The organism is Citrobacter braakii, assembly GCF_009648935.1.
GTDB lineage: Bacteria > Pseudomonadota > Gammaproteobacteria > Enterobacterales > Enterobacteriaceae > Citrobacter > Citrobacter braakii.
Genome location: NZ_CP045771.1, coordinates 3,971,000 through 4,201,685 on the forward strand (window position 1 = coordinate 3,971,000; position 230,686 = coordinate 4,201,685).

214 protein-coding genes, 6 tRNA genes, 2 pseudogenes and 1 riboswitch (2 of these 223 cut by a window edge) are annotated in these 230,686 nt (G+C 52.1%); of the genes and pseudogenes, 95 read left to right on the forward strand and 127 right to left on the reverse strand.

Annotation, left to right across the window (positions count from 1 at the left end; all coding sequences use genetic code 11):
• A protein-coding gene (locus GFC06_RS18750) for a TonB-dependent siderophore receptor (RefSeq protein WP_153690516.1) crosses the window boundary here: on the forward strand, positions 1 to 1,437 show its 3' portion. 744 nt of this gene lie to the left of the window's left edge; only the last 1,437 of its 2,181 coding nucleotides appear in the window; its start codon lies beyond the left edge, outside the window; its stop codon occupies positions 1,435 to 1,437.
• Positions 1,438 to 1,494: 57 nt separating this feature from the next.
• Here GFC06_RS18750 and GFC06_RS18755 read toward each other — a convergent pair whose 3' ends face one another.
• The 8 genes from GFC06_RS18755 to hinT form a co-directional block, all read right to left on the reverse strand.
• Entirely contained in the window at positions 1,495 to 2,034 is a 540-nt protein-coding gene (locus tag GFC06_RS18755; protein ID WP_003030814.1) for a glycine zipper 2TM domain-containing protein, read from the reverse strand.
• A gap of 167 nt (positions 2,035 to 2,201) precedes the next feature.
• Entirely contained in the window at positions 2,202 to 3,506 is a 1,305-nt protein-coding gene (gene ndh / locus GFC06_RS18760) for an NADH-quinone dehydrogenase (RefSeq protein WP_016152676.1), read from the reverse strand.
• 236 nt (positions 3,507 to 3,742) lie between these two features.
• Complete coding sequence (gene ycfP / locus GFC06_RS18765) at positions 3,743 to 4,285, reverse strand: alpha/beta hydrolase YcfP (RefSeq protein ID WP_003030817.1); 543 nt, start codon at positions 4,283 to 4,285, stop codon at positions 3,743 to 3,745.
• A gap of 21 nt (positions 4,286 to 4,306) precedes the next feature.
• Complete coding sequence (gene nagZ, locus GFC06_RS18770) at positions 4,307 to 5,332, reverse strand: beta-N-acetylhexosaminidase (RefSeq protein WP_153690517.1); 1,026 nt, start codon at positions 5,330 to 5,332, stop codon at positions 4,307 to 4,309.
• A 10-nt stretch (positions 5,333 to 5,342) separates the two neighbouring features.
• Positions 5,343 to 6,167: a thiamine kinase gene (gene thiK / locus GFC06_RS18775; protein WP_153690518.1), complete on the reverse strand. Its 825-nt coding sequence runs from the start codon at positions 6,165 to 6,167 to the stop codon at positions 5,343 to 5,345.
• Positions 6,148 to 6,789 (reverse strand): penicillin-binding protein activator LpoB, encoded by a 642-nt coding sequence (lpoB, locus tag GFC06_RS18780; RefSeq protein ID WP_016152673.1) that lies wholly within the window; start codon positions 6,787 to 6,789, stop codon positions 6,148 to 6,150. Before lpoB ends, thiK begins: the two co-directional genes overlap by 20 nt.
• Before the next feature lie 13 nt (positions 6,790 to 6,802).
• The gene (locus GFC06_RS18785) at positions 6,803 to 7,177 is read right to left on the reverse strand and encodes a YcfL family protein (protein ID WP_019076489.1); all 375 of its coding nucleotides are present in this window, start codon (positions 7,175 to 7,177) and stop codon (positions 6,803 to 6,805) included.
• A gap of 2 nt (positions 7,178 to 7,179) precedes the next feature.
• Positions 7,180 to 7,539: a purine nucleoside phosphoramidase gene (gene hinT, locus GFC06_RS18790; protein ID WP_016156204.1), complete on the reverse strand. Its 360-nt coding sequence runs from the start codon at positions 7,537 to 7,539 to the stop codon at positions 7,180 to 7,182.
• A gap of 348 nt (positions 7,540 to 7,887) precedes the next feature.
• On the opposite strand from hinT, the gene fhuE reads away from it, so the two are divergent.
• Positions 7,888 to 10,074, forward strand: coding sequence for a ferric-rhodotorulic acid/ferric-coprogen receptor FhuE (fhuE, locus tag GFC06_RS18795; RefSeq protein WP_153690519.1), 2,187 nt, complete (start codon positions 7,888 to 7,890; stop codon positions 10,072 to 10,074).
• Positions 10,075 to 10,172: 98 nt separating this feature from the next.
• Here the strand turns inward: fhuE and GFC06_RS18800 are convergent.
• A tRNA-Asn gene (locus tag GFC06_RS18800) sits at positions 10,173 to 10,248 on the reverse strand.
• Positions 10,249 to 10,408: 160 nt separating this feature from the next.
• Here GFC06_RS18800 and GFC06_RS18805 point away from each other — a divergent pair.
• Both GFC06_RS18805 and GFC06_RS18810 read left to right on the forward strand, forming a co-directional pair.
• Complete coding sequence (locus tag GFC06_RS18805) at positions 10,409 to 11,896, forward strand: EmmdR/YeeO family multidrug/toxin efflux MATE transporter (protein WP_049040618.1); 1,488 nt, start codon at positions 10,409 to 10,411, stop codon at positions 11,894 to 11,896.
• 99 nt (positions 11,897 to 11,995) lie between these two features.
• A tRNA-Asn gene (locus GFC06_RS18810) sits at positions 11,996 to 12,071 on the forward strand.
• A gap of 42 nt (positions 12,072 to 12,113) precedes the next feature.
• Here the strand turns inward: GFC06_RS18810 and cbl are convergent.
• Together cbl and nac are read right to left on the reverse strand one after the other, a co-directional pair.
• On the reverse strand, positions 12,114 to 13,064 hold the full coding sequence (cbl, locus tag GFC06_RS18815; RefSeq protein WP_016152661.1) for an HTH-type transcriptional regulator Cbl: 951 nt from the start codon (positions 13,062 to 13,064) through the stop codon (positions 12,114 to 12,116).
• A 101-nt stretch (positions 13,065 to 13,165) separates the two neighbouring features.
• Entirely contained in the window at positions 13,166 to 14,083 is a 918-nt protein-coding gene (gene nac, locus GFC06_RS18820; protein ID WP_016156200.1) for a nitrogen assimilation transcriptional regulator NAC, read from the reverse strand.
• Between the two features lie 60 nt (positions 14,084 to 14,143).
• On the opposite strand from nac, the gene GFC06_RS23280 reads away from it, so the two are divergent.
• The 5 genes from GFC06_RS23280 to GFC06_RS18840 all read left to right on the forward strand — a co-directional run bounded on the left by GFC06_RS23280 (position 14,144) and on the right by GFC06_RS18840 (position 19,382).
• Positions 14,144 to 14,296, forward strand: a complete 153-nt coding sequence (locus GFC06_RS23280) for a hypothetical protein (protein WP_194831205.1) — start codon at positions 14,144 to 14,146, stop codon at positions 14,294 to 14,296.
• Between the two features lie 113 nt (positions 14,297 to 14,409).
• Positions 14,410 to 14,485 (forward strand) — tRNA-Asn (locus tag GFC06_RS18825).
• A 213-nt stretch (positions 14,486 to 14,698) separates the two neighbouring features.
• Positions 14,699 to 16,015, forward strand: a complete 1,317-nt coding sequence (gene shiA / locus GFC06_RS18830) for a shikimate transporter (protein WP_016156198.1) — start codon at positions 14,699 to 14,701, stop codon at positions 16,013 to 16,015.
• A gap of 118 nt (positions 16,016 to 16,133) precedes the next feature.
• Positions 16,134 to 17,588, forward strand: coding sequence for an AMP nucleosidase (locus GFC06_RS18835; RefSeq protein ID WP_016152657.1), 1,455 nt, complete (start codon positions 16,134 to 16,136; stop codon positions 17,586 to 17,588).
• Between the two features lie 15 nt (positions 17,589 to 17,603).
• On the forward strand, positions 17,604 to 19,382 hold the full coding sequence (locus GFC06_RS18840) for an aminopeptidase P family protein (protein WP_153690520.1): 1,779 nt from the start codon (positions 17,604 to 17,606) through the stop codon (positions 19,380 to 19,382).
• Between the two features lie 55 nt (positions 19,383 to 19,437).
• Here the strand turns inward: GFC06_RS18840 and ptsG are convergent, their stop codons facing one another.
• From ptsG to yceD, 14 genes are all read right to left on the reverse strand, one after another.
• A complete protein-coding gene (ptsG, locus tag GFC06_RS18845) occupies positions 19,438 to 20,871 on the reverse strand; it encodes a PTS glucose transporter subunit IIBC (protein ID WP_016152655.1) in 1,434 nt (477 codons plus the stop codon).
• A gap of 293 nt (positions 20,872 to 21,164) precedes the next feature.
• Positions 21,165 to 21,962, reverse strand: coding sequence for a metal-dependent hydrolase (locus GFC06_RS18850; protein WP_016156196.1), 798 nt, complete (start codon positions 21,960 to 21,962; stop codon positions 21,165 to 21,167).
• 10 nt (positions 21,963 to 21,972) lie between these two features.
• Positions 21,973 to 22,977: a DNA polymerase III subunit delta' gene (holB, locus tag GFC06_RS18855; protein ID WP_153690521.1), complete on the reverse strand. Its 1,005-nt coding sequence runs from the start codon at positions 22,975 to 22,977 to the stop codon at positions 21,973 to 21,975.
• On the reverse strand, positions 22,974 to 23,615 hold the full coding sequence (gene tmk, locus GFC06_RS18860; RefSeq protein WP_016156195.1) for a dTMP kinase: 642 nt from the start codon (positions 23,613 to 23,615) through the stop codon (positions 22,974 to 22,976). Before tmk ends, holB begins: the two co-directional genes overlap by 4 nt.
• Positions 23,605 to 24,627, reverse strand: coding sequence for a cell division protein YceG (yceG, locus tag GFC06_RS18865; protein ID WP_019076480.1), 1,023 nt, complete (start codon positions 24,625 to 24,627; stop codon positions 23,605 to 23,607). Before yceG ends, tmk begins: the two co-directional genes overlap by 11 nt.
• Positions 24,628 to 24,629: 2 nt before the next feature.
• Complete coding sequence (gene pabC / locus GFC06_RS18870) at positions 24,630 to 25,439, reverse strand: aminodeoxychorismate lyase (RefSeq protein ID WP_153690522.1); 810 nt, start codon at positions 25,437 to 25,439, stop codon at positions 24,630 to 24,632.
• Between the two features lie 135 nt (positions 25,440 to 25,574).
• Complete coding sequence (gene fabF, locus GFC06_RS18875; RefSeq protein ID WP_003036260.1) at positions 25,575 to 26,816, reverse strand: beta-ketoacyl-ACP synthase II; 1,242 nt, start codon at positions 26,814 to 26,816, stop codon at positions 25,575 to 25,577.
• Positions 26,817 to 26,901: 85 nt separating this feature from the next.
• Complete coding sequence (gene acpP / locus GFC06_RS18880; RefSeq protein WP_000103754.1) at positions 26,902 to 27,138, reverse strand: acyl carrier protein; 237 nt, start codon at positions 27,136 to 27,138, stop codon at positions 26,902 to 26,904.
• A gap of 155 nt (positions 27,139 to 27,293) precedes the next feature.
• Positions 27,294 to 28,028 (reverse strand): 3-oxoacyl-ACP reductase FabG, encoded by a 735-nt coding sequence (gene fabG, locus GFC06_RS18885; protein WP_016152641.1) that lies wholly within the window; start codon positions 28,026 to 28,028, stop codon positions 27,294 to 27,296.
• A 12-nt stretch (positions 28,029 to 28,040) separates the two neighbouring features.
• Positions 28,041 to 28,970, reverse strand: coding sequence for an ACP S-malonyltransferase (fabD, locus tag GFC06_RS18890; protein ID WP_019076478.1), 930 nt, complete (start codon positions 28,968 to 28,970; stop codon positions 28,041 to 28,043).
• 15 nt (positions 28,971 to 28,985) lie between these two features.
• Complete coding sequence (fabH, locus tag GFC06_RS18895) at positions 28,986 to 29,939, reverse strand: beta-ketoacyl-ACP synthase III (RefSeq protein WP_016152639.1); 954 nt, start codon at positions 29,937 to 29,939, stop codon at positions 28,986 to 28,988.
• A 77-nt stretch (positions 29,940 to 30,016) separates the two neighbouring features.
• Positions 30,017 to 31,096: a phosphate acyltransferase PlsX gene (plsX, locus tag GFC06_RS18900; protein WP_071601761.1), complete on the reverse strand. Its 1,080-nt coding sequence runs from the start codon at positions 31,094 to 31,096 to the stop codon at positions 30,017 to 30,019.
• A gap of 122 nt (positions 31,097 to 31,218) precedes the next feature.
• Positions 31,219 to 31,392, reverse strand: a complete 174-nt coding sequence (gene rpmF, locus GFC06_RS18905) for a 50S ribosomal protein L32 (RefSeq protein WP_003036242.1) — start codon at positions 31,390 to 31,392, stop codon at positions 31,219 to 31,221.
• Positions 31,393 to 31,408: 16 nt separating this feature from the next.
• The gene (gene yceD / locus GFC06_RS18910) at positions 31,409 to 31,930 is read right to left on the reverse strand and encodes a 23S rRNA accumulation protein YceD (protein ID WP_003036239.1); all 522 of its coding nucleotides are present in this window, start codon (positions 31,928 to 31,930) and stop codon (positions 31,409 to 31,411) included.
• A gap of 197 nt (positions 31,931 to 32,127) precedes the next feature.
• Between yceD and GFC06_RS18915 the strand changes: the two genes are divergently transcribed.
• Positions 32,128 to 32,712, forward strand: a complete 585-nt coding sequence (locus GFC06_RS18915) for a Maf family protein (RefSeq protein WP_016152637.1) — start codon at positions 32,128 to 32,130, stop codon at positions 32,710 to 32,712.
• A gap of 91 nt (positions 32,713 to 32,803) precedes the next feature.
• On the opposite strand, the gene rluC is transcribed toward GFC06_RS18915, so the two are convergent.
• Positions 32,804 to 33,757, reverse strand: coding sequence for a 23S rRNA pseudouridine(955/2504/2580) synthase RluC (rluC, locus tag GFC06_RS18920; RefSeq protein WP_049259723.1), 954 nt, complete (start codon positions 33,755 to 33,757; stop codon positions 32,804 to 32,806).
• A 698-nt stretch (positions 33,758 to 34,455) separates the two neighbouring features.
• On the opposite strand from rluC, the gene rne reads away from it, so the two are divergent.
• Positions 34,456 to 37,704 (forward strand): ribonuclease E, encoded by a 3,249-nt coding sequence (gene rne, locus GFC06_RS18925; RefSeq protein ID WP_153690523.1) that lies wholly within the window; start codon positions 34,456 to 34,458, stop codon positions 37,702 to 37,704.
• A gap of 245 nt (positions 37,705 to 37,949) precedes the next feature.
• On the opposite strand, the gene flgL is transcribed toward rne, so the two are convergent.
• The 11 genes from flgL to flgB all read right to left on the reverse strand — a co-directional run bounded on the left by flgL (position 37,950) and on the right by flgB (position 47,844).
• Positions 37,950 to 38,903, reverse strand: coding sequence for a flagellar hook-associated protein FlgL (gene flgL, locus GFC06_RS18930; protein ID WP_094761485.1), 954 nt, complete (start codon positions 38,901 to 38,903; stop codon positions 37,950 to 37,952).
• Positions 38,904 to 38,917: 14 nt separating this feature from the next.
• A complete protein-coding gene (gene flgK, locus GFC06_RS18935; protein WP_046274758.1) occupies positions 38,918 to 40,576 on the reverse strand; it encodes a flagellar hook-associated protein FlgK in 1,659 nt (552 codons plus the stop codon).
• A 64-nt stretch (positions 40,577 to 40,640) separates the two neighbouring features.
• A complete protein-coding gene (flgJ, locus tag GFC06_RS18940; RefSeq protein ID WP_016152632.1) occupies positions 40,641 to 41,591 on the reverse strand; it encodes a flagellar assembly peptidoglycan hydrolase FlgJ in 951 nt (316 codons plus the stop codon).
• Positions 41,591 to 42,667, reverse strand: coding sequence for a flagellar basal body P-ring protein FlgI (locus GFC06_RS18945; protein ID WP_019076467.1), 1,077 nt, complete (start codon positions 42,665 to 42,667; stop codon positions 41,591 to 41,593). Before GFC06_RS18945 ends, flgJ begins: the two co-directional genes overlap by 1 nt.
• A gap of 33 nt (positions 42,668 to 42,700) precedes the next feature.
• Positions 42,701 to 43,399 carry a flagellar basal body L-ring protein FlgH gene (gene flgH / locus GFC06_RS18950; RefSeq protein WP_016152630.1) on the reverse strand — a complete coding sequence of 233 codons (699 nt, stop codon included), beginning with the start codon at positions 43,397 to 43,399 and terminating at the stop codon, positions 42,701 to 42,703.
• A 57-nt stretch (positions 43,400 to 43,456) separates the two neighbouring features.
• Entirely contained in the window at positions 43,457 to 44,239 is a 783-nt protein-coding gene (gene flgG / locus GFC06_RS18955; protein ID WP_003036202.1) for a flagellar basal-body rod protein FlgG, read from the reverse strand.
• Positions 44,240 to 44,252: 13 nt separating this feature from the next.
• Positions 44,253 to 45,008 (reverse strand): flagellar basal body rod protein FlgF, encoded by a 756-nt coding sequence (locus GFC06_RS18960; RefSeq protein WP_016156188.1) that lies wholly within the window; start codon positions 45,006 to 45,008, stop codon positions 44,253 to 44,255.
• Positions 45,009 to 45,028: 20 nt separating this feature from the next.
• Complete coding sequence (flgE, locus tag GFC06_RS18965) at positions 45,029 to 46,282, reverse strand: flagellar hook protein FlgE (RefSeq protein WP_153690524.1); 1,254 nt, start codon at positions 46,280 to 46,282, stop codon at positions 45,029 to 45,031.
• A 26-nt stretch (positions 46,283 to 46,308) separates the two neighbouring features.
• Positions 46,309 to 47,007, reverse strand: coding sequence for a flagellar hook assembly protein FlgD (gene flgD / locus GFC06_RS18970; protein ID WP_016152627.1), 699 nt, complete (start codon positions 47,005 to 47,007; stop codon positions 46,309 to 46,311).
• Between the two features lie 12 nt (positions 47,008 to 47,019).
• Positions 47,020 to 47,424 carry a flagellar basal body rod protein FlgC gene (flgC, locus tag GFC06_RS18975; RefSeq protein ID WP_006685091.1) on the reverse strand — a complete coding sequence of 135 codons (405 nt, stop codon included), beginning with the start codon at positions 47,422 to 47,424 and terminating at the stop codon, positions 47,020 to 47,022.
• A 3-nt stretch (positions 47,425 to 47,427) separates the two neighbouring features.
• Positions 47,428 to 47,844 carry a flagellar basal body rod protein FlgB gene (flgB, locus tag GFC06_RS18980; RefSeq protein WP_016152626.1) on the reverse strand — a complete coding sequence of 139 codons (417 nt, stop codon included), beginning with the start codon at positions 47,842 to 47,844 and terminating at the stop codon, positions 47,428 to 47,430.
• Positions 47,845 to 48,001: 157 nt separating this feature from the next.
• Between flgB and flgA the strand changes: the two genes are divergently transcribed.
• The 3 genes from flgA to flgN all read left to right on the forward strand — a co-directional run bounded on the left by flgA (position 48,002) and on the right by flgN (position 49,474).
• Positions 48,002 to 48,661, forward strand: coding sequence for a flagellar basal body P-ring formation chaperone FlgA (gene flgA, locus GFC06_RS18985; protein ID WP_016156187.1), 660 nt, complete (start codon positions 48,002 to 48,004; stop codon positions 48,659 to 48,661).
• Between the two features lie 93 nt (positions 48,662 to 48,754).
• Positions 48,755 to 49,048, forward strand: a complete 294-nt coding sequence (gene flgM, locus GFC06_RS18990) for a flagellar biosynthesis anti-sigma factor FlgM (RefSeq protein WP_153690525.1) — start codon at positions 48,755 to 48,757, stop codon at positions 49,046 to 49,048.
• A gap of 3 nt (positions 49,049 to 49,051) precedes the next feature.
• Complete coding sequence (gene flgN, locus GFC06_RS18995; RefSeq protein ID WP_016152623.1) at positions 49,052 to 49,474, forward strand: flagella biosynthesis chaperone FlgN; 423 nt, start codon at positions 49,052 to 49,054, stop codon at positions 49,472 to 49,474.
• Positions 49,475 to 49,558: 84 nt separating this feature from the next.
• On the opposite strand, the gene murJ is transcribed toward flgN, so the two are convergent.
• The 4 genes from murJ to rimJ form a co-directional block, all read right to left on the reverse strand.
• Complete coding sequence (gene murJ / locus GFC06_RS19000) at positions 49,559 to 51,094, reverse strand: murein biosynthesis integral membrane protein MurJ (RefSeq protein ID WP_016152622.1); 1,536 nt, start codon at positions 51,092 to 51,094, stop codon at positions 49,559 to 49,561.
• Between the two features lie 223 nt (positions 51,095 to 51,317).
• Complete coding sequence (locus GFC06_RS19005; RefSeq protein WP_153690526.1) at positions 51,318 to 52,241, reverse strand: Gfo/Idh/MocA family protein; 924 nt, start codon at positions 52,239 to 52,241, stop codon at positions 51,318 to 51,320.
• Position 52,242: 1 nt separating this feature from the next.
• Entirely contained in the window at positions 52,243 to 52,890 is a 648-nt protein-coding gene (locus tag GFC06_RS19010) for a YceH family protein (protein ID WP_047501063.1), read from the reverse strand.
• Between the two features lie 34 nt (positions 52,891 to 52,924).
• The gene (rimJ, locus tag GFC06_RS19015; RefSeq protein ID WP_153690527.1) at positions 52,925 to 53,509 is read right to left on the reverse strand and encodes a ribosomal protein S5-alanine N-acetyltransferase; all 585 of its coding nucleotides are present in this window, start codon (positions 53,507 to 53,509) and stop codon (positions 52,925 to 52,927) included.
• 259 nt (positions 53,510 to 53,768) lie between these two features.
• Here rimJ and mdtH point away from each other — a divergent pair, with 259 nt between their 5' ends.
• From mdtH to GFC06_RS19060, 9 genes are all read left to right on the forward strand, one after another.
• Positions 53,769 to 54,977: a multidrug efflux MFS transporter MdtH gene (gene mdtH / locus GFC06_RS19020; RefSeq protein ID WP_016156184.1), complete on the forward strand. Its 1,209-nt coding sequence runs from the start codon at positions 53,769 to 53,771 to the stop codon at positions 54,975 to 54,977.
• A gap of 114 nt (positions 54,978 to 55,091) precedes the next feature.
• Positions 55,092 to 55,652 carry a lipoprotein gene (locus GFC06_RS19025; RefSeq protein WP_016152618.1) on the forward strand — a complete coding sequence of 187 codons (561 nt, stop codon included), beginning with the start codon at positions 55,092 to 55,094 and terminating at the stop codon, positions 55,650 to 55,652.
• Positions 55,653 to 55,757: 105 nt separating this feature from the next.
• Positions 55,758 to 56,804 carry a dihydroorotase gene (gene pyrC / locus GFC06_RS19030; protein ID WP_153690528.1) on the forward strand — a complete coding sequence of 349 codons (1,047 nt, stop codon included), beginning with the start codon at positions 55,758 to 55,760 and terminating at the stop codon, positions 56,802 to 56,804.
• 65 nt (positions 56,805 to 56,869) lie between these two features.
• Positions 56,870 to 57,115, forward strand: coding sequence for a DNA damage-inducible protein I (gene dinI, locus GFC06_RS19035; protein WP_003036157.1), 246 nt, complete (start codon positions 56,870 to 56,872; stop codon positions 57,113 to 57,115).
• A gap of 339 nt (positions 57,116 to 57,454) precedes the next feature.
• The gene (gene bssS / locus GFC06_RS19040) at positions 57,455 to 57,709 is read left to right on the forward strand and encodes a biofilm formation regulator BssS (RefSeq protein WP_003036154.1); all 255 of its coding nucleotides are present in this window, start codon (positions 57,455 to 57,457) and stop codon (positions 57,707 to 57,709) included.
• Positions 57,710 to 57,823: 114 nt separating this feature from the next.
• Positions 57,824 to 58,942, forward strand: coding sequence for an N-methyl-L-tryptophan oxidase (gene solA / locus GFC06_RS19045; protein WP_153690529.1), 1,119 nt, complete (start codon positions 57,824 to 57,826; stop codon positions 58,940 to 58,942).
• 52 nt (positions 58,943 to 58,994) lie between these two features.
• The gene (locus GFC06_RS19050) at positions 58,995 to 59,108 is read left to right on the forward strand and encodes a YceO family protein (protein ID WP_003036148.1); all 114 of its coding nucleotides are present in this window, start codon (positions 58,995 to 58,997) and stop codon (positions 59,106 to 59,108) included.
• A gap of 263 nt (positions 59,109 to 59,371) precedes the next feature.
• The gene (locus GFC06_RS19055) at positions 59,372 to 59,938 is read left to right on the forward strand and encodes a cytochrome b (RefSeq protein WP_049282343.1); all 567 of its coding nucleotides are present in this window, start codon (positions 59,372 to 59,374) and stop codon (positions 59,936 to 59,938) included.
• A gap of 1 nt (position 59,939) precedes the next feature.
• Positions 59,940 to 60,515 (forward strand): YceI family protein, encoded by a 576-nt coding sequence (locus GFC06_RS19060; RefSeq protein WP_016152614.1) that lies wholly within the window; start codon positions 59,940 to 59,942, stop codon positions 60,513 to 60,515.
• Between the two features lie 46 nt (positions 60,516 to 60,561).
• On the opposite strand, the gene trhO is transcribed toward GFC06_RS19060, so the two are convergent.
• The gene (trhO, locus tag GFC06_RS19065; protein ID WP_016152613.1) at positions 60,562 to 61,614 is read right to left on the reverse strand and encodes an oxygen-dependent tRNA uridine(34) hydroxylase TrhO; all 1,053 of its coding nucleotides are present in this window, start codon (positions 61,612 to 61,614) and stop codon (positions 60,562 to 60,564) included.
• Between the two features lie 220 nt (positions 61,615 to 61,834).
• On the opposite strand from trhO, the gene GFC06_RS19070 reads away from it, so the two are divergent.
• From GFC06_RS19070 to GFC06_RS19080, 3 genes are all read left to right on the forward strand, one after another.
• Positions 61,835 to 62,755, forward strand: a complete 921-nt coding sequence (locus GFC06_RS19070) for a Kdo(2)-lipid IV(A) acyltransferase (protein WP_075847093.1) — start codon at positions 61,835 to 61,837, stop codon at positions 62,753 to 62,755.
• 155 nt (positions 62,756 to 62,910) lie between these two features.
• The gene (gene mdtG, locus GFC06_RS19075) at positions 62,911 to 64,131 is read left to right on the forward strand and encodes a multidrug efflux MFS transporter MdtG (RefSeq protein ID WP_019076457.1); all 1,221 of its coding nucleotides are present in this window, start codon (positions 62,911 to 62,913) and stop codon (positions 64,129 to 64,131) included.
• 81 nt (positions 64,132 to 64,212) lie between these two features.
• Entirely contained in the window at positions 64,213 to 64,590 is a 378-nt protein-coding gene (locus tag GFC06_RS19080; RefSeq protein WP_016152610.1) for a MysB family protein, read from the forward strand.
• Between the two features lies 1 nt (position 64,591).
• On the opposite strand, the gene GFC06_RS19085 is transcribed toward GFC06_RS19080, so the two are convergent.
• From GFC06_RS19085 to mdoG, 3 genes are all read right to left on the reverse strand, one after another.
• Entirely contained in the window at positions 64,592 to 64,819 is a 228-nt protein-coding gene (locus tag GFC06_RS19085; protein ID WP_016152609.1) for a YceK/YidQ family lipoprotein, read from the reverse strand.
• A 75-nt stretch (positions 64,820 to 64,894) separates the two neighbouring features.
• Positions 64,895 to 67,423: a glucans biosynthesis glucosyltransferase MdoH gene (mdoH, locus tag GFC06_RS19090; RefSeq protein WP_019076449.1), complete on the reverse strand. Its 2,529-nt coding sequence runs from the start codon at positions 67,421 to 67,423 to the stop codon at positions 64,895 to 64,897.
• The gene (mdoG, locus tag GFC06_RS19095; RefSeq protein ID WP_085951042.1) at positions 67,416 to 68,951 is read right to left on the reverse strand and encodes a glucans biosynthesis protein MdoG; all 1,536 of its coding nucleotides are present in this window, start codon (positions 68,949 to 68,951) and stop codon (positions 67,416 to 67,418) included. Before mdoG ends, mdoH begins: the two co-directional genes overlap by 8 nt.
• A gap of 271 nt (positions 68,952 to 69,222) precedes the next feature.
• On the opposite strand from mdoG, the gene mdoC reads away from it, so the two are divergent.
• Positions 69,223 to 70,383 carry a glucans biosynthesis protein MdoC gene (gene mdoC, locus GFC06_RS19100; protein WP_016152606.1) on the forward strand — a complete coding sequence of 387 codons (1,161 nt, stop codon included), beginning with the start codon at positions 69,223 to 69,225 and terminating at the stop codon, positions 70,381 to 70,383.
• Between the two features lie 24 nt (positions 70,384 to 70,407).
• On the opposite strand, the gene GFC06_RS19105 is transcribed toward mdoC, so the two are convergent.
• The 6 genes from GFC06_RS19105 to csgB form a co-directional block, all read right to left on the reverse strand.
• Positions 70,408 to 71,847 carry a phospholipase D family protein gene (locus tag GFC06_RS19105; RefSeq protein WP_152903216.1) on the reverse strand — a complete coding sequence of 480 codons (1,440 nt, stop codon included), beginning with the start codon at positions 71,845 to 71,847 and terminating at the stop codon, positions 70,408 to 70,410.
• Positions 71,831 to 72,373, reverse strand: a complete 543-nt coding sequence (ymdB, locus tag GFC06_RS19110; RefSeq protein ID WP_016156177.1) for an O-acetyl-ADP-ribose deacetylase — start codon at positions 72,371 to 72,373, stop codon at positions 71,831 to 71,833. The genes GFC06_RS19105 and ymdB overlap by 17 nt, the downstream gene beginning before the upstream one ends.
• 100 nt (positions 72,374 to 72,473) lie before the next feature.
• Positions 72,474 to 72,794, reverse strand: coding sequence for a type 1 fimbrial protein (locus GFC06_RS19115; RefSeq protein WP_016152603.1), 321 nt, complete (start codon positions 72,792 to 72,794; stop codon positions 72,474 to 72,476).
• A gap of 151 nt (positions 72,795 to 72,945) precedes the next feature.
• Positions 72,946 to 73,278 (reverse strand): curli assembly chaperone CsgC, encoded by a 333-nt coding sequence (gene csgC, locus GFC06_RS19120; protein ID WP_153690757.1) that lies wholly within the window; start codon positions 73,276 to 73,278, stop codon positions 72,946 to 72,948.
• Between the two features lie 60 nt (positions 73,279 to 73,338).
• A complete protein-coding gene (csgA, locus tag GFC06_RS19125; protein ID WP_016156176.1) occupies positions 73,339 to 73,788 on the reverse strand; it encodes a curli major subunit CsgA in 450 nt (149 codons plus the stop codon).
• 40 nt (positions 73,789 to 73,828) lie between these two features.
• Positions 73,829 to 74,284, reverse strand: coding sequence for a curli minor subunit CsgB (gene csgB, locus GFC06_RS19130; protein WP_019076446.1), 456 nt, complete (start codon positions 74,282 to 74,284; stop codon positions 73,829 to 73,831).
• A gap of 759 nt (positions 74,285 to 75,043) precedes the next feature.
• On the opposite strand from csgB, the gene csgD reads away from it, so the two are divergent.
• Genes csgD through csgG form a run of 4 tightly spaced genes read left to right on the forward strand, consistent with a single transcriptional unit; the run spans position 75,044 to position 77,389 of the window.
• The gene (gene csgD / locus GFC06_RS19135) at positions 75,044 to 75,694 is read left to right on the forward strand and encodes a biofilm master transcriptional regulator CsgD (RefSeq protein ID WP_003036091.1); all 651 of its coding nucleotides are present in this window, start codon (positions 75,044 to 75,046) and stop codon (positions 75,692 to 75,694) included.
• 4 nt (positions 75,695 to 75,698) lie between these two features.
• The gene (gene csgE / locus GFC06_RS19140; RefSeq protein ID WP_016152600.1) at positions 75,699 to 76,091 is read left to right on the forward strand and encodes a curli production assembly/transport protein CsgE; all 393 of its coding nucleotides are present in this window, start codon (positions 75,699 to 75,701) and stop codon (positions 76,089 to 76,091) included.
• Positions 76,092 to 76,116: 25 nt separating this feature from the next.
• The gene (gene csgF / locus GFC06_RS19145) at positions 76,117 to 76,530 is read left to right on the forward strand and encodes a curli production assembly/transport protein CsgF (RefSeq protein WP_016152599.1); all 414 of its coding nucleotides are present in this window, start codon (positions 76,117 to 76,119) and stop codon (positions 76,528 to 76,530) included.
• Between the two features lie 25 nt (positions 76,531 to 76,555).
• Positions 76,556 to 77,389, forward strand: coding sequence for a curli production assembly/transport protein CsgG (gene csgG, locus GFC06_RS19150; RefSeq protein WP_016152598.1), 834 nt, complete (start codon positions 76,556 to 76,558; stop codon positions 77,387 to 77,389).
• A 47-nt stretch (positions 77,390 to 77,436) separates the two neighbouring features.
• Here csgG and GFC06_RS19155 read toward each other — a convergent pair whose 3' ends face one another.
• The 4 genes from GFC06_RS19155 to ghrA form a co-directional block, all read right to left on the reverse strand.
• Complete coding sequence (locus GFC06_RS19155) at positions 77,437 to 77,919, reverse strand: DUF1097 domain-containing protein (RefSeq protein ID WP_016156175.1); 483 nt, start codon at positions 77,917 to 77,919, stop codon at positions 77,437 to 77,439.
• Positions 77,920 to 78,020: 101 nt separating this feature from the next.
• Entirely contained in the window at positions 78,021 to 78,575 is a 555-nt protein-coding gene (locus tag GFC06_RS19160) for a TorD/DmsD family molecular chaperone (protein ID WP_016152596.1), read from the reverse strand.
• A gap of 23 nt (positions 78,576 to 78,598) precedes the next feature.
• Positions 78,599 to 79,336 carry a phosphatase gene (locus GFC06_RS19165; protein WP_016156173.1) on the reverse strand — a complete coding sequence of 246 codons (738 nt, stop codon included), beginning with the start codon at positions 79,334 to 79,336 and terminating at the stop codon, positions 78,599 to 78,601.
• Between the two features lie 86 nt (positions 79,337 to 79,422).
• Positions 79,423 to 80,361, reverse strand: coding sequence for a glyoxylate/hydroxypyruvate reductase GhrA (gene ghrA, locus GFC06_RS19170; protein ID WP_153690530.1), 939 nt, complete (start codon positions 80,359 to 80,361; stop codon positions 79,423 to 79,425).
• A 235-nt stretch (positions 80,362 to 80,596) separates the two neighbouring features.
• Between ghrA and GFC06_RS19175 the strand changes: the two genes are divergently transcribed.
• Both GFC06_RS19175 and GFC06_RS19180 read left to right on the forward strand, forming a co-directional pair.
• Positions 80,597 to 80,684, forward strand: a tRNA-Ser gene (locus GFC06_RS19175).
• A 549-nt stretch (positions 80,685 to 81,233) separates the two neighbouring features.
• Complete coding sequence (locus GFC06_RS19180) at positions 81,234 to 81,602, forward strand: hypothetical protein (RefSeq protein ID WP_049283245.1); 369 nt, start codon at positions 81,234 to 81,236, stop codon at positions 81,600 to 81,602.
• 57 nt (positions 81,603 to 81,659) lie between these two features.
• On the opposite strand, the gene phoH is transcribed toward GFC06_RS19180, so the two are convergent.
• The 5 genes from phoH to putP all read right to left on the reverse strand — a co-directional run bounded on the left by phoH (position 81,660) and on the right by putP (position 88,000).
• Complete coding sequence (gene phoH, locus GFC06_RS19185) at positions 81,660 to 82,448, reverse strand: phosphate starvation-inducible protein PhoH (RefSeq protein ID WP_016152592.1); 789 nt, start codon at positions 82,446 to 82,448, stop codon at positions 81,660 to 81,662.
• 521 nt (positions 82,449 to 82,969) lie between these two features.
• Positions 82,970 to 84,253, reverse strand: a complete 1,284-nt coding sequence (gene efeB, locus GFC06_RS19190) for an iron uptake transporter deferrochelatase/peroxidase subunit (RefSeq protein WP_153690531.1) — start codon at positions 84,251 to 84,253, stop codon at positions 82,970 to 82,972.
• 5 nt (positions 84,254 to 84,258) lie between these two features.
• Positions 84,259 to 85,386 carry an iron uptake system protein EfeO gene (gene efeO, locus GFC06_RS19195; protein WP_016156169.1) on the reverse strand — a complete coding sequence of 376 codons (1,128 nt, stop codon included), beginning with the start codon at positions 85,384 to 85,386 and terminating at the stop codon, positions 84,259 to 84,261.
• A gap of 58 nt (positions 85,387 to 85,444) precedes the next feature.
• Positions 85,445 to 86,278, reverse strand: a complete 834-nt coding sequence (gene efeU, locus GFC06_RS19200; protein ID WP_019076441.1) for an iron uptake transporter permease EfeU — start codon at positions 86,276 to 86,278, stop codon at positions 85,445 to 85,447.
• A 213-nt stretch (positions 86,279 to 86,491) separates the two neighbouring features.
• Entirely contained in the window at positions 86,492 to 88,000 is a 1,509-nt protein-coding gene (gene putP / locus GFC06_RS19205; RefSeq protein WP_016152586.1) for a sodium/proline symporter PutP, read from the reverse strand.
• A gap of 422 nt (positions 88,001 to 88,422) precedes the next feature.
• Here putP and putA point away from each other — a divergent pair, with 422 nt between their 5' ends.
• Both putA and GFC06_RS19215 read left to right on the forward strand, forming a co-directional pair.
• Positions 88,423 to 92,385 (forward strand): trifunctional transcriptional regulator/proline dehydrogenase/L-glutamate gamma-semialdehyde dehydrogenase, encoded by a 3,963-nt coding sequence (gene putA / locus GFC06_RS19210; protein WP_153690532.1) that lies wholly within the window; start codon positions 88,423 to 88,425, stop codon positions 92,383 to 92,385.
• Between the two features lie 775 nt (positions 92,386 to 93,160).
• Positions 93,161 to 93,556, forward strand: a complete 396-nt coding sequence (locus tag GFC06_RS19215) for a lysozyme inhibitor LprI family protein (RefSeq protein WP_153690533.1) — start codon at positions 93,161 to 93,163, stop codon at positions 93,554 to 93,556.
• Here the strand turns inward: GFC06_RS19215 and rutR are convergent.
• The 3 genes from rutR to GFC06_RS19230 form a co-directional block, all read right to left on the reverse strand.
• Positions 93,553 to 94,191, reverse strand: a complete 639-nt coding sequence (gene rutR / locus GFC06_RS19220; protein ID WP_016156165.1) for an HTH-type transcriptional regulator RutR — start codon at positions 94,189 to 94,191, stop codon at positions 93,553 to 93,555. The two genes, GFC06_RS19215 and rutR, sit on opposite strands and share 4 nt — an antisense overlap.
• 58 nt (positions 94,192 to 94,249) lie before the next feature.
• The gene (locus GFC06_RS19225; RefSeq protein WP_153690534.1) at positions 94,250 to 95,164 is read right to left on the reverse strand and encodes a DMT family transporter; all 915 of its coding nucleotides are present in this window, start codon (positions 95,162 to 95,164) and stop codon (positions 94,250 to 94,252) included.
• Positions 95,165 to 95,329: 165 nt separating this feature from the next.
• Positions 95,330 to 95,503: a con-10 family general stress protein gene (locus GFC06_RS19230; RefSeq protein WP_003036022.1), complete on the reverse strand. Its 174-nt coding sequence runs from the start codon at positions 95,501 to 95,503 to the stop codon at positions 95,330 to 95,332.
• Between the two features lie 386 nt (positions 95,504 to 95,889).
• Here GFC06_RS19230 and wrbA point away from each other — a divergent pair, with 386 nt between their 5' ends.
• Both wrbA and GFC06_RS19240 read left to right on the forward strand, forming a co-directional pair.
• Positions 95,890 to 96,486, forward strand: coding sequence for an NAD(P)H:quinone oxidoreductase (gene wrbA / locus GFC06_RS19235; protein WP_003832057.1), 597 nt, complete (start codon positions 95,890 to 95,892; stop codon positions 96,484 to 96,486).
• Positions 96,487 to 96,506: 20 nt separating this feature from the next.
• On the forward strand, positions 96,507 to 96,734 hold the full coding sequence (locus GFC06_RS19240; RefSeq protein WP_016152581.1) for a YccJ family protein: 228 nt from the start codon (positions 96,507 to 96,509) through the stop codon (positions 96,732 to 96,734).
• 38 nt (positions 96,735 to 96,772) lie between these two features.
• On the opposite strand, the gene agp is transcribed toward GFC06_RS19240, so the two are convergent.
• The 8 genes from agp to GFC06_RS19280 form a co-directional block, all read right to left on the reverse strand.
• Positions 96,773 to 98,014, reverse strand: coding sequence for a bifunctional glucose-1-phosphatase/inositol phosphatase (gene agp / locus GFC06_RS19245; protein WP_115190720.1), 1,242 nt, complete (start codon positions 98,012 to 98,014; stop codon positions 96,773 to 96,775).
• Between the two features lie 87 nt (positions 98,015 to 98,101).
• Positions 98,102 to 98,809: an ArsR/SmtB family transcription factor gene (locus tag GFC06_RS19250; RefSeq protein ID WP_049283240.1), complete on the reverse strand. Its 708-nt coding sequence runs from the start codon at positions 98,807 to 98,809 to the stop codon at positions 98,102 to 98,104.
• A 69-nt stretch (positions 98,810 to 98,878) separates the two neighbouring features.
• The gene (locus GFC06_RS19255) at positions 98,879 to 99,634 is read right to left on the reverse strand and encodes a sulfite exporter TauE/SafE family protein (protein ID WP_049271386.1); all 756 of its coding nucleotides are present in this window, start codon (positions 99,632 to 99,634) and stop codon (positions 98,879 to 98,881) included.
• Positions 99,635 to 99,767: 133 nt separating this feature from the next.
• Positions 99,768 to 100,274 (reverse strand): protein disulfide oxidoreductase, encoded by a 507-nt coding sequence (locus GFC06_RS19260; RefSeq protein ID WP_016152577.1) that lies wholly within the window; start codon positions 100,272 to 100,274, stop codon positions 99,768 to 99,770.
• Complete coding sequence (locus tag GFC06_RS19265) at positions 100,264 to 100,887, reverse strand: DsbA family protein (protein WP_153690535.1); 624 nt, start codon at positions 100,885 to 100,887, stop codon at positions 100,264 to 100,266. Before GFC06_RS19265 ends, GFC06_RS19260 begins: the two co-directional genes overlap by 11 nt.
• Positions 100,884 to 102,764 (reverse strand): protein-disulfide reductase DsbD family protein, encoded by a 1,881-nt coding sequence (locus GFC06_RS19270; protein ID WP_153690536.1) that lies wholly within the window; start codon positions 102,762 to 102,764, stop codon positions 100,884 to 100,886. The genes GFC06_RS19265 and GFC06_RS19270 overlap by 4 nt, the downstream gene beginning before the upstream one ends.
• A gap of 48 nt (positions 102,765 to 102,812) precedes the next feature.
• A complete protein-coding gene (locus GFC06_RS19275; protein ID WP_103766121.1) occupies positions 102,813 to 103,175 on the reverse strand; it encodes a copper resistance protein in 363 nt (120 codons plus the stop codon).
• A 70-nt stretch (positions 103,176 to 103,245) separates the two neighbouring features.
• The gene (locus tag GFC06_RS19280; RefSeq protein WP_103766120.1) at positions 103,246 to 103,650 is read right to left on the reverse strand and encodes a VOC family protein; all 405 of its coding nucleotides are present in this window, start codon (positions 103,648 to 103,650) and stop codon (positions 103,246 to 103,248) included.
• Positions 103,651 to 104,047: 397 nt separating this feature from the next.
• On the opposite strand from GFC06_RS19280, the gene dsbA reads away from it, so the two are divergent.
• From dsbA to GFC06_RS19300, 4 genes are all read left to right on the forward strand, one after another.
• Positions 104,048 to 104,671 (forward strand): thiol:disulfide interchange protein DsbA, encoded by a 624-nt coding sequence (gene dsbA / locus GFC06_RS19285; RefSeq protein WP_016156157.1) that lies wholly within the window; start codon positions 104,048 to 104,050, stop codon positions 104,669 to 104,671.
• Positions 104,672 to 104,877: 206 nt separating this feature from the next.
• Positions 104,878 to 105,798 (forward strand): curved DNA-binding protein, encoded by a 921-nt coding sequence (gene cbpA / locus GFC06_RS19290; RefSeq protein WP_016152571.1) that lies wholly within the window; start codon positions 104,878 to 104,880, stop codon positions 105,796 to 105,798.
• The gene (gene cbpM, locus GFC06_RS19295) at positions 105,798 to 106,091 is read left to right on the forward strand and encodes a chaperone modulator CbpM (protein ID WP_153690537.1); all 294 of its coding nucleotides are present in this window, start codon (positions 105,798 to 105,800) and stop codon (positions 106,089 to 106,091) included. Before cbpA ends, cbpM begins: the two co-directional genes overlap by 1 nt.
• A 121-nt stretch (positions 106,092 to 106,212) precedes the next feature.
• Complete coding sequence (locus tag GFC06_RS19300; RefSeq protein WP_103766119.1) at positions 106,213 to 106,899, forward strand: Crp/Fnr family transcriptional regulator; 687 nt, start codon at positions 106,213 to 106,215, stop codon at positions 106,897 to 106,899.
• Positions 106,900 to 106,946: 47 nt separating this feature from the next.
• On the opposite strand, the gene GFC06_RS19305 is transcribed toward GFC06_RS19300, so the two are convergent.
• From GFC06_RS19305 to GFC06_RS19325, 5 genes and pseudogenes are all read right to left on the reverse strand, one after another.
• Positions 106,947 to 107,783 carry an outer membrane protein OmpK gene (locus tag GFC06_RS19305; RefSeq protein WP_016152568.1) on the reverse strand — a complete coding sequence of 279 codons (837 nt, stop codon included), beginning with the start codon at positions 107,781 to 107,783 and terminating at the stop codon, positions 106,947 to 106,949.
• Between the two features lie 95 nt (positions 107,784 to 107,878).
• Positions 107,879 to 109,033 carry an MFS transporter TsgA gene (tsgA, locus tag GFC06_RS19310; RefSeq protein ID WP_153690538.1) on the reverse strand — a complete coding sequence of 385 codons (1,155 nt, stop codon included), beginning with the start codon at positions 109,031 to 109,033 and terminating at the stop codon, positions 107,879 to 107,881.
• A gap of 38 nt (positions 109,034 to 109,071) precedes the next feature.
• Complete coding sequence (gene deoD / locus GFC06_RS19315; RefSeq protein WP_153690539.1) at positions 109,072 to 109,779, reverse strand: purine-nucleoside phosphorylase; 708 nt, start codon at positions 109,777 to 109,779, stop codon at positions 109,072 to 109,074.
• A gap of 184 nt (positions 109,780 to 109,963) precedes the next feature.
• Positions 109,964 to 110,071: pseudogene (locus tag GFC06_RS23455) on the reverse strand (YcgJ family protein); the annotation flags it as partial.
• A 147-nt stretch (positions 110,072 to 110,218) separates the two neighbouring features.
• Positions 110,219 to 111,028 (reverse strand): CatB-related O-acetyltransferase, encoded by an 810-nt coding sequence (locus GFC06_RS19325; protein ID WP_047501112.1) that lies wholly within the window; start codon positions 111,026 to 111,028, stop codon positions 110,219 to 110,221.
• A gap of 551 nt (positions 111,029 to 111,579) precedes the next feature.
• On the opposite strand from GFC06_RS19325, the gene GFC06_RS19330 reads away from it, so the two are divergent.
• From GFC06_RS19330 to GFC06_RS19365, 8 genes are all read left to right on the forward strand, one after another.
• Positions 111,580 to 112,101 (forward strand): GNAT family N-acetyltransferase, encoded by a 522-nt coding sequence (locus GFC06_RS19330; protein WP_194831218.1) that lies wholly within the window; start codon positions 111,580 to 111,582, stop codon positions 112,099 to 112,101.
• A gap of 227 nt (positions 112,102 to 112,328) precedes the next feature.
• Positions 112,329 to 112,552: riboswitch (cobalamin riboswitch) on the forward strand.
• Positions 112,553 to 112,773: 221 nt separating this feature from the next.
• Entirely contained in the window at positions 112,774 to 113,829 is a 1,056-nt protein-coding gene (locus GFC06_RS19335) for an ABC transporter substrate-binding protein (RefSeq protein WP_016152563.1), read from the forward strand.
• A gap of 66 nt (positions 113,830 to 113,895) precedes the next feature.
• Complete coding sequence (locus tag GFC06_RS19340; RefSeq protein WP_016156150.1) at positions 113,896 to 114,963, forward strand: FecCD family ABC transporter permease; 1,068 nt, start codon at positions 113,896 to 113,898, stop codon at positions 114,961 to 114,963.
• The gene (locus tag GFC06_RS19345) at positions 114,960 to 115,775 is read left to right on the forward strand and encodes an ABC transporter ATP-binding protein (RefSeq protein WP_153690541.1); all 816 of its coding nucleotides are present in this window, start codon (positions 114,960 to 114,962) and stop codon (positions 115,773 to 115,775) included. Before GFC06_RS19340 ends, GFC06_RS19345 begins: the two co-directional genes overlap by 4 nt.
• A 10-nt stretch (positions 115,776 to 115,785) precedes the next feature.
• A complete protein-coding gene (locus GFC06_RS19350; RefSeq protein WP_153690542.1) occupies positions 115,786 to 116,226 on the forward strand; it encodes a pseudoazurin in 441 nt (146 codons plus the stop codon).
• A 27-nt stretch (positions 116,227 to 116,253) separates the two neighbouring features.
• Complete coding sequence (gene petA / locus GFC06_RS19355; RefSeq protein WP_153690543.1) at positions 116,254 to 116,805, forward strand: ubiquinol-cytochrome c reductase iron-sulfur subunit; 552 nt, start codon at positions 116,254 to 116,256, stop codon at positions 116,803 to 116,805.
• Between the two features lies 1 nt (position 116,806).
• Positions 116,807 to 117,967 carry a cytochrome b gene (locus tag GFC06_RS19360; RefSeq protein WP_153690544.1) on the forward strand — a complete coding sequence of 387 codons (1,161 nt, stop codon included), beginning with the start codon at positions 116,807 to 116,809 and terminating at the stop codon, positions 117,965 to 117,967.
• A 2-nt stretch (positions 117,968 to 117,969) separates the two neighbouring features.
• Positions 117,970 to 118,773, forward strand: coding sequence for a cytochrome c1 (locus GFC06_RS19365; RefSeq protein ID WP_049283232.1), 804 nt, complete (start codon positions 117,970 to 117,972; stop codon positions 118,771 to 118,773).
• Between the two features lie 156 nt (positions 118,774 to 118,929).
• On the opposite strand, the gene GFC06_RS19370 is transcribed toward GFC06_RS19365, so the two are convergent.
• Positions 118,930 to 119,017: transfer RNA gene (locus tag GFC06_RS19370), tRNA-Ser, on the reverse strand.
• Between the two features lie 142 nt (positions 119,018 to 119,159).
• Complete coding sequence (locus GFC06_RS19375) at positions 119,160 to 120,788, reverse strand: ABC transporter substrate-binding protein (RefSeq protein ID WP_109018055.1); 1,629 nt, start codon at positions 120,786 to 120,788, stop codon at positions 119,160 to 119,162.
• A 270-nt stretch (positions 120,789 to 121,058) separates the two neighbouring features.
• On the opposite strand from GFC06_RS19375, the gene yccA reads away from it, so the two are divergent.
• The gene (yccA, locus tag GFC06_RS19380; protein WP_016152501.1) at positions 121,059 to 121,718 is read left to right on the forward strand and encodes an FtsH protease modulator YccA; all 660 of its coding nucleotides are present in this window, start codon (positions 121,059 to 121,061) and stop codon (positions 121,716 to 121,718) included.
• Between the two features lie 56 nt (positions 121,719 to 121,774).
• Here yccA and GFC06_RS19385 read toward each other — a convergent pair whose 3' ends face one another.
• Together GFC06_RS19385 and GFC06_RS19390 are read right to left on the reverse strand one after the other, a co-directional pair.
• Positions 121,775 to 122,251 carry a hypothetical protein gene (locus tag GFC06_RS19385; RefSeq protein WP_016152500.1) on the reverse strand — a complete coding sequence of 159 codons (477 nt, stop codon included), beginning with the start codon at positions 122,249 to 122,251 and terminating at the stop codon, positions 121,775 to 121,777.
• Positions 122,248 to 123,003: a winged helix-turn-helix domain-containing protein gene (locus GFC06_RS19390; protein WP_153690545.1), complete on the reverse strand. Its 756-nt coding sequence runs from the start codon at positions 123,001 to 123,003 to the stop codon at positions 122,248 to 122,250. Before GFC06_RS19390 ends, GFC06_RS19385 begins: the two co-directional genes overlap by 4 nt.
• Before the next feature lie 308 nt (positions 123,004 to 123,311).
• Here GFC06_RS19390 and GFC06_RS19395 point away from each other — a divergent pair, with 308 nt between their 5' ends.
• The 6 genes from GFC06_RS19395 to tusE all read left to right on the forward strand — a co-directional run bounded on the left by GFC06_RS19395 (position 123,312) and on the right by tusE (position 129,546).
• Positions 123,312 to 124,055: a fimbrial protein gene (locus GFC06_RS19395; RefSeq protein WP_047359363.1), complete on the forward strand. Its 744-nt coding sequence runs from the start codon at positions 123,312 to 123,314 to the stop codon at positions 124,053 to 124,055.
• Positions 124,056 to 124,129: 74 nt separating this feature from the next.
• Positions 124,130 to 124,636: a CS1 type fimbrial major subunit gene (locus GFC06_RS19400; RefSeq protein WP_141875048.1), complete on the forward strand. Its 507-nt coding sequence runs from the start codon at positions 124,130 to 124,132 to the stop codon at positions 124,634 to 124,636.
• A 72-nt stretch (positions 124,637 to 124,708) separates the two neighbouring features.
• Positions 124,709 to 127,426, forward strand: a complete 2,718-nt coding sequence (locus tag GFC06_RS19405; RefSeq protein WP_153690546.1) for a TcfC E-set like domain-containing protein — start codon at positions 124,709 to 124,711, stop codon at positions 127,424 to 127,426.
• Position 127,427: 1 nt separating this feature from the next.
• Positions 127,428 to 128,585 carry a CfaE/CblD family pilus tip adhesin gene (locus GFC06_RS19410; RefSeq protein WP_153690547.1) on the forward strand — a complete coding sequence of 386 codons (1,158 nt, stop codon included), beginning with the start codon at positions 127,428 to 127,430 and terminating at the stop codon, positions 128,583 to 128,585.
• A 10-nt stretch (positions 128,586 to 128,595) separates the two neighbouring features.
• Positions 128,596 to 129,147 (forward strand): LuxR C-terminal-related transcriptional regulator, encoded by a 552-nt coding sequence (locus GFC06_RS19415; protein ID WP_103773457.1) that lies wholly within the window; start codon positions 128,596 to 128,598, stop codon positions 129,145 to 129,147.
• Between the two features lie 69 nt (positions 129,148 to 129,216).
• Positions 129,217 to 129,546 (forward strand): sulfurtransferase TusE, encoded by a 330-nt coding sequence (gene tusE / locus GFC06_RS19420; RefSeq protein ID WP_016152493.1) that lies wholly within the window; start codon positions 129,217 to 129,219, stop codon positions 129,544 to 129,546.
• Here tusE and yccX read toward each other — a convergent pair.
• Entirely contained in the window at positions 129,543 to 129,824 is a 282-nt protein-coding gene (gene yccX, locus GFC06_RS19425; RefSeq protein WP_016152492.1) for an acylphosphatase, read from the reverse strand. The two genes, tusE and yccX, sit on opposite strands and share 4 nt — an antisense overlap.
• Positions 129,825 to 129,858: 34 nt before the next feature.
• Positions 129,859 to 130,005, reverse strand: a pseudogene (locus tag GFC06_RS23460) (AraC family transcriptional regulator); the annotation flags it as partial.
• 113 nt (positions 130,006 to 130,118) lie between these two features.
• On the opposite strand from GFC06_RS23460, the gene rlmI reads away from it, so the two are divergent.
• A complete protein-coding gene (gene rlmI, locus GFC06_RS19430) occupies positions 130,119 to 131,330 on the forward strand; it encodes a 23S rRNA (cytosine(1962)-C(5))-methyltransferase RlmI (RefSeq protein ID WP_049283229.1) in 1,212 nt (403 codons plus the stop codon).
• A gap of 57 nt (positions 131,331 to 131,387) precedes the next feature.
• Entirely contained in the window at positions 131,388 to 131,705 is a 318-nt protein-coding gene (gene hspQ, locus GFC06_RS19435; protein ID WP_016152490.1) for a heat shock protein HspQ, read from the forward strand.
• 67 nt (positions 131,706 to 131,772) lie between these two features.
• On the opposite strand, the gene GFC06_RS19440 is transcribed toward hspQ, so the two are convergent.
• A complete protein-coding gene (locus GFC06_RS19440; RefSeq protein WP_016152489.1) occupies positions 131,773 to 132,186 on the reverse strand; it encodes a CoA-binding protein in 414 nt (137 codons plus the stop codon).
• Positions 132,187 to 132,357: 171 nt separating this feature from the next.
• Between GFC06_RS19440 and csgI the strand changes: the two genes are divergently transcribed.
• On the forward strand, positions 132,358 to 133,020 hold the full coding sequence (csgI, locus tag GFC06_RS19445; RefSeq protein WP_016152488.1) for a curli synthesis inhibitor: 663 nt from the start codon (positions 132,358 to 132,360) through the stop codon (positions 133,018 to 133,020).
• A gap of 93 nt (positions 133,021 to 133,113) precedes the next feature.
• The gene (mgsA, locus tag GFC06_RS19450; protein ID WP_016152487.1) at positions 133,114 to 133,572 is read left to right on the forward strand and encodes a methylglyoxal synthase; all 459 of its coding nucleotides are present in this window, start codon (positions 133,114 to 133,116) and stop codon (positions 133,570 to 133,572) included.
• Between the two features lie 32 nt (positions 133,573 to 133,604).
• Here the strand turns inward: mgsA and helD are convergent, their stop codons facing one another.
• The gene (helD, locus tag GFC06_RS19455) at positions 133,605 to 135,659 is read right to left on the reverse strand and encodes a DNA helicase IV (RefSeq protein ID WP_153690548.1); all 2,055 of its coding nucleotides are present in this window, start codon (positions 135,657 to 135,659) and stop codon (positions 133,605 to 133,607) included.
• 125 nt (positions 135,660 to 135,784) lie between these two features.
• Between helD and GFC06_RS19460 the strand changes: the two genes are divergently transcribed.
• A complete protein-coding gene (locus GFC06_RS19460) occupies positions 135,785 to 136,231 on the forward strand; it encodes a YccF domain-containing protein (RefSeq protein ID WP_016152485.1) in 447 nt (148 codons plus the stop codon).
• An 18-nt stretch (positions 136,232 to 136,249) separates the two neighbouring features.
• Positions 136,250 to 138,403: a YccS family putative transporter gene (gene yccS / locus GFC06_RS19465; RefSeq protein ID WP_016152484.1), complete on the forward strand. Its 2,154-nt coding sequence runs from the start codon at positions 136,250 to 136,252 to the stop codon at positions 138,401 to 138,403.
• Here the strand turns inward: yccS and GFC06_RS19470 are convergent.
• A complete protein-coding gene (locus GFC06_RS19470) occupies positions 138,381 to 138,995 on the reverse strand; it encodes a TfoX/Sxy family DNA transformation protein (RefSeq protein WP_047501141.1) in 615 nt (204 codons plus the stop codon). The two genes, yccS and GFC06_RS19470, sit on opposite strands and share 23 nt — an antisense overlap.
• Before the next feature lie 216 nt (positions 138,996 to 139,211).
• On the opposite strand from GFC06_RS19470, the gene sulA reads away from it, so the two are divergent.
• Both sulA and ompA read left to right on the forward strand, forming a co-directional pair.
• On the forward strand, positions 139,212 to 139,721 hold the full coding sequence (sulA, locus tag GFC06_RS19475) for an SOS-induced cell division inhibitor SulA (protein WP_032931135.1): 510 nt from the start codon (positions 139,212 to 139,214) through the stop codon (positions 139,719 to 139,721).
• 357 nt (positions 139,722 to 140,078) lie between these two features.
• Entirely contained in the window at positions 140,079 to 141,137 is a 1,059-nt protein-coding gene (ompA, locus tag GFC06_RS19480) for a porin OmpA (RefSeq protein WP_153690549.1), read from the forward strand.
• A 97-nt stretch (positions 141,138 to 141,234) separates the two neighbouring features.
• Here the strand turns inward: ompA and matP are convergent, their stop codons facing one another.
• Positions 141,235 to 141,687 (reverse strand): macrodomain Ter protein MatP, encoded by a 453-nt coding sequence (matP, locus tag GFC06_RS19485; protein WP_016152480.1) that lies wholly within the window; start codon positions 141,685 to 141,687, stop codon positions 141,235 to 141,237.
• 185 nt (positions 141,688 to 141,872) lie between these two features.
• Here matP and GFC06_RS19490 point away from each other — a divergent pair, with 185 nt between their 5' ends.
• Together GFC06_RS19490 and fabA are read left to right on the forward strand one after the other, a co-directional pair.
• Positions 141,873 to 143,633, forward strand: coding sequence for an AAA family ATPase (locus GFC06_RS19490; RefSeq protein ID WP_080858512.1), 1,761 nt, complete (start codon positions 141,873 to 141,875; stop codon positions 143,631 to 143,633).
• 68 nt (positions 143,634 to 143,701) lie between these two features.
• Positions 143,702 to 144,220: a bifunctional 3-hydroxydecanoyl-ACP dehydratase/trans-2-decenoyl-ACP isomerase gene (gene fabA, locus GFC06_RS19495; RefSeq protein ID WP_003035875.1), complete on the forward strand. Its 519-nt coding sequence runs from the start codon at positions 143,702 to 143,704 to the stop codon at positions 144,218 to 144,220.
• 107 nt (positions 144,221 to 144,327) lie between these two features.
• Here fabA and rmf read toward each other — a convergent pair whose 3' ends face one another.
• The 6 genes from rmf to rlmKL all read right to left on the reverse strand — a co-directional run bounded on the left by rmf (position 144,328) and on the right by rlmKL (position 152,250).
• Positions 144,328 to 144,495 (reverse strand): ribosome modulation factor, encoded by a 168-nt coding sequence (rmf, locus tag GFC06_RS19500; protein WP_003035871.1) that lies wholly within the window; start codon positions 144,493 to 144,495, stop codon positions 144,328 to 144,330.
• A 258-nt stretch (positions 144,496 to 144,753) separates the two neighbouring features.
• The gene (gene pqiC / locus GFC06_RS19505; protein WP_016152478.1) at positions 144,754 to 145,317 is read right to left on the reverse strand and encodes a membrane integrity-associated transporter subunit PqiC; all 564 of its coding nucleotides are present in this window, start codon (positions 145,315 to 145,317) and stop codon (positions 144,754 to 144,756) included.
• Positions 145,314 to 146,954: an intermembrane transport protein PqiB gene (gene pqiB / locus GFC06_RS19510; RefSeq protein WP_003836843.1), complete on the reverse strand. Its 1,641-nt coding sequence runs from the start codon at positions 146,952 to 146,954 to the stop codon at positions 145,314 to 145,316. Before pqiB ends, pqiC begins: the two co-directional genes overlap by 4 nt.
• A gap of 4 nt (positions 146,955 to 146,958) precedes the next feature.
• Complete coding sequence (gene pqiA, locus GFC06_RS19515; RefSeq protein WP_047501146.1) at positions 146,959 to 148,206, reverse strand: membrane integrity-associated transporter subunit PqiA; 1,248 nt, start codon at positions 148,204 to 148,206, stop codon at positions 146,959 to 146,961.
• A 15-nt stretch (positions 148,207 to 148,221) separates the two neighbouring features.
• Positions 148,222 to 150,129, reverse strand: coding sequence for an ABC transporter ATP-binding protein (locus GFC06_RS19520; RefSeq protein ID WP_016152476.1), 1,908 nt, complete (start codon positions 150,127 to 150,129; stop codon positions 148,222 to 148,224).
• Positions 150,130 to 150,141: 12 nt separating this feature from the next.
• Complete coding sequence (gene rlmKL / locus GFC06_RS19525; protein WP_016152475.1) at positions 150,142 to 152,250, reverse strand: bifunctional 23S rRNA (guanine(2069)-N(7))-methyltransferase RlmK/23S rRNA (guanine(2445)-N(2))-methyltransferase RlmL; 2,109 nt, start codon at positions 152,248 to 152,250, stop codon at positions 150,142 to 150,144.
• 98 nt (positions 152,251 to 152,348) lie between these two features.
• On the opposite strand from rlmKL, the gene GFC06_RS19530 reads away from it, so the two are divergent.
• Complete coding sequence (locus tag GFC06_RS19530) at positions 152,349 to 153,455, forward strand: YcbX family protein (RefSeq protein WP_049042107.1); 1,107 nt, start codon at positions 152,349 to 152,351, stop codon at positions 153,453 to 153,455.
• Here GFC06_RS19530 and zapC read toward each other — a convergent pair.
• Positions 153,452 to 153,994 (reverse strand): cell division protein ZapC, encoded by a 543-nt coding sequence (gene zapC, locus GFC06_RS19535; RefSeq protein WP_016152473.1) that lies wholly within the window; start codon positions 153,992 to 153,994, stop codon positions 153,452 to 153,454. The two genes, GFC06_RS19530 and zapC, sit on opposite strands and share 4 nt — an antisense overlap.
• A gap of 165 nt (positions 153,995 to 154,159) precedes the next feature.
• Complete coding sequence (pyrD, locus tag GFC06_RS19540) at positions 154,160 to 155,170, reverse strand: quinone-dependent dihydroorotate dehydrogenase (RefSeq protein WP_047501150.1); 1,011 nt, start codon at positions 155,168 to 155,170, stop codon at positions 154,160 to 154,162.
• A 242-nt stretch (positions 155,171 to 155,412) separates the two neighbouring features.
• Between pyrD and ssuE the strand changes: the two genes are divergently transcribed.
• From ssuE to ssuB, 5 genes are read left to right on the forward strand one after another with little or no spacing between them, the layout of a single operon-like run.
• On the forward strand, positions 155,413 to 155,988 hold the full coding sequence (gene ssuE / locus GFC06_RS19545; RefSeq protein WP_016152471.1) for an NADPH-dependent FMN reductase: 576 nt from the start codon (positions 155,413 to 155,415) through the stop codon (positions 155,986 to 155,988).
• Positions 155,981 to 156,955: a sulfonate ABC transporter substrate-binding protein gene (locus GFC06_RS19550; RefSeq protein WP_153690550.1), complete on the forward strand. Its 975-nt coding sequence runs from the start codon at positions 155,981 to 155,983 to the stop codon at positions 156,953 to 156,955. Before ssuE ends, GFC06_RS19550 begins: the two co-directional genes overlap by 8 nt.
• On the forward strand, positions 156,952 to 158,097 hold the full coding sequence (ssuD, locus tag GFC06_RS19555) for an FMNH2-dependent alkanesulfonate monooxygenase (protein WP_016156131.1): 1,146 nt from the start codon (positions 156,952 to 156,954) through the stop codon (positions 158,095 to 158,097). The genes GFC06_RS19550 and ssuD overlap by 4 nt, the downstream gene beginning before the upstream one ends.
• An 11-nt stretch (positions 158,098 to 158,108) precedes the next feature.
• Positions 158,109 to 158,900, forward strand: a complete 792-nt coding sequence (gene ssuC, locus GFC06_RS19560) for an aliphatic sulfonate ABC transporter permease SsuC (RefSeq protein WP_141875041.1) — start codon at positions 158,109 to 158,111, stop codon at positions 158,898 to 158,900.
• Entirely contained in the window at positions 158,897 to 159,664 is a 768-nt protein-coding gene (gene ssuB / locus GFC06_RS19565) for an aliphatic sulfonates ABC transporter ATP-binding protein (protein ID WP_016152467.1), read from the forward strand. Before ssuC ends, ssuB begins: the two co-directional genes overlap by 4 nt.
• A gap of 103 nt (positions 159,665 to 159,767) precedes the next feature.
• Here ssuB and pepN read toward each other — a convergent pair whose 3' ends face one another.
• Positions 159,768 to 162,380, reverse strand: coding sequence for an aminopeptidase N (gene pepN, locus GFC06_RS19570; RefSeq protein ID WP_153690551.1), 2,613 nt, complete (start codon positions 162,378 to 162,380; stop codon positions 159,768 to 159,770).
• A 265-nt stretch (positions 162,381 to 162,645) separates the two neighbouring features.
• Between pepN and pncB the strand changes: the two genes are divergently transcribed.
• From pncB to aspC, 4 genes are all read left to right on the forward strand, one after another.
• Positions 162,646 to 163,848 (forward strand): nicotinate phosphoribosyltransferase, encoded by a 1,203-nt coding sequence (gene pncB / locus GFC06_RS19575; protein ID WP_016152465.1) that lies wholly within the window; start codon positions 162,646 to 162,648, stop codon positions 163,846 to 163,848.
• 165 nt (positions 163,849 to 164,013) lie between these two features.
• Complete coding sequence (gene asnS, locus GFC06_RS19580; RefSeq protein ID WP_016152464.1) at positions 164,014 to 165,414, forward strand: asparagine--tRNA ligase; 1,401 nt, start codon at positions 164,014 to 164,016, stop codon at positions 165,412 to 165,414.
• A 600-nt stretch (positions 165,415 to 166,014) separates the two neighbouring features.
• Positions 166,015 to 167,091 carry a porin OmpF gene (gene ompF / locus GFC06_RS19585; protein WP_016156126.1) on the forward strand — a complete coding sequence of 359 codons (1,077 nt, stop codon included), beginning with the start codon at positions 166,015 to 166,017 and terminating at the stop codon, positions 167,089 to 167,091.
• Positions 167,092 to 167,274: 183 nt separating this feature from the next.
• Positions 167,275 to 168,465 carry an aspartate transaminase gene (aspC, locus tag GFC06_RS19590; protein WP_016152462.1) on the forward strand — a complete coding sequence of 397 codons (1,191 nt, stop codon included), beginning with the start codon at positions 167,275 to 167,277 and terminating at the stop codon, positions 168,463 to 168,465.
• Positions 168,466 to 168,519: 54 nt separating this feature from the next.
• On the opposite strand, the gene GFC06_RS19595 is transcribed toward aspC, so the two are convergent.
• The 7 genes from GFC06_RS19595 to cmoM all read right to left on the reverse strand — a co-directional run bounded on the left by GFC06_RS19595 (position 168,520) and on the right by cmoM (position 179,193).
• Positions 168,520 to 169,167, reverse strand: coding sequence for an MBL fold metallo-hydrolase (locus GFC06_RS19595; protein WP_003035823.1), 648 nt, complete (start codon positions 169,165 to 169,167; stop codon positions 168,520 to 168,522).
• Positions 169,168 to 169,195: 28 nt separating this feature from the next.
• Positions 169,196 to 169,744, reverse strand: a complete 549-nt coding sequence (locus GFC06_RS19600) for a YcbK family protein (protein WP_016152461.1) — start codon at positions 169,742 to 169,744, stop codon at positions 169,196 to 169,198.
• Positions 169,745 to 169,921: 177 nt separating this feature from the next.
• On the reverse strand, positions 169,922 to 171,673 hold the full coding sequence (ldtD, locus tag GFC06_RS19605; protein WP_153690552.1) for a L,D-transpeptidase: 1,752 nt from the start codon (positions 171,671 to 171,673) through the stop codon (positions 169,922 to 169,924).
• Positions 171,674 to 171,929: 256 nt separating this feature from the next.
• Positions 171,930 to 176,390 (reverse strand): chromosome partition protein MukB, encoded by a 4,461-nt coding sequence (gene mukB / locus GFC06_RS19610; RefSeq protein ID WP_153690553.1) that lies wholly within the window; start codon positions 176,388 to 176,390, stop codon positions 171,930 to 171,932.
• Complete coding sequence (gene mukE / locus GFC06_RS19615; RefSeq protein WP_016152457.1) at positions 176,390 to 177,094, reverse strand: chromosome partition protein MukE; 705 nt, start codon at positions 177,092 to 177,094, stop codon at positions 176,390 to 176,392. Before mukE ends, mukB begins: the two co-directional genes overlap by 1 nt.
• Positions 177,075 to 178,397, reverse strand: coding sequence for a chromosome partition protein MukF (gene mukF / locus GFC06_RS19620; RefSeq protein WP_016156123.1), 1,323 nt, complete (start codon positions 178,395 to 178,397; stop codon positions 177,075 to 177,077). The genes mukE and mukF overlap by 20 nt, the downstream gene beginning before the upstream one ends.
• Positions 178,390 to 179,193 (reverse strand): tRNA uridine 5-oxyacetic acid(34) methyltransferase CmoM, encoded by an 804-nt coding sequence (gene cmoM / locus GFC06_RS19625; protein WP_019076402.1) that lies wholly within the window; start codon positions 179,191 to 179,193, stop codon positions 178,390 to 178,392. The genes mukF and cmoM overlap by 8 nt, the downstream gene beginning before the upstream one ends.
• Before the next feature lie 135 nt (positions 179,194 to 179,328).
• On the opposite strand from cmoM, the gene elyC reads away from it, so the two are divergent.
• The gene (gene elyC, locus GFC06_RS19630) at positions 179,329 to 180,093 is read left to right on the forward strand and encodes an envelope biogenesis factor ElyC (protein WP_049283218.1); all 765 of its coding nucleotides are present in this window, start codon (positions 179,329 to 179,331) and stop codon (positions 180,091 to 180,093) included.
• 35 nt (positions 180,094 to 180,128) lie between these two features.
• Here the strand turns inward: elyC and GFC06_RS19635 are convergent, their stop codons facing one another.
• The 13 genes from GFC06_RS19635 to GFC06_RS19695 all read right to left on the reverse strand — a co-directional run bounded on the left by GFC06_RS19635 (position 180,129) and on the right by GFC06_RS19695 (position 195,161).
• Positions 180,129 to 181,022: a YcbJ family phosphotransferase gene (locus GFC06_RS19635; RefSeq protein ID WP_016152453.1), complete on the reverse strand. Its 894-nt coding sequence runs from the start codon at positions 181,020 to 181,022 to the stop codon at positions 180,129 to 180,131.
• A 163-nt stretch (positions 181,023 to 181,185) separates the two neighbouring features.
• On the reverse strand, positions 181,186 to 181,932 hold the full coding sequence (gene kdsB, locus GFC06_RS19640; protein WP_016152452.1) for a 3-deoxy-manno-octulosonate cytidylyltransferase: 747 nt from the start codon (positions 181,930 to 181,932) through the stop codon (positions 181,186 to 181,188).
• Complete coding sequence (gene ycaR, locus GFC06_RS19645; RefSeq protein WP_003035793.1) at positions 181,929 to 182,111, reverse strand: protein YcaR; 183 nt, start codon at positions 182,109 to 182,111, stop codon at positions 181,929 to 181,931. The genes kdsB and ycaR overlap by 4 nt, the downstream gene beginning before the upstream one ends.
• Positions 182,112 to 182,162: 51 nt before the next feature.
• A complete protein-coding gene (locus GFC06_RS19650) occupies positions 182,163 to 183,395 on the reverse strand; it encodes a winged helix-turn-helix domain-containing protein (RefSeq protein WP_153690554.1) in 1,233 nt (410 codons plus the stop codon).
• Between the two features lie 41 nt (positions 183,396 to 183,436).
• Positions 183,437 to 184,414 (reverse strand): tetraacyldisaccharide 4'-kinase, encoded by a 978-nt coding sequence (gene lpxK / locus GFC06_RS19655; RefSeq protein ID WP_047501169.1) that lies wholly within the window; start codon positions 184,412 to 184,414, stop codon positions 183,437 to 183,439.
• On the reverse strand, positions 184,411 to 186,159 hold the full coding sequence (gene msbA / locus GFC06_RS19660; protein WP_047501171.1) for a lipid A ABC transporter ATP-binding protein/permease MsbA: 1,749 nt from the start codon (positions 186,157 to 186,159) through the stop codon (positions 184,411 to 184,413). Before msbA ends, lpxK begins: the two co-directional genes overlap by 4 nt.
• A gap of 36 nt (positions 186,160 to 186,195) precedes the next feature.
• Entirely contained in the window at positions 186,196 to 188,460 is a 2,265-nt protein-coding gene (locus tag GFC06_RS19665) for a ComEC family protein (RefSeq protein ID WP_153690555.1), read from the reverse strand.
• A 206-nt stretch (positions 188,461 to 188,666) separates the two neighbouring features.
• The gene (gene ihfB, locus GFC06_RS19670) at positions 188,667 to 188,951 is read right to left on the reverse strand and encodes an integration host factor subunit beta (protein WP_003035780.1); all 285 of its coding nucleotides are present in this window, start codon (positions 188,949 to 188,951) and stop codon (positions 188,667 to 188,669) included.
• Between the two features lie 160 nt (positions 188,952 to 189,111).
• Positions 189,112 to 190,785, reverse strand: coding sequence for a 30S ribosomal protein S1 (gene rpsA, locus GFC06_RS19675; RefSeq protein ID WP_003035776.1), 1,674 nt, complete (start codon positions 190,783 to 190,785; stop codon positions 189,112 to 189,114).
• 113 nt (positions 190,786 to 190,898) lie between these two features.
• Entirely contained in the window at positions 190,899 to 191,582 is a 684-nt protein-coding gene (gene cmk / locus GFC06_RS19680; RefSeq protein WP_016152447.1) for a (d)CMP kinase, read from the reverse strand.
• A gap of 233 nt (positions 191,583 to 191,815) precedes the next feature.
• Positions 191,816 to 193,099, reverse strand: a complete 1,284-nt coding sequence (gene aroA, locus GFC06_RS19685; protein ID WP_047359383.1) for a 3-phosphoshikimate 1-carboxyvinyltransferase — start codon at positions 193,097 to 193,099, stop codon at positions 191,816 to 191,818.
• A gap of 68 nt (positions 193,100 to 193,167) precedes the next feature.
• Positions 193,168 to 194,256 carry a 3-phosphoserine/phosphohydroxythreonine transaminase gene (gene serC / locus GFC06_RS19690; RefSeq protein ID WP_016152445.1) on the reverse strand — a complete coding sequence of 363 codons (1,089 nt, stop codon included), beginning with the start codon at positions 194,254 to 194,256 and terminating at the stop codon, positions 193,168 to 193,170.
• Positions 194,257 to 194,468: 212 nt separating this feature from the next.
• Positions 194,469 to 195,161 carry a DUF421 domain-containing protein gene (locus tag GFC06_RS19695; RefSeq protein WP_153690556.1) on the reverse strand — a complete coding sequence of 231 codons (693 nt, stop codon included), beginning with the start codon at positions 195,159 to 195,161 and terminating at the stop codon, positions 194,469 to 194,471.
• Positions 195,162 to 195,297: 136 nt separating this feature from the next.
• Between GFC06_RS19695 and ycaO the strand changes: the two genes are divergently transcribed.
• The 4 genes from ycaO to pflA all read left to right on the forward strand — a co-directional run bounded on the left by ycaO (position 195,298) and on the right by pflA (position 201,588).
• A complete protein-coding gene (gene ycaO, locus GFC06_RS19700) occupies positions 195,298 to 197,058 on the forward strand; it encodes a 30S ribosomal protein S12 methylthiotransferase accessory factor YcaO (RefSeq protein ID WP_047414124.1) in 1,761 nt (586 codons plus the stop codon).
• Positions 197,059 to 197,462: 404 nt separating this feature from the next.
• Positions 197,463 to 198,320 carry a formate transporter FocA gene (gene focA, locus GFC06_RS19705; RefSeq protein ID WP_003831909.1) on the forward strand — a complete coding sequence of 286 codons (858 nt, stop codon included), beginning with the start codon at positions 197,463 to 197,465 and terminating at the stop codon, positions 198,318 to 198,320.
• Between the two features lie 59 nt (positions 198,321 to 198,379).
• On the forward strand, positions 198,380 to 200,662 hold the full coding sequence (gene pflB, locus GFC06_RS19710; protein WP_016152441.1) for a formate C-acetyltransferase: 2,283 nt from the start codon (positions 198,380 to 198,382) through the stop codon (positions 200,660 to 200,662).
• Between the two features lie 185 nt (positions 200,663 to 200,847).
• Entirely contained in the window at positions 200,848 to 201,588 is a 741-nt protein-coding gene (gene pflA, locus GFC06_RS19715; RefSeq protein ID WP_003035751.1) for a pyruvate formate lyase 1-activating protein, read from the forward strand.
• A 57-nt stretch (positions 201,589 to 201,645) separates the two neighbouring features.
• On the opposite strand, the gene GFC06_RS19720 is transcribed toward pflA, so the two are convergent.
• Positions 201,646 to 202,494 carry a MurR/RpiR family transcriptional regulator gene (locus GFC06_RS19720; RefSeq protein WP_016156113.1) on the reverse strand — a complete coding sequence of 283 codons (849 nt, stop codon included), beginning with the start codon at positions 202,492 to 202,494 and terminating at the stop codon, positions 201,646 to 201,648.
• A 121-nt stretch (positions 202,495 to 202,615) separates the two neighbouring features.
• On the opposite strand from GFC06_RS19720, the gene GFC06_RS19725 reads away from it, so the two are divergent.
• Genes GFC06_RS19725 through GFC06_RS19745 form a run of 5 tightly spaced genes read left to right on the forward strand, consistent with a single transcriptional unit; the run spans position 202,616 to position 206,424 of the window.
• Complete coding sequence (locus GFC06_RS19725; protein WP_016152439.1) at positions 202,616 to 202,891, forward strand: PTS sugar transporter subunit IIB; 276 nt, start codon at positions 202,616 to 202,618, stop codon at positions 202,889 to 202,891.
• A gap of 16 nt (positions 202,892 to 202,907) precedes the next feature.
• The gene (locus GFC06_RS19730) at positions 202,908 to 204,173 is read left to right on the forward strand and encodes a PTS ascorbate transporter subunit IIC (RefSeq protein ID WP_046274698.1); all 1,266 of its coding nucleotides are present in this window, start codon (positions 202,908 to 202,910) and stop codon (positions 204,171 to 204,173) included.
• 12 nt (positions 204,174 to 204,185) lie between these two features.
• Positions 204,186 to 204,983 (forward strand): transketolase, encoded by a 798-nt coding sequence (locus GFC06_RS19735; RefSeq protein WP_016156111.1) that lies wholly within the window; start codon positions 204,186 to 204,188, stop codon positions 204,981 to 204,983.
• The gene (locus GFC06_RS19740) at positions 204,983 to 205,894 is read left to right on the forward strand and encodes a transketolase family protein (protein ID WP_047501183.1); all 912 of its coding nucleotides are present in this window, start codon (positions 204,983 to 204,985) and stop codon (positions 205,892 to 205,894) included. Before GFC06_RS19735 ends, GFC06_RS19740 begins: the two co-directional genes overlap by 1 nt.
• Positions 205,895 to 205,947: 53 nt before the next feature.
• Positions 205,948 to 206,424, forward strand: coding sequence for a PTS sugar transporter subunit IIA (locus GFC06_RS19745; RefSeq protein WP_016152435.1), 477 nt, complete (start codon positions 205,948 to 205,950; stop codon positions 206,422 to 206,424).
• A gap of 45 nt (positions 206,425 to 206,469) precedes the next feature.
• Here the strand turns inward: GFC06_RS19745 and GFC06_RS19750 are convergent, their stop codons facing one another.
• Positions 206,470 to 207,618, reverse strand: a complete 1,149-nt coding sequence (locus GFC06_RS19750) for an MFS transporter (protein ID WP_016152434.1) — start codon at positions 207,616 to 207,618, stop codon at positions 206,470 to 206,472.
• Positions 207,619 to 208,003: 385 nt separating this feature from the next.
• Here GFC06_RS19750 and ycaC point away from each other — a divergent pair, with 385 nt between their 5' ends.
• On the forward strand, positions 208,004 to 208,630 hold the full coding sequence (ycaC, locus tag GFC06_RS19755; RefSeq protein WP_016152433.1) for an isochorismate family cysteine hydrolase YcaC: 627 nt from the start codon (positions 208,004 to 208,006) through the stop codon (positions 208,628 to 208,630).
• Between the two features lie 29 nt (positions 208,631 to 208,659).
• Here ycaC and GFC06_RS19760 read toward each other — a convergent pair whose 3' ends face one another.
• The 8 genes from GFC06_RS19760 to lrp form a co-directional block, all read right to left on the reverse strand.
• Complete coding sequence (locus GFC06_RS19760) at positions 208,660 to 209,523, reverse strand: dimethyl sulfoxide reductase anchor subunit family protein (protein ID WP_153690557.1); 864 nt, start codon at positions 209,521 to 209,523, stop codon at positions 208,660 to 208,662.
• Between the two features lies 1 nt (position 209,524).
• Positions 209,525 to 210,142 carry a DMSO/selenate family reductase complex B subunit gene (locus tag GFC06_RS19765; protein WP_003035741.1) on the reverse strand — a complete coding sequence of 206 codons (618 nt, stop codon included), beginning with the start codon at positions 210,140 to 210,142 and terminating at the stop codon, positions 209,525 to 209,527.
• A gap of 10 nt (positions 210,143 to 210,152) precedes the next feature.
• A complete protein-coding gene (gene dmsA / locus GFC06_RS19770) occupies positions 210,153 to 212,597 on the reverse strand; it encodes a dimethylsulfoxide reductase subunit A (protein ID WP_019076391.1) in 2,445 nt (814 codons plus the stop codon).
• A 236-nt stretch (positions 212,598 to 212,833) separates the two neighbouring features.
• Positions 212,834 to 214,126 (reverse strand): serine--tRNA ligase, encoded by a 1,293-nt coding sequence (serS, locus tag GFC06_RS19775; RefSeq protein WP_049043013.1) that lies wholly within the window; start codon positions 214,124 to 214,126, stop codon positions 212,834 to 212,836.
• 92 nt (positions 214,127 to 214,218) lie between these two features.
• Positions 214,219 to 215,562 (reverse strand): replication-associated recombination protein RarA, encoded by a 1,344-nt coding sequence (gene rarA / locus GFC06_RS19780; RefSeq protein WP_016152429.1) that lies wholly within the window; start codon positions 215,560 to 215,562, stop codon positions 214,219 to 214,221.
• Between the two features lie 10 nt (positions 215,563 to 215,572).
• Entirely contained in the window at positions 215,573 to 216,184 is a 612-nt protein-coding gene (gene lolA, locus GFC06_RS19785; protein ID WP_003831898.1) for an outer membrane lipoprotein chaperone LolA, read from the reverse strand.
• A gap of 111 nt (positions 216,185 to 216,295) precedes the next feature.
• Entirely contained in the window at positions 216,296 to 220,201 is a 3,906-nt protein-coding gene (ftsK, locus tag GFC06_RS19790) for a DNA translocase FtsK (protein ID WP_153690558.1), read from the reverse strand.
• Positions 220,202 to 220,335: 134 nt separating this feature from the next.
• On the reverse strand, positions 220,336 to 220,830 hold the full coding sequence (gene lrp / locus GFC06_RS19795) for a leucine-responsive transcriptional regulator Lrp (protein WP_002439523.1): 495 nt from the start codon (positions 220,828 to 220,830) through the stop codon (positions 220,336 to 220,338).
• Positions 220,831 to 221,377: 547 nt separating this feature from the next.
• On the opposite strand from lrp, the gene trxB reads away from it, so the two are divergent.
• The 5 genes from trxB to infA all read left to right on the forward strand — a co-directional run bounded on the left by trxB (position 221,378) and on the right by infA (position 227,202).
• Positions 221,378 to 222,346, forward strand: a complete 969-nt coding sequence (trxB, locus tag GFC06_RS19800; RefSeq protein ID WP_016152427.1) for a thioredoxin-disulfide reductase — start codon at positions 221,378 to 221,380, stop codon at positions 222,344 to 222,346.
• Positions 222,347 to 222,460: 114 nt separating this feature from the next.
• Positions 222,461 to 224,227 (forward strand): heme ABC transporter permease/ATP-binding protein CydD, encoded by a 1,767-nt coding sequence (gene cydD / locus GFC06_RS19805; RefSeq protein WP_103766088.1) that lies wholly within the window; start codon positions 222,461 to 222,463, stop codon positions 224,225 to 224,227.
• Entirely contained in the window at positions 224,228 to 225,949 is a 1,722-nt protein-coding gene (cydC, locus tag GFC06_RS19810) for a heme ABC transporter ATP-binding protein/permease CydC (RefSeq protein ID WP_019076386.1), read from the forward strand.
• 44 nt (positions 225,950 to 225,993) lie between these two features.
• Entirely contained in the window at positions 225,994 to 226,698 is a 705-nt protein-coding gene (gene aat / locus GFC06_RS19815) for a leucyl/phenylalanyl-tRNA--protein transferase (protein ID WP_046274664.1), read from the forward strand.
• Between the two features lie 285 nt (positions 226,699 to 226,983).
• Complete coding sequence (infA, locus tag GFC06_RS19825) at positions 226,984 to 227,202, forward strand: translation initiation factor IF-1 (RefSeq protein ID WP_002211347.1); 219 nt, start codon at positions 226,984 to 226,986, stop codon at positions 227,200 to 227,202.
• A gap of 79 nt (positions 227,203 to 227,281) precedes the next feature.
• Here the strand turns inward: infA and GFC06_RS19830 are convergent, their stop codons facing one another.
• Entirely contained in the window at positions 227,282 to 228,193 is a 912-nt protein-coding gene (locus GFC06_RS19830) for a LysR family transcriptional regulator (protein WP_153690559.1), read from the reverse strand.
• Between the two features lie 108 nt (positions 228,194 to 228,301).
• Between GFC06_RS19830 and GFC06_RS19835 the strand changes: the two genes are divergently transcribed.
• From GFC06_RS19835 to GFC06_RS19845, 3 genes are all read left to right on the forward strand, one after another.
• Positions 228,302 to 229,162, forward strand: a complete 861-nt coding sequence (locus GFC06_RS19835) for a pirin family protein (RefSeq protein ID WP_153690560.1) — start codon at positions 228,302 to 228,304, stop codon at positions 229,160 to 229,162.
• 16 nt (positions 229,163 to 229,178) lie between these two features.
• A complete protein-coding gene (locus tag GFC06_RS19840) occupies positions 229,179 to 229,856 on the forward strand; it encodes an isochorismatase family protein (RefSeq protein WP_016156101.1) in 678 nt (225 codons plus the stop codon).
• A gap of 149 nt (positions 229,857 to 230,005) precedes the next feature.
• Positions 230,006 to 230,093, forward strand: a tRNA-Ser gene (locus GFC06_RS19845).
• 88 nt (positions 230,094 to 230,181) lie between these two features.
• On the opposite strand, the gene rlmC is transcribed toward GFC06_RS19845, so the two are convergent.
• Positions 230,182 to 230,686 carry the final stretch of a 23S rRNA (uracil(747)-C(5))-methyltransferase RlmC gene (rlmC, locus tag GFC06_RS19850; protein ID WP_153690561.1) on the reverse strand. The gene runs 623 nt beyond the window's last position, so the window shows 505 of its 1,128 coding nt (coding positions 624–1,128); its start codon lies beyond the right edge, outside the window; it ends in the stop codon at positions 230,182 to 230,184.

Consider the following 230,686-nt stretch of genomic DNA (forward strand, 5'->3'; position numbering starts at 1 on the left):
CAGGGGGATGACGATTACGGACTGGATCTTGGCGAGAACATGTCCGCCGTGACGGGAAACGGTAAGGCTTATACCAGCAGCGGACTGAATTCCGATCGTATTCCCGGCACCGAGCGTCATCTGATCAGCCTGCAGTATTCAGACGCGGATTTCTTCGGCCAGAACCTGGTCAGCCAAATCTATTACCGTGACGAATCGCTGAAATTCTACCCCTTCCCTACGCTGAGCAAAGGCAAGGTCACCAGTTTCTCCGCATCGCAGCAGGACACAGACCAGTTTGGTGCCAAAATCACCCTCAACAGCCAGCTGATGGATAACTGGGAGCTGACATGGGGAGTCGATGCCGATCACGAAACCTTCGATTCCAATCAGAAATTCTTCGATCTGGCCTGGTCCCTGCCCTCCGGCGGTATGGACAACCGAACCGCTTATACCACCGGGCGTTACCCCGGTTACAGCATCACCAACTTCGCGCCTTTCCTGCAGAACAGCTATGACATTAACGACATCTTTACCCTCAGCGGCGGTGTGCGCTATCAATGGACCGAAAACAGGGTGGATGATTTCGTTGGCTATGCCCAACAACAGGGAATTGCCACCGGCCTGGCAAACTCCGCCGATACCATTCCTGGCGGTAAAACCGATTACGATAATTTCCTGTTTAACGCCGGTATTCTCGCCCACCTGACCGACCGTCAGCAGACATGGTTTAACTTCTCTCAGGGCGTGGAGCTTCCGGACCCGGGGAAATATTACGGTAACGGCACCTATTCCCTGGTTGGCGATCATTACCAGCTCCAGCGCAGCGTCAACGTGGCGGATTCACGCCTGGAGGGGATTAAAGTTAACTCCTACGAACTGGGATGGCGCTACACTGGCGACAGTCTGCGCACGCAGTTGGCCGCTTACTACTCTACTTCGGATAAATCGATCGTTATCAACCGCAGCGATATGACCATTAACGTCCAGCCCGACGATCGCCGTATTTATGGCCTTGAAGGTGCGGTGGATTATTTCATTGCGGATACGGACTGGAGTCTGGGCGGCAACTTCAACGTCATTAAATCGGAAGTGAAGCAAAACGGTAAGTGGCAGAAATGGGATGTCACCCTGGCTTCCCCGTCCAAAGCCACCGCGTGGGTCGGCTGGGCACCTGAACCGTGGACATTGCGCGTACAGAGCCAGCAAACATTTGATCTGACGGACGCCAGCGGCAATAAGCTGGACGGCTATAACACGATGGACTTTATCGGCAGCTATCATCTCCCGTTGGGTAAACTGACCTTTAGCGTAGAAAACCTGCTGAATGAAGAGTACACCACGCTGTGGGGACAACGTGCGCCACTGCTGTACAGCCCAACCTACGGTAGCCCGTCACTGTATGAATACAAAGGCCGGGGCCGCACGTTTGGTCTGAACTACGCCTTAACCTTCTGATAAAAAAAGCCCCCCAGCCTGAGCGAATGGGGGGCTAATGTTCAGGATAATGCTATTTTACGCTTTGTTATTCAGTACCAACTGTCCGTTGTTATCCAACGGAATTTGCGCGCCGGGGTCCTTATCCATACGGATTTTCCCCTGCTGATCGCCAATTTTGTACGTCACGTCGTAGCCCAGCATTTTTTCAGATTTGTCATACACCGTTTTACAACGCTGCTGCGTAGTAGTGTACGTATCATTTTCTTGCATCGAACCCTGGATCTGGTTACCTGCATAACCGCCGCCTAAAGCACCGGCCACGGTAGCAATATCTTTACCGCGTCCGCCGCCAAACTGATGGCCGATAACGCCACCAGCAACCGCACCCAACACGGAACCCGCGATACGGTTTTCATCTTGTACCGGCTTACGGTGCGTGACCGTCACGTTCCGACACTCCTGGCGTGGTGTTTTTACCGACTCTTTAATCGGTGTTGCAGAGACAACTTGTGCATACTGTGGGCCACGCTCGAAAACGTTAAGACTGGCCACCGCTGCAACACCCAGCGCAGCAGCTACGCCAATCCCTATACCCGCCAACATAGATTTATTCACGGGACTTCCTCCTTTTTTGCTATTAGCAACAACTTTGCAACAGAAGGTAAGGAATGCCAATCAGATTACGGATGAAAATAGCACGAGGAGGAGCGAAGGCAGGATGATTCGGAGAACTCTGAAGGAAGGCGCCGGATAAGTACAAACATCCGACGCCATAAGCCGTATTAATGCAGTTTCAGACGCGGGCGGATCACCCGGTTAATGCTGCCAACCAGCATCATCAGACCGGTTTTAAAGTAACCGTGCAGAGCAATCTGGTGCATGCGGTACAGTGAGATGTACACAAAGCGCGCAATACGCCCTTCTACCATCATCGAACCACGGGTCAAGTTACCCATCAGGCTACCCACGGTAGAGAAGTTAGAAAGTGAAACCAGAGAGCCGTGGTCTTTGTACTGATACGCTTTCAGCGGCTTGCCGTTCATCTGCGCCAAAATGTTGTTCATTGCGCAGCTTGCCATCTGGTGCGCAGCCTGAGCGCGCGGCGGCACAAAACCACCTTCCGGGCGAGCGCAGGAAGCGCAGTCGCCAATCGCGTACACGTCGGGATCGCGCGTGGTCTGCAGAGTCGGCTCAACCACCAGTTGGTTAATACGATTGGTTTCCAGACCGCCAATGTCTTTCATAAAGTCTGGCGCTTTGATCCCCGCAGCCCACACCATCAGATCGGCTTCAATGTACTCGCCATCCTTGGTATGCAGTCCGCCTTCATCAGCGCTGGTTACCATTGTCTGGGTCAGTACGCGTACGCCCAGTTTGGTTAACTCATTATGCGCAGCACTGGAAATACGCGGCGGCAACGCAGGCAGAATACGCTCACCGGCTTCTACCAGCGTAACGTTCAGCGCTTCGTTGGTCAGCCCTTTGTAACCATAGCTGTGCAGCTGTTTTACCGCATTGTGCAGCTCGGCTGAGAGTTCAACCCCCGTCGCACCGCCGCCGACAATGGCGATATTTACTTTGCCATTAGCGCCCAGATTCGCGGAATACTTCAGGAACAGATTCAGCATCTCCTGGTGGAAACGACGCGCCTGATGCGGGTTATCCAGGAAAATGCAGTTTTCTTTGACGCCCGGCGTATTGAAATCGTTGGAGGTACTACCCAACGCCATCACCAGCGTGTCATACGGGACTTTGCGCTCAGGAACCAGCAGCTCGCCCTTCTCATCGCGCAGCTCGGCAAGAGTAATGGTTTTCGCTTCGCGATCGATATCCACCACCGAACCCAACTGAAACTGGAAACCGTGGTTACGGGCATGCGCCAGATAGCTCAGCGCATCCACGCCTTCGTCCAGGGAACCCGTCGCGACTTCATGCAGTAACGGTTTCCATAAATGGCTGTGGTTTCTGTCCACCAGCGTGATTTTGGCCTTTTTCTTGCGCCCCAGCTTTTTACCCAGCTGCGTCGCCATTTCCAGTCCGCCAGCACCGCCGCCGACAATCACGATTCTTTTTAATGGTGTAGTCAACGTGACCCCCTTAAATTTATTAACCAATTGTTAATTAAAGGTTATAGGCATAGCCTTTAATTAACAACAAGTTACGATAATGAAAATGTTCTTCGAGAGTGAGAATAACACGAACGGTGCATTGGTCATACCAAAATTGATGTGTATCAAGTTTTGATGCTGAAAAGATAGACAACACGAACTTTAAGAACAAAAAAACCAGCCCGAAGGCTGGTTTTTTACACGTTCATTGAGGATTAACCTAACGTCTTGAACGCTTTGATGCGCTGCAAATGCGGGGAGATATTCTTAAACTTGTGCGTCTGCTCTTCGTCCCAGACTATCTCGTAAAAATGATGCAGCTCTTCTGACGAACGCTGACTATTGAGCGCTTCATCATGACGTGACAGGATCACCAGGCAGCGATCGCGATTCTTTTCGCGGAAATTGGTCACGCATTTTGTCGCGATATCGGCATACTCTTCAGGCCTGTCGATTTTTCCCTCCATGTTCTCATACGGGAACAGGTTGGGATTAAACACTACCTGACGAATATCACACAGGAAACCAATCCGTTCAGCCCAATATCCCCCGAGCCCCACGCCACAAATCAGCGGACGGTCGTCCACATTAAGCTGCAGCATTTTGTCCACTTCTTTCAGTAGATGCTGCATGTCATGTTTAGGATGCCGCGTACTGTAGCTAATCAGCCTGACATCCGGGTCGATGAACTGTAGCTGCAACACCTTTTCGTGGTTGCCCGGGCTGTTAGAGTCAAAACCGTGTAAATAGATAATCATCGCATCCTCGCCAAACTTGCGTTAATGACCTGCTTTCTCTTCCTGCCAGCGCTCATGAAGCTGGTTGAGCTGGGCGCTTACCGTCTTCCAGCGTGCCGAGTCCATCAGTTCCTGACGTGAAAATGAACCTTTATGATACAAACGTGTAACACGTTCTGCATTGATCGGCGACAGATTATCTAACACACTGACCGCGCCTTTACGATTATTGCAGACCAGGATCATATCGCAACCCGCATCCAGCGATGCCTGACCACGCTCCGCATAGCTTCCCATAATCGCCGCCCCTTCCATCGACAAATCATCGGAGAAAATGACGCCATCGAAACCAAGCTCCTGACGCAGCACCGTTTTCAGCCAGTGTGGCGAACCGCTCGCCGGACGCGGGTCCACGTCACTGTAGATGACGTGCGCAGGCATAATGGCATCGAGTTTGTTTTCCGTAATCAACGTCTGGAACACGGACATATCTTTTGCACGAATTTCGGCTTCTGAACGTGGATCGGTTGGGGTTTCTTTATGCGAATCCGCCGTCACTGCCCCATGCCCGGGGAAATGTTTACCGGTAGTTTTCATGCCAGCAGCATGCATACCGTCAATGAAGCGGGTCGCCATAGCCAGCGCTTTCCGCGGATCGGCATGGTAAGAGCGTTCGCCAATCGCCGCGCTGATATGCCCCACATCCAGCACCGGCGCAAAACTGATATCTATATCCATTGCGATCATTTCGCTGGCCATTAGCCATCCGGCGTCCTGAGCCAGATTGCCACCGTCTTCCAGACCGTGCAACGCAGCAAAGGATTGGGCCGCGGGCAGACGCGTAAATCCTTCGCGAAAACGCTGTACCCTGCCGCCTTCCTGATCTACCGCCACCACCAGATGATTGCGTGATGCCTCGCGAATCTGGCGCACTAATTCACGCAACTGTTCCGGGTCATGATAATTTCGGGTAAAGAGGATCAACCCACCTACCAGCGGATGCGCCAGAATCTCACGCTCTTCAGCGTCCAGCTCATACCCTTCGACATCCAACATTACTGGGCCCACACTGCTCTCCTTATCCTTTCATTATTAGCTGCCGCCAGGTTTCATCGGCCAGCCTGATAAATTGTCGATCGCCGGTTTGTCGCCAGCGATACTCAAACCACCCCGCTTTCAGCATTATGACCCAGGGCCGCCATCGTCTGACCTGCCGCCACAGCGCGTTTTGTTCAATGTGCGCTCGTTGGGCGTAGGCGCTAACCAGCCGTTGGTGCTGAGATTCGTCATTGACCCAAACCGCCGCCAGCTCCAGAGCGATATCACCGTCTCCGGCATATTCCCAGTCAATCAGCCGCAGTCCTGATGCTGTACGTACGATGTTGTCACCGTGGATATCCATATGCAGAGGCCCCAGACGCAAAGGTCGAGGCTCACCGCTTTTCCTGAGTCGCTTCAACGCTCGCAACCAGCATGGCGTACGACGCGCCGGATCGCCACACTGCCAGTACTGTTCGAGTAGCGGCAGCAGACTGATTCGCCAGCCCAATTGGGGTTGTTGGTGCAGATGATACAATAAGCCAGCGAGTTCGTCGGCGTCCGGCAATCTGGATTCTACCTTACCGTGAAAAAAGTCGACCGCCATCCACCCACGTATATAAAAGCGGGGGCGCGGCGCAAGGCTTTCAGGCAGGTGCTTTAACGCGCGATAGTGGCGTAAGAAATGCGATTCCGGCGCGTCAGGGTCGTGATGACAGCGCAACACTAAGCGGTGGGTATCGTGTTCGATGATGCAGCTCCCGCCGCTCAGGCCGCTCTGGTTGGCTGCGATGGTATGATACTTCGGGAAATAGCGCGACAACACCTCGTCGCGCGTCAGCCGGTTATTGTTGCTGTACGGCACCTTTACCTGACCAGATTATCTCGCCAGTTTGTACCAGCATTAATTGCATTTGCAGCGCCGGCGAATTGACGTTGCCGGAGGCGCTGGAATAGAGCACATACTGTGCGCCAACGTTACGGGCGATACCAATCGCTTTGCTGCGCGTTCCCAGACTGTCGTTCGGCGACAGACCTAACTGCTGTTTGGCGACAGCCAACTGCTGGGCGGAAACCAGGGTAAACTTGCCGTTATTCGCCAGCGCGTTCCTCAAGGTCTCGGTGGCTTCACCGGCATTCAACGAGCCGTTGGTCCGGTTATTCACGCTATCAACCAGCAGAACGCCTCCCGCTTTGACGCCGTCAGCCTGCAGCATTTTACCGACCATCGGTTGCATAGCTCCGTTCCAGTCATAGTGACGTTGACGTGGCGTCGGCTGCGCCGTTTGGTCCTCGTGCTCAATCGGACCCGGCTGCTGCGGTATGCTTGGCACCGTTGGTACAACCGGCACCGGTTGTTGCGGCTGCGCGGGCTGTTCCGGCACTGGCTTTACTTCCTCTACTGGTGCGGGCTCACGTTGCGCCACACAGCCAGAGAGAAACATCGCCAGCGCGGCAATCAGTGCGTAGCGATTCATTTTGATCATCAAGATTCACCCCTTACAAATAAAGATAAAGTCTAACCTTGTGCGCCCCCAAAAAATTGGCGCTGCCGTACAGCGTCACCGACGAATGAGCCGGGATAGTCACGCTGCGTGGCGCTTCCAGAGGATGCATTTCCAGTCCTCTGGCGTCATACCAGTAAAACCGATAATGAACGGTAACGGGTTCTTGTCTTTCGTTATAAAGTCGCGAGGATGCTGAGGCCTGAATATCAGACGTGGTTAACGTCGGCTGTTCTGCTGTAATGCCCGACGCCAGAATCGTTGATTCCATCACCAGCGACTGTTCATCACTTACCGGAATTTCAGGATGTGCCCGACAGCCAGCCAGTAGCAGCAAGCTCAGTGAAAGTGCAATGCATCCTCTGGTCATGCTTACAGACCTTTATGCGCAAGCATTGGACCCAGCGCACGTCCACCCAGCAGGTGCATATGAATGTGATACACCTCCTGACCGCCGTGACGATTGGTATTCATAATTAAACGATACCCATCCGCAGCAATGCCTTCCTGCTCGGCGATTTTCGCCGCTACGGTGATCATGCGACCCAGCGCCTGCTCGTGTTCCGCCGTCACATCGTTGACGGTCGGGATCAGGACGTTAGGAATGATCAGAATGTGCGTAGGTGCCTGAGGGGAAATATCACGAAACGCAGTGACCAGTTCATCCTGGTACACGATATCTGACGGAATTTCACGACGGATAATTTTGCTGAATATAGTTTCTTCTGCCACGACGTTTTCCTTTTTCATTAACAGCCCAAGCGTTATGCCATGCTACGCCGGGTCACTCTGCGAGTATAGAGTATGAGCGAGTTACTCACGCTCTTTCAACTTTAACCCTCGATTTTTTAAGCAAAAAGCCCTGCCACTGCTGTTCTTATAACCATTTCCCGTCGCTATTGCTTAAGCATAGTACTGAAACAACATTTCACTTATGCCGTAGCATCTGTTTACACATTGAATGTGAATGCGTATATTTCGCATTTGCATTCATATGCAAACTTAATAATTTACAACCAAAGGGTTCATCACAACCTCAGCGATTCGAACTTAATATTAATAATTATCAAGGACTTTTCGATGTCTTTCACAACACACAACGGGGATGACCAGCGCCAACCGGGGCTTGCCCCTTCTGTACTGGCAGCCTGCATCACGTTAGCACTATTGCCTTCCACCGGCCTCGCAGCCCCTGCTGAAGAGACGGTGATCGTTGAGGGCTCTGCTCCAGCCACATCCAGCGAGGAGCAGGATTACAGCATCAAATCAACAACTGCTGGCACCAAAATGCAGATGACGCAGCGCGATATTCCGCAATCAGTCAGTATTATCAGTCAGCAGCGCATGGAAGATCAGCAACTGCAAACGCTGGGCGATGTGATGGACAACACGTTGGGGATAAGCAGAAGTCAGGCGGATTCAGATCGCAGTAGCTATTACTCTCGCGGATTTCAGATTGATAACTACATGGTCGATGGGATTCCGACCTATTTTGAATCCCGCTGGAATCTCGGTGATGCCCTTTCCGACACGGCCCTTTTTGAGCGTATCGAAGTGGTCCGTGGCGCAAACGGGCTAATGACCGGGACGGGTAACCCCTCAGCCTCGATTAATATGATCCGTAAGCATGCCACCAGCCGCGAGTTCACCGGTAATGTTTCTGCGGAATATGGCAGTTGGAATAAACAACGATATGTGACCGATCTTCAAAGCCCGCTCACGGCAGACGGCAACGTGCGCGGGCGCATCGTGGCGGGCTACCAGAATAACGACTCCTGGCTTGATCGCTACAATAGCGAAAAAATGTTCTTCTCCGGGATTGTCGATGCCGATCTGGGCGACACCACCAGCCTGTCTGCGGGTTATGAATACCAGCGCATTGATATCAACAGTCCAACCTGGGGTGGATTGCCGCGCTGGAATACCGACGGCAGTAAAAACAGCTATGACCGCTCGCGCAGCACTGCGCCGGACTGGGCGTACAACGATAAAGACTTCAACAAAGTGTTTGTCACCATCAAGCAACGTTTTGCCGATACCTGGCAGGCGACCATGAATGCCACCCACTCCGAGGTCAAGTTTGACAGTAAAATGATGTACGTCGATGCCTATGTCAATAAAGCCGATGGTACGCTGATTGGCCCGTATGGCAGCTATGGTCCGGGCTATGACTACGTCGGAGGTACCGGCTGGAACAGCGGCAAGCGTAAGGTAGATGCCGTCGATCTGTTCGCCGACGGCGGTTACGACCTGTTTGGTCGTCAGCATAATCTGATGCTGGGCGGCAGCTACAGCAAACAGAATAACCGTTACGAAAGCGCGTGGGCGAACGTATTCCCCAACGAAATCGGCAGTTTCTATACCTTCGATGATAACTTCCCGGAAACCAACTGGAACCCGCAGTCATTGGCCCAGGACGATACCACGCACATGAAATCGCTCTACGCCGCAACACGTATTTCGCTGGCCGACCCACTGCATTTGATTGTCGGCGCGCGTTATACCAACTGGCGTATCGACACCCTCGCCTACAGCATGGAACAAAACCACACCACGCCGTATGCGGGCCTGGTGTATGACATTGACGATAACTGGTCTACCTACGCCAGCTACACCTCAATCTTCCAGCCGCAGAACAAGCGCGACAGTTCCGGTAAATATCTCTCCCCAATTACCGGCAATAACTATGAGCTTGGCCTGAAGTCCGACTGGATGAACAGCCGTTTAACCACCACCCTCGCGGTGTTCCGCATTGAACAGGATAACGTGGGCCAATCAACCGGCGTACCAATTGCCGGTAGCAATGGCGACACGGCCTATAGAGCGATGGATGGAACGGTCAGCAAAGGGGTCGAATTCGAAGTTAACGGTGCGATCACCGATAACTGGCAGATGACGTTCGGCGCGACACGCTATGTTGCTGAAGACAACGAAGGCAATGCGGTAAACCCGAACCTACCGCGTACCACAGTAAAACTGTTTACCCGTTATCGCCTGCCAGCCATGCCGGAACTGACCGTGGGCGGTGGGGTTAACTGGCAGAATCGTGTTTATAGCGATACGGTCACGCCGTATGGCACATTCCGAGCGGAACAGGGAAGCTACGCCCTGGTCGATTTATTCACCCGCTATCAGGTGACGAAAAACTTCTCTGTGCAGGGTAACCTCAATAACCTGTTCGATAAAACCTACGACACCAATGTCGACGGTTCTATCGTCTATGGCGAGCCGCGCAACGTCAGCGTCACCGCCAGCTATCAGTTCTGATTCGAAACACATCACGCTCCACCTGCTCGTCAGGTGGATGCACTGGACTGAGAAAACAAAAAGCCCGCTTAAGTTTCCTTAAGCGGGCTTCTTAAATATGGCTCCTCTGACTGGACTCGAACCAGTGACATACGGATTAACAGTCCGCCGTTCTACCGACTGAACTACAGAGGAATCGTTGTGGAGGCTTATCTTAGCGGCGAAAAAATTTTTGTCAAACCCCATTTCCCCGAATAAGTTTCAATTGATGCTTCTCTCGACAGTTTGTTGCATTTCCAGACATTTTAAATGGAAAAAACTTTGCAGCTTTTTGGATTCTCCCTCATCATTTGAAATGAGGTTTCAACTTTCTTCTTTAAGGTCCACTTTGAACGTCTCCGCTGCCTTACGCCAGGTCGCTTCCCGCACGCCCTGGTATGCCAAACGCAAGAGTTATAAGGTTCTCTTTTGGCGCGAAATCACTCCGCTTGCGGTCCCCATTTTTCTGGAAAACACCTGTGTGCTGTTGATGGGCGTACTGAGTACCTTCCTTGTTAGCTGGTTGGGAAAAGAAGCAATGGCTGGCGTTGGTCTCGCCGACAGTTTCAACATGGTCATCATGGCGTTTTTTGCCGCCATCGATCTGGGAACCACGGTGGTGGTAGCATTTAGCCTGGGAAAACGAGATCGTCGACGGGCAAGGGCAGCAGCCAGACAATCGCTGGTGATCATGACGATTTTTGCTACCGTGCTGGCAGCGGTCATTCACTATTTTGGTGAACAGATTATTGACGTTGTCGCCGGTGAAGCCACCCCCGATGTTAAGGCTTTGGCACTCACCTATCTGGAACTAACGGTGCTCAGCTACCCGGCGGCAGCCATTGCTTTGATCGGTAGCGGCGCACTCCGCGGAGCCGGAAATACCAAAATTCCGCTGTTGATTAATGGCGGTATGAATATCCTAAATATCATCATCAGTAGCATCCTGATCTACGGGGTCTTTTCCTGGCAAGGGCTGGGATTTGTGGGGGCAGGACTCGGGCTGACCATTTCACGCTACATCGGTGCGTTCGCCATTATCTGGGTGCTGATGATTGGTTTTAATCCGGCACTGCGTATTCCCTTCAAAAGCTATTTTAAGCCGCTCAATCTCGCCATTATCTGGGAAGTTATGGGGATCGGTATTCCGGCAAGTATTGAGTCAGTGCTATTTAATGGCGGTAAACTGTTAACGCAGATGTTTGTCTCCGGCATGGGAACCAGCGTAATTGCCGGAAACTTCATTGCATTTTCCATCGCCGCGCTCATCAACCTGCCGGGGAATGCTTTAGGCTCCGCGTCGACAATCATTACCGGCAGGCGTCTGGGAAATGGTCAGATTGCCCAAGCGGAAATCCAGTTACGCCATATATTCTGGCTCTCAACAATCGGCTTAACCGCCATCGCCTGGCTAACCGCCCCTTTTGCCGGCGTTATGGCCTCATTTTATACCCACGATCAGGATGTAAAAGAGGTCATAGTCATCCTAATTTGGCTCAACGCAGCGTTTATGCCGATATGGGCAGCATCCTGGGTGCTACCATCAGGGTTTAAGGGCGCACGTGATGTGCGTTTTGCGATGTGGGTATCGATGTTGGGCATGTGGGGCTGTCGTGTTGTGGCGGGTTACACGTTGGGAATCGTATTAGGATGGGGCGTAGTCGGCGTTTGGTTAGGGATGTTCTTCGACTGGGCCGTGCGCGCCGCGTTATTTTACTGGCGTATGGTCACAGGCCGCTGGTTATGGAAATACCCTCGTCCCGAGCGTGAAAAGTGCATAAAACAACCGGTTGCGTCTGAATAAGCGGCGAAATGGGGAATATTTCAGCAAACGATCGCATTTATCTATTCAGGCTTTGACAACGCTGAGAGGCATCGCTAATATTCGCCTCGTTCACACGATTCCTCTGTAGTTCAGTCGGTAGAACGGCGGACTGTTAATCCGTATGTCACTGGTTCGAGTCCAGTCAGAGGAGCCATATTTAAGAAGCCTGCTTAGGAAACTAAGCAGGCTTTTTGCTTTATATCTGATAATCAATCACGGCTTCATCTGGCTCCATCGCCTGGCGCTTGATTTCATCGACGGATAACCCTGCGTTGCATAGCTCAATGAATCGCCAAACGTAGTTGCGCTGCAGTTGCCCGCGTTTCAGGCCCAACCAGACGGTATTTGCATCAAATAAGTGCCGGGTATCCAGACGGGTTAAGCTCCCCTCCTCCTGCTCTCCGCTGGATTGTTCTGCCACCAGCCCGATTCCCAGCCCCAGCGACACATAGGTTTTAATCACATCCGAGTCCTGGGCGCTGAGGATAATATCCGGCACTAACCCTTTACGGGCAAATGCCTCATCGATACGGGAACGCCCCGTAATCCCCTGACGATACGTAATTAATGGCCAGTGGGCGATAGATTCCAGTGTGAGAGGAGACGTTTTCACCAAGGGATGGTCGTGAGGAACAAGCAGGCTGTGGTGCCAACGAAACCAGGGAAAAGCTACCAACAGCGGATCGCTGCTAAGTCGCTCGCTGGCAATCCCGATGTCTGCCCCACCGTTTTGCAACAGTACGTCAATCTCCTGCGGTGTACCCTGGATCAGTTCCAGACGTACCTCAGGAAAGAGCTCACGAAAGGCTTTAATCACCGCGGGCAGGCTATAGCGTGCCTGTGTATGCGTGGTGGCAATCGTCAGTACACCGGACGTGTCATTGGTAAACAGATCCGCCAGTCTGCGAACGTTGCTGGCCTCATTCAGAATACGCTCGGCAATAACCAGCAAGGCTTTGCCCGGTTCGGTCATGCCCAGCAGGCGTTTACCGCGACGGATAAAAATCTCAATGCCAAGTTCATCTTCAAGTTCACGAATATGTCGGCTGACTCCCGACTGCGAGGTGTACAGTATATTCGCGACTTCCGTCAGGTTGTAATCCTGACGGGCCGCCTCGCGGATTATTTTAAGTTGCTGGAAATTCACTTTTCGCTCCGGGCACATCAGACATTACGCTATTGTTAAAGTCTGATGCCCGGCATAACAAATAATAAAAACCCGCATCTTATTCCTGAAGGGAATAAGGTTTAGCTGACCAGCTGTAGTTCGCGGTTTTCCAGTGCCGGACGGCTTACCAGCGACAACAGGATCTCCTTCACGGCCTGTGCCTGCGGCGATAAGCTCCCTCTGGCTGAGACGTTCAGCGATAATGGCAGATTCATCGACGGGGTTGTTATCCGCGCCATCCAGCCGTTCGCGGCATTACATAATGAACGTGCCGCCGACTCAGGCAACACTGTGACGCCCATCCCACTGGCGATGGCAGCCGTTAAGGTGGCGATAGATTCAATTTCGCCAATCACTTTGGCCGTCAGGCGACGAAGCGAAAAAGCTTCATCTACACGCAGGCGAACTGCGCTGTAATCCCGTGGCAAAAACAGATTCATCTGCGCCACCGCGGCTAAATCGACGCTTTGCCCCGGGCAATCACGCGTCCCGACCAGGTACAGATCCTCTTTAAGCAACGGTTGACTGCTGATACCCGCCACGGGTGAGCGCTCGTAGAGCACCGCCATGTCTAAATGCCCGCTGAGCAGCTTGTCATTCAGCACCGCCCCACTGTTTTCATGCAAATAGACCAGCACATCGGGCAGCTCTGCTCGTACTGTCTGTAATAACGGCATAGTGATGGCTGACGCCGCCGTCCCCGGCGCCAGGCCAATAGAGACCTGTCCCCCCAGGGTCTGACCTACGTTATTGACCGCAAGTTGCGCCTGCTCGCACTGGCGTAAAATCGTCCGCGCATGGGCATACAACACTTTCCCCGCTTCCGTCGGTGTGACGCCGCGTTTGGTGCGAATCAGCAGTTGCTGATCCAGTTCGCCTTCCAGCGTAGCAACCTGCTGGCTCAGCGCGGGTTGCGCGATATGCAACACTTCCGCTGCCTGGGTCAGGCTACCAATATCGACGATTTTCACGAAATATTTCAGTCGTCTGAAGTTCATTTTGCCTCCTGTCGGAATACCAGAACCCGTGCTGGCAGTCATTAAATTCAGGATTGCAAGATGCTTGCCAGTTTAGTCAGCAGCCGTGTTTTACGGTTAAAACCGCGTAAAGTCAGGATCAAAGGTGAAGAATGGACTTTTTGCACACCTGAATCTCTCATTCTGGCTGCCCTGGAAGAGGTAGGCGCGCACCAGAATGGGGCAAAAGCATAAAAAGACGGAAAGATCACCGCTTTGCTGATTTTGTCAGCAAACGAACGCACAAATGTATTTCCCCCTTTGACAAGCCTCATCGCCCTCGCTAATATGCGCCTCGTTCAAACGATTCCTCTGTAGTTCAGTCGGTAGAACGGCGGACTGTTAATCCGTATGTCACTGGTTCGAGTCCAGTCAGAGGAGCCATATTTAAGAAGCCTGCTTAGGAAACTAAGCAGGCTTTTTGCTTTTCTGTTTTTCATTCGTCTTATTTTTCATGTAGCCCTCTGGTGAGGGAGATAATCGTTTTCTCTTCCCGTCTGTCGCGGTAATCTCATAACGGTCGTTAATATATCGACTGCAATGTGTGTAGCCCAATTCAAATACTAATAACTAAAAGACAGTACAGACAGGATAACTATGGATTCCACTCTCACCTCCGCGGGTCCCCAAGAGGACGTCTCTTCGCTTCATCGTGCCCGACGCGCTGCGCTTGGTAGCTTCGCTGGCGCCGTGGTCGACTGGTATGATTTTCTGCTTTATGGCATCACCGCCGCACTGGTCTTTAATCGCGAGTTCTTCCCGCAGGTTAGCCCGGCAATGGGAACACTTGCCGCATTTGCCACCTTTGGCGTCGGATTTTTGTTCCGTCCGTTAGGCGGGGTTATCTTCGGCCACTTTGGCGATCGCCTTGGCCGTAAACGCATGCTGATGCTCACCGTCTGGATGATGGGGATTGCCACTGCGCTGATAGGGATTATTCCTTCTTTTGACACTATTGGCTGGTGGGCCCCTGTGCTGCTGGTGACGCTACGCGCCATTCAGGGATTCGCCGTTGGTGGCGAATGGGGCGGCGCGGCGTTGCTCTCGGTCGAAAGCGCGCCGAAAAATAAAAAAGCCTTCTACAGCAGTGGCGTTCAGGTCGGTTACGGCGTCGGACTGCTGCTTTCTACCGGTCTGGTCTCACTGATTAGCTCGCAAACTACCGATGAGCAGTTCCTGAGCTGGGGCTGGCGTATTCCGTTCCTGTTCAGCATCGTACTGGTTTTGGGCGCGTTGTGGATGCGCAACAGAATGGATGAATCAGCCGAATTCGAACAGCAGCAACAGGCAGCGCAACCAGAGAAAAAGCGGTTACCGGTGGTCGAGGCGTTAATCCGCCATCCGGGCGCATTCTTAAAAATTATCGGCTTGCGCTTATGTGAACTGCTGACGATGTATATCGTCACCGCGTTTGCCCTTAATTACTCTACGCAGAACCTGGGCCTACCCCGCGAGCTGTTTCTGAATATCGGTTTGTTAGTGGGAGGACTGAGCTGTCTGACCATCCCCTGCTTTGCCTGGCTTGCCGACCGCTTTGGTCGACGGCGCGTGTACATTACCGGTGCACTGGTCGGTACGCTGAGCGCCTTCCCGTTCTTTATGGCGCTGGAAGCACAGTCTATTTTCTGGATCGTGTTCTTCGCGATTATGTTGGCCAATATTGCGCACGATATGGTGGTCTGCGTACAACAGCCTATGTTTACCGGTTTGTTTGGCGCAAGTTATCGCTACAGCGGCGCAGGCGTTGGCTATCAGGTGGCAAGTGTGGTTGGCGGTGGTTTTACCCCCTTCATTGCTGCGGCACTGGTGACATTCTCTGGAGGAGACTGGCACAGCGTGGCCATTTATCTGATGGCCGGGTGTCTTATTTCCGCCGCCACTGCATTGCTGATGCGGGATAAGCAGCACAGTTAAGCCCTGATGCGAAGGTCATTCGACCTTCGCACAATCTTCCTCTACGTCTGACTTTTGTTTCATATTCCTGTGACATACTATCGGGAGAGCAGTACATCTGTGGAACAAGGAGACAGACATGAACAATAAGGGCTCCAGCCTGACCCCAACTCAGGCACTGGATAAACTGGACGCGCTGTACGAGCAGTCGGTTAAAGCACTGCGTAGCGCCATTGGTAAGTACATTGAAACAGGGACGCTCCCTGACATAATCGCCCGCCATAATGGTCTTTTTGTTTACCCATCGCTTTGTGTCACCTGGGATGGCAGCGCCACCAATCCCCCGAAAACCCGCGCTTATGGCCGTTTTACCCATGCGGGCAGCTATACCACTACGATCACCCGTCCGTCGCTTTTTCGTCCCTATCTTGAAGAACAACTCACGCTGCTGTATCAGGATTATGATGCGCATATCTCCGTCGAACCGTCGCAGCATGAAATCCCTTATCCCTATGTGATTGATGGTTCTGAACTGACGCTCGACCGCTCGATGAGCGCCGGATTAACGCGCCATTTCCCCACTACCGAGTTGTCACAAATCGGCGACGAAACAGCCGATGGTACCTATCATCCGGCGGAATTCTCCCCGCTGTCGCACTTCGACGCCCGACGAGTAGATTTTTCGCTCGCACGACTGCGTCACTACACGGGAACGCCGGTTGAACATTTCCAGCCATTTGTGCTGTTCACCAACTACACCCGCTATGTCGATGAGTTCGTGCGCTGGGGTTGCAGCCAGATCCTCGATCCGAACAGCCCCTATATCGCGCTGTCATGCGCGGGCGGGATCTGGATCACCGCTGAAACGGAAGCTCCAGAAGAGGCCATCTCCGATCTCGCCTGGAAGAAACATCAGATGCCCGCCTGGCATCTAATCACCGCCGACGGTCAGGGGATCACGCTGGTCAATATCGGCGTTGGCCCGTCCAACGCTAAAACCATTTGCGATCATTTGGCCGTCCTACGCCCTGACGTCTGGCTAATGATTGGACACTGTGGCGGCCTGCGCGAAAGTCAGGCGATTGGCGACTATGTTCTGGCCCACGCTTATCTGCGTGACGACCATGTGCTGGATGCCGTACTACCGCCGGATATTCCGATTCCGAGCATTGCGGAAGTACAACGCGCACTGTATGACGCCACCAAAGAAGTCAGCGGCATGCCCGGCGAAGAGGTTAAACAGCGCCTGCGTACCGGTACCGTCGTCACCACCGACGATCGCAACTGGGAGTTACGCTATTCCGCTTCTGCGCTGCGTTTTAACCTCAGTCGCGCGGTGGCTATTGATATGGAAAGCGCCACTATCGCCGCCCAGGGCTACCGCTTCCGCGTCCCTTACGGCACGCTGCTGTGCGTTTCCGATAAACCGCTGCACGGCGAGATCAAACTGCCTGGTCAGGCCAACCGTTTTTATGAAGGTGCCATTTCCGAGCACCTGCAAATAGGTATCCGGGCAATCGATCGTCTGCGTGCTGAAGGCGATCGACTGCACTCCCGTAAATTACGTACGTTCAACGAACCGCCGTTCCGTTAAGGCCTGAAGGTAACTATGCACAACTCAACTCCTCTTTCCGCTCTGCGCAACCTGCTGTTAGCGCAAGGGTTGGATGGCATGATTGTTCCGCGCGCCGACGCTCACCAAAGCGAAGATTGTACACCGCATGACAATAAGCTGGCCTGGCTGACCGGTTTTAGCGGCTCCGCTGGTCTCGCGTTGGTCCTGCGCGACCGCGCATTAATGTTTGTCGATGGACGCTATCAGGTCCAGGTGCGCAATGAAGTCTCGCTGGATGATTTTGAAATTCACCATTTACATGACGAACCGCTGGCCGACTATTTGCAGTCTCACGTTGCTGCCGGCGCGCGTATCGGCTTTGAACCGTTGCTGATGGTCAACAGCCAGTTTGAAGCACTGTCGGCGACCCATTGCGAGCTGGTATCTCTTGAGCAAGATCCTTTCGACCAGGTATGGCTTGACCGCCCGGCAGCACCCTGCGGCATCATTCATGAAATGCCCATTGAAATCAGCGGGGAAAGCAGCACACAAAAACGTGCCCGCGTCGTGGATCTGCTCACGCAACAACAGGCCGACGTTCTGGCGATCACGCTGCCGGATAACATTGCCTGGCTGCTGAATGTGCGCGGTTCCGATCTGCCAATGGTGCCAGTGCCGTTTTCGTTCGCCCTGCTCTATCGCAGCGGCGAGCTGGAATGGTTTGTGGATAGCAACAAAACCCAGCAGCTCCCTGCTGCACTGCTGAATACGCTCACGCTGGCCCCACAAGAGAGTTTTCTTGCCCGCTGCCAGCAGTTGGCCAAAGGGAAACGCTTTTTGGTCGATAAAGACTACGCCCCGGTCGCGCTGCGTTTTGCCATTGTAGAACACGGTGGCGAGGTCTTATGGGCACCCGATCCCATCACCTTGATGAAAGCGCACAAGAATGACGTTGAACTGGCGGGCTATCGGGAATGCCATGAACAAGATGGCGCGGCCTGGGTTAACTTTCTGGCATGGCTTACGCATGAAGTTCCCTTGCGCGAAGCGGCAGGCAATCCGGTCACTGAGCTGGAAGCGCAGGCCAGGCAACTGGAATTTCGCCAGCAGCAGCCGGGATTTATCGAGCAAAGCTTCAACACGATTTCGGCCTCAGCCAGCAATGCCGCAATGTGCCATTACCATTCCAGCGAAAAAACCAATACGCCCATTACCTCTCAGGCCATGTATCTGAATGATTCCGGCGGCCAGTACCATAATGGTACGACGGATACAACGCGCACCCTCGCGTTTGGTCCACAGGATCCGCAGCGTCGTCTGCATTACACCGCTGTGTTGAAAGGCTTTTTGTCGCTTATCTCGCTGCAATTTCCCAGCGGCACTCAGGGTCATCAACTGGATGCCTTTAGCCGTCGGGCGCTGTGGGATCTGGGTCTGGATTTTGATCACGGTACGGGACACGGCGTAGGCCATCAGCTCCTGATCCATGAGCAGCCCCATCGCATTGCCAAAAAAGTAAACCCCTGGCCTCTGGTTGCGGGCAATATCATTACCATCGAGCCGGGTTATTATCTGGCCGGAGAATATGGGATCCGTATTGAGAATCAGGTGGAGATTATCAACAGTCGTCCTGGCTTCTGTCGCTTCTCAACGCTGACGCTGGTGCCGATTGATTTAAGTCTGGTTGAACTGCATCTGCTAAGTGAGGCTGAAAAACAGTGGATTGATGATTACCACCAGCAGGTCAGAGAGACGTTATCCCCACGCGTGAACGCAGAGGCTCGCCCGTGGTTGTTCGCCGCCACTGCGCCGATTCGCGTTCAGGCCAATTAATGCATTAAATAAGGCAGCCCGCAGGCTGCCTTAATTCTCCCCAACTTTTTACTGCTTAGCTGTGACGGATGTACTCATCCATTTCAGTTTTCAGGTTATCGGACTTAGTACCGAAGATAGCCTGAACACCGGAACCCGCCACTACAACGCCCGCCGCACCCAGTTTCTTCAGGCCAGCCTGATCCACTTTGGCAACGTCAGCGACGCTGACACGCAGACGAGTAATGCACGCATCGAGGTTAGTGATGTTTTCTTTACCGCCGAATGCCGCAACCAGGGCCGGAGCCATTTCGCCGGACGCACCCGCTTTGGTGTCTTCGGTAGCATCTTCACGGCCCGGAGTTTTCAGGTCCAGCGCTTTGATCAGCACACGGAAGATGGTGTAGTAAACAATCGCATAACCGATACCGACAATCGGGAACAGCCACAGTTTGCTGCTGTTACCGGACAGAACGATAAAGTCGATCAGACCGTGGGAGAACGACGTACCGTCACGCATACCCAGCAGGATACAGATCGGGAATGCCAGACCAGCCAGAATTGCGTGGATGATGTACAGGATCGGTGCCACGAACATGAACGAGAACTCGATCGGTTCGGTAATACCGGTCAGGAACGAGGTCAGCGCCGCGGAGATCATGATACCGCCCACTTTCGCGCGGTTTTCTGGTTTAGCAGAGTGCCAGATAGCGATAGCGGCAGCCGGCAGACCGTACATTTTGAACAGGAAGCCACCAGACAGTTTGCCCGCAGTCGGGTCACCCGCCATATAGCGAGGGATATCGCCGTGGAATACCTGGCCCGCAGCATTGGTGTATTCACCGATCTGCATCTGGAATGGAACGTTCCAGATATGGTGCAGACCAAACGGCACCAGGCAGCGTTCAATGAAGCCATAGATACCGAACGCTACGACCGGGTTCTGGTATGCAGCCCACTGGGAAAACGTCTGAATAGCAGTCCCGATCGGCGGCCAAATGAAGGACAGAACCACACCGGTGAAAATAGCGGCCAGACCAGAAATGATAGGAACGAAGCGCTTACCCGCAAAGAAGCCAAGATACTCAGGCAATTTGATACGGTAGAAACGGTTGAACATATACGCTGCAATCGCACCGGAGATAATCCCCCCGAGAACACCCGTATCAGCAAGGTGTTTAGCTGCGATCTCTTCAGCAGGTAAATGCAGAACCAGCGGCGCAACAACAGCCATGGTCTTAACCATAATGCCGTAGGCAACAACGGATGCCAGTGCAGATACGCCGTCGTTATTGGTGAAGCCTAACGCGACACCGATGGCAAAAATCAGCGGCATGTTTGCAAAAACAGAACCGCCTGCTTCTGCCATTACGTGCGATACAACGGCTGGCAGCCAGCTGAAGTTAGCGGAACCGACACCCAGCAGGATACCTGCAATCGGGAGTACGGATACCGGCAGCATCAGCGATTTACCGACCTTTTGCAGGTTAGCAAATGCATTCTTAAACATAATTGAGAGTGCTCCTGAGTATTTGTGCTTTTCTACGTTCTCACGCATTAGCGAGGGGGGAGAACCTCGCCGTGTACAGGGCATCTAAGTACCCTTTATTTATTACACAGAGTAAAATAATTCAGTTTGTTTTTGTTTGACGGCTATCACAATTCAGTCGTGGATGGCCGTAAAATCCGCACATTCCGATAAAATGCGTTTCTGAATGTGTCAAACCGGTTATTCACCGCCCATTTTGAGGCGGTGAACTTTACTCGCTTTGCTTATTAATTACGAGCTTTAAAAAAAGTCAGTTAACGAACGGATTGCAGGCGAGAAGCGTCGATGTGAAACAGGCGGGCAAAGTTATCAGTGGTTGCCTGCGCCAGTTCTTCAACGGCAACACCTTTCACTACGGCCATATACTCCGCAACGTCACGGGTCATGGCAGGCTGGTTCTCTTTTCCACGATGCGGTACAGGCGCAAGGTAGGGAGAATCCGTCTCAACCAGCAACCTATCCAGAGGAACATAGCGGGCGGCATCACGGAGCTGATCTGCGTTACGGAACGTGACGATGCCGGAAAACGAGATATAAAATCCGAGGTCCAGCAATTTGCCCGCCGTTTCTCTGTCTTCTGTAAAACAGTGTAGTACGCCACCACAATCCGTCACTTTTTCTTCGCGCAGAATAGACAGCGTATCGGCCCGCGCATCGCGGGTATGCACGATAACTGGCTTTTGTAACTCACGGCCAATCTGAATATGATGGATAAAAGATTCCTGCTGGCGCACCTTTGTTTCCGGCGTATAGAAATAGTCCAGCCCGGTTTCCCCCATCGCCACAACGCCCTCTTCGGCGGCAAAACGGCGCAGGTCTTCAACATCATAGGCTTCATCCTGATTTAACGGATGCACGCCGCAGGAGAACACCACATTGTCACGTTCACCGACCAGTTCGCGCATACTGCGGTATCCTGGCAGAGTGGTCGCGACGGCAAGACAGAATTTCACATCGCGTGCGGCCGCTTTCGCCAGCACGTCATCCACGTCCTTATGCAGAGATTGATAATCCAGGCCATCAAGATGGCAGTGTGAGTCGACTAAAAACATAATGTCTCTCTCAAAGATGGGGAACAGGCAGTACGGTGCCTGGTTGCAGGTAATGCTCAATACGCAGGATAAGATCGGTTAACACCAGTTCACGGTTTACGCCTGTTACGTTCAGCAACTGCTGACGGCAATGACAAACGTCACCGAGTATCGCCTGTATCCGGGCGACGGATAACCGTTCTGCGATAGAAGATATCAGGTCCAGCGCATCAGGATTGGTTAAATGGGAAACCCCATACGGACGCTTCAAGGCATCCGTCAACAACGTTGCCAGCCAGTGTAAACGGGCGGCGGCCTGATCGTGGTTTAACGCCGCGAGCAGGATATACCAGTCACCTGCGTTTAATGTGTTTGCCAGTGCCGCACAAAAATCTGTGCGATACGCCCAGCTTTCAGCCTGTAACAACGAGAGTGCCGCACCAGGCGAACCCGCGCTCAGGCGTAATGCGCTCAACAGAGCTTCTGGAGATGCGGTCACTTCGCGGGCGAGCCAGGAGATAGCGTACGACTCAGCCGGCGGCGCAAGATGGTGTAACCGGCAGCGGCTGCGCAATGTCGCCAGCAATCGCGCAGGCTCTGTGCTGGCGAGGAAAAACCAGGTTTGTGCCGGCGGTTCTTCCAGCGTTTTTAGCAGAGCATTGGCAGCAGCATCAGTTAACTGGGCAGCATCAGGGATCCACACCACTTTCGCACCGCCAAGGCGTGAATGCTCGTACAGCTTTTCACTCACTTCACGTACCGCATCAACCCCCAGCGTGCTTTTGCCTTTTTCCGGCAGCAGCGAATAGTAGTCAGGATGCGTCCCCGCCTGCATCAATTGACAGCCCCGGCAGTGTCCGCAGCTTTTATGCCCTTCCGGCTGCTGGCACATTAAATAGCGACTGAGCGCGTAAATCAGCGCGTCGTCACCCATTCCGGGTAACGCCTGAATCAGTAACGCATGGTGACCACGACCCGCCTGGTAGCTGGCTACCAGTTTTTCAAAATCTGGCCGTAACCATGGGTACCATTTCATGCGCCCTGCTCCTGCACCCACTGGGTGATGGTATTGCGGATATCAGCCATCACAGCTTCCAGCGGCTGCGTAGCGTCGATGGTACGAATGCTGGCATCTTTGGCAGCCAGTTCAAGATAGCGCGCGCGGGTGCGATTAAAGAAATCGAAAGATTCCTGCTCAATACGATCCAGCTCGCCGCGCGCACGGGCACGTTTCAATCCGACCTCTGGAGTCACGTCCAGATAGAGCGTCAGGTCCGGGCGAAAATCACCGAGCACCGCATCGCGCAAGGTTGCCAGCATGTTTTGATCGATGCCGCGTCCGCCCCCCTGATACGCCTGGGTCGACAAATCGTGACGGTCGCCAATTACCCATGCGCCTTTTGCCAGCGCAGGTTTAATAACGGTTTCGACCAGCTGTACGCGCGCGGCGTAAAACATCAGAACTTCAGCTTTGTCAGTGATGACCTCGTCACCCACCGACTTAATGTCCAGCACCAGACTTCTTAGTTTCTCAGCGAGCTGAGTTCCCCCCGGTTCGCGGGTAAAAACCATGTCACGAATACCGAGTTGCTCAAGTGTCTCTACCACCACGTTACGCGCAGTGGTTTTTCCGGCGCCTTCCAGGCCCTCGATGACGATATAGTTACTGCCCATTTTTTTCCTTAAGCACTTTCAGGTAATCCTGCACGGACCGGTTGTGGCTGGCAAGATTGGTGTTAAACGTGTGACCGCCTTTACCGTCAGCCACGAAATAGAGGTACGGCGTTTTTGCCGGATGCGCCGCGGCCTGCAATGAGGCCTCTCCCGGCATGGCAATCGGGCCAGGCGGCAACCCCGTAATGGTATAGGTGTTATAGGCGGTCGGGGTATCTAAATCCACACGCGACAACTTGCCATTATACCGTGACCCCATCCCGTAAATCACCGTCGGATCGGTCTGTAAACGCATGCCAATCCGTAAGCGGTTAATAAAGACGGAAGCCACCTGGTCACGCTCGCTGGCAACCGCAGTCTCTTTTTCGATAATAGAGGCCATGGTTACCAGCTGATTTTTGTCCTGATAAGGCAGGCCTTCAGCGCGCCCTTCCCAGACGGAGTCTACCGCTTTAACCATTTTCTGATGCGCGCGTTTTAGCAACGCCACGTCGGTTGTATTGGCGGTATACATCCAGGTATCTGGCCAGAACCAGCCTTCTACCCATTGCGGGTTCTCCAGCTTCAGCGCCTGAGCAACGGTCTCGTAATTATCATCGCTCAGCGTATGTTTGATGTACGGGGCGTCGCGCAGCTGCTTGAGGTAGTCGCTCAGACGCATCCCTTCAACCAGACGTAACGGAAACTGCGCCTCTTTACCGCTTTCCAGCAGTTGCAACATATCCCGCACCGTCATGTCGGGCGTAAAACGGTAGGTTCCGGCTTTAAAATGCGACAGTTCGGGTTCCACACGCAGCAGCCACTGGAACACACGCGGACGATTGATAACGTTGTCCGCATACAACTGTTCACCGAGAGCCAGACGGCCCGTACCCGCTTTCAGCGTAAAAATCGTCTCTTCTTTAATCAATAATTTACTGTCCGCCAGATGGCGAACTTTCCACATTCCCACTCCCGCAGCTATGCCCAGCACAACCAGCAATAACAGGACAACAAGTAACAGTTTTTTCATGACTAATTCGGGTGCTCACAAAGTGGGGCTAAAAAATCGAACAACATACGTGCAGACAGCAGCGTGTCGCCACAGGTGCGTACGGGAATAACAGGCATTAACGCATTACAGACGACGATCTCATCGGCCTGCATAACCTCTTCCAACCCGGCATACACTTCGACAATGCTGAACGACGATTGTGCCAGCATCCGGATACAGAATTGTCGCATAATGCCGTTCACTCCGGCCTGATCCAGCCGGGGAGTGTAAACCACATCCCCCTTACGCCAGAACAAATTAGCCGCACAGCATTCCGTAACCCATCCCTCACTGTCAAGAACCAGTGCTTCATCAGCTGCCGTCTGCTCAAGATGAGAGCGAATCAACACCTGTTCCAGTCTATTCAGGTGCTTAAGTCCGGCAAGCAACGGATTACGCCCCAGACGCACTGGACTTAACGCCAGCGTTATCCCCTCCTGCCGCCAACGATCGTAATGATCGGGCCGGGCTGAAACAGAGAGAATACGTGTGGCACTGCGACAGTTTGCGCCGCTGTAACCACGGCCACCGCTACCACGGCTGATAATCACTTTTAACACGCCACGCGCATGCCCTTGCGCCAGCATTTTCATTTCACTTTGCAGCTCTGACCAATCTTCGAAAGAGATCAGCAATTTTTGGCAGGCGTCTTGTAAACGCGCAAGATGCGCTGCAAAGAGGCAAATTTCGCCGTCAATAATACGCGCAGTGGTAAAACAGCCATCACCGAATTGGGTCGCTCGATCGCTTGCGGCCAGCATATTCTGCTCGCAGCCATTAATTAAGAACATGGTGGCTCCTTATTTCTGGTCCGCTAGTTTGGCAGGATGAACAACACAGGACAAGGGTGGAAAACCGAATAAAAAAAGGCCCGACAAGCGGACCTTTTTAAATTGCTATCGATGCTAACGCACCACCTGACAGACTTAAATCTTTTTAAAGATCAAAGAGCCGTTGGTGCCGCCAAAGCCGAAGGAGTTACACAGTGCGTACTCCAGACCACTAACCTGACGCGCTTCGTGAGGTACGAAGTCCAGGTCACAACCTTCATCCGGGTTATCCAGGTTGATGGTTGGCGGAATAGCCTGATCGCGCAGCGCCAGGATAGAGAAAATAGACTCTACCGCGCCCGCCGCACCCAACAGGTGTCCGGTCATGGATTTAGTGGAGCTTACCATTACACGGCTTGCCGCATCGCCAAAGACAGATTTCACTGCCTGGGTTTCGGCTTTATCGCCAGCAGGAGTAGACGTGCCATGCGCGTTGACATAGCCGATCTGACCCGCTTCGATAGCCGCATCGCGTAGTGCGTTGACCATTGCCAGCGCAGCGCCCGCACCGTTTTCAGGTGGTGACGTCATGTGGTAAGCATCGCTGCTCATGCCAAAACCAACGACTTCAGCATAGATTTTTGCACCGCGCGCTTTCGCATGCTCGTACTCTTCCAGTACCACCATGCCTGCGCCGTCGCCCAGCACAAAGCCATCACGTTCTTTATCCCACGGACGGCTTGCCGCTTGCGGGTTATCATTACGTGTAGACAGCGCACGTGCCGCGCCAAAACCACCCACGCCCAGCGGGGTACTGGCTTTTTCTGCACCACCCGCAACCATCGCGTCTGCATCGCCGTATGCAATGATACGTGCTGCATGACCAATGTTATGCACACCTGAGGTACAGGCGGTCGCAATGGAGATGCTTGGCCCTTGCAGGCCGTACATGATGGTCAGGTGACCTGCCACCATGTTAACAATCGTTGACGGAACGAAGAACGGGCTGATCTTACGTGGACCGCCATTCACCAAAGAGGTGTGGTTTTCTTCGATCAATCCGAGACCGCCAATACCAGAGCCGATAGCGGCGCCAATACGGTGAGCGTTCTCTTCCGTAATTTCGAGACCAGAATCCTGCATGGCCTGAACGCCAGCGACAATTCCATATTGAATGAAAGCATCCATCTTGCGCTGTTCTTTGCGCGAGATAATGTCTTCACAGTTAAAATCCTTTACTAAGCCAGCAAATTTCGTTGCATAGGCGCTAGTATCGAAATGGTCGATCAGGCTGATGCCACTCTGACCGGCAAGGAGAGCTTTCCAGGTAGACTCTACGGTATTGCCGACAGGAGACAACATGCCCAGTCCGGTCACAACTACACGACGCTTAGACACGGTTGTCCTCCAGGGAGGGAAAATAATTCAAGTGGGATAAAAAGATAAAACTCAGGCGGTCGAATGACCGCCTGGAGATGTTCACTTACGCCTGGTGGCCGTTGATGTAATCAATGGCAGCCTGAACGGTAGTGATTTTCTCAGCTTCTTCGTCCGGAATCTCAGTATCAAACTCTTCTTCCAGAGCCATTACCAGCTCAACGGTGTCAAGAGAATCTGCGCCCAGGTCTTCAACGAAGGAAGCATTGTTGGTTACTTCTTCCTGCTTAACGCCCAGCTGTTCGCCGATAATTTTCTTAACGCGTTCTTCGATAGTGCTCATACTCTTAAATTTCCTATCAAAACTCGCTTTCGCGATGGTTTTCGTAGTGTATAAAATGTTGAAAAATTTGCAACTAAATCCCGGCAGGTCTTACCACGATTTTACGTTATTTTGAGGGCATTCACCCTAATAACGCAAATTTTTTTATCTCGTGGTTAAACCATGTACATCCCGCCGTTGACGTGCAAAGTCTCACCTGTGATGTAACTTGCTTCGTCAGAAGCTAAAAATGCAACCGCACTGGCGATTTCCTGAGCGCCGCCAAGGCGACCCGCAGGAACCTGCGCCAGAATACCCGCACGCTGATCATCAGACAGCGCACGCGTCATGTCCGTTTCAATAAAGCCCGGAGCAACAACGTTTACAGTAATGCCACGAGACGCAACTTCGCGCGCCAGTGATTTACTGAAGCCGATCAGACCCGCTTTCGCCGCAGCGTAGTTAGCCTGACCCGCATTTCCCATGGTACCAACCACAGAACCAATAGTGATAATACGCCCATGACGCTTTTTCATCATAGCTCGCATTACCGCTTTTGACAGACGGAAAACAGATGACAGGTTGGTTTCGATGATATCGTTCCACTCGTCATCTTTCATGCGCATTAACAGGTTATCACGAGTAATCCCGGCATTATTGACCAGGATATCGACTTCACCAAATTCTGCGCGAATATTTCCCAGAACAGATTCGATAGATGCTGGATCGGTCACATTCAACATCAGACCTTTACCATTTGCACCTAAGTAATCGCTAATGGCCTGCGCACCGCTTTCGCTGGTTGCAGTACCGATAACTTTCGCGCCACGGGCAACGAGTGTTTCAGCAATTGCGCGGCCAATGCCACGGCTTGCACCGGTAACCAGCGCGACTTTTCCTTCAAAACTCATGGTCTTCCTCTTTTATTGCTCTAGCGCCGCAGAAAATGCCGCCGGCTCATTCAGTGCCGAAGCAGTCAGGGTGTCAACAATACGTTTCGTCAAACCGGTCAGAACTTTGCCCGGACCAACTTCATACAGGTGCTCTACGCCCTGGGACGCCATAAATTCAACGGTTTTAGTCCATTGAACCGGGCTGTACAGTTGGCGAACCAGCGCATCGCGAATAGCGTCTGCGTCTGTTTCGCACTTCACGTCGACGTTGTTCACAACCGGAACAGTCGGCGCGTTAAAAGTGATTTTTTGCAGTTCAACGGCCAGTTTCTCAGCAGCAGGCTTCATCAGCGCGCAGTGAGAAGGAACGCTGACCGGCAGTGGCAGAGCACGCTTAGCGCCAGCCGCTTTACAGGCTGCGCCAGCACGTTCTACGGCTTCTTTGTGCCCGGCAATAACCACCTGACCTGGTGAGTTAAAGTTTACCGGTGAAACCACCTGGCCTTCGGCAGACTCTTCACACGCTTTAGCAATAGCAGCGTCGTCCAGACCGATAATAGCAGACATGCCGCCAGTGCCTTCCGGTACCGCTTCCTGCATGAATTTGCCACGCAGTTCAACCAGACGTACGGCATCGGCAAAACCGATAACACCCGCACATACCAGCGCAGAGTATTCGCCCAGACTGTGACCAGCCATCAGCGCAGGTGTTTTACCACCCTGCTGCTGCCATACGCGATAAAGCGCAACAGAGGCAGTCAACAGTGCTGGCTGCGTCTGCCAGGTTTTATTCAGCTCTTCGGCCGGTCCCTGCTGAGTCAACGCCCACAGATCATAGCCCAGCGCAGCTGATGCTTCAGCAAAAGTTTCTTCAACAATTGGGTAGTTTGCTGCCATTTCAGACAACATCCCAACGGTCTGGGAACCCTGCCCCGGGAACACAAATGCAAATTGCGTCATGTTTAAATCCTTATACTAGAAACGAATCAGCGCAGAGCCCCAGGTGAATCCACCCCCAAAGGCTTCAAGCAATATCAACTGCCCAGCTTTAATACGCCCGTCGCGGACGGCTTCGTCCAGCGCGCACGGTACGGAGGCCGCGGAGGTATTGCCATGTCTGTCGAGCGTCACGACAACATTATCCATCGACATACCCAGCTTTTTCGCGGTTGCGCTAATAATGCGGAGGTTTGCCTGATGCGGCACCAGCCAGTCCAGTGCAGAACGATCGAGATTATTTGCTTCCAGCGTTTCATCAACGATGTGTGCAAGCTCGGTCACCGCGACTTTAAATACTTCGTTACCCGCCATCGTCAGGTGGATCGGGTTTTCCGGGTTCACGCGATCGGCATTAGGCAGCGTCAACAGTTCGCCATAGCGACCATCAGCGTGCAGATGCGTAGAAAGAATGCCGGGCTCTTCTGATGCGCTCAGTACAACCGCACCTGCGCCATCGCCGAAAATAATGATCGTTCCGCGATCGGTTGGATCACAGGTACGAGCGAGGACATCTGAGCCAACCACCAGAGCATGCTTCACTGCGCCAGACTTAACGTACTGGTCGGCAACGCTCAGGGCGTAGGTGAAACCGGCACAAGCGGCTGCAACGTCAAACGCCGGACAGCCTTTGATCCCCAGCATACTTTGGATCTGGCATGCCGCACTTGGAAATGCGTGTGTGGATGATGTGGTGGCAACCACAATCAGACCAATTTGTTCTTTGTCGATGCCCGCCATTTCAATTGCACGGTTTGCGGCGGCAAAGCCCATCGTCGCAACTGTTTCATTTGGCGCTGCAATATGGCGTTCACGGATACCTGTGCGAGTGACGATCCACTCATCAGATGTCTCAACCATTTTTTCCAAATCGGCGTTAGTACGCACTTGTTCAGGCAGATAGCTGCCAGTACCAATAATCTTCGTATACATGTACGCTCAGTCACTTTTTGGTTATATACCGCCACGAGCAAATCGCTGATACGCTGGCAGCATTCACAAACGCACCGTTATCTGTGTGCTCGCGAGTTTGCGTTTTCGCCACCGTCCAGCAGTTCGAATCCAGCTGGGTATACAGATTCCAGGCGAGCGGCAATTCGCTGAGGAACTTGTCGCTGCACCGCCTGCACTGCCTGTTCAATCGCGACTTCAAATGCTCGCTGATTGGCCGCACCATGACTCTTAATCACCGTGCCGCGCAATCCTAACAGACAGGCGCCATTATACTGGTCGGGGTTGAGGTGACTAAATCGCCTTGTCAGGCTTTTTTGTAACCAACGTTTTAATAACAGCAGCCACCACGACCGTTTTTTGCCCTCACCCTGAGACTTCAGCAGTGAAAGGAACATTCTGACAACACCTTCCATCGTCTTTAATGTGACATTACCTGTAAAGCCGTCACAGACCAACACATCAGTTTTGCCAGTCAGTAACTCATTGGCTTCAAGATAGCCGATATAATTGATAGAAGGGATTGTTTTTAGCACTGCAGAAGCATCCCGAATACTGTCGAGACCCTTGGTTTCTTCTTCACCGATATTGAGCAACGCAACACGGGGATTGGCAATTCCAACCACCTCTTCTGCCAGCACGGAACCCATGACGGCAAATTGCACCAACATCGTGCTATCACAATCCACGTTGGCGCCCAAATCCAGCACCACCGTTTTGCCCTTTTGCTGATGGGGTAAAACCGTCACCAGCGCAGGACGCTCAATCCCCTCAAGGGGTTTGAGCAATAACTTCGCAAGACCCATTAGCGCACCTGTATTACCGGCGCTCACACAGGCTTCCGCTCGTCCTTCTTTCACGAGCTCCAGGGCAACACGCATTGAGCTTCCACGACTGGCGCGAATAGCTTGCGAGGGCCGGGCATCACTGGCAATAACTGACTGAGCAGGGATAATCTGCAGACGTGAACGTTGTTCGAAGTCAGCTTTGGCAAGTAATGGCGTGATTGTATCGGGATCCCCGACTAAAAGAAGTGTGAGTTGCGAATTAGAATTCAGTGCCTGCAATGCTGCAGGCACTGTCACGGTAGGGCCAAAATCACCCCCCATGACATCTAACGCCAGGGTTAGACGTGTCAAGGTATCGTCGCTGCCCGGTTAGGTGTTTCCCCAGTTACCCGGGGAAAGCCTCACTAAGCTTCATCACGCGTGTGCTCTTTGTCTTTCTCACCGTAGCGGGAAAGCCATTGAGTCATGCGTGATTACTTAGCGATTACCTTACGGCCACGGTAAAAACCGTCGGCAGTGATGTGGTGACGCAGGTGTTGTTCACCAGAAGTTTTGTCTACAGACAGGCTGGTGACTGCGGTCAGAGCGTCATGAGAACGACGCATGCCACGTTTGGAACGGGTTGGTTTATTCTGTTGTACGGCCATGGACCTTACTCCTCAATTACTTACGCTTTAAGCTGGCTAATACGGCAAATGGGTTTGGTTTTTGCGCTTCATCAGGCAATTCGCCAAAGACCATGTCCGCCTCGGACACTTCACAGTGTTCAGAATCATGCACCGGAACTACCGGCAAGGAGAGGATAATCTCATCTTCAACCATTGCAAGCAGATCGATTTCACCGAATTCGTTAACCTCAATCGGCTCATACGCTTCCGGGAGTGCTTCAGCCTGCTCGTCAGAACGGACAGGACTAAAACAATATGTTGTGTGAACATGAAGTGGGAACGGTTTCCCGCAACGCTGACATTCGAGCGTAACCGACACCTTTGCATCACCGGTTATAACGGCAAGGCGCTGGTTATCGATAGCGAACGACATGGAGCATTCCACATCACTGTCCACACTGACTACAGAATCGGCGACACGCTCAACCAGATCAGAAGTATAGATACCTTCATAATCGAGGCGTTTCTGAGCCGTACGAACCGGATCAAGAGTCAGGGGTAATTTTACCTTTTGCATAGGGCGCGCATATTAACTTTGTAACGTCATATAGTCAAAGAAAAAGGCAGCCTGTGGTTGCCTTTTGCCAATAATTCGCACACATTGCGGGTCATCGACTTAAAATCGCTCAACACAAGCCATTACAGCCAGCTTGTAGGACGAAGTCCATAGTTTAAAATGGCTCTCATCAATACGCTATATGCGAGGGAAAAAATATGCCTCAACTTATTCTTGCTTCTACCTCTCCCTGGCGTCGCGCTTTACTAGAAAAACTGGCAATCCCGTTCGAATGCGCAGCACCAGAGGTTGATGAAACGCCGTTACCGGGCGAAGCCCCCCGGCACTTAGTCTTGCGACTGGCGCAGAAAAAAGCGCAATCTCTCGCCCACCGTTATCCATCGCACCTTATTATTGGTTCCGATCAAATTTGTGTTCTCGATGGTGAAATAACCGGCAAACCGTTAACAGAAGAAAATGCACGCCAGCAGTTACTCAAAGCCCGTGGCAATATTGTGACGTTTTATACCGGACTGGCGCTGTATAATTCTGCGACCGGACATTTACAAACTGAAGTTGAACCGTTCGACGTGCATTTTCGTCATTTAAGCGAAACGGAAATTGAAGATTACGTGCGCAAAGAGCGCCCGCTGCATTGTGCCGGTAGTTTTAAAAGCGAAGGATTGGGCATTGCACTTTTTGAGCGTCTGGAAGGCCGCGACCCAAATACCTTAATCGGTTTGCCGCTAATCGCACTGTGTCAAATGCTGCGACGAGAAGATATGAACCCGTTAAAAGCCTGACGGGTTGACGGCTGTACAGGCCTAATCCTGTAGGCCTGATAGGCACAGCGCCATCAGGCCTACAGGTAATGCGCGATAATATCAATGCGCATCAGCCTTTACTGCGTAACACCTCGAGGCAGCGCTTCAATTGCTTATCCATTGGTGCTTCAATACGCATTACTTCACCCGTCCCCGGATGAGTAAATTTCAACGCTGCGGCGTGCAAAAAGAGCCTGCTCAGCCCGGTATCCGCCAGTTGCTTATCGAACTCACGATCGCCATAGCGGTCGTCAAAGGCAATCGGATGTCCGGCATATTGCGTATGCACGCGAATCTGGTGCGTGCGTCCGGTCACGGGACTGCAGCGCACAAGCGTAGCAAACGCGTAACGCTCTTCCACTTTAAAGCGTGTTTCCGATGGTTTGCCTTCCTGATTCACCCGCACGATACGCTCGCCGCTTTGCAGAATGTTCTTTAACAGCGGGGCCTGCACGGTTTTGACATGGGACTGCCACTGGCCGCGTACCAACGCGAGGTAGTCTTTCTGCATGCCTTTTTCACGCAGTTGTTCATGCAACGAACGCAAGGCAGATCGTTTTTTGGCCACCAGCAGCACGCCGGAGGTATCCCGGTCGAGGCGATGCACCAGCTCAAGGAAACGCGCTTCCGGGCGCAGCGCACGTAAGCCTTCAATGACGCCAAAGCTTAACCCGCTTCCACCATGCACGGCCGTACCTGAAGGCTTGTTAAGCACCAGAATGTGGTCATCTTCATATAAAATGACATCGGTCAGCGCCGCGACCTTCTGCAAATTCGGTGAAATGGCCTCTTCTTCACGTTCAGCGACACGTACAGGTGGAATACGCACAATGTCCCCGTCTTCGAGTTTGTACTCGGGTTTAATGCGTTTTTTGTTCACCCGCACTTCGCCTTTACGCAAAATGCGATAAATCATACTTTTCGGCACGCCCTTGAGCTGGGTGCGCAAAAAGTTGTCGATGCGTTGCCCTGCTTCGTCGGCAGTAATGGCAACTGTTTTTACGGCTGGAGTCTCTGTTTTCATGGGGGCCGATTTTAAATAGCCATCAAGATTCGCGCCACACATTTTTCTATGCTTATATTAACTGCTATACCTTATTACTTAAGTTTGACATAGCCGATTTGGTGGTTATTAAAGCAATCACTACGCGGAAGTGAAAAAACTGTGAGTAACCGGGTGATAAATGGCAAAAGTCATCTTGCTATAACAAGGTTAGCAGTGGAATAATGAGGTTGTTTCCGTGTTGAATCTTGTTAAAACAAGAACTTTTCCGGAATGACCCAATTTTGCCCGACCGATCATCAACGCAGCAATGGCGTAAGACGTATTGATCTTTCAGGCAGTTAGCGGGCTGCGGGTTGCAGTCCTTACCGGTAAGTGCTCTATAGATTTCGCGTTGTAGGAAGGCGGCAAGTCTGGGAACCCCAGGTGCTTACTCCTGTAAGTGGTTGGGGTAAGAAGATGAAGCCAACGCACCCACAGCGTGAAAGACGATAAGCACAATGGAAGCTTCTCTGGAGAGTAACACCCAGACTGTTCCCCTGATAATTGCGCTGTGTTTCCGTATGAAATACAGGCAACCGACACTCTGCGCCTCTTTGAGCTGACGATAACCGTGAGGTTGGCGACGCGAATAGACACGAGGCCATCGGTTCACACCCGGAAAGGCATTACTCTGCCCGCAGCTTAGTCGTCAATGTAAGAATAATGAGTAAGTTACGATGAAAAGAATGTTAATTAACGCGACTCAGCAGGAAGAGTTGCGTGTCGCCCTTGTAGATGGGCAGCGTCTGTACGATCTGGATATCGAAAGTCCTGGACACGAACAGAAAAAAGCCAACATCTATAAAGGCAAAATTACCCGTATTGAACCGAGTCTGGAAGCTGCTTTTGTTGATTACGGCGCTGAACGTCACGGTTTCCTTCCGTTAAAAGAAATTGCCCGCGAATACTTCCCCTCTAGCTACAACTCCCATGGTCGTCCCAACATTAAAGACGTGTTGCGCGAAGGTCAGGAAGTCATTGTTCAGATCGATAAAGAAGAACGCGGCAATAAAGGCGCTGCGCTGACCACCTTTATCAGCCTGGCAGGTAGTTATCTGGTTCTGATGCCGAACAACCCGCGCGCGGGCGGCATCTCCCGTCGCATTGAAGGCGACGACCGTACCGAATTAAAAGAAGCGCTGGCAAGCCTGGAACTGCCTGATGGCATGGGGCTTATCGTGCGTACCGCAGGTGTCGGCAAATCTGCCGAAGCGCTGCAGTGGGACCTGAGTTTCCGCCTGAAGCACTGGGAAGCGATTCAAAAAGCCGCTGACAGCCGCCCTGCTCCGTTCCTGATCCATCAGGAAAGCAACGTTATCGTTCGCGCATTCCGTGACTATTTACGTCAGGACATCGGCGAAATCCTCATCGACAACCCGAAAGTTATGGAGATGGCGCGTCAGCACATCGCCGCGCTGGGTCGTCCGGATTTCAGCAGCAAAATCAAACTGTACACCGGTGAAATCCCGCTGTTCAGCCACTATCAAATCGAATCTCAGATTGAGTCCGCGTTCCAGCGCGAAGTGCGTCTGCCGTCCGGCGGCTCAATCGTTATCGACAGCACAGAAGCGCTGACCGCTATCGATATCAACTCCGCACGCGCGACCCGCGGCGGCGACATCGAAGAAACTGCGTTCAACACCAACCTTGAAGCAGCCGATGAAATTGCTCGTCAGCTGCGTCTGCGCGACCTCGGCGGCCTGATTGTAATCGACTTCATTGATATGACGCCGGTTCGTCACCAGCGTGCGGTTGAAAACCGTCTGCGTGAAGCCGTGCGTCAGGACAGAGCGCGTATTCAAATCAGCCATATTTCTCGCTTCGGCCTGCTGGAGATGTCCCGCCAGCGTCTGAGCCCGTCGCTGGGTGAATCCAGCCATCACGTATGCCCACGCTGCTCCGGCACGGGTACCGTACGTGATAACGAATCACTGTCGCTGTCTATTCTGCGTCTGATCGAAGAAGAAGCGCTGAAAGAAAATACGCAGGAAGTTCACGCTATTGTTCCTGTGCCGATCGCATCCTACCTGCTCAACGAAAAACGTACCGCGGTAAATGCCATCGAGACGCGTCAGAATGGCGTGCGCTGTGTGATTGTGCCAAACGATCAGATGGAAACCCCGCATTACTCCGTGCTGCGCGTACGCAAAGGGGAAGAAACACCAACCCTGAGCTACCTGCTGCCGAAACTGCATGAAGAAGCGATGGCATTGCCGACGGAAGAAGAGTTCGTCGAGCGTAAACAGCCAGAGCAGCCGGCATTGGCCACCTTTGCTATGCCAGAGGTGCCGCCAGCCCCTGCTTTGCAGGAACCTACTGCGAAGGCCGCCGCGCCTAAAGCCGCAGCAGCGACCGCGGCCGTCGCCGCACAGCCAGGTTTGATTAGCCGTTTCTTCAGCGCACTGAAGTCCATCTTCAGCGGTAGCGAAGAAGTGAAACCGGTTGAACAACCTGCGCCGAAAGCGGAAGAGAAAACCGATCGCCAGCAGGATCGTCGTAAACCGCGTCAGAACAATCGTCGCGACCGTAACGATCGTCGTGATAATCGCGACAACCGTGGCGAGCGTGATAACCGTAACGAGCGTTCAGAAAGCGGCGAAAACCGTGAAGATAACCGCCGTAACCGCCGTCAGTCGCAGCAGCAAAATGCGGAAGCGCGCGATAACCGCCAGCAGTCTACTGAGGTCGCCGACAAAGCGAAATCCGGTGATGACCAGCAGGCTCCGCGTCGCGAGCGCAACCGCCGTCGCAACGATGATAAGCGTCAGGCGCAGCAGGAAGTTAAAGAGCTGAACCTGGCAGAACAACCTGCGCAGGATACCGAGCAGGAAGAGCGCGTTCGTCAGCCTCAGACTCGCCGTAAACAGCGTCAGCTGACTCAGAAAGTTCGTTACACAGACAGCCCGGCTGTTGAAGCCGAAGTCGCTACTGCCGAGGTGGTCACTGAAACGGCTGTCGCTCAACCAACTGAACAGCCCGTACCGGCACAGCGTACTGAACTGGCGAAAGTTGATCTGCCTGCCGTCGTTGCGACTGAGCAGGAAGACAACAGCGAAGCGCGTGACTCTAATGGTATGCCGCGTCGTTCCCGTCGCTCACCTCGCCATCTGCGCGTCAGTGGACAACGCCGTCGTCGCTATCGTGACGAGCGTTACCCGGTTCAGTCGCCGATGCCGTTAACGGTTGCCTGCGCATCTCCAGAATTAGCGTCCGGTAAAGTCTGGATCCGCTACCCTGTTGCTCGTCCTCAGGATCAGCAGGTTGCAGAGCAGCGCGAGCAGGAAACGGTTCAGGGGCAAGCTGTACCTGTCGCCGTAGAGCCTCAGGTTGCTGCAGCTGCCGTTGAGCATATTGTGAACGCCCCTGCGTCGGTTGAAACCGTACAGCCAGAGGTGGTCATTGCTGAACCTCAGGCTACCGTCGTTGAAACCACGCATCCGGAAGTCATCGCTACTCCGGTCGAGGAACAACCGCAAATTATCGCTGAATCTGACGCGCCTGTTGCTGAGGATACCGCGGCGAAAGCCGAACCTGTCGCTGAAATCGTGGCTGCGCCGATTGTCGAAGAATCTGCGGAGGTTGTTATTTCTCAGCCTGAAGTGGCTGAAGAGATTGCCGAGGTTGTGGAAACAGCGCCAGTGGTTGAAGAAGTTGCCGCGCCGCAAGAGGTTGTTGCCGCACCTGTCGTCGAAGACGCAGTCACTAAGGCTGAAGTTGTCGCAACCCGCGTTGACGCAGAACATCTTCACAGCCACGCGGCCGCCCCGATGACCCGTGCTCCGGCACCAGAGTATGTGCCTGAAGCGCCGCGTCATAGTGACTGGCAACGCCCGGAATTCACCTTTGAAGGTAAAGGTGCCGCAGGTGGACACAGCGCCACGCACCAGGCGACTGCGCCAGCAACGCGCCCGCAGCCCGTTGAGTAAGTCATAAGCAACATCAAAGCCGACCTTCGGGTCGGCTTTTTTTTATCTCTGCTCTACGCACTGGCAAACTGAGAAGGCGTGGTTACGCTGGCAACGTGTAGCGGTGCGATTGCGCAGGTAATAAGAGTAACGGGGAATCTGTCGCTGAGAAAATAACCGTGGCCTAAAAAAATGCCCGCTCCGGGGTGGTGTTAAAGGAGCGGGCAGACAAACATATCCAGTTTCATGATATGTTCAAAAAGGTGTTACCGGTTCAGTTGAAATAGCGACATTCCCTGCATATCGGTAAACGTTTTGTACGATGCCTGCAGTGCGGCCTGCTGCATCACGTAGGACGAAATCGCTGCGTTCCAGTCAACATCCACCAGATTGCTCATCTGCTGAGTCTGGCCCAATGCGCGATCGGCGCCCAGTGAATCCAGTGAACTTAACTCGCTGAGCTGAGTCCCTAATTCTGCACGAACAGAAAGCACGTTATTCAATGAATTTTTCAGACCACGACTGGTTTTATCAATGGCTGCAGCGGCGGTAGCTTTTGCCGCGTCATTGCCCTCAATCGGGGTTTTGAGCGCATCAATAGCGGTATCCAGCATTTTGAACAGGTTCTTTTCCTGAGTACCGCCGCCTGGTTCCGGTACGGCATTACTGGTCAGATTAACAAATACTTTATCGCCAGTATGACCAATCACCATGGTACGGGAGGCATCGACCTGCTGGGTCACATTTGTTGTACCGCCACTGTAAGCGCCATCTGCCTGAGCAAACGGTGCAGATTCTGTTTTATATCCGCCAAAAATATAGCGTCCATTACCGTCGGTGCTGTTCGCCAGGTTCATCAGTTGATCGCGGATCCCCTGCAGGTCGGTGGCCAGCGATGCACGGTCGTCATCGCTTAACGTGCCGTTCGCGGCATAGACAATTTTTTCCTGCGCGGTCTGAATTGCCGTCGTTACCTGACTCAGTACGTTCTCTTCCAGCGATACTTTTTGCGTCGCAAATGAACGTGCCAGCGTATATTGGCTGTTCTGCGCCTGTGCTTGAGAAAGCACCACGGCCTGCGAGGCGGCGATTGGATCGTCAGATGGGTTGATCACACGTTTGCCCGTTGACATCTGCTCGCCGAACTTCATCCATTCAGCCTGAGAGTTAGTGATGCCACGCATATTCTGCTGGTACATCATCTGGGTGCTGATACGCATTGTGTCCCTCTCCCTTAGCGAATATTAATCAGTGCATCAAACAGCGCATTTGCGGTTTGCAGCACTTGCGCGTTAGCCAGGTAATACTGTTGATAGCGTTGTAAGTTACCGTATTCTTCGTCGAGGTTGACGCCGGAAATAGACTGCTGCTGCTTATAAAGCTGCGTTACCACGTTGTTTTGGGTAATGGCGCTGGTTTTCAGCGTCGCGGTTTTGTTCCCGACATCGCTTACCAGCGTGGCATATGCATCGTTGAAGGTCTTATTACCCACGGTAGCTTTGGTCTGCAGATCCAGCAGTTTCTGACCGTTACGGTTATCGCTTTTTCCCTTATCAATATCCGGGTCCGGATCATTTTTTGAGACCTGGGCCATGGCGATTTTCGACTCATCGGTCACCATGACTTTCATATCAACAACGGCGTTACTGACAGGTTTCACTGTGAAGCTGTCATTTGCTTTTGCGCCAGCATTTACGGTGATTTCCATCCCGTCAAAGGACATCTTCCCACCGGTAACGGTAGCTTTGAAGCTGGTATTATCCGCCAGGCGAGTAACCTGCCAGTCCGTCCCGTCATAAACGATTTTATAATCGGTCGCCTGTACAGCAGAGCTGTCGGTAATCTTCGCGCTTAACGATCCTGTTCCTGTATTTTTAGCGTTGTTGAATACTGCCGGGCTACCGATAGCAAAGAAATCCTTACCCTGATCGCCGTTCGCGTCAAAACCCTCTTTATGCTGGGTGTTAAACGCATCGGCAAACGCCAACGCCAGTTGGCCCAGCGTGTTACGCGTCTGGTCAAGCTCTTGAGAACGGAAGGTCAACAGCCCGCCCAGTGAACCGGTATTCAACAGTTTTTCGGGAATTTCAACCTCGCCGGCAACCCCGTCGACGTAGGCCACTGTGGTACGATTGGGATCATCACTGGAGGGCACAGCCGCCAGCTGGCGTGCATTGCTGCCCTGCACCAGTGAATAGCCGTTCGCCATGGTTATGTTGTAAGTCCCGCCGTCCTGAACGCTGACTTCAACACCGACAATCTGGTTCAGTTCACTGACCAGTTGGTCGCGCTGGTCGAGTAAATCGTTAGGCGATGCGCCCGCGCCGACGCCGGTCAGACGGGAAATCTGATCGTTGAGGCTGGCAATCTGTTTTGAATAGTTGTTGATCTGGTCAACGCTGGCCTTGATCGCAGTATTAACCTGCTTGTCTTGATCGCGCAGATACTGGTCAGTTGTTCTGAACTGGTTGACTAAACCATCAGCTTTACCGATCAGCGCCTGGCGCGCCGCCGGGTCTTCCGCGTTACTGACAAGCGTTTGCAGGCTGGTAAAAAAGTCCTGCATTGAGGTCGAAATGGAACTGGTTTTGCTGGAGAGCAGATTGTCGATTTTCGACATTTGTTCATAGCGCGTTGTCAGGCCGCTGCTTTGGTTCTGCGCGGCACGTAACTGATTCGTGATAAAGGAGTCATACTCGCGCTGTACGCCAGAAACATAGACGCCATTGCCAACCCAGCCCCCCGCACCCAGCGTGCTGTTCGCTTGCGCCATAATTGTCGTTTGACGGGTGTATCCGGCAACGTTATAGCTGGAGATGTTATTACTGGCAGAATTCAACGCGGCCTGCGCTGCGGCGAGTCCACTCATCGCGTTATTAATCAAGCTGGACATGGAGGTTCCTTGTAATCCTTCAATACTCGTTATTATCGGCAGCAGGTTGGTAGACTTGAGCTATTTAAAAGAGATTATCGATATTCGTACTGTAGGTTTTGCTCACTTTTTCGCTCATCGATTTCAACTGCTGGATCATGCTGGTTAATTTACGCGCATAGTTAGGGTCAGTCGCGTAACCGGCATTCTGCAAAGCCTGTGCCCCCTGCTCGGCGGTAGCAGCGGCGGTTACCGCCGCATAGCGCGGGTTACGCGATATCAGACCGACATAATCCGACAGTGCCTCAAGGTAAGAGCTATAGACGCGGAATCGGGCTTTCACCTTTTTCGCCTCGCCGTTTTCATATTCGGTGGTGGTGATTTCGGTGGTTGGGCCTTTCCAGCTTCCCGAAGCTTTCACGCCAAAAATGTTAAAGCTCGGTTCACCGTTCTCACGCCGGATTTGTCGCTGGCCCCATCCGGACTCCAGCGCCGCCTGCGCCAGAATCAGATGATGCGGAACCCCGCTTTGCTGACTTGCCAGCTTAGCCGGCAGCGATAGCTGGGCGAGGAAGTCTTTACTGTCACCTGACAGCGGCTCATCATTGCTTTCCGTCGCGCGGGGAATGGCTTTACGGACCAGTTGCGTCAGCGCCTGGTTTTGATAGCTGGTCACCGTTTCCAGAGAGAACTTCATTGGCACCTGCGGCGCATCGTCTGCGGGTTGCGCCTGCCCTTCAGTCATCTGCTTAACCATCATTTCAGCCAGTCCCAGACCTTTACCTGCGGTCATCTGCTGCGCAATTTGTTGGTCATACATGCTGGTATACAAACGTGTCGAATCACTGCTAAAAACGCCATCTTTCGGCAGCGCTTCACGCATGCTTTTCAGCATCATTTGTACGAACATCCCTTCAACCTGACGGGCAACCGGGCGGATATTCGCCGCCGGGTCCTGACCCGCTTTCGCTTTCAGTTCGTTCAGTGATTGCGCATCCCAGGCGGCACTGGTCAGCAGTTTGCTGTCACCAATCATTAGATGATTTCCAGTTTGGCGCGTAAGCATCCCGCGCTCTGCATCGATTGCAGAATGGACATCAGATCCATCGGCGTTGCCCCTAGCGCATTAAGCGCACGCACAACGTTGTTCAGGTTGGCGCTGGAACGCACGCTTTGCAGCGAACCGCCGCTCTGGCGCAGATCGATCTGGGTTTGAGGCGTCACCACGGTCTGTCCACCGCCAAACGGTGTATCCGGCTGGCTGACGTTCGCCTGGCGGTTTACTGTTATCGACAAGTTGCCTTGCGCGACGGCACAGCTATCCAGTGTGACTTCACGGTTCATAACGACGGATCCAGTGCGCGAGTTGATAATCACTTTCGCATCCTGCGGCGTGACGTTCACCTCCATATTCTGGATGTCAGCCAGGAAACGCACCTGCGAACTGTTGCCGCTTGGCACGCGTACCTGAATCGTCCGGGCGTCCAGCGCAGTGGCGCTACCAAAGCCGCGCGAACGGTTAATGGTGTCGGTTATCTGCTGCGCCATAGTGAAATCTTCATTATTGAGCTGCAGATTAATGGTGTTACCGCCACCGAACTGGCTGGGTAATTCACGTTCGATGGTCGCGCCGTTGGTAATACGTCCGCCATTGAGCTGGTTTACCTGCACGCTGCTGCCACCCGCAGCCGCGCCTGCACCGCCTACAAGAATATTCCCCTGCGCCAGCGCATATACCTGGCTATCGACCCCTTTCAGCGGGGTCATCAGCAGCGTACCGCCGCGCAGGCTTTTGGCGTTCCCCATGGAAGAGACCACCACGTCAATGGTTTGCCCCTGACGACCAAAGGCCGGGAATTGCGCGGTCACCATCACCGCCGCCACGTTTTTCAGTTGCATATTGGTGCCGGTTGGCACGGTAATTCCCAACTGCGAAAGCATGTTGTTGAGCGTTTGCGTAGTAAACGGCGTCTGCGTAGTCTGGTCACCCGTGCCATCCAAACCGACCACCAGCCCATAACCGATCAACGAGTTTTCCCGCACGCCCTGAACGCTGGTCAGGTCACGAATACGGTCGGCATGCGCAAAGGTGGTTATCAGCACCAGTACCATTCCAACTAAAGATTTAAACACTGGCTACCTCGCTTACATCGGCGACAAGTTAAGGAAGAAACGCTGCAACCAGCCCATATTCTGCGCTTCATTGATGTAGCCGTTGCCGACATACTCAATACGTGCGTCCGCAACCTGAGTTGACGGTACGGAGTTGCTGCCACTGATGGTGCGCGGGTTAACGACCCCGGAGAAGCGAATGAATTCAGTGCCCTGATTAATGGCGATCTGTTTTTCCCCCACAACATGTAAGTTGCCATTCACCAGTACCTGATCGACCGTTACGGTCAGGGTACCGCTGAAGGTATTGCTGGCGTTCGCGCCGCCTTTACCGTTAAAGGTGTTACCGCCTGAAGCTTCTACGTCAGCACGCTCGTTGCCAAACAGTCCTTGCAAATAACGCGGTACGGTATCAAAGCCAAAGTTGGTTTTGCCGTCGCGGCTGGCATTAGCCGAAGAACTTTTGCTCGCGCTGACGTTTTCCTGCAATACGATGGTCAACGTATCGCCAATATTGCGCGGACGGCGGTCTTCGAATAACGGCTGATAACCGTAGTTAATCGGTTGGGCCGACTGGAAGATTGATCCATTCGCCACCGGCGTCGGGCCAGGAACAGGCTGGGCAGACGTTGCGCCCTGCACGAGGGGCGTGGCCGGGATCCAGGCGCATCCTGTCAATGAAACCACCAACAGGGCTAAAATTGGGTATGGGTGAAGCGCGTATTTTCGCATTGCGGTCATCTTCAAAATCAGTGTGCCGGTGAGGCTTTCACCCCACCGGGCCACACTTTAGAGTTGCGTCAGTTTTTGCAGCATCTGATCGGTGGTCGATACCGCTTTACTGTTGATTTCGTAAGCGCGCTGAACCTGGATCATGTTAACCAGCTCTTCCGCCACGTTGACGTTAGAGGTTTCAACATAACCCTGGTACAGCAGACCCGCGCCGTTCAGCCCCGGAGTGCTCTCATTCGGCGCACCGGATGACTGCGTTTCGGTGTACAGATTCTCACCAATGCTTTCCAGACCGGTATCGTTCATAAAAGTAGTCAGGTTAAGCTGCCCTACCTGAACCGGTGCTGCCTGGCCCTGCTGGGTTACGCTGACGATACCGTCGCGTCCAATGGTGATACTGAGCGAGTTAGCCGGGATGGTGATAGCCGGCTGAACCTGAAAACCACCCGCAGTCACCAGTTGACCGTTCTGATCCACCTGGAAAGAACCGTCACGGGTGTAGGCGGACGTGCCATCAGGCAGCATGACCTGGAAAAAGCCCTGCCCTTTAATCGCCACATCTTTACTGTTGTTGGTCTGCGACAGATTCCCCTGGCTGTGTAAACGCTCGGTCGCGACCGGGCGCACACCGGTACCAATCTGCAAACCAGACGGCAGTGTGGTTTGTTCAGAAGACTGTGCGCCAGGCTGGCGAATCGTCTGGTACAACAGATCTTCAAACACGGCACGTTGACGCTTAAATCCGTTGGTGCTGACGTTTGCCAGGTTGTTGGCAATCACATCCATGTTGGTTTGCTGTGCATCCAGGCCGGTTTTGGCGATCCATAATGAACTGATCATAAAATGTCCTGTATTAACTCATCGACAGCAGTTGGTTGGCGCGACCCGCGTTATCATCCACGCTACTGATAATCTTCATTTGCATTTCGAAACGACGGGCGTTGGCGATCATGTCACTCATCGCGGCTACCGGCTTAACGTTACTGCCTTCCAGCACACCCGACATAACGCGAATGCTGGGGTCGGCCTGTAACGTAGCGCCACGGGTAGCCTGCGCGGCCTGGGTCAGACGGAACATACCGTCATCGCCACGTTGCACTTCACTCCCCGTGGCCTTCACCAGTTTCAGTCGCCCAACTGGCGCAACGGTGTTAGCCGGATCGCCAGGGTTGAGCGCCGAGATCGTGCCGTCTGCCGCAATGGTGACTTCTGAACCTTCCGGTACGGCTATTGGTCCGGCTTCGCCAATCACCGGGTGTCCCTGAATGGTCAGTTCCCCCGTAGGGCTTACCTGAATGGCGCCATTTCGGGTATATCCTTCGCTACCGTCCGCGGTCTGCACAGCCAACCAGCCATCCTGTTGCAGCGCCACGTCCAGCGGACGTGAGGTATAGTCCATCTGACCCGGTGTCATATCGGCCCCCGGCGTGGAGGCCACCACCAGCGTACGCGTCGGTAAAGACAATCCTTCAACGGGAACCGCGCGCAGCGCATTGAGCTGCGCACGAAAACCCGGCGTTGAAGCGTTTGCCAGGTTGCTGGCCGTCACCGCTTGTTGATTCAGCGTCTGACTGGCCGCGCCCATGGCGGTATAAATTGCGTGATCCATTAAGCCATCCCGTCAGGCGCTTAGCGCAGGTTGACCAGCGTGTTGAGGATCTGGTCCTGGGTTTTGATGGTCTGCGCGTTCGACTGATAGTTACGCTGGGCGACGATCATATTCACCAGTTCTTTACTCAAATCCACGTTTGATGCTTCCAGCGCGCCGTTGGTCAGCTTGCCGAAGTTACCCTCGCCTGCGGTACCCAGCAGCGCCACGCCGGAAGACTGAGTAGCTGCCCAAACGTTGTCACCCTGAGAAGCCAGACCTTCGTTGTTGGCAAAGTTTGCCAGCACGATCTGCCCCAGAACCTGTTGCTGTTCGTTGGAGTAGTTACCGACCACAGTACCGTCATTGTTAATCTGGTAGCTCACCAGGTCGCCCGGCTTATAGCCATTCTGATTCGTGGCAACGATGTTGTTGGCGCCAGTGTTCTGCTGCATGGAGTTCAGGAAGCTCAGAGAGAAATTTGCCGCATCAGCACCGTTAATCTGCCCGGTTGTGATGTTGATTTCCTTTGGCCAGACGGTAGGAGGCGTCGGTACCGCCTCGGCGGCTGTGGCGCTAATCCCTAAGAACACACCATTTTCATTAAAGCGCATAAACCCTGCTGATTTTGCAGCGGCTCCGGTTGAAGCATCCTGTGTGTGAACTTCCCAGGTGTTGCTCTGCGCATTTTTGACATAAAAAATATTCATGTCGTGGGCGTTACCCTGGCTATCGAAAACGGTAACTGAGCCTTTTTTGTTGTAGGAATCCGCATCGCTTGGATTAAACGGGGTCTTCGTTGGCACCTTGTCAGTGGAGTTCAGGTTGATCTGCATTGACGCAGTCGTGGTGGTTTTAGCCGCCATCAGCGTATTCGGGATAGTGATCGGCGCCGGGTTAGCACCTTGCTGTATCGTTGGCGGTGTACCGGTAGCCGGATAGCCCGTCAGCTGTAGCCCCTGCATGTTGACGATATTGCGGTTTTCATCGAGCTTGAACTGACCGTTACGGCTGTAGAAAACGGAACCGTTGCTGTCTACCATGCGGAAAAAACCGTTCTGGCTGATAGCGACATCCAGCCCGCGACCGGTGTTGGTCGTGGTACCGTCGGTAAAGTCCTGGGTAATGCCCGCAACTTTAACGCCCAGTCCTACTTTAGAACCGGCGAACATATCGGCAAAAGAGGCCGTACCGGATTTAAAACCGTAGGTGGCGGAGTTGGCGATGTTGTTACCAATGACATCGAGGTTGGTCGCTGCAGCGTTCAGACCGCTGACCGCTTGTGAAAAGGCCATGACTTACTCCTGATAAGTGTGAAGGCTTAAATGATCTGCCGTACTTCGTCGAGGGTGGTGGTTCCATAGGTGCCCAGATCCAGCGTATTACCGCCGTTGCTGCGAATAACGCCCTGCACCAGCGCAAACTGAAGCGGCTGAGCCACCAGTTGTGTTCCGCCATTACTGGCAGCAATTGACACGTTGTAAGAACCGCTTGGCGCATCCGTGCCATCGGTCATGGTGCCGTCCCAGGTAAAGGTATGAACGCCCGCTTTCAACCCACCAATATCAATGGTGCGTACCACCTTGCCGTCTTTATCGGTAATGGTTGCGGTAACCTTATCTGCCGGTTGCTGCAGTTCAACGCCAAACGGCGTGGTGGTGGTTTTTGCGCCCTCTTCCGTACCTTTACCGGTCAGGATGGTGGTGCCTGGGATCATGACACCGTGGCCAATCAACGTACTGGCCTGCAGCGACTGACTGTTGTCGATCTGCCCGGAGATCGATCCCAGCGTGGTGTTCAGTTTCTCAATTCCGCTCACGGTACTGATTTGCGCCAACTGGGTGGTCAGTTCGTTGTTTTGCAGCGGGTTGGTTGGATCCTGGTTTTTCAGCTGTGCAACCAGCAGCGTAAGGAAGCTGCTTTGCAGGTCCGCGGCGTTGCTGCCCGTCAGCGAACTCTTCCCCGTTGCGTCATTCACACCCGTCGTGCTCGGGTCATTCATTTTTACAGCAATAGACATGTGCGCCTCCTTTTACTGGCCTAGCGTCAGCGTTTTGAGCATCAAGCTTTTCACCGTATTGAGCACTTCAACGTTTGCCTGGTAGCTACGCGAGGCTGACATGGTGTTGACCATTTCGCCGACGACGTCCACATTCGGCATTTTTACGTAACCGTTCGCATCGGCCAGCGGATTACCGGGTTCATAAACCAGCTTATCCGGCGCCTGGCTTTCAATGACGTCAGCGACTTTTACGCCACCGGTTGCCGCACCTGGCGCGGCATCTACCTGAAAAACAACCTGCTTCGCGCGATAGGGCTGACCGTCAGGTCCGGTGACGCTATCCGCATTCGCCATGTTGCTGGCCGCCACGTTCAGGCGCTTAGACTGAGCCGTCAGCGCAGAGCCTGCGATATCAAAAATATTTAACAGCGCCACGAATTAGTTCCCTCCTTGCAGCACGTTCATCATGCCTTTGATTTGTCCACCCAACGCGGTCAGCCCCATTTGATACTTGAGGCTGTTGTCTGCAAATTGCGTACGCTCCCGGTCCATATCTACCGTGTTGCCATCGAGAGACGGCTGATCAGGAATGCGGTAGAGCAGTTCCGTAGAAGGAGCGGAAACGGTCTGGGCCGGAATGTGTTGTGCAGAGGTCAGCGTCAACGAGACACCGCCGGTTTCTTCCCGTCCTCGCACCATGACTTTTTTTAATTCACTGGCGAAATCCAGGTCGCGCGCCTGATACCCCGGCGTGTCGGCATTGGCTATGTTGGCCGCCAATACTTCCTGGCGTTGGGCGCGCAAATTCAGCGCTTCCTGTTGAAAACGTAAGGCGGCGTCGAGCTTATCGAGCATATCTCCTCCGCAAATGACAAAATTCAGCCGACAGCTTAAATCCCATTACGCGCGCGTTATCGCCGGAATAAACGCAAAATGCGTCGCTATTTGTTGCGTTGATGACTGCGTCACACAGGTAGAATCCTGTCACTACCTGAAAAAGCGCGAGGTTTTGATGCAAACGTTTAAACGTGGAGTCGTCGTGGCAGCACTGCTGTTCAGTCCTATGACGCTGGCGCAAGACCTGAATTCACAGCTGACGGCATGGTTTTCCCAGCGACTGGCCGGATTTAGCGATGAGGTCGTCGTTACTATCCGAACGTCGCCAAACTTATTGCCGAGCTGCGAACAACCGGCATTAAGCGTGTCCGGGAGTGCAAAATTGTGGGGTAATGTGAACGTGCTGGCGCGCTGCGCCAACGAGAAACGTTATCTGCAGGTGAACGTGCAGGCCACGGGAAACTACGTTGTTGCCGCCGCGCCCGTCGCTCGGGGTAGCGCCCTGACTTCGGCCAGCGTAACGCTAAAACGAGGTCGACTGGACCAACTCCCTCCGCGCGCCGTGCTGGATATGAATCAGGTGCAGGATGCCGTAAGCCTGCGCGATCTGGTGCCTGGTCAGCCGATACAGCTTTCCATGTTGCGCCAGGCATGGCGAATCAAGGCCGGTCAGCGCGTCCTGGTTATCGCCAACGGAGATGGCTTTCGGGTGAATGCCGAAGGTAAAGCGCTGAACAATGCCGCCGTCGCCCAGAATGCCCGAGTACGGATGATTTCAGGCCAGGTGGTGAGCGGTGTCGTCGATTCTGATGGGAATATTCTTATTAACCTATAATAGGTTAAAGATTTTTTAGCGTGTGCCGATAGATAAACAACCAATGATTACAGCGGGCCGCTATAGCGTAACCCCTCGATGAGGATAAACAAAATGAGCATTGATCGTACCTCACCATTGAAGCCAGTAAGTACCGTTCAGCCACGTGAAACCAGCGATGCGCCGGTACAAAAAACGCGGAAGGAAAAAACCACCACCACCACCAGCACCAGCGTCATGCTGAGCGACGCCCAGGCCAAACTGATGCAGCCCGGCACCAATGACATCAATATGGAACGCGTGGAAGCACTAAAAACCGCAATCCGGAATGGCGAGCTGAAAATGGACACCGGAAAAATTGCCGACTCGCTGATCCGCGAGGCGCAGAGCTACTTACAGAGTAAATAAAGTATGACTCGTTTGTCAGAAATACTTGACCAGATGACGACCGTCCTCAATGACCTGAAAACGGTAATGGATGCTGAACAGCAGCAGCTTTCCGCAGGATATATTAACGGCAGCCAGCTACAGCGTATTACAGAAGAAAAAAGCTCTTTGCTGGCAACCCTTGATTATCTGGAGCAGCAGCGCCGTCTGGAGCATGACGCCACACGCAGCGCCAATGATGAAATTGCCGAGCGTTGGCAGACCATTACCCGGAAAACACAGGACCTACGCGAACTCAACCAGCACAACGGTTGGCTGCTGGAAGGGCAGATCGAGCGCAATCAACAAGCGATTCAAGTGCTGAAACCGCACCAGGAACCGGCGCTGTATGGCGCAAACGGTCAAACCTCTGCTGCGCACCGCGGCGGGAAAAAATTCTCTATCTGATGCTAGCCTGATAACGTTTTGCTTATCAGGCCTACGCGTTTGTAGGCCGGATACGGCGTCATGCCGCCATCCGGCATTAATCTGTTACGCCGTCCGGCGCACAAACTCTTTCACTTTAAAGCCCAGCACCGCGAGCGCAGCGAAGTAAGCAGCAATACCTGCCACCACAACGGCCATCAGACGCAGCAGACGCCATAACATCGTTCCCTGCGACCAGTCCGGCATGATGTAGAGCATCCCAACCAACGCCGCCGACATCACCAGCACAGAAATCACCAGTCGCGCCAGGAACCAGGCCCAACCCGGTTGTGGGGTAAAAATTTTCTGTTTACGCAGTTGCCAGTACAGCAGTGAAGCGTTCAGACACGCCGCCAGACCAATCGACAGCGACAGCCCGGCATGTTTCAGCGGTCCAATAAACGCCAGGTTCATTACCTGGGTCATAATCAGCGTGACAATGGCAATCTTGACTGGCGTTTTAATATCCTGGCGCGAATAAAAACCAGGGGCCAACACTTTCACCACGATCAAGCCAATCAAACCTACCGAGTATGCCACCAGCGCGCGCTGCGTCATCGCTGCGTCAAAGGCGGTAAATTTACCGTACTGGAACAGAGAAACCGTCAGCGGTTTGGCCAGAATCCCCAACGCCACGGCGCTCGGTAATGCCAACAGAAAACACAAACGCAGGCCCCAGTCCATCAGACGGCAATACTCATCATGATTACCGCTGGAAAAACTTTTGGACAGCGAGGGCAGCAGGATAGTCCCCAACGCGACGCCAAGTACGCCAGACGGAAACTCCATCAGACGGTCAGCATAATACATCCATGACACTGAGCCAGAGGCCAGAAATGAAGCGAAAATCGTATTGATGATCAGTGAAATCTGGCTGACAGATACCCCAAGGATCGCCGGGCCCATTTGCTTGACGACGCGCATCGCCCCCGCATCACGGAAGTTCACGCGCGGCAGCACCAGCATGCCAATTTTCTTCAGGTGCGGAAGCTGATAAATCAGCTGTAGCACGCCGCCAACGGTAACGGCCCACGCCAGCGCCAGCACCGGAGGGTGAAAATAAGGAGCAGCAAACAGCGCGAAACCGATCATGCTGATATTCAGAAAGGTCGGCGCAAACGCCGGAATGGAAAAGCGATTCCAGGTATTCAGGATCGCACCCACCAGCGAAGCCAGTGAGATCAGCAGAATATACGGAAAGGTGATCCGTAGCAGTTGAGTGGTCAGCGCAAATTTGTCCGCTGTGTCGGCAAACCCAGGCGCGGTGACTAAAATCACCCACGGGGCAGCCAGCATTCCGGCGACCGTCACCACGGCCAGCGCCAGAGTCAACAGCCCGGAAACGTAAGAGACAAAGACGCGGGTCGCATCCTCACCCTGCTTACTTTTATATTCGGCAAGAATAGGCACAAACGCCTGCGAAAAAGCGCCCTCAGCAAAGATTCGGCGCAGCAGGTTAGGAAGTTTGAATGCCACAAAAAAGGCATCAGTCGCCATCCCTGCGCCAAAGATTCTGGCGACAATCGCATCACGCGCAAAACCCAGCACACGTGAAAACATCGTCATCGAGCTGACGGCTGCCAGCGACTTTAATAAATTCATCTATGTTGTATTCCAGACTCTGAGGCAAAACCCCGACAAACCTGCCCGTAGGTCGGATAAGGCATGATCGCCGCCATCCGGCACTTTTGCTGTGCCTGATGGCGACGCCGTAGCGTCTTATCAGGCCGACAAACCAGCCTATGGTTAAAAAGAGGTGTTATTTTTGAGTTGGCATATAGTACCTGGATTACAATGAATTACTACCGCCAGATGTTACAGGGGGTTATTCAGCCATTGCCTCCCGCCACAGCTTTTCGACAACGCGCTGGGCCAGGAGCGCCTGCTCACCTGCCGTCTGGGGAACCGTCTGATTTTGCACGCACTCAATGAAATGACGTGCGCATCCGGCAAAACCACGCTGTTCCAGGGTAGTTTGCCAGCCTGCTACCGGCTTGTGCATCACTCCTTGCCCGCGCTCTTCCCGCCATTCCCGCATATCCGTAACGTCAATCAGGCCACCATCCGTCACCGCCTGCACGCTCTCGCGCTGGCTACCGGCGCGGCGGTGCATACTGGTCGTTACCTGCATTTGCCCGGCAGAAAAATGGTGCTCCGCATAGAGCATCGCGCCGGATTCATTGGTTAACAGCGTACCGTTATTTAACTGCGCTTTCTCTCCCGCCAGCCACAATGCGGTATCGACAACGTGCAGATAGTCGTCCAGCAGAGTGAAGCGCAGATCGTGCGGTCCGACGCTGTCCGTCCGGTGCTTATCCATGCGTACGGACGCCGCATTGCCCAACTGGGATTTGAGATCCTGATACAGCGGCGCAAATCGACGGTTAAACCCCACCATCAGCGTCAGCTTTTTCCGCTCGGCCAGCTCCACCAATTGTTCAGCTTCGTGCAGGTTTTCCGCCAGCGGTTTATCCACGCACACGTGAACCCCGGCATTCAGCAGTTCGCTGACCACCGCATAGTGCGTTGCGGTACTGGAATGGACGAAAACCGCATCGCAGGTTTGCGCCAGATTAACCAGTGAATCAACGTAAGGTATCCGCCAGGTATGACAGATACGCTGCGCTTTTTCCAGCGAAGGTGAAAATGCCCCTTCCAGTGTCCAGTCTGCACTAGCGCCCAGCACGGGCAGCCAGGCCTTTTGCGCAATCCCGCCGAGCCCGACAACGCCGATACGTAATTTATTCACATCAGTCTCCCAGGTGCGCCAGTAAGGAATCAAGCCGCTGCTTAAGCTCCGCGACGTCTGTTTCCAGCGCTTCAACGCGCGCCTGTAGATCGCCCGAAGCTGCCGGAAGTTCATCTGCCGTGGTCATCGCTTCATCAACGTCACCGCAAAACAGGTGCATATAACGGCTTTCACGTTTGCCCGGCTCACGCGCCAGGCGAACGACATAAGGACCATCTTCCCGGGTTGCCAGTTTCTCCAGTGTCGACTCTACTTCGGCCATATCGCTGAATTCGTACATCCGGGAGGCGCGGCTACGTAGCTCACCTGGTGTTTGAGCGCCGCGCAGCAACAGCGTGGTAATGAGCGCGACTTCCCCCGCGCTGAGCTTAAGATTGCCAAACTCAGAGTTGCAGAAACGCTGCTCATATTTCGTGACGCGATTACCAAAGCCACTCACCGTACGCAGGAAATGCCGTTTCACCAGGTTATCAAGCTGATCCTGCACGTCGGATTCCGACAAGTTCATCACGGGTTCACGATTCGTTTTTTGATTGCAGGCGGTTACGACTCCGTTAACGGAGAGCGGATACTGTTCAGGCGTAGTCACTTGTTTTTCTAATAAACAGCCAATCACCCGTGCTTCGGTGGCGGTTAATTCGTATTTCATCGTCTTCTCCATTAATCATGGCTGCATCTGAAACTTAGCGGCCGGGGGGCCATTCTGATGTGGTCAACGCCGTCAGCACGTGATCGCGCCACTGCCCGTCAATCAGCAGGTAGTCTTTGGCATACCCTTCTTTTTCAAAACCCAGTCGCGCCAGCAGGTCACCGCTGCGTTTATTATGTGGCATGTAGTTAGCCATAATGCGGTGAATATGCTGCGTGCGCTGCATATAGCGGATGGCCGAGGTTAAGGCTTCATACATCAGCCCCTGCCCCTGCCACTTCTGTGCAATGGAGTAACCGAGATAACAGGCGTGGAAAGATCCCCGCACGACGTTCGAGAAGTTCGCGACGCCAATAATCTCTTTTTCTTCCGGATCGAGTAGCGCAAAGTAATAAGCGGTGCCCTGTTTATGAAACTCCGAGATCATGCTCAGACGCGCCTGCCAGCCTGACGGATAACAGTGGCTTTCATCGCGAATAGGCTCCCAGGGTTTTAAGAAATGACGATTTTCTGCGTAATAATCTGCCAGACGCCAGGCATCACGCTCATGCACTAAACGCACGACCAGGCGGTCCGTGGTTAAGCGCACTTTTGGCACGTTACTGCGATAGCCAAACATTCTATACCTACTCCTTCCCGTAACGTCTTCAATACGCTATTCGCATTACTATACCTGCGCAAATACGCCCTGTGAAAAGAGCAAAATGCCATTTTTTGAATTATTCACACATTTTGATGAAAACTCTCTATCAAGACGGACTTTTGATAAAAAAATATTGTCCCGCGAAGGGTGGGAAAAGCGATGACGACACCGCAGAATAGGAGGTGCTTATCTTTTAAACTCTATCCAGAGTGACGAGTTTTTCCCTGGAGGGGAAATGTCGCAAGTCTCGCAGGCAAGGAACCTGGGTAAATACTTCCTTCTTATCGATAACATGCTGGTCGTGCTGGGTTTCTTCGTCGTTTTCCCGCTGATCTCAATTCGTTTTGTCGATCAAATGGGCTGGGCCGCCGTGATGGTCGGTATCGCGCTTGGATTACGTCAATTTATCCAGCAAGGTTTAGGTATCTTCGGCGGTGCTATTGCTGACCGTTTCGGGGCAAAACCGATGATCGTCACCGGCATGCTGATGCGCGCTGCCGGATTCGCCACCATGGGCATTGCCCATGAACCGTGGCTGCTATGGTTTTCCTGCTTTCTTTCCGGGCTGGGCGGCACGTTGTTCGACCCTCCCCGCTCGGCGCTGGTGGTCAAACTGATCCGTCCGGAAAAGCGCGGGCGTTTTTTCTCTATTCTGATGATGCAGGATAGCGCCGGGGCCGTGGTTGGCGCGTTGCTCGGCAGTTGGTTATTGCAATACGATTTCCGTCTGGTGTGTGCCACCGGCGCAATTTTGTTCGTTCTGTGCGCGGCGTTTAACGCCTGGCTACTTCCGGCATGGAAACTGTCAACGGTGAAAATTCCGGTGCGCGAAGGAATGAGCCACGTGATGCATGACAAGCGCTTTGTCACTTATGTGCTGACGCTGGCGGGCTATTACATGCTGGCGGTACAAGTGATGCTGATGCTGCCAATAATGGTAAACGACATCGCTGGCTCACCGGCCGCTGTGAAATGGATGTATGCCATCGAGGCGTGCCTCTCTTTAACGTTGCTCTACCCGATTGCCCGCTGGAGTGAAAAACGCTTTCGCCTTGAGCATCGCCTGATGGCCGGTCTGCTGGTGATGTCTTTAAGCATGATGCCCATCGGCCTGGTCGGGAATTTACAGCAGTTGTTCACCCTGATTTGCACGTTCTATATTGGCTCAATCATCGCCGAACCGGCGCGTGAAACCCTGAGCGCCTCGCTGGCAAATGCACGGGCACGGGGAAGCTATATGGGTTTCAGTCGACTGGGACTCGCCATCGGCGGCGCCATTGGTTATATCGGCGGCGGCTGGCTGTTTGACATGGGTAAAGCCTTGGCACAACCTGAGCTGCCCTGGATGATGCTCGGTATTATCGGCTTCATCACTTTCCTGGCGCTGGGCTGGCAATTCAGTCTCAAACGCCCAACGCGTGGTATGCTGGAGCCTGACGCCTGATAGCCAATCTGGTGTACGCGCATTTTTCAGTTTTTTCTGCTGTTACCCGCTGCGCTGGTGCTCGATGATGCTTTGTGTCACGATTACACCACAAGCATCATGTTGAGGAACCCCATGAAAAAGTTTTTTTTTGCCGCTGCACTAATTGTCAGCGGCCTGTTGGTTGGTTGTAATCAACTCACGCAATACACGGTTAGCGAGCAAGAGATTAATCAGGCCCTGGCGAAGAATAATAACTTTTCAAAAGATATCGGTTTGCCTGGCGTCGCTGAAGCACATATCGTACTGAACAATCTCGCCAGCCAGATAGGCCGTGAAGAACCCAATAAAGTGACGCTGACCGGAGACGCCAACCTGGACATGAACTCCCTGTTTGGCAGTCAGAAAGCGACCATGAAGTTGAAGCTAAAAGCCTTACCGGTTTTCAATAAAGAAAAAGGCGCGATTTATCTGCAAGAAATGGAAGTCGTGGACGCTACCGTCACGCCGGAAAAAATGCAGTCGGTACTGCAAACGCTGATGCCTTATTTAAATCAGTCGCTGCGCAACTATTTCAACCAGCAGCCGGCATACATTCTGCGGGATGACAGCAGCCAGGGGGAAGCGCTGGCGAAAAAACTGGCGAAAGGCATTGAGGTGAAACCGGGAGAAATCATTATCCCGTTCACCGACTAATATGACAGAGGGCGCCGATGCGCCCTTTTTTTTCGTGCAAACGAAAACGTTTCCGCTTATCCTTTGTTTCCGGCAAAAAAGACTATCCTCAGCCGGAGCATATTGATGACTGCACCATCCCAGGTTTTAAAGATCCGCCGCCCAGACGACTGGCATCTTCACTTTCGCGATGGCGACATGTTAAAAACTGTCGTGCCCTATACCAGCGAAGTTTATGGCCGCGCCATTGTCATGCCGAACCTGGCTCCGCCCGTCACCACGGTGGACGCGGCTATCGCTTACCGCCAGCGAGTTCTTGACGCGGTACCTGCCGGACACGACTTCACGCCATTAATGACCTGCTACTTAACGGATACGCTGGATCCCAATGAGCTGGAACGTGGATTCAACGAAGGCGTGTTCACCGCCGCAAAACTCTATCCGGCCAATGCCACCACCAACTCGACGCATGGCGTAACCTCTATTGATGCCATCATGCCAGTGCTGGAACGGATGGAAAAATTGGGTATGCCTCTGCTGGTGCACGGCGAAGTGACGCATGCGGATATCGATATTTTCGATCGCGAGGCGCGCTTTATTGAAACGGTGATGGAACCACTGCGTCAGCGCTTAACTGCGCTGAAAGTGGTGTTCGAACATATCACGACTAAAGATGCTGCCGAATACGTGCGCGACGGCAACGACCTTCTGGCGGCGACCATTACGCCACAGCACCTGATGTTTAACCGCAACCACATGCTGGTCGGCGGGATTCGCCCACATCTGTACTGCCTGCCGATCCTCAAACGTAACGTCCATCAACAGGCGCTGCGTGAGCTGGTCGCCAGCGGGTTTAACCGCGCCTTCCTCGGTACCGACTCAGCGCCGCATGCGCGTCATCGCAAAGAGTCAAGCTGTGGCTGTGCGGGCTGCTTTAATGCGCCGACCGCACTGGGCAGTTATGCCACCGTGTTTGAAGAGATGAATGCACTGGACCATTTTGAAGCCTTCTGCTCACTCAATGGCCCACAGTTCTACGGTTTGCCGGTGAATGAAACCTTTATTGAGCTGGAACGCGTGGAGCACAAAGTCCCGGAGAGCATTGCGCTGCAAGATGATACGCTGGTGCCTTTCCTGGGTGGCGAAACGGTACACTGGTCCGTGAAAAACTAAAAAAAGTGTAGCCAACTGGCGAGAATAACTGTATAAATAAACAGTATATTCCACAGGGGGCTACTATGCGTATTGAAGTCACTATTGCCAAAACTTCACCTTTACCTGCTGGTGCAATTGACGCGCTGGCAGGTGAACTCTCCCGCCGTATTCAGCACCATTTTCCGGATAACGAAGGTAACGTTACCGTCCGTTATGCCGGCGCAAACAATCTGTCGGTTATTGGTGCCACCAAAGAGGATAAAGAACGCATCAGCGAGATCCTCCAGGAGACCTGGGAAAGCGCGGATGACTGGTTCATCAATGAATAAATAATGATATGCAGTGATGTTTGTTTGCCGGGTCGCCCCGGCTTTTTTATACACACCATCTTTTAATCAATAGTTCATTCCTTCTGGCAAACTGATATTTTAATAATAAATTCCTGGCTATCTTTTAACCACAACACCAAAATAATTGTGCAACATGCTTAAAAAAAATGAATAACATGTCGGTTTGTTAGTCAGATAACGCTGAAAACGAAAATTTTATGTGCTTACCTCTTTAAATTTTCAATGAATACCCTTATTTATTGATATACTGAAGTTGCTTCAGAAAAAACGCATTGAACCTCGAAAACCGTTGTCTAGTAACACGAATTAGGGGGCATGATGGAAAAGAATAATGAAGTCATTCAGACTCATCCGTTAGTAGGATGGGACATCAGCACTGTTGATAGCTACGATGCGCTGATGCTGCGTTTGCACTACCAGACCCCGAATCGTCCAGACCCGGATGGGACTGAAGTTGGTCAAACGCTCTGGTTAACCACTGATGTTGCCAGGCAATTTATTTCGATATTAGAAGCAGGAATCGCTAAAATTGAATCCGGCGATTACCAGGTAAATGAGTATCAGCGACATTAAATCTGATACATCCAACCATCAAAAGGCACCTTTCCGGTGCCTTTCTTATTTCCAGGTTGAATATTCCGGGTCACTTATTTACCCTGCTACTATCGCGATTGCAGAGAGAAGCGGATGAAATACGACTTAATCATAATTGGCAGCGGTTCCGTGGGTGCCGCAGCCGGATACTATGCCACTCGCGCCGGTCTGAAGGTTCTGATGATCGATGCGCATATGCCACCGCATCAGCAGGGCAGCCACCACGGCGACACTCGATTAATTCGTCATGCCTATGGCGAAGGTGAAAAATATGTTCCGCTGGTGCTACGTGCGCAAACATTATGGGATGAATTATCCACCCAAAATGAAGAGCCGATTTTTGTGCGCTCTGGTGTCATCAACCTTGGTCCGGCAAATTCAACCTTCTTAGCGACCGCGGCGCAAAGCGCAAAACAGTGGCAACTCAATGTTGAACAACTGGATGCAGCAGCCATTATGGCGCGCTGGCCAGAGATTCGCGTACCTGAAAACTATATCGGTCTGTTTGAAGCGGAGTCTGGTTTTTTACGTAGTGAGTTAGCGATTAAAACCTGGATCCGTCTGGCGGAAGAAGCAGGCTGTGCGCAGCTATTTAAATGCCCGGTCAGCGCAATTCGTCATAGTGATGATGGCGTCACGGTAGAAACCGCCGATGGTGACTATCACGCGCAAAAAGCGGTGATCAGCGCCGGAACCTGGGTACAGGCATTAGTCCCTGAACTACCGATACAACCGGTACGCAAAGTGTTCGCCTGGTATCAAGCCGATGGGCGTTACAGCGTTAAGAATAACTTCCCTGCCTTCACCGGGGAGCTACCAAATGGCGATCAATTCTACGGTTTCCCGGCAGAAAACGACGAGCTAAAAATTGGTAAGCACAATGGCGGACAGGTAATTCATTCGGCAGAAGAGCGCAAGCCGTTTGCCGCTGTAGCCAGCGATGGTTCTGAAGCCTTCCCATTCCTGCGTACAATACTGCCAGGCGTGGGTTGCTGTCTGCACGGTGCGTCCTGCACCTATGATAACTCACCAGATGAAGACTTTATTATTGATACTCTACCGGAGCATGACAACACGCTGATCATCACCGGGCTGAGCGGACATGGCTTTAAGTTTGCCTCCGTCCTCGGAGAGATTGCGGCTGACTTCGCCCAGGACAAATCGTCTGACTTTGACCTGACGCCCTTCAGGCTAAGTCGTTTTAAGCGATAATAAATGAATGGCCTCGTTGGTGAGGCCATTTTTAATGACAGGAATAACGTTGATGCGCCGCATCTTTCACTATCTGGTTAATAATATTCGCGAGCATCTTATGCTCTACATTATTTTATGGTCGCTGCTGGCAATTATGGATGTGATATATATTATGTTTTTCTGAACCCGCAACGCTGACACTAATTGACATAAACTGATATTAACTTAATTTTCATTGCAATTAACTGAACAAGAAAAATACCTTAACCCCCCCAGAAACCACGCCTTAATGTCATCCATCCCTACTAATTCCTTGATGATTACTTCACAATTCAATCAATTTTATTGAATCAAAAACAAATATCATCATTATTGTTATTTATTAGTTGCATTAATGTCTTTTACGCGCCATTTTCATTCACTTCTGAAATATCTAACGGTGCACTTATGCAATTCAATAATACTCCACAACGCTATGGCGTGGTGTCTGCCGCTTTACACTGGCTGATTGCGATTGCTGTATATGGCATGTTTGCGCTGGGATTGTGGATGGTCACACTCAGCTATTACGACGGCTGGTATCACCAGGCCCCTGAACTGCATAAAAGCATCGGCGTTATGCTCATGATGGGGCTGGTTATCCGCGTCGTCTGGCGGTTGATCTCCCCTCCTCCTCCTGCGCTGGCAAGTTATTCCCGTTTCACCCGCATCGCGGCGGCACTGGGTCACCTAGCGCTATACACATTGCTCTTTTCAATTGTCATCAGCGGGTATTTGATTTCGACCGCTGATGGCAAAGCGATAAGCGTATTTGGTTGGTTCGACATTCCTGCCACCCTTGCCAATGCGGGCGCTCAGGCCGACCTCGCCGGTAGTCTGCACCTGTGGCTTGCGTGGACCGTGGTGGTTTTATCGCTTCTGCACGGACTGATGGCCCTGAAACATCACTTTATCGATAACGACGATACCCTGAATCGCATGTTGGGAAAATCGTCATCTGACTATGGAGCTTAAAATGAAAAAAAACCTGCTGGGACTTACACTCGCCTCTCTGTTATTCACCACCGGGTCAGCCGTGGCGGCAGATTACAAAATTGACAAAGAAGGACAGCATGCCTTTGTTAATTTCCGTATTCAGCACCTGGGTTACAGTTGGCTGTACGGCACATTTAAAGATTTCGACGGGACTTTTACCTTTGATGAGAAAAATCCCGCAGCCGATAAGGTTAACGTCACCATCAACACCAACAGCGTTGACACCAATCACGCCGAACGCGACAAGCACCTGCGCAGCGCAGATTTCCTTAACGTGGCCAAATTCCCGCAGGCGACCTTTAGCTCTACCAGCGTGAAGAAAGAGGGGAACGACCTGGATATCACCGGTAATCTCACCCTGAACGGCGTCACTAAACCGGTTACGCTGGATGCGAAGCTGATCGGTCAGGGCGGCGATCCGTGGGGTGGCACGCGTGCGGGTTTTGAAGCAGAAGGTAAAATTAAGCTGAAGGACTTCAACATCACAACCGATCTCGGCCCGGCGTCTCAGGAAGTCGATCTGATCATCTCAGTGGAAGGCGTCCAACAGAAGTAACGTATGAGTTGCCGGATGGGGCTAAAGCCGCCATCCGGCATGATGACTATTGCGCAGGGTCCGGAATACCCAGTTTGGTATTCAGACGACCGCGTGACTTATTAAATATTTTGTTGCCATTTTCACGTCCGGCGCGAAGACGACGTTGCTCTTCTTCCGGCAACTTACTCTCTTCGCTACACAATTCGCTACAGCAGCCGTTATACTTCTGCGCGCAGGCCGGACACTGGATAAACAACAGATGGCAGCCATCATTTTTGCAATTAGTATGGCTGTCGCACGCCGTTCCGCACTGATGACAATGCGCAATAACATCTTCAGAAATCCTTTCGCCCATACGCTCATCAAAAACGAAGTTTTTACCGACAAAACGTACAGGAAGCCCCTGTTCACGTGCCTTGCGGGCATATTCAATAATACCGCCCTCAATGTGCCAGACTTTGCTAAATCCGTTGTGTTTCATCCAGGCGCTGGCTTTCTCACAACGGATCCCGCCCGTGCAATACATAACGATTTTTTTATCTTTATGCGCCTGCATCATTTCAACGGCTTTCGGTAACTGGTCGCGGAACGTGTCTGCCGGGATTTCTAGCGCATTCTCGAAATGGCCCACTTCGTATTCATAGTGGTTGCGCATATCAATGAATACCGCGTCAGGATCGTCCAGCATGGCGTTTACTTCCGCCGCCTTCAGGTAATCACCTACGTTGCTGGCGTCAAATTGCGGATCGTCAATGCCATCCGCCACGATGCGTTCACGCACTTTCATGCGCAGCACCCAGAACGATTTACCATCATCATCCAGCGCGATATTCAGACGTAACCCGGCGAATGCGGGATCAAAAGCATAAAGCTGCTGACGGAATGCCTCGACGTTGCTTTGCGGTACGCTGATTTGCGCATTGATTCCTTCATGGGCAAGATAAACGCGCCCGAAGACGTTCAATGCAGTGAACATCTGGTACAGCGCATCACGCGTGTGCTGAGGATTGGCGATGGTGAAATATTTATAGAATGAGATCGTCGTGCGCGGCTCGGTCTCAGCCAACATTTTGGCTTTGAGCGCATCGTTCGAAATGCGGTTGTGTAACACTGGCATGGTGTACGTATCCTGCAAATAGGGAGAAAATGAAAATCGGCGGCATAATAAAGCAAACACCGCCAATTTACATCCACACATTTTACGCTACATTTCTTACTCCAATATAAAAGTGCAACAACAATTGCTGGTTTAATCACCGTTCTCCCGTCACAAATTTTTGATATGCGCGAAAAAATGCGACAATACAGGCAATTGGTCGTTTGAAGACAGGATAGACATGACGAATTTACCCAAGTTTTCGGCTGCGTTACTGCATCCACGTTATTGGTTAACCTGGCTGGGCATTGGCATCCTTTGGTTAATCGTGCAGTTACCCTACCCGATTCTTTACAAGTTGGGCTGCGCATTAGGTCGTCTGGCATTACGTTTGATGAAACGTCGGGCAAAAATTGTTTCCCGTAATCTGGAACTGTGCTTCCCGCAAATGAGCGAGCAGGAACGCCAGCAGATGGTCATCAAGAACTTCGAGTCCGTGGGCATGGGCGTGATGGAAACCGGAATGGCCTGGTTTTGGTCTGACAAGCGCATTTCACGCTGGACGGAAGTTATCGGGATGGAACATATCCGCGACGTCCAGGCGCAAAAACGGGGAATTTTGTTAGTGGGTCTGCACTTTCTGACCCTTGAACTGGGTGCGCGTCAGTTTGGTTTGCAGGAGCCGGGGATAGGCGTATATCGCCCTAACGACAACCCACTGCTCGACTGGCTACAAACCTGGGGCCGTATGCGCTCTAATAAATCAATGCTCGATCGTAAAGACCTGAAAGGAATGATTAAAGCGTTGAAAAAAGGCGAAGTGGTCTGGTACGCGCCGGATCATGACTACGGTCCCCGCGCCAGCGTATTTGTCCCGCTTTTTGCTGTTGAACAGGCCGCAACAACCTCCGGGACCTGGATGCTTTCACGCATGTCGAATGCCTGCCTGGTACCGTTTGTTCCTCGCCGCAAGCCTGACGGTAAAGGTTATCAATTGATTATGCTGCCTCCTGAGTGTTCACCGCCGTTAGACAACGCGGAGACTACGGCTGCGTGGATGAACAAGATTGTTGAGCAATGCATCATGATGGCCCCAGAGCAGTACATGTGGCTACACCGTCGTTTCAAGACGCGTCCTGAAGGTTCACCTTCCCTGTACTAAAGCACGGTTGCAGTCCTGTGGACTGCAACACCTTCCCTGCCCGCTTTAGGTTTAACTGCTATCCGCATTGCAGCAACTATCAACCAGGCGCATAATTAGCCTGCTTGCTTATATTCAATCGATAGCGCAAACAGCGCGCCACACTGCGGAACGCTATGTCACCCTCAGATGCTCCCATAAACTGGAAACGTAACCTCACCGTTGCCTGGTTGGGTTGTTTTTTAACCGGTGCAGCATTTAGCCTGGTTATGCCCTTTTTGCCCCTCTATGTCGAGAGTCTCGGCGTCACGGGTCATAGCGCCCTGAATATGTGGTCAGGTCTGGTCTTCAGCATCACTTTTCTCTTTTCCGCCATCGCCTCTCCTTTCTGGGGTGGCCTTGCCGATCGCAAAGGGCGAAAAATCATGCTGCTGCGTTCCGCATTGGGTATGGCGATTGTGATGCTGCTGATGGGGCTGGCGCAAAATATCTGGCAGTTCCTGGTCCTGCGTGCCCTGTTGGGTCTGCTCGGCGGTTTCATTCCCAACGCCAATGCACTCATCGCCACCCAGGTTCCGCGCAATAAAAGCGGCTGGGCGCTGGGAACGCTTTCCACCGGCGGCGTCAGCGGCGCACTGCTCGGACCGTTGGCAGGCGGGCTGCTCGCGGATCAGTACGGACTACGCCCGGTATTTTTCATCACCGCCAGCGTACTGCTGCTCTGTTTTATCCTGACGCTATTTTTTATTCGCGAACGTTTCCAACCGGTGAGCAAGAAAGAGATGCTGCACATTCGCGAAGTCGTGGCCTCGTTAAAAAATCCCAAACTGGTGCTGAGCCTGTTTGTCACAACGCTGATAATCCAGGTGGCAACCGGGTCCATCGCGCCAATTCTGACGCTGTACGTTCGAGAGCTGGCTGGCAACGTCAGTAACATCGCCTTTATCAGCGGGATGATTGCTTCCGTACCAGGCGTGGCTGCGTTAATCAGCGCCCCGCGGCTCGGCAAATTAGGTGATCGAATTGGCCCGGAGAAGATCCTGATTGTTGCTCTGGTCATCTCCGTGCTGCTGCTTATTCCAATGTCGTTTGTACAATCGCCCTGGCAACTTGCCGTTCTGCGCTTTTTATTGGGGGCCGCTGATGGGGCTCTGCTCCCGGCAGTACAAACGCTGCTGGTCTATAACTCAACCAATCAGATCGCCGGGCGTATTTTCAGTTATAACCAGTCATTTCGCGATATCGGTAACGTAACGGGACCGTTAATGGGGGCGGCAATTTCCGCCAACTACGGTTTTCGCGCCGTCTTCTGCGTGACCGCGGGCGTCGTACTGTTTAACGCTTTCTACTCGTGGAATAGTCTGCGCCGTCGCCGGAGCACTGAGGCTACGGGATGATTTTTGTGCATTCATACTTGCAATATCGGAGAATCAACTATTATTTCCCTGAATACTTCATTAAATCAAAGGGAGACTCTGATGACCATGTATGCCACGCTGGAAGAAGCCATTGATGCCGCTCGTGAAGAATTTCTGGCTGATAACCCTGACCTTGAGCCCGACGAAGCCAGCGTTCAACAGCTAAGCGTACAAAAATACGTGCTACAGGATGGTGACATTATGTGGCAGGCGGAATTCTTTGCTGATGAGGATGAGGGCGAGGGTGAATGCCTGCCAATGCTGAGTGGTGAAGCGGCCCAAAGCGTTTTTGATGGCGACTATGATGAAATTGAGATCCGTCAGGAGTGGCAGGAAGAAAACACGCTTCACGAATGGGATGAAGGTGAATTCCAGCTGGAACCTCCCCTGGATACCGAAGAGGGTCAGACCGCGGCCGATGAATGGGATGAGCGATAGCTTACTCGTAAGGTCCGTGGTGAATGTCGAGCGGGAGCAGCAAGGTATCAAACACCAGCGAAAATGGCAGGTCGAGGATGGTGACGTAGCGCCACGCGGAGTCCCGGACATCCCATTGCACGCCAGGATAGTATTGGTTTCCGTGCCCTTGCCCTGGGATAGTTCGGCTAATAATACTGCCGCATCCGCTCAGCAAGCACACCATGATTGCCACTGCCAATATTCGCACCTGATACCTCACGGCTATTTTATTTAGTATAAAAAAATACCGGCACCAGGCCGGTATTTTCACGTTACATAACGCTTACTTTTTCCTGAGCGCCAGCGGATTCAGGGTCAGTCCCTGGTAGTAATTCACCCACGAAGAATACTTATCAGGTGAATTCCAGACGCGATAGTGCAAACGCGCCATCGTCACCGGATCGCTCAACAGCACCAGACGGCGGTCACGGTTTAGTTTCTCCGGCGTTTCGTTCAGCGCCTGCTCCACATGGCGGTCACGGGCAATCTCAAGCACGTTACTCGCGCGGTGACGTGCAGTTGCCATTGCCGTTGCCAGTGCGTTAAATGACGGGTTAAACACCGCATGCATAAAGCCGTCGTCCAGTGTACGATTGCGGTTCATCACCAGGTAGGTATCCGTATCCACCAGCACCTGCGGCGGAGAATACTCTTCCGGGATCAGGAACAGCTTCCAGCGCTTGGTACGTAACCCAACCGTGGAACGGCTGGAAATCACAGAAACAAACGGCGACAGGATCAGCGAGAAGACAATCGGCGCCAGCCAGAACAGGAAACGCAGATCCAGCCAGGCCATACCCACCGCCCACACCAGCCCCAGCAGTAACTGAGAACCGTGACGCATAAATGCTTCACCCCACGGGGTGGAATCGTCATCACGCTGTGGCGAATTCCACACCACTTCCCAACCGAGGAAGGCGCTCACGACAAAGACGGTATGGAACAGCATACGTACCGGCGCCAGCAGCACGGAGAACAGAACCTCCAGCAGCAGCGACAGCGTGACGCGGATAAACCCGCCGTACTCTTTCGTCCCTTTACACCAGATGAGCAAAATACTCAGCAGCTTCGGCAGGAACAGCAGCACCATCGTAGAAGCAAACAGCGCGATCGCCAGTTCAGGACGCCACTGCGGCCATACCGGGAACAGCTGGCGCGGTTGCAGGAAGTACTGTGGTTCCGTCAACGCATGCACCACCTGCAATGCGGTCGATAACGCGAGGAACATAAACCACAGCGGCGCGGACAGATAGGACATAACGCCGGTCAGGAACACTGCACGGTGAACCGGGTGCATCCCCTTCACCAGGAACAGACGGAAGTTCATCAGGTTGCCATGACACCAGCGACGGTCACGCTTGAGTTCATCCAGCAGGTTCGGCGGTAGCTCTTCATAAGAGCCCGGCAGATCGTAAGCAATCCACACGCCCCAGCCGGCACGACGCATCAACGCCGCTTCGACGAAGTCATGGGAGAGGATCGAACCCGCAAACGAGCCTTCGCCCGGTAACGGCGCAAGCGCACAGTGTTCGATAAACGGCTTCACGCGAATAATCGCGTTATGGCCCCAGTAGTGCGATTCCCCCAATTGCCAGAAGTGAAGTCCAGCGGTAAACAACGGACCATAAACACGGGTCGCAAACTGCTGACAGCGCGCATACAGCGTATCCATACCTGAAGCCTTCGGTGAAGACTGGATAATCCCGGCATTTGGATTCGCTTCCATCAGGCGCACCAGCCCGCTCAGACAGTCACCGCTCATCACGGAATCAGCGTCCAGCACCACCATGTAGCTGTACTGATTTCCCCAGCGACGGCAGAAGTCATCAATGTTACCGCTTTTACGCTTCACGCGACGACGACGACGACGGTAGAAAATCTGCCCTTCGCCTTGCACTTCGGCAATCAGCTCCATCCACGCTTTTTGTTCTGCTACGCAGATATCGGGGTTGTAGCTGTCGCTCAGGATGTAAACATCAAAATGCTCGGCGTTGCCCGTCGCTTTGACCGACTCCCACGTGGCGCGAAGTCCCGCGAATACGCGGTCAACGTCCTCGTTACAGATCGGCATAATCAACGCGGTCCGGTGTTCGGGATTTAACGGCTCGTCCCCAACCGTTGAGGCGGAGATACTGTACTTATCTCGCCCAATCAACAGTTGCAGGAAGCCCATCAGCGCGGTCCAGAATCCTGCTGAAACCCAACAGAAAAGCACGGCAAACAAAATGAGAATGCCGGTCTGGAGCATGTAGGGCAGCAGTTGCATAAAGGAGACCCATAAATCCTGCCCCATCATGTCAACAGGATTAATGAATGCCCAACCCTGATACGGAAGGATCGTCTTCATATACCAGGTTGCGACGACCGTTTGCGCCAGCGTTAAGATCAACAACGTATAGCGGCGGATGGTGCCAACCGTACGCCATTTTTGCTCGCTCTCCTGTTCTTCTTTCGTCAAACGCGAAAGATAACGCGGAGTCACATCGCGCCCGCGCAGGCGATCCCAAAAGCGGCCAACCGGGTTGGTACGCCAGGGATCGGGGAACATAGAGGTACGTGTTGCTTTTGGCATCGCCTGCAGCTGATCGCGCCCCTCATCGTCCTTAACCAACTGCTCTTTGGCCAGAGAATCAGGCCACGCCTGCTCCAGGCGAGCTTTCACCGAACCCTGCGGTGAATCATCTTCGCGCGAGTACGTACGATGCTCGGCATCCAGCGCCTGATGAACGGCGCGGATGTCAGTTTTCGGCAGTGCCGCTTTTTCGATATCCGAAAGCGGCATTGCGTCAATATACTCAGTTGTCTTATTCATTGGCAGGTAACTGGTAGCTCCAGGTTTCACTCAGCGTCTGATCGGCATTGACCAAGGCAGCACGCATTTCAGTGGTTTTCTTCACATCTTTCACTTTCACGCGCAATACCAAACGCCAACCTTTAGTTACCGGGTTGTAGCGCACAGTACTTTCAACGATCTCGCCGTTGTCGCCAATACTGGTTTGTGCGGTAACCGGGGTATCCTGCGGCAGCTTTTTCATATCCGTGCCGGTAAAGTCCACCACAAACGCGATAGTGCCATCAGGCTGACGAATGAGGTTAGACTGTTTTACATCACCGGTAGAACGACGAGTCTGCTGGACCCAGGCGCTATCAGGGGCATGAAGCTTGTCTTCGTCACGCGTGAACGTCAGGGTGTACTTGAAGTTCATCTCTTTACCAGCTTCAGGCAGTTGATCCGGCGTCCAGTACGCAACGATGTTATCGTTCGTTTCATCGTTAGTTGGGATTTCAACTAACTCAATCTTACCTTTACCCCAATCACCTTTTGGCGTGATCCAGGCGCTTGGGCGCAGATCGTAACGATCGTCGATATCTTCAAAACGCGAGAACTGACGGCCACGCTGCAGCAGGCCGAAACCTTGCGGGTTTTCCATCGCAAAGCTGCTCACCGCCAGATGTTTCGGGTTATTCAGCGGACGCCAAATCCACTCGCCGTTGCCAGCGTGGATCGACAAACCGTTAGAGTCATGCAGTTCCGGACGATAGTTGGTCGCCGGAGAAGGCTGGTTTGGTCCGTACAGGAACATACTGGTTAACGGTGCCACGCCCAGCTTGCCCACTTTGTCGCGCAGATAAACTTTGGACTGAACATCGACGACCGTGTCACGACCCGGAATGATGACAAAGCGATACGCTCCGGTTGCGCGCGGAGAATCCAGCAAGGCATAAATGGTCAAACGTTTGTCAGTCGGTTTCGGACGCTCGATCCAAAACTCACGGAAGCGGGGAAATTCTTCGCCAGAAGGCAGAGCGGTATCAATCGCGAGACCGCGCGCAGACAGACCGTAGACCTGCCCTGCCCCCAGAACACGGAAATAGCTGGCACCGAGCATGCTGACGATTTCGTCGTTTTTATCTTTGCTGTTGATCGGATACAGCACTTTGAACCCGGCGAAACCGAGATCTTTTACCGTGTCTTTATCATGCTGAACATCGCCAAAATTAAAATAATCCGGGCTGTATTTGATTCTTTTCACCGCTGTAGCGGTAACTTCGTTGATTTTGACCGGCGTGTCGAAGTACATACCCTGGTGGTAGAACTCGAGCTTAAATGGGGTCTTGAGATTACTCCAGTAGGCTTTATCGCGGTTAAACTGGATCTGCTGATAATCCGCATATTTCATGTCGCGGAAAACGGAGGGCAAGTTACTTTTTGGCGCCTCATAGCCTTTACCGGCTAAGGATTGAGCTTGTTTTGCAACATCATCGATGCTGAACGCCCAGCTCGATGATGTGTACAGCGTTAACATAACTGCTGCACCCAACCAACGCATTTTCATCATTTGTAGTTTATGTTTCATAATTAGTAAGCACTTCCCCCTTTGTGTGCTTATATTGATCCGATCCATTTTAATGGATAATCGGGTATTCCGACAACTGAATCCCTGTATTGTTCGCGCGCTGGCTCATGGTTTAATCAGGTTCAACTACCTGTTTTCACTTTGCGTGCTTATCCTGGAGACAGGTTGTTGGACTTCGTGTAGGGTTGCCCTCGAATGTAACCATTATTCGTCTTAGGGATAAGACGAAAAGTCTGAGAATACATAACTGTCTATGAGCTCTGTATCACCACCACGCGAATATTTTCTTGACTCCATCCGTGCCTGGCTAATGTTGTTAGGAATCCCATTCCATATTTCATTGATTTACTCGACCCACACCTGGCACGTGAACAGTGCTGAACCGTCGTGGTGGTTGACCCTGTTTAACGACTTTATCCATGCTTTTCGCATGCAGGTCTTCTTTGTCATTTCGGGTTATTTTTCCTACATGCTATTTTTGCGCTATCCGCTAAAGCGCTGGTGGAAGGTGCGTGTAGAACGCGTGGGGATCCCGATGCTGACCGCGATTCCATTACTTACGCTGCCGCAATTTATCATGCTGCAATACGTAAAGGGAAAAGCAGACAGTTGGCATACTCTCAGCGGTTACGATAAATACAATGCGCTGGCCTGGGAGCTGATTTCCCATCTGTGGTTTTTACTGGTTCTGGTCGTATTAACGACCGTGAGCATGTGGGTGTTCACCCAGATGAAAAACAGACTGACGCGTAGTGATGCCGCCAGCGCCCCGGCGGTGTCGATGACTAAATTATCGCTGATCTTCATCTTGTTAGGTGTCGGTTACGCTGCCGTCAGAAGGACAATTTTCATCCTCTACCCTTCGATTCTCAGCGATGGCATGTTCAATTTTATCGTTATGCAAACGCTGTTCTATGCGCCGTTCTTTATCCTCGGCGCACTGGCGTTTATCAACCCGAATCTGAAAGCGCTGTTTACCACACCGTCACGCGGTTGCACGCTCGGTGCTGCATTCGCATTTGTGGCATACCTGCTCAATCAGCGTTATGGCAACGGCGATGCCTGGATGTATGAAACCGAATATGTCATTACCATGGTCATGGGACTGTGGATGGTGAACGTCGTCTTTTCGTTGGGTCACCGTTTGCTTAATTTTCAGTCTGCCCGCGTGACCTATTTTGTCAACGCGTCGCTGTTTATCTATCTGGTGCACCACCCGTTAACGCTGTTTTTTGGCGCTTACATCACACCGCATATCACGTCGAATCTGCTGGGTTTTCTCTGCGGTCTACTGTTTGTGGTTGGGATTGCGGTAATACTGTACGAAATCCATTTACGCATACCGGTGCTGAAGTTTCTCTTTTCGGGTAAACCGCCCGTTAAGCAGGATAAAAACAAGGCCGTAGCCGGCTAGTTTTTCCCTCAATCATTGTGTGGTTCAAAGCAGCCATTCAATGGGTAACACGGACGCCAGCTTTACCAGAACCCGCTTCCAGAATCCTGTGGCGGGTTCTTTTTTCAGGACCTGTTCACTGCCAGAAAGTCGGTCGACCCAATTAATTCTCCCCCAACGGTCAAGGCGTAGCTGCCAGGCCATATCACGCTGGCTTTGCATAAACCGTTTATGAATCAATTCGGCCAGCACTTCACTCTCAATCACAAATCCCATTTCCGTATTGAGCAGCGTCGAACGAGGATCAAAATTAAGCGAGCCGATAAACACTTTGCGATCATCAATACTGAACGTTTTCGCATGCAGGCTGGACCCTGAATTCCCGGTTAATCCACGATCGTGAACGACCGAGACGCGATCGCGGGTCGGTTTAAGTTCGTATAATTCTACACCGTAGCGCAGCAGTTTTTTTCGCCAGCGCGCATAGCCCGCATGGACGATCGCCACATCATTCGCCGCCAGTGAATTGGTTAAAATGGCAATCTTGACGCCTTTTCTTACCAGTCTCAGGAGCTGCGCCACACCGGCACGCGTCGGCACAAAGTAGGCAGAAATAATATCAATACGTTCGGTCGGCGAGCCCATTACGTCAAACAAACGCTGCGGTAATAGCGAGTGGCGCGGCGCTTTCCCTTCTCCTTTTGCAGGATCATCGCTCAGCAAACGCGTTTTGGCCCAAATCAGCGGCAGCGACCTTTGATCAAGACTGGACATAAACTGGCTGGTTTCCAGCTTATGCAGATAGCGGCGGGTAATATCATCGTTATACCAGGATTCGGGTAGCTCAATACGCTGCACAGAATCTGGCTCGGACATCTCAAGCACATTTTGTAACGTTGAAACCGAGCGGCAGTGCCAGTAACGCTCAAAATCATCTGCCACATCTTTGACAACCGGCCCGATAGCCATGACGTCCAGGTCGGAAAATAGCGGTTGCTCACCCGCGCCAAAATAGGCATCGCCAATATTACGCCCACCAACGAGAGTCACCACGCCGTCAGCGGTATAACTTTTATTGTGCATGCGCCGATTAAGCCGGGCAAAATCGGTTAAATAGCCCAGCGCGCGCAGGATGCGAAAGGAAAACGGATTGAAGAGGCGAACTTCTATATTGGGGTGCTTATCCAGCAGGCGCAGCGTGTCGTCCAGACCCGGCGTGTTGTTATCATCCAGCAGCAAACGCACCCGTACGCCTCGCTTCGCTGCGGCCAGCAGTACGGAAAATAGCAATAACCCGGACATGTCGTTTTCCCAGATGTAATACTGCACATCCAGGGTACGTTCCGCCATTTCCGTTAACCGATAGCGAGCAGCAAACGCATCCAGGCTGTCATCCAACGCAAGAATGCCGCATTCTCCCGGGTGGTCTTCGCAAAGGGGCGTGATGGCACGCTCAAGTCGCGTCATATCAGTCCGTGTGATCATCACCTTGTTGTGTTAGCAATCTCTTATAAAGTTGAGCGTTTTCGTCATCAAAGCACACGAAGTATATCTGATCAGGAAGTGCGCGGCGGGTAATAAATTTCAGCACCGTTTTCACCGCTATTTCTGCCGCTGCGGCGCGTGGATAGCCATAAGCCCCAGTGCTAATCGCCGGAAAAGCAATGGAGTGATAACCATTGGCCAGGGCCAGTTGCAGGGTGTTTAAGTAAGCTTCTTCGAGGCGTTCGGCCTCATGATGACCTCCCCCTTGCCAGACGGGTCCTACGGTATGAATGACCGCTTTTGCCGCAAGCGCCCCCGCCAGAGTGATCACCGCATGCCCTGTCGGGCATTCTCCTTGTTGCTGGATAACCTGTTTGCAGGCCTCCAGCAATGCTGGTCCGGCAGCGCGATGGATTGCGCCATCGACGCCACCTCCCCCCAGTAGCGATGAATTCGCCGCATTGACAATCACATCAACAGCGACAGTCGTAATATCGCCATGTAACACATGAACACGTGATTGCATAAGTTCCCCCTGACAAAACACCATTCGTTAAGTGTACAGCAGGGTTTTCCCTTAAATCTCTCTTTTTAACCGTAAGTGTGCATATCTACGCCACAGCGAGTCATTTATATTCAATATTAAGAATCGCCATGTTTTTCTGTTCATTGAGGTAGTGCATTTTGACTGTGGCAATTTCCTGCACATTCTGAGGGGCTGTCGCGAGCTGTTGCGGGTTGTAAAGACTATTCTGGTTGGTGCCGTTGCGGATACATGACAATTCAATTTGCTGCTGCTGTCTGTTAACGTCGCAAGGTGATTCAACTATCGCTCCGCGAAAATGAATAACCCCGCCGGTTGTGATTTGCTGCGCAATTGCAGGGAGGGTTAAAAGAGAAAAAGCACATAAACTGGTACTTAAAATACGCTTTAATAATGTACACATAAGGGTTCCTCAACGATTAGCCATCTTTGAGGGATCGAAATGATCCTTCACCGCTACGATTAACGATCAAATACAAACGCTCACACGCTTCTATATTCATAGAACAGCAGCGCATTCCCAGCCACACCCTTAATGCAAATACAGCAAAAAATTATGGGTGACTGTTTGAGTCAGGCCATTGTTGCGACAGATGCAGAGACTGCCCATCTGAAACGGTAACGATAATTTTGACCGAGTCCTCAGATGAAATATTAAAGCTCAGTTTGGTTAATTCAATCGGTCGATTAGCAGGGACCGAAAGGCTTATTTTCTGCTGCGACTGGCTTTGTCCCCCCTGCCCTTTACGTATGGCAAGGACTTGTACCTCACATACGCACGGTTGGGTTAACGTCACCTGAGGAGTAATGGTGTACATATCACCTTGCTGAGTAGTATTGAATGTTATTTGATTTGCCAGCGCGGCAATGAGTAATAGCGTATGCATCATATTCTCCCGAAAAAAAAACAGGGCTCACGCCCTGTTTATTATCAGTCAGAAACTGAATTAGTGTTGGTTAGCTGTAGCGTTGTTGCCAAAGCCAACTTGCTGAATCAGCACATTGGAGTCAGAAGCGGTCTGATTAACCAACGCACCGTTACGGCCACCGAACTGGGTTACACTAATATCAGCATTTTTAGCATTCCACTGATCGATAGTGGCATTGTTCTGGAAGCCAGTCTGTTTCAGGCTAATGGTACTGTCATCAGCGCCCTGACCAACTACAGCCCCGTTACCGCGCCCCTGTTGTGTGATGGTGACATCTGATTTACGCGCATCACTTTGCAGAGCATTCGCAGCGTTGTTTGACCCATATTGGTAGATACTCAGTGAAGAGTCTGGGCCATAATTACTACCGCCACCATGATGATTGCCGCCCCATTGCGGAACAACACCAGCCAGAGCACTGCCAGAAACTACGATTGCTGCGAATGCTGCCACTTTTAAAAGTTTCATGGTAAACCCCCATCGGATTGATTTAATCGTCGTTAATGGATTAGCGTTGAGTAACGCGAATTGCCATTTGCGACTGTCTCTGCACCACAACTGCTGTTTTTTGTGTACCGTACTGAGTAATATTGGCTTTATTACCAGAACCTTTCTGGATAATTACCGCCGTATTACCGTATGAACCTTGTTTAATACTCGCGTCATTGGAACTACCCGTTTGATCAATATATGCAAAGTTATATGATCCCGTCTGGTCTGTTTTCGCTCGGTTACCAGAACCTTCTTGCGAAATAACCGACAATAACTTCGAGCCCCCCTGTCGAGTATTTGCACTGTTCGCAGTGCCAACCTGACCAATAATGGCTGCCTGATTAAATGAAGACTTACTTAATTCATTTACCGCAAAGTTATATTCTGAGTTAGCTAAATCATAACTTGTAGCGGATGCAATCCCAGGCACACCCAGCATTGTAAACATCATAAATAACAACTTGTTTTTCATGTTGTCACCCTGGACCTGGTCGTACATAAGGTTAAATTATTTACCACTCAAATTATTGTTAACGTGACTTACATTTGTTAACGTCACGTTACGATGAAGAGTATGTCCGTTGAAACATTTTAAATAACTCACCCACCAGTTGTATTTTTATATCCAGATTCACCCCAAAGTACTAATTAACCGCAATTAACACCGTTATAGCTCTAGATTTTATTTCTTTTGTAACCCAATGACTGAATTTCTATGCAGTAACAAAAAAACGCGTTTCCCGCGTTTTCTGGGCCTTGCAGACGGTAGTGGGATTGTCCTCGGTACAAGTCGTGACAAGTGTCATTTTTTTCTATCTAAAATTGTTCAACTTAAAGTGAGACCATAAAATCAAAATTCATTAGAAATCTAAAACCATCTAATTATAATTTTATCCCTTAAAATTCAACAAGATATTATAATTTGTATGATTTTTTAAATCTATGCAATAACGCTAAAATGTACAACTTTACTATCAAATCTAAACTCCACAAAAACGCAAAAATCACATTTTAATATATAAATTTACATTATGTAACATGTTTAACACTTGCTTTAAGATTTGTAATAGCTAGATTGAAATCAGTTGAAGTCCATTTGTTTTAATATTTTCACCCCGTTGGGTCGAAGTTTTATTTCTACACAGCAGTGCAACATCTGTCAGTACTTCTGGTGCCTCTATTTTAGTAGAGGCAACTGTCAGGTGTGCGACTAAAAAAGTGGAGTTTCATCATGTTTAATGAAGTCCATAGTATTCATGGTCATACATTATTGTTGATCACTAAACCATCCCTGCAGGCAACTGCGTTATTACAGCATTTAAAGCAATCGCTGGCGTTAACCGGAAAACTACATAATATTCAACGTTCTCTGGATGATATATCCTCCAGCTGCATTGTTTTACTGGATATGATGGAGGCAGATAAAAAACTGATCCATTACTGGCAAGATAATTTGAGCAGAAAAAACAACAATATAAAAACTTTATTGTTGAATACCCCAGATGATTATCCTTACCGGGATATTGAAAACTGGCCGCATATCAATGGCGTATTTTACGCAACTGAAGATGAGCAGCGTGTAGTCAGCGGTTTGCAGGGTGTGTTGCGGGGCGAATGCTACTTTTCGCAAAAGCTTGCCAGCTACCTGATCACGCATTCCGGGAACTACCGCTATAACAGCACGGAGTCGGCATTACTTACGCACCGTGAAAAAGAGATCCTTAATAAACTGCGTATCGGCGCCTCAAATATTGAAATCGCGCGTTCACTATTTATTAGTGAAAATACGGTGAAAACACATCTTTATAATCTTTTCAAAAAGATAGCTGTCAAAAATCGTACGCAGGCGGTCTCGTGGGCCAATGATAACCTCAGGCGATAAAGCCATGAAACGCTATTTGACCTGGATTGTGGCAGCAAATTTGTTCCTTGCTGCCGGGAATCTACACGCGGCTGTAGAGGTGGAGGTTCCCGGACTGTTAACTGACCACACTGTCTCTTCCATTGGCCATGATTTTTACCGGGCCTTTAGTGACAAGTGGGAAAGTAAGTACACAGGAAACTTAACCATTAATGAAAGACCCAGTGCACGTTGGGGAAGTTGGATCACCATAACGGTCAATCAGGACGTTATCTTCCAGACTTTTTTATTCCCGACGAAAAGAGACTTCGACAAAATTGTGGTCTTTGCATTGGCAGAAACAGAGGAAGCATTAAATCGTCGGCAAATAGATCAAACACTATTAAGCACGAGCGATTTAGCGCGCGATGAATTCTAAAACATGATTTTGTCCGGAGGCTTTCATGCGTGTCAAACATGCAGTGGTTTTGCTCATGCTGATTTCACCATTAAGTTGGGCCGGAAATATGACGTTCCAGTTCCGAAATCCTAACTTTGGTGGTAACCCAAATAACGGCTCTTTTTTACTGAACAGCGCCCAGGCGCAAAACTCGTATAAAGATCCGAGTGCCGGCGACTACGGGATTGAAACCCCAACAGCGCTGGATAACTTTACCCAGGCGATACAGTCACAAATACTCGGTGGCTTACTTACCAATATCAATACCGGTAAGCCGGGAAGGATGGTAACCAGCGATTTTATCGTTGATATCGCCAACCGGGATGGACAACTGCAACTGAATGTCACGGACAGGAAAACGGGGAGAACGTCGACTATTGAAGTTTCGGGTTTACAAAATCAGTCGACCGATTTCTAAATTATAGCCACGAAAGGAAAAAATCATGCAGCGCTTACTTATCATGGTGGCAGTAATTTTACTCAGCGGATGTTTAACAGCCCCGCCGCAAGAAGCCGCTAAGCCGACATTAATGCCCCGAGCCCAAAGCTATAAAGACTTGACGCACCTGCCCATGCCTACAGGTAAGATATTTGTCTCGGTATACAATATTCAGGATGAGACTGGCCAGTTTAAACCTTATCCGGCAAGTAACTTCTCAACCGCCGTCCCGCAAAGCGCCACGGCGATGCTTGTCACCGCATTGAAGGATTCTCGTTGGTTCGTCCCGCTGGAACGTCAGGGATTGCAGAACTTGCTTAACGAACGAAAAATCATTCGTGCGGCTCAGGAAAACGGCACAGTTGCCATTAATAACCGGATCCCTCTGCAGTCTCTGACCGCGGCAAACATCATGGTAGAAGGGTCAATTATTGGTTATGAAAGCAACGTTAAATCGGGTGGCGTTGGTGCGCGCTATTTCGGTATTGGCGCCGATACGCAGTACCAGCTCGACCAGATAGCGGTCAACCTGCGTGTGGTTAATGTTAGTACCGGTGAAATCCTCTCATCGGTGAATACCAGCAAAACTATTTTGTCTTATGAAGTGCAGGCTGGGGTATTCCGCTTCATTGACTACCAGCGACTGTTGGAAGGTGAAATTGGCTACACCTCTAACGAACCGGTTATGCTTTGTCTGATGTCAGCAATTGAAACCGGTGTTATCTTCCTGATTAATGACGGGATTGATCGCGGATTGTGGGATTTGCAGGATAAGAAACAAGTTGATAATGACATCCTGGTTAAATACCGCCATTTGTCGGTACCTCCGGAATCCTGAGTGGTCGATACAGCATAAAAAGCGTGAGGAAAACCCTCACGCTTTTTTTATTTACTGGTCAGCGTCGACGATAGACGATTCTCACGACGAGATGCCAGCCACAATCCGCTGTTTTTCATCGCATAGCCGAATACCAGCCCCAGCGCCAGAGAAGGCACGACCAACTGCCAGTCACCCTGCCCTGCAAACGTTGCGCATGCGCCAATAAAGGTGCCCGGCACAAATGAAAGCAACCATTGCTTTGCCTGAATACACATGAGAAACGCGACAATTCCCGTCATGACATAACCAATAATGTCCATATGCGGGGCAAGCGCGCTACCGTTAATAATCACCAACGCCCACACCACACCGCTTAGCAGCGTACACGCCGAGATCCACAGCCCTTTCAGCCCACCCTGCGGACAGGCAAAATAGGCCGTGCAGCCCAGAAAGCCAGCCCAACTGAGTAAACCAAGAGATACGGCCACCCATCCCCAAATCCCAGAGAGAATGCCCGTTGTGATTGCAATTGAGAGAAGTATGTTCATGCCGCGTATCTTAGCAGAAAAACGGCATGGGAATGAGATCGTGCACACAATTCATGCAATGATGTAATTTGAGTTGCAGTTTAATGAGATATAAATCACATTTATTCTTCAGTATCTTCCTGCAATTCGTCCCACATCGCGCCAATGGCATCACGCGTTAACGGTGCCATGGTACGCCAGAACTGTGTGTTTGCGTGCGCTTCAACTTTGCCAAGGAACGTGCCGCACCAGGGCAACAGGTATTCCACAAACAAGGTTTCGAGTGCTTCACTTTCATCTTCCGCAGACTGGTCTTCAAGCCATGAAGCCGCCAGCAACAGCGTGCCAATATGATCTGCAGGCGTATCTGCCAGCGGCATTCCGCGAGCAGAAAGAAATGCACGAACATCGGATTCTTTCGCCCCTTCTACCCAGGCGCTACGATAAGGCGGCACCGCACACTCGTCGCCGACAAACAGCGCGTTGTAATCCGCAGCCAACTGAGGCATATCGCAGCTTTTCTGCAGACGAGTGAGCAGTTCGTCCTGTTCCAGCGGCCAGTTGGCGGACAGTTTACCTTCACTAATCAGGGTAAATAGGGGAACCAGTAAAGGGTCCTGCGGTTGGCGGTAAAACAGCGAGCCCAGTACACGACACAGGATAGAAAACTCGTTCATTGATATATTCCAGTTAGTAACAATTACAGTTCAGCAAATTCCGCGATCGGCTCCATGCCTCGCGATTCCAGAAACGCCAGCAGGCGTTTAGGGGTGACGTTTAAAATTCTGTCTTCCGGGAAATTTACATCATCCAGAATTTTACGGCATTCACCAAATTCACCCAGTGTGAAAGCGGTATGTGAATCCGACCCTAACGCCACCCAGCCTCCGGCATCACGCACCGCCGCAGCGACCGCGCGACAATTGTCCTCACTCCCCTTACGCGAATGCAAAAACGAGGAGTTATTGATTTCCAGCGCGACCTGGTATTTTGCCGCCGCCTGCGCAATCGCTGTGATATCAACGGGATATTTAGGATTCCCCGGATGGCTGATGATATGCACGTGACCGCTGGCCATCGTGGCTATCATTGCCTGGGTATTGGTGTCTTTATCGTGAGGTGCAAAAACCGGCTCATGGAAGCCCGCAATGATGAGATCCAGGGAAGTAAACATCGGACCTGAACAGTCGATTTCGCCTTCAATATTCTTAATATTCGCCTCGATACCGCGCAGGATCCCTACGCCATCGACGATACGAGGCCAAATGCGCATATTAATAAAGTGCCAGTGATGAGGCGCATCCGCCATGTCCGGTCCATGATCGGTTATGGCAAACAGCTTGATGCCTTTGCGATGGGCTTCGGCGATGTAATCACTTAAGGTGCTGTAGGCGTGGGTACTGGCGACGGTATGCATATGCAGGTCAACGGGATACATAACTCTCTCCTGTAGTCATTTTCCGTCAAGGATAGCAGGTATCGTCGCCATTTATTAGCTGAAACCCGGCACTTGCCGGGTTACCATCAATATCCCCGAACGCGATCGACCTGACCCGTTACGGATTTCCCACTTTCCAGGTCCAAAATCGTACGGGAGATGTAGTCCACCGCCTCTGCCGGGCGTGTTACCGCGGCGATATGCGGCGTCATTGCCACACGCGGATGTTTCCATAGCGGGCTGGTTTCCGGCAGCGGTTCACGGCTATAGACATCCAGCATGGCACCTTTTACTTTGCCGCTGTCCAGCGATGCCAGAAGATCGTCTTCATTGAGATGAACGCCGCGCGCCAGGTTCAGCACGTAAGCGCCATCCTGCAATTGGCTGAGTAAATCAGCGTTAATAATGCCTACGGTTTCTGCCGTATTAGGCAGGAGGTTGATCAGCACGCGAGTTTGACTCAAAAACGCGCTCAGTTCCTCGGTACCGGCGAAGCTTTCCACACCAGACCAGGATTTACGCGTACGACTCCAGCAGCGTAGCGGGAACCCCCATGCTTGCAGACTTTCTGCAACTTTTGCGCCTAAAACACCAGCGCCCATGATCCCGACGCTAAACTCATCGCGAGTATATTCTGGCAACGGTTGCCATTTCGCCTGGTTTTTTAATGCCTGGTAGTCATCAAAGCGACGAAACCAGTGCAATACCTGACTAACCGCATATTCCTGCATTTGCAGGCCCATCCCCGTATCTTCCAGACGGAAAAGCGGGATCGACACATCCAACATTTCCGGATGAGCGTTTAGTTTACTGAGAATAGAATCGACGCCCGCACCCAGCGCAAATACGGCTTTTAATTTTCGTCCGGCGAGCATTTCAACCGGAGGATGCCAGACCAGCGCGTAGTCAGCATGCGCATTATCACCAGCCTTCCACTCACGGACCCGCGCGCCGGGTATGGCCTTTGTCAGCGCATTAAGCCACCAGGTTGAATCGAATGTTGGGTGATAGAAAATTATATCCATAGCGTCTCCTGAACATTGTTATGCGGAACGTACTCGCACTTATAATCATCATTTTTCGAGGGAACATCAGAGTAGCAAATTTTAGGGTGCTGGCAAAAAAAACAATTCCCGCTTATTTAAGCTGCATATTGATTGAAGTTTGTGTAAATGCACGTTTTTTTCAAAAAGTTGATTGACGCAGGAGCGGTATTTCCCTAAATTAGCGCCCGTTCCGGTAGCACAGGAACAACAATATGGTGAGGTGTCCGAGTGGCTGAAGGAGCACGCCTGGAAAGTGTGTATACGGCAACGTATCGGGGGTTCGAATCCCCCCCTCACCGCCATATTCGAGAAAGAGCTCGTACGCAAGTACGGGCTTTTTTTTCGCATGTTGCACGCCTGCGGGGGGATGAGAAGCCCCGACCGGGGGTCGACAACTGGCGCAGCCAGTTGGACAGACTGAGAGTGCAGCGAACAGGCTGCCCGAAGGGCGAGCGAAGCGAGTCAATCCCCCCCTCACCGCCATATTCGAGAAAGAGCTCGTACGCAAGTACGGGCTTTTTTTTCGCATGTTGCACGCCTGCGGGGGGATGAGAAGCCCCGACCGGGGGTCGACAACTGGCGCAGCCAGTTGGACAGACTGAGAGTGCAGCGAACAGGCTGCCCGAAGGGCGAGCGAAGCGAGTCAATCCCCCCCTCACCGCCATATTCGAGAAAGAGCTCGTACGCAAGTACGGGCTTTTTTTTCGCATGTGACCCGTCCTGAATAGCGTTAACCTGTAGGTCTGATAAGCAACGTGCTATCAGGCATCATCCCCCGCCCCGTTGCACATTATCTAAACCACTCTTATGCTGTAACTACCGCTTTCTCAAGCAATCAGGAAAATAACGGCATGTTAAACATAGAAGGAACTTTGCTTGATGAGATCATGTCGCAGGCAGACGAAGCAGGATTTATTCCCTTAAAGGTTTTCTCGCGAAAAATCCTCAAACGTACACCGAATGAAATAAATACGTTTTTCGATCCTGACAGCCGATTCTACGAAGAGTATCAGCGAACGGTTATTTGCAACGTCAGGCATAACGTCACCATTAAAAAAACCTACACCAGCAATGGGATCTTACGAAAAGAAACTACGGAAGGTGGGATTTATAAGGATGACCTACTGACCTTTCTGGCACAAGCGCTAAAGAAAATAGACCAAAATAACCAGTTGTTTGACCAGGCCTGCGCCAACTACTGGAGCAGCAAAAGAAAGTAATCTGCTGACGTCAAATAACAAAGCCCGGTTTCCCGGGCCTTGAAGACGGAATACTTATCAGTTGTAAGCATTGAGCGTCCGCTGACAGAGTGCCGAACGGACGCAATCGTCTTTATTGAAACGAACAATCCCAACCATATCATCTTCTTCGAAACGGGCCAGCGCATCGCTTAGCCCTGAGCGAACGTGGGCGGGTAGATCGCACTGGGTCACATCCCCGTTCACAATCACCGTCACATTCTCCCCGAGGCGAGTCAAAAACATCTTCATCTGTGCTGCAGTAACATTCTGAGCCTCGTCAAGAATGACCACTGCATTTTCAAATGTGCGTCCACGCATATAGGCGAATGGCGCGATTTCTACCTTACCAATCTCAGGCCGCAGGCAATATTGCATGAAGGAGGCCCCCAGACGTTTCACCAGCACGTCATACACTGGACGAAAATAAGGCGCAAACTTCTCGGAAACATCTCCAGGTAAGAAGCCGAGGTCTTCATCAGCTTGCAGAACTGGACGGGTTACAATGATCCTGTCCACGTCTTTGTGGATCAGGGCCTCTGCTGCTTTTGCCGCGCTGATCCAGGTTTTACCACACCCGGCTTCACCGGTAGCGAAGATCAGCTGTTTACTCTCGATAGCATTCAGGTACTGGGCCTGAGCTTCATTCCGCGCCGTGATTGGCGTGGCGTCGCGACTATCACGCGCCATACCAATCGCTTCTACGCCGCCCATCTGCACAAGCGAGGTGACCGATTCATCTTCACGTTGTTTATGGCTACGCGAATCCCGCCTCAGCACACGTTTTGCTTCACGACGAGCTTTGATCACTGCTTTTTGTCTTCCCATGGATAGCACCTTGAGTTGTAGGTATACATCACACGCGCCGTTGGCGGCACGATTATGCGCACGAACATCTGAGGGTTGGCTTCCTTGTAAGCCATTGCTTGCTTTCGGATAAGACGCCACACACGGCTACGCGCACCGTACAAGGTGTCAGTTACGAAGATAAGAAGTGAAAGGGAGAGAGATTTAGCGGTGACGAGGTGGCTACCGGAAGAGAAACGTCCGCGTAACGTACTGCAGCTACTGTGAAAAATGTGTCCAATACAGGACTTTTCCATCGCGATCTCCATAGTGAACGACTATCACCGCCGGGAACTACCGCTGTTTCTTATAATTACATCATAATCTTTCGTTAATGCAACAATATTTTTACTTGTCGTTAACTTAAATTCTATCTAATCACCAAAGACAGTCTCTTGCAGAGAGATGACAGAATTATTTCAGTCTCGTACCGATCATAAAAAATAATTTGTTCATTCATACAGATGTCAGGAAAAGCCCCGCTGTACAACGGGGCGTAATCATCAGGCTTCGAGCAGAGACTGTCCCAGATATTGATCTGCGGTTTTGACACCCGGCAAAGCAAAGAAGTAGCCCCCACCAATTGGTTTGACATACTCTTCCAGCGCTTCACCGTTGAGGCGTTTCTGCACAGTCAAAAAGCCTTTTTCCAGATCGTGTTGATAGCAGACAAACAACAGTCCCATATCCAGTTGACCGGATGGGGTCACACCGAGCGAATAGCTGTAGCCACGGCGCATCATCAGGCTGGTCTCGGTCTCTTTCGTGCGCGGATTCGCCAGGCGGATATGACTGTCGAGCGCAATCACCTCACCCTCGGGATCGCTGGCATAGTCAGGCACATCGTGCTCGTGCTGCATACCCAGCGGCGCGCCGGTGTGTTTATCTCGACCAAATATCGTTTGCTGCTCTTTCAGCGGCGTACGATCCCAGAACTCGACGCGAAACTGAATGAGCCTGACGGCCTGATAGCTACCACCTTGCGCCCAGACAGGTTCGCCCTGCCCGTCCGTAACCCACACCACATCCTGCATCAACTTCGTATCCGTCGCGTCCGGATTCGCGGTGCCGTCCTTAAAGCCAAGCAAGTTGACCGGGGTCTCTTTGCCTTTGCTGCGCGCGGCATGGTCGGAAATAAACCCTTCACGTTTCCAGCGCACGCTAAGGAGATCGGGCGTATGTTTAATGATATCGCGCAGTGCATGGATAACGGTGTCCTGCGTGTTGGCACAAATCTGCAGCAGCAAATCACCATGGCACAGCGCCGCATCCAGCGAATCATTCGGGAAGCGGGTCATTTTTTGCAGCTTTTTCGGCATCTGCGATTTCAGACCATAACGTTCATCAAATAGCGAGGCGCCGACTGACAACGTCATCGTCAGGTTGTCTGGCGCAATGTATGCGCCGAGGATACCGGAATCCATAGGGGGCAAACGCGGATTCGGCGTATCCGGCGCCGGCCCGCCCGTGGTCAGAAACGCAAATCGGGCGGTCAGCAAGCGGAACAAGCGTTCCAGATCAGCCTTATCGCTGGCGAGAACATCGAACGCCACCAGCATCATCGATGCCTGCTGTGGCGTCAGGATCCCTGCCTGATGCTGACCATAAAACGGCTGCGCTTCACTACGCGCATCGGGGGACAGCGTTCCCGGCGCACTTTGTGGTTTTTGCGCGTGGGCAACCGGACATCCACCCGCCAGCGCCAGCGCCCCACCCAGGGCGCCCATCCCTTTCAGTAAACGTCGGCGTGAAGGTTCGCTCACGCCGTTTTCATTATCTTGCTGCATTTTGCTTAATCCAGACCCAGAACACCGCGTAATTGCGACAAGTCTTCCGCCAGCGTCGTGATTGGCCCTTTCAGCGCATTGCGATCGGCGTCGGTCAGTTTGTCATAGGTTTCAAAACCGTCTTTGGTACGGTACTTGCTCAGAATGGTATCGACTTTTTTGAAGTTCGCATCCACCTTCGCCAACAGCTCTGCATTGGATTTTTGTAACTGAGGGCGCAGGAGATCGACGATTTTCTGCGCGCCATCGATATTGGCCTGGAAATCCCACAGATCGGTATGGCTGTAGCGATCCTCTTCTCCGCTGATTTTGCTGGCAGCGACTTCTTCAATCAGTCCTGCTGCCCCGCCAACCACTTTTGACGGTGGGAAGGCCAGTTCGCTAATACGCGTTTGCAGGTCAAGAACATCGCGGTTTAATTGGTCGGCATACTTGTCCATGCCTTTGGTGGTGTTGTCGCCGAACAACGCTTTCTCCAGGCGGTGGAAGCCGGTGAATTTAGGATCGGCGGCTTTTTGCTCATAATCATCTTCACGCGCATCGATGCTGCCGTCGAGATCGGAGAACAGTTCAGCAATCGGTTCAATACGCTCATAATGCTGACGGGTTGGCGCATACAGCGATTTCGCTTTTTCCAGATCGCCAGCTTTAATCGCATCGGTGAATGCTTTGGTGCCCGCAACCAGTTGTGCAGTTTCGGCTGTCACATAGGCTTTGTATTCGGTAATTGCGCCACTTAGGCTCAGCAGAGCATCGCCCTGCGCGGCATCCGCCGTTGCGCTACCTTTTACAATGAGTTTGCCTTTCGGGTTAGTCAACAGACCGCAGGTCATATCATATTCACCTGGCTGCAGGTTAGCTGTCATTTTCTGGCTAAAGCCCGGCGCAATGTTTTCACGTTCTTCAACCACCATAACCCCTTTAAGGATCTCCCACTCCAGCGCTTTCTGGCTGTGGTTCTGGATGATGAACTGCGTTTTCCCAGCGTTAACCGTGATCGTCATCGGCTCACACTGTTTGTCGTTAACCGTGACTTTCACCTGCGGAATATCGGCGGCTTGTGCAGAAAAAGCGGAGGCAAACAGCGCGGCAATACCCAACTGCAGCGCACTACGGCGAAAATTAAACGTCATGACCTATCCCTATAAATAAGTATGTTGTAACTAAGGAGTATTCTGCATCGCGTTTTTATCAGGGTGCGGTACGCGATGCCGTAGTGCCTGAACGCGGCGGCAGTGCAAACATAATCAATGCCGGAATCAGGTAGATAAACCAAATGGCGACTTCGCTGACGCTCGGCGCTTCCTGATAGCCGAAAATACCTTCCATCAATGTGCCAAACAGCGAATGCGTTGAAAGCACGCTGCTCATGTCAAACGCCACATCCTGAAAATGATTCCATAACCCGGCTTCGTGGAACGCGCGGATGGCCCCAGCAGCAAGACCAGCGGCCACCAGCAAAATGAACAGGCTGGTCCATTTGAAGAATGCCCCGAGGTTGAGGCGAATGCCGCCGAGGTAAATCAAGTAACCCAGTACCACCGCGGTGGCCAGCCCCAGCATCGCACCTAACGGTGGCCAAATGCCTACATCCTGCTGGAATGCCGCCAGCAGGAAGAACACCGATTCCAGGCCTTCACGGGCAACGGCAAAAAAGACCATCATCACCAGCGCCCAGCCGTGATGATTGCCGCGTTGCAACGCGTTATCGACAGCCTGTTCAAGCTGGACTTTGACGTTGCGCGAAACTTTACGCATCCAGAACACCATCCAGGTGAGGATCACCACGGCAATGACCGCCACGATGCCTTCAAACAGCTCCTGTTCCTTTTGCGGAAATTCACCGGTGGTTTCATTGATGAAAACGCCTAACGCCAGGCATAACGCCGCCGCCAGCAGAACACCAATCCACATCACACCAATCCATCGACCACGCTGAGTCCGTTTCAGGTAGCTGGCAATCAGGCTGACTATCAGCGCGGCCTCTAACCCTTCGCGCAACATAATAAGAAATGGAACAAACATGCGAAGAACCCTTAAACGTTATTCTCAGTCAATTGATGAAAAGAAAGGTAAATTACAGTGATAGTGATTATCATTACAGTAAAGAAAAACTCAAGCAGAATGTTTTGAGAATGATGACTTAATGTAAACAGTTAGGCGGGTAACGATTAGGGCGGTTTTGCAGCGGGGACAAATAAAAAAGCCCGCACGCGGCGGGCTTAAAGATCGAGGCGATTACTCTGCCTGTAAACGCGATGGCGGAGCTGTGTGATAATGCGCATCAGCCTCGGCAAAACGTTGCTGCATAGCGGCTGAAGGCGCTTTACCCAACAGGCTGAAGACCACAATACCGATGCTGCCGAAAATAAAGCCCGGGATGATTTCATACAGACCCAACCAGGCAAACTGCTTCCAGACGATTACCGTCACCGCACCGATGAGCATCCCGGCCAGCGCGCCGTTACGCGTCATACGCGACCACATTACGGAGAACAGAACCACCGGACCAAACGCCGCGCCAAAGCCGGCCCAGGCGTAGCTTACCAGACCAAGCACACGGTTCTCCGGGTTCGCCGCCAGCGCGATAGACACCAGCGCCACAACCAGCACCATGATGCGACCAATCCATACCAGCTCTTTCTGGCTGGCATTTTTACGCAGGAACGCTTTATACAAGTCTTCGGTAATTGCGCTGGAACACACCAGCAGCTGGCAGCTCAGGGTCGACATCACCGCTGCGAGGATCGCAGACAGCAGAATACCGGCAATCCACGGGTTGAACAGGATTTGCGCCAGTTCAATAAACACGCGTTCGGCGTTCTGGTTAACGGCACCGGCAAGCTGTGGGTTGTTGTTAAAGTAAGCGATACCAAAAAAGCCAACGGCAACTGCACCTGCCAGACACAGGATCATCCAGGTCATACTGATGCGGCGAGCATGAACAATGCTATGGTGAGAATCAGCCGCCATAAAGCGCGCCAGAATATGCGGCTGACCGAAGTAGCCCAGACCCCAGCCCATCAGGGAAATAATGGCAACAAAATTCAGCCCTTTGAACATGTCCACGTTCTCAATGCTCTTTTGTTTAATCACTTCCAGCGAATCGTCAAACCCACCCACGCCAATGACTACCATTACTGGCGTCAGGATCAGGGCGAAGATCATCAGGCTGGCCTGGACGGTATCGGTCCAGCTTACCGCCAGGAAACCACCGATAAAGGTATAAATAATCGTCGCGGCCGCCCCTGCCCACAGCGCTGTTTCGTAACTCATGCCAAAGGTGCTTTCAAACAGACGCGCCCCTGCCACAATACCGGAAGCACAGTAGATGGTGAAAAACAGCAGAATAACCAGCGCGGAGATAATACGCAGAATTCGGCTTTTATCTTCAAAGCGACCGGTAAAGTAATCCGGTAACGTCAGCGCATTGTTATTGTATTCGGTATGCACGCGTAAACGTCCGGCCACCAGTTTCCAGTTGATCCACGCGCCCAAAATAAGGCCAATAGCGATCCAGCTTTCTGAAATCCCCGACAGGAAAATCGCGCCAGGCAGGCCCATCAGCAACCAGCCGCTCATGTCAGATGCCCCGGCAGATAACGCGGTCACGAATGGACCCAGACTGCGTCCACCCAGAATGTAATCGTCAAAGTTTTTGGTTGAACGCCATGCAATAAACCCTATCAATATCATGCCGAAAATATAGACACAGAATGTCACTAACATCGGTGTGCTAATAGCCATCAAAACTCTCCAAAATTATGTATCAGCAATGCCGTGGCTTGCCGTTTTATTACCCTGCCGGAACGTGGCAAAGATATCTATGTTTACCAGGGCGACCGTATCCTGCCGGAAGCGATGGTCATTCACAATCGATTTAACACACCATTTACATCAAATTTGATCCAGAGTAGATAGCATTTTTCTGTAGGTTGCACTCTCTCACACTTTTTTCGGTTGCACCTTTTAAAAGTGTTAACTACCGCAGAGAAAAAGATTCGGCAACTTTTATAGCCCCCGTCAAAACACTCACGTTTATTAACATTTCATTCATTTCCAAGCTTGCAAACCAAGTCACATTTAACACGGTTGCACAAAGTTGCAACATAGTGGATATTTCTCGGTAACTATCAGACCCGTATTTCAGTACAACAGGAGTAAACGGCATGGGAACCACCACGATGGGGGTTAAGCTGGATGACGCCACTCGCGAGCGTATTAAAACAGCAGCATCACGAATCGATCGCACGCCACATTGGCTGATCAAACAAGCCATTTTTAATTATCTCGAAAGACTGGAAAATGACGACGCGCTTCCTGAACTACCGGCCCTGCTGGCGGGTGCTGCGAATGAGGGCGATGAGTCGACCACGTTGCAAAATGAAGCGCATCAGCCTTTCCTGGAATTTGCTGAACAGATCCTGCCGCAGTCAGTTTCCCGCGCGGCAATCACCGCTGCTTACCGCCGCGCCGAAACTGACGCCGTACCGATGCTGATGGAGCAGGCTCGTCTGCCGCAGCCTATCGCCGAGCAGGCGCATAAGCTGGCATACGATCTGGCAGACAAACTACGTAACCAGAAGACCGCTAGCGGTCGCGCCGGGATGGTACAAGGTTTATTGCAGGAATTCTCCCTTTCTTCACAGGAAGGCGTCGCGCTGATGTGTCTGGCCGAAGCCTTGCTGCGTATTCCAGATAAAGCGACCCGCGATGCGTTAATCCGCGACAAGATCAGCAACGGTAACTGGCAGTCGCACATTGGCCGCAGCCCGTCTCTGTTCGTCAACGCGGCGACCTGGGGGCTGTTGTTTACCGGTCGTCTGGTTTCTACGCATAACGAAGCCAGCCTCTCACGCTCACTCAACCGTATTATCGGCAAGAGCGGTGAGCCGCTGGTGCGTAAAGGCGTCGACATGGCCATGCGCTTGATGGGCGAGCAGTTTGTCACCGGGGAGACCATTGCTGAAGCGCTGGCTAACGCGCGTAAACTGGAAGAAAAAGGCTTCCGTTACTCCTATGACATGCTGGGCGAAGCGGCCCTGACCGCCGCCGATGCACAGGCTTATATGGTTTCGTACCAGCAGGCGATCCACGCCATTGGTAAGGCCTCTAACGGGCGCGGTATCTACGAAGGGCCAGGTATTTCTATCAAGCTGTCGGCACTGCATCCGCGTTACAGCCGTGCGCAGTACGATCGCGTGATGGATGAACTCTATCCTCGTCTGAAATCGCTTACTCTGCTGGCACGTCAGTACGACATCGGCATTAATATCGACGCCGAAGAGGCTGACCGACTGGAGATCTCCCTCGATCTGCTGGAAAAACTGTGCTTTGAACCCGAACTGGCAGGCTGGAACGGGATCGGTTTTGTTATCCAGGCCTACCAGAAGCGCTGCCCGTATGTTATCGACTATCTGATTGACGTCGCCACGCGCAGCCGCCGCCGCCTGATGATCCGTCTGGTTAAGGGCGCCTACTGGGATAGCGAAATTAAACGTGCCCAGATGGACGGTCTGGAAGGTTATCCGGTCTACACCCGTAAGGTGTACACCGACGTTTCTTACCTGGCCTGTGCGAAAAAACTGCTTGCCGTACCGAATCTGATCTACCCGCAGTTCGCCACCCACAACGCCCATACGCTGGCGGCGATTTATCAGTTAGCCGGTCAAAACTACTATCCGGGTCAGTACGAATTCCAGTGCCTGCACGGCATGGGCGAACCGCTGTATGAGCAGGTCACCGGCAAAGTTGCGGATGGCAAACTGAACCGTCCATGCCGCATTTATGCACCGGTCGGCACGCACGAAACGCTGCTGGCGTACCTGGTGCGTCGTCTGCTGGAAAACGGCGCCAACACCTCGTTCGTCAACCGCATTGCCGACACGACCCTGCCGCTGGATGAACTGGTTGCCGATCCGGTCGAGGCTGTTGAAAAACTGGCGCAGCAAGAAGGTCAGGCCGGTTTGCCGCATCCGAAGATTGCCCTGCCGCGTGATCTGTACGGTAAAGGCCGCGAAAACTCAGGCGGGCTGGATTTAGCTAACGAACATCGTCTGGCCTCGCTGTCCTCTGCCCTGCTCAACAGCGCGCTACAAAAATGGCACGCTAAACCCATTCTGGAGCACCCGGTTGCTGACGGCGAAATGACGCCAGTCGTTAACCCAGCCGAGCCGAAAGACATTGTCGGTTACGTGCGTGAGGCGACTCACGCTGAAGTAGAACAGGCGTTACAGAACGCAGCGAATAACGCGCCGATCTGGTTCGCCACACCGCCACAAGAGCGCGCCGCCATTTTGCATCGTGCCGCCGTTCTGATGGAAGGTCAGATGCAGCAGTTGATTGGCATCCTGGTACGCGAAGCGGGTAAAACCTTCAGCAACGCCATTGCGGAAGTACGCGAAGCGGTAGACTTCCTGCATTATTATGCCGGTCAGGTTCGCGATGATTTCGATAATGAAACCCATCGACCATTAGGACCGGTGGTTTGTATCAGCCCATGGAACTTCCCGCTGGCCATTTTCACCGGGCAGATTGCCGCCGCGCTGGCGGCGGGTAACAGCGTGCTGGCAAAACCGGCGGAACAAACCCCGTTAATTGCCGCCCAGGGCATCGCTATTTTGCTCGAAGCGGGTGTACCGCCGGGCGTGGTGCAACTGTTGCCTGGTCAGGGTGAAACCGTCGGGGCGCAGCTCACTTCCGATGAGCGCGTACGCGGCGTCATGTTTACCGGCTCAACGGAAGTCGCCACGCTGTTGCAACGCAATATTGCCACCCGCCTTGATGCTCAGGGGCGTCCAATCCCGCTTATCGCCGAAACCGGTGGGATGAACGCAATGATTGTCGACTCCTCCGCGTTGACGGAACAGGTCGTGGTCGACGTTCTGGCTTCAGCGTTTGACAGCGCCGGACAGCGCTGCTCCGCGCTGCGCGTCCTGTGTCTGCAGGACGATGTAGCCGACCATACGCTGAAAATGCTGCGCGGCGCGATGGCGGAATGTCGCATGGGTAATCCAGGTCGCCTGACCACGGATATTGGGCCGGTAATTGATGAAGAAGCCAAAACCAATATTGAGCGCCATATTCAGGCCATGCGCGCCAAAGGACGCCCGGTGTTTCAGGCCGTGCGCGAAAACAGCGACGATGCGCGTGAATGGCAAACCGGTACCTTTATTGCTCCGACGCTGATCGAGCTGGAAAGCTTCGACGAATTACAAAAAGAGGTGTTTGGTCCGGTACTGCACGTCGTGCGCTACACCCGTAACAATCTGGGCAACCTGATTGAGCAAATTAATGCCTCCGGCTACGGCCTGACGCTGGGCGTACACACTCGTATCGATGAAACCATCGCCCAGGTCACAGGATCGGCACACGTGGGGAACCTGTACGTTAACCGCAATATGGTCGGTGCCGTTGTCGGCGTGCAGCCATTCGGTGGCGAAGGCTTGTCTGGTACAGGGCCAAAAGCAGGTGGACCGCTGTATCTGTATCGCCTGCTGGCTAACCGCCCGGAAAATGCGTTAGGCATTACGCTTGCCCGTCAGGATGCAGACTACCCGGTCGATGCGCAGCTTAAAGCTGCACTCGTTCAGCCGCTGGAAGCACTCAGCGAATGGGCAACCGATCGACCCTCGCTGCATGCGCTCTGCCAGCAGTTTGGCGAACTGGCGCAGGCCGGTACTCAGCGTCTGCTGCCAGGACCCACTGGCGAGCGGAATACCTGGACGCTGTTGCCGCGTGAACGCGTACTGTGTATCGCCGATGATGAACAGGACGCGCTGGTACAGGTTGCCGCTGTGGCTTCCGTTGGTAGCTTAATCCTGTGGCCAGATGATGCGTTCCATCGTGAACTGGCAAAACGTCTGCCAGCCGCCGTCTCCGGGCGCATCCAGTTTGCCAAAGCGGACAACATCACCACGCAGCCGTTTGATGCCGTTATTTTCCACGGCGATTCCGATCAACTGCGTTCACTGTGCGAAGCGGTAGCTGCCCGCGAAGGGGCGATTGTCTCAGTCCAGGGCTTTGCCCGTGGCGAAAGCAATATTCTGCTGGAGAGGCTGTACATTGAACGCTCCCTGAGCGTCAATACCGCCGCTGCCGGGGGGAACGCCAGCCTGATGACAATCGGCTAAGGTTGTGGTTAATTAAGGCTCCGGTTAGGGGGTAATGCCTGTCAATTAAGCATTACGGCGAACATGTGATTTCGGCTCAGGGTTCCGTTCACCTCAGTGGTATCACTTTTCTGAGGCTCAGACACCCGTGAACGTGCAAGAGAGGCTCACCGCCGCCTCCCTTGCATCCCTGGCTCCCGGCGGGAAAATCGTCGCTGCGCGATTCATTCGTCTTATGCCGTCTGCCTTCGGGTCGGGGCCGGGCCTGCGTCCCTGCAGGCCGCCCCCTCTGCCCGCATCCCTGCGGGCAGACCCGGTCAGCCGTCAACACCTCATCGATTTTCAGCCGGAACGGGGTCATCGCTGCAACGCACTGACTTCCAGTTAACTCTGTTTTGCTGTTCAGATAAAAAACGCAGGTGGCCAGGTGTGGGCTGGTCCGGCTGAAAATTGCCGACGTGTTTCCGTAAGGCCGGGAGAACCCGCAGGGATGCGGGTTCAGGGCGCGTTTTACAGGGAAGTTTCCTCGCGCCCGGCCCGGTAGCCTGGAGGAATAAACGGAGGGGACCACGAAGTGGCAATTTTCCCGCCGGGAGCCGGGATTGTTAAGGGTACGGCGATAGTACCCTTAACACGTTCACAGGGAGGATCGTTTCAGAGAAGTGACAAACATAAGGTGAACGTAGCAATATACCGGAGGCAACAGATTCATTACCTCCGTATGTGCCACTCATCCTCGTTAACTGACAAGCATGACTCCGGTAACGGAGCCTTTTTTATGAAGCCAGAGGGAAGCATGAAACGAATCGTACTGACATGTGCAGCGCTGCTGTTGAGCGGCCAGGCGCTGGCGGATGACTGCGCCAACGCGAACACTCAGATTGAGATGAACACCTGTGCGGCAGAGCAGTTTAAGGCGGCCGACACCAAACTTAATGACACTTATCAGAATGCGCTTAAGCGCGCCGCCCCAACCCAGCGCGATTTACTGAAAAAAGCGCAAATCGCATGGATAACCCTGCGCGATGCGGACTGCGCGTTAATCAGTTCCGGCACCGAAGGCGGTAGCGTCCAGGCGATGATTTCCAGCCAGTGTCTGACGGATAAAACCAACGAGCGTGAAGCGTTTCTCGCCTCACTTTTGCAGTGTGAAGAGGGCGATTTAAGCTGTCCGTTACCGCCTGCCAGTTAACGCACGCGGATCCCTTCAATAATCATCCGCTGCACGCTCTCCACCGTTTGGTTAAAAAAGGCTTCATCACGCAGCGTTGCGCCCGTTACCGCCTCAACCTGTGGGGCAAAGTCGGCGTAGTGCTGGGTTGAAGCCCAAATCATAAAAATCAGATGATGCGGATCGACCGGAGCCAGTTTCCCACTTTTGATCCAACCGGCAATCAGCGCCGATTTCTCATCAATTAGCGTTTTGAGATCGCCAGTTAATTCAGCCATCAATAAAGGCGCACCTGCCAGCATCTCCATACAAAATAGCCGTGAAGCCTGAGGGTAATCGCGCGACACTTCCAGCTTAAGGCGAATGTATTCTTTAATGGCCACCAGCGGCGCAAAGTCTTCGCGAAAAGCCTTCAACGGAGCCAGCCAGACGTCGAGGATTTGCCGCAAAACGGCAATATAGAGCACCTCTTTTGACGGGAAGTAATAAAGCAGATTCGTTTTTGACACACCCGCCTGCTCAGCGACCTGTTCGAGACGCGTGCCGTGGATCCCATATTGGGAGAAGATATTTAATGCCGCGGTTAATATGGCCTGGCGTTTTGCACTGACGGCCTGCGAGCGCTTACCTGTTTTTTTCTCTGCGCGTTGGACCATGCGCCCTCTCCTTCTTGTGAGGGCGTCAGCATACCAAATCACGCGGTGAATGGTTAAATTAAAGCGACTCCGGCGGTGCCTCTTGCACTACCCCTTTTTTCTTTTTGAACTTCAGTTCGCTGACCAGCACGCCAACAATAATGAATGCTGCGCCGAGCAAAGCCAGTAGCGGTAAGCGTTCCCCCGCCAGGCGACCAAAGATCCCCGCCCACACCGGCTCACCGGTATAAATGACCGTCGCGCGCGTCGGCGAAACGCTGCGCTGTGCCCAGTTCATGGTGACCTGAATAATCGCACTGAAAATCCCCAACCCCAGCGCCACCACCAGCAATCCCGTAGACATCGGTGGTACGGACTCTCCGGCCGGTCCCATCGCAATAAACGCCACTATCGAAGCGGTTGCCAGTTGTACCACCGTTACCCGCCGCACATCCACTTTTCCCGCCCACGCGCTAATCAGGATAATTTCTGCCGCAATCGCCACCGCGCCGGCGAGTGTGATCCACTCTCCTTCGCCTAAAGCCAGCAAATTGCCTCCTGGTCCGGCGAGAAAAATCAACCCGATAAAGGCCAGCACAATGCCGACACACGGCATCAGGCCGGGCATACGCCCCAGACACAGCCATTGTAAAAGCGGGACCAACGGCACATACATCGCGGTAATAAACGCCGATTTACTGCTGGGAATAAACTGTAGCCCCCAGGTTTGCAGACTATAGCCCAACGCAATTGCGATACCGATCGCAACGCCTGCTTTGACTTCCAGCCACGTCAGTTTATGCAATGTGCGTAGTGACAAAAGCGCGACCGCCAGCGCAGCGGTGGCAAAACGCACGCCGACAAAGAAAAAAGGTCCGCTCAGGGTAACGGCATATTGCACGGCCAAAAACGTGCCACCCCAGAACATAGTGATCACAATAAGGATCGCTTCCTGAGGTTTAACAGAGAAGGAATAACGAGAAAGTAATGACATGAGACACCCGATTAACTGAATGTCGTTAGTCTGCGTTGCGTTTTGTTACAGTTCAACCTTGCAGACAAAAAAAACCGCCGGAAGAAACCGGCGGCGGTGGGTGGCTACGTAACGTCTGACTCTGATCTTCAGCCGTCACGGCATATCTGACAGCTAGCCCGGCAATTACGATTTGTTGTTGCCGTGGCTATTTTTGCCCCCTTTTTTGCCTGCCTCTGAAGCGCGTTGCGGGTCATTCTTAAAATTGCCCCCGCTGTGCTGGCCACCTTTTCGACCTGCTTCTGATGCTCTTTCGCGATCTTCCGCAAAGTTGCCGGAACCGCCTCGATGGTTTGCCATTACTGACCTCCGTCATTGATTAGACATCATATTGCATAGGTACTGAGGAGTGATACCTCACGCAGCGTTACGGGCGATACCCTGAAAATAACTGCGTGGGATTAAGCATAGTGAAGCGTGGCCTGAGCAGCCGCTAACTGTAATATCCTGCAACAGGATTGGCGGTGATAGAGAAATAATCACAGCGAGAAATCAATAAGTCTTTCTTATGACTACCAAATTCCACCCGGTTAAATATGTATCATTTTGCAACAAGAGAAGTTGTTATAAAAATTGTTATAAATCAAAGAAGTGATTGTGAAATTTGCACTCCTGACAGTACGTCATATCTTTAAAGGTAGGTAGCGAGTCGCTACGGACACGGTTAACTCGAGGAGTAGTGTAAAATGGCAAAAGTTCTGGTGCTTTATTATTCCATGTACGGACACATTGAAACTATGGCCCATGCAGTCGCAGAAGGCGCAAATAAGGTAGATGGCGCGGAAGTGATTATTAAGCGCGTACCAGAGACCATGCAGCCGGAGATTTTCCTCAAAGCTGGCGGCAAAACACAAAACGCACCAGTCGCAACCCCGCAAGAACTGGCAGATTACGATGCCATTATTTTTGGTACCCCCACACGCTTTGGCAATATGTCCGGTCAGATGCGCACCTTCCTCGACCAGACTGGCGGGCTGTGGGCTTCAGGCGGCCTGTACGGCAAACTCGCCAGCGTATTCAGCTCGACAGGAACCGGCGGCGGTCAGGAACAAACCATTACATCAACCTGGACTACGCTTGCTCACCATGGGATGGTGATTGTGCCTATCGGTTACGCGGCGCAAGAGCTGTTTGATGTTTCTCAAGTTCGCGGCGGTACCCCTTACGGCGCAACCACCATCGCCGGAGGCGACGGCTCACGCCAGCCAAGTCAGGAAGAATTATCTATCGCCCGCTATCAGGGTGAATATGTCGCAGGTCTGGCAGTAAAACTCAACGGCTAATCTTCAACAGGAGGATTCGAATGCCAACTCAAGAAGCGAAAGCCCATCGCGTCGGCGAATGGGCAAGTCTGCGCAATACATCGCCGGAAATAGCCGAAGCCATTTTTGAAGTCGCGCATTATGACGAGAAACTGGCGGAAAAAATTTGGGAAGAAGGTAGCGACGAGGTGCTCATCAAAGCCTTTAAGAAAACAGACAAAGATTCGCTCTTTTGGGGTGAACAGACTATCGAACGCAAAAACGTCTAGCGCTCAGACTCCCCCGCGAACACGGGGGAGTTTTTCTTTTACTTAGCCGCCTCATTCAACACGCTGTCGAACTTATCTATCGGGCAAAAGCCATCCGCATCTATCGGACACCCTTTCAGCTCCAGCGTTACGCGCTGCGCCGGGGATTTCAGGGTCAGAACGTCTGCATTACGCAACTGCTGTGAGCTCTGATACACGTACTCGATTTTCATCAGATCACGATTCGCGTTGCTGTCATGCCAGCGCTGGAAGACAATCTTCCCGCCAATCGGCGTACGCTCGTTCTGATCGTGAAGCTGGTACGGTTTGAAATCCAGCGCGGTGAGCAGCGATGCGATGTTTGAGTCATGCCCCACCAGCACGGTTATTTTTGGCGCTTTTACGCGTTCAGTAACCAGCGCATTATCAATATACTTCACCAGCGGTTTGGCGACGTTCTGCGCCACTTCCGGGGAGGTGAACAGGCTGTCCTGATAGCCATTTTTCAGCTTCGACAGAACCTTCCACTGTTGATCGGATTTAATCTCGCCCCAGGCGACCTTGTCCATCGGGAAGCCTTCGTAATATTGCAGCGTGAAGGCATCAACCAGCGAATTCCCGACCTTCAGCGGCCCCGAAACCCCAGGCTCCTGCTGGTATTTCGCGCTAAACGTATCTTTGGCATCGGTCAGGGAACACTGCTGTTTTTCTTTGCAGGACGGAGAGTCTTTGTAGTCGGTCATTTGCTCAAGCAACTGATAGCTGTCGTTGAGCTGCATTTGGCTACGCTCTTTCTCCATTGCCTGAACCGCCTGCTGGCTGAAGGCGGCGGAATCATCGGTGATCACCGGGTTAAAGGTGGGATCCATGGTGCCCATTTTTTCCTGATGATGGACCGGGACGTCGCAACCCGGGAAAGCACCGGTGACAAAGAACTGCGCCGTCGCGACCGTACGCTGCAGGCTGTTAGCATAGGTATAGACCGTACCCGGCGCCGGACATTCGCCCGATTTCACCATCCCCTGCTCTGCCAGCCACTCTCGCATATAGTGGCCCATATAGATTTCCAGCACGCCGCCTTTGGTGGTGAGTTGTCCGCCGGGGACATCCCATTCTGGCCATTGTTTGGGGGTGGACTGCTCAAGAACACTGCCATTATTGGCTAAAGGTGCGCGTAAGTTATGCCGACTCATCATCAATACTTGCTGAAGCTGATAGCCTTCCGGCGCGGTCTGCGCCTGCGCGGCGGTTGACACTAATACAGCCCCTGCCACGGCTGCGGCGATTAACGATTTATTCATCCCTACGACCTCTTGTTGTTATCAATCACAACAGAGTGTGACAGAAATATGACATATTTCCCGGAACGCTTTCGCAAAACGAACCATCTACGGTGTCGTTTTAATACCGAACTCGGTTTCTAATTTGCGAATGCCAAGCGGGGTGAAGGTGACGCGGCGACCACTCAGCTCCGTTTTTATCCATCGTTTTTCAATCAGCCAGCGTAGCAGCGATGCGCCAAGCACGCCGCCGGGATGGTAACGTCGTTCACTCCAGTCCAGACAACCACAGGTTAATTTCCGCCGCGATGCGCTCGCAGCCAGGACAATCCCCATTTGTGCCAGTTTTTCCTGCCCAAGAGAGGTCAGCGTTTCACCATCCGGCGTTAACCACTGACGGGAAACCAGCGTATCGAACAGCCTCACCGCCACCTCGCCAGCGAGATGATCGTAGCAGGTTCGGGCATGTCGTAAGCCTGCCGGCGTCGTGATTTTTCGTGGCGTTGATGTAGCCCACGCCACGCCCATCAGACGCTCCAGCAGTTCAGCGATATCGGAGCCTGCAAGGCGAAAATAACGATGCCTGCCCTGCGCGAGCGCCACAACAAAACGTTGTTCGCACAGACGCGCCAGATGCGCACTGGCGGTCGACGCTGATACATCCGCCACTGCGCTGAGCTCGGTCGCGGTCCAGGCGCGGCCATCCATCAGGGCGCACAACATTCGCGAGCGCGATTTATCGGCCATCGCCGCCGCGGTGAGCGCCATTCGCGACTCCAGAGCGCCCTCTTCCTCACTTAACATCACTGATGCCATAGCGACCTCTTTGACCCTGAATGTCTGAATTAACGATGCCATGAATGCGTTCTAAAGTCACCGCACAGGTCACACCGCACGCAGCATCATCTCGATACCCAACCCGACCAAACAAAACAGAAAACAGCGTTTAAACACGAGCGGAGAAATAACCCGTCGTACACGGGTTCCTAACCACTGACCAATCAGCGCAGGAACAATGGCCAAAGCCGATAAGCTCAACGACTGTACGGGCAGCGCGTTGTGCCACCACAGACCAAGCGCCAAAGCCAATGTCGAAAACGTAAAAGAGATCCCGAGCGCCTGAACCAGTTCATCTTTCTCAAAACCCAATGACTGGATCCAGGGCACGGCGGGCATCACAAATACACCGGTTCCGCCAGTCAATAAGCCCGTAACAAATCCTATGACGAGGGAGTACGGTTTTTCATGCTGCGGAGCCACTGCGATTTTCTTTCCGGCCAGCGTCCAGATAGCGTAAGCCACCAGCGCCACGCCGAGCGCAAACTGGGTACGGGTGGTATCGCCGCCGGTAATCCAGGCGCTGGCAAACAGTGTCGCCACCACCACCGTCAATAACATTGGCCACAGTCGTTTGACTAATTGACGCGTATTTCCGCCACCGCCAAACTGAAACAGATTGCTAATCAGCGAAGGCAACAGCAGCATGGCCGCCGCCGCAACCGGCGAAATAAGCGATCCGAGGATCCCCATAGCCACGGTGGGCAATCCCATACCAGTGACGCCTTTTACCATCCCGGCGAGGACAAACGTGGCGGCAATCATCATCACCAGAGCGGGCCCAAACGCTAACGAACTCGTCATGCTGCACTTTCCTGAAAAAGAGAAGATGACCCATTCTGGACGTTAATCGCGGTGCTCGCTTCGCCAGGCAACGAAATATGTCTTCCCGCTTACGGGTCATAATATAAAAATGCCGGGTTTCCCCGGCACATTATCAGAACGTTTTTGCCCACCACAGCCGAAGCTTCATGCCCCAGTAGCTGGTCCAGCCGCTGGTTGTTGACACCACCCGACCTTGTGACACTACCACCAGCGTGGGCGTGACGCTAATCGCCCAACTGCGGGAGATTGCCCCGTTCGCATCATTGATGACCGGAAAGTCCACGCCTTTACGCGACAGCCAACGAGACACCTCAGCTTCACTGCCGGAGCGTAACGCAATGGTCATCACGTTTTCCCCTTCCGAACGCAGCCTGGCGACTTCCGGCGTTGTGAAGCGGCAAACGCCGCACCAGCTCGCCCAGAAATAAAGCAGCACCGGCTCGTCTTTGCTGAGCGCCGCCAGCGTGACGGTTTCACCATCCAGCGTTTGCAAAGGCGTGCTGTCAAAAGAGCCAGGGAGCTGCGGCGCGCGCCAGACATCCATCAGCAGCATCGCCCCTGCCAACAGCGCCAGTAAGATCAGCCCTTCGCGCAGCCAGCGGCGCAGTTTACTGAGCATTGGCCGCCGCCAGCTTTTCTTTGACCACTTCCTCAAGGGTTTCCCACGGCACCGCACCGGGAATAAGCTCATCACCAATAATCGTTGCGGGGGTGCCCTGCACGCCCACCAGTCGCGCCAGTTGCAGGTTAGTACTTAGCGTTTCAGCACTTTGGGCATCCAGCGTCACCGGACTGGCTCCCGATTTTTCCTGCGCCTGTTTGATACTGATGTCGGTATGGTAACCCTTTTTCTGCATCAGTTTTTCATGTAGCGCCAGAAACTGCTGCGGATGCTCAAGCCAGGTAGTCAGCACGGTCCGCGCCGCCAGTTCCGAACTTTCCCCTTTAAACGGCAGCGGTTTAATCACTACCGCCACGTCAGGATATTTCTGCACAATTTTTTCCAGCATGGGATCCAGTTGCTTGCAGTACGGGCAGTTGTAATCGGTGAAGTTTATCAGGGTCAGTTTCGCCTGCTTAGCGCCAATCCGCGGGCTGTTGGGATCGTTAAACAGGGCCTCCTGGATTAATGCTTCAATTTGCTTTTCCTGTTCCGGTGTAAACGGTGCAGGCTCTTTCGCTACGCTGACGGCAGAAAACAGGGTTAACAGCAGAAAAATCATTATTTTCATGGGGTTACTCCTTTGGCGTCGGTCAACGTTTGCAATACCGCATCGCGGGTCAACAACGTTGGTAACGCCTGGCCTTCCGGCAGACCGGGGCCATAAATTTGGTTATATGGCACAGCAACCTGGCCGCGTTTTTTCAGAAATTCGGTGATGGCTTCAGAAGGGAGCGTCCAGTCGCCGCGCAGCGCCACTACATCCGGCTGTTGCAAAGCGGCCTGTACGTCATCTTTATGCAACACGTTGTATTTGTTGACCTTACAAGTGATGCACCAGTCGGCAGTGACGTCAATGAACACTCGCTTATGTTGCGCCAGCGCATCCTCAATCGCCTGCTCGCTAAGCGGTTGCCAGTTCACGCTTTCTTTAGCGCTAGCGTGTCCGGCCAGCCCTAAATGTGGGAGCAGCAACGTCGCAAGCCAGATAGCCGAACCCAGCATCATGACACCGAGAAGACGCCGCAAACTATTCATCCAGCGTCCCGGACGCGGCAAACGCAGCGCCAGACCGGGACGCAGAGCCACCAGCAGCCACGGCAAGCTCATCCCCAGGCCAAGTGCGATAAACAGTCCCCACAACGTTGGCAGCGAAGCGGTCAATGCCACCGCTACCGCTGTTCCCAGAAACGGGGCGCTGCACGGCGTGGCAAGCAGGGTCGCAAATGCGCCTTGCCAGAAATGTCCCGACAAGCCGTTGCCACCGCGAGTCGCCAGCGTGGTGGTCATCGCCGAAGGCAGGCGGAATTCAAACCACCCGAACAGGCTGGCGCTGAATGTCAGCATCACCACGACCATGACGCCAATGAACCACGGGTTCTGAAACTGGATCCCCCAGCCCAGCGCCTGATTGGTTAAACGTAGCACTGTCATCAATAGCGCCAGGGCCATAAAGGAGACCAGGATCCCGGCTACCGATGCGAGGAACTGACGGCGGATCTGGCGACGGCTTTTTTCCTCAACCAGCAAAATAGAGCCCAGTTTCATGCCGAGAACCGGTAACACACAGGGCATCAGGTTGAGGATCAAACCGCCCAGCAGCGCCATTAGCACCACCTGCCACAATGGGAGTGAGGCGTTCTCAATAACCGGGGCTTCGCCAATCGCAAGACGACTTTCCTGGGCAACACCGTTATCTGCCAGCACCAGCGTGACCGACTTACCGCGTAAATCCGGCGCGCCTTCCCCCCAACCGTCATGAACGGGTACCGTGGCGCGTAACGTCTCACCTGCGACGTGAATTTGCGGCATGCCAAAATCAGCATCATCAACGGCGTCCAGATACAGCCCAGGCGCAGTCCAGCCTTCCGCGCGGTGAGCCTCGACGACCAGCTCGCCGGCCCGTGCGCCAGCGCGCAAAGTATCGGTCAGGCCGCTGGCAAGCGGGATCTGCCCCATTGCCTGCGCATAGTCATGCGCAAAAGTCGGGTCCTGGGTCGTGGAGGTCACGGAAAAAGGAAAATCCGTCAACAGGCAAACGTTGCTACAGGTGGATAGCGTCAAAACACCGCTAAGCGTGGCGGGCGATCTGCCGCGCACAACCATCGGGAACGTCACATTATCGTGATAGCCCTGGGTCGTGATATTAGCGACCTCAAAGCGTGCAGGGGTTGGCCAGAACCAGTCGACCGCAGGCATTTCCCCTTGCCAGGCGATAGATGGCGCGACGCCTCCCTCGCCCGGCGAACGCCAGTAGGTTTTCCAGCCGTCCTCCAGTTTAACATCCAGCAACAGACGAGTTTCGCCGCCTGAGGACGTATCAGCGCGTAACCGCACACTGGCGTGATCGTTATCGGGTGAACGCAGCCAGCCGGGTTCAGCCGCCCAGGATACGGGCAGCCATAGCAATAACAGACAGAGCAGCGCCTGCCTGAAAACAGTCATCATATATTTTCTCCGTGAATAATTATCTAACAGTCAGCAACGGCTGTTCTGTCATTCACGGAAGACGCAAAATCGCAGATGTACCCTTAGCGTGGGCGGCGAGATGGCTCGCGGTGGGAAAAAAGGCAGACGAAACGCCCGCACTGGCGCCAGCAGCGACAGTAGCAGACACAGCACCAGAATAGCGCCTTCGAACAGTACCGGGGGCGCCGCCAGTAATGACTTCGCGCTCAGTTCACAAGGGGTAACGGACGAGGCCTCATCGGTCTGAGCTTGTCCGCTTACGACCACGCTTGTGGCAACGGTGTCCATCTGCAACGCGTGCAGGCCCGCCATGCGTTGTGCGGTGCAAACCATCACCACAACACATGCCAGACAGAGGAACCACCATCCCATCCGTTGACGTTTCGCCATTATACCCTCACTGATTGATGCGAGTTATCTTAACCACTCACCAGGTTTTGGCAACCTTTGCGCTGTAAAGTTATGTCCTGTCATCAGCAGGATATACCGCGATTTCAATCAGATTGAGATCGGGATCTCTGACATAAACCGAGCGAATCGGTCCCATCGCACCGGTTCGTGCAACCGGTCCCTCAACAATATCGACCCCGTGCGTTTGAAACGTGGCAATCACCTCTTCCAGCGCACGCGTGGTGATAAAACACAAATCCAGCGCCCCCGGCGTTGGCGCGTGAGCTTTGGGTTCAAACTCTTTTCCCCGAATGTGGAGGTTAATTTTCTGATTGCCAAAGACGAAGGCTTTCCGCCCTTGCGCGAAGGTTTCCAGCCTCATCCCTAAAAGTTCGACATAAAAATGAACGCATGCCTCTTCATTATTGGAGGTCAATACCAGATGATCCAGGTGGTCAATCATAGCGATATCCATTTTGGTTGCTCATCACTGACACTTACCCTATTCATTCAAACGCTACAAGAAAAAGAAAATCTTACGGCTGCGTTGACAGAACATAGCGCAACGCGTTGCTGCTCACGTTTTATAAATTAAATGATAATTAATCATATTTTCGTTTTTATTTATTACAATATAACATTGCCAAAATAATTACGAAAATATCACGGAAGTGATCATTCACTATTTACGAAGAGTACCAAAGGATATTCGCAGAACAGTACATAAATACTGTCCCGCTACGTATTGATGCGTAAATGAAAGTAAGGGTCAGCGCATTTTTAGGTGATTATCGTATTATAGCCCGACGCAATGAAGAGCGTATTCATTCGCAGAAAATTTGTTTATTGAATGTTATTTAGAGTATATGGAAATGAAAAAATATTTATTACCCCTGATTGGGTTACTTTTTACCGTTAGCGCTCAGGCAGCACCATTTACCGACGGCAAAGAGTTTATCTCACTGGAAAAACCCGTCGCTTCAGCCCCGGCAGCGCTGAAGTTTTTCTCGTTCTATTGTCCTTCCTGCTATCAGTACGATGAAGTTTTTGAAATCACTGATAACGTGAAAAAAGTTTTGCCTGCTGACGTCAAACTCACCGAATACCACGTCGACTTTTTAGGCCCTCTGGGGCAAGACATGACGCACGCCTGGTCCGTCGCCATGCTGTTGAACGTGCAAGATAAAGTTAAACCGTTGCTTTTTGATGCCGTGCAGAAAAAACAAACCATTAAATCGGCGGACGATATTCGTAACGTATTTATCAGCGCGGGCGTCAGTGCCAGTGATTATGATGCCGCATGGAATAGTTTTGCCGTAAAATCACTAACCGCCAAACAGCAAGAAATGGCTAAAGCTGTAGATTTAACCGGGGTGCCCGCCATTTTTATCAACGGTAAATATATGATCAATCCGAAAGGACTGAAATCTGATGACCTTAACGCGTTCGTACAAAACTATGCTGATACGGTCCGCTTCCTGATCACTAAATCCTGATGTTTAGCTAATCTCACTATTCGCACCACACAACAGACGCCATAACGTTAAAAAGCGCTGTTGGTGGTGCAATGCCCGCATCGTTTATAGCAATATCCTCCCTTCCCGGTTGGCATTCTCCGTTATCAGGATTACCCTAAACTTAGCGGTGATACCTGTTGTCAGGGTTCACCTTCTGCAAGTGTTGATTTACACGAGAGAACGCTATGGAATTAAAGGATTATTACGCCATTATGGGCGTGAAACCGACAGACGATCTCAAGACAATCAAGACCGCCTATCGTCGACTCGCCCGTAAATATCATCCTGATGTCAGCAAAGAGACTGACGCGGAGGCCCGGTTTAAAGAGGTTGCTGAAGCCTGGGAAGTCCTGAGTGATGAACAGCGACGCGCCGAGTACGACCAGTTGTGGCAGCACCGCAACGACCCACAGTTCAACCGTCAATTCCAACAAGGAGAGAATCAACGCTATAACGCCGAAGATTTCGACGATATCTTCTCCTCCATTTTTGGTCAGCATGCGCAACAGTCTCGCCAGCGTCATGCCAGCCGCGGGCACGATATTGAAATTGAAGTCGCCGTATTCCTCGAAGAAACGCTTACTGAGCATAGCCGCACGATCAGTTACACCCTGCCGGTTTACAATGCGTTCGGCATGGTCGAACGTGAAATTCCTAAAACGTTGAATGTGAAAATTCCGGCTGGCGTCGGTAACGGTCAGCGTATTCGTCTGAAAGGCCAGGGCACCCCCGGTGAAAACGGCGGGCCAAACGGTGATTTGTGGCTGGTGATTCATATCGCGCCACATCCGCTGTTCGATATCGTTAATCAGGATCTGGAAGTGGTCGTTCCCCTGGCGCCGTGGGAAGCCGCGCTGGGCGCGAAAGTAACCGTTCCGACGTTAAAAGAGAGCATCCTGCTGACCATTCCTGCGGGCAGCCAGGCCGGGCAGCGGTTACGCATTAAGGGCAAAGGTCTGGTAAGTAAAAAACATACCGGCGATTTGTATGCGGTGATCAAAATCGTCATGCCGCCGAAACCTGACGACGCCAGCGCCGCCCTGTGGCAGCAACTGGCGGATGCACAAAAGACCTTTGATCCGCGCAAAGAGTGGGGGAAAGCATAATGGCTAACGTCACCGTCACCTTTACCATTACCGAGTTTTGTCTGTACACCGGTGTGTCAGAAGAAGAGCTACATGAGATTGTCGGCTTAGGGGTGATAGAACCTCATGAAGACGAGACTTTTGACGATCATGCGCTGAACTTCATGCGTCGCGCGATACGCCTGCGTCAGGAGCTGGAACTTGACTGGCCGGGAATTGCCGTTGCGCTGACATTGCTGGAAGAGAACGCTCAACTGCGGCAGGAAAACCGCCTGCTGCGCCAGCGATTGTCTCGCTTTATCAGCCATCCTTAGTGTGTCAAGGCCAGCATGATGCTGGCCCTTTTATTATCCGCAACCCGCTCTTAATGACATTGCGCAGCAGATGGCATACAGTCAGCGATAAGAATTATCTCAAACAATAAGACGTTGAGCCATGCAGCTTAAACCCCTCACAAAAGGTCGTTTTCACAATATCTGGCAGCAGGATGATGCCTTAATTGAGAAGATATTCCAGGAGTTGCTCTCAGAAACACAGATTATCCAGGAAGATGACTATCTTTACCGCCAGGGACAGGTAGTCGATCGACTGATCATGGTGCAGTCAGGAAGAATTTCTCTGCGTTATAGCGCGGAGAATGGTCGCCGTTTCCAACTGGGTGCAATGGAATGTGATGAGCAACTGTTTGGCGAAATGGAATTTTTTACCGGGTATCGTTGCCAGCTTGATATCGTAGCCGAAGAACCGCTGACCGTGGCGGTATGCAACTGTGACCGTCTGGAGGAAGCGCTGAACCAGCACCCCAGACTGGCGATATTTTTCGCCAGCGCAATGGCCGTTGATTATCAGGATATGCTGGAAATCTTCCTGCACCGGATGCTCTACCCTATCGTACATAACGTGGCGTATGACCTGTATCGCCAGCATCAGGACAAGCAGCCAATGGATGGTTTTCATAAAAAATACCAGGAAGCTGAGCGATTCGGCACCACCGACCGGGTCTATCGGCGGGCGGTGAAAGCGCTGACGGATGCCGGGCTGGTAACGCGCACGAAGCAAGGACTGGAGATTAAGGATCTGGATGGGCTGCGTAAATTTCTCGGCAATGACATCACTGACTGACACACCAACCCTGACAAACGGAGCATTGGTGTGTCATTTCAGCGCAATCAGAACTTATAGGTGAGGTTGAAATAGTGACCCAGCCCGGTGGTACGCCCTGCTCCACCGTGGTTTTCCATCAATGCCATGTTGCGGAAATATTTTAAGCCATAACCTACCGCATAATGCTCTGAATGCCAGTAGATGCCGTTATACCATTCAATCGCGTTATTGCTATATAACGGCTGGTTAGCAATCTTGTTCGCGGCGAACTGGTAGTCAAAGTAACCCTGATAGTTCAAATAACTGCCGTTGGCGAACGTATAGAACGGCGTCGACCAGTTGGTCGAGAACATGTAACCATCCCACTTGCCTTCGTTATCTGCACCGTAATTTTCACGTACATAGTGCGCATAAATGTTCATTCCCACCAGACCAAACCACGGCACTTTAACATCCGTGCCGAGACCAACGTAATGCTCAAATAATTCCCGGTCACCAATGTTATTTACCGTTGCGATATAGAATTCGTTAAATGGCCCAACAGATAAATCTTTATTAAAAATGGCGTCGAGGGAAAAACGTGGAGATATCTTGGCAAAGAAGTTATCCCCCCCGTGACGATCGTCCTGCTCGCGATCCAAAATATCAAAGAAATCCACATAACCATACAGATCGATAATCCCGGATCGTGCGCCAAACTCCAGCTCAAGATAGGTGTCATTACGAATACCATAAGGCACTTTCGCATCCACACTTTGCATTAAGTTCATCTGCATCCAGTTAAAATCATTTTTGCGGATGTTGCCATCGGCATAATCAGCCGCAAGCGCTTGCGTACAGCACATCGCAATTACCGCACCCAGAACTGTTTTTTTCATCATTGATTTATTTTTCTTCAGCATTTTCAATTCCTTTGAGCAAGGTTGAGTGTCGTCCCACCAGATAAATGGCGTGACGGCGGGCTATCTAATTAAAGAGGTAAGCGTTATTACTGTGTTTAATTACGTTTGAGTTTTAATGTACCCATCAACATAATAAAGATAATTAAATACAACACCGGTATTGCGTACATAATTTTCTGCAATCCCATAGTTTTTTCCATTAGCGCACTGATCGCCGGACTAAACATGGCGCCAGCACTACCGCTAATTAAAATATAAGAAACGTTCTGGCTACTCGCGCGCTTCACGAAAGAAACCCCGTAGGCAATAAAGGAGTTATACAGCGCTGCGCAGACAAACCCGTAACTATAGGCCAGATAATCAAGCCCGGAGATATTTTCCTTCGTGACAATGATGGTGGTAATAACGCAAGCTAACAAAATAATGCTAAGCAAGAAATAATGTATCTTTACGCGGGAAACAATAACGGTTGAGACTAACGCGCCGACCAGCGCAGCACCCCAGTATTGCGTAATAATATTACCTGCTTCTTCGAAGGGAATACCAAATTTGTTCTTCACAAATAATGGTGCCCAGGTCAGGAAGGTATACAGCGCCAACATACCTAAGAACAGGCCAATGCCTCCGCTGATAATCCCTGGATTCCACTCGGATTTCACCGGGTCTGCGCTATCCGCTGCAGGAGCCGTTTCACAGGCGGTAAAGCGGGTGAGAGTCACAACGCCCAGCGTGAGTAAGGCCACTATGCCTACGCTCAGATAGCTGTAACTCCACGACATATTGTGCGTCAGGGCGAAGGTGGTAATCAGCGGGAAAACTACGCCCGCGACGTTAAAGGTGGCGTCCTGCACCACCAGCATCGTACTTTGAATGCGATCCTGCCAAACCGAAACCACGATCGTTCCGGCCACGCACAGACCAATCCCGCCGCAGAAACCCACCAGGGTCATGGCGACCATCACCGGCCATAAGCCAGGGCTTAAGTGCATTGCCAGAGCGCAGAGGAACACTATCGAATAGATAATGAGCGTCATACGCTTAACGCCGATTTTCTCAATCAGGAAAAAGGCGGCAATGGTCCCAGCTAACGCCCCACCGTTAAGCAACGAAAATATCGAGGCGACGGTATTCACATCGGCACTGTAGCGTACTGCAATCGGTTCAATCAGCATGCCAAACTGACTGGCAAATCCTGCCATAATAAAATTTGCCAGAAAACTAATCAGCGTAAGTGCTATTTTATTCTTCATATAATGCCATCTCTGATTGGTTCATTTAAATGCTGATGCTAAGCCGTAACAGCTGTATTTAGCGCCAGCTCTATCATATTTTTAAAGGTTAACTGCCGTTCTTCCGCCGTTGTTTCTTCTCCTGTCAGGCAATGATCGGATACGGTTAATATAGCCAACGCTTCAATATTAAACTGATGCGCTAAAGCGTATAACCCTGCCACTTCCATATCCACACCCAGCACACCAAACTTTTCCAGTGCAGGTATTAAATTTTCGTCAGGATCGTAATAAAGATCGCCACTGAAGACATTGCCGACTTTAACGTCAATACCGGCCTTCTGCGCCAATGCCCACGCCTGCTGCAATAATGGAAAATGGGCAGATGTCGCCATCGTGTAGCCCGCGCTACGTTTTAAATTTGTGATGGAATCCGTTCCGGCGGCGATGGCAAGAATAATATCTCGCATTTTGACATGATGTTGTGTTGCCCCCAGACTGCCGACACGAATAATTCTCTGTACACCGAAATCATGTACCAGTTCATGAGCATAAAGCGTCATTGACGGTATACCCATGCCATGTCCCATCACCGAAACAGGTTGCCCAAAATAAAGACCGGTATAGCCCAGCATATTGCGTACATTGGTGACTTCGCGGTAATCCATTAGATAATTTTCGGCAATAAACTTAGCGCGAAGCGGATCGCCCGGCATAATAACGGTTGGCGCAAAATCACCCGCTTTAGCATTAATATGTGCAGTCATAACAATTCCTGAATTATGGGTATTGAAGATATGCAGGGATTGTAACCAGCGGTTTGCAGAGGATTGAGGACAAAAGTCCTGCTCAGAGGATCGGCCTCTCATTTCTGAGAGTTAGTGTTGCGGGCAGATGGAAAAGCAGAAAACGGCGTCCCCGCCGCGCAGGCAGGGAAAGCGCGCAGGACTATCAGGATTTATCGTTCTGTCTGAACAATAGAGCGGTGTAACGAGTATTCACTTTCCCGCTACGCTTACCATCTGGCCCGAAATAGCGATCGTTTCTACACAGACGCTCGGTGCCGGGCTGGTTAGTCCGGTCGTTGCTGCATATGCTGACAATGGCAAGACGCTCATCGCTAGCGAGATGCTAACTTTTATCATCGTGTTGTCCTTATCTCATTTTGCTTGCGCCGGATAATAGTCCCAACAATGACATATTTAACTAAAGAGTTGTAAATATTTCGGTAAGATTAAATTTTTTATATGCTTTTTCTTTTATAGTGCCATTCGATATCAACGTGCTCATTTCAGTGACAAAATTTATAATATCATCACACTTGCTGTTATCGGGTAAATCGGTGTAATTATAGTTCCACCATTTTATTTTTAACAACTGTTCAATAATATCTGACTCAAATCTGTATTTGATAATTTTCGCAGGAACCCCTGCGACAATAGCATATGGAGGCACATCTTTAGTAACAACGGAATTTGCTGCAACAACAGCACCATCACCAATTGAAATACCACCTTTTAAAACGACATCATTGCCAATCCAGACATCATTACCAATCGTTGTATTTTTAGGCTTTGTAATAAATGGTTTCAATACCCAGTTTTGTCCGAACTCGTTGGCAGCATATTTATCAAACTCGCCATTATAAGTAAGCATATGAGTTGTAAAACGATTCATAGGATGGTTCCCTCCCATGATTTTTACGTTTGATGCAATACTACAAAATCTTCCGATATTTACATTACCCGGAAAATAACAGGTTGGAAATGAAAACGCACCAACGCTAGAAAAACTTTTTACTGGCATTGTGGAATATTGTTCAGCAATAACATCAGCTTCAATTCTAATTTTGTCACCTTTCGAGAACAGTAACAAATTTCTTTCTTTATAAACTTTCTTACCTCTATGATTCAAAAAGATATCGTTATCCATGCAAAATTCATAGTGCTTCCGAGTCCATCTAAAAACAAAAACTTCATTTGTGTCTTCTGAAAAATTATAGAGTCTGATTTTCATACTGTTATTATCTGCTTTTATTTGAAAATGTACGATTAGATTAAAGATACTCTAAACCCTAACCTTAATCAACTATTACAGCATGAAATAATCCATATTGTAAATCACCTTGTTGTGACATTTACTCTTACCACTCATAATTTAGTTTCTATAATATTCTGCTTAGAGAATGAATACAGACATGTTTTGAGACGTCGTTTTCAAAAACAAAATGTCAGATGCTTTTCTATAAGGGCACTTCAGGTAATGAAGAAAAAATGCAGCCCCAGTTGCAAATGCCTGGCAGCCCAATAAGATGCAATTCTTTTTTCTGTCCCAAGAAGACGCTGAAATCCTTAGTTCTCGCGACAGCCTGACCTTCTGCGCGAAGAATTTTGTTAAGTGTTTCTGCTTGATTGCACTCTGTGGAGACCGCCCAAACACCCATTTATAACCCGTAATGAGAATAGCTCCGTATGCAATTGCGAGTCTGTCTCCTACTGCTCAATATTGTTTTTAAAGTGGTCTTATTGTTATTATCATTTTCCGTTCTAAATTTGAGTTATGCTGCCATGATCCCATTTAGGTTTAGTGAGATGACTCCCGCCGATATTCCTGCTGTTCAGTCGTTTCTTGTTGAGCATCTTAATTTATTCTTCAATGCCGGTAGAGCCATGCCTTCTGCCGAAGAAGATCTCTTTGATCTCGAACAACAGTATATCTTGCAGGAAAGGAATTCATTACTTTGCGCGTGGAGTGAAAACCAGGAATTAATCGCTACACTGGCGGTATGTCAATATGATGATCGTATTACTGAACTACGTGGTCGCTATAACTTGTCTGAAACGGCGGAAATTTGTCGTTGCTACGTGGATGAGCGCTACCGCAGACAGGGGATCGGAAGTCAGTTGTTTGCTTTAGCTGAGGTATTCTGTCAGAAACATCAATATAAGACTTTGTATCTCCACACACATCATTTTTTACCCGGAGGGTATTATTTCTGGTTGCGTAACAATTTTAATGTGATTATGGATATGCAGGATGAGTGGCAATTGGTACATATGGAGAGTACACAAAAAAGTGTCAAGCGCTGATATGCGGAACTTTTGATGGTGATCAATATGTTTCATACACAGAAATTTCAGCATGCGTGTAATTTGATCAATATCAACCAATTCTCATTTAGCTTCCTGTTGCTATTTTCATTTACAACATCGCAGTAACCAACAAAATCATAACTCACTGTATTAAATGGGTATTTTTCCCCACACCACTGCCTTTCATCTCTTGCCCTCTATGGTTGACCTTGTTAACAATTGCCGCTAGAGTCGCTTTCGACAGCATTTCATTACATTTTTGTATATGAATAGGAATATGGTGAGAATTATTCAATTCAATTCCATAACTGCCCCCGCAACTGTAGGCGGATGCAGAATATCCCTGTGTGGCTCATAAACCACAGGTCACTGTAAAGTTCATCTTTATGGGAAGGCCGATATTCTGATTACCGTGAGTCAGGAGACCTGCTGTCAAAGGTATATGCCATTGAGTGGACGGGATGGTCCATGGGATGAATTATTTGACGCAAGCGGTAGTGTATTTATGAATAAGATTTTGGCTGAGTAAAGCTTATTTGCATTTTTTGCATATCTTCATTCTTAAATTTCACGATTCAATGTCATCTATCTTCATGTCTCCTCCCGATATATGGAATGAAATAAGCCATGACCAGACCTTAAGATTCTGGCATCAACGGGACGATGATAATGCACGCTAATTCTACCTTTTACTTCTCTAAAAAAACGCTTCTGGCTATTTTTGGCACGACTGCTCTCCTGCTTACTTCCGGTTTTTCCGAGGCAGCAAAAACCGAATATCCTCTGACGATTAAAAACTGTGGCCGCGATATTACCTTCAATCAGGCACCAACGCGCGTGGCGACGGTGGGTCAGAACAGTACCGAGATTCTCTATTCACTGGGGCTGGCCGATCGCGTCGTGGGTACTTCGCTGTGGTTTGGCCCGGTACTGGAGGCTTATAAAACAGCAAACGAAAAAGTCGCCGTTATCGCGCAAAATATTCCAAGTTTTGAAGGGATCGTGGCGAAAAAACCGGATCTGATCGCCAGTCAGTTTGAGTGGCAAATCGGCCCTGCTGGCACGGTTGCCTCTTACGAACAGTTTAGTGAACTAAAAATTCCCGTTTACACCGCGCCAGCTGACTGTGCGAAAGATAACGAAGATGGTGGTGATGGTGTCCGTAAGGGCATGTTTGATATTGCCATGGTGTATCAGGAAGTCGCCGATCTGGCGAAAATCTTCGATGTTCAGGATAAAGGCGAGGCGCTGATTGCCAGCCTTAAAGCACGTGAAGCCGCAGCGAAAAACAAAATTACCGGAATGGATGAGAATGTTTCCGCCGTGTTCTGGTTCTCAAGCGCCGACCTCCAGCTTGACCCTTACGTTGCCGGGAAGTTTGGTCCGGCGGCATGGATCGCCCAAACGCTGGGAGTGAAGAATGTGATTGATTCTGCTGAAGAGTGGCCAACGGTGGGTTGGGAAACCATCGCAAAAGCGAATCCTTCACTCATTGTGCTCGGTGAGATGAGCCGTCGCCGTTTCCCGGCGGATGACTGGAAGGTCAAGATGGAATACCTCAAGTCCGATCCTGTCGCCAAACTGGTTCCTGCCGTCAAGGAAAACCATCTACCGGTCATTGACGTACAGACCATGAATGCCGGGATCAGAACTATTGATGGTGTGGAAAAACTGGCTGATGCCCTTGTTGAATATGGCTTAGCACATCCGCAGGCTGCTCATTAATCTACGTTTTGCGCTATATCCTCACACGGTATAGCGCATCTCCGTTACTCAGGAACGCAGATAATCATGAGTGATTCACGCAGGATGCGTCGCGCTGTTGGTCAGCTTGCGGTGAGAGTCAGTGGGCATGCCGTTTGGGTCAGTGCGCTAATGTGTGGCGTGCTGCTGGCGGGGATTTCCATCGGCGAAACGCTTATCCCCTGGCAGCATGTTCTCAGCACGCTGGCAAATCATCTTTTTGATACACACTATCCTGTCGATGCGCTGGATGCAGGGATCGTCTGGAACTACCGCCTGACCCGAGCGCTGGTCTCGGCCAGTTGCGGCGCGTGCCTGGCTGTTTCCGGCGTAGTGTTACAGTCGCTGCTACGCAATGCGCTCGCCGAACCCTATCTACTGGGGATTTCTGCCGGAGCGTCCACCGGGGCGGTGCTGATTGCTCTCACTGGACTTGGGGCTGGCATCATCAGTATGTCATTGGGCGCTTTCATTGGTGCGCTGACGGCATTTCTGTTCGTTGCGCTATTGGCGATGGCCGCTGGCGGTAGACAAGGTGGGGGTGTAACAACCCAAATCATCCTTGCCGGGATCGCCAGCTCCCAGCTTTTCAATGCGATTACATCGCTTATCATCACCCGCTCAGCAAACGCCGAGCAAGCACGCGGTATTATGTTCTGGCTGTTGGGCAATTTGAGCGGTGTACGCTGGCCCGATGTAGTCTTAGCCATTCCTACCGCTCTGGTCGGTATCGCGCTGTGCTTCTGTTATGCCCGCCATCTTGATGCTTTCTCCTTTGGCGCGGAGTCTGCGGCATCGCTGGGCATCCCGGTAAAACGTACCCGTGCAGTACTGATTGCCGCCGTCACCGGCATGACGGCGATTATGGTCTCCATTGTGGGTGCGATCGGCTTTGTCGGTCTGGTGATCCCTCATGCTGCTCGTCTGCTGGTCGGCAACCAGCATCATCGACTGCTGCCGGTTAGTGCGCTTACCGGAGCTATTTTCCTCATTATCGCTGATGTTATTTCCCGCACGTTACTACCCGGTCAGGTACTCCCAATAGGCGTGATCACGGCTCTGGTTGGCGCTCCTGCGTTTTCAATCATTCTGATTAGAGGAAACCAGAACAAATGACGGTGAATCTCGTACAGCCACTCGTTACCTCTGCGCAAGTCGTTATTGAAGCCTGTAATTTGTACTGGAAGGTAAAAGGTAAGACGATTGTTGAAGATATTTCACTCAGCGTAACGCCCGGCGAGTTTGTCGGCATCATCGGTCCCAACGGCTCGGGCAAAACGTCACTGATTTCACTGCTGGCCGGTTTGCTGAAGCCAACTTCCGGGCGTATCACCCTGCAGCAAAAGGCGCTCCAGCATTATTCGCGCCGTCACCTTGCGCAGCGGGTGGCGCTGGTCGAACAACAGGCAGAAACCAGCGAGCGTCTTACCGCTTTACAAGCCGTTTCTCTGGGGCGGACGCCCTGGCTTAGCCTGCTCTCGCCCTGGTCCGCCAAAGATGACGATATCGTGCAAACTATGCTGGAGAAGGTCGATCTCCGTGAATTACAGCACCGATGCTGGCATACCTTTTCCGGGGGAGAAAAACAGCGCCTGCATATCGCCCGGGCGCTGGCGCAGCAGCCGCAGTTGTTACTGATGGATGAACCCACCAACCATCTCGACATTCAACATCAGATTGGCCTGCTTAGTCTGGTTAAACGTGAAAAGCTCACGGTCATTGCCGCTCTGCACGACCTCAATCATGCCGCGATGTTTTGCGATCGCATCATCGTCATGACATCCGGGCATATGGCGATGCAGGGGACTCCTTGCGCCGTGTTTACCCGTGAAAACCTCCATGCCTGGTTTGGTATCGACGCCATTGTTGAACATGAAACTGGCGCTGAAAACTGTTTTATCCGTTATCAAAGACCTGATGAATTTTAAGGAAGAATCGATGAAATATCTCAAACAGAGTCTGAAAGTTTTATGTTTACTCGCCCTCGCCTCTTCAACCTTCGCACAAACTCACGACGTTTTGATGAAAAATCGTGGGTCTGCGGGACCAATGGTCTATGAGCCGGATTATCTGGAGATCCAGCCCGGGGATACGGTGAAGTTTATCCGTAAACATAAGAGCCACAACGCGGCTTCAATCGCTGAATTGTCTCCGGCTAACTATCCCGGTTTTTTGGGAAAAATAGATGAAGAGATCGAAGTAACTTATGACAATGCCGGATTTTACGGCATCAAATGTACACCACATTACGCTCAGGGCATGGTGATGCTGATTAAGGTAGGAGATGCCCAGTTACCAGCAAGCTATCGGGCATTCAAAGCGCCGGGTATTGCTGATAAGCGCTTTCAGGAAATTTACGCGCGTATCGACAAACGTTAATCCGCGATACTCAGGGAGAAATTAGAGGTGACAGAGAATAAACTTGCAGATGGCGAAATCCAGGAACAGCGCCGGGAATGCCTGTGTAAACTGACAAAATTCGTCGGTGCGGCAGGCGTCGCTGCTGCCGTCTGGCCGCTGGTTTCGGCCCTCGGCCCGGATGAGAAGACTCTTGCGGAAAATGAACCGATTGATGTCTCTCTTGCGGGGGTTGCTGCTGGACAAACCGTCAGACGCGTATGGCAGGGAAAGCTGATTCTTATTCACCATCGCACCCAGGATGAGATTATTACTGCCAGAAGTGCCGACTGGCATACGCTTATCGACCCACAACCGGACAGCGAGAGGGTCTCTGCTACTCATCCTCAATGGCTGGTGGTTCAAGGGTATTGTCCACATGCCGGGTGCGTACCCAACGCCCGACCTGGAGGCGTGGGTTGGATCTGTCCGTGCCACGGCTCAGAGTTTGATACCTCCGGGCGCGTGACGCGCGGCCCCGCGACGGCCAACCTGGCAATCCCGGACTACGTTATTCATTCGGATGGTCAGGCCGTGCGTATCGGCACGAAGGAAGCCTGAAATGAGGAGTGAGCGCGTCTATTCGCTTCGCTGGCGTATCCCGTTTCCTCGCTCGATTGCCGGACTCTGGGTATTCGCAATCGGCGCCATCCTGCTGGTTATACTCGCCGTGCAGATCCTTACGGGTATCGTGCTGGCGATGTTTTACGTGCCGACGGCCGAGCTGGCATTTGACTCCATTATTCATATTATGCGTGCGGTTCGCCATGGAGAACTATTACGCAACATGCATGCTATTGGCGCGTCGCTCTTTTTCTTTGCCTGTTATCTGCATATTTTTCGTGGCATGTACTACAGCGTTTACCGCAAGCCCTGGACGACAATGTGGATGATTAGCGTTACGCTGTATATCCTGCTGATGATGACCGCATTTCTTGGTTATAGCCTTATCTGGGGGCAAAAAAGCTACTGGGCGGCTACGGTAATTACCCGCTTTGCCCAGGCCATTCCGCTGGTGGGCGATACCCTTTACGCATATTTAGTCGGCAGCCATACTCCGGGAACGCCGATGCTTGGCCGCTTTTTTGTTCTCCACTTTATTCTTCCCTTTGTGATTGTCGGCGCAACGGTTTTTCATATTCGCACCGTACAGTCGGCGTTTGCGCAGGCGATGAAAAAGAGGTTTAGCGAGAAAGAGTCCAGGAGCCTGCTGTTCGATTACAAAATTACCGATCTTGATGCCATCAAAATCATCCTTTTTTTGATGATCTTCGCCTGGTTCTTATTCTTCGCGCCGCACTATCTGAGCAGCGCCGATAACTTTATTCCTGCGGATCCAACAGTTACACCCGCGATTGTTGCGCCGGAATGGTATTTTCTCCCCTTCTTCTCCATCTTGCGTTGCTTCCCAAATGAATTCGTTGGCTTATCCGCAATGTGCAGCTCGGTACTGATTTTCTATTTCCTTCCCTGGCTTGATACTTCCCGGGCTCGTTTTCGCCATTACAGCAAACTGGTTAAATGCGGATTCTGGCTGTGGGTCATTAATGCCTGCTTTTTAGGCTGGTTAGGGTCGAAAGCGCTGGTTGGCCCCGATCTTATTGACGGTTTCCGTAACGAAGAGGGCTGGATCCGTGCCGCATCGCAGCTTTCGACTCTGGTTTGGTTTGCCTGGTTTTTAATCGTATTACCTTGCCGTCGTTTTCTGGAAAAGCAGGATTGATGATGAAACAACTATTGAAAATCAGCATTCTGTCCTTTTCTCTGTTGGGACTGGGTTCCTCATATGCGCAGGAAGCCACGCCTGAACGGCAGGAATGGAGCTTCAGCGGCATCAATGGCCAGTATGATAAAGCGCAGCTTCGACGTGGCCTGCAGGTTTATGAAGAGAAGTGTCGCGCCTGTCACGGCATAAAGCACCTTAGCTTTCGGTCGTTGACCAGGCCCGGCGGTCCGGAACTCACGGATGAAGAAGCAAGAAGTATCGCCAGCGGCTATCAGTTTCCTGAGATTCAGGATGACGGCCAGATTGGCGAGCGAGACGGGACGCTAAATGACAGCTTCATCTCGCCGTATCTAAACGAGCAGGAAGCACGATACCTTAACAATGGCGCTTCTCCCGTTGATCTGAGCTATATCGTACGTGCCCGCTCATACGATCGCGGATTCCCGCAATTTCTGTTGGATGCTTTTCTGCCCTACACGGACCAGGGAGCAGATTACGTCTACGCGCTGCTAACCGGTTATCAACCTGCCGATCCCGAACTGAAGGCTAATCGCTATTTTCCCGGTGGCGTGATTAACATGCCGAAACCGCTGACCAGCGGAGAGATTCAATGGCGCCCGGCGTCGCTACAAGCTGAAACGGAGGAGCAATATGCAAGGGATGTTACCGCCTTTCTGGCATGGGCGGCCGATCCAACGCTCGCAGAACGAAGACAGCAGGGATATTACGTTATGGGTTACCTGACCTTTATGCTGGGGCTGCTATGGATATTACGACGAATGAAAAGGCGTTCGCTCATGTAGGCCTTGCCAGATATGAAGATGATTCAGTTCGTCAGCTTTCCGCCGGACAGCAGCGCTGAGTTGCCCTTGCGCGACTAAGGCTGGTGAAAGATGGCATGACATAAACTGCACAAAACGAAAAAACCCCGAGCTATTAAATAGCTCGGGGTTTATGTTTGGCGGAAGCGTAGAGATTCGAACTCTAGAACCCTTTCGGGTCGCCGGTTTTCAAGACCGGTGCCTTCAACCGCTCGGCCACGCTTCCAATGAGGCGCACTATAAACATCCCGAACGGACCTGTAAAGCACCAATGCGTTCGTTTGCCTGAAAAACAGCCAAAATATTGTTAATCGACTGAAATAACAACAGATTGACCGTTTATTCAGCACAAATACTGGCTACAGCGCTTAATGTTTTTTGATGAACATATCTTTGGTGTAGTAATTTCCCCGGTTATCTGGCGCAAATCCTCCCACCCACGGCTTCACAAGATGCGTGCGGACATAGTGGTAAACCGGAATCGCTGGTACATCCTCTCCTAAAAGGTCTTCAGCCTGCTGGTAGTATTTGCCTCGCTCCTCCAGCGAAGTTGCTTTCGCCGCCTTGCGCATCGCGTCATCAAAAGCGGGATTGCTGTACCTGGTGGTATTCTCGCTATCGCCGGTACGGAAAATATTGAGGAAACTTGAGGCATCATCATAATCGGCGATCCATGCGTAGCGCACGACGTCAAAATTACCGGTGTGCATGGTATCCAGCATGGTTTTCCATTCCTGATTTTGCAGCTTCGCCTCTACGCCGAGGTTTTTCTTCCACATTGACGATGCGGCAATGGCAATACGCTGGTGCGTTTCGAAAGTGTTATAGAGCAGATTTAGGCTAAGCGGATGCTCAGGTCCAAAACCGGCTTCAGCCAGCAGTTTCTTAGCTTCGGCAATGCGTTTTTCGAGCGGCCACGCCGCATATTCCGGCGCATGCAGTTGCACTCCCCCTATTTCCGGCTGGCTGATAACCCACGCCGCGCGTTGTCCCTGCCCCATCACCTTTTGTGCGATGATGTCTTTATCTAACGCCATATTCAGCGCCCGGCGCACGCGCGGGTCATTAAACGGTGCTCGCGTCGTATTGAACTGATAGTAATAGGTTGAAAGCTGAGGTGAGACATGGAGTTCATCGCCCATCGTCTTTTTCAACTGCGCAAACTGATTGACCGGGACGCTATACACAATGTCGATTTCGCCGGCCTTATAGCGGTTAACGTCTGCGGACTCTGAACTGATGGGCAAATAAGTGACCTTATCAATGACGGTGTGCCGATCGTCCCAATAATGCGGGTTACGCACGGCAACGATGCGCTCATTGACTACCCACTGCGATAACTTGTACGCCCCGCTGCAGACAAAATGTTCTGGCCGGGTCCACTTATCACCAAAGCGGCCGATCAGCACTTTATCCAGCGGAACCAGTGACGGGTGCGCCAGCATCGCCAGAAACGCCGCCGTTGGCTGCGTCAGGGTAATTTCCAGCGTGCTATCATCCAGGGCTTTGACCCCGATATCGGCAGGATCTTTTTTCCCTTGGGCAATATCGAGGGCGTTTGCTACGTGCATATTGCCCAGATACGAGGAATAAGGTGAAGCTGTTTGCGGTGAGACCAGACGCTGCCAGCTCCAGACGACATCCTGTGCGGTAATGGCAGACCCATCTGACCAGGTTATGCCCGGACGTAAATGAAAGGTCCAGACGGTGTTGTCTTTGTTCTCCCAGGACGCGGCCAGCCGGGGTTCGATAGACCCATCCGACTTAACCGCCACCAGTCCGTCGAACATATCGCTGATTAAATTAAACTCAACGTTGCTTTCGACTTTATGCGGATCCAGCGACGCTGGCTCACTGCCATTGTTTCTGACCAGTTCCTGTTTTTCTGCAAGAATTGTTCCTGCGGGAACATTTGCCGCCATCGCCGCGCCGTTGATAGACATCAAACAGACAGTCAACAGCGTAAACGTCAATATCTTCGATTTATGTTGAATCATTCCCTTTACCTTATTGCTCTGTTTTATGTAGACACCGCTGTCACTGTCAGAGAGAAACAGGAATAACGCAATATTTTTCAGTTACCTGGCAGATATCTAACAGGCATTTTTACACATATAGTGCTAACATCTGATTCGGGAGCTTTTGTTGAAATAATATGCTTAAGCCTGGCGGGTTAAAATGCGTAAAGATGGGTAAAACCGCTGTGTCATTCCCCTTGATTTCATTATCCTCCATCATTAATTACATCTGTCATAAGAGAGTGACTCATGGATCGTATTATTAGTTCTTCACGCGATCGTACATCGCTACTCAGCACGCATAAGGTGCTGCGCAATACCTATTTCCTGCTCAGCCTGACGCTGGCGTTTTCGGCGCTCACTGCGACTGCCAGTACCGTACTGATGTTGCCCTCTCCGGGGCTTATCCTGACGCTGGTGGGTATGTATGGTCTGATGTTCCTGACCTATAAAACGGCGGATAAACCGGTTGGTATTCTGTCAGCTTTCGCTTTCACCGGCTTCCTGGGCTACATTCTGGGACCGATCCTGAACACATACCTGTCTGCGGGCATGGGTGATGTTATCGCCATGGCTTTGGGCGGTACGGCGCTGGTCTTCTTCAGTTGCTCAGCCTATGTGCTGACCACGCGGAAAGACATGTCCTTCCTCGGCGGTATGCTGATGGCAGGGATCGTGGTGGTGCTGATTGGTATGGTTGCGAATATTTTCCTGCAGTTGCCGGCTTTACATCTGGCGATCAGCGCGGTGTTTATTCTGATTTCTTCAGGCGCAATCCTGTTTGAAACCAGTAATATCATCCGTGGCGGTGAAACCAACTACATCCGTGCCACCGTCAGCCTGTACGTTTCGCTGTACAACATCTTCGTCAGCCTGCTGAGCATTTTGGGCTTCGCCAGCCGCGATTAATCAGCATCACTGATACGAAAAAAGAGAATGCCAATGGCATTCTCTTTTTTTATACCTTATTGACCCCGGCAGATATAGGTAGGATAGCGCCGGTCCTGAATAAGCCACACAGCAGGTGAAAGTTCAGAGATCGTCAGGTAGTAGCGTGAGGTCGGATAGGCGAAGCTCCCCCATTGGGCATTCGGCGTATTGTCACTGTGGCGAAGCCAGGTTTTGGTGTAGGTCAATACAATGACGTTGTCATCGTCCCGCTGCTCCCACGTAAAGTCTACATCCCTGTCAACGATAAAATTTTGCCCGCCAGCTCTTGCCGCACCTTTATAGGTGGTCAACCCTGTACCGTCCCGATGAAAATAGAACTGAGCAAGGGCATTTACCTTCACTTCACTTGCTTTCCCTTCATTGCGCGTAAAGTTAAATTCAGTGCTGCAGGCCAGCACATCGCTTTTTCCCGTCGCGCCGCAATAGTAAAACAGCGCCAGCGCGCCGCCGACCAGGGCTCCGCCCAGTCCAAAAAGAAGCCTTATTTTCATTTTCCAGCCCCGTTTTTATAGCGAATGGTCTTGCACAGACGTGTTTTATTGACCGGGCAGGCCCCGATAAACAGTTCATCAGCAGTTGCAAGCGAAAAACGGGCGCTGAAAAAATAAATAGCATACTCCTCGCGCTCGCAAGCCACGTCATTGGCCTCCAGTCGCTCAGCTAATTTTGATAGCACTAACGGCCGTCCATGATCTTCGATAACCCAGATACTACAACGCGCGATTTTTTCCTGGACCGGCTTTAATTTCGCCGGAACAGTTATCTCCTGCGGGCGGCTAACGTAAAAGATCGCTCCCAACGGCACGGCAATCAATGCCCCTATTCTGAACCACTTTTTCAGGGATACTCGCCGGGGCAGTACATCTGGTTGCGCTGAGGGGGGGTGCGGATCAACGGCTTGAATTTTCTCTCCAGGCTGAAAAATCACATCAGCATCAAAACGGAAACCATAGCGCGGGACAGTGACGATCAATTCGTGCCCCTCTCCCAGAGACTGGAAGCTTTTACGCAGTTCGCTTACCGCTTTATTGAGATTATTTCCTGATGGCGTAAAGCCAAATTCTTCCCACACGCGAGCGAGCAATTCCTCCCGGCTTAAGTCGCGTCCTCGGTGTTTAATAAATTCCTGTAAAAGACGAACGGCTGGCGCCGAAAGTGTTAATACAGACTCGGGTTGTCCAACAAGACTTATTGCATGTGCTTCAGGATCAAATAACAACGAATTATTGCATATAAAAAACATCTTTTATTCTCGGCTGTTACCGCATGCTTTTTATTCCCTGGTACGTCGATATGAAAACCGCCCCCTGACCTGCTTATTTTTTCATCAGAAGGAATTTTCCTCCCATCCTTGGCCGCGGTATTTTCGATTAACTATACAACCTTAAAGCCAGAAAAGCAGGATAAAAAACTGTATATAACGAGTTAACTAATACAAATTTTCACAAACCGCTGTTCTGGTTAAAGTTTCCCTGCCCTGAAGCGATACGAAAGCAGACGGTGTCCTGGTGTTAACGCGCCGCCTTTAAACTCAGAGCAGGCAGACTGATTGTGAAACAGAAAAAAAGAGTGAGCATGACAACCGCCTTTTATGTCGCCGCGCTGTCATTGCCATTTTTCTCAGAAATGACAATGGCCAATATGAGCGTGTATCCCATGGAACTAAATGTAGACAGATCCGGTGCGGCGCAAATAAAGGTGGCTTCAAAAACGGATGATATTCAGTTCATTCGGGTGAGGCAAAAGAAAATTCTTAATCCCGGAACGGCCCAGGAAAAAGAAATTGACGTCGCTTCGTGGAAAGAAGGTGGCGTGGTGGTTACGCCCGAGAAATTTGCTCTGGCTGCAGGCGCGATGCGCGTTGTTCGTCTGGTATCGCTTATACCGCCGAAAAAAGAGACCACCTGGCGTGTCTATTTTGAAGGGGTAAAACAACCTGACAGCATTATTCCGGGCAAGGCAGAAACCCCTGCAGCAATGGCGACATTAGGTGTCAATGTGATCTGGGGTGCACTGGTCCACATTGCTCCAGAAGAAAACGTAATTTCACTGTCGATTGACCCTCGCCGGGGAACGTTAAAAAACAACGGCACATTGCGTGTGCCGCTCAGAGAGATTGGTATTTGTGATGCTGTTTCATCGTGTAAATGGATAAAAGAAGACGCGACGATTTATCCGGACACTGAACGGAAATTAAAAACGCTCACTATGAAACAGGGTCAGAAATATAAGTTCCGCTACTTCAACTGGGTGAATAAAACCGCTGAAGAAGCTGATTTACCCGTCGTGCAATAACACGACGGCACAGTAAAAACCCACGTAGTTTGTTTAAAGAGCCAAGGTGCTCATTTGTAAATATGGAGATATCAATGCGTAACTATATTAAACCTCTGATGATTGTTGCCGCGATGGCCTCGTCCTTTAGCGCGCTGGCGATTCAAAAAGATATTACCGTCAACGCCAGCGTTGACTCACAGTTGGATATGACTCAGGCCGATAACACGCCACTGCCGGCCAGCATCGACATGCAGTACCTGCCTGGTCGTGGGCTGGAAAGCTACCGCCTGAACACCAAGGTGTGGTCTAACTCCGCCACCAGCAATGTCAAAGTGCGCCTCGTTAGCGCAGCTAAGCTCACCAATATGGATGGCAACGAGACTGTACCGATGACGGTGATTCTGGGTGATAAAACACTGTCTACCACCGATGCCGAATTTACCGGAACTGAACTGTTCCCAGGCAGCATTGAAAACGGTTCAGCGGTACTGCCACTGACCATTTCTCAGACCACCAAAGGCATTCTGAAAACCGGTCAGTACAGCGGCGTTGTCAGCCTGATGCTGACGCAGGCGACGACCACGGAAGGCGGTGCGTAACACCACAGTACATAAGGGATAACGTCAGAGGGTGCCCACCCTCTGACGTCAGGATGATGTCGAGGCTTGGTCATGGCGTTTCACAGAAATACTCTCCTCTTAGTTGCTTTATTACCCGCATCCATCCAACTCGCCTGCGCCGAGATGGCCGTCCCGGCAGGTTTCGAAGATCTGGCGAAAACGCAGCGCCTGTGGATAGAGGTTAACCTCTATGGCGAATCGCTTGGCCTTTTTGAAACGGATATCACACTTGAATCGGTCAGTTTTGTCGCACCCGAAACCGTGGTCGCGGCTATCAAACGTCAGTTTAATGACGCTCCTGCCCTCGTTGCCACCGTGTCTGCAGCTCTCGCCGTTCCACTTGCCCGTAACGGCAACCTGGCGTGCAGCAGCAATGGCTCCGTAACGGGATGTGATTACATTGATACCCATCGCGCGGCCATTATCTATGATGAGAATAACGCGCGCATTAGCCTGTTTTTGGACAAGAAATTTCTGCCTAAACAGACCACAGAAAACCAGTGGCATCAGCCTACGCAGGGCACTGAGAATGCGTTGATCCATCAACAGAATATCAATTTTGTTGCCGACAGGGATTACCAGTCAGCCACCGTTCAGGGCAATGGCGCGCTGGCCATGACGCAGGACGGCTACTTTAATCTCGACTGGACCTGGCTGGGGCAGCGTTCAAGGCACCAGCAGCAACAAGAAATAACTGTCAACAATGCCTGGTTTCGCCAGGATATCTGGCGTCAGTACTATATTCAGTTAGGCGAGATGGATACCCGCGATCTGTTCAGTAATGCTGGTGGGAATATCAACCTCAGCCAACTGCCGCTGGGCAAAATTCGCGGCCTGCGCACAGGCTCGACAAGGGCATGGATTAATCCGGTTCAGCAGTCAAAGGGTACCCCTATCACCGTGCTGCTTTCCCATGATGCGCGTATTGACGCCCGCCGGGGCAATCAGCTGCTGGCCAGTTTTTATCTCAATGCTGGGGCCCAGACTCTGGACACGCGATCGTTCCCCGACGGGAGCTATACCGTGACGCTGTCCGTCTATGAAAATAACCGGCTGACACGTACCGAGCAGATACCGTTTACCCGCACCGGTATTACGCCGTTTGACCGCGTCGAGTGGTTCCTGCAGGCAGGCGAAACCGACAATAACAATCAAAACGATGAACGTAGCGCGGTCGCTCAGGCGGGTGTCCGCCTGCCAGTCACTCCAACGCTGGCACTCACCAGTGGCGCAGCGATAAAGAAAAACCAACGTTTTCTGGAAAATGCACTCGACTGGAGTCGTGGTTTCAATGCGGGTCCGATCGATGGCGTACTCTCGACCCGGTTTAGCTACCTTTACGGCAGCGAAGGACAACGCGGCAATATTCAGCAAATCAGCTATAACGACGGCTTTTCACTGAGCTTCTATCGCAACGCGTTATCAGCGGAAAACTGCAATACCCGAAGCGCGGGATATGACGCCGTAAATGGCTGTTACCGAAGCCTGTCGGTGATGTTCTCCGTCCCTGTCGGCACCTGGTACGCCAGCCTGGGATATTCGGATAACCGCAACGAAGGACGGTACGTTTCTCGTCGGGAACTCCCGGACAGTGACGATCGCCACGATGCAGGCTTGCCCTGGGAGTCGGTTTATATGACCCGCTCACGCACGCGGGCCTGGCAGGGTGGCTTGAGTACGGCTTTCAGCACGCGTGGTCTGAACATCAACAGCAGCATTAACCTTTTCATGCGTAACGATGACTCACGCGAAGGCAGGGATAAAGGCGGCTACCTGAGCGTGAGCCTGTCAATGGCGCATAACCATCAGGGCAATGCGACAAGCTATACCTCTCTGGGCGCGACATGGCAGCACCAGCAGCATGAAAAAAACCAGTTGAGCTATAACGTGGCGCACAACTGGTATGCCGACGCACGTGGTGAAAATGAGTATGGACTGAGCGCATCAGGTATTAACAGCGATTCACTCAATACCTCTGCCTACACGCGCCAGGGCGGACGATATGGCAACGGGAGCCTGACAGTCAGCGATGCCTGGGATCGTCAGGATCGGCGCCATACCCTGAGCAGCAGCGGCAATTACAACTCCACGCTTGCGCTGTCGCGCTCTGGTCTGTGGCTGGGCCGCTGGAGCGACGGACGTCCTGCTTCAGCCATCGCGGTTAACGTTGCCACACCGGAAGATTCCCAGGATCCGAGCATTGCCGTGTCGCTGGATAACGGCGGCAGTGCAGACATTCCAGGCAATAGCCGCGCCCTCTTCGCCGTGCCGGGCTATCAGCAGACTACGTTGACGATTAACGAATCGCTGGATGTCTCGCGGGGTGCCAGCAGTGAAATCACACAAGGTTCAGGCAGCAGAACGTTGTTTATGGTGCCTGGCAAACTGCTCCGCCGGGACGTGCAAACCACGGCAAGCTACACCTGGCTCGGCCAGTTAACTGACGAGCGACATTCGCCGTTTATCGGCGGCGTGCCACTGAACGTTAACGGCTGGAGCGACCTTGGCAACGGCGGGTTTAGCGCTCAAAGCGACGCTCTGCTGCATAACCTCTACCTGGTGCGTCAGCAGCAGTTTTATCAGTGCGAGCTGAACGTAAAGAGTATGCGCGACGTCGTGCGTTACGTCGGGTCGATCCCTTGCCGGGAATTAACCTTCTCTGCCCTGCCGGATACTGTCCAGCAACAGGCACAGCTGATGCTCGCCGGACGATCGGTACCAACGGGTCCAACTGCCATGAATGCAGACAACGTCACAAAAGGGAAATGATGTGAACAAGCACTTAATTATTTTACTTTTTTTAAGCCTGTGGGCGGGCCAGACCCAGGCAGCGGCCCCTGCCGGAAGAAACACCAGCGTCGATATCAGCTTCGATCGCATGGCCCCCCCCGCGCGCTTTGATATCTGGGTTCATGAACCGAGCGGCTATGATGTCGCCGATCCGCAAAAGTGGGGACGCAATACTCTGACGTGTCTGTCCCGTACCGACTCCGCAGTTGGCGCCTGCATGACCGCCCCGGCCTGGTTCACGGCGAACCCGGGGACACCTTATGCCATCAATTTACGTTTTACGCATGCCCTTACCAGCAAAACGGTGGATCTTAAGGTCTATGGCGACCACTACATGTTTTTCAATAATAAAGTCTTTACCTATCCCAGTTTTATCACGGGAGGGACAGAGATTGTTGCAAACTGGACCAGAGAACCCTACTTCGATTTCTATATCGTGAAAAGCGAACTGGAAAAGCTCGCTCTGCCGGGTATCTGGACCGCAACGCTGAGGCAGAACCTGCGTCAATGGGATAGTGGCAACTGCGGCGGGAACTTCGCTGACCCCAATACCGGATGTCCAGGCTATCGCGCCATTGCTAGCTGGCAGGCCACGATGCGCATTGAGGTTGTCGATCCGGGTAATCAGCAGATTTATCTGCCGGCATTTCCGCACTCAACGCCTATCGTTAACCTCAACCTGACCAACTTCCCGGGGCGGCCGGGTGGCAGTGAAATCCAGGGCGAAAACACGCTGGATATGTGCCTGTACGACGGCAAAAACAGTACCAGCACCCGCACTTATCTTCGGTTTGAGGACGACGGACTCCCCTCAACGGACCGTGCGGAAGAGGCATTTTCAATCCGGCGGCGTGGCGGAAGTCAGACCGATGCGCGGGATCGTCTCGACTATCAGGTTTTCGTCACTAATCCCGTCACGGGCGCAACCGAAACCGTCGCCAACGGTAAAACCCTGGTATGGCAAGGCACCAACGATCCGCAGCATCTGCGTCAGGTCGTCCTGCCCGGCGGACGTGAGAGCGTACTGTGCGTACCTGCCCCTATTGTTTTGAAAACCCCTGCGTTTGCAGCCAGCAGTAAAAACGCCGGGGATTACACCGGCACGCTACGCATCATCTACACACCCAGTACGTTATAAAGAGGCCGCCGTGAATTACGTCATTCTTGATAATAATCGTTTTTATGCCGAAGGGTTGCGCTACGCCCTTCTGCGCCGTAACGCTCACACTCAAGTTGAGAGCGGCGCGTTACAGTGGCGCCCTTCGCTGTTGGCCTGCGACACCCTCGTTGTGCGTTGCCGCTTTTCCGTCGCGAGGACGCATCTGGCGCTGGTCGACATTCTGCTTCAACTGGAGGCCAGGCGCTGGGCGGGAACGGTTTATCTGGTGTGCAATGAAAAAGGTTGGGCACTGGCCACGCATTTACGAAAGCGTTTTGCCACGCTGACCTTACATATCATTGATGACAGAATTGCCGTCGTGGATGCGGCGTATCTGCTTGCTAAAGAGCCCCGCCGGGTACGCAGTCTGAATTGCTGCCTGACTGGCATGGAGTTCAATGTTCTCGACAGGCTGGTTAACGGTCAATCGGTAAAACATGTTGCGCATATGACGCAGATTAGCGAAAAACAGGTTTCGACGTATAAATGCAACGCGCTGAAGAAGCTTAATGCCAACAATCTGCTACAGCTTCTTCTGTAGGTCGAGGTTTCTCACGCCGCCCCTTATTTGCTAAACTAAGGGCGGTTTTTACTTTATCGACAGAGCACTATGTTCATTTTTGCAGGCCATGAAATTGAGACCGATAGCGAAGGCTATCTGAAAGACACCACGCAATGGAGCGAGCCGCTGGCGGAGAAAATCGCCGAAAACGAAGGTATCGTTCTCTCCCCCGAACACTGGGAAGTGGTGCGTTTCGTTCGCGAGTTTTATCTGGAGTTTAATACCTCCCCCGCAATCCGCATGCTGGTAAAAGCGATGGCCAACAAGTTTGGCGAAGAAAAAGGCAACAGCCGTTATCTCTATCGCCTGTTTCCGAAAGGCCCAGCTAAGCAGGCAACTAAAATTGCCGGCCTGCCGAAACCGGTGAAATGTATTTAATAGCGGATACTAAATCCCTTTAGCTCGTCGCCAGGGCGGTGCGGTTCGCTGAGAACCCGATCAACCCTGGCGCTGCGCGGTCCCCCGGCTTTCAACCACTTCATCAGTTGTTCCACCCGCTCGCTTTCACCACAGGCGACAACTTCTACGCTGCCGTCATCCATATTCTTCGCATAGCCGGTCAACCCCAGCCGTTGCGCTTCATGCTGGGTGGTGTAGCGAAATCCTACCCCCTGAACCCGGCCATAGACCCAGGCGATGATGCAGACTTTCGACATTGCGGTTCTCCTTATCAACATAAATGAAAGAACAGGTACCGATGGACAGATGACCGGCAATCTCCTGATCTGTCCATAGATTAGCAGGGGATAACAGAATAAGTTGTCGCACCTGTTCAGTGAGATTAAACCGTCGCTCGATAAGCAGAGGTCCCGCCATACCATCATGCAGTAGCGCCAGACGCTGATGATTGACCTCATCATCTGTGCTACTCTACGCGCCATTTTATTTTAATGGTTTCAGGTTGGTACTTTCATCCAACCCGCGTCACTGTTTGTGAGAGGTTGCTCCGCATGACTGAATCTACAATTCCACATTATCCTCGTTTAGTGTTAGCCAAGGGGCGCGAAAAATCATTACTTCGCCGCCATCCATGGGTATTTTCCGGTGCTGTCGCACGTATGGAAGGTAAAGCCAACCTCGGTGAAACCGTTGATATTGTTGACCACCAGGGGAAATGGATAGCGCGCGGTGCGTTCTCTCCGGCGTCGCAGATCCGTGCGCGCGTCTGGACCTTCGATAAGTCTGAATCCATCGACATTGATTTCTTTACCCGTCGTCTGCAGAAGGCGCTGACATGGCGTGACTGGCTGGCGAAAAAGGACGGTCTGGACAGCTACCGTCTGATCGCCGGAGAATCCGACGGCCTGCCGGGTGTCACTATTGACCGCTTCGGCAACTTCCTGGTATTGCAGTTGCTCAGCGCGGGGGCTGAATACCAACGCGCCGCGCTGATTAGTGCTCTGCAAATTGTTTTCCCGGACTGCGCTATTTATGACCGTAGCGATGTGGCCGTGCGTAAAAAAGAAGGTATGGCGCTGACCCAAGGGCCCGTCACGGGCGAACTGCCGCCTGCTCTGCTGCCTATCGAAGAACACGGGATGAAGCTGCTGGTTGATATTCAGCACGGTCACAAAACCGGCTATTACCTCGATCAACGCGATAGCCGCCTGGCAACGCGTCGTTATGTGGAAAACCAGCGTGTCCTGAACTGTTTCTCCTATACCGGCGGCTTTGCGGTCTCCGCATTAATGGGCGGATGCCGTCAGGTGGTCAGCGTCGACACCTCTCAGGAAGCACTCGATATTGCCCGCCAGAACGTGGAACTGAACAAGCTGGATCTGAGTAAAGCCGAGTTCGTGCGAGATGATGTGTTCAAACTGCTGCGCGCCTATCGCGATCGCGGTGAGAAATTTGATGTCATCGTGATGGATCCGCCGAAATTTGTCGAAAACAAAAGCCAGTTGATGGGCGCATGCCGCGGTTATAAGGACATCAATATGCTGGCTATTCAGTTGCTGAACCCCGGCGGCGTACTGCTGACATTTTCCTGCTCCGGGCTGATGACGACCGATTTATTTCAGAAAATCATCGCTGATGCCGCAATAGATGCTGGTCGTGATGTACAATTTATAGAGCAGTTCCGTCAGGCCGCCGATCATCCGGTGATCGCTACCTACCCGGAAGGGCTGTATCTGAAAGGGTTTGCCTGTCGCATCATGTAACTTGAAAAGTGGAATATTACCCTTACATAGAGGGTATCTATTTCCCGGGAGGTGACTATGATTGCCAGCAAATTCGGTATCGGCCAGCAGGTCCGCCATTCCCTGTTAGGTTACCTCGGAGTGGTCGTGGATATCGACCCGGAATATTCGCTTGATGAGCCGTCAGCCGATGAGTTGGCGGTTAACAGCGAACTTCGCGCCGCTCCCTGGTATCACGTGGTGATGGAAGACGATAATGGTCTGCCAGTGCATACGTATCTGGCCGAAGCGCAACTGAGTAGCGAGCTACAGGAAGAACATCCGGAGCAACCGTCAATGGATGAACTGGCGCGCACAATCCGTAAACAGCTTCAGGCTCCACGCCTGCGTAATTGATAATAACACAGGCCCGATGGCGCTTCGCTTATCGGGCCTGTGCGTTTCATCCGGCGACAGTCAAACTTTACTTCGCCAGTCCCAGTCGCGGGATCTCAATCGCCGGGCAACGATCCATCACCACCGTCAGCCCCGCATCACGCGCCAGCACGGCCGCCTGCTCGTTAATTACGCCAAGCTGCATCCATAGCGTCTTCGCGCCAATGGCGATAGCCTCCTGAGCGACGCCCCACGCCGCTTCAGAATTACGAAAGACATCGACCATATCCACTTTCTCTGGCACATCCGCCAGCGTTGCATAGCCCTGCTGCCCCAGCAGCATTTTTCCGGCAACCTTCGGTGAAACGGGAATAACGTGATAGCCCTGGTCGAGTAAATACTTCATCACGCGATAGCTTGGGCGATCGGGTTTATCGCTTGCGCCAACCAGTGCAATCGTGCGGGTAGATGTCAAAATGCCAGCAATATCGGTCTCTTTCATCGTTTTCCTCCAGGCTGTTTAACAAAGTGTACGACAAACCTGCCCCCGCAACCATTCATCCCATACTGGCGTATGAGAGCTAAACTCAAAAATATGTCTATATGTTAGTAAACGTGATTATCGAAAAATTTAGATACATGTTTGCAGCTATTTTCTGGACAGGAGAAACCTATGAAAGCCGGCATTGTGACAGCCTTAATTGCCCTGTGTTTGCCGGTAACCGTTTTTGCTACCTCATTACGCCTGTCTAATGATATTGACCTTTTGGTGCTGGACGGAAAAAAAGTTTCCAGCTCATTACTGCGTGGCGCCGACAGTATCGAGCTGGAAAATGGTCGCCACCAGCTCGTATTTCGCGTAGAAAAAACCATTCGCTTGTCCAGCCACGAAGAACGTCTGTATATTTCGCCTCCGCTGGTCATCAGCTTTGATACCCAACTCGTCAGCCAGGTTAATTTTCACCTCCCGCGTCTGAACAATGAGCGGGACACAGCGCATTTTGATGACGCTCCACGCGTGGAATTGCTGGATGGGGACTCCATGCCTATCCCCGTCAAGCTGGATATTCTGTCAATCACATCCACAGCGAAAATCGTGAATTATGAAATGGAAACTGAACGCTATAACAAAGCGGCTAAACATGCGTCATTACCGCAGTTTGCTACGATGATGGCTGATGACAGCTCGCTGCTTTCCGGGGTATCTGAACTGGATCGCGTGCCGCCTCAGTCGCAAACGCTGACCGAACAGCGCTTAAAATATTGGTACCAGCAGGCCGACGCACAAACGCGAAGTAACTTTTTGCAATGGGCTCAGAAACAGCCTCCTTCATGACATTTATGTTCGCATACGCATTTTTTTTGTCTTTCTCTTGCAGCGTCAAGAGCTTCCAGTACTCTGTAACCAGGTTAACTTGGGAGCTGTACTATGGAATTAACAACTCGCACATTGCCAGCGCGTAAACATATTGCGCTGGTTGCACACGATCACTGTAAAAAGATGTTGATGAGCTGGGTGGAACGCCACCAGCCGTTGCTGGAAAAGCACGTTCTGTACGCCACAGGAACAACGGGAAACTTAATCCAACGCGCGACGGGAATGGACGTCAACGCCATGCTGAGCGGTCCGATGGGGGGTGACCAGCAGGTGGGCGCGCTGATTTCAGAAGGGAAAATTGATGTGCTGATTTTCTTCTGGGACCCGCTGAACGCCGTACCTCACGATCCTGATGTCAAAGCCCTGCTGCGTCTGGCGACGGTATGGAACATTCCGGTTGCCACCAACGTGTCGACCGCCGATTTTATTATCCAGTCGCCAAACTTCAACGATGCAACGGACATCTTGATCCCAGATTACGCCCGCTATCTGGCAGAGCGCCTCAAATAAACGCCGGGCAGGCGGCAATTGCCGCCTGCTATTCAGGGTTTTCTTGCTACCGTAACATCCAGTTGTTTAAGCTCATCAACAAAGCACGACGGTGTTTCTTTATTAAACAGCAGCCATACCCGATGCCGTGCCCGCGTTAGCGCCACATACAGCAAGCGTCTCTCTTCAGCATCCGGGAAATCCTCCACCGCCGGAAGCAACGCCTCTTCCATAATCGACTCGCGGGCCGGGGCGGGAAAACCGTCATTCCCATCATGAAGCCCCACAACAATAACGTAATCTGCCTGCTGTCCCTTACTGGCATGGATAGTCATGAAATCCAGCTGTAGCTTAGGCCAACGGGTGGCTGCTTTCTCCAGACTGGCAGGTTTCAGATGATGGTATCGCGCCAGCACCAGAATTCTCTCTTCTGCCTTCACAAATCCCGACAGCTTATCCAGTAGCAGATCCAGCTGGCTTTCATCGAGCAACGTGACGGCTTTTTTATCGCCTGCCATCAGACTGTTGAGCGGTTTCGTAAGCTGATGAGGGTTTTGCTGGATAAACTGGTTTGCGACTTCACCAATGCGGCTATTAAAACGGTAAGTCGTATCCAGATTACAACGGTCGCCCTCGCCGAAGTTTTGCTGGAATGCGGTGGTCAACGAAAGCTGTGCTCCGCTAAACCGGTAAATTGCCTGCCAGTCATCCCCTACGGCGAACAGTGTAGTCTGTGAGTTTTGCTTGCGCAGTGCGGCTAACAGGGCGGCTCGCTGAGGAGAAATGTCCTGAAATTCGTCGACCAGAATGTGTTTCCACGGACTGATAAACCGGCCTTTTTCCAGAATGACAATGGCCTGATGAATCAACCCGGAAAAATCGACGGCATTCTCATCCTTCAGGGCGCCCTTCCAGGCCTTGAGCAGGGGAGACATCAGCTTAATGCGTTTACTGAAAAGATCGCGAATCTCCTCCGGAGCATTGGCGATCATCTCCGCCTGCGCTCCGCCATGCATACGCATCAGGCTAACCCAACGATCCAGCCGGGAAGCCAGCCGGCGCTGTAATTTTTCGTCATCCCAGAAGTTACCTTCGGGTACAGACCACTGCATCTCTTCTTCTAACCATTGCCGCCAGCCTTTGGCCTGTGCCTTTTTCTCACTGCACTGCTGACGCCAGGTCGTGATAAAAAGTTTGCTGCGCGCGGCAACATCATTTTCCAGCTTGCTAACCGTCGGGACTTTTTTGCTCCCCTGCGAAATAATGTGCAACGCCAGTGAATGAAACGTCCTCGCGGTGACTTCTTCCGTATGCAGACGTTCACGGATGCGATCGTCCATCTCCTGGGCCGCTTTGCGTCCAAACGCCAGCAGCAGGATTTGTTCGGCCGCCGCTTCCCCTCGCGCAAGTAGCCAGCCCGCACGGGCGACCAATACGGATGTTTTGCCGCTTCCGGCCCCCGCAAGAACCAGTAATGATTGTTCCCCGTTCACCACCGCCCGCGCCTGGGCCGGATTCAGCGGCGAGGACTCAATTTGCTGGAAAAAATCGGCATGTTCTTCCAGCATGGCATCGGTATACGCCTGGTTGTGCTGTAAGCGACAAGCTTCAATGTCCTTCAACCATGCCTGACATTGACGTAACGCCTCACGGCAATTTTCAAATTCTTCCAGCCGGTTGATCGGGAGCGGCAATGCGGCAAAGGCGCGGCGGATCTGCTGCTGTAGTCCTGACGTCTGTTCGCGCGTCAGCCATTTATTCTCACTGGTGCGGGTGGCGATCGCCTCCAACTGCTGCTGTAAAACTCCCGCAGCGACGTCGCTCATTTCCTGACTCCACTGCTGCCAGAGCGAATTCAAATGGTGATGGAAGCGCTGGGTTTCAGCCCATTCAGTGCCGTGAAGACGAACCACCTTATCATCCGGGAGCACAAACTCCAGCTCACCCCATACCAGGCCGCGTTTACAATGAATAGCCAGTAACTGATTGAAGGGAATAAGATACTCGTGACGATCGCCGGAAACCTTAATCCCGGCATTGAGAATAACGGCCCGATCGTAAGGGTGTTGTGCCAGACGTTTTCCAAGAGAAGTTGCTTTCAGTTCCATAAGACTCAAGCGGATCCACACGAAGAGGTTTGCTTATCAGTGTAACCGCCAGAGAAAACGTGCTCCAGCCCAAAAAAACGTTACAATTGCCGAATTCACAGAAAACCAGAGTTAACCGAGGGTTTATGCGTACTGTTCTGAATATTTTAAATTTTGTGCTCGGGGGATTCGCCACCACCTTAGCCTGGTTACTGGCTACGCTGGTCAGTATTGTGCTGATTTTTACTCTCCCCCTGACCCGCTCATGCTGGGAAATTACCCGACTCTCGCTGTTTCCCTACGGTAACGAAGCGATTCATGTCGATGAGCTTAATCCAGCGGGCAAAAACGTCCTGTTGAATACCGGAGGCACCGTGCTCAATATTTTCTGGCTGATTTTCTTCGGCTGGTGGTTGTGCCTGATGCACATTGTCTCCGGTATTGCCCAGTGCATTACGATTATTGGTATCCCGGTTGGCATTGCGAATTTCAAAATCGCGGCGATTGCACTGTGGCCGGTGGGGCGCCGGGTTGTGTCAGTTGAAGTTGCTCGCGCAGCGCGTGAAGCCAACGCGCGTCGTCGCTTCGAATAATCAGGACCGATGGCCTTTATGTTAAGTCCTCTGCTCAAACGCTATACCTGGAACAGCACCTGGCTGTACTACGTGCGGATTTTTATCGCGCTTTGCGGCACAACAGCGCTGCCCTGGTGGCTGGGTGACGTTAAGCTGACCATCCCGCTCACGCTGGGTATGGTCGCAGCCGCGCTTACTGACCTGGACGATCGTCTTGCAGGTCGCCTGCGCAATTTGATCATCACGCTGGTGTGCTTTTTCATTGCCTCGGCCTCGGTCGAACTGCTCTTCCCATGGCCATGGCTGTTTGCCCTTGGGTTAACGCTCTCCACCAGCGGCTTTATACTGCTGGGGGGATTAGGGCAGCGCTATGCAACCATCGCCTTTGGCGCGTTGCTGATCGCCATTTACACGATGCTCGGCACCTCGCTTTACGATCAGTGGTATCAGCAGCCAATCCTGCTGCTCGCGGGCGCCATTTGGTACAACCTGTTAACCCTGACCGGACATCTTCTGTTCCCTATTCGCCCGTTGCAGGACAATCTGGCGCGTAGCTATGAACAGTTAGCGCACTATCTGGAACTGAAATCGCGTCTTTTTGATCCCGACATAGAAGATGAAAGCCAGGCGCCGTTGTATGATCTAGCTCTTGCGAATGGGCAACTGATGGCGACTCTAAACCAGACAAAGGTGTCACTGCTGACCCGCCTGCGCGGCGACCGCGGACAGCGAGGAACACGTCGCACGCTACATTACTATTTTGTGGCGCAGGATATTCACGAACGCGCAAGCTCCTCGCATATTCAATATCAAACGCTGCGCGACCATTTCCGCCACAGCGACGTGATGTTCCGCTTCCAGCGCCTGATGTCGATGCAGGGGCAAGCGTGTTCGCAACTGTCTCGCTGTATTTTATTACGCACGCCTTATCAGCACGATCCGCACTTTGAGCGCGTCTTCACCCATATTGATGCTGCACTTGAGCGCATGCGCGCGAGTGGTGAGCCTGCCGATCTGCTCAACACGTTAGGATTTTTGCTGTCAAACCTGCGGGCCATTGATGCCCAGTTGGCTACCATTGAGTCCGAACAGGCTCAGGTACTTTCGCGCAATGAGTCTGAAAATCAGCTTGCCGATGACAGCCCGCATGGGTTCAGTGATATCTGGTTGCGTCTGAGCCGTAATTTCACGCCTGAATCCGCCCTGTTTCGTCATGCTGTTCGCATGTCGCTGGTGCTATGCGTCGGCTATGCCATTATCCAGATAACCGGAATGAACCACGGGTACTGGATCCTGTTGACCAGTCTGTTTGTCTGCCAGCCAAACTACAACGCCACCCGACATCGTCTGGCACTAAGGATAATCGGCACATTAGTCGGGATCGCCATTGGGTTACCGATCCTGTGGTTTGTACCTTCTCTCGAAGGGCAATTGATCCTTCTGGTGATCACCGGCGTGTTATTTTTTGCCTTTCGTAACGTCCAGTACGCGCATGCCACCATGTTTATCACGCTGCTGGTGCTACTGTGCTTTAACCTGCTCGGTGAAGGTTTTGAAGTTGCACTTCCGCGCGTCATCGATACGTTGATCGGCTGTGCCATCGCCTGGGCTGCTGTCAGCTTTATCTGGCCAGACTGGCGTTTTCGGAATCTGCCGCGAGTGATTGAACGGGCCACTGACGCTAACTGTCGTTATCTTGATGCTATTCTCGAACAATATCATCAGGGGCGTGATAATCGTCTGGCATACCGTATCGCCCGCCGTGACGCGCACAATCGTGATGCGGAACTTGCTTCGGTGGTGTCGAACATGTCGAGTGAACCGGATGTCACGGCCCAAACACGCGAAACGGCGTTCCGCTTGCTGTGTCTTAACCATACGTTTACCAGCTATATTTCCGCCCTCGGCGCACATCGCGAGCAGTTAACCAATCCTGACGTCCTGGCATTGCTGGATGATGCCGTCTGCTATGTAGATGATGCGCTTCACCATCAACCTGCTGATGAGCAGCGCGTATACCAGGCACTGGAAGATCTGAAGCAGCGAATTCAGCATCTCGAGCCACGTCCGGACAGTAAAGAGCCGCTGGTCGTACAGCAAGTTGGGTTACTGATTGCCCTGCTCCCAGAGATTCGGCGATTACAGCAACAAATTGCTGTGCTGCCATCTAATACCCCGGTTCCGGCGTAAGAGAACTCACCCACTCCACCAGCTCCTGGCGACGCGTCGCCGGGAGCGCGGCTTCATGCACCCCGTCAACCGCCCCTTCAAGGGCATAGAGTATTTTTACCGTTAAGGCAGGGTTATTTTGCCGAAGTTTCAACCAGCACATCTGAGCTCCCAGCGATCGCAATGTCCCCTCATCCTTAATTCCTGCTTCATTTAGCAAGGTCTCGAGATGAAACGTCATATTCGGTAATTCCCGCAGGCGATGTTGTGCAAAGCGACTCTGTTTTTCCTTAACGGCTGCATCGAGTGAAAATTGTGATAGCGATACTAACTGCTGCTGGTTCTGCCACAGGGTATCGTTCACCTGGTAATAATTGAGTACAACCGGACGTCCGCGCTTGATAAATGTTAGCCAGACAGGAGAATTTTTTACACAGTACTGGGCGCTCTGCTCACAGGCGCGAAGATATAACTCACCGCTGGCAACCATGGCAAAGACCGTATCACCAACCGTCAGACTATAGCTGCCAAACAGTGAGCGGTAGTGAATTGTTCCCAGAGAAGCCAGATATTCTTGTGATTTATAGATTCTTGCATAAGACTTTTCTTTCATAAAAATCCTTTTAAATCATAACGTAAGCAAATAATTTGCAGTAGCAGATCCGTTAATGACGAAAATAGGCAACTTATGCGTATGGGGCAAGATGAATTTTATTTTTCCCGTGATGATGACTAAAAATTGCGAACCTGTTTCCGAAAATAAGGTTGATCTTTATTGATGGTGGGGTTACTGTATATCCATACAGTAACTCACAGGGCTGGATTGATTATGTACACTTCAGGTTATGCAAATCGTTCTTCGTCGTTCTCTTCCGCATCGAGCAGCATTGCGCGCGTTTCAGCAGAGAACGCTACCGCTGGGCTTATCAGTGAAGTGGTCTATCGCGAGGACCAGCCCATGATGACGCAGCTCCTGCTGCTTCCCCTGCTGCAACAGTTAGGGCAACAATCACGCTGGCAGCTGTGGCTGACGCCTCAGCAAAAATTAAGCCGTGAGTGGGTGCAGTCGGCCGGGCTTCCATTGACCAAAGTCATGCAAATCAGCCAGCTCTCCCCCTGCAATACGCTGGAATCGATGGTTCGTGCGCTGCGCACGGGTAACTACAGCGTCGTCATCGGCTGGTTGACAGAAGAATTAACCGAAGATGAACATGCCGAGCTGGTAAAAGCGGCAGATGAAGGTAATGCGATGGGATTTATCATGCGTCCTGTTCGCGCTCAGACACTTGCGGGGAGACAGCATTCCGGGCTAAAAATTCACTCGAATTTGTATCATTGAGTAAAATTAGGAATTATCCTGGAATTTTTTTTCATGTTTTAATTTGCCATTGAGCTGTAACGCGTTTTCCGGCTGAAGGCCTGTCTGAAGCGGTTTTCAGGAAATCCTCAGTACATTTATTCATCTATAAATGTTAAATAATGTGTACACAAGCCTTTTTTTTTCATATGCCTGACGGACTTCACACTTGTAAGTTTTCAACTACGTTGTAGACTTTACATCGCCAGGGGTGCTCGGCATAAGCCGCAGATATCGGTAGAGTAACTATTGAACTGGTCCCCGGGTGAAGGATTTAACCGTGTTATCTCTCTTCGGAGATATTCATGGCGAATTTTGGATGATAACGAGGCGCAAAAAATGAAAAAGACAGCTATCGCAATTGCAGTGGCACTGGCTGGTTTCGCTACCGTGGCGCAGGCCGCTCCGAAAGATAACACCTGGTACACTGGTGCTAAACTGGGCTGGTCTCAGTACCATGATATTGGTAACAACCAGATCAACAACGCTGGTCCTACCCACGAAAGCCAACTGGGTGCTGGTGCGTTCGGTGGTTATCAGGTTAACCCGTACGTTGGTTTCGAAATGGGTTACGACTGGTTAGGTCGTATGCCGTACAAAGGCGCCACCGATGCTACCCACAATAATGGCGCTTTCAAAGCTCAGGGCGTTCAGCTGACCGCTAAACTGGGTTACCCAATCACTGACGATCTGGACGTTTATACCCGTCTGGGTGGTATGGTTTGGCGTGCAGACGCTAAAAACAACCAAGGCTTCAAAGACCACGACACTGGTGTTTCCCCAGTATTCGCAGGTGGCGTAGAGTATGCAATTACTCCTGAAATCGCTACCCGTCTGGAATACCAGTGGACCAACAACATCGGTGACGCGAACACCGTTGGCGGTCGTCCGGATAACGGTCTGTTGAGCGTTGGTGTTTCCTACCGTTTCGGTCAGCAGGAAGAAGCAGCTCCAGTAGTTGTTGCTCCGGCTCCGGCTCCAGAAGTACAGACCAAACACTTCACTCTGAAGTCTGACGTTCTGTTCAACTTCAACAAAGCAACTCTGAAACCAGAAGGCCAGCAGGCTCTGGATCAGATGTACAGCCAGCTGAGCAACCTGGATCCGAAAGACGGTTCCGTAGTGGTTCTGGGCTTCACTGACCGCATCGGTTCTGACGCTTACAACCAGGGTCTGTCCGAGAAACGTGCTCAGTCCGTTGTTGATTACCTGATCTCTAAAGGTATTCCTTCTGACAAAATCTCTGCACGTGGCATGGGCGAATCCAACCCGGTTACTGGCAACACCTGTGACAACGTGAAAGCTCGCGCTGCACTGATCGACTGCCTGGCTCCGGATCGTCGTGTTGAGATCGAAGTTAAAGGTATCAAAGACGTTGTAACTCAGCCTCAGGCTTAAGTTATCGTCTTATAAAAAAACCCCGCTTTGCGGGGTTTTTTTTCACTTTTTATCAATCAAAGCACGCCTGTACACAACACATTTAGCCATTCTGTGGTTATTCTTTTCCCAGCAGCGCCTGTAAATCCTGCTTCAATGTCGACATTTTATTCGCGTACTTCTCTTTATGCTCTGCGTCTTCAATCAGTTGCACAATAGTTTCAGAAAGCGTTTTGCCGCGCCGCTGCGCAAGCCCCGCTAAGCGCTGCCAGACCATAAATTCCAGATCGATAGATTTCTTTCGCGTATGCTGATGCTCCGCGTTAAAGTGCCGCTTACGCCTCGCTCGTATGGTTTGTTTCATACGATTTAGCAGCGCAGAGTTCATGTGTTCTTCAATCCAGGTATTGACCCGAACCGGTTCATTTTCGAGGGTTAGCAACAAATCAACGGCTTCTTCGGCAGCGCTGGCCTCTACGTAACGGGTGATTAACTCCCCCTCACGATGCTTCTTCACCAGATACTTCCATTTCCAGCCGCTTTCAAGGTTTTCAAGTTGTTGATATTTCATTGCGATCTCAATGTTACCGTGTAACTCTTATCAGAATATCAGCTTTTTCGGCATCTGAAGAAAAGAATATCCAGCCTGTGAACTGTCGCGCGTCATCGCATTCGTTTCACAGCGCTTTCCACGTGTGCAGTGATGATGGTTACGGTATAATCTCGTTTTTTACAACAGACTAAAAAACATCAACTTTGACCATTACGAAACTTGCATGGCGTGATCTGGTTCCTGACACCGATAGTTATCAGGAAGTATTTGCACAGCCGCACGTCACTGACGACACCGATACCTTACTTAGTGATACTCAGCCACGTTTACAATTTGCGCTGGAGCAGCTTCTTCAGCACTGGACGACGTCTTCGTTCATGCTGGTAAAAGCGCCGGAGGAGCTTGAGTACATCAACCTTATTGCACAGGCCGCGCGGCCTCTGCACTCGGATGCCGGAAGTCTCACCGGAGGTCATTATGATATCTCCGGTCACACTATCCGCTATCGTGCAGCTGAGACAGCAGAAGACAATTTTGCGACATTAACCCAGGTAGTCTGCGCTGACTGGGTTGAAGCCGAACAACTGTTTGGCTGTCTGCGTCAGTTCAACGGCGAAATTACCCTACAGCCAGGCCTTGTGCATCAGGCCAACGGTGGTGTGCTGGTTATTTCGTTGCGCACGCTACTGGCCCAACCGCTGCTGTGGATGCGCCTGAAAGCCATTGTCAGCCACGAGCGTTTTGACTGGGTAGCTTTTGATGAGTCTCGCCCGCTGCCCGTCTCCGTTCCACCTATGCCGCTTAAACTCAAAGTGGTATTAGTCGGTGAACGTGAATCACTGGCAGACTTCCAGGACATGGAGCCGGAGCTGGCTGAGCAGGCTATTTATAGCGAGTTTGAAGATAATCTGCAGATAGTGGATGCCGAAACCATGACGCAATGGTGTCAGTGGGTAACACATACCGCTACGCGCAACAATTTGCCCTACCCGGCCCCTGATGCATGGCAAGTGCTGATCCGTGAAGCCGTTCGTTATACCGGCGAACAGGATACATTGCCGCTTAACCCGCTGTGGATCACCCGTCAGTTCAAAGAAGTGGCCCCGTTATGCGAGGGCGAAACCTGCAACGCTGAGCAGTTCAGCCTGATGCTAACCCAGCGTGAATGGCGGGAAGGTTTCCTCGCCGAACGAATGCAGGATGAGATCCTGCAGGAACAGATCCTGATCGAGACGGAAGGCGAGCGTATTGGCCAAATCAACGCCCTGTCGGTGATTGAATTTCCTGGCCACCCCCGCGCGTTTGGTGAGCCTTCTCGTATCAGCTGTGTGGTTCATATTGGCGACGGCGAATTTACGGATATTGAGCGCAAAGCCGAGCTTGGCGGAAATATTCATGCGAAGGGTATGATGATTATGCAGGCGTTCCTGATGTCGGAACTCCAGCTTGAACAGCAAATCCCCTTCTCTGCCTCGCTGACCTTTGAGCAATCCTATAGCGAAGTGGACGGCGACAGCGCGTCCATGGCAGAACTTTGCGCATTGATTAGCGCCCTCGCCGACGTTCCTGTTAATCAAAGCATCGCCATTACCGGTTCTGTCGATCAGTTTGGTCGGGCACAACCTGTTGGTGGTCTGAACGAGAAAATTGAAGGCTTCTTCGCCATCTGTCAGCAGCGTGAGCTGACAGGCACACAGGGCGTTATCATTCCTTCAGCGAATGTCAGACACCTGAGCCTGCAGCCTGCTCTGCTACAAGCCGTAGAAGAAGAAAAATTCACTATCTGGGCGGTGGACGACGTGACCGATGCGCTGCCACTGTTATTAAATCTGGTGTGGGATGGTGAAGGCCAGACAACGCTGATGCAAACTATCCAGGAGCGTATTGCTACGGCAACGCAGCAGGAAGGTCGTCACCGTTTTCCCTGGCCGCTACGTTGGCTGAACTGGATTATTCCGAACTGATCGGACTTGTTCAGCGTACACGTGTTAGCTATCCTGCGTGCTTCAATAAAATAAGGCTTACAGAGAACATGGTAGATAAACGCGAATCCTATACAAAAGAAGACCTTCTTGCCTCTGGTCGCGGTGAGCTGTTTGGCGCAAAAGGGCCACAACTGCCTGCACCAAGCATGCTGATGATGGACCGTGTCATCAAGATGACCGAAACCGGCGGCAACTTTGACAAAGGTTATGTTGAAGCTGAACTGGATATCAACCCGGACCTGTGGTTCTTCGGATGCCACTTTATCGGCGATCCGGTGATGCCGGGCTGCCTGGGTCTGGATGCCATGTGGCAGCTGGTTGGATTCTATCTCGGCTGGCTGGGCGGCGAAGGTAAAGGCCGCGCGCTGGGCGTAGGCGAAGTTAAATTCACCGGCCAGGTTCTGCCGACTGCGAAGAAAGTGACTTACCGCATTCACTTCAAACGCATCGTTAATCGTCGCCTGATCATGGGCCTGGCTGATGGTGAAGTGCTGGTTGATGGTCGTCTGATCTATACCGCAAACGATCTGAAAGTGGGTCTGTTCCAGGACACTTCCGCGTTCTAATCCCGGTCTGCGTAGCAGCCAGACATTAACGTTTATTCGTCTTGTCTGGTGGGCAAAAAGGCGAAACCTCCGCTCTGCGGAGGTTTCTTTTATCTAAAGAGACAGAATCAGGCCATTAAAACCCTATCCCCCATGGCTTCTCGCCAGCCTCCCAGCCAGTATGACCTCTGATTCAGCGTCTGATAGGGACACATTTCTTTTGATCGTCCGGCAATGCCGGCCTGATATCCACGTTGATGTGCCCGTTCCAGGCGATCTCGTTTTTGTCTCTTCATGCCTCGTTTCCCTCATCTTTTGGGTCTGGTGGAAAAGAAAACAGTGATTACTAAGTGTGCAATCACACTAAAACGAATACCCCTAAACATCAGGCTCGTCAATGCGCAAAATTCACGCCAGTGTCATATTTGTGAGCTACCCGCAAAATCATTTGTACAAAAATAGTCTGTCAGAACAGCTATCTCCACGGCTAAAAAAATAAAAAAAACCGCCCCGGGCAATGAACCAGGGCCGGCATAATTTACAATTATTTAAGCTTAAGGGATGCGTTTCAGCTCTTGAGCCATTGCCGTCGCTTCCTGGCTCCAGGCGTTGGCCAGAACCTTCACCATCTCATCGTAGCCGTCTTTAGTCTGTACAGCTTCGATGTGGAATGGACGCTTGATCAACTGCCCCTGGTGATTCAGCAGCCATTCACCGCTCACGATGACCTTACCATCGTACCGACCGTGGAAGCCGGTCACGGTGACGTTCAACGTGTCCTGAGTGCTTCCCAGCGGCTGCGAAGCGACAACCCAGCCAGGCAACTGCATACTGAGGTTCGTAACCAGGGTATTGCGCAATTGCTGATCTAAGGGGCTGGCCCAGAGATTATTATTCGCTATCACATATTGCACATCGCTGGTCTGGTAAACCACCCCATTACCCGCCAGATAGTCCGGGACCGCAATCTGTTCAACCCACAGCAGACGGTTACCCTGGTTAGCTGAGCTCTGTACGCCCCCTTGCGCGATAGGAAGCTGGTAATAGCTTTTATTTTCTCCGCTGGAGCTGCATGACGTCAGCCAGACCGCCATCATCGCCACTAGCCACTTTTTCATTGTTTCGCCCTCTTCGGCTCTGGATCTTTTTTGTCCTTCGCTTCAAATACCAGCGCATTGCTCTTATCGTTCAACGTTTTCAGTACCGGTTGAAGTTCTCGCAGCACCTGATCAAGACGCTGCATATCCGCCACCATCTTGTTGTAGGCGGCGGAACCCGGCTGGAAGCCCTGCATACTACGGTTCAGTTCACGCAGCGTATTCTGCATATCCGCCGGAAGATCCTGCATCGACTGACTGGACGTGATCTTATTCATGTTGTCCAGCGTGGTTTGCAGATGCTTCATCGTGCGCTGGCTTTCCGACAACGTATTGGTCGCCTGCTCAATCATCGGGTTCAACGGCAGATTGTTAATCTTATCCAGCGCTTCCATCAGTCGCTGCTGGATCTGCGCCAGACCACCGCTCACGGTCGGAATAATTTGATAACCATTAAATTCGCGCACACCGGTAATCGGCGGTTCTTTCGGGTAGAAGTCGAGATCGACATACAGAGCGCCAGTCACCAGGTTCCCGGTTTTCAGCGATGCCCGTAAGCCGCGTTTAAGCAATTCTGCCAGATGAGCGCCAACATCAGTATCTTCTCCCAGCTGTGCCTTCAGACGTTCTGGTTCGATACGTACCAGCACCGGAATGCGGTAATCATTGTTGAAGACCTGACGCATATTCGGTGAGAAGAAAGGTACTTTACTTACCGTACCCAAACGGATGCCACGGAATTCCAGTGGCGCGCCGGGCTGCAGGCCACGAATTGAATCTTTAAAGAACATCAGGTAATCAATATGATCGGTATACAGTGAATCCTGAATACTTTTTTGGTCGTCATAAAGATTAAACGCAGACTGTTGTGCGACCGGTTCGCCTTGTTCCAGCCCTTCTGGCACATCAAAACTTACGCCACCGCCAAACAGCGTGGAGAGAGATCCCATTTCCACGCGCATACCTGCCGAAGTAAGATCCACGGCGATCCCACTGTCCTTCCAGAAACGCACATTGCTGGTCACCAGACGATCGTTAGGCGCATTGATAAATAGCTGATAGCTAATCGTACGCTTTTGCGCATCAAATGTGCTGGTTTCAACCGAACCTACACGATAACCACGGAACAGTACTGGGTCGCCCGGGCTCAACTGACCAGCTTTTTTGCTGTCCAGAATCACACGGATCCCTTTCGCATCTGGCGGTGCCAGCGGCGGTGAATCCAGCAGTTGGTAATTTTCCAGCTTGCTGCCTTTATTGCCTGGCTGCAGTTCAATATAAGCCCCGGACAATAGCGTGCCGAGCCCACTGATACCTTCACGTCCAACCTGCGGCTTCACCACCCAAAAGACAGAATCTTTATGCAGCAGCTTTTCCATTCCGGAGTTAAGACGAGCTTTAATTTCCACATGGGTCAAATCATCAGTCAGGGTTGCGCTCTCGACGATGCCGACATCCACGCTGCGGCTCTTAATCGTCGTTTTGCCCCCTTCAATACCTTCAGCATTGGTGGTAATCAGCGTGACTTGTGGCCCCTGATGACTGTAATGATAAAACAGGACCCATGCGCCAATGAGGGCAGTGACTATAGGGAATATCCACACGGGCGACCAGTTTTTTACCTTTTGCACTTTGGCTTCCCCACTTTTAGATTCCATGCTGTCAGGACTCCTCATGATCTGGTTCACGGTCCCACGACAGACGGGGATCAAATGTCATCGCAGAAAACATTGTCATAATGACGACTAAAGCAAACATCAAAGCACCCATTGCAGGATAAATGTTCATTAACCCTCCCATGCGCACCAGCGCAGAGAGTACGGCAATTACAAAAACGTCGATCATTGACCAGCGACCGACAAATTCTACAACCTCGTAAATTAAATGCATTCGTTCACTGTCGCGTTTGCCGTGCCCTTTGGCATCCCAACACAGCCAGGCAATGGCGATCATTTTCAACGTCGGCACCATAATACTGGCGATAAAGATAATCGCAGCCACCGGGTAAGAGCCTTCGCTCCAGATTAAAACCACGCCCTCGAGTATCGTTGAAGGCAGCTTTGACCCGAGCAGATCGGTGATCATGATCGGCAGAATATTGGCAGGAAGATAAAGCATGATCGACGTAAACAGTAATGCCAATGTCCATTGCAGACTGTTTTTACGCCGCACATAACCTTTCGTCTGACAGCGTGGGCATACCAGCTCGTCTGCCGGAAGAATAGCGGTGCAGCAGGAACAGGAACGCAATCCTTGTCGGATGCCGGGCACACCAGGCTTTAATTCCTGCTTAATGGCTGGCATAGGGGCAATATCATCCCACAGCCAACGGCGATCCACACACTGGAAAGCCCGCAACTGGAGCATACAAAACATGCACCACGGGATGAAGCTGCTGCCCACGCCGATATCGCCGTAGGCCATCAGCTTAACAAAGCTCACCAGCACGCCCGCGAGGAAAATTTCTGCCATTCCCCAGCTTTTTAACTGAAACAAAATACGCGCCAGCCATGTTTTAAGCCGCTCAGGCATATGAACCCGATTCACCAACAGCAAAATGGTCAACAAGCAAAAAGCGGGAACCAACTGAACGAATAAGATAAAGAAGGTACCGAGGCTGGCGTAATCTTCCGAAAAGAGAACGCTGGGGATTTGCAGCAGCGTCACTTCGCTGCTCACCCCCGCAACATTCATATTCACAAAGGGAAAGAGGTTTGACAAAAGCAGCATAAATAATGCTGCTAACACATAGGCGGTAGGACGCTGCCGTGGCGCGTCCCACTCAACCGTTAACGTAGTGCCACATCGTGGACATGCCGCTTTCTGACCATGCTCAAGGCGAGGTAACGCCACCAGCATGTCACACTGCGAGCACAGAATATGCTTCGCGGCATGGTGATGTTCGCACATATGTGCTCCTTTAAATTATGCGCCGTTCTTCAAAGACTCAAGATACTCCCAGCGCTCAAAGGCTTGCTCAAGTTCTTGTTCAGCTTCGTTCAGATTAGCTAATACCTGTTGCGTTTGCTCATGCGGCTGACTGAAAAAAGCGGCGTCAGCTACCTGAGCTTGTAATGCTTCCAGTTTAGCTTCCAGTTCTTCAAGCAGCGCGGGGAGCAGCTCCAGTTCGCGCTGCAGTTTATAGCTTAGTTTGCTCGTGCTGCGTTTGACAATTTCTGCTTTAGGAGCAACGGTTTCCTCTGTTTTTTTCGCAACTGGCTGTTTAAACGCCACATACTGCGATTGCTGGCTGCGGGCATCATGATAACCGCCGACATAACGACCAATTTTACCGCCGCCTTCGAAGATCCAGCATTCGGTTACGGTATTATCCACAAACTGACGGTCGTGGCTCACCAGCAGCACGGTGCCCTGGTAGCTATCAATCAGCTCTTCAAGCAGTTCCAGCGTTTCGACGTCCAGATCGTTCGTTGGTTCATCGAGAATCAAAAGATTACTGGGTTTGAGAAAAAGACGCGCCAGCAGTAGGCGATTGCGTTCCCCACCAGAGAGCGCACGTACTGGCGTCATCGCCCGTTTCGGATGGAACAGGAAATCCTGGAGATAGCCCAGCACATGGCGAGGTTTACCGTTAACCAGCACCTCTTGCTTACCCTCAGCAAGGTTGTCCATCACGGTTTTATCCGGATCCAGTTCGGCGCGGTGCTGATCGAAATACGCCACTTCCAGCTTCGTGCCGACGTGAATGCGTCCGCTGTCAGCCTGAAGCTGACCTAACATCAGCTTCAGCAGCGTTGTTTTACCGCAGCCGTTAGGTCCAATTAGCGCAATCTTGTCGCTACGTTGCACCTGCGCGGAGAAATCTTTTACCAGTTGCTTTCCATCAACCTGGTAATCAACATTCTCCATTTCGAAGACAATCTTGCCAGAGCGGCTCGCCTCTTCGACCTGCATCTTCGCCGTGCCCATCACTTCGCGACGTTCGCCACGCTCGCGACGCATGGCTTTCAGCGCCCGCACGCGGCCTTCATTACGGGTACGACGCGCTTTGATGCCCTGACGGATCCACACTTCTTCCTGCGCCAGCTTGCGATCAAATTCCGCGTTTTGGAGATCTTCCACCCGCAGCGCTTCTTCTTTATCCAGCAGATACTGATCGTAGTTCCCCGGATAGGTCACCAGCTTGCCGCGGTCGAGATCGACAATACGCGTCGCCATATTGCGAATAAATGAACGGTCGTGGGAAATGAAAATAATTGTCCCATTGAAGGATTTCAGGAACCCTTCCAGCCAGTCGATAGTTTCAATATCCAGGTGGTTAGTTGGTTCATCCAGCAGCAGTACGCGCGGGTTGCTCACTAACGCGCGGCCCAGCGCCGCCTTACGCAGCCAGCCGCCCGAAAGCGAAGAAAGCGCGGCGTTAGGATCCAGTCCCAGTTGTGCCAGCACTTCATTAATGCGGCTTTCGAGCTGCCACAGATTATGGTGATCGAGCATTTCCTGAACCCGCGCCATTTCATTCAGGTTTCTGTCGCTGGGATCGGTCATCACCAGGCGCGAAATATCGTGATAACGCTTCAGATATTCAGCCTGTTCCTCAATACCTTCGGCAACGAAGTCATAGACGCTGCCCTCAACATTACGCGGCGGATCCTGCTGCAGACGCGCCACAACCAGGTCCTGCTCATAAATAATACGCCCGTCGTCAAGACCCTGTTCACGGTTGAGGATCTTCATCAGCGTCGACTTACCTGCGCCATTACGGCCAACCAGACAGACGCGTTCGTTATCTTCGATATGCAGTTCTGCATTATCAAGAAGCGGCGCATCGCTGAACGACAGCCATGCACCATGCATACTGATCAATGACATTTATTTATCCTTTCAGGCTGCGGTAATCAGCCAGCAATTGTGGATCTGACGGTTACGGGCAAAATCCTGGGAAAGCGTTTTTTGGGTGATTTCTTGTGCTTTTAATCCCAGTTCAGCCAGACCGTCGAGATCCATACGGAACCCACGCTTGTTGTTGGAGAACATGATCGTGCCGTCTTTACGCAGCAGACGTTTCAGATCTTTCATCAGCGCCAGATGATCGCGCTGTACATCAAACGAGTCTTCCATACGTTTTGAGTTAGAGAACGTCGGCGGATCGATGAAAATCAGATCAAACTGTTCATTGGCATCGCGCAGCCAGCCCAGGCAATCGGCCTGAATTAAACGGTGAGCGCGACCACTCAGGCCGTTCAGGCGCAGGTTACGCTCAGCCCACTCCAGGTAGGTACGCGACATATCAACCGTCGTGGTGCTACGTGCACCGCCCAGCCCGGCATGAACGCTGGCACTGCCGGTGTAGGAAAACAGGTTAAGGAAATCCTTACCTTTACTCATCTGGCCCAGCATGCGGCGCGCAATACGGTGATCGAGGAACAAACCGGTATCAAGATAGTCTGTCAGGTTGACCCACAGGCGGGCGTTGTACTCACTTACCTCAATGAATTCACCCTTCTCATTCATCTTCTGATACTGGTTCTTCCCTTTCTGCCGCTCACGGGTTTTCAGCACCAGTTTATTTGGCGCGATTTCCAGGACAGACAACGTTGCGGCAATGATATCGAACAGGCGTTGACGTGCTTTTTGCGCATCGACCGTCTTCGGCGGAGCGTATTCCTGAACCACGACCCACTCACCGTAACGGTCCACTGCAACGTTGTATTCCGGCAGGTCAGCATCATACAGGCGATAGCATTCAATTCCTTCCTGACGCGCCCATTTTTCCAGCTTCTTGATATTCTTGCGCAGGCGGTTGGCATAATCTTCCGCGACCGTGGCTGGCTTGCTGTCCGCAGTGGTCTCTGCAACGTGATAGTTTTTCTGTACGCAATCCAGCGGACCGTTTTTCGCTTTGAACTGCTTATCAGCGCGCAATTGCAGGCTGCTGAGCAAATCCGGAGAGGCGCTGAACAGCGACAAATTCCAGCCGCCAAACTGGTTTTTCATCGTACGGCCCAGCAAGCTATGCAGGGCAATCAGCGCCGGTTCGCTATCCAGACGTTCGCCGTAGGGCGGGTTACTGATCACCGTACCATACGGTCCCTTCGGCAGTGGATTACTCAGTTTGGCGACATCTTTAACGTCAAATGTCATCAGATCGGCAATACCTGCGCGGCGGGCGTTACTACGCGCTTTTTCAATCACGCGCGCATCGCTGTCGGAGCCATAGAAGTGCGAAGTATAGTCAGCAAGCCCCTTACGCGCACGCACCTGAGCTTCGGCTTTAACCTCTTGCCAGACGGCTTCATCGTGCTGTGCCCAACCGCTAAAGCCCCAGTACCCGCGGTGCAGGCCCGGCGCGCGATCGGTTGCCCACATCGCCGCTTCAATCAGCAGCGTGCCGGAGCCGCACATCGGATCAAGTAACGGTGTGCCCGGCTGCCAGCCAGAACGCATAACAATAGCGGCGGCCAGCGTCTCTTTAATCGGCGCCTGACCCGCGCGATCGCGATAACCGCGCTGATGCAAACCGTCACCGCTCAGATCGAGCGCAATGCTGGCGGTATCTTTGTTCAACCAGACGTTGATACGCAGATCCGGAGATTCACGATCCACATTCGGACGCGGCAGATTTTTGCGGGTAAAGGCATCGACAATCGCATCCTTGACCTTCAGCGCGCCGTACTGGCTGTTACGAATGGTCTCGTTCAGGCCGCTAAAATGGACGGCAAACGTAGCACCAGGATTAAATATCTCTGTCCAGTCGATTGCCTGAACGCCGAGGTACAGATCAAGATCGCTGTAGACCTTGCACTCTCCCATCGGCAGGATAATGCGCGAGGCCAGGCGGCTCCACATCAGGCTCTGGTAAACAAGCCGCGTGTCGCCCTTAAAATGGACCCCACCCTGAACGACCTGACACTCCAGCGCGCCGAGGTTTTCCAGTTCAGTTTTTAACAGCTCTTCCAGCCCGCGGGCCGTACTGGCAAACAGAGAATTCATAATGTCACTTTTACTCCTAGAAAATTGCTGCGCATTATAGCTAATATGGGCTGTATGTCATAAAGTTGAAGGCTTATTTTCGTTCAAGGGGCTGTGCAGTGGTAACGTTGACCCGACTTTTTATTCATCCGGTTAAATCAATGCGTGGAATTGGACTCACGCACGCCCTGGCAGACGTGAGCGGTCTCGCCTTGGATCGTATATTTATGATTACCGAACCCGACGGGACGTTCATTACCGCCCGACAGTTCCCGCAAATGGTCCGCTTTACCCCTTCCCCTTTCCACGATGGACTTCATCTCACGGCTCCAGACGGCAGCAGCGCGCTCGTGCGATTCGCAGACTTCGCCACCCAGGATGCGCCGACAGAAGTGTGGGGAAACCATTTTACCGCGCGTATTGCACCAGCGGCTATCAACCTGTGGCTGAGCGGCTTTTTCTCCCGTGACGTGCAGTTGCGCTGGGTGGGTCCGCAACTGACACGCCGGGTGAAGCGCCACGCTGATGTTCCTTTGTCCTTTGCCGATGGTTATCCCTACCTGCTGGCCAACGAAGCATCTCTGCGCGATGTGCAACAGCGCTGTCCGGCAAGCGTCAAAATGGAACAGTTTCGCCCCAATCTGGTAGTTTCAGGGGCTGACGCCTGGGCAGAAGACACCTGGAAAGTGATTCGCATTGGCGACGTCATTTTTGATGTGGCAAAACCCTGTAGCCGCTGCATTTTCACTACCGTTAGTCCAGAAAAAGGCCAGAAACATCCGTCTGGCGAGCCGCTCGCCACGCTGCAAACCTTCCGGACAGCGGTGGATAACGGCGACGTCGATTTCGGCCAGAATCTTATCGCACGCAACAGTGGCGTTATTCGCGTCGGCGATGAGGTAGAAATTTTGGCAACCGGTCCCGCCAGAGCTTACGGTGCGGCGGAGCCAGACGATACCGCACTGGAACAACAGCCCGATGCCACGGTACTTATTGACTGGCAGGGCCAGACCTTTCGCGGAAATAATCAGCAGGTATTGCTTGAACAACTGGAAAACCAGGGTATCCGGGTGCCCTATTCATGCCGGGCAGGAATTTGCGGATGCTGTCGAATTCGACTGTTGGAAGGCGAAGTTAGTCCGCTGAAAAAATCAGCGATTGGGGATGACGGGACGATTCTGTGCTGCAGTTGCGTTCCCAAAACGACAATCAGGCTGGAGAGTTAAACCGCCTGTTCAAGGCTGAAACTGTCGGCAATAACCTGCGGTTTCAGTCGGTCATTCATTATTTTAATCGCGTCGCCAAGTTGCATTGTTCGCCCGGCAATAACCACACCAGGTTGTGCAAGCAGACAAAGCGCGGCATTTTCACCCGGTTCAACCACTAACAGGTTTACCTGTTCATCCGTATCGCTTAAATCCACACAAGCAGCATCCCCCACGACTGGCGACCAGTTAATACCGTGTGCGACAAAGTGCCAGCTTTTTGGCATTTGCGGTTTAAGGTAACGAATCGCCACCAGCGCATTAAGCACCAGTTCCGCCTTTTGCTCTTTGGCTAAATCCAGGTAGCGACATTTTTCTTCAAAGGAAAAATAAAGCGCGGCGTCATCAACACAAAAACCCGACGGAGAAAATGCATCTGGAGTGAGCATTTTACGAGCAAAACGCGAACGGAATAACATGCCATTGGCTAAATCGAGCATCATACGATCGTGCTCTTCATCATAATACCAGCGCCAGTTATCGTCGGGTTTAATTCGCATCAGTTTCTCTCCTTTCCTTAATCATCACCATTACGACAGTATCCTTTTGCCGCTTCGTTTATTGCCTTAATAATAAAAGCTCAGAATGTTTAAATAAGCAACAGTAAAGGAATATAAAACAACCAGGGCCAGAAATAAAGCCCTGGATTGTGATTAAGGTAGCATTCAGATATTGGTGACGATTTCTTTAATCAACGGTGGGCCTTTAAAAATAAAGCCCGAATAAATCTGTACCAGAGAAGCACCGGCAGCTATTTTCTCACGCGCCGCGATTACTGAGTCGATACCACCAACCCCAATAATCGGCAGCTGACCTTTTAATTCCTGAGACAACTGGCGAATAATTTCTGTACTTTTTAATTGTAACGGTCGACCGCTCAGGCCACCCATTTGATCGCAATTTTTCATTCCCTGAACGAGAGAACGATCGAGAGTGGTGTTAGTCGCAATTACGCCATCAATATTATGACGAACTAAACTGTCAGCAACCTGGATCAGTTCTTCCACAGAAAGATCCGGTGCGATCTTAACCGCCACTGGAACATATTTATGATGGATCTCTTGCAGATCATTTTGCTTATTTTTAATTGCCGTCAGAAGATCATCCAGCGCCTCACCATATTGCAGCGTACGTAATCCAGGCGTATTCGGTGAAGAGATATTAATCGCGATATAACCAGCATAAGCATAGACTTTTTCCATACAAATCAGATAGTCATCTTTGCCGTTCTCTACCGGAGTATCTTTATTCTTACCAATATTAATCCCCAGAATACCGTCAAAATGCGATTTTTTGACGTTCTCAACCAGGTTATCAACCCCCAGGTTATTAAACCCCATGCGGTTGATCAAACCTTCTGCATCGACCAGACGAAACAGACGTGGTTTATCATTACCCGGCTGAGGACGCGGCGTCACGGTACCAATCTCAATGGAACCAAATCCCATCGCGCCGAGCGCATCAATGCACTCCCCGTCTTTATCCAGTCCGGCAGCAAGCCCGAGTGGATTTTTAAACGTCAGCCCCATACAGGTAACCGGTTTTGCGGGTACTTTCTGGCGGACAAGCGCTTCGAGCGGCGTGCCGGTAATGCGACGTAATTGCTGGAATGTCAATTCATGAGCGCGCTCTGGATCGAGCTGGAAAAGGGCTTTACGAACGAAGGGGTAGTACATGAACTCTCCTGGATTCCCGGTGTGCAAACCGGGGGCGTATTATGTGCGATCGCGAGCAAAAAGGGAATTGACCTGCGGCAATAAATAGCAATCGTTTTCCTGCTTCCTCCTTTTTATTCATTTTTCAACTTTTCTATCCCGTATAAATCATTTCGATAAACAAAGTCTCTCTGCCAGACTGCACAAATTGTTATCAATGTTAATCAAAAGCAAACAATTGGTTATAAGTGGAGAATAAAATTATGCGCGTCATCACTCTGGCGGGAAGCCCACGCTTTCCCTCTCGCTCCAGCGCGTTGCTGGAATATGCCCGAGAAAAATTGAACGGCCAGGATGTCGAAGTCTTTCACTGGAACCTGCACAACTTTGCCCCGGAAGACCTGATCTATGCCCGTTTTGACAGTCCGGCGCTGAAGACATTTATCGAACAACTACAGGATGCAGACGGGCTGATTGTCGCAACGCCGGTCTACAAAGCAGCTTACTCTGGCGCACTGAAAACGCTGCTCGATCTGCTCCCCGAGCGGGCGCTGGAAGGAAAAGTGGTTTTGCCGCTGGCGACTGGCGGCAGCGTGGCGCATTTACTGGCCGTCGATTACGCGCTGAAACCGGTGCTGAGCGCGTTAAAGGCTCAGGAGATCCTGCACGGCGTGTTTGCCGATGATTCACAGGTCATCGACTATCAGCATAAACCGCAGTTTACGCCCAACCTGCAGCAGCGCCTGGACAGTGCGCTCGACACTTTCTGGCTGGCGTTGCATCGTCGCGATCTCCAACTCCCGCAACTGAACGCCCTGCGAGGTGCCGCCCATGCTTAATCTGCTCAAGCGTCACACCTCATGGCTGGCATTTACCGGGCTGCTGTCCCTGTCATCCTTGGCGCATGCCGCAGAATCGGCTCCGGATGCCCTGCGCATTGGGTATCAGAAAGGAAGCGTCAGCATGGTGCTGGCAAAAAGTCATCAGCTACTGGAGAAACGCTACCCACAGACCAAAATCTCGTGGATTGAGTTCCCGGCTGGACCGCAAATGCTGGAAGCACTCAATATCGGCAGTATCGATCTCGGCAGTACCGGTGACATTCCGCCAATTTTCGCCCAAGCCGCCGGAGCCGATCTGGTTTATGTGGGCGTCGAACCGCCCAAACCGAAAGCCGAAGTGATTCTGGTGCCGAAAAATAGCCCGATCCAGAGCGTTGCGCAGCTCAAAGGGCATAAAGTCGCCTTCCAGAAAGGTTCCAGCGCCCACAATTTACTGCTCCGGGCGCTGCAACAGGCAGGGTTGAAATTTACCGATATTCAACCGACTTATCTGACCCCCGCCGATGCGCGAGCGGCCTTCCAGCAAGGAAACGTCGATGCGTGGGCTATCTGGGATCCCTACTATTCGGCCGCATTACTGCAAGGTGATGTGCGCGTGCTGAAAGACGGCTCAGACCTCAAGCAGACCGGTTCGTTTTATCTCGCTGCACGTCCTTATGCCGAAAAAAATAGCGCTTTTGTTCTTGGCGTACTGGATACCTTTAGCCAGGCGGATGCGTTAACTCTCAGCCAACGCCAGCAAAGTATTACTCTGCTGGCTAAAACCATGGGTCTGCCCGAGCCGGTAATTGCGTCTTATCTGGATCACCGTCCGCCAACCACCATTACGCCCGTCAGCGCCTCGGTTGCCGCCCTACAACAACAAACCGCGGATCTGTTTTATGACAACCGTCTGGTGCCGAAAAAAATCGATATTCGCCAGCGTATCTGGCAACCCACTCAGCAGGCAGGAGAAAAATTATGAGTCTGAACATGTTCTGGTTTTTACCCACCCACGGTGACGGTCATTATCTGGGGACGGAAGAAGGTTCGCGCCCGGTCGATCACGGTTATTTGCAACAAATTGCGCAAACAGCCGATCGTCTGGGATTTACTGGCGTTCTGATCCCAACCGGTCGCTCCTGTGAAGATGCCTGGCTGGTCGCCGCGTCGATGATCCCGGTCACCCAGCGATTAAAGTTTCTGGTCGCGCTTCGTCCAAGCGTAACCTCGCCGACGGTCGCCGCCCGCCAGGCTGCGACGCTCGACAGACTCTCTAACGGCCGGGCGTTATTCAACCTGGTAACCGGCAGCGATCCACAAGAGCTGGCGGGTGACGGCGTGTTCCTTGATCACACCGAGCGCTATGAAGCCTCTGCTGAATTCACTCAGGTCTGGCGGCGTTTGCTGCAAGGTGAAACCGTGGATTTCAACGGCAAACACATTCATGTCCGCGGCGCGAAACTGTTTTTCCCTCCTGTACAACAACCCCGGCCACCGCTTTATTTCGGCGGTTCGTCTGATGTCGCACAAGATCTTGCTGCCGAGCAGGTTGATCTCTATCTGACCTGGGGCGAGCCACCTGAACAGGTGAAAGAGAAGATTGAACAGGTGCGGGCCAAAGCGGCGGCGCTCGGGCGCAAGATCCGCTTTGGTATTCGTCTGCATGTGATCGTCCGGGAGACAACACAAGAGGCGTGGCAGGCAGCGGATCGTCTGATAGCCCATCTGGATGACGACACCATTGCCAAAGCCCAAGCCGCCTTCTCAAGAACGGATTCGGTTGGTCAGCAGCGAATGGCTGCACTGCACAACGGTAAACGCGACAAACTGGAAATCAGCCCGAACCTGTGGGCAGGAGTTGGACTGGTGCGCGGTGGCGCGGGTACCGCGCTGGTCGGAGATGGTCCGACGGTCGCGGCGCGTATCAACGAGTATGCCGCACTGGGAATCGACAGTTTTGTGTTGTCCGGGTATCCACATCTGGAAGAAGCATACAAGGTTGGCGAGCTGCTGTTCCCACATCTGGATGTCGCTATACCAGAAATTCCGCAGCCGCAGCGCCAGCATCAACAAGGCGAAGCGGTGGCAAACGAATTTATCCCACGCAAAATCGCGCAAAGCTAAGGAGCCTGCTGATGGCAACGCCGAAAAACAGGTGGTTACTGCGCCTCGCGCCCTGGTTTTTACCGGTTGGGTTGGTCGCGCTCTGGCAGCTCGCATCATCAATGGGCTGGTTGTCCACCCGCATCCTGCCCTCTCCGGAGGGCGTTGTCGAAGCCTTCTGGACGCTTTCCGCCAGCGGCGAGCTTTGGCAGCATCTGGCGATCAGCTCCTGGCGCGCGCTGGTAGGCTTCTCCATCGGCGGATCGATTGGCCTGACGCTGGGACTGATTAGCGGTCTTTCGCGGTGGGGAGAACGCCTGCTGGATACTTCGGTGCAGATGCTGCGTAACGTGCCGCATCTGGCGCTGATCCCACTGGTGATTTTGTGGTTCGGCATTGATGAATCCGCCAAGATCTTTCTCGTCGCGCTGGGCACGCTTTTTCCGATTTACATCAACACTTGGCATGGGATCCGCAATATCGATCGCGGTCTGGTAGAGATGGCTCGCAGCTATGGGTTGTCTGGTTTTTCACTATTTATTCATGTGATCCTCCCCGGTGCCCTGCCCTCGATTATGGTTGGCGTGCGTTTTGCTCTCGGGCTGATGTGGTTGACGCTTATTGTCGCGGAGACCATTTCAGCCAATGCCGGCATTGGTTACCTGGCAATGAACGCCCGCGAATTTCTGCAAACCGATGTGGTCGTGGTGGCCATTATTCTCTACGCCCTGCTCGGCAAACTTGCCGACGTCTGCGCCCAATGGCTGGAGCGGATCTGGCTGCGCTGGAACCCGGCTTACCATGTGAAGGAGGCTACCGTATGAATACCGCTCGCCTAAACCAAGGCACGCCGCTTTTACTGAGTGCCGTGACGAAGCAATACGCCGCCAATACGGTGCTCAATCAGTTAGATTTGCACATTCAGGCCGGACAGTTTGTTGCCGTGGTTGGCCGCAGCGGAGGAGGAAAAAGCACGCTACTGCGTCTGCTGGCTGGGCTGGAGTCTCCCACCTCAGGTGCATTACTTGCCGGAACCACCCCGCTGGCAGAAATTCAGGAGGATACGCGAATGATGTTTCAGGATGCGCGTCTGCTGCCCTGGAAGACGGTTATCGATAATGTGGGTCTGGGTCTGAAAGGTCACTGGCGCGATGCGGCCCGGGACGCGCTGGCCGCAGTTGGGCTGGAGAATCGTGCTCAGGAATGGCCTGCCGCCCTGTCCGGTGGACAAAAACAGCGCGTGGCCCTGGCGCGGGCATTAATTCATCGTCCCGGTCTGCTGCTGCTGGATGAACCCCTCGGTGCGCTGGATGCCTTAACCCGCCTTGAAATGCAGGAGCTGATTGTCTCTTTATGGCAAGAGCACGGCTTTACCGTACTGCTGGTCACCCATGACGTCAGTGAAGCGGTGGCAATGGCCGATCGCGTGTTGCTTATTGAAGATGGAAAAATCGGACTGGATTTAACAGTGGATATTGCGCGACCACGCCGGATTGGTTCGGTGCGTCTGGCAGAGCTGGAAGCAGAAGTGTTGAACCGGGTAATGCAGCGTAGCGAAACGGAACAGCCGATCCGCCGGCATGGATAAGCATTCAGAAAAATCAGGCCCAGTAAGCGCAAGCGCCACCGGGCCTTTTGCCGGATAGCGGCGTTACCGCCTATCCCGGCTTACAAAACGACAGGTCAACGTTTCAGGCTAACGCTTTGGTTACCTTCTCGAACAGATCGCCGGAGAGATTCTCCAGACCTTTCAGCTGTTCCAGCGCCGCGCGCATCTGCGTCTGACGTTTTGCATCATACCGTTTTAAGCGAATCAGAGGCTCAATCAGACGTGACGCCACCTGCGGGTTACGGCTATTGAGTTCAGTCAGCATGTCAACCAGGAACTGATAGCCGCTGCCATCTTCCGCATGGAATGCCGCCGGGTTGCTGCCCGCAAAGGCACCAATCAGAGACCGGATTCGGTTCGGGTTACTCATACTGAAGGAACGGTGCTTCAGTAAGCCACGTACCGTTTCCAGCACGTTTCTCGCCGGGCTGGTGGATTGCAGGATAAACCATTTGTCCATCACCAGACCGTCATGATGCCACTTATCGTCATACTCCTGCATTAGCGTGTCGCGGCAAGGCAATTGCGCCGCGACTGCCGCGGACAGCGCCGCCAGCGCATCGGTCATATTGTTTGCTTCACGGTACTGCTTGCTGACCAGCGTGTCGGCCAGATGGGTTTCACCAAAGGCAAGGAAACGCAGGCAGGCATTACGTAGCGTACGCTTGCCAATATCGGCATGCTCAACGCGGTACTCATCAAGATGATTAGCGTTATAGATGGCGAGGAATTCATCCGCCAGTTCGGCCGCCAGCGTGCGAGTTAACGCTTCACGTACTTCCGTTATCGCCACCGGATCGATGATGTCGAACAGTTCAGCAATTTCATTCACCGAAGGCAGCGTCAGAATCTCTGCCGCCAGTGCCGGATCGATTTTCTCATCCAGCAAAATCGCCCGTAATGCATCGGCCACGTGTACCGGCAGCGACAGCGGCTGTCCCTGCTGATGGCGGGCTACGTTGAGCTTAATATAGGTCGCCAGCAAGCTTTGCGCCGCGTCCCAACGAGAGAAATCGTTACGCGCATGACGCATCAAGAAAGTCAGTTGCTGATCGCTCCATTTGTATTCCAGTTTTACCGGTGCGGAAAATTCGCACAGCAGTGCCGGAACCGGCTGGAAGTAGACATTATCAAAGACAAACGTCTGCTCAGTCTGGGTGACATTGAGTACGGAATTCACCGGGTGCCCGCCTTTTTGCAGCGGGATCACTTTCCCTTGGTTGTCATACAACTCGAGGGCGAAAGGAATATGCAGCGGCTGTTTTTCGGCCTGATCCGGCGTGACCGGCGTGCGCTGGCTGATAGTCAGCGTGTACTGCTCAGTGGATGGATTGTAGTCATCACGCACGGTCAGAATCGGCGTACCGGACTGACTGTACCAGCGGCGGAAATGCGAAAGATCGACGTTGGACGCATCTTCCATCGCCTGCACGAAATCATCACAGGTTGCAGCGCTGCCGTCATGACGCTCAAAGTACAACTGCATCCCTTTCTGGAAGTTAGCCTCACCGAGCAGGGTGTGGATCATACGAATAACTTCAGCGCCCTTTTCGTACACGGTCAGGGTATAGAAGTTGTTCATTTCAATGACCATATCCGGACGGATAGGATGCGCCATTGGGCTGGCATCTTCGGCAAACTGCAGGCCGCGCATGGTGCGCACATTGCTGATCCGGTTTACCGCGCGTGAGCCGAGATCGGAACTGAACTCCTGATCGCGGAACACGGTTAGCCCCTCTTTCAGGCTCAACTGGAACCAGTCGCGACAGGTCACGCGGTTGCCGGTCCAGTTGTGGAAATATTCGTGACCGATGACGCGCTCAATATCGAGGTAGTCTTTGTCGGTGGCGGTATCGGTACGTGCCAGCACATATTTGGAGTTAAAGATGTTCAGACCTTTATTCTCCATCGCCCCCATGTTGAAGAAATCGACCGCGACAATCATATAAATGTCGAGGTCATATTCGAGGCCAAAGCGCTCTTCATCCCATTTCATGGAGTTTTTCAGCGAGGTCATCGCCCACGGCGCGCGGTCCAGGTTGCCGCGATCGACGTACAGTTCCAGCGCCACTTCACGCCCGGAACGGGTGGTAAAGGTGTCGCGCAGGACGTCGAAATCACCGGCTACCAGCGCAAACAGATAACACGGTTTCGGGAACGGATCCTGCCACTGTACCCAGTGACGACCATTTTCCAGTTCCCCCTGCGCCACGCGGTTACCGTTGGAGAGCAGGAACGGATATTGGGTTTTATCGGCGATAATTTTGGTGGTAAAACGCGCCAGAACATCCGGCCTGTCGAGATACCAGGTAATATGGCGGAACCCTTCCGCTTCACACTGGGTGCACAGCGCGTCGCCGGACTTGTACAGTCCTTCCAGCGCGGTATTGGCCGCCGGGCTAATTTCATTCACGATACGCAGCGTAAAACGTTCCGGCAGTTGACTGATGACCAGAGCGCCCTCTTCTTCTTTATACTCTGCCCACGGCTCGTCGTTCACGTGGATCGACACCAGGGTCAGATCTTCACCATTCAGGCGCAGGGGCGCATCGGACGCGCCATGACGGACAGCCTGGCTCACGGCGGTGACCACGGTTTTTTCAGCATCCAGGTCAAAGGTCAAGTCAATATCAGTAATCTGGTAATCCGGCGCACGATAGTCGTGACGGTATTTGGCTTGTGGCTGTTGTGTCATAAAAAACCTTTAGCATCTTTGGTAGAGTCTCGGCTTCAGTCTATTCCTGTTGCGTAAATCGCGCTACGCAGAATGTTCATCTTTTCAGGCACAAACACCCTTTTTGCTACATTTTTATAACACGCGGCACGAATTGCCCTCGACCAGAAAGACAGCTTATGGTGTGATCGGGGTTCAATAAATCGCTAAACAAGGTATACTCCAGCGGTTTTCTTAGTTGTTTATTGTACTAAACGCTCCCGTGAGAGGATGCTACTGCGCACCTATGACACAATTCGCTTCTCCTGTTCTGCACTCGCTGCTGGATACAGACGCTTATAAGTTGCATATGCAGCAAGCCGTTTTTCACCACTACTATGATGTACAAGTAGCGGCTGAATTTCGTTGCCGTGGCGATGACCTGCTCGGTATTTATGCCGATTCTATTCGTGAGCAGGTGAATGCTATGCAACACCTGCGACTGCAGGAGGACGAGTACCAGTGGCTCTCCGGCCTGCCTTTCTTTAAAGCTGATTACCTCACCTGGTTACGTGATTTCCGCTATAACCCGGAACAGGTTTGCGTCACCAATGATAACGGTAAGCTGAACATTCGCTTAACCGGGCCGTGGCGTGAAGTGATCATGTGGGAAGTCCCGCTGCTAGCGGTTATCAGCGAGATGGTACACCGTTACCGTTCGCCCGAATCAGGCGTCCCGCAGGCACTCGATGAGCTGGAAAGCAAACTAGTAGAATTCTCTGCTTTAACGAAAGATGTCGATATGTCCCGCTTCCATCTGATGGATTTCGGTACGCGTCGTCGTTTTTCACGTGAAGTACAGCAGGCTATTGTTAAACGCCTGCAGCGAGAGCCTTGGTTTGTCGGCACCAGTAACTACGATCTGGCCCGCCGCCTGTCATTAACCCCAATGGGCACGCAGGCGCATGAGTGGTTCCAGGCTCATCAGCAAATCAGCCCTGAGCTTGCCACCAGCCAGCGCGTTGCCCTGGCCGCCTGGTTAAATGAATATCCTGACCAACTCGGCATTGCGCTGACCGATTGCATCACCATGGATGCGTTTTTACGCGACTTTGGCGTCGAGTTTGCGACCCGCTATCAGGGTTTACGCCATGACTCAGGCGACCCGGTGGAATGGGGTGAAAAAGCCATCGCCCATTATGAAAAACTGGGCATTGATCCGCTGAGCAAAACGCTGGTGTTTTCAGATAACCTCGATTTGAAAAAAGCGATTGAGCTCTACCGCCACTTCTCTTCTCGTGTGCAGTTGAGTTTTGGTATTGGCACACGTTTAACCTGTGATATTCCCCAGGTTAAGCCGCTCAATATTGTAATCAAGCTGGTGGAATGTAACGGCAAACCTGTGGCGAAGTTATCTGATAGCCCGGGTAAAACCATCTGCCACGATAAAGCGTTCGTGCGCGCGCTACGCAAAGCCTTCGATTTGCCGCATATTAAAAAAGCCAGTTAAACCTTCCAGGGAGCCAGTTTGGCTCCCTTTTCACGCTAATTTCCGAAATCTTTCACTCCAGCTACGAATTCTGCTTGTCTGATTGCAGATGCCAGGTAACATAGGTATCCCCCCATTACGGGTGGACATGTGTTTATATATCCGACTATTAACAGAGAGAATATTATGAGCGTTGTGCCTGTAGCCGACGTACTCCAGGGCCGCGTAGCCGTTGACAGCGAAGTCACCGTGCGCGGATGGGTGCGTACCCGCCGAGATTCAAAAGCTGGCATCTCCTTCCTCGCCGTTTATGACGGTTCCTGCTTTGATCCTGTACAGGCCGTCATCAATAATTCTCTGCCCAATTACAATCAGGACGTACTGCGCCTGACGACGGGTTGTTCAGTTATCGTAACGGGTAAAGTCGTTGCATCTCCTGGACAAGGACAGAGCTTTGAAATTCAGGCCACTGAGGTTGAAGTAGCCGGCTGGGTTGAAGATCCTGATACCTATCCAATGGCGGCTAAGCGTCACAGCATTGAGTATCTGCGTGAAGTGGCGCACATGCGCCCACGTACCAACATGATTGGTGCCGTCGCGCGTGTACGTCATACGCTGGCGCAAGCGCTGCATCGCTTCTTCCACGAGCAGGGTTTCTTTTGGGTATCGACTCCGCTGATCACCGCTTCCGATACGGAAGGTGCCGGTGAAATGTTCCGCGTGTCTACGCTGGATCTGGAAAACCTGCCGCGTAACGATCAGGGCAAAGTCGATTTCGACAAAGACTTCTTTGGTAAAGAAGCTTTCCTGACCGTTTCCGGTCAGCTGAACGGCGAAACCTACGCCTGTGCTCTGTCCAAAATTTATACCTTTGGCCCGACGTTCCGTGCAGAAAACTCTAATACCAGTCGTCACCTGGCAGAGTTCTGGATGCTGGAACCGGAAGTGGCTTTCGCCGACCTGAACGATGTTGCAGGCTTGGCTGAAGCGATGCTGAAGTACGCGTTCAAAGCCGTACTGGCTGAGCGTGCGGATGATATGAAATTCTTCGCCGAACGTGTCGACAAAGACGCGATTTCACGCCTGGAACGTTTCATTGAGGCTGACTTCGCGCAGGTGGATTACACCGACGCGGTAAGCATTCTGGAAAAATGCGGCAAACAGTTCGAAAACCCGGTTTACTGGGGTGTGGATCTCTCTTCTGAGCACGAACGTTATCTTGCTGAAGAGCACTTTAAAGCGCCGGTCGTCGTTAAAAACTACCCGAAAGATATCAAAGCGTTTTATATGCGCCTTAACGAAGACGGTAAAACCGTTGCAGCAATGGACGTCCTGGCTCCGGGAATCGGTGAAATCATCGGTGGTTCTCAGCGTGAAGAGCGTCTGGACGTACTGGATGCCCGTATGCTGGAAATGGGTCTGAACAAAGAAGATTACTGGTGGTATCGCGACCTGCGTCGCTACGGTACCGTTCCACATTCCGGCTTCGGTTTGGGCTTTGAGCGTTTGATCGCTTACGTGACCGGCGTGCAGAACGTCCGTGACGTTATTCCGTTCCCGCGTACCCCGCGTAACGCCACGTTCTAACCCTGCATTTTTGATACAAAAGCCAGCATTGCTGGCTTTTTTTGTCACCGCTTCACGTTTTGGGATCCCCCTCCCGCGTTTAACACAACCCTTCGCCTTCCCCCTTCCTGTTACGTAATATTTCATCGCAACATATTTGAACAAAAAATAATCAGCATTTTTATTGTGGATTAGCATTTTCTGATTAAATAGTACATTTTCTGACCATTTGCACGGCATTCCAGACGTCCAGAAATAGCTATCTGTAAACCATGAACTTTATGGCAGAACAGAGAAAAAAGGTGTTTATCTAAATTAAATATAAGAAAATCATATAAATAGAAATAGAAGTGGTGATTTTTAGCGCACGGACATCTGAAATTTGAAGTTGTTCACAAAGTTGCACAAAAATAACATTTTGTTACACACTTTTTCTTTTTGAAACCAAATCTTTATATTTGTAGCACTTTGACGGTAGCGAAACGATAGTTTGAATGGAAAGATGCCTGTCAGACACATAAAGACACCAAACTCTCATCAATAGTTCCGTAAATTTTTATTGACGGAAATTATTGGCGGCAGTGGCAGGTGTCATATAAAAACCGATGAGGGTAATAAATAATGATGAAGCGCAATATTCTGGCAGTGGTTATCCCTGCTCTGCTGGTAGCCGGGGCAGCTAACGCTGCAGAAATCTATAACAAAGATGGCAACAAAGTAGACCTGTACGGTAAAGCAGTAGGTCTGCACTATTTTTCCAAGCACAACGGTGACAATGCTTACGCACCTAATGGCGATCAGACTTACGCCCGTCTTGGTTTCAAAGGGGAAACTCAGATTAACGACCAACTGACCGGTTACGGCCAGTGGGAATACCAGTTCAGCGGCAATAACTCTGAAGGCGGTGATGATGCTCAGAATGGCAACAAAACCCGTCTGGCGTTTGCCGGTCTGAAATTTGGTGATGCAGGCTCCTTCGATTACGGTCGTAACTACGGCGTCGTTTACGATGCACTGGGTTACACCGATATGCTGCCAGAATTCGGTGGTGACACTGCTGCTTCCGACCAGTTCTTCTCCCAGCGTAACGGCGGTCTCGCAACTTACCGTAACTCTAACTTCTTCGGTTTGGTTGAAGGCCTGAACTTCGCTGTTCAGTACCTGGGCAAAAACGAGCGTGATGACGTTCGTCGCTCTAACGGTGATGGCGTTGGCGGCTCTGTTAGCTACGAATTCGAAGGTTTTGGTATCGTAGGTGCGTATGGTGCAGCTGATCGTACCGATGCCCAGCAAAACCCACTTCTGCGCGGCCACGGCGACAAAGCTGAGCAGTGGGCGACCGGCTTGAAATACGATGCTAACAACATCTACCTGGCGGCGAACTACAGCGAAACCCGTAACGCAACCCGTATCGCTAACGGTTATGCTAACAAAACTGAAGACGTCCTGTTGGTTGCTCAGTACCAGTTCGACTTCGGCCTGCGTCCGTCCCTCGCCTATACCAAATCTAAAGGTAAGGACATCGAAGGAATCGGCGACGTAGATCTGGTGAACTACTTCGAAGTGGGTGCGACTTACTACTTCAACAAAAACATGTCCACCTATGTTGATTACATCATCAACCAGATCGATTCTGACAACAAACTGGGCGTAGGCTCTGACGACACCGTTGCAGTGGGTATCGTTTACCAGTTCTAATAGCAGACCTCTTTGTTAAATGCCTTAAAAACAGGACTTCGGTCCTGTTTTTTTATCTCTGCTAGCGGATTCTTGCGTCTTAAAAAAACACCTCGGCTTTTCGTCAGTAACGGTTGGCATTTTGTAAATCTACCGTTAACCTGATAGCGGACTTCCCTTCTGTAATCACTATGGAACCTCGTCATGTTTGAGAACATTACTGCCGCTCCTGCCGACCCCATTTTGGGTCTGGCTGATTTGTTTCGTGCCGATGACCGCCCAGGAAAAATAAACCTTGGGATCGGTGTATATAAAGATGAGACAGGCAAAACGCCGGTACTGACCAGCGTTAAAAAAGCCGAGCAATATATTCTGGAAAATGAAACCACCAAAAATTACCTTGGCATCGACGGTATTCCAGAGTTTGGTCGCTGCACTCAGGAATTACTGTTTGGTAAAGAAAGTTCGCTTATCAACGACAAACGTGCGCGTACAGCACAGACCCCTGGCGGCACTGGCGCACTGCGTGTGGCCGCTGATTTCCTGGCAAAAAACACCTCAGCTAAACGCGTATGGGTGAGCAATCCAAGCTGGCCAAACCATAAGAGCGTCTTTAACTCTGCCGGTCTGGAAGTTCGTGAATACAACTATTACGATGCCGCGAACCACTCATTAGACTTTGATGCGCTGCTGGCAAGCCTCAGCGAAGCGCAGGCTGGCGACGTGGTGTTATTCCACGGCTGCTGCCATAACCCAACCGGTATCGATCCTACGCTGGAGCAGTGGCAAACGCTGGCTCAGCTTTCTGTCGAAAAAGGTTGGTTGCCGCTGTTTGACTTCGCATACCAGGGCTTTGCCCGCGGTCTGGAAGAAGATGCTGAAGGTCTGCGCGCATTCGCTGCGCTGCACAAAGAGCTGATCGTCGCCAGCTCCTACTCCAAGAACTTTGGTCTGTACAATGAGCGCGTAGGCGCCTGTACGCTGGTTGCAGCCGATGCTGAAACCGTCGACCGCGCGTTTAGCCAGATGAAATCCGTCATTCGTGCCAACTATTCCAACCCACCAGCACACGGTGCGTCGGTTGTGGCAACCATCCTGAGCAACGATGCCCTGCGCGCTATCTGGGAGCAGGAACTGACTGATATGCGTCAACGCATCCAACGCATGCGTTTGCTGTTTGTGAATACGCTGCAAGAGAAAGGTGCGAACCGCGATTTCAGCTTTATCATCAAACAGAACGGCATGTTCTCATTCAGCGGCCTGACCAAAGAGCAGGTTCTGCGTCTGCGTGAAGAGTTTGGTGTCTATGCCGTCGCTTCCGGACGTGTGAACGTAGCAGGAATGACGCCAGATAACATGGCGCCGCTGTGCGAAGCGATTGTCGCAGTACTGTAATCTATCGCGTACTAAAAAGGCCGCAATAGCGGCCTTTTTCATTTATCTGCGGTGTTACCAGACTGGCATTTCATCCTGCAGGAACGGATTATGTAGCCGTTCGTTGCCCAACGTCGAAAGTGGGCCGTGACCCGGAATAAACGTCACGTCATCGCCCAACGGCAACAGTTTACGTTTAATCGAATCAATCAATTGACTATGATCTCCGCGAGGAAAATCGCTGCGCCCTACGCCGCCTTTGAAGATCACGTCACCAGAAATCAGTAGCTTTGATTGTTCATCAAAGAAGACCACATGTCCCGGCGTGTGACCCGGGCAATGCAGTACCTGCAACGTCACGTTACCCACGCTTACCCGGTCGCCTTCATTCAACCAGCGATCGGGCGTCAGCGGCTCACAATCGCCCAGGCCAAACATGCGACTCTGAGCAGGAAGTCCTTGTAACCAGAACTCATCTTCTTTTTCCGGACCAATAACCGGTACACCATAATGCTGTGCCAGTTCAGCCGCCGCACCTACGTGATCAAGATGACCATGGGTGAGCAGGATCTGCATTAGCGTCAGGCCACTGGCATCGACTTCCTGTTTGATTTTCTCAGCGTCGCCGCCGGGATCGACCAGCGCAGCCAGACGGGTTTGCTCACACCAGATTAACGAGCAGTTCTGGGCGAATGCAGTGACCGGAATAATACGATAGTTCATACGGCTCCTGTTTCATTAAGCTTATGGATCACCAATGACGCGCCGGTCCGGTGTCAATATGCACAAAGTTACTGCGTGGGTAGTATCCTACACCACCTGCGCGCATAGATAACGCAGCTTTGCGAATATTACTTAATGCGATGCCTTCAATATGGAAATCCATGGCCTGCCCTTTCGTGTGGTAGCTTTTCTTTGCCACACCGCGGCTGTGCGCACGTAATTCATTATTGGTATCAATAGAGCGGTAACCAGAAATAAGCTGTACGGGTTTACGCGTGCCCAGCAGGCCCTGCAGACGGAAGAGTTGATCGAACAATCCCGGATCGATGGATTTCACTTTATTCGCACGAAAATCACGGAAAAAGTGATTAAGTTTAGCTAATTCGTCCTGAATATAGCCCCTGCCATCAAAAAACTCTGCTTTTATTGACTCACCGGTATGCAGGTTATTCAGAGTCAAAATGCGCGGACGTGGGGTAGAGAGTGTAGCAAACGCAGGCGTAGGCAAGATGGCAGCGCCGAGGGCAATGCCACCAAGCGCCAGCAGTTTGCGGCGATTAGCGTCAAATTTGTCCATGGTTTTAAGGTCTACAAGGTCAATGTTATCGTATGTATGCTCTAGCGCACGCGGGAAACCTTATCTGGCTAAGTAGTCCACGTCAAGGCTCCCAACCCCAGGAAATACGGGGCTTGCAGCCATTTCGCCCCGTTTCCAGCATAACTTACGACAATTATTTTCCTCGAACTGCTTCATTTATCTGATTAATTGTTCAGCTTTTGACACAATTTGTGCACTGGATCGCGCTGTCTGATCGTAATTGTAAATATCTGTACGATACTGCGTGCGACCATCCGGGCCAACAAATGCGGTCAGATAGTAGAGGTTAACGGGGATATTCTGGCGAATATTCACGTACCTTGTATCCCCTTGCTTCAGGGCATCCGAGATGCGCGTATCATTCCACCCCGCATCCTGTAGCAGCATATTCGCCAGCTCAGATGCCTTGTTCACGCGCACGCAGCCGGAGCTTAACGCCCGCGAATCCTTCTGGAACAGAGTGTGGTTCGGCGTATCGTGCAGATAAATAGCATCCGAACTCGGCATATTGAATTTATAGCGTCCGAGCGAGTTACGCGCTCCCGGAGCCTGCTGGAAGCGGAACGGCAGATTGGAGGCGGTGATGGTGGCCCAGTCAACCTGCCACGGATCTATCGTCTCTTTGCTGTTCCAGCCGCGCATTACGGTATAGCCGTGACGCTCAAGATACCCCGGATCATTCCAAACCTTAGGCAGAATATCCTTCCGGGCCAGCGTCGGCGGCACGTTCCACGGCGGGTTAACGACCACGTTATTCAGCGCACTGCTCATCATCGGCGTTTTACGATCGGGACGTCCGACGATAACGCGCGAGGCCAGCACCTGATTGCCGTTCTGATAATACACCAGCGAGTAGGCAGGAATATTCACCATAATACCGGTAGACAGCGTACCCGGCAGCAGGCGCAAGCGCTGAATATTTAACGCCAGCACGCCCGCACGTTGAGCGGGCGTCACGTTCAGCCAGTCACGCGTGGCAGGGCCAATCGCGCCATCGGCCCCAAGCCCCTGCCACGTCTGAAATCGCTTAACCGCGTCAACAAGTTCACGATCGTAAGCGCTACGGCCTTCTTTGACAGCCGTACTGACAACAGATTCCAGCATCCCGGTGCGGCGCAAAATTTCACGCAGCGCAGGGATGTCGTTACTCCACTCCCCCGGACGCAGCGTCGCGGTACTGGTCAGTTGCGGCCAGGGCCGCGTATCACCCACCAGCTTGAGCAGCGATTCATGCATGGCTGCGTACTGCGGATGTTGCGGTGCCAGGCTGGCGACAAACGAAGTCAGTTGACCGTTATCCAGCGCGACTTGCCATTGGTTGATCACGGAAATCGGCGGCGTCGTCAGCGCATAGGGCTTATCGCTATAGAGCCAGCGATTACCTTTGACGGGGATGTTGGCAATAAAGTGCAGATATCCCATCATCGCATCTGAGAGCACGATATCTCGCGCCTGACCGGTTACTGCCGGGTCAGTCAGTAGAGCAACCCAGGTGGTGAACTGCGGCTGAAAGCCGGCAATCGCCACTTCAGCTAACTGTTGCTGAAAGGCTTTTACCGCATCACGATTTTCCCACATCGGTTTCATTTCGCGTGCGGCATACAGCAGTTCCAGTTGGCTCATATAAACCGGTGTGAAGCCCGCTGGAAGTTGAGATTGTAATTCGGCGCGGGCTTTATCAACTGACACGCCCTCGGGCAGTGGTTGGATACCTGCCATGGTAGCCGTCGCGGAAGATTGAGCCTGCGGCTGCGATAACGCTGTTGGCTGTTCACTGACGGTCGCTGAGCTATCGCCAGGGATCATTTCAGGCTCATCGGCCTGCGCATTGAACAGTGGAGCGAATGTTACGGCCAGGCACAAACTAATTGCCGACAGCCGACGACCACACATTTTATTAAGCAACATCCCTTGCCCCCTGTTTTTTTATCATACTTTGAGTAGCCAGGCCGTATGTCTTCCCCTTATTTTGGCGGGGCCGAACCTGTAAAACGCCAATACAAGCTGAAGTATGACGAGCAAGCCTGTGACGCGTTAGGCTTACCTTTAGTATATAAACATGAAAAAATTTTTGCCTAACCTAATGTAAAGAAGTTTAAAGAAATTACACCAGTTATTGAGAATTTTCGGAAGAAAAGAAGGCGGCCATTTAGCCGCCTTTTATTTAGCTTGCCTGCGAGGAGGCATCTTCGGTGCCAGGCAGCGGCTCAGGTAACTGAGGCGCAAACCCGCGCAGACCTACCACGTGAACGTGTTCGGTGTTCTGGAAGACTTTACGCACCAGTTTGTAGGTGGTGCCTTTCTCCGGGCTAATGTTTTCTGGGGCTGCGATAATCAGCTGCATTTGCAGACGCTCGCACAGTTCAAACAGAGTCGCGATAGAGCGTGCATCAAGTCGCGCAGCTTCATCCAGGAACAGCAGACGGCAAGGAGAAATATCTTTCCCGCGCAGTCTACGCCCTTCGTCTTCCCAGCTTTGCACAACCATCACCAGAATAGACATCCCGGTCCCGATCGCTTCACCGGTTGACAGCGCGCCAGATTCAGCACGCAGCCAGCCGTCAGAGCCACGGTTAACTTCAACTTCCATTTCCAGATAGTTACGGTAATCCAGCAGTTCTTCACCAATGGTTTGCGGCGTACGTTGCCCCATATCAATCTGCGGATTCAGACGCTGATACAACTTCGCCAGCGCTTCAGAGAAGGTCAGACGATTGCTGTTAAACAGATCCTGGTGCTGCTCATGCTGTTCGGAAAGTACGTCCAGCAAGGTAGCATGCGTCTCGCGTACGTTGACGTTCAGACGAACGCTGTTTACCTGGCCAAACGACACGCTTTGCAGCCCCTGGTTCAGCATGCGAATACGGTTCTGTTCGCGCTGAATGGTCTTACGAATGATATTCGCCACGCTGCGAGAGCTGATCGCCAGTTTCTGTTCGCGGGACGTTAATTCTTCCGTCAGACGGCTCAGCTCAATCTCCATCTGTTCGATCGCTTCAACCGGATCGTCGGTACGGATAATATCCTGGCGAATACGCTCACGCAGATGCTGATAAACCGCGACAAAGAACTGAATTTTACGCTCTGGACGTTTTGGATCTTCAGACATGCGCAGTACATCACGCAGGTGTTCGTTATCCGCAACCGCCAGGCGCAGCGCACCAAGCGCCTTATCCGACATCGAGCGCAGTTCATCACCGGAAAGATACGCCAGCTCACGACGGTGCAGGCGGCGTTCAACGCCGTTATCTTTCACCATCCGCATCACCGCACACCATCCGGCTTTCGCGGTAACCACCTGCTCGCGCATCTCAAAATAATCACGTTCCAGCTTGCGCAGCCTGCGGGTCAGGTTTTCCATCTCCGCTTCGCAGAAGGTCAACGCTTTTTCCAGTTGGTTACGGCGCGCACGGTTGTTGCTGAGCTGCGCATGCAGTTCATCACGACGAATACGCGCGCGCTCTTCTGCACCGCTGTCCGCACGAACGCCAATATCCTGCAGTTCACGTTGTAAATCGTTAAGCAGCTCTTTTTTGGTGTCATAGGAGCTTTTCAGCGACGCCATGACCTGGTTGTACTGGCTTAACTGTGCAGCGTGACTGCGTAGCGCTTCACGGGCGCGGGTACGTTCAGCTTCCGCCTGTTCCAGCCGCTCACGCAGTTTTTCGTTCAGATCGCTGTTGCCGCTAAGCATTTCAGCAGAGTCGGAATAGCTAAAGTGCGCCCGGCGCTGCACCACTTCGGTCAGAGCAAAAGCTTGCTGACGCGCATCGCGCTGCATCTGCTGGGAATACGCGTAGTCTTCCTTCAGTTGTTCAAACTGCTCAGGGTCATTTTGCAGGACCGAAACAATCGGTTCCAGTTTGGCTAACTGGTTGCCATGTTGCTGCACAAAACGCGCCGCTTCCTGGGCTTCATCCAGGCGCTCACGAATTTCGTCCACGCGATCGGCCAGCGTGTCATCCGCCAGCAGATTCAAACGCGGGAGAAGGCGGTTAAGAGCAGAGACCCCCTCTTTCGCCTGCTCAAACTGCATACGGCTTTGCTGATTATCATTTTCATGATTGCTCAGCGCACGTTCCAGTTCAACGCGACGGCCATTCAGTTGGCGAATTTCCGCTTCCGGATCGGCTTCAAACGCCACCGACAAATGACTGCCAATGAAACGACTGAACGCCTGATGCAGACGCTGGGTTTTCTGGACGTCAAAGGAGAGCGTTGCGAAACGTTCAGACAGCCCTTCACGCTCGGCATGCAGGGTTTCGATACGGCTTTCGCGCGCTGCACGGCCAAAAATCGGCACCGTCGGGAAGCGGGAATAACGCCACTGACGCTCGGCGGTTTTCACCACTACCGCTTTTTCCAGCTCATCAACGCTGAAAACGCTGTCATCAAACGACTGCGGATCCCCTTCGATGAAATAGAGATCTTCCGGACAATCCGTCAGCCCTTCAAGCTGCTCGGTAATCAGCGACAGATCCGGCACCACGATGGCATGACGCGAAGGACCGTACAGCGCAGAGAAGTACGGCGCATCTTCAAGGCTAACGTCGTCATAGATTTCTGACAGCAGAACGCCACCGAAGCGCTCCGCCAGCGCGTTCAGACGCTGATCTTCCGCCCCGCCCGGCTGACTTAAACGTTCAATTTCTTCATCAACTGCATTTTTGCGCGCACCGACTTCATCACGCTCAACAATGGCTTCACGCTCGCGCTCCAGCAGTTGTTGCAGATACTCAGTCACGTCCTGGCTTGAGGTAAACTCTTCGCCACACTGCTCGCTAAGCTGATTCAGGCTATTCTGCGCGGCCAGCCAGACAGGCGCACGTTTCATCAGGTGCTGGATACGAGACTGCAGTTGTTCCTGCTCCTGACGCAACGTCATACGCTGTTCGCTGGCAGAAGAGACGCTGTCCGACAAGGCGGCGATGCGTGCTTCCAGCTCCTGGTGCAGCGCTTCCAGCTCATCGATATCGAACTGTTTACCCTGACGCTTGCAGAATTCAGCCAGCAGACGTTCGGCGTCTTGCTGTTCGCGCAGACGCTGCTCCAGTTCGCTGAGTCGCATACGCAACGGCTGAACCTGTTCCGCCAGGTGGCGCTGTTCAACGCCTTCCCGCAGCAGTTCACGCGCCACGCTCCAGGCTTCACCACGCGCCAGCGGGCCATTGATAGCCGCCACCAGCTGATAAGCCTGTTCGAACTGGCTGTGCGCGGTTTGCGCCACGCTCATTTTTTGTTCCAGCGTCAGCAGCTTTTCAGTGGCTTCCTGCTCTTTAGCCTGGAAGGTTTCCAGCCATTCAGCAGCGCTGTGGGCGGTCAGATCCGGTAAGTGACAGAGCTCTTTCGCCCGATTCAGCGCCTGGATCGCCTGGGTATACTGGATGGCTCGCGTTTGCTGGACGTCCAGCGCTTGCTGATAATCGGCAAGCTGGCTTTTCAGCTCATCCACTTCCAGTTCCGCGGCTTCTGCGCGGGCTTCGTTTTCATCCTGGCGGTCAACGGCTTCCGCGACCACCTCATTTTGTTCTTCGAGACGGACCTGCAGTTCTTCAAGATCCGCTTCGTAGCGTTCAATTTTTTCCTGCTGACGCAGCGCGGTTTGCACCAGATTCAGGTGATCGCTCGCGGCCTGGTAATCAGCCTCCAGATCGCCTTCCGCGCCGTTATGCTCGCCCAGTTCGCGCGCCATATCCACGTGCTTATACTGCTCCGCGGCCAGCTGCTTGCGTGAAGTATGCAGCTCACGACGATATTCCAGCGCTTTATCAAGATGGATACGACGTTCGTTGGCGTGACGCATATAATCCGCGGCCACATAGTTGGTCGCTTCGCTGATCAAATGCTTAAACAGATCGCGGTCAGACTGAGTTACGCGAATCGCTTCCAGCGTCATGCGGTTTTCACGCAGCGCAGCTTCCATATCCTGGAAGGCTTTACGTACGCCGCTGTTTTCCGGCAGCAGGTAGTCACGCAGTGAACGGGTAATGGCACTGGAGATCCCACCGTACAGCGAGGCTTCAATCAGACGATAGAATTTACTACGGTCAGACGCGGAACGCAGACGACGGGCGATGATGCCCAGATCGAACATCAGTGAGTGATAATCGGTGATTGAGTTGAACTGTTTAAACTGCACGCCTTCCATCTCATCAAGCTTCTCTTTCAGCTCAGAGAGGGACAGCACGCGCGCCTGGCGTTCATTCAGCGTTTCCGTCACCAGTTGGGTTGGCTGCACCGACATCGGCAGTCCCTGAATGGCAAACGGTTTGATATCCACTTTACGATCGCGACCGGCAACCTGTTGCAGTCGCACCCCCACGACCACGCGCTGATGGCGCGAGTTGAGGACGTCGAGCATTGAGTAACAGACGCCCGCTTTCAACTTACCGTGCAGGCCCTTATCACGTGAACCACTGGTTGCACCGGCTTCGGTGGTGTTACGGAAATGCAGCAGGGTTAAGTCCGGGATGAGCGCTGTAACAAATGCCGCCATGGTGGTGGACTTACCCGCACCGTTACCGCCGGACAGCGTGGTAACCAGTTCATCAAGGTCGAATGTACGGGCAAAAAAACCATTCCAGTTAATCAGCGTAAGTGAGCGAAATTTACCGCGTTCAATCATTATTCTTCTTCTCCACTGTCCGGCTGATTCTCTTCGGGCTCATCGTTGAGCTGCAGGCGGTTCTCGACCGGCATCGCTTCGCCATCACGAATTAAGCGACGCTGCGCTTCGCGCGGATCGTCACCGCTGCGCACGTCCGCGCCAAAGCGGAAGACTGATTCCGTAATACGGAATTTGCTGCTGTCGTGACCCATAAACCACACCATGCCTAAACGGCGCAGACGGTTTAGCGAAGAACGAACTTTTTCCTGTAGCTTCTGGCGATCAACATCCGAACCGGTTGAACGATTGTTCACCAGTTTCAGCAGCTTCGCTTCATCAGCCAGCGTTAGCAGCTCGTCGTACAACTCTTGCTGGGTAAAAATCCCTTCATTCGCCAGGCGTTCCGGGCTGAGATAGAGATAGCAAAGAATTTTACCGACCATCATGTCCAGTTCAGACAGGACCGAACGGGGAATGAGCGTCGTTGAACGCGGGCGAAGGTAGAAGAACCCTTCCGGCGCACGGATCAATTCCACGTTATAGCGGCTGTAAAACTCTTCAAAATATTCCTGAAAATCCATCAGGAAGGCATGATTATCCAGTTCATCCAGACCGATATGGCGGCCCGAACGTAAGGCGCTGTCCAGCGCCGGAAATAACGGATTCGCCAGCGCCTGCGCCAGCTTTACCGGCATCACTTGTTCAATATTTGTCAATGACATGCGCCTGTACCTTGGCTCCGTAATCATTAATCGGCTGCCATTTGGCTGGCAGTCCGGTGAAGTCTGCTTGCGCTACGCCAAGGCGTACCGCCTGATCGATAACTATGCGCGCGACGTCGAAATGACGCGCACGTGGGTATTGCGCCAGATACTCGCGCACGACCAAACCGAGATCCAGTGGTGTTTGTCTGGATTTGTAGATAGCCAGCTGTTCTTCGATGATCGCCGCCAACTGTTCACGGATCTCGTTAAATTCTTCATATTCCAGATCTTCCGGAAGCTCGCCGGTGACCTCTTCGTCACGCAGCACCATCTCTTCGTCACGCATATCCAGCAGACGATCGGCGTTGGCATAGGTTAGCGCCCACGGATCGTCAAAGTATGTCTGCACGGACTGGCGCAGACGCTGGGCAAAGACGCGGTTTTTATCCATATCGATCGCGGTACGGATAAACTTATGCACGTGACGATCGTAGCCGATCCATAAATCAATGGACTGCTGACCCCAACTGATAATGCGGTCGAGCTTACTTTGTAAGTCAAACACCAACCGATCGACGAAATGCAAATCGTCATGCGTCATCGTGGCGTCCTGGATGTGTAACAGGTGAGCCTGTAGCTTATCCCCCGCCGCTTCCAGCGTATCCTGCAGTTCACGCAGCGTACCAGACGTTTCAGAGAGCAGCAGTTCACAGCTGGAGATCGCCGCCCGCCAGTCTTTATTAAGCAACTGTGCGATGTCGTCTTTTACCTGCTGCTGCTGTTCATCCATGATGCGCTGGGTCAGATCGATACTGTCGAAAATCTCCGCCACCGAGTATTTCAATGGCGCGTAGACGTTGCGATGCCAGTGGAACTCATCGCCACCTTCCGCTGCCGCATCCGCCGCGCGCTTTAGTTCACCTGCAACAATCGACAGCTGCATTGAAAGACGCAGCGTAGAGAATTCACGCTGACGAATGTAGTAATCCGTGATGCCAATTCCCAATGGCGTTAAACGATATATAGCGTTGCCTTCCGCCTGCTCGCTGGTAAAGCGGTTCAGCAGACGTTGACGCACCATATCGTTGATCGCGTTGTTGGCGCGTACGCCGATGGTTTCGCTGGTTTGCTCAAACGCATCACTCACATGGCGGAACGCATCCACCAGCTCACCTTCACTCATCTCGCCGTCAAGTCGCTCACCGTTTAAGGTCGCGACCGCCAGCAGGAACGAAAGTCTGTCTACCGGCAGAGAGATGGAGAAGTCATTTTTTCTGGCCCAGGCAACCAGTTCGGGGACTGTCTGGGAAAATTCACTCATAAATTATCCTTGCATCTGCGGCTCGGGCCGAACTTTTAATCGCGGTGACATGAATATAGCGCCCAAGGCTGATATACGGTTCCTGGCGGCAATAGCGCGTTTCTAACTCAAGTAACATTTCAAAGTCGTCATGCTGTTTATGTTTATCTCGCAGATAATCATGAAACACACGGACGCCCGTTTTACCGGTTATCTGCCAACCGATCTCGTCCAGCCACTGGTAGACCTGCCCCGGATCGCGTGGGTAGTCCGGTGAAAGCGTGCGTTTTTTACGTTTCGGCATCCCCACCTGCACATAGTCAAAGTTCCCTGCGACCATGTTATGCATCAACAGACCGTTAGCATTGTAGAACATTAACGACAGCGCGCCGCCTGGACGCAATACTGACCACAGAGTCTGCAACACGCTGACCGGATCTGTCACCCACTCCAGCACAGCATGAAACAATATCAGATCAACCGGGCTTTCCAAATGCGAAGCAACATCCTGAGCGGCGCATTGTATAAAATGCATGTTCCCGCTCACACCTTTTGCCTCTGCCGCCTGTTGCGCTCGGGCGATCATCTCGCCAGACAGATCGCATAATGTGACGAAATGTCCTCGTTGCGCCATTTTGATGGCCGTTTGCCCTTCACCACCACCGGCATCCAGAATGTGCAGTTTTTGCTCACCGAACGTTTCCAGTAATCGATCCAGATCCTGCCAAAGGATAGCCTGTCTTAATTGACCTTTGGTGGTGCCGTAAATGTTACGGGAAAACTTCTCTGCAATGTCATCAAAATTGCGGTCCCGCATCGGGCTCTCCACATACTGGCTTTAGGGTGACTAAGTAAAACCGCTATTTTGTCACACCCACGCCGAGAATGAACCTTCCTGGTGTAATATCCCTGCAGATCCCCTGCTGTATGGTTAAAAAAGGAACCAAAAAGGATGCTTTTTACGCTGAAGAAAGTGATTGGCGGTATGATGCTGCCGCTGCCACTGATGCTAATTATGATGGGTATTGGCCTGACGCTGGTCTGGTTCAGTCGCTTTCAAAAAACAGGGAAAGTGTGTATTAGCCTGAGTTGGCTGGCACTGTTACTCCTTAGTTTACAGCCCGTCGCCGACAGCCTGTTGAAACCGATTGAGGACAGTTATCCAACGTGGCAAGGTTCGCAAAAAGTGGAATATATTGTGGTGCTGGGCGGAGGGTATACCTGGAATCCGCAGTGGGCGCCGAGTTCAAATCTGATCAGCAACAGCCTTCCACGTCTGAATGAAGGTATTCGCCTATGGCGCGCAAACCCGGGATCGAAGCTCATCTTTACCGGCGCGGCCGCAAAGACGAATAACGTCAGTACCGCAGAAGCTGGCGCCCGCGTAGCGCAGTCGCTGGGGGTGCCAGCCGATGAAATCATCACCCTGGATCACCCCAAAGATACCGAAGAAGAAGCCGCAGCGGTAAAGAAGGCCATCGGCAATGCGCCGTTCCTGCTGGTAACCTCTGCCTCCCACTTACCGCGGGCGATGATCTTCTTCCAGCAGGCTGGCTTGCATCCGCTGCCAGCGCCAGCCAATCAGTTAGCAATTGATTCACCGCTTAATCCGTGGGAGCGTGCTATACCCTCCCCCGTCTGGTTGATGCATAGCGATCGCGTTGGTTACGAAACCCTGGGACGCATCTGGCAGTGGCTGAAGGGATCGGAACATTGACAGGAATGTTGCCTGATAAGATGTTCACATGTTTATCATGCGAGCCACGGCAGCAATGATTTCGTTGCCAGGTCAAAGTTGGAACGATTAAAGCGTCCGGTGTTGACCAATTGCGTCACTTCATCCCATAACACATACAACCAGCGCCGCCAGATGAATGACTCCGCCACTGGCGCGCGCTGCAGGTATTGCCAAAGCAGGCTTTCCGCCAGCGCATTATCCATCAGGCGGAACAGTTCATATTCCCTTGGCGCCCACAGCATCAACCCCGGTCCCACCATAGCCAGAAGCTGATCGCTACGGGCGTCTTTGAGCATGCTACGTAAACTGAAATTACCGTGGATCAGCACGCAGTTATCATTGAATCCTGCAAATAAGGTAGGTAAGCACTCACGGGTGCGAAACAGGATCCGCTTGTCCTGCATCGTTAGCCCGGTATTGTTGAACTGATTTAACGTGGTCCACAGCACCTCAACCCGCTGACGATACCAGGATGGCCAGATATTCTCTTGCGTGTTATCCACCATTCCCACGCAGCCAGCACTATCCTGCCGATGCCATGACAGCAGACCTTCTACGATCTGATCTTTTAAATGTTCCCAGCGTTCGGGCGTTCGGGCAGGCGCTTCCACCGGCACTCCACGTAAACGCTCAAGCAGTAGCACATCAGGACCGGGATGTTCCTCGTGGGTTAAGACCCCATAAATGACGGGCATACGCACCGTACCACTGCGCGCCAGCATGGAGGTTTTCCATGCCAACTGCTGCGCCATACCCGGCGTGGTGAAACTTCTCGCCATCAGTGGCATCGGATTTCCCTGGCTGTCGTACAGTGACCACAGGGCCGTATCCACTTTTTCATTCACGCATTCTATACGACTGAGTTTTTCACCCAACAGATGACTGAGTTCGGCACGCAACTGTTCCATTTCGGATTGCCCTCATAAATGCTACTGCTTTCATAATGAGCGTCGTGCAGACAGATGTCACCCGGATGAGATCAATTGATGAAAAGAAAAGTGGCGGGAAAGCGTAACGATATGACACTCCTCCCAAAAATTCGCGTCATCAGGGGGAGTGTCGTGAGAAAAACTAACGCATTTCGGCGCGAACGCGCTCAAGATCTTCGGCAGTGTCTACGCCGGTACCGGGTACTTCTTTTGCGACGGCAACATGAATTTTTTCGCCGTACCACAGCACACGTAGTTGCTCCAGCATTTCAATATGCTCAAGCGGGCTAGGCTGCCAGTTAACATAACGGCGGATAAAACCGGCGCGATAGCCGTAAATACCCAGATGTCGCAGGAAGGTGTCACCTACCGTTTCCAGGCTTTTAGCGAAACGGTCGCGATCCCACGGAATGGTCGCGCGTGAAAAATAGAGCGCATAACCTTCGGCGTCCAGAACGACTTTCACCGCATTCGGATTAAATGCCTCTTCCGCACTGTGAATCGGGGCAGCAAGGGTCGCCATACCGACCTGGCGCTGTGCCAGATTCTCAGCGACCTGGCGAATAATGACCGCCGGGATCATCGGCTCATCACCCTGTACGTTCACAATAACGGTATCATCGCTAAAGCCACATTTCTCGACGACTTCCGCCAGACGCTCCGTACCGGACTGGTGATCGGCGCGGGTCATGCATACTTCCCCCCCCACCGCTTCTACCGCGCGAGCAACATCTTCGTGATCGGTCGCAACGATAATACGTTCAGCGCCAGATTCACGCGCACGCTCCAGCACATGCACGATCATCGGCTTGCCATTGATATCCAGCAGCGGCTTGCCCGGCAAACGTGTGGACGCATAACGCGCAGGAATAATGACCACAAAACTCATGATTTACTCTCATCAGCAGTCAGAACGCGAGCTTCGGTTTCCAGTAACACGGGAATGCCATCACGCAGTGGGAAAGCAAGGTTATCCAGTTTACAAATCAGTTCCTGTTTTTCCTGGTTAAACCAGAGTTTGCCATTGCATACCGGGCAGGCAATGATTTCAAGCAGACGATGATCCATAGTTCCTCCAGATGGACCGGATTGTGAATCCGTAAATATTAACATAATCGCTTACCGTGCTGGGTCTATTTCCCAACCATGGCGTGCATCAGCAAATAAACCTTCAGGATAGCGTCCCAGCGTCACACGTGTTGCCTGCTGCCAGCGGGCAAAATCATCAATCGCCTGAAACAATCCTTTTTGCAAAGTAACCCCAGGTTTGACGCCATCCTGTAACCACAGCGAAATCACTTCCAGTACGCCCGTTTTGCGGTGCATTTTGGCATCCATCCGCCCAACTAACTGCCCGCGATGCAGCAGCGGCAAGACGAAATAACCATACTGACGTTTCGGTGCTGGCGTGTAGCATTCGAGCCGATAGCTAAAATCGAATAGCTGCTCTGCCCGTTTACGATCCCAGACCACCGGATCAAAGGGTGATAATACTGCGCTATGCGTCGCCGTTAATTTACCCGTCAATGCCTGCTCCAGCAGCGGCTGAAGGTGGCTATGCAGCCACAGGGTTCCTAACCCTTCGACATCAACAGGAATAATCTGTTGCTGCTGTGCACGTACGTTGCACCAGTTTTTTAGCGCCGGGCGCTTCAGGCGATAGTAGTCTGCCAGCCATTGTTCGCGAAAAATCCCCAGACTGCGGGCGCTGTTATCCAGCATGAGGCTTTCAGCTTCTTCCTGTGAAAGCCGGTCGCGTTCATCATCCCAGTGCGGCATGACGCGATGGGTTAAATCATACACTCGCTGGAAATTACGTCGTTCCACCACCATCACTTTCCCGGCGGTGAACAGGCCTTCAAGATGACGCTTATGCGGTTTCCATGCCCACCAGCCGCTGGCCCCCTTGTGCAGATGCTCAAAATCAGCAGAGCGGACTGGTCCGTTATGCTGAATGTGCTGGAGCAGTTGCTCAATCTCATGCGCATGTTCTTTCATCCACTCCGCTTTATATTTCCAGCCCATTTTCTCCGGGGCCAGCATGCGGTGACGTATCAGCATAAAGTCGCTGCGTGGCAAAAAGCAGGCCTCGTGCGCCCAGTATTCCATCAGTTCGCCCCGCTGCAATGCGTCATCCAGCCACTGGGGCGAATAATCACCCAACCGACTAAACAGCACCAGGTAAGGGCTGCGCGCCACAATATTGATGGTATCGATTTGCAGTAACGACATGCGCGAAATGGCAGCAAGAATATCTGCTGGGGTTGCCCGACGGCGTGTTTTTTTCAGCAGCCCTTGAGCGGCAAGGTGAAGATGACGGGCATCCGTCAAAGAAAGACGCGGCAACGACATTTGTGGCCTCATAAATGATTCGCTGCCGCAGCGTGAATCAGTTAGCGAGTCAGCGAGATTAAGCTATCCAGCAACATATCAGGCCGATCGCCTGACAAATGAGCATTAACAGGTAAATACCACCAGTTTTCATCGGCAAATGCACGGCACTTAACCGCATCTTTTTCCGTCATCACCAGCGTTTGCCCGGCGTCTGCAAACGCACTGACGTCACTGTAGGTCAGAGACTGATGGTCTGCCAGCGCAATACTTTTTTGCACGCTGGCACCGCATGCTTCCAGCGTGGCAAAAAAACGCGGTGGATGGCCAATGCCCGCCATGGCGACAATATTGGACAGCTGCGACACATCGCGGCGTTCACCCGTACGTAAATTAACGGCCAGCCCCGGTTCAAGTCGCATAGGGATTTCCCCTGGCTGCGCAACGCCACCGTTAACGATAGTCGCATCCACCGATTTAAGCCGGCCTGCGCGTTCCCGCATGGGACCCGCGGGAAGCCACCAGCCATTGCCAAACCGACGTTCTCCGTCAATAACCACGATTTCAACATCTCGCGCCAGACGGTAGTGCTGTAGCCCATCGTCCGTCACGATAATCTGCACATCGTGTTGGGCCAAAATGGCTTTGACCGCATCCGATCTTACCGGGGATACCGCTACGGGCACGCCGGTACGTTGGGCGATCAGCACAGGTTCATCACCCGCTTCTGCCGTAGTGGTATCTGCGGTCAGTAACAGCGGGTAAGCAGCCGCTTTCCCGCCATAACCACGCGACACCACGCCCACGCGAATCCCACGTTGACGCAGTTGTTCAACCAGCCAAATCACCACCGGTGTTTTGCCATTGCCACCCGCGGTCAGGTTTCCGACCACCACAACCGGGACTGGTGCACGCCACGCGCGTTTAATCCCAAGCTTGTAACATAAGCGGATCCCCCCGCTCACCAGGCCATACAGCCAGGAGAGCGGGAGTAACAGTCGCCACAGCGGCGACTCACCAGACCAGATTCGAGCGATCATTGACCGAATTGCATTTTGTGTAATTGTGCATACACCCCACGCTGCTCAATCAGCTCGCTATGGGTTCCGCGCTCAACAATAATACCGTCTTCCACCACGATGATTTCATCCGCCTGTTCAATGGTAGAAAGGCGGTGAGCAATCACCAGGGAAGTACGGTTTTTCTGAAGCTCATCCAGAGCAGCCTGAATTGCGCGTTCAGACTCGGTATCGAGTGCCGACGTTGCTTCATCAAGGATCAGAATCGGACTGTCACGCAACAAGGCGCGGGCAATAGCGATACGCTGGCGCTGACCACCAGATAGCAGGACGCCGTTTTCGCCAATCACCGTATCCAGGCCATTGTCCATCTTATTGATGAAATCCATGGCGTAAGCCATTTTCGCCGCTTTTTCGATCTGCTCACGGCTGTACAAATCGGTACGCGCGTAGGCGATGTTGTTGGCAACCGTATCGTTAAACAGGTGCACATTCTGCGAAACCAACGCGACCTGATCGCGCAGGGATGCCAGGGTATATTCACGTAGATCGTGTCCGTCCATCAGAATCTGCCCTTCATCAATATCATAGAAGCGCGTGATCAAGCTGGCGATAGTGGATTTCCCGGAACCCGAACGGCCAACCAGGGCAACGGTTTTCCCCGCTGGGATACTCAGGTTGATGTTGCGCAGCGCAGGTACTTCACGTCCCGGATAGGTGAATGTCACGTTGCGGAATTCGAGATTGCCGGTAGCGCGTTCGATTTCGCGTGTACCTTCATCTTTTTCCTGCTCGCTATCCAGAATCGTAAATAAGGTCTGGCAGGCCGCCATACCGCGCTGGAACTGCGCGTTGACGTTGGTCAGCGATTTCAACGGACGCATCAGCGCGATCATTGACGAGAAGACAACCGTAATTGTCCCTGCAGTCAGGTTTTCCATTACGCTTGGGAAGCTGGCTGCATACAACACGAAGGCCAGAGCCAGAGACGCAATCAGCTGGATGATAGGATCGGAGATAGAAGAGGCGGAAACCATCTTCATGCCCTGCAAACGCATCTTATTGCTGACTTTATCAAAGCGCTTAGTTTCGACTTCCTGACCACCAAAAATCAGAACTTCTTTGTGGCCTTTCAGCATCTGCTCCGCACTGGTCGTAACCTGACCCATGGTGTTTTGCATATTTTTACTGATGCTACGAAAACGCTTGGAAACTATACGAATCGCCACTGAAACAATTGGCGCCAGTACAATCAGGATCAATGACAGCTGCCAGCTGTAATAGAACATCATGATAAACAGGCCAATAATTGAAGCCCCTTCACGTACCACGGTGATCAGCGCGCCGGAGGACGATGATGCGACCTGCTCTGAATCATAGGTAATACGTGACAACAGCGTACCTGTAGACTGTTTATCAAAAAAGGAGACCGGCATGCCCATCATATGGCCAAACAGGCGGCGACGCATGGTCATGACCACTTTGCCTGATACCCATGAGATGCAGTAGCTGGAGACATAGCTGGTGAATCCGCGAAGAACCATTAGTCCAATGACCACCAGCGGCATCCACAGCAGCACCGAGCGATCCGTTTTACCAAAACCATCATCCAGTAATGGCTTAAGGAGCGATAGCATGAAGGTATCGCTGGCCGCGTTCAGGATTAACGCTATACCCGCCACGATCAGACCCGATTTAAAAGGCGCTATGGTTGGCCATAGTCGGCGAAACGTCTGCCACGTAGAGAGATCTTTATCGTTATGCATTCAAAAAACCAGCATTTGTTAGAATAGCCGCATATTCTACCCGTTATCCTCCGACACGCCAAACCACTGATGATACCAACGAGGTAAAATCTGATCCCGCAAGCTGTTTATTCGCCAGTTTTTTTGATAAAAATCCAGCGTAATCTGCCCCTGGTGTGGTGTATCCAGCCATTGATAATTTTGTTGCCGATAACGTTGCTTCACTTTCCTGGACGGGAGACGCCAGGCATTGTAACGGGATGCGGAGGCTAGCGCGGCCTGCCCGCCGACCCGCTGAATCAGCGCCTGCGATGATGAGGTATTGCTACCATGATGTGGAACCTGTATCACCGTAGACTGCAGATGCTGCCAGTAGTGACTTAGCATTTTTTGTTCAGCGGGAGACTCAATATCTCCGGTCAGCAGAATACTCTGATGCCCGTCATCGACCTTAACCACGCAGGAGTGGTTATTCCCCAGATCTTTATTTCCACGCACGGGCCAATGCGCACTAAAGGTTAACCCTTGCCATTGCCAGCGCTCCCCGCGTAAACACGGGAGATGCCCTTCCCAACCTAATGGGCTTCTTATCCATAGCGACGGCCAGGCTTGCTGCAGCGAACGCAACCCGCCCCGGTGATCCATATGCTCATGGCTTAAAATAACGCCTTCTGGCTCCAGGTTGTGCCAGCGTAGCCATGGAATAATCAGCTGTTGCGCGCTATCGCCTTCAGGCCATGCCAGACCGGTATCGTAAAGAATCGCTTTCCCATTGCGCGCAATGACCATCGCCAGCCCCTGCCCGACGTCCAGCATATGCACTTGCCAGACATCAGTACGTAGCGTTCGCCAGAACGGGGCGCTCAGTAAAAGGAGCACAGTGACGCAAACTACCGGTATAGTTCGCCACGCGTTCAGCCGATATGCGATGAGCAGGAGTCCGGGTACAAATGCAAGCCATTGCCAACGTGCATCAATATTGATCCACCCTTCAGGCAGGCTCCTGAGCCCCCAAAATAATAGCGCGAGGGAGCGATCCGCTAAATACCATAGGTTCGACTCAACCATCGCCAGCCCGGTTAAATGGACGATCATGCCTGCTAATATCAATGGTACGGAAATAAACGTAACCAGCGGTACAGCAAACAAATTCGCCAGAAATGAGGTCAGGCTAAAACCGTGAAACATCGCGATTTGCACAGGCAGAAGCAGGAGCGTAATTCCCAATTGCAAATGAGCAAGCGCCAGAAATTGGCGTCCAATGCGCGACAGCGGCCAATCCGGCATCGGAACCCATTGATACCAGAACAGCAGCGCCGCAACGGCAAAAGCAGACAACCACAGACTTTGTGAAAGAACGGCGACAGGATCCACCACCAGAATGGCTGCCAGACAGCAGATCCACACCGACCATCCACTCCACTGCCTGCCGCTGAGTTTTAGCCCTCCCCAGACCAGAAGCGCAACAACCGTACGTAATGCCGGGGGCTGTAGCCCCGTTAACCAGGCATAGAATGTTGCGCAGACGATCCCGCCAACTAACGGAACCTGCCAGCAAATCCATCGGGTTGGCATAAAAAATTGCCCCGCGCGAATTAATCCTGCTGCCAGAAGTGCGGCAAATGCAATATGCAGCCCGGAGATAGCCATCAAATGGGCCGTACCGGTATCACGCATAATGGTTTTCACCGTTTGTGACACGGACAAGCGCTCCCCCATTCCCAGGCCCAGTATAACTTGCTGCCAGGGATAGTCAGCGAGCGCGCTTTTCAACGAGGAGAGATACCGCGAACGCAAACTGCATTGTTGTGCGATAACCGAAGCCTGCAAAAATCTTCCCGTCAGCAGTTGGTGCTGAGCCAATGCGTAACGCTGGCTATCAAACCCGCCCTCGTTCAATTGACCGTGTATGGCACGAACCTTCAACGTCATCGCCCATGTCTGGCCCGCACAAACGTTGCCGGGTAGGTACTGCCCATACAGAGTAATTCCGATAGCAGGAAATACCCGCTTCCCCTGCAGATGCGTGATCTGGCCGTAGTGCGTTGTCATATTATCGGTTCCGGTTATCCGCACGATGGCCTGCTGGCTTTTTGCAGGCAGCGTATTACCGGCCCACAGCGCATCTTTCGCAGCAAGAACTCCCCAAAGAAAAAATAGCAGGGTTAATCCGGCGAAACGTACAGGGCTGTGAGAAATAAGACAGAGCAGAATTGCCAGACCAAATATAACGCCGATGCACAGCATGTCAGGTAACGCAGGTAATAGCATAAGCGGGAGAATGCCGAATAATGCACTCGTACTAACCGTTGTTATTTTCATCAGTCACCTCCCTGTAGCAGGAAGTGTGCAGTAATGTTCGACGGTTGTCTGGTGCAAATTTAGCGTTATACGGTATGCATTCCGCTAACATTTAGCGGCGCTTGTAACGTGCAAATTAACTGGGATGGGGATTCCAGGATGGGCTGGCAGAAATGAAAAAAGCACCCATGCGGGTGCTTTTCTCGGCGTTAAGTCTCGCTAAAAACTTAACCGTAAATATTGGCGCGATCGCGCAGTTCTTTACCTGGTTTAAAGTGCGGAACGTATTTTCCTTCCAGGTCCACTTTATCGCCGGTCTTCGGATTACGTCCGGTGCGCGGTGCGCGGTAATGCAAAGAGAAACTGCCGAAACCGCGGATTTCAATACGCTCGCCCTGCGCAAGAGTCGAGGCCATATGTTCCAGCATCTCTTTAACTGCATCTTCAACCGCTTTCGCGGGAATATGAGGTTGCTGGGTTGCAAGTCTTTCAATCAATTCTGACTTGGTCATGATTCCTCCGGTTCCTTAAAGGCATAATTAGCTGCTGCATTGATTAAGGGCGGCCTTAGCCGCCCTTTGTCATTGATTACAGGACGAATCCTGTAATCTGTCAAGCTACTCGTCACCCTTTGTGCTGTTAACAGCACAAAGGATTTAGGAGCACTCGATATTACTCGCCTTTAGCTGCTTTGAAAGCTTCAGCCATTGCGTTGTTAGAGAAGTTAGCATCTTCCTGTTTGTTAACAGTTGCGATTGCATCTTTCTCATCAGCTTCGTCTTTAGCACGAACAGACAGGCTGATTGCGCGGTTCTTACGATCAACGCCGGTGAATTTAGCTTCAACGTCGTCGCCTACGCTCAGAACCAGAGTTGCATCTTCAACGCGGTCGCGGGAAGCTTCAGAAGCGCGCAGGTAACCTTCAACGCCGTCAGCCAGTTCTACGGTTGCGCCTTTAGCATCAACAGCAGTGACTTTACCGTTTACGATTGCGCCTTTCTTGTTCAGTGCAACCCAGTTGTTGAACGGATCTTCTGCGAGCTGTTTAACGCCCAGAGAGATACGCTCACGCTCTGCGTCAACCTGCAGAACAACAGCTGCGATTTCGTCGCCTTTTTTGTATTCACGAACTGCTTCTTCACCTGCAACGTTCCAGGAGATGTCAGACAGGTGAACCAGGCCGTCGATACCGCCGTCCAGGCCGATGAAGATACCGAAGTCAGTGATAGACTTGATTTTACCTTCAACACGGTCGCCCTTGTTGTGGGTTTCCGCGAACTGCTGCCATGGGTTGTTTTTGCACTGCTTCAGACCCAGGGAGATACGACGACGTTCTTCGTCGATATCCAGAACCATAACTTCCACTACATCGCCAACGTTAACAACTTTGGACGGGTGGATGTTTTTGTTGGTCCAATCCATTTCGGAAACGTGAACCAGGCCTTCAACGCCTTCTTCGATTTCAACGAAGCAGCCGTAGTCGGTCAGGTTGGTCACGCGACCAGTCAGTTTGGTACCTTCCGGATAACGCTTAGCGATAGCTACCCATGGATCTTCGCCCAGCTGTTTCAGGCCCAGAGATACACGAGTACGCTCGCGGTCGAACTTCAGCACTTTAACAGTGATTTCGTCGCCAACGTTTACGATTTCGCTCGGATGCTTAACGCGTTTCCATGCCATGTCGGTGATGTGCAGCAGGCCGTCAACGCCACCCAGATCAACGAATGCACCGTAGTCAGTGAGGTTCTTAACGATACCTTTAACTTCCATGCCTTCCTGCAGGTTTTCCAGCAGCTGATCGCGTTCTGCGCTGTTTTCGGATTCGATAACGGCACGACGGGAAACAACAACGTTGTTACGCTTCTGATCCAGCTTGATTACTTTGAATTCAAGCTCTTTGCCTTCCAGGTGCAGCGTGTCGCGGACCGGTCGAACGTCTACCAGGGAACCCGGCAGGAACGCGCGAATACCATTCAGCTCAACAGTGAAGCCACCCTTGACTTTGCCATTGATAACACCAGTAACGGTTGCAGCTTCTTCGTAAGCTTTTTCCAGCGTGATCCAAGCTTCGTGACGTTTAGCTTTTTCACGGGACAGCAGGGTTTCACCGAAGCCGTCTTCTACTGCATCCAGAGCAACGTCAACTTCGTCACCAACCTGGATTTCCAACTCGCCTTGGGCGTTTTTGAACTGCTCAGCCGGAATGGCGGACTCAGATTTCAGACCAGCGTCAACCAGTACTACGTCTTTGTCGATAGCAACAACAACACCACGAACGATGGAACCCGGACGGGTTTCGATTTCTTTTAAGGATTCTTCAAACAGTTGAGCAAAAGATTCAGTCATGTTTAATCTTCAGGTTTCATATTTAACGTCCACCTGGCTCCATGCCGGATGGGGTTGTTTAACATACCCGCTGTCAATCCATTGCAACGGGGGTACTGCAAATTCGGTCGCACTTAAGCGAGTGCCAGTTTTTGGCGCGCGTATTGTAACGCTTTTTCAATCACTTGCTCAATGCTTAATCGGGTTGAATCCAAAACTAAAGCATCAGCAGCGGGAACCAGCGGCGCTACAGCACGGTTACGATCGCGGAAATCGCGTTCTTCGATCTCGGCCAAAAGGCGTTCAAAGTTAACACTAAAGCCCTTTTCCTGCAACTGTAGCATACGTCTATGCGCACGTTCTTGCGAGGAGGCGTCCAGGAAAATTTTCACTGGTGCATCCGGGAACACCACGGTCCCCATGTCTCGTCCGTCGGCAATCAGGCCGGGCGCTTCACGAAACGCGCGTTGACGACGTAACAGCGCTTCGCGTACGCGAGGAAACGCAGCGACCTGAGATGCGGCATTCGCTACTTCCTGGGTGCGGATTTCGCCGCTGACATCTTCACCTTCCAGAATGACTTCCAGGTTGCCGTCCGTTGAGATAAAACGCACATCCAGGTGTGAGGCAAGCGGTACCAGAGCATCTTCAGATGTGACATCAACATGGTGATGCAACGCTGCGAGCGCCAGTACGCGGTAGATCGCGCCTGAATCTAACAGATGCCATTGCAATGCTTCCGCCATTGCCTTGCACAAGGTGCCTTTTCCTGCACCACTTGGGCCATCAATGGTAATAACCGGGGCAATTGCCGTCATCTTTTTCTCCTTAAACGGGCATACGTTAACGTGAACGCCGCGCATTATACGCGCCAACGCTAATAATCGTTAACACAGAGTGTAAAAACCCGATTAGTCTGTAACGATGTGAGGAAGAATTGCGCAATTATAGCGGGCTGGCGAGAAACCAGCCCGGAAGATGACACTGATTTACTGTTTATCTGCAGCGATGCGCTCACGAATATGCTGAGCGCGAGCGTCAGATGTGAGGATCAGGCAGGTGTACTAATACGCGCCAGCTGTTCGAAATAATCCGGGAAAGTTTTGGCGGTACATTTAGGGTCCAGAATGGTCACCGGCGTGTCAGACAACGCCACCAGCGAGAAACACATCGCCATGCGGTGATCGTTGTAGGTCGCGATCTCCGCAAACTGTAACGTCGCCGGTGGTGTAACGCGAATATAGTCTTCGCCCTCTTCAACGATCGCGCCCACTTTACGCAACTCGGTCGCCATCGCGAACAGGCGGTCGGTCTCTTTGACACGCCAGTTGTAGATGTTACGTAAAGTCGTGGTGCCTTTAGCGAACAGCGCTGCCGTGGCGATGGTCATCGCCGCATCGGGAATATGGTTCATATCCATGTCTACCGCGTTCAACTCACCGTGAGTACAGGCAATAAAGTCATCGCCCCAGGTAATGGTCGCGCCCATTTTTTCCAGCACATCAGCGAAGCGGATATCACCCTGCATACTGTTGCGGCCAATCCCGGTGACTTTTACCGTACCGCCTTTAATGGCTCCCGCTGCGAGAAAATAGGAAGCGGAAGAAGCATCGCCTTCAACCAGATATGCACCCGGTGACTGATACTGCTGCTGACCCTGCACAACAAAGCGCTGGTAGTTCTGATTCTCAATTTCAACACCAAACGTTTTCATCAGGTTCAGTGTGATATCAATGTAAGGTTTAGATACCAGCTCGCCTTTAATGGCGATCGTCGTATCCTGCGGCGCCAGTGGCGCAGTCATCAGCAGCGCAGTCAGGAACTGGCTGGATACGCTGCCGTCTACCTCAACCTGTCCTCCGGTAAAGCCACCGCGCAGACGTAAAGGCGGATAGTTTTCCTGCTCCAGGTATTCAATGTTGGCTCCGCCCTGGCGTAACGCATCAACCAGATGGCCAATCGGGCGCTCTTTCATGCGCGGCTCGCCCGTCAACACGATGTCATTGCTGCCCAGACACAGCGCAGCGGCCAGCGGGCGCATTGCGGTTCCGGCATTGCCAAGGAACAGTTCCACTGCGCCTTCGGCATGCAGCGCGCCGCCATTGCCGATAATCTCGCAACGCGTACGGTCGGCAGAAAGGGTATAGCTAATTCCTAACGCATTCAGAGCATTAAGCATATGGCGGACATCATCGCTGTCCAGCAGATTAGTCAGGACAGTGGTGCCATTTGCTAATGCAGCCAGCAGCAAAGCGCGGTTAGAAACACTTTTGGATCCAGGCAGATTGATGGTGCCATCCACCCGCGCAATGGGTTGTAACGTCAGGGATTCCATGAAACTCGACTCTCAAAAACAGACATAAAAACCCCACAGACTGGCTGTGGGGATGAAAATACAGCAGATTAACCGCGGCGGCGCTCGAAATCGACCATGAAATCGGTCAGCGCTTTTACACCTTCTAGCGGCATTGCATTGTAGATGGACGCGCGCATACCACCGACCACACGGTGCCCTTTCAACGCGTGCAGACCCGCAGCGAAAGACTCTTCCAGGAAGAGTTTATCCAGGGCGCTGTCAGCAAGCTGGAACGGTACGTTCATGCGTGAACGGTTCGATTTTGCCACGTCGTTACGGTAGAAATCGCTGTTATCGATTACGCCGTACAGCAGTTCCGCTTTTTGCTGGTTAATTTTATCCATCGCGTTAACACCGCCCTGCTCTTTCAGCCATTTAAAGACCAGGCCAGACAGATACCAGGCAAAGGTTGGCGGCGTGTTGAACATGGAGTCGTTGTCATTCAGCACGGTATAGTCGAGGATTGACGGGCATGACACATGAGCCTTACCCAGCAAATCTTCACGTACGATGACAATGGTCAGCCCGGCCGGGCCGATGTTTTTCTGCGCCCCGGCATAAATTACGCCATAACGGCTCACGTCAAGAGGTGCGGAAAGAATGGTAGAGGACAGATCCGCCGTAACCACTACATTGCTGGCAAAATTCGGCGTTTCATCGATCGCAATGCCATCAATGGTTTCATTCGGGCAATAGTGCAAATACGCCGCGTTGTCAGAAAGCTGCCATTCGCTCATTGGCTTAACAGCACGCAGTCCGTCAACGGTGACTTTGGCGTCGATAACGTTCGGCGTACAGTATTTTTTCGCTTCTTTAATTGCGCTGGCGGCCCAATAACCGGCATCAACGTAATCCGCCGTGGTTTTGTCACCCAGAATATTTAACGGGATACCCGCAAACTGCCCGCGCCCACCGCCATGGCAGAACAACACTTTATAGTTGGAGGGGATGCTGAGAAGGTCGCGAAAATCCTGCTCCGCTTCCTCTGCGACCTGGATGAATTCTTTGCCACGGTGGCTAATTTCCATCACCGACGTGCCAAGACCGTTCCAGTCGCGAAGATCCTGTTGAGCCAGTTTAAGTACTTCTGCCGGTAACATTGCCGGACCTGAACTAAAATTGAAGACCTGAGCCATTTCCCCTCACCACGTTGTGTTGTTGTCCAATCAACATCCTGTCATTGGCGATAATCCGGTGACAGACATTGGTATAAGTTATTCCTGTGGATATCGGTTTTATCATTCAGTGACACGCGCCGCAATGGGTAAAACTGGCCAGGGTAAAAATGTGTCATTGGTCACACAACAGAATCTATCGGATTGACGGGTAAAAACCGAGATTTTCGCTGTCAGGTGACCCGTTTTGCCCGACTGGCCTTCGACCATTCTGGATTTGCACAGCGTGGACATAATTGATGATCTCCGGCGTTCATTTGCACCACTTCACTACACCGTATACAGGCATAGTCCCCAGCTTCAGGTATCACTTTAAATCGCTGTGTACAGCGTTTAGGCAAAATACTGAGCCCCGGCTTTACGTCTTCATCGGCAAAGAAATAGACGCTGATTTGCCCATTAGTCTCCAGGATGGCCAGTCTCACCTGTCCCAATTGCTCCACGCCGTTCAAACGCAATTCCATAAAGAATTCGAATTCCGTCATATTGGCGCTATTGAGCTTCGACCATGCCAGCTCGCCGTCCTCAATGATCACAACGGGCTTGCCCTCCAGCAAATCCTCCATTTTCTCGCTATGCGCCATCAGCCACATAACCAGCCGATACAGCACGGCAAGCGTAATAAAGACCACCAGCACCGGCAGCATCGGGACATCATCATAAAATGCCACGTCTCCCGCCGCGGATCCCAGCGTAAGGATAATCAGCACTTCAAAAAGCGACATCTGGCGTACGCCGCGACGTCCGGTGATTTTTAAAAACAGAAAAACCAATATAAAGGTATAGAAGCTGCGCAGAGCAACTTCTCCCAGAAAATCCATGGGCACCTTATCCAGTACCATTCGGTGTAAATCGAAAGCTTTCATTATTATGCTCTAAACGTGGTTGGCTGTAGGAAAGCATAGCTAATACTTTTATTTACGTCTGAACTCCGGCGACGATAGCGCCATTCATTTAAAACCCGTATCATTGCGCGCTTTCCGTACGACAAAAGTGATTTTCATGACGCAAACATTTATCCCCGGCAAAGATGCCGCTCTGGAAGACTCCATCGCTCGCTTCCAGCAAAAATTGCTCGACCTTGGTTTTCAAATTGAAGAAGCCTCGTGGTTGAATCCCGTCCCTAACGTCTGGTCTGTACATATTCGCGACAAAGAATGCGCGCTGTGCTTCACCAACGGTAAAGGCGCGACGAAAAAAGCGGCGCTGGCTTCCGCGCTGGGCGAATATTTTGAGCGTCTGTCGACTAACTATTTCTTTGCGGATTTCTGGCTGGGTGAAACCATCGCCAACGGTCCATTCGTGCATTATCCGAACGAAAAATGGTTCCCGTTGACTGAAGAAGACGACGTACCAGAAGGTCTACTGGATGCTCGTCTGCGTGCGTTTTACGATCCAGACAACGAACTGACTGGCAGCATGCTTATCGATCTGCAATCCGGTAATGAAGAACGTGGGGTCTGCGGCCTACCGTTTACCCGTCAGTCGGATAACCAGACCGTCTATATTCCGATGAACATTATTGGCAACCTGTACGTTTCTAACGGCATGTCTGCGGGTAACACCCGAAACGAAGCGCGCGTTCAGGGCCTGTCTGAAGTCTTTGAGCGTCATGTGAAGAACCGTATTATTGCGGAAAGCATCAGCCTGCCGGAAATCCCGGCCGAAGTCATGGCGCGCTATCCGGCAGTGGTGGAGTCCATCGCCAAACTGGAAGCGGAAGGTTTCCCAATTTTCGCCTACGATGGCTCGCTGGGCGGCAAGTATCCGGTGATTTGCGTTGTCCTGTTCAACCCGGCCAATGGTACCTGCTTTGCCTCCTTCGGTGCGCACCCGGATTTCGGCGTTGCGCTGGAGCGTACCGTCACTGAACTGCTGCAGGGCCGTGGTCTGAAAGATCTTGATGTCTTCACCCCACCAACCTTTGACGACGAAGAAGTGGCTGAACACACTAACCTTGAAACCCACTTCATCGACTCCAGCGGCCTGATCTCCTGGGATCTGTTCAAGCAGGATGCTGACTATCCGTTCGTTGACTGGAATTTCTCCGGCACCACGGAAGAAGAGTTCGCCACCCTGATGGCCATCTTCAACGCTGAAGATAAAGAAGTGTATATCGCCGACTACGAGCACCTGAGCGTTTACGCGTGCCGCATTATTGTTCCGGGAATGTCTGACATCTATCCGGCTGAAGATCTGTGGTTAGCCAACAACGCCATGGGCGCCCATCTGCGTGACACTATCCTCTCTCTTCCGGGCAGCGAATGGGATAAAGAAGACTATCTCAATCTGATCGAACAACTGGATGAAGAAGGCTTTGACGACTTCACCCGCGTACGCGAGCTGCTCGGTCTGGCAACCGGTGCGGATAACGGTTGGTACACCCTGCGCATTGGCGAGCTTAAAGTGATGCTGGCGCTGGCCGGCGGCGACCTGGAGCAGGCGCTGGTCTGGACAGAATGGACGATGGAATTCAACGCCTCTGTCTTTAGCGCTGAACGTGCCAACTACTACCGCTGTCTGCAAACGCTGCTGTTGCTATCTCAGGAAGAAGATCGTCAGCCGCTACAATATCTGAACGCGTTTGTTCGCATGTACGGTGCCGAGGCGGTTGAAGCCGCAAGTGCAGCATTAAGTGGCGAAGCGCCGTTCTACGGGCTTCAAACTGTTGATAGCGATCTGCAGGCTTTCCCGGCGCATCAGTCTCTGCTGAAAGCCTACGAAAAACTGCAGCGCGCGAAAGCAGCACATTGGTCAAAATAGTGACAATCAGCCTGCGCTGAGTAGGCTAAAGGTATTGTCTGGGCTATATTACGGGGCGCTTAATGCGCCCTGTTTTTTATTTTGGTCAAATCAAAAAATAAATGTAAAAACAAGGTTAAATATTAGTAGTTGATATTAAGAAAATTAGCTTATTAATGTGGTTTTTTATCTCAATTACTCCATTTTAATTAACCGCTCCAGAGGAGACAGAAAGAAAAAATTCAACTCACTTTATAATTTTTAAAATTTATTTTTATTTGGATAATCAACAAGTTACACCGTAATCGCATAAAAACCATGCGCCTTACGGGCCTATAAGCCAGGCGAGATATGATCTATATCAAATTCTCATCTATAATGCTTTGTTAGTATCTCGTCGCCGACTTAATAAAGAGAGAGTTAGTGTGAAAGCTGACAACCCTTTTGATCTTATTCTTCCTGCTGCAATGGCCAAAGTTGCCGAAGAAGCAGGCGTCTATAAAGCAACGAAACATCCGCTTAAGACGTTCTATCTGGCAATTACTGCCGGTGTATTCATTTCAATTGCCTTTGTTTTCTATATCACCGCCACAACCGGTACCGGCACAATGCCTTTCGGCATGGCGAAGCTAGTAGGTGGTATCTGCTTTTCCCTGGGGCTGATTCTCTGCGTTGTCTGCGGTGCAGACCTCTTCACCTCAACCGTACTGATTGTCGTAGCGAAAGCCAGTGGCCGCATCACCTGGGGCCAATTGGCGAAAAACTGGCTTAACGTTTATGTCGGCAACCTGATTGGCGCCCTGATCTTCGTGTTACTCATGTGGCTTTCTGGCGAGTATATGACCGCTAACGGCGCGTGGGGTCTCAACGTCCTGCAAACAGCCGACCACAAAGTGCACCATACTTTTGTTGAGGCGGTAAGTCTTGGCATCCTGGCGAACCTGATGGTGTGTCTGGCAGTATGGATGAGCTATTCGGGTCGCAGCCTGATGGACAAAGCGTTTATCATGGTATTACCGGTCGCAATGTTTGTTGCCAGCGGTTTTGAGCACAGTATCGCAAACATGTTTATGATCCCTATGGGTATTGTAATTCGCGATTTCGCCACCCCGGAATTCTGGACCGCTGTTGGGTCTTCTCCGGAGAATTTTTCTCACCTGACCGTGATGAATTTCATCACCGATAACCTGATTCCGGTTACGATCGGCAACATTATCGGCGGCGGTTTGTTGGTCGGGTTGACATACTGGGTCATTTATCTGCGTGGTAACGATCATCATTAATCTGATGATGCCCATTACACGCAGTAAATAAAAAATCCACTTAAGAAGGTAGGTGTTACATGTCCGAGCTTAATGAAAAGTTAGCCACAGCCTGGGAAGGTTTTACCAAAGGTGATTGGCAGAATGAAGTAAACGTCCGTGACTTCATTCAGAAAAACTACACTCCGTATGAGGGTGACGAGTCCTTCCTGGCTGGCGCAACTGATGCGACCACTGCACTGTGGGACAGCGTGATGGAAGGCGTTAAACAGGAAAACCGCACTCACGCGCCTGTTGACTTTGACACCTCCGTTGCTTCTACCATCACTTCTCACGACGCTGGCTACATCAACAAAGCGCTCGAGAAAATTGTTGGTCTGCAGACTGAAGCGCCGCTGAAACGTGCGATCATTCCGTTTGGCGGCATCAAAATGGTTGAAGGTTCCTGCAAAGCGTACAATCGCGAACTGGACCCGATGCTGAAAAAAATCTTCACCGAATACCGCAAAACCCACAACCAGGGCGTATTCGATGTTTACACCAAAGACATTCTGAACTGCCGTAAATCCGGTGTTCTGACTGGTCTGCCAGATGCCTATGGCCGTGGCCGTATCATCGGTGACTACCGTCGCGTTGCGCTGTACGGTATCGACTACCTGATGAAAGACAAATACGCTCAGTTCGTCTCTCTGCAGTCCGATCTGGAAAACGGCGTAAACCTGGAAGCCACTATCCGTCTGCGTGAAGAAATTGCTGAACAGCACCGCGCACTGGGTCAGATCAAAGAAATGGCTGCTAAATATGGCTGCGATATCTCTGGTCCGGCAACCAACGCTCAGGAAGCTATCCAGTGGACTTACTTCGGCTACCTGGCCGCGGTTAAATCTCAGAACGGCGCAGCAATGTCCTTCGGTCGCGTATCCACCTTCCTGGATGCCTACATCGAACGTGATATCAAAGCAGGCAAAATCACCGAGCAAGACGCTCAGGAAATGATTGACCACTTGGTCATGAAACTGCGTATGGTTCGTTTCCTGCGTACCCCTGAATATGATGAACTGTTCTCCGGTGACCCGATTTGGGCAACTGAATCTATCGGTGGTATGGGCGTTGATGGCCGTACTCTGGTTACCAAAAACAGCTTCCGCTTCCTGAATACCCTGTACACCATGGGTCCTTCTCCGGAGCCGAACATCACCGTTCTGTGGTCTGAAAAACTGCCTCTGAACTTCAAGAAATTCGCCGCTAAAGTGTCCATCGACACCTCTTCTCTGCAGTACGAGAACGATGACCTGATGCGTCCGGACTTCAACAACGACGACTACGCTATCGCTTGCTGCGTAAGCCCGATGGTTGTTGGTAAACAAATGCAGTTCTTCGGTGCGCGTGCAAACCTGGCGAAAACCATGCTGTATGCAATCAACGGCGGCGTTGATGAAAAACTGAAAATGCAGGTTGGTCCTAAATCTGAACCGATCAAAGGCGACGTTCTGAACTTCGACGAAGTTATGGAGCGCATGGATCACTTCATGGACTGGCTGGCTAAACAGTACGTCACTGCACTGAACGTTATCCACTACATGCACGACAAGTACAGCTACGAAGCCTCTCTGATGGCGCTGCACGACCGTGACGTTATCCGCACCATGGCGTGTGGTATCGCTGGTCTGTCCGTTGCTGCTGACTCCCTGTCTGCAATCAAATATGCGAAAGTTAAACCGATTCGTGACGAAGACGGTCTGGCTGTCGACTTCGAAATCGAAGGCGAATACCCGCAGTTTGGTAACAACGACTCTCGCGTTGATGACATGGCGGTTGACCTGGTAGAACGTTTCATGAAGAAAATTCAGAAACTGACTACTTATCGTAACGCTATCCCGACTCAGTCTGTTCTGACCATCACCTCTAACGTGGTTTATGGTAAGAAAACCGGTAACACCCCAGATGGTCGTCGTGCTGGCGCGCCGTTCGGACCGGGTGCTAACCCAATGCACGGTCGTGACCAGAAAGGTGCTGTTGCCTCTCTGACCTCCGTTGCTAAACTGCCGTTTGCTTACGCTAAAGATGGTATCTCTTACACCTTCTCTATCGTTCCGAACGCACTGGGTAAAGACGACGAAGTTCGTAAGACCAACCTGGCTGGTCTGATGGATGGTTACTTCCACCACGAAGCGTCCATCGAAGGTGGTCAGCACCTGAACGTGAACGTCATGAACCGTGAAATGCTGCTGGATGCGATGGAACATCCGGAAAAATATCCGCAGCTGACCATCCGTGTTTCTGGCTACGCAGTACGTTTTAACTCCCTGACTAAAGAACAGCAGCAGGACGTTATTACTCGTACCTTCACTCAGACCATGTAATTGGTTTTGACTGAAATCGTACTTTAAAAAGCGTACAATAAAGGCTCCACGTAAGTGGGGCCTTTTTAATAGCCTGCTTTGTCAGCTATCTATACTTATGGATAGCAGCCAAAACAGACTCGACACAGTTAATAACTGTGCACTAACACTGGCCCCGGATGGGCCACACCTGGAGAAACACCGCAATGTCAGTTATTGGTCGCATTCACTCCTTTGAATCCTGTGGCACTGTTGATGGCCCGGGCATCCGTTTTATTACCTTCTTCCAGGGCTGCCTGATGCGCTGCCTGTATTGTCATAACCGTGACACATGGGATACGCACGGCGGCAAAGAAGTCACCGTCGACGAGTTAATGAAAGAGGTCGTGACCTACCGCCACTTTATGAACGCCTCCGGTGGCGGTGTGACAGCGTCCGGTGGCGAAGCTATCCTGCAAGCTGAATTTGTACGCGACTGGTTTCGTGCCTGTAAAAAAGAAGGTATTCATACCTGTCTGGATACCAACGGTTTTGTTCGCCGCTACGATCCGGTGATCGATGAATTGCTGGAAGTCACTGACCTGGTGATGCTCGATCTCAAACAGATGAACGATGAAATCCATCAGAATCTGGTGGGCGTATCTAACCATCGTACGCTTGAGTTCGCACGTTACCTGTCCAATAAAGACATCAAGGTGTGGATCCGCTACGTCGTTGTGCCTGGCTGGTCTGACGATGACGACTCCGCGCACCGCCTGGGCGAGTTTACCCGCGATATGGGCAACGTAGAGAAAATCGAACTGCTGCCATACCATGAGCTGGGCAAACACAAATGGGTGGCAATGGGTGAAGAGTACAAACTTGACGGTGTTAAGCCACCGAAGAAAGAGACCATGGAGCGCGTGAAAGGCATTCTTGAGCAGTATGGTCATAAAGTGATGTACTAATGACGACCACGGCGTCGCAGCGCTCTGCTTGAGTAGCGCGACGCCAACGTTCGATGCCTACGACATAAAATATTCTGAAAGTTTATTGGTCACGCTTTCAATAGAGAAAATACGTTTCTGGTGTGCTTTACGACACTGCACGTAACGCTCATCCTGCTCTTCCAGAGCACTGAGTATGCGATCCGCCACCATCATCGCACCAGCAATTTCAGCAAAACCAGACTCACCTTCCCCCTGTAACGCAACCGCCGCCTGCAAATTCCAGTCAGAAAGCCGATTTAATGGAGCAAACGATCCGCGAGTTAACGAGAGAATTTTTATGCCTTGTTCCTTCGCTAGCGTCAGCGACTGCATCATATCGGTAGAGACTTGTTCTGTATGAATAACGATAATCCCTGTTTTTTGGCTGTCCGCCAACGGAGAGATAGCCGCCGGATAAAATCGGTCGATATAACTGGCTATTTTCCCCATCTGCACCAGATTGATTTGCAGGAATAACGCCACCGGCACCGCCGTACCTACCGCATAAATTGCAATATTACTGAGCTGATTTAACCAGGTCGCAACCGCCTGCAACTCTTTGCTGTCGATGATGGCATTGCTGTCACAAACGCTTGCCAGTACCGCCGCCGTCTCCTCACTTCCGCCATCATTCGGCCGTGCAGCTCCTTGCTCCAGAGCAAGAGCCGTTCTGAAATCAGAAAACCCCTTAAAACCAAAGGCACGGCAAAAACGAGTGATACTCCCCTCACTGGTATCAATAGAATCGGCCAGCTCGGTTATCGTATGCCGCATCACAAAATCAGGATTTTCAGTGATAAAACGCCCTACCTTTTCCAGGATCGGACTCAGCTCTGAAGCCCCATTTCTTATGTTAATCAATAAATTAGTATCTATCTGACTCATTTTTCGCCTTTTTGCACAAAATGCAAATGCTGTCACATACTTTGCCCGGCTTTGCGATAATAATTTTTATCGCACCAATGATAATTAAAAATAATTATTTTTACAAACAGGAGAACGTCTAATGAAAGGTCTGATCGTCTGTCGTACCGGTATGGGCAGTTCGCTAATGCTGAAAATCAAAGCCCAAAAAGTCATCGATAAACATGGCTGGGATATCGATCTTGAACACGATGTCCTGTCAGGGCTACGAACCTGGCAAAACATCGACTTCGTGATCACCATGAGCGACCTGACCGATGAGGTAGAAGCCGCCGGGTTCAGAGCAATCGGTATCACCGATCTGATGAACAGCGAAGAAATGGAATCTGCGCTCACCAGCGTTGTTCAAAACAACTAACCTCTCCGGGGGAAATATGGATCTCCTAAAGTTCATTGTATTCGACATTTTGGGTGTAACCCCACTTTTAGTTGGCTTTATTGCGCTAATTGGTTTGCTTATCCAGCGTAAACCCATCGAAAAAGTGCTTTCAGGTACCTTTAAAACCATCGTCGGATTTCTGGTATTTGCCGGCGGAGCAGGGATTGCGGTGACATCCTTAGGTAATTTTCAGACCTTATTCAGCGATGGATTCGGTCTGAAAGGTGTGATGCCGTTAGCCGAAGCGTTAACTGGGCTGGCACAAACCAAGTTTGCCATGTGCGTTTCACTCATCATGGTCGTTGGTTTCGGCTGGAACTTGTTTTTTGCCCGCGTAACGCCGTTCAAATACATCTTCCTGACGGGTCAACATAATCTGTATCTGTCTGCCCTCTTAACCGTTACGCTTAAGGCGCTTGGCTACAGCGATGTAACAACAATTATCGTCGGCTCCATACTGCTGGGGCTTGCGGCCTGTGTCTATCCAGCTATCGCTCAGCCGTGGATGCGTAAGATTACCGGTAATGATGAAATCGCGATGGGGCATTACGTTACTCTGGCCTACGCGCTATCGGGATGGATCGGTTCGAAAGTGGGTGATCCTAAGCAGTCAACAGAAAAGCTAAATCTTCCCGGATGGTTGGGGATTTTTAAAGACTACATCGTCTCCGTGTCCATCTCTGTCAGTATTTTCTATTACATCGCGGCGCTTGCCGCAGGCGAAGAAGCGGTAACGGCCGCCGCCGGTGGAATGCATTGGCTGGTTTATCCGCTATTCCAGTCACTCACGTTTACCGCATCGCTTTATATCATCATCACCGGCGTTCGCTTGCTGTTGTCAGAAATAGTCCCGGCATTTCTGGGCATCTCTGAAAAATTTATCCCGAACGCCAAACCCGCACTGGATTGCCCAGTCGTCTTTCCGTATGCCCCAACCGCCACCGTTTTAGGTTTCATCTCTTCCTTTGTGGGTGGATTGGTGGTTATGGGGGTCCTCGCATTAATTGGGCAAACGGTCATTATCCCCGTCGCCATCCCCTACTTCTTCATTGGTGCTACCGCCGCCGTCTTCGGTAACGCGTCAGGAGGCTGGAAAGGGGCCATCGCCGGTAGCTTTGTCACTGGCATATTAATTGGTATTGGCCCGGCACTCATCTATCCCATCATGGAGTCGGTGGGTTTGTCCGGTACTAGCTTCCCGGAGACAGATTTTGTCGCCCTCGGCTTAGTGGTTTATTACATTGGCAAAATGTTGCCCTGATAAGGAATGAACATGAATATTGACGAATTAAAATCCCATGCGCTGGCTGCTCGCCGGGATATTGTCACCATGATTTATGAATCAGGCATTGGCCATCCTGGCGGTGCATTGTCCATCATCGACATTCTGACCTGGATTTACGATCAAGAGGTGGACTTCTCCTGCGCCCCTCGCGCTCGCGTGGTCATGAGCAAAGGTCATGCGGTTGCTGCTCAGTACGCCATGCTGCATCAAAAAGGCAAAATTGAGCGCAGCGAATTTAATACTTTTCGACAAATTAACTCACGTTTACAGGGGCACCCTAGCATCAAATCTCTGCCCGAAGTCGATGCAACAACCGGCCTGCTGGGCCAGGGATTATCCATTGCCTTTGGTATGGCGGCGGCCAAAAAACAGCGGGGGGAATCACAGCGCGTTTTTGCCATCATTGGCGATGGCGAAATGCATGAAGGGCAAATCTGGGAAACGCTACAACAGGCAGGCCATATGAAGATGGATAACCTGGTGGCGATTATCGACTACAACGGTTTTTCCTCCCACGACCCCGTTAATCAGGTGGTGAATCTGGAACCTCTGGCCGACAAAGTGCGTCTTTTCGGCTGGCACGTACTCGAACTCCATAACGGTAACGATATGCATCAGGTTGCCGACACGCTGATGCTTTCACGCCATCTGAAAGGAAAACCTGTCGCCATTATTGCGCATACCACCAAAGGCAGTGGCGTTAGCTATATGGAAAATAACGGTGACTGGCATTCAAAAACCCCAACCACCGAACAATATCAGCAGGCTATGGAGGAGTTGCAGTGATGAAAGCCCCACGTGATGAAATTGGTAACGCACTCATTGCCCTGAAAAAAAAGGGCTATCCCATTGTCGCCATTGATAGTGATTTAGCCAGCTCCACCCGCACTGACCAGTTCCAGGCCGTCTATCCAGACGCTTTCTTTGAAATGGGTATTGCGGAAGGATCGGCAATGAGCTTTGCCACTGGCCAGGCGTTGGAAGGAAATATTCCGTTCTACGTTAACTTTGCGATGTTTGTGACAGGCACCGCCTGGACTCAACTGCGCCAGGCATGCTACGCGAAAGCTAACATTAAATTAGTTGGTAGCCACCCAGGAATGGATGATGGACCTGACGGCGCATCGCATCATGCGCTGGAAGATCTGGCCCTGACGCGCGTACTGCCGGGGCTCACAATTCTAACGCCTGCCGACGCTGAAGAAGTTGAGGCCGCATTTGAACAGGCAGTAAACATTCCCGGTCCGGTCTATATTCGCGTAGCCCGAGAACCGATGCCCGTGCGCGATAAATCTGCCGTTCCGCGAGTGACCGATATCGCCGCCGTGGAGGACTCAGGCAATGACTTCGCCATTCTCTATGAAGGGACCGTTCTGGAGCAAGCAAGCGCAGGTTATGTGCAGCTGTGCGCCCAGGGAAAACGTGGCAAGCTGATTCACGTCGCCATGCTAAAACCGTTTAACCGCCAGCGCTTTCTGCAACTGATTGCCAGTTGCCCGCAGATCGCAACGATTGAAAATCACACGATCACCGGTGGGCTTGGCGGACAGGTTGCTGAAGTATTGGCGGAGGAAGGATTAACCACGAGATTAATCCGACTGGGGACACAAGACACGTTTACGGAATCAGGCAATAGCCGCCAGTTGAAAGAGAAATACGGTATTTCGGCGACCGCACTCTTTGAAGCCCTCAGATAGTTCGGGTTGGCAGACCGCAATGCGGTCTGCTGCTCTGAAATAAGGAGAACACAATGACATCTGCGCTATTTTCTGCCTGTCAGTTTCGTGAACAATGCCACTCCTGGCAGGAGGCCGTGACGCTGGCTTGCCAGCCTCTGGAAGAACTGGGCGCGATTACGTCCGCCTACGCTCAGGCAATCATCCGTGAAACAGAACAACTGGGTCCGTGGTACATCTTAAGCCCTGAGTTTGCCCTACCGCACGCTCGTCCGGAAGAAGGAGTGATAAGCAGTGAGACACATTTGTCGCTCTTGTGTCTGAAAGAGGCGGTGCCTTTTCCAGGGCATCCAGATGTGCGGTTAATTATTGTCCTGGCGGCTGCCAGCAGCACCCGACATATTGAAATGATTCAAAAACTGGTTTGCTGGCTGGATGAAGGGGAGCATTTACAACAGCTGACGAGTATGACCAGTCAGGCGCAACTTCACTGCACGCTGAAAGCATGCGAATACCTCGCAACTTCCGGCATACCCGCAATGGGAAAATGAGTCACGGTATGCAAACATTTTGCCTTGCATACCGTCTGGCGCGCTTTATACGTGAGCCACCGGAGTCGGCGTATGTCTGGCGCTACGCAACAACATCAGCAGATAAATAAACGATACGCTGGCAATCATAATGAATAACAGATTATCGGAATAATTCTGCATCAGCATTGCGGTGAATGATGGACCAAGCAGGCTGCCAACGGTATAGCTTAATAACAATGCCTGATTCATGGCGACCAGCTGATGATGTTCAACCTTTTCACAGGCCCATGCCATCGCCACCGGATAGAGGGTAAAACCTGCCGCACCCAACATAAACAACGCAGGCGCCATCGCCGCCTGATTCAGCATGGCGATACTTCCGACGATAACCACGAAGACCTGGACGCGTAAAACCAGCAGGCGCCCCAGCTTGTCTGCCAGGCGGCCAATCGGCCATTGCCCCAGAATACCGGCGCTAACCAGAACCGCCATCCAGAAACCAATGCTGGCGTTGCTCACCCCTTGATGGTTGAGATACAGCGGCATCAGGCCATACAAAGACCCCAGAACAATCCCGGAAATAATACAGCCGTTAACGCCCAGACGCGCCTGACGCAGCTTCAGCATGGAGGTAATAGGAGTAGACTGCTGTTCATCACCCTGCTGATTGGCAATGCGCGTAAAGAGCAATGGCAAAACACCAGCCAGGATCGTACCCGTCACCCACGGCAGGACGTTCATCAATTCTGTTGATACTTTACTAACCAGTAGCTGGCCTAAAAACGTCCCCACGTAATAGATCATCATATAGGCGGCAAGCAAGCGTCCGCGATTACGCGAAGTCCCGCTGCACATCAGCGCACTTTCCACTACCACCCAAATCATGGCGCAGCCAACACCGGCGATAAAACGCCAGGTCATCCAGCTCCAGAACCCCACCATAACCCCCAGGCCGATACAGCCCGCGGCAAAAATAAGCGAGGCAATGTAATAGCTGCGATTAAAACCAAGGTGTTTTATTAAATACCCGGTCAGCAACGTCCCTACCAGATTGCCGGTAAAGTAGGAAGAACTCACCACACCTACCTGCCAGGTTGGCAGATTTTCATGGGCGAGCCAAAGCGGGACGAGCGTGTTTAACACGGCGATCGCCAGGGTCAGCAGAAGCAGCCCGCACAGCAACAGCATGACGGGACGGGTATAGATGGACATGAATAAAAACCGTGAGGAAGTTCAAATTTCATGCGCATCATGCCACTGCCAAAAACATTGTCAATCGGCGCAATCAAAGGGCTGAGGCGCTTTCCGGACGATCGATTTGCATTACTGATTCTTGATGTGAATAGATAAAAAACACAAAAACACATCTGCTTGTTTTTATTGATCTAAAACAAAAATCTCGCGTTGCGTTCAGTCGAAAAATTTCATGGACTCCCCTTACTTTTATTTCTTACTAAACTCTATGCGGGATGCAGATCTGCATTGTCTTCAAAATAGAACAGTGAGTTCTTATTTAGGTATCTAATCCATATATCGTTCTTTCTGTAGACTTAAACTCATCAAATTTCCCCCACTGATGCTGAACAGGAGAAATATCATGACTAAACCTTACGTAAGACTTGATAAAGATAATGCGGCAGTACTGCTGGTCGACCATCAGGCTGGCCTGCTCTCTCTGGTTCGGGATATCGATCCCGATAAATTTAAAAACAACGTGCTTGCCCTCGGCGACTTAGCAAAATACTTCAAACTCCCAACCATTCTGACAACCAGTTTCGAGACAGGACCAAACGGGCCACTGGTACCGGAACTGAAAGCTCAATTTCCCGATGCGCCTTATATTGCTCGCCCCGGAAACATTAACGCGTGGGATAACGAAGATTTCGTGAAAGCAGTGAAAGCGACCGGTAAAAAACAGCTGATTATTGCCGGTGTCGTGACGGAAGTTTGCGTTGCTTTCCCTGCGCTCTCGGCTATTGAAGAAGGTTTTGATGTCTTTGTCGTAACCGATGCGTCGGGTACGTTTAATGAAATTACTCGCCATTCAGCATGGGATCGGATGTCCCAGGCCGGTGCTCAACTGATGACGTGGTTTGGTGTCGCATGTGAGTTGCATCGCGACTGGCGCAACGATATCGAAGGTCTGGCGACGCTGTTCTCTAATCACATTCCTGATTATCGCAATCTGATGACCAGCTACGACACGTTAACTAAACAGAAGTAAAAAACCGGGGCTATGCCCCGGTTTGTCATTTAGCTGGCAACCGCCATACCGACGGTCATATGCAGCCCGTAGAACACGCCACGACCAATCAACTCGCCGACTAACAGCAGAATAAACGCGACGGAAAGCAGCGGAACTGCAGGCTGGTAGCCTTTCACTTGCGGTACAATCCAACAGCACAGCGCTAATGCCAGAGCGACAATCCGCCACGCCATCAGCGAGCCGTAATCTGGAACCAGCGCAGACGCCTGTTGAATGGAACTGTGGATCGTCGCCAGTTCAGCCCCCTGCATTACAGACATGATGGCGCTCACGACCAGAGCAAGCACTGAAATAGCCGGCAACAGGCGCATCGCCCAACCGTCCACGCCAGCAATTCTCAGCAACAGATATCCCAGCAGCGGACCGCCCATAAACATCGTCAGGAAGAAGCCCAGCGGCGTCCAGATGCTGTACCAGGTCGGCACGGTATCGATGGTGTTATACACGCGCACCATCATCCAGACAAAAATCACGCCCAGTACCATGGTGACAACTAACCACAGATTGCGTAATACGGGCGACATTTTTTTCAGCGTTGCCAGCAGCCAGCCGATGCCGCCAACGGCAAAGAAAATTGAGCCGCTGGCAATTTCATTACTCAACGCAGAAGACCCTATACGATTGAGTGAGTTAAAGGCGCGCATCGGTGAGCCCAGGTGGAGCATGGAAGCAATAAAGCCAATGCCCATTAATACCCACAGCCCGAGCATGCAGGCAATCACGCGCTGCTGCGATTCAGGGCGTAAGTCCCCTTTCATCAATGCCAGCGCCAGAACGATAAAGCCACCAACTACACACTGTCCGAAGACAGTGAAGATCATCAGCGGCCATTCATGCCATCCACTTCCCATCTTACACCTCCTTCGGATTGGCCAGATAACCTGTAGTATCCCCGGTCGGGCGGCTATTGGCGTTAGGTTTGATGACAATACTTGGTTTGGTAAAGTGCGCGCCCGGCAGTGGCGCTACCGCAGCCAAAGTACCATGTTTTTTGCGCAGCTCTTCAATCGGACCAAAATCCAGCGCACGCAGTGGGCAGGACTCCACGCAGATAGGTTTCTTGCCTTCAGCGACGCGCTCATGGCAGCCATCACATTTAGTCATATGACCTTTTTCAGCATTGTACTGTGGCGCGCCGTAAGGACAGGCCATGTGGCAATACCGGCAGCCAATGCAAACATCTTCGTCGACAACGACAAAACCATCTTCACGTTTGTGCATCGCACCACTCGGACAAACCTTGGTACAGGCCGGATCTTCACAGTGGTTACACGCAATGGAGAGGTAATAAGCAAAGACGTTCTGATGCCAGACGCCGTTGTCCTCCTGCCAGTCGCCGCCTGCGTATTCATAAATGCGGCGGAAGCTGACTTCCGGGGTTAAATTTTTGAAATCTTTGCAGGCCAGTTCGCAGGTTTTGCAACCGGTGCAACGGCTGGAATCAATAAAAAATCCATACTGGGTTGTCATCGGTTACTCCTTACGCCTTTTCAACCTGGACAAGGTTCGTGTGTGACGGATTCCCCTTTGCGAGAGGAGACGGACGCTGGGTCGTCAGGACGTTAATACAACCGCCCTGATCCACGCGTTTTGCATCCGGGTCATACCAGGCCCCTTCGCCCAATGCCACCACGCCGGGCATCATACGTGGCGTCACTTTCGCCTCAATATGCACTTCACCACGATCGTTAAAGATACGTACCTTGTCGCCGTTGTTAATACCGCGTCGCTGCGCATCCATCGGGTTGATCCACATTTCCTGGCGGCAGGATGCTTTCAGGACGTCCACGTTGCCATAGGTCGAGTGAACGCGAGACTTATAGTGGAAGCCGGTCAGCTGCAAAGGGAATTTCTCCACCAGCGGATCGTTTAAGCTTTCAAAGCCTGGGGTATAAATCGGTAGCGGATCGATTACATCACCTTCCGGCAGTTCCCAGGTTGCCGCGATCTCGGCAAGCTGCTGCGAATAAATTTCGATCTTACCTGACGGCGTGGTCAGCGGATTGGCTTTAGGATCCTCACGGAATGCCTTGTACGCCACATGATGTCCTTGCGGATCGCGCTGTTTAAAGATCCCTTGCTGACGGAATTCTTCAAACGTAGGCAGTTCAGGAATCGCTTTGCGCGACTGCTCATACAGATGGCGCATCCACTCTTCCTGAGTACGACCTTCTGTAAACTGCTGCTCGACGCCAAGGCGCTTCGCCAGCTCGCTGGTCATCTGGTAGATAGTCTTGCATTCGAAGCGTGGTTTGATCGCCTGATCGGTGAAAATAACATAGGACATGTTCCCGCATGAGGCATCCAACGCGAAATCCATCTGTTCGGAGGCAGTGCAGTCCGGCAGCAAAATGTCTGCGTATTTCGCCGAAGAAGTCATATGACAGTCGATGACGACGATCATCTCGCACTTCTTCTCGTCCTGGAGGATTTCATGCGTGCGATTAATATCAGAGTGTTGGTTAATCAGACAGTTACCGGCATAGTTCCAGATCATCTTAATAGGAACATCGAGCTTGTCTTTGCCGCGTACGCCGTCACGCAGGGCCGTCATCTCCGGGCCTCGCTCAATCGCGTCCGTCCACATGAACATCGAGATGCTGGTTTCAACAGGGTTTTCCAGCGTTGGCATACGCTCGAACGGCAAACTGTATGAGCCCTCACGCGCCCCGCTGTTGCCGCCGTTGATCCCAACGTTACCGGTCAGGATAGCGAGCATAGAAATGGCGCGGGTCGCTATTTCACCGTTAGCATGACGCTGCGGCCCCCACCCCTGGCTGATGTATGCCGGTTTAGCGCTACCTATTTCACGCGCCAGTTTGACGATACGTTCAGCGGGAATACCGGTAATCTGCGCCGCCCACTCCGGGGTCTTGGCAATGCCATCCTTACCCTGCCCAAGAATATACGCCTTATAGTGACCGTTCTTCGGTGCGTCGGCCGGTAAGGTTTTCTCGTCGTAACCCACGCAGTATTTGTCGAGGAACGGTTGGTCAACCATGTTTTCGGTGATCAGGACATACGCCAGACCATTGACCAGCGCCGCATCAGTACCAGGACGGATCGGGATCCATTCATCTTCACGCCCCGCACCGGTATCCGTATAACGGGGATCGATAATGATCATGCGGGCATTGGATTTCTGTCGCGCCTGTTCAAGGTAATAGGTTACCCCACCCCCGCTCATACGGGTTTCACCAGGGTTATTACCGAACAGAACCACCAGCTTGCTGTTTTCAATATCGGACGGGCTGTTACCGTCAGCCCAGCCGCCGTAGGTATAGTTCAACCCGGCAGCGATTTGCGCTGAAGAGTAGTCACCGTAGTGATTAAGATAGCCGCCGCAGCAGTTCATCAACCGTGCCACCAGCGTTTTACCCGGCGGCCACGAGCGCGTCATAGTGCCACCCAGCGTACCGGTACCGTAGTTCAGGTAGATAGACTCATTGCCGTAGTCTTTGATAAGACGCTGCATATTGCTGGCAATGATGTCGTAGGCTTCATCCCAACTGATGCGCTCAAATTTTCCTTCGCCACGCTTACCAACGCGTTTCATCGGGTATTTCAGACGATCGGGATTATAGACTCGGCGACGCATGGAACGACCACGCAGACAGGCGCGTACCTGGTGCAGACCGTCATAGTTGTCATCGCCGGTGTTGTCGGTTTCGACATACTTTATTTCACCGTCGACCACATGCATACGCAGCGGGCAGCGGCTGCCGCAGTTCACCGTACACGCGCTCCAGATCACTTTCTCATTAATCGGTGTCGGATTAAGGGCTTCTGCAGCATTTGCAATACGGGTAAATGGCAGGGTAAACGCGCTACTGGCCACCGCCAGTCCGCCTATCGCCGTCGTTTTCACCAAACCGCGGCGAGTAACCTCAGCTGCCAGCACGGCATCGGGGATCTTAGTTTTCATAGTGGCTCACTCTGCTGCTCACAATAAACAAAATACAAATATTCGATGTGTAGTTTTTTATATAACGTTAATATCGATATACGGGCTGGTAGAAACTGAATTTGCTAAAAGACAGAGAAAAATACTGACTTTCATTCGAAGTCAGTATTACCCCTATGGGAGTAGTCGTTATTGTCCGACGTCAAACGGGCATAAAAAAAGCGCCCTGAGGCGCTTTTTTAGCAGAGAAAGGTAGCTTAGCCGATGAATTCGAGGCCATTCATGTACGGACGTAATACTTCCGGAACCTGAATGCGGCCATCAGCCTGCTGATAGTTTTCCATTACCGCAACCAGCGTACGCCCAACCGCCAGACCGGAACCGTTCAGAGTATGCACTAAACGGGTCTTTTTGTCGGATTTGCTGCGGCAACGCGCCTGCATACGACGAGCCTGGAAATCCCACACGTTGGAGCAAGAGGAGATTTCGCGATAGGTGTTCTGCGCCGGGATCCACACTTCAAGATCATAAGTTTTGCATGCGCCGAAGCCCATGTCGCCAGTGCACAGGATGATTTTGCGATACGGCAGACCCAGCAGTTGCAGGACCTTCTCGGCATGGCCGGTCATCTCTTCCAGCGCGTCCATCGACTCTTCCGGGCGAACAATCTGCACCATCTCAACTTTATCGAACTGGTGCATACGGATCAGACCACGCGTGTCACGACCGTAAGAACCTGCTTCAGAACGGAAGCACGGCGTATGCGCAGTCATTTTGATCGGCAGCGCATCTTCATCGATGATTTCGTCGCGCACCAGGTTGGTCAGCGGAACTTCTGCTGTTGGGATCAGCGCATAGTTGCTGCTATCAGCTTCTTCATCCAGCGGACGGGTATGGAATAGATCGCCAGCGAATTTCGGCAGTTGGCCTGTACCGTACAGCGTGTCGTGGTTAACCAGATACGGGACGTAGTTTTCGCTATAGCCATGCTGTTCGGTATGCAGATCCAGCATGAACTGAGACAGCGCACGGTGCATACGCGCAATCTGCCCTTTCATAACAACAAAACGAGAGCCGGTCAGCTTAACCGCCGCGGCGAAATCTAAACCCGTGTGCATTTCACCCAGGGTAACGTGATCGCGCACTTCGAAATCAAACTCACGCGGAGTACCCCAGCGGCTGACTTCGACGTTGTCATTTTCATCTTTACCCACCGGAACGTCGTCCGCTGGCAGGTTAGGAATGGTCAGCGCAATGTCGCGGATCTCGGCCTGTAAGGTATCAAGTTCAGCTTTCGCGGCATCCAGCTCTTCGCCCAGTTTGTTCACTTCCAGACGTAAAGACTCGATATCTTCCCCGCGCGCTTTTGCCTGGCCGATGGATTTCGATCGCGAGTTACGCTCTGCCTGCAGGTTTTCAGTTTGTACCTGCAGAACTTTACGACGCTCTTCAAGAGCGCGCAGCTTATCTACATCCAGCTTAAAGCCCCGGCTTGCCAGTTTTTCTGCGACTGCGTCTGGCTCATTACGCAGCAGATTGGGATCGAGCATGCTTATCCTGTGCTTATCGAATTAAAATAGGAGAAAGTGACCACAGCCTGCGGTCACAGGGATACAGAGACAACATTACCGCAACGATAACACTAACGGTAGCGTTTTATAGGGCTATTTTGATCCTGTCCGGCGAGCCAGGCGAGCTTTTCGCCAATCTTGCCTTCAAGACCTCTGTTTGTGGGCCGATAATAGCGCGTTTGTGCCATTTCCTGCGGGAAGTACTCTTCTCCGGCGGCATAGGCATTAGGCTCATCATGGGCATAACGATACTCCTGACCGTAGCCCATCTCTTTCATCAGCTTAGTCGGCGCATTGCGCAGGTGAACCGGCACGTCGTAATCCGGACGTTCGCGGGCATCAGACAGCGCGGCTTTGAAGGCGGTGTAAACCGCATTACTCTTCGGCGCACAGGCCAGATAAACAATCGCCTGAGCAATCGCGCGTTCGCCTTCCGCGGGTCCCACGCGGGTAAAACAGTCCCATGCGGAAATCGCCACCTGCATGGCGCGGGGATCGGCATTGCCGACATCTTCTGAGGCAATCGCCAGACAGCGACGGGCAACATACAGCGGATCGCCACCAGCGGTAATAATTCGCGCATACCAATAAAGCGCCGCATCTGGGGCGCTTCCACGTACCGACTTGTGTAATGCGGAGATGAGATCGTAAAAACGATCGCCTTTATTATCGAAACGCGCACTACGTTCACCGGCAATTTCGGTGAGCAATTCTGGTTTCAATACGCGCTTGCCGGAATCATCAACTTCGGCCATATCGGCCATCATTTCCAGCGTATTCAGCGCCCGCCGCGCGTCACCATTAACCAGTTCGGCAATAGCCCGACGCGTTTCTGGCGGCAGAACAATATCCTGGCCGCCATAACCACGCGCTTTGTCTGACATCGCCTGGTCCAGCACCTGTTCAATGTCGTCGGAAGTTAACGATTTCAGTAGATAAACGCGTGCACGCGACAACAGCGCCGAATTGAGCTCAAACGAGGGGTTTTCAGTGGTGGCGCCAATAAACGTAATGGTACCGTCTTCAATATGCGGTAAAAACGCATCCTGTTGGCTTTTATTAAAACGGTGAACTTCGTCCACGAACAGGATCGTGCGTCGACCCGCGTTACGGTTCTGACGCGCACGCTCAATCGCTTCACGAATTTCTTTAACGCCAGACGTAACTGCCGAAATTCGTTCGACATCGGCGTTGGCGTAACGGGCAATAACTTCGGCAAGCGTCGTTTTCCCGGTCCCCGGCGGTCCCCATAAAATCATGGAGTGCAGATGCCCGGCCTCGATAGCGCGCGGCAAGGGTTTGCCCGCAGCCAGCAGATGCTGCTGGCCGATATACTGCGCTAAATTTTCTGGCCGCATACGCGCGGCCAGCGGCTGAAAAGTATTATCAGAAAAGTCGAGCGACAGATTGCTCACTCACACGCCTCTACTTACGTTGATCGTCAACCGTTACACCTTGCGGCGGGGTAAAGGTGAATTTAGAGGGTTCAATCGCACCATTCTGCTGAGATTTCAGCTGATAGCTGCTGCGCTGATCGTCTTGTTCAACGGCGCTGAACTGGTGGATCGTCCCGTCACGCCCAACATTGATAGTAAACTGTTTAAGGTTACCGCTGCTGGTTTTTGGCGTCAGCACGAAATCATCGCCATTTTGCTTAATATTGTACTGCTGCCAGTCGCTGGCCTGGTTACGTGCAATCAGCATGAACGGCGTGTTGCCCGTGGCGTCTTTCAGCCATGTCGCCGTCGCCTGCTCAACAAACGGGTTAAAGAACCACAGCGTTTTACCATCGGAAACCAGGATGCTCTCGTCAGGCTGCGTCATATGCCAGTTAAACAGATTAGGACGTTTAACCCATAAGTCACCCTGACCTTCCTGCACCGCCGCACCGCTACCGTCCGTGACCTTCTGAGTAAAGCTGGCATGGAAGCTACTGACTTTATCCAGGCGGCTTTTCAGGTCGCTGGCAGCATCTGCCCAGACGCTGCTCACCACAAAGCTCGACAATAATGCACAGGTGATTGCGATTCTTTTCATTGTTATTCCTCAAAATACGTCACTCCCAACGGGGAGATCCCTCTGCTATCCATTTCAGGCCAAAAATCAGCATGAGGAAAGTAGAAAATACTGAATTACTTAACTTTGCAATCATTCGAAGGGCGGTGGAGCCAGCACTTCACGATTACCATTATGCCCTTGCTCGCTGACAATTCCCTGCGCTTCCATCTGTTCGATGATGCGCGCCGCTCGGTTGTAACCGATACGGAACTGACGCTGGACGCCGGAGATTGAGGCTTTGCGTTTCTGGGTAACAAAGTTTACCGCCTGATCGAACAGCGGATCCAACTCTTCGCCACCATCAAAGCCGCCACCGCCGCCTTCGCTTTCGCTGTCAGACGTTATGCCGTCAACGTATTGTGGACGACCGCGCGCTTTCCAGTCCTGAACCACAGCGTGAACTTCTTCATCACGTACAAAGGCGCCGTGTACACGCACAGGGATCGTTGAGTTTGGTGCGGAATACAGCATGTCACCCATACCCAACAGCGATTCCGCGCCGCCCTGGTCAAGGATGGTACGCGAGTCAATTTTACTGGACACAGTAAAGGCGATACGCGTTGGGATGTTCGCTTTAATCAGACCAGTGATAACGTCAACCGACGGTCGCTGGGTCGCCAGCACCAGGTGGATCCCCGCCGCACGCGCTTTTTGCGCCAGACGAGCAATCAGTTCTTCCACCTTTTTACCCACGGTCATCATCAGGTCGGCGAATTCATCCACCAGTACAACGATATACGGCAGTTTTTCCAGCACCGGATGCTGAACATCCATACTGTCGCCCGGCTTCCAGTACGGGTCCGGAATCGGACGCCCCATACGGGCGGCTTCAGCAATTTTTTCGTTATAACCGGCAAGGTTACGCACGCCAAGCGCCGACATCAGCTTGTAGCGACGTTCCATTTCATTGACGCTCCAGCGCAGGGCATTGGCAGCATCTTTCATGTCGGTCACAACTTCAGTCAGCAAATGCGGAATGCCTTCATAAACCGACAGTTCCAGCATTTTCGGGTCAATCATGATAAAGCGAACGTCTTCCGGCTGCGCCTTGTATAACATGCTGAGGATCATGGCGTTCACCCCAACCGACTTACCGGAACCGGTTGTCCCTGCCACCAGCAGGTGCGGCATTTTCGCCAGATCGGCAACCACGGGTTCGCCCGCAATATCTTTACCCAGTACCACGGTCAGCGGAGATGAGTTATCACGGAATTTGGCGTTATCCAACACTTCGCGCAGATAAACGGTTTGACGTTTTTTGTTGGGTAACTCCAGCCCGACATACGGTTTGCCCGGAATTACCTCGACCACGCGTACCGCTGCGGTCGATAATGAACGCGCCAGATCTCGCGACAGGTTGGAAATACGCGCCGCTTTAACTCCAGGAGCAAGATTAAGCTCAAAGCGAGTAATAACCGGACCAGGAGAGTAGTTCACCACATCGGCTTTAATGCGGAAGTCCGCCAGACGAGCCTCCACCAGACGAGCCATTTGCTCCAGAGCAAAAGTATCTATCGGCTCAACCTCACTCGGCGGCGGCGTGAGCAGATCCAACGATGGCAGCGGCGTACTTGGACGGTGCGCCGGACGACTGTCGCCATTACGCATCAGGAGCGGATGGATCAGACTATCCTGCGGCGATGGTGTAACAGGCTGCGCCGGCTGCTGATAATGCTGCTGCGGTGCGACTGGCTGCGCTGGCTGCTGATAATGCTGCTGTGGTGCGACTGGCTGCGCTGGCTGCTGGTAATGCTGCTGCGCTGCGACAGGCTGCGCTGGTTGCTGATAATGCTGCTGTGGTGCGACAGGCTGCGCTGGCTGCTGGTAATGCTGCTGCGGTGTGACAGGCTGCTGGTACTGCGGCGCAGGCTCCGGCATTACGCCTGGAGTAAATAGCGGCTCATGCGGACCATCATCCACCAGCGTTTTCATTGGCGAAAATTCAAAGTCATCAAGCGAGAACGGATTCGCTCCGGCAGGCTGTTCACCGGAATAGCGCTGCTGCTGGGAAGAGGCAAACTGGCGTGCCAGTTCTGCTTCTGCGGCTGAATCATCATCAGTCTGACTGGCATCATCCTGATACTCGTCGCCGTAGCGGTGCTGCTGCGACTGGGCGAACTGACGCGCCAGCTCATCTTGCTGCATTGCGTCAATTTCTTCGTCACTGTACGCATCTGTATCAAGATGCTCTTCGCGCGCTTTCTCTTCAGCCATACGTTGTGACGGCAGTTTTATGCCATACGACGCCAGCTCCCGACGAGTAGGTACGCGCACACGATTCGGACGCGGTAACTGCGGACCAATCCCCTCTTTCACCTGTGGACGCGGTGCACCGCTACCCGCAAGACTAAAGACAGGTGTTGCGGCAGCCGCACCCGCCCCTAAAGCGGCGTTTTTCACCCCGGCGGCCAGCGGCGCAACGGCAGCCACTGACTCAACGGGCGGTATGGATGCTGCCGTCGGCATAGACGGCTTAACACGTTCAGGCTCCTGAGCAGGCTCTGGAATCGGCTGATACCAGGCGGCCAGTTGCTCGCGCTCACGTGCACGTTTCTCTTCAACTTCTTCAAAATAGTAGAGTGGCGGACGAGTCGGTTTAACCTCTTCAACTACCGGCTCAGGTTCCACTACAGGCGGTTGTTCAACCGCAGGCTGCTGGAACGCGGCGTTTTGTTGAAAGGTTGATTCCGGCTGATAAACAGGCTGCTGCACGGGCTCCGGCTGATATGCAGGTTCCGGCTGCCAGTTGTGCTCCGCGGTAAATCCCTGCGGCTGCGGACTTTCTTCCACAACCGGCTGCTGCCATGGTTCATACTGCTGCTGCACCGGTGGCTGAGCGTAGTGGGCTGGCTGAGGGTAACCCTCAGGCGCTGGCGCAATCACCGCATCACCGGTTTGCAAACCAGGCACGGCTTGCCAGGCTACGGCTGGGGCCGGTTGTTCCATAACGGTATTGGTCACTGGCGATGTTTGCAGCAGCGGATCAACCGGTGCGCTCCAGGCCTGAGCTGCCGTTGTCGCTGCCGCTGCGGCGGCAACTGGCTCTGTCACCGAATGACCATTCAGCAGCGGATCAAGTTCGTCATATTCAGGCAGCGTCGCACGATTACCGGAGAACAGCACATCGTTAGGATCGGCAACAACGCCACGAGCGCTGTATTCAATTTCGTCTTCATCATCCATGCGTTTGCCGGAAAATAGCGCGGCATCAGTATGACGGCCAAGCGGGTTGGTAAATTTCTCCGCCAGACGCTTACGGCGCGCTAACGCACCGCGCAGAATACGCGCCCGACGCGATTCATGAGGTTTGCCATCAGCGGTGTCGAAAGACTCATCTTCATCTTCATATTCTTCGTCATCGACCCAGGTATCGTCGCGACGGGTACGGTTGCTGGCAAACGTCAGGATATTGAGTAACCAGCCGCCCAGTTTTTCCGCAATGCTCACCCATGACCAGCCGGTAAACAGCGTTAATCCCGCAGCCCAAATGCACAATAGCGTCAGCGTACCGCCGCTACTGTGCAGTAATGGTTGCAACGTGGTGCTGAGCAGGCTGCCGATCACGCCGCCAGAGGCGAAATACCAGATGTCATCGGCATTGATTGCGGCAAGCCCGCAGGAGGTAAGGATCAGCGCCAGAACGCCAATAATACGCAGCGAAACGGCAAAATAATCGACGTATTCGTCGCTGGCCTGGTGTCGCCATGCAAACCAGCAGCCGCCGACAATGATGACGGGAATGGTGTAGGCCATGACGCCAAAAATAAAAAACAGTGTGTCTGCCAGCCATGCTCCGGGTATTCCCCCCAGATTATGGATAGGTTCGTGCCACGCGGTTTGCGACCAACTGGGATCCGAAGGGTTAAAGCTGAGTAAGGCAGCCATCAACCAGACGGCAAAAAGGGCAATAAGGATCAGTAGCGCTTCCAGGAGTCGGCGCCCGCTGCTTAACTTCGTCAATGTGACGTCTTTGTCTTCAGTGTATTCCTGGCTCAAAAACGGCTCTCCAGGTTTCAGGCTTTTCCTGCCCGATGCTAAAACGGACAACAGCACCGGGTTGCCCCGGCACTGTTGCTGTATGGATTAACAGGAGTGTAATCAAACTGCGTCGATTTTGCACCTGTTCCGTGTTAGCGCGTCTTAATTACCAGACGATTGCTCTGTTTGACTTCTTCCATTACGACATAAGTACGTGTGTCATTCACGCCAGGCAGACGCAGCAGGGTTTCCCCCAACAGCTTACGGTACGCCGACATATCCGGTACGCGTGTTTTCAACAAATAGTCGAAATCACCGGAAACCAAATGACACTCTTGAATTTCTTCAAGTTTTTGTACTGCAGAGTTAAATTGCTCAAACACATCCGGGGCGCCACGATTCAGAGTAATCTCAACAAAAACCAGAAGTGATGCATCCAGATAATGCGGGTTTAACAGCGCTGTATAGCCCTGAATAAAACCCTGTCTTTCCAACCGACGCACACGCTCAAGGCAGGGCGTTGGTGAAAGTCCCACACGTTTAGAAAGCTCGACGTTAGAAATACGCCCATCCTTTTGCAGCTCATTAAGAATGTTACGATCGATACGGTCGAGATCTTTGCCAGGGCGCTTCTTACTATCTACCATTATTATTGTCTCTCTGTATTCCTTCCCTACTCCTGCCTGACTCTACCAACATCACTGTTCAGAGTCGCTACCCATCAAAATAAACCGCAACCCAGAGGGATTTTCGGTTTGTAATGCCTGGGCTTATGGTGAGAAGACCGTTGCCTGTCGGCGGCTATCGACATCACGAATGGCATCTGTCCACACCATGCGTAGATTTCGCTAACACGGTAAACATGGTATCTACATGCATGATTATGCAGCACATACATGACACATTTTTTTTCTTCCTTGACTGTTTTCGCAAAACAGCAGGTGATTGTCAAAGCAAAACATCGATTTTTAGTACAACATGCCAGTTATTCATTCGCAGTGATGGAAAATCGTCATTTTATCACCTTATAACTGACCGATTTTTAGTAGAAATCGTTATAGTATTACGACTTATTCCCCCGCTCATCGGTTTCTGCTATTACACAAATTGTTAACAAAATCGCCATACTCTTTTTTTACGCCTGTAAATTCCCTACAATCCTGCTCATTGCCTGCCAACAACTATGGGGATCTCATGGGCGCAACCAAACACAGTAAACTTCTTATTCTGGGCTCAGGCCCTGCGGGATATACCGCTGCGGTCTACGCTGCACGCGCTAACCTGCAACCGGTACTGATTACCGGTATGGAAAAAGGTGGTCAACTGACCACAACAACAGAAGTGGAAAACTGGCCTGGCGATCCGCACGATCTCACTGGCCCGCTGCTGATGGAGCGTATGCACGAACATGCGACCAAATTTGATACAGAAATCATTTTTGATCACATCAGCAAAGTTGATCTGCAAAACCGCCCTTTCCGTCTGACCGGCGATAGCGGAGAGTACACCTGTGACGCACTGATCATCGCTACCGGCGCTTCAGCACGTTACCTGGGCCTGCCTTCAGAAGAAGCGTTCAAAGGCCGCGGCGTTTCCGCCTGCGCGACCTGCGACGGTTTCTTCTACCGTAATCAAAAAGTTGCGGTGATTGGCGGTGGCAACACTGCGGTTGAAGAAGCACTGTATCTGGCGAATATCGCATCTGAAGTGCATTTGATTCACCGTCGCGACAGTTTCCGCGCTGAGAAAATTCTCATCAAGCGTTTGATGGATAAAGTTGAAAACGGCAACATCGTGCTGCACACCCACCGCACGCTGGAAGAAGTAACCGGTGATCAAATGGGCGTAACCGGGCTGCGCCTGCGCGATACGCAAAACACTGACAATGTGGAGTCACTTGACGTTGCCGGATTGTTTGTCGCTATCGGTCACAGCCCGAATACGGCCATTTTCGACGGTCAGCTTGAACTGGAAAACGGCTACATCAAAGTTCAGTCCGGTATTCACGGTAATGCCACACAAACCAGCATTCCGGGGGTCTTCGCAGCCGGTGACGTAATGGATCATATTTATCGCCAGGCGATCACCTCTGCGGGCACAGGCTGTATGGCCGCGCTCGATGCAGAACGTTATCTCGACGGTCTGGCGGACGCTTGCAAATAAGTTTTACAAATCAGTAACAAAAGTAAAAAAGGCGACTATAAGTCGCCTTTATTTTTGCCTCGTTGTAACATTGCCCTGCCCAAAAATTCCAATAACTCACCTGCTAAGCGTGCAATGAATAAAACCCGTCAAAAAGAGCTGACCCGCTGGTTAAAACAGCAAAGTGTAATTTCCCAACGATGGCTGAACATTTCACGCCTGTTGGGGTTCGTGAGTGGTCTGTTAATCGTCGCTCAGGCCTGGCTCATGGCCCGCATTCTGGACCATATGATCATGGCCAACATTCCCCGAGAGGCGCTACTGCTTCCGTTCATCGTGCTGGTATTGATTTTCATCCTGCGGGCATGGGTCGTCTGGTTACGCGAACGGGTCGGGTTTCACGCAGGGCAACATATTCGCTTTGAAATTCGCCGCCAGGTGCTTGACCGTCTGCAACAGGCAGGTCCGGCCTGGATACAGGGCAAACCGGCCGGGAGCTGGGCCACGCTGATCCTGGAGCAGATTGACGATATGCATGATTACTATGCACGTTATCTGCCGCAAATGGCGCTGGCCGTATGCGTCCCATTATTGATTGTGGCGGCGGTATTCCCGTCAAACTGGGTAGCCGCCCTTATTCTGCTCGGAACAGCCCCGCTGATCCCGTTATTTATGGCAATGGTCGGAATGGGCGCTGCCGATGCTAACCGCCGCAATTTTCAGGCTCTTGCCCGCCTCAGCGGTCATTTCCTCGATCGTCTACGGGGCATGGAAACGCTAAGAATATTTGGTCGCGGTGAAGCCGAAACGGAAAGCATCCGCGCTGCGTCGCAAGATTTCCGCCAGCGCACCATGGAAGTCCTGCGCCTGGCCTTCCTGTCATCTGGTGTCCTTGAGTTCTTTACCTCTCTGTCTATTGCGCTGGTGGCGGTTTACTTCGGTTTTTCCTACCTCGGAGAGCTCGATTTCGGCCACTACGGGACAGGCGTCACGCTGGCAGCAGGCTTCCTCGCGCTCATTCTGGCGCCGGAGTTTTTCCAGCCCCTGCGCGATCTGGGCACGTTTTATCACGCCAAAGCGCAAGCCGTTGGTGCAGCTGATAGTCTGAAAACTTTCATGGAAACCCCGCTGGCTCATCCAGAGCGTGGCGACATTGAGCTGGCGACGAAAGACGCCGTTTCAATTGAGGCACACGAACTGATTATCACTTCGCCGGAAGGTAAAGTGCTGGCCGGCCCGCTCAACTTTACCCTGGCAGCCGGTCAACGCGCAGTGCTGGTTGGACGCAGCGGTTCCGGTAAAAGTTCGCTGCTTAATGTCCTGTCCGGTTTCCTCTCTTATCGGGGATCGCTGCGAATTAACGGCTTTGAACTTCGCGACCTGTCACCTGATTCCTGGCGTAAACAACTGTCATGGGTCGGGCAAAATCCGCAGCTTCCTGCCGCCACGTTACGCGAAAACGTTCTGCTGGCTCGCCCCGATGCCAGCGAAGAACAGCTACAAGCCGCACTCGACAGCGCCTGGGTCAGCGAGTTTTTACCGCTGCTGCCGCAGGGCGTGGATACGCCAGTCGGCGATCAGGCGGCCCGACTTTCCGTCGGGCAAGCGCAGCGCGTTGCCGTTGCTCGCGCCTTACTCAATCCCTGTCAGTTACTGCTGCTGGACGAACCCGCCGCCAGCCTTGATGCGCACAGCGAACAACGCGTGATGCAGGCGTTGAACGCGGCATCTCGCCGCCAGACCACGCTGATGGTAACGCACCAGTTGGAAGATCTTGCCGACTGGGACGCTATCTGGGTGATGCAGGACGGACAGATCGTTGAACAAGGTACCTGGACCGAACTTAGCTCAGCCAACGGGGCTTTTGCGACATTACTGGCTCATCGTCAGGAGGACATCTAAATGCGCGCTTTGCTACCTTATCTGACGCTGTATAAACGTCACAAATGGATGTTAACGCTGGGGATCGTTCTGGCGATCGTCACGCTGCTGGCAAGTATTGGTTTGCTGACGCTTTCAGGGTGGTTCCTGTCGGCTTCTGCGGTGGTTGGCGTCACCGGAATTTACAGCTTTAACTATATGCTCCCTGCCGCAGGCGTACGCGGCGCAGCGATCACCCGCACCGCGGGGCGTTATTTCGAACGACTGGTCAGCCATGACGCAACATTCCGTGTGCTGCAGCATTTGCGTATTTATACCTTCAGCAAACTGCTGCCGCTCTCCCCTGCGGGCCTGTCCCGTTATGGACAGGGTGAATTACTTAACCGCGTGGTGGCTGATGTCGACACGCTCGATCATCTGTACTTGCGCGTGATCTCCCCGCTGGTGGGGGCTTTTGTCGTCATCATGGTGGTCACGCTGGGTCTAAGCGTTCTCGATTTCACGCTGGCTATCACCCTCGGCGGTATTATGCTGCTGACCTTATTTATTCTGCCCCCACTCTTTTATCAGGCAGGCAAAAGCACCGGACAAAGTCTGACGCATCTGCGTGGGCAATATCGTCAGCAGTTAACCTCCTGGCTACAGGGCCAGGCTGAATTGACCATTTTTGGCGCCAGTGAACGCTACCGCGCTCAAATGGAAGCCACCGAGCTGCAGTGGCACGAAGCCCAGAGACGCCAGTCTGAATTAACGGCGTTGTCGCAGGCAGTCATGCTGTTAGTCGGCGCGCTGGCAGTGATTATGATGCTATGGATGGCCTCAGGCGGCGTGGGCGGTAACACCCAGCCAGGCGCACTGATCGCGCTGTTTGTCTTCTGTGCACTAGCCGCGTTCGAAGCGTTAGCGCCTGTCACCGGCGCGTTTCAGCATCTCGGCCAGGTTATTGCCTCTGCGCTGCGCATCACCGAACTGACCGAACAGCAGCCAGAAGTGACCTTCCCGGATGCGGGTTCCTCGGTTTCAGAGCAGGTAACCCTTACGCTACGCGATGTGTCATTCAGCTATCCAGGACAGGCGCAAAAGGCGCTCGATACACTTTCCCTGCAGGCCAACCCCGGTGAACACATTGCGATTCTCGGTCGCACCGGCTGTGGTAAGTCAACGTTATTGCAATTGCTAACCCGCGCATGGGATCCGCAGAGTGGCGAGATCCTGATTAACGAACAGCCGATTGCGACCCTTAGTGAAGCCACGCTGCGCCAGAGTATCAGCGTCGTGCCACAGCGCGTGCATCTGTTCAGCGCTACGCTTCGCGATAACCTGTTGCTGGCGGCACCGCACGCCGGCGATGACGCATTAGCCGCGATGTTGTGCCGCGTCGGTCTGGACAAACTGCTTGAGGATGATGGACTCAACGCATGGCTGGGCGAAGGCGGTCGTCAGCTTTCTGGCGGCGAGCTCCGTCGTCTGGCTATCGCCCGCGCCTTATTGCACGATGCTCCGCTGATGCTACTGGATGAACCTACCGAAGGGTTGGATGCCACAACGGAAAGTCAAATGCTTGAATTAATTAGCGATGTCATGCGCAACAAAACCGTATTAATGGTTACACATCGTCTGCGTGGGCTGTCACGTTTTGATCAAATAATAGTAATGGACAACGGACAAATTATTGAGCAAGGTAATCACGCAGATCTGTTAGCCAGGCAGGGGCGTTATTACCAGTTTAAGCAACGTCTGTAAGCTATTATTGAACGATCAAACTCGCGTAGTGGAGTTTCGCTGTCATGCGCCTGGTGCAACTGTCCCGCCATTCCATAGCCTTCCCGTCACCGGAAGGCGCTTTACGCGAGCCTAACGGTTTGTTGGCGCTTGGCGGCGATCTCAGCCCTGCCCGCCTGCTGATGGCTTATCAGCGCGGTATTTTCCCATGGTTTTCACCTGGCGACCCCATCCTTTGGTGGTCGCCCGATCCGCGCGCCATTCTTTGGCCCGAGAAATTTCACCTCAGCCGTAGCATGAAACGCTTTCATAAAAATTCGCCTTATCGCGTGACGCTCAATTACGCGTTTGGTCAGGTGATTGAAGGCTGCGCGAATGACCGGGAAGAGGGCACCTGGATAACGCATGATGTGGTGGATGCTTACCATCGGCTGCACGAACTGGGGCATGCCCACTCAATTGAGGTGTGGCGACAAAATGAATTAGTGGGCGGTATGTATGGCGTGGCGCAAGGTACGCTGTTTTGTGGCGAATCGATGTTCAGCCGTCAGGAAAATGCGTCGAAAACCGCACTGCTTGTTTTTTGCGCTGAATTTATCCGTCAGGGCGGAAAATTAATCGACTGCCAGGTATTAAATAGCCACACAGCCTCGCTGGGCGCCGTCGAAACACCGCGTCGGGAGTACCTTGAGCACCTGAGCAGACTGCGCCAGCAGCGGCTACCGAGCCATTTCTGGATTCCCAGGATGTTATTTTCACCTCAGGAGTGAATGTTTTCGGCACATTTTTTGTCGGGGTGTTATAATTGTCGCGCAGAGTTGGTTTAGCCCATTACCCCGCCGCCGTTAAGGAACAGTTCGCGTCAGGCAACGCCTATCGTTTATCTCTTCGTTCCCTTACACGTTGCGCTTTAAGTGCGGCTTTGCCGTGTGTGGATAGAGTAATGCGCCAAACCCGATTTGCTGTGTTTTAAACGCACAAATCTTTACTTATTAAAAGAACTTCGGCATTATCTTGCCGGTTCAAATTACGGTAGTGATACCCCAGAGGATTAGATGGCCAAAGAAGACAATATTGAAATGCAGGGTACCGTTCTCGATACGTTACCTAATACCATGTTCCGCGTAGAGTTAGAAAACGGTCACGTGGTTACTGCACACATCTCCGGTAAAATGCGTAAAAACTATATCCGCATCCTGACGGGCGACAAAGTGACTGTTGAGCTGACCCCGTACGACCTGAGCAAAGGCCGCATTGTCTTCCGTAGTCGCTGATTGTTTTTAACGCCCGAATGGCGTCCAGATAATAAAAGGTCGGTTTAACCGGCCTTTTTTGTGGGCTGAAGCCTGGTATTTAATCCTCAATCATCCGCGCATATTCTTCCGTTAAGAAATCCACTAATGCGCGCACTGACGGTAATAATCCCCTGCGTGATGGAAAGACTGCGTGAATAATTTCTCGCTTAGGTTCCCAACCGTCGAGCAACGCCACCAACTCACCCGCAGCTAATTGATCTTTTACCATCAACTGTGGAAGTTGAACAACACCTACGCCGGCGACTGCGGCTTCGCGTAACGCCAGCATATCGGTGGTGATCATACGCGGCGTGAAATGCACCTCCGCCCGCGCGCCCTGCGGGCCGAATAACTCCCAACGATGCACATGTTTACCAGAGGCCAGACTCAAACCTGGCCAACGGGTCAGCTCTGCCGGAGAGTGTAGCGCCCCCATCTGCTCAATTAACTGCGGGCTGGCATACAAGCGATGTCCTCTGTCCGCCAGGACGCGCATCACCAGGTCGCTATCCTCAAATGGCCGAGGTCTGACGCGAATCGCCACATCCAGACCTTCTCCAACGACGTCAACACGACGGTTAGTGGCCTCCAGTTGTACTGATACGTCAGGATAACGTGCCATAAAATGGGCAAGCATTGGCCCGATATGCACATGCAGCAATGTGACAGGACAAGTCAGCTTCACAACGCCGCGCGGTTCAACCTGTAACGCGGCAATGGCATCCTGTGCCGCCTGCGCCTCCACCAGCATCGCCTTACAGTGTTCGTAAAAGGTTTGCCCGACTTCAGTCACGTTAAATTGCCGGGTGGTTCGCTGAATCAGCCGTACCCCCAGCCTCTCTTCGAGTTGCGCTATCCGTCGGCTCAGTTTTGATTTTGGTTCATCAAGCGCCCGACCCGCCGCCGCGAATCCCCCTTCCTCTACAACATGCACAAACCATGCAAAATCATTGAGATCCGGCCTTGTCATTTCATTGTCCTATTTTTGAGACAGTGAGAGCTATTTTAGCGACTACTCAGCTCGCTGTCATGAATATAAGCTTATTTACATCAAAACAACGCCACTGAGGAGACACATATGAAACAAGTAACAGGCGTCTACACCGCACCTCGCCCACACTGGGTTGGCGATGGATTTCCGGTTCGCTCGATGTTCTCTTACCAGTCTCATGCTGAGCAATTAAGCCCGTTCCTGCTGCTTGATTACGCGGGTCCGCATACGTTCACGCCGGGTAACGAAAAACGCGGCGTAGGTGAACACCCTCACCGCGGTTTTGAGACGGTGACTATCGTTTACAGCGGCGAAGTTGAACACCGTGATTCAACCGGTCGCGGCGGCATTATCGGCCCTGGCGATGTGCAGTGGATGACCGCTGGTGCAGGAATATTACACGAAGAGTTCCACTCCCCGGAATTTACCCGTCAGGGCGGTGAACTGGAAATGGTGCAACTGTGGGTCAATCTGCCGGCAAAAGACAAAATGGCCGTACCGGGTTATCAGGGCATCAGCAGCGATGTTATTCCCACCGTCGCCTTGCCCGATGATGCAGGCAGCGTTCGCGTGATCGCGGGCAGCTATCAGGATACGAAAGGCCCGGCACACACCTTTTCACCGCTGAACGTCTGGGATATGCGCCTGCAACGTAATCATCCGCTGACGTTGTCCCAGTCTGAAGGGTGGAGCACCGCTCTGGTGGTATTAAAAGGGAATATCACCGTAAACGGCACCACGTCTGCCGGCGAAGCACAACTGGTAGTGCTAAGCCAGCAGGGGAAAACGCTACACATTGAAGCCACCAGCGACGCCAGCGTGCTGCTGCTGTCTGGCGAACCATTGAACGAGCCGATTGTAGGTTACGGTCCGTTTGTGATGAATACGAAACAAGAAATCGCTGAAGCCGTCCGCGATTTTAACTCCGGCCGCTTTGGCCAAATCTGAATCGAAGGAGAAGAATATGTCCAGTCCTGCAAACTTTAATGGTTCACGTCCGGTCATCGATGTGAATGATTCCGTCATGCTGCTTATCGATCATCAGAGTGGGCTGTTCCAGACCGTCGGCGATATGCCAATGCCGGAACTGCGTGCGCGTGCCGCCGCGCTGGCTAAAATCGCAACCCTGGCGAAGATGCCGGTAATTACCACGGCATCGGTACCGCAGGGGCCTAACGGCCCGTTGATCCCAGAGATCCATGCCAATGCGCCACATGCCCAATATGTAGCACGTAAAGGCGAAATCAACGCCTGGGATAACGAAGACTTCGTGAAAGCGGTCAAAGCTACTGGTCGTAAGACGCTGATTATCGCCGGTACGATCACCAGCGTGTGCATGGCTTTCCCGGCCATCAGCGCGGTTGCGGAGGGCTACAAGGTCTTCGCAGTGATCGACGCTTCCGGTACTTACAGCAAAATGGCGCAGGAAATCACCCTGGCACGTGTTGTTCAGGCTGGCGTGATACCGATGGATACCGCCGCCGTCGCTTCTGAAATTCAGGGAACATGGAACCGGGAAGACGCCGCTGAATGGGCGGAAGTGTATACCAAAATCTTCCCGGCTTATCAGTTGCTGATCGAGAGCTATAGCAAGGCCCAGGAAGTCGTGACCAACGGCGAAAAACTGGACTCGCAGCGCTAATCATATTCTCCGCGCCTGTCCGGGCGGAGGAATATGTACATTGCGTAACCAAACGAGAGTTAACACGTAAATTCTGCTTGACCGTATTAGCGCAACTCCCTATAGTAGCGCCCCGTTGCCCCCCAAGCGGTCAGGCAGCAATACAATATGGTGAGGTGTCCGAGTGGCTGAAGGAGCACGCCTGGAAAGTGTGTATACGGCAACGTATCGGGGGTTCGAATCCCCCCCTCACCGCCATATTCAAGAAAGAGCTCGTACGCAAGTACGGGCTTTTTTTTCGCATGTTGCATTTGCCTGATAAGCGTAGCGCCATCAGGCATGTCGGTTATTGTCGGCTGAGCAGTGTTAACACTTCGTAATGCGCGGTATGTGGGAACATATCAAAAAGTTGGACGCGTTCAATGCGATATCCAGGCAACTCGCGGAAATCCTTTGCCATGGTTTGTGCATTACAGCTGGAGTAAACGATAAAACGCGGCGCCATGCGGGAAAGAAAATCGCACAGCGGCTTCCCAATCCCCCGACGAGGCGGATTCACCAGCACCAGGTCCGGCACTTCTCCCTGCGCGGTAGCAAACTGGGTTGAATCCAGCGCCTGAAAATGCAGATTCTGCAAACCAAGCTCCTGCGCCGACTGTTTCGCGCAAGTAATGGCCTCTGGCGCAATTTCAATACCCGTCAGTTTCATCTGCGGCGTGGCGCAGTGCAAACCAAAACCCCCTACGCCGCAAAACAGATCCCACATGTGATTAACCGGAAGCTGTCGCACCCAATCGCGCGCCGTGGCATATAAATTCCCAGCCACCACGGGGTTGGTCTGGAAGAAGCTC

What these genes read in the sequence shown, in the direction of transcription:
- ycfP (WP_003030817.1), bottom strand. Translation starts at nt 4,285, where the DNA reads ATGATTATCTATTTACACGGTTTTGACTCTAACAGCCCGGGCAACCAC.
- lpoB (WP_016152673.1), bottom strand. Translation starts at nt 6,789, where the DNA reads ATGATCAAAATGAATCGCTACGCACTGATTGCCGCGCTGGCGATGTTT.
- GFC06_RS18785 (WP_019076489.1), bottom strand. Translation starts at nt 7,177, where the DNA reads ATGACCAGAGGATGCATTGCACTTTCACTGAGCTTGCTGCTACTGGCT.
- fhuE (WP_153690519.1), top strand. Translation starts at nt 7,888, where the DNA reads ATGTCTTTCACAACACACAACGGGGATGACCAGCGCCAACCGGGGCTT.
- GFC06_RS18805 (WP_049040618.1), top strand. Translation starts at nt 10,409, where the DNA reads ATGAGGTTTCAACTTTCTTCTTTAAGGTCCACTTTGAACGTCTCCGCT.
- nac (WP_016156200.1), bottom strand. Translation starts at nt 14,083, where the DNA reads ATGAACTTCAGACGACTGAAATATTTCGTGAAAATCGTCGATATTGGT.
- GFC06_RS23280 (WP_194831205.1), top strand. Translation starts at nt 14,144, where the DNA reads ATGCTTGCCAGTTTAGTCAGCAGCCGTGTTTTACGGTTAAAACCGCGT.
- shiA (WP_016156198.1), top strand. Translation starts at nt 14,699, where the DNA reads ATGGATTCCACTCTCACCTCCGCGGGTCCCCAAGAGGACGTCTCTTCG.
- GFC06_RS18835 (WP_016152657.1), top strand. Translation starts at nt 16,134, where the DNA reads ATGAACAATAAGGGCTCCAGCCTGACCCCAACTCAGGCACTGGATAAA.
- GFC06_RS18840 (WP_153690520.1), top strand. Translation starts at nt 17,604, where the DNA reads ATGCACAACTCAACTCCTCTTTCCGCTCTGCGCAACCTGCTGTTAGCG.
- ptsG (WP_016152655.1), bottom strand. Translation starts at nt 20,871, where the DNA reads ATGTTTAAGAATGCATTTGCTAACCTGCAAAAGGTCGGTAAATCGCTG.
- GFC06_RS18850 (WP_016156196.1), bottom strand. Translation starts at nt 21,962, where the DNA reads ATGTTTTTAGTCGACTCACACTGCCATCTTGATGGCCTGGATTATCAA.
- holB (WP_153690521.1), bottom strand. Translation starts at nt 22,977, where the DNA reads ATGAAATGGTACCCATGGTTACGGCCAGATTTTGAAAAACTGGTAGCC.
- tmk (WP_016156195.1), bottom strand. Translation starts at nt 23,615, where the DNA reads ATGGGCAGTAACTATATCGTCATCGAGGGCCTGGAAGGCGCCGGAAAA.
- yceG (WP_019076480.1), bottom strand. Translation starts at nt 24,627, where the DNA reads ATGAAAAAACTGTTACTTGTTGTCCTGTTATTGCTGGTTGTGCTGGGC.
- pabC (WP_153690522.1), bottom strand. Translation starts at nt 25,439, where the DNA reads ATGTTCTTAATTAATGGCTGCGAGCAGAATATGCTGGCCGCAAGCGAT.
- acpP (WP_000103754.1), bottom strand. Translation starts at nt 27,138, where the DNA reads ATGAGCACTATCGAAGAACGCGTTAAGAAAATTATCGGCGAACAGCTG.
- fabG (WP_016152641.1), bottom strand. Translation starts at nt 28,028, where the DNA reads ATGAGTTTTGAAGGAAAAGTCGCGCTGGTTACCGGTGCAAGCCGTGGC.
- fabD (WP_019076478.1), bottom strand. Translation starts at nt 28,970, where the DNA reads ATGACGCAATTTGCATTTGTGTTCCCGGGGCAGGGTTCCCAGACCGTT.
- fabH (WP_016152639.1), bottom strand. Translation starts at nt 29,939, where the DNA reads ATGTATACGAAGATTATTGGTACTGGCAGCTATCTGCCTGAACAAGTG.
- rpmF (WP_003036242.1), bottom strand. Translation starts at nt 31,392, where the DNA reads ATGGCCGTACAACAGAATAAACCAACCCGTTCCAAACGTGGCATGCGT.
- yceD (WP_003036239.1), bottom strand. Translation starts at nt 31,930, where the DNA reads ATGCAAAAGGTAAAATTACCCCTGACTCTTGATCCGGTTCGTACGGCT.
- GFC06_RS18915 (WP_016152637.1), top strand. Translation starts at nt 32,128, where the DNA reads ATGCCTCAACTTATTCTTGCTTCTACCTCTCCCTGGCGTCGCGCTTTA.
- rluC (WP_049259723.1), bottom strand. Translation starts at nt 33,757, where the DNA reads ATGAAAACAGAGACTCCAGCCGTAAAAACAGTTGCCATTACTGCCGAC.
- rne (WP_153690523.1), top strand. Translation starts at nt 34,456, where the DNA reads ATGAAAAGAATGTTAATTAACGCGACTCAGCAGGAAGAGTTGCGTGTC.
- flgL (WP_094761485.1), bottom strand. Translation starts at nt 38,903, where the DNA reads ATGCGTATCAGCACCCAGATGATGTACCAGCAGAATATGCGTGGCATC.
- flgK (WP_046274758.1), bottom strand. Translation starts at nt 40,576, where the DNA reads ATGTCCAGCTTGATTAATAACGCGATGAGTGGACTCGCCGCAGCGCAG.
- flgJ (WP_016152632.1), bottom strand. Translation starts at nt 41,591, where the DNA reads ATGATTGGTGACAGCAAACTGCTGACCAGTGCCGCCTGGGATGCGCAA.
- GFC06_RS18945 (WP_019076467.1), bottom strand. Translation starts at nt 42,667, where the DNA reads ATGGTACTGGTGCTGATAACCACCTTTGCGCATGCCGACCGTATTCGT.
- flgH (WP_016152630.1), bottom strand. Translation starts at nt 43,399, where the DNA reads ATGCGAAAATACGCGCTTCACCCATACCCAATTTTAGCCCTGTTGGTG.
- flgG (WP_003036202.1), bottom strand. Translation starts at nt 44,239, where the DNA reads ATGATCAGTTCATTATGGATCGCCAAAACCGGCCTGGATGCACAGCAA.
- GFC06_RS18960 (WP_016156188.1), bottom strand. Translation starts at nt 45,008, where the DNA reads ATGGATCACGCAATTTATACCGCCATGGGCGCGGCCAGTCAGACGCTG.
- flgE (WP_153690524.1), bottom strand. Translation starts at nt 46,282, where the DNA reads ATGGCCTTTTCACAAGCGGTCAGCGGTCTGAACGCTGCAGCGACCAAC.
- flgD (WP_016152627.1), bottom strand. Translation starts at nt 47,007, where the DNA reads ATGTCTATTGCTGTAAAAATGAATGACCCGAGCACGACGGGTGTGAAT.
- flgB (WP_016152626.1), bottom strand. Translation starts at nt 47,844, where the DNA reads ATGCTCGATAAGCTCGACGCCGCCTTACGTTTTCAACAGGAAGCGCTG.
- flgA (WP_016156187.1), top strand. Translation starts at nt 48,002, where the DNA reads ATGCAAACGTTTAAACGTGGAGTCGTCGTGGCAGCACTGCTGTTCAGT.
- flgM (WP_153690525.1), top strand. Translation starts at nt 48,755, where the DNA reads ATGAGCATTGATCGTACCTCACCATTGAAGCCAGTAAGTACCGTTCAG.
- flgN (WP_016152623.1), top strand. Translation starts at nt 49,052, where the DNA reads ATGACTCGTTTGTCAGAAATACTTGACCAGATGACGACCGTCCTCAAT.
- murJ (WP_016152622.1), bottom strand. Translation starts at nt 51,094, where the DNA reads ATGAATTTATTAAAGTCGCTGGCAGCCGTCAGCTCGATGACGATGTTT.
- GFC06_RS19010 (WP_047501063.1), bottom strand. Translation starts at nt 52,890, where the DNA reads ATGAAATACGAATTAACCGCCACCGAAGCACGGGTGATTGGCTGTTTA.
- rimJ (WP_153690527.1), bottom strand. Translation starts at nt 53,509, where the DNA reads ATGTTTGGCTATCGCAGTAACGTGCCAAAAGTGCGCTTAACCACGGAC.
- mdtH (WP_016156184.1), top strand. Translation starts at nt 53,769, where the DNA reads ATGTCGCAAGTCTCGCAGGCAAGGAACCTGGGTAAATACTTCCTTCTT.
- GFC06_RS19025 (WP_016152618.1), top strand. Translation starts at nt 55,092, where the DNA reads ATGAAAAAGTTTTTTTTTGCCGCTGCACTAATTGTCAGCGGCCTGTTG.
- pyrC (WP_153690528.1), top strand. Translation starts at nt 55,758, where the DNA reads ATGACTGCACCATCCCAGGTTTTAAAGATCCGCCGCCCAGACGACTGG.
- dinI (WP_003036157.1), top strand. Translation starts at nt 56,870, where the DNA reads ATGCGTATTGAAGTCACTATTGCCAAAACTTCACCTTTACCTGCTGGT.
- bssS (WP_003036154.1), top strand. Translation starts at nt 57,455, where the DNA reads ATGGAAAAGAATAATGAAGTCATTCAGACTCATCCGTTAGTAGGATGG.
- solA (WP_153690529.1), top strand. Translation starts at nt 57,824, where the DNA reads ATGAAATACGACTTAATCATAATTGGCAGCGGTTCCGTGGGTGCCGCA.
- GFC06_RS19050 (WP_003036148.1), top strand. Translation starts at nt 58,995, where the DNA reads ATGCGCCGCATCTTTCACTATCTGGTTAATAATATTCGCGAGCATCTT.
- GFC06_RS19055 (WP_049282343.1), top strand. Translation starts at nt 59,372, where the DNA reads ATGCAATTCAATAATACTCCACAACGCTATGGCGTGGTGTCTGCCGCT.
- GFC06_RS19060 (WP_016152614.1), top strand. Translation starts at nt 59,940, where the DNA reads ATGAAAAAAAACCTGCTGGGACTTACACTCGCCTCTCTGTTATTCACC.
- trhO (WP_016152613.1), bottom strand. Translation starts at nt 61,614, where the DNA reads ATGCCAGTGTTACACAACCGCATTTCGAACGATGCGCTCAAAGCCAAA.
- GFC06_RS19070 (WP_075847093.1), top strand. Translation starts at nt 61,835, where the DNA reads ATGACGAATTTACCCAAGTTTTCGGCTGCGTTACTGCATCCACGTTAT.
- mdtG (WP_019076457.1), top strand. Translation starts at nt 62,911, where the DNA reads ATGTCACCCTCAGATGCTCCCATAAACTGGAAACGTAACCTCACCGTT.
- GFC06_RS19080 (WP_016152610.1), top strand. Translation starts at nt 64,213, where the DNA reads ATGACCATGTATGCCACGCTGGAAGAAGCCATTGATGCCGCTCGTGAA.
- mdoH (WP_019076449.1), bottom strand. Translation starts at nt 67,423, where the DNA reads ATGAATAAGACAACTGAGTATATTGACGCAATGCCGCTTTCGGATATC.
- mdoG (WP_085951042.1), bottom strand. Translation starts at nt 68,951, where the DNA reads ATGATGAAAATGCGTTGGTTGGGTGCAGCAGTTATGTTAACGCTGTAC.
- mdoC (WP_016152606.1), top strand. Translation starts at nt 69,223, where the DNA reads ATGAGCTCTGTATCACCACCACGCGAATATTTTCTTGACTCCATCCGT.
- GFC06_RS19105 (WP_152903216.1), bottom strand. Translation starts at nt 71,847, where the DNA reads ATGATCACACGGACTGATATGACGCGACTTGAGCGTGCCATCACGCCC.
- ymdB (WP_016156177.1), bottom strand. Translation starts at nt 72,373, where the DNA reads ATGCAATCACGTGTTCATGTGTTACATGGCGATATTACGACTGTCGCT.
- GFC06_RS19115 (WP_016152603.1), bottom strand. Translation starts at nt 72,794, where the DNA reads ATGTGTACATTATTAAAGCGTATTTTAAGTACCAGTTTATGTGCTTTT.
- csgC (WP_153690757.1), bottom strand. Translation starts at nt 73,278, where the DNA reads ATGCATACGCTATTACTCATTGCCGCGCTGGCAAATCAAATAACATTC.
- csgA (WP_016156176.1), bottom strand. Translation starts at nt 73,788, where the DNA reads ATGAAACTTTTAAAAGTGGCAGCATTCGCAGCAATCGTAGTTTCTGGC.
- csgB (WP_019076446.1), bottom strand. Translation starts at nt 74,284, where the DNA reads ATGAAAAACAAGTTGTTATTTATGATGTTTACAATGCTGGGTGTGCCT.
- csgD (WP_003036091.1), top strand. Translation starts at nt 75,044, where the DNA reads ATGTTTAATGAAGTCCATAGTATTCATGGTCATACATTATTGTTGATC.
- csgE (WP_016152600.1), top strand. Translation starts at nt 75,699, where the DNA reads ATGAAACGCTATTTGACCTGGATTGTGGCAGCAAATTTGTTCCTTGCT.
- csgF (WP_016152599.1), top strand. Translation starts at nt 76,117, where the DNA reads ATGCGTGTCAAACATGCAGTGGTTTTGCTCATGCTGATTTCACCATTA.
- csgG (WP_016152598.1), top strand. Translation starts at nt 76,556, where the DNA reads ATGCAGCGCTTACTTATCATGGTGGCAGTAATTTTACTCAGCGGATGT.
- GFC06_RS19155 (WP_016156175.1), bottom strand. Translation starts at nt 77,919, where the DNA reads ATGAACATACTTCTCTCAATTGCAATCACAACGGGCATTCTCTCTGGG.
- GFC06_RS19160 (WP_016152596.1), bottom strand. Translation starts at nt 78,575, where the DNA reads ATGAACGAGTTTTCTATCCTGTGTCGTGTACTGGGCTCGCTGTTTTAC.
- GFC06_RS19165 (WP_016156173.1), bottom strand. Translation starts at nt 79,336, where the DNA reads ATGTATCCCGTTGACCTGCATATGCATACCGTCGCCAGTACCCACGCC.
- ghrA (WP_153690530.1), bottom strand. Translation starts at nt 80,361, where the DNA reads ATGGATATAATTTTCTATCACCCAACATTCGATTCAACCTGGTGGCTT.
- GFC06_RS19180 (WP_049283245.1), top strand. Translation starts at nt 81,234, where the DNA reads ATGTTAAACATAGAAGGAACTTTGCTTGATGAGATCATGTCGCAGGCA.
- phoH (WP_016152592.1), bottom strand. Translation starts at nt 82,448, where the DNA reads ATGGGAAGACAAAAAGCAGTGATCAAAGCTCGTCGTGAAGCAAAACGT.
- efeB (WP_153690531.1), bottom strand. Translation starts at nt 84,253, where the DNA reads ATGCAGCAAGATAATGAAAACGGCGTGAGCGAACCTTCACGCCGACGT.
- efeO (WP_016156169.1), bottom strand. Translation starts at nt 85,386, where the DNA reads ATGACGTTTAATTTTCGCCGTAGTGCGCTGCAGTTGGGTATTGCCGCG.
- efeU (WP_019076441.1), bottom strand. Translation starts at nt 86,278, where the DNA reads ATGTTTGTTCCATTTCTTATTATGTTGCGCGAAGGGTTAGAGGCCGCG.
- putP (WP_016152586.1), bottom strand. Translation starts at nt 88,000, where the DNA reads ATGGCTATTAGCACACCGATGTTAGTGACATTCTGTGTCTATATTTTC.
- putA (WP_153690532.1), top strand. Translation starts at nt 88,423, where the DNA reads ATGGGAACCACCACGATGGGGGTTAAGCTGGATGACGCCACTCGCGAG.
- GFC06_RS19215 (WP_153690533.1), top strand. Translation starts at nt 93,161, where the DNA reads ATGAAACGAATCGTACTGACATGTGCAGCGCTGCTGTTGAGCGGCCAG.
- rutR (WP_016156165.1), bottom strand. Translation starts at nt 94,191, where the DNA reads ATGGTCCAACGCGCAGAGAAAAAAACAGGTAAGCGCTCGCAGGCCGTC.
- GFC06_RS19225 (WP_153690534.1), bottom strand. Translation starts at nt 95,164, where the DNA reads ATGTCATTACTTTCTCGTTATTCCTTCTCTGTTAAACCTCAGGAAGCG.
- GFC06_RS19230 (WP_003036022.1), bottom strand. Translation starts at nt 95,503, where the DNA reads ATGGCAAACCATCGAGGCGGTTCCGGCAACTTTGCGGAAGATCGCGAA.
- wrbA (WP_003832057.1), top strand. Translation starts at nt 95,890, where the DNA reads ATGGCAAAAGTTCTGGTGCTTTATTATTCCATGTACGGACACATTGAA.
- GFC06_RS19240 (WP_016152581.1), top strand. Translation starts at nt 96,507, where the DNA reads ATGCCAACTCAAGAAGCGAAAGCCCATCGCGTCGGCGAATGGGCAAGT.
- agp (WP_115190720.1), bottom strand. Translation starts at nt 98,014, where the DNA reads ATGAATAAATCGTTAATCGCCGCAGCCGTGGCAGGGGCTGTATTAGTG.
- GFC06_RS19250 (WP_049283240.1), bottom strand. Translation starts at nt 98,809, where the DNA reads ATGGCATCAGTGATGTTAAGTGAGGAAGAGGGCGCTCTGGAGTCGCGA.
- GFC06_RS19255 (WP_049271386.1), bottom strand. Translation starts at nt 99,634, where the DNA reads ATGACGAGTTCGTTAGCGTTTGGGCCCGCTCTGGTGATGATGATTGCC.
- GFC06_RS19260 (WP_016152577.1), bottom strand. Translation starts at nt 100,274, where the DNA reads ATGCTCAGTAAACTGCGCCGCTGGCTGCGCGAAGGGCTGATCTTACTG.
- GFC06_RS19265 (WP_153690535.1), bottom strand. Translation starts at nt 100,887, where the DNA reads ATGAAAATAATGATTTTTCTGCTGTTAACCCTGTTTTCTGCCGTCAGC.
- GFC06_RS19270 (WP_153690536.1), bottom strand. Translation starts at nt 102,764, where the DNA reads ATGATGACTGTTTTCAGGCAGGCGCTGCTCTGTCTGTTATTGCTATGG.
- GFC06_RS19275 (WP_103766121.1), bottom strand. Translation starts at nt 103,175, where the DNA reads ATGGCGAAACGTCAACGGATGGGATGGTGGTTCCTCTGTCTGGCATGT.
- GFC06_RS19280 (WP_103766120.1), bottom strand. Translation starts at nt 103,650, where the DNA reads ATGGATATCGCTATGATTGACCACCTGGATCATCTGGTATTGACCTCC.
- dsbA (WP_016156157.1), top strand. Translation starts at nt 104,048, where the DNA reads ATGAAAAAATATTTATTACCCCTGATTGGGTTACTTTTTACCGTTAGC.
- cbpA (WP_016152571.1), top strand. Translation starts at nt 104,878, where the DNA reads ATGGAATTAAAGGATTATTACGCCATTATGGGCGTGAAACCGACAGAC.
- cbpM (WP_153690537.1), top strand. Translation starts at nt 105,798, where the DNA reads ATGGCTAACGTCACCGTCACCTTTACCATTACCGAGTTTTGTCTGTAC.
- GFC06_RS19300 (WP_103766119.1), top strand. Translation starts at nt 106,213, where the DNA reads ATGCAGCTTAAACCCCTCACAAAAGGTCGTTTTCACAATATCTGGCAG.
- GFC06_RS19305 (WP_016152568.1), bottom strand. Translation starts at nt 107,783, where the DNA reads ATGCTGAAGAAAAATAAATCAATGATGAAAAAAACAGTTCTGGGTGCG.
- tsgA (WP_153690538.1), bottom strand. Translation starts at nt 109,033, where the DNA reads ATGAAGAATAAAATAGCACTTACGCTGATTAGTTTTCTGGCAAATTTT.
- deoD (WP_153690539.1), bottom strand. Translation starts at nt 109,779, where the DNA reads ATGACTGCACATATTAATGCTAAAGCGGGTGATTTTGCGCCAACCGTT.
- GFC06_RS19325 (WP_047501112.1), bottom strand. Translation starts at nt 111,028, where the DNA reads ATGAAAATCAGACTCTATAATTTTTCAGAAGACACAAATGAAGTTTTT.
- GFC06_RS19330 (WP_194831218.1), top strand. Translation starts at nt 111,580, where the DNA reads ATGATCCCATTTAGGTTTAGTGAGATGACTCCCGCCGATATTCCTGCT.
- GFC06_RS19335 (WP_016152563.1), top strand. Translation starts at nt 112,774, where the DNA reads ATGCACGCTAATTCTACCTTTTACTTCTCTAAAAAAACGCTTCTGGCT.
- GFC06_RS19340 (WP_016156150.1), top strand. Translation starts at nt 113,896, where the DNA reads ATGAGTGATTCACGCAGGATGCGTCGCGCTGTTGGTCAGCTTGCGGTG.
- GFC06_RS19345 (WP_153690541.1), top strand. Translation starts at nt 114,960, where the DNA reads ATGACGGTGAATCTCGTACAGCCACTCGTTACCTCTGCGCAAGTCGTT.
- GFC06_RS19350 (WP_153690542.1), top strand. Translation starts at nt 115,786, where the DNA reads ATGAAATATCTCAAACAGAGTCTGAAAGTTTTATGTTTACTCGCCCTC.
- GFC06_RS19360 (WP_153690544.1), top strand. Translation starts at nt 116,807, where the DNA reads ATGAGGAGTGAGCGCGTCTATTCGCTTCGCTGGCGTATCCCGTTTCCT.
- GFC06_RS19365 (WP_049283232.1), top strand. Translation starts at nt 117,970, where the DNA reads ATGAAACAACTATTGAAAATCAGCATTCTGTCCTTTTCTCTGTTGGGA.
- GFC06_RS19375 (WP_109018055.1), bottom strand. Translation starts at nt 120,788, where the DNA reads ATGATTCAACATAAATCGAAGATATTGACGTTTACGCTGTTGACTGTC.
- yccA (WP_016152501.1), top strand. Translation starts at nt 121,059, where the DNA reads ATGGATCGTATTATTAGTTCTTCACGCGATCGTACATCGCTACTCAGC.
- GFC06_RS19385 (WP_016152500.1), bottom strand. Translation starts at nt 122,251, where the DNA reads ATGAAAATAAGGCTTCTTTTTGGACTGGGCGGAGCCCTGGTCGGCGGC.
- GFC06_RS19390 (WP_153690545.1), bottom strand. Translation starts at nt 123,003, where the DNA reads ATGTTTTTTATATGCAATAATTCGTTGTTATTTGATCCTGAAGCACAT.
- GFC06_RS19400 (WP_141875048.1), top strand. Translation starts at nt 124,130, where the DNA reads ATGCGTAACTATATTAAACCTCTGATGATTGTTGCCGCGATGGCCTCG.
- GFC06_RS19405 (WP_153690546.1), top strand. Translation starts at nt 124,709, where the DNA reads ATGGCGTTTCACAGAAATACTCTCCTCTTAGTTGCTTTATTACCCGCA.
- tusE (WP_016152493.1), top strand. Translation starts at nt 129,217, where the DNA reads ATGTTCATTTTTGCAGGCCATGAAATTGAGACCGATAGCGAAGGCTAT.
- yccX (WP_016152492.1), bottom strand. Translation starts at nt 129,824, where the DNA reads ATGTCGAAAGTCTGCATCATCGCCTGGGTCTATGGCCGGGTTCAGGGG.
- rlmI (WP_049283229.1), top strand. Translation starts at nt 130,119, where the DNA reads ATGACTGAATCTACAATTCCACATTATCCTCGTTTAGTGTTAGCCAAG.
- hspQ (WP_016152490.1), top strand. Translation starts at nt 131,388, where the DNA reads ATGATTGCCAGCAAATTCGGTATCGGCCAGCAGGTCCGCCATTCCCTG.
- GFC06_RS19440 (WP_016152489.1), bottom strand. Translation starts at nt 132,186, where the DNA reads ATGAAAGAGACCGATATTGCTGGCATTTTGACATCTACCCGCACGATT.
- csgI (WP_016152488.1), top strand. Translation starts at nt 132,358, where the DNA reads ATGAAAGCCGGCATTGTGACAGCCTTAATTGCCCTGTGTTTGCCGGTA.
- mgsA (WP_016152487.1), top strand. Translation starts at nt 133,114, where the DNA reads ATGGAATTAACAACTCGCACATTGCCAGCGCGTAAACATATTGCGCTG.
- helD (WP_153690548.1), bottom strand. Translation starts at nt 135,659, where the DNA reads ATGGAACTGAAAGCAACTTCTCTTGGAAAACGTCTGGCACAACACCCT.
- GFC06_RS19460 (WP_016152485.1), top strand. Translation starts at nt 135,785, where the DNA reads ATGCGTACTGTTCTGAATATTTTAAATTTTGTGCTCGGGGGATTCGCC.
- yccS (WP_016152484.1), top strand. Translation starts at nt 136,250, where the DNA reads ATGTTAAGTCCTCTGCTCAAACGCTATACCTGGAACAGCACCTGGCTG.
- GFC06_RS19470 (WP_047501141.1), bottom strand. Translation starts at nt 138,995, where the DNA reads ATGAAAGAAAAGTCTTATGCAAGAATCTATAAATCACAAGAATATCTG.
- sulA (WP_032931135.1), top strand. Translation starts at nt 139,212, where the DNA reads ATGTACACTTCAGGTTATGCAAATCGTTCTTCGTCGTTCTCTTCCGCA.
- ompA (WP_153690549.1), top strand. Translation starts at nt 140,079, where the DNA reads ATGAAAAAGACAGCTATCGCAATTGCAGTGGCACTGGCTGGTTTCGCT.
- matP (WP_016152480.1), bottom strand. Translation starts at nt 141,687, where the DNA reads ATGAAATATCAACAACTTGAAAACCTTGAAAGCGGCTGGAAATGGAAG.
- fabA (WP_003035875.1), top strand. Translation starts at nt 143,702, where the DNA reads ATGGTAGATAAACGCGAATCCTATACAAAAGAAGACCTTCTTGCCTCT.
- rmf (WP_003035871.1), bottom strand. Translation starts at nt 144,495, where the DNA reads ATGAAGAGACAAAAACGAGATCGCCTGGAACGGGCACATCAACGTGGA.
- pqiC (WP_016152478.1), bottom strand. Translation starts at nt 145,317, where the DNA reads ATGAAAAAGTGGCTAGTGGCGATGATGGCGGTCTGGCTGACGTCATGC.
- pqiB (WP_003836843.1), bottom strand. Translation starts at nt 146,954, where the DNA reads ATGGAATCTAAAAGTGGGGAAGCCAAAGTGCAAAAGGTAAAAAACTGG.
- pqiA (WP_047501146.1), bottom strand. Translation starts at nt 148,206, where the DNA reads ATGTGCGAACATCACCATGCCGCGAAGCATATTCTGTGCTCGCAGTGT.
- GFC06_RS19520 (WP_016152476.1), bottom strand. Translation starts at nt 150,129, where the DNA reads ATGTCATTGATCAGTATGCATGGTGCATGGCTGTCGTTCAGCGATGCG.
- rlmKL (WP_016152475.1), bottom strand. Translation starts at nt 152,250, where the DNA reads ATGAATTCTCTGTTTGCCAGTACGGCCCGCGGGCTGGAAGAGCTGTTA.
- zapC (WP_016152473.1), bottom strand. Translation starts at nt 153,994, where the DNA reads ATGCGAATTAAACCCGACGATAACTGGCGCTGGTATTATGATGAAGAG.
- pyrD (WP_047501150.1), bottom strand. Translation starts at nt 155,170, where the DNA reads ATGTACTACCCCTTCGTTCGTAAAGCCCTTTTCCAGCTCGATCCAGAG.
- ssuE (WP_016152471.1), top strand. Translation starts at nt 155,413, where the DNA reads ATGCGCGTCATCACTCTGGCGGGAAGCCCACGCTTTCCCTCTCGCTCC.
- GFC06_RS19550 (WP_153690550.1), top strand. Translation starts at nt 155,981, where the DNA reads ATGCTTAATCTGCTCAAGCGTCACACCTCATGGCTGGCATTTACCGGG.
- ssuD (WP_016156131.1), top strand. Translation starts at nt 156,952, where the DNA reads ATGAGTCTGAACATGTTCTGGTTTTTACCCACCCACGGTGACGGTCAT.
- ssuC (WP_141875041.1), top strand. Translation starts at nt 158,109, where the DNA reads ATGGCAACGCCGAAAAACAGGTGGTTACTGCGCCTCGCGCCCTGGTTT.
- ssuB (WP_016152467.1), top strand. Translation starts at nt 158,897, where the DNA reads ATGAATACCGCTCGCCTAAACCAAGGCACGCCGCTTTTACTGAGTGCC.
- pepN (WP_153690551.1), bottom strand. Translation starts at nt 162,380, where the DNA reads ATGACACAACAGCCACAAGCCAAATACCGTCACGACTATCGTGCGCCG.
- pncB (WP_016152465.1), top strand. Translation starts at nt 162,646, where the DNA reads ATGACACAATTCGCTTCTCCTGTTCTGCACTCGCTGCTGGATACAGAC.
- asnS (WP_016152464.1), top strand. Translation starts at nt 164,014, where the DNA reads ATGAGCGTTGTGCCTGTAGCCGACGTACTCCAGGGCCGCGTAGCCGTT.
- ompF (WP_016156126.1), top strand. Translation starts at nt 166,015, where the DNA reads ATGATGAAGCGCAATATTCTGGCAGTGGTTATCCCTGCTCTGCTGGTA.
- aspC (WP_016152462.1), top strand. Translation starts at nt 167,275, where the DNA reads ATGTTTGAGAACATTACTGCCGCTCCTGCCGACCCCATTTTGGGTCTG.
- GFC06_RS19595 (WP_003035823.1), bottom strand. Translation starts at nt 169,167, where the DNA reads ATGAACTATCGTATTATTCCGGTCACTGCATTCGCCCAGAACTGCTCG.
- GFC06_RS19600 (WP_016152461.1), bottom strand. Translation starts at nt 169,744, where the DNA reads ATGGACAAATTTGACGCTAATCGCCGCAAACTGCTGGCGCTTGGTGGC.
- ldtD (WP_153690552.1), bottom strand. Translation starts at nt 171,673, where the DNA reads ATGTTGCTTAATAAAATGTGTGGTCGTCGGCTGTCGGCAATTAGTTTG.
- mukB (WP_153690553.1), bottom strand. Translation starts at nt 176,390, where the DNA reads ATGATTGAACGCGGTAAATTTCGCTCACTTACGCTGATTAACTGGAAT.
- mukE (WP_016152457.1), bottom strand. Translation starts at nt 177,094, where the DNA reads ATGTCATTGACAAATATTGAACAAGTGATGCCGGTAAAGCTGGCGCAG.
- mukF (WP_016156123.1), bottom strand. Translation starts at nt 178,397, where the DNA reads ATGAGTGAATTTTCCCAGACAGTCCCCGAACTGGTTGCCTGGGCCAGA.
- cmoM (WP_019076402.1), bottom strand. Translation starts at nt 179,193, where the DNA reads ATGCGGGACCGCAATTTTGATGACATTGCAGAGAAGTTTTCCCGTAAC.
- elyC (WP_049283218.1), top strand. Translation starts at nt 179,329, where the DNA reads ATGCTTTTTACGCTGAAGAAAGTGATTGGCGGTATGATGCTGCCGCTG.
- GFC06_RS19635 (WP_016152453.1), bottom strand. Translation starts at nt 181,022, where the DNA reads ATGGAACAGTTGCGTGCCGAACTCAGTCATCTGTTGGGTGAAAAACTC.
- kdsB (WP_016152452.1), bottom strand. Translation starts at nt 181,932, where the DNA reads ATGAGTTTTGTGGTCATTATTCCTGCGCGTTATGCGTCCACACGTTTG.
- ycaR (WP_003035793.1), bottom strand. Translation starts at nt 182,111, where the DNA reads ATGGATCATCGTCTGCTTGAAATCATTGCCTGCCCGGTATGCAATGGC.
- GFC06_RS19650 (WP_153690554.1), bottom strand. Translation starts at nt 183,395, where the DNA reads ATGTCGTTGCCGCGTCTTTCTTTGACGGATGCCCGTCATCTTCACCTT.
- lpxK (WP_047501169.1), bottom strand. Translation starts at nt 184,414, where the DNA reads ATGATCGCTCGAATCTGGTCTGGTGAGTCGCCGCTGTGGCGACTGTTA.
- msbA (WP_047501171.1), bottom strand. Translation starts at nt 186,159, where the DNA reads ATGCATAACGATAAAGATCTCTCTACGTGGCAGACGTTTCGCCGACTA.
- GFC06_RS19665 (WP_153690555.1), bottom strand. Translation starts at nt 188,460, where the DNA reads ATGAAAATAACAACGGTTAGTACGAGTGCATTATTCGGCATTCTCCCG.
- ihfB (WP_003035780.1), bottom strand. Translation starts at nt 188,951, where the DNA reads ATGACCAAGTCAGAATTGATTGAAAGACTTGCAACCCAGCAACCTCAT.
- rpsA (WP_003035776.1), bottom strand. Translation starts at nt 190,785, where the DNA reads ATGACTGAATCTTTTGCTCAACTGTTTGAAGAATCCTTAAAAGAAATC.
- cmk (WP_016152447.1), bottom strand. Translation starts at nt 191,582, where the DNA reads ATGACGGCAATTGCCCCGGTTATTACCATTGATGGCCCAAGTGGTGCA.
- aroA (WP_047359383.1), bottom strand. Translation starts at nt 193,099, where the DNA reads ATGGAATCCCTGACGTTACAACCCATTGCGCGGGTGGATGGCACCATC.
- serC (WP_016152445.1), bottom strand. Translation starts at nt 194,256, where the DNA reads ATGGCTCAGGTCTTCAATTTTAGTTCAGGTCCGGCAATGTTACCGGCA.
- GFC06_RS19695 (WP_153690556.1), bottom strand. Translation starts at nt 195,161, where the DNA reads ATGAAAGCTTTCGATTTACACCGAATGGTACTGGATAAGGTGCCCATG.
- ycaO (WP_047414124.1), top strand. Translation starts at nt 195,298, where the DNA reads ATGACGCAAACATTTATCCCCGGCAAAGATGCCGCTCTGGAAGACTCC.
- pflB (WP_016152441.1), top strand. Translation starts at nt 198,380, where the DNA reads ATGTCCGAGCTTAATGAAAAGTTAGCCACAGCCTGGGAAGGTTTTACC.
- pflA (WP_003035751.1), top strand. Translation starts at nt 200,848, where the DNA reads ATGTCAGTTATTGGTCGCATTCACTCCTTTGAATCCTGTGGCACTGTT.
- GFC06_RS19720 (WP_016156113.1), bottom strand. Translation starts at nt 202,494, where the DNA reads ATGAGTCAGATAGATACTAATTTATTGATTAACATAAGAAATGGGGCT.
- GFC06_RS19725 (WP_016152439.1), top strand. Translation starts at nt 202,616, where the DNA reads ATGAAAGGTCTGATCGTCTGTCGTACCGGTATGGGCAGTTCGCTAATG.
- GFC06_RS19730 (WP_046274698.1), top strand. Translation starts at nt 202,908, where the DNA reads ATGGATCTCCTAAAGTTCATTGTATTCGACATTTTGGGTGTAACCCCA.
- GFC06_RS19735 (WP_016156111.1), top strand. Translation starts at nt 204,186, where the DNA reads ATGAATATTGACGAATTAAAATCCCATGCGCTGGCTGCTCGCCGGGAT.
- GFC06_RS19740 (WP_047501183.1), top strand. Translation starts at nt 204,983, where the DNA reads ATGAAAGCCCCACGTGATGAAATTGGTAACGCACTCATTGCCCTGAAA.
- GFC06_RS19745 (WP_016152435.1), top strand. Translation starts at nt 205,948, where the DNA reads ATGACATCTGCGCTATTTTCTGCCTGTCAGTTTCGTGAACAATGCCAC.
- GFC06_RS19750 (WP_016152434.1), bottom strand. Translation starts at nt 207,618, where the DNA reads ATGTCCATCTATACCCGTCCCGTCATGCTGTTGCTGTGCGGGCTGCTT.
- ycaC (WP_016152433.1), top strand. Translation starts at nt 208,004, where the DNA reads ATGACTAAACCTTACGTAAGACTTGATAAAGATAATGCGGCAGTACTG.
- GFC06_RS19760 (WP_153690557.1), bottom strand. Translation starts at nt 209,523, where the DNA reads ATGGGAAGTGGATGGCATGAATGGCCGCTGATGATCTTCACTGTCTTC.
- GFC06_RS19765 (WP_003035741.1), bottom strand. Translation starts at nt 210,142, where the DNA reads ATGACAACCCAGTATGGATTTTTTATTGATTCCAGCCGTTGCACCGGT.
- dmsA (WP_019076391.1), bottom strand. Translation starts at nt 212,597, where the DNA reads ATGAAAACTAAGATCCCCGATGCCGTGCTGGCAGCTGAGGTTACTCGC.
- serS (WP_049043013.1), bottom strand. Translation starts at nt 214,126, where the DNA reads ATGCTCGATCCCAATCTGCTGCGTAATGAGCCAGACGCAGTCGCAGAA.
- lolA (WP_003831898.1), bottom strand. Translation starts at nt 216,184, where the DNA reads ATGAAAAGAATCGCAATCACCTGTGCATTATTGTCGAGCTTTGTGGTG.
- lrp (WP_002439523.1), bottom strand. Translation starts at nt 220,830, where the DNA reads ATGGTAGATAGTAAGAAGCGCCCTGGCAAAGATCTCGACCGTATCGAT.
- trxB (WP_016152427.1), top strand. Translation starts at nt 221,378, where the DNA reads ATGGGCGCAACCAAACACAGTAAACTTCTTATTCTGGGCTCAGGCCCT.
- cydD (WP_103766088.1), top strand. Translation starts at nt 222,461, where the DNA reads ATGAATAAAACCCGTCAAAAAGAGCTGACCCGCTGGTTAAAACAGCAA.
- cydC (WP_019076386.1), top strand. Translation starts at nt 224,228, where the DNA reads ATGCGCGCTTTGCTACCTTATCTGACGCTGTATAAACGTCACAAATGG.
- aat (WP_046274664.1), top strand. Translation starts at nt 225,994, where the DNA reads ATGCGCCTGGTGCAACTGTCCCGCCATTCCATAGCCTTCCCGTCACCG.
- infA (WP_002211347.1), top strand. Translation starts at nt 226,984, where the DNA reads ATGGCCAAAGAAGACAATATTGAAATGCAGGGTACCGTTCTCGATACG.
- GFC06_RS19830 (WP_153690559.1), bottom strand. Translation starts at nt 228,193, where the DNA reads ATGACAAGGCCGGATCTCAATGATTTTGCATGGTTTGTGCATGTTGTA.
- GFC06_RS19835 (WP_153690560.1), top strand. Translation starts at nt 228,302, where the DNA reads ATGAAACAAGTAACAGGCGTCTACACCGCACCTCGCCCACACTGGGTT.
- GFC06_RS19840 (WP_016156101.1), top strand. Translation starts at nt 229,179, where the DNA reads ATGTCCAGTCCTGCAAACTTTAATGGTTCACGTCCGGTCATCGATGTG.